The sequence below is a fragment of the Qipengyuania aestuarii genome (genome assembly GCF_019711535.1).
In the GTDB taxonomy this organism is placed as follows: domain Bacteria; phylum Pseudomonadota; class Alphaproteobacteria; order Sphingomonadales; family Sphingomonadaceae; genus Qipengyuania; species Qipengyuania aestuarii.
On record NZ_JAIGNP010000003.1, the window covers coordinates 507,776 to 731,141 of the forward strand.

The 223,366-nt window shown below is 61.8% G+C and carries 229 protein-coding genes, 3 tRNA genes and 1 pseudogene (2 of these 233 cut by a window edge); 105 read left to right on the plus strand and 128 right to left on the minus strand.

What is annotated here, in order from left to right; genetic code table 11:
* From K3175_RS12235 to K3175_RS12260, 6 genes are all read left to right on the plus strand, one after another.
* A protein-coding gene (locus K3175_RS12235) for a DUF2163 domain-containing protein (RefSeq protein ID WP_221543656.1) crosses the window boundary here: on the plus strand, nt 1–622 show its 3' portion. Its footprint begins 194 nt before the window's first position; 622 of the gene's 816 nt are visible here — the last part of the coding sequence; its start codon lies beyond the left edge, outside the window; the stop codon is at nt 620–622.
* Nucleotides 619–1,047, plus strand: a complete 429-nt coding sequence (locus K3175_RS12240) for a peptidoglycan endopeptidase (protein ID WP_221543657.1) — start codon at nt 619–621, stop codon at nt 1,045–1,047. The genes K3175_RS12235 and K3175_RS12240 overlap by 4 nt, the downstream gene beginning before the upstream one ends.
* Before the next feature lie 9 nt (nt 1,048–1,056).
* Nucleotides 1,057–3,234 carry a GTA baseplate fiber-binding domain-containing protein gene (locus K3175_RS12245; RefSeq protein WP_221543658.1) on the plus strand — a complete coding sequence of 726 codons (2,178 nt, stop codon included), beginning with the start codon at nt 1,057–1,059 and terminating at the stop codon, nt 3,232–3,234.
* A gap of 23 nt (nt 3,235–3,257) precedes the next feature.
* Entirely contained in the window at nt 3,258–3,695 is a 438-nt protein-coding gene (locus K3175_RS12250; protein WP_221543659.1) for a DUF2793 domain-containing protein, read from the plus strand.
* A 200-nt stretch (nt 3,696–3,895) separates the two neighbouring features.
* Entirely contained in the window at nt 3,896–4,984 is a 1,089-nt protein-coding gene (locus K3175_RS12255) for an OmpA family protein (RefSeq protein WP_221543660.1), read from the plus strand.
* Nucleotides 4,985–5,079: 95 nt separating this feature from the next.
* Nucleotides 5,080–5,604 (plus strand): superoxide dismutase family protein, encoded by a 525-nt coding sequence (locus tag K3175_RS12260; RefSeq protein WP_221543661.1) that lies wholly within the window; start codon nt 5,080–5,082, stop codon nt 5,602–5,604.
* On the opposite strand, the gene K3175_RS12265 is transcribed toward K3175_RS12260, so the two are convergent.
* From K3175_RS12265 to K3175_RS14290, 7 genes are all read right to left on the minus strand, one after another.
* Nucleotides 5,605–7,197, minus strand: a complete 1,593-nt coding sequence (locus K3175_RS12265) for an MFS transporter (protein ID WP_221543662.1) — start codon at nt 7,195–7,197, stop codon at nt 5,605–5,607. It abuts the gene before it with no gap.
* 29 nt (nt 7,198–7,226) lie between these two features.
* Nucleotides 7,227–7,922 (minus strand): 7-cyano-7-deazaguanine synthase QueC, encoded by a 696-nt coding sequence (gene queC / locus K3175_RS12270; RefSeq protein WP_221543663.1) that lies wholly within the window; start codon nt 7,920–7,922, stop codon nt 7,227–7,229.
* A gap of 37 nt (nt 7,923–7,959) precedes the next feature.
* Nucleotides 7,960–8,370, minus strand: a complete 411-nt coding sequence (locus K3175_RS12275; RefSeq protein WP_247710879.1) for a hypothetical protein — start codon at nt 8,368–8,370, stop codon at nt 7,960–7,962.
* A gap of 111 nt (nt 8,371–8,481) precedes the next feature.
* Nucleotides 8,482–9,387, minus strand: coding sequence for an Hsp33 family molecular chaperone HslO (gene hslO / locus K3175_RS12280; protein ID WP_221543664.1), 906 nt, complete (start codon nt 9,385–9,387; stop codon nt 8,482–8,484).
* Nucleotides 9,388–9,435: 48 nt separating this feature from the next.
* Entirely contained in the window at nt 9,436–10,398 is a 963-nt protein-coding gene (gene argF / locus K3175_RS12285) for an ornithine carbamoyltransferase (RefSeq protein ID WP_221543665.1), read from the minus strand.
* On the minus strand, nt 10,398–11,588 hold the full coding sequence (locus K3175_RS12290) for an aspartate aminotransferase family protein (protein ID WP_221543666.1): 1,191 nt from the start codon (nt 11,586–11,588) through the stop codon (nt 10,398–10,400). The genes argF and K3175_RS12290 overlap by 1 nt, the downstream gene beginning before the upstream one ends.
* Before the next feature lie 134 nt (nt 11,589–11,722).
* A complete protein-coding gene (locus K3175_RS14290; protein WP_221543667.1) occupies nt 11,723–12,496 on the minus strand; it encodes a cold-shock protein in 774 nt (257 codons plus the stop codon).
* A 258-nt stretch (nt 12,497–12,754) separates the two neighbouring features.
* On the opposite strand from K3175_RS14290, the gene K3175_RS12300 reads away from it, so the two are divergent.
* The 3 genes from K3175_RS12300 to K3175_RS12310 all read left to right on the plus strand — a co-directional run bounded on the left by K3175_RS12300 (nt 12,755) and on the right by K3175_RS12310 (nt 15,727).
* Complete coding sequence (locus tag K3175_RS12300; protein WP_221543668.1) at nt 12,755–13,555, plus strand: TerC family protein; 801 nt, start codon at nt 12,755–12,757, stop codon at nt 13,553–13,555.
* A 4-nt stretch (nt 13,556–13,559) separates the two neighbouring features.
* On the plus strand, nt 13,560–14,000 hold the full coding sequence (locus K3175_RS12305) for a protein tyrosine phosphatase family protein (protein WP_221543669.1): 441 nt from the start codon (nt 13,560–13,562) through the stop codon (nt 13,998–14,000).
* Nucleotides 14,001–14,140: 140 nt separating this feature from the next.
* Entirely contained in the window at nt 14,141–15,727 is a 1,587-nt protein-coding gene (locus K3175_RS12310; RefSeq protein WP_221543670.1) for a GMC family oxidoreductase, read from the plus strand.
* Between the two features lie 21 nt (nt 15,728–15,748).
* Here the strand turns inward: K3175_RS12310 and K3175_RS12315 are convergent, their stop codons facing one another.
* From K3175_RS12315 to K3175_RS12390, 16 genes are all read right to left on the minus strand, one after another.
* Nucleotides 15,749–16,273 (minus strand): GNAT family N-acetyltransferase, encoded by a 525-nt coding sequence (locus K3175_RS12315; protein WP_221543671.1) that lies wholly within the window; start codon nt 16,271–16,273, stop codon nt 15,749–15,751.
* 67 nt (nt 16,274–16,340) lie between these two features.
* Entirely contained in the window at nt 16,341–19,049 is a 2,709-nt protein-coding gene (locus tag K3175_RS12320) for a TonB-dependent receptor plug domain-containing protein (RefSeq protein ID WP_221543672.1), read from the minus strand.
* A 300-nt stretch (nt 19,050–19,349) separates the two neighbouring features.
* On the minus strand, nt 19,350–20,678 hold the full coding sequence (locus K3175_RS12325; RefSeq protein ID WP_221543673.1) for an ammonium transporter family protein: 1,329 nt from the start codon (nt 20,676–20,678) through the stop codon (nt 19,350–19,352).
* 13 nt (nt 20,679–20,691) lie between these two features.
* Nucleotides 20,692–21,030, minus strand: coding sequence for a P-II family nitrogen regulator (locus tag K3175_RS12330; protein WP_221543674.1), 339 nt, complete (start codon nt 21,028–21,030; stop codon nt 20,692–20,694).
* 140 nt (nt 21,031–21,170) lie between these two features.
* Nucleotides 21,171–21,872, minus strand: a complete 702-nt coding sequence (locus K3175_RS12335) for an endonuclease/exonuclease/phosphatase family protein (protein WP_221543675.1) — start codon at nt 21,870–21,872, stop codon at nt 21,171–21,173.
* A gap of 42 nt (nt 21,873–21,914) precedes the next feature.
* A complete protein-coding gene (locus K3175_RS12340) occupies nt 21,915–22,784 on the minus strand; it encodes an alpha/beta fold hydrolase (protein WP_221543676.1) in 870 nt (289 codons plus the stop codon).
* A gap of 36 nt (nt 22,785–22,820) precedes the next feature.
* Entirely contained in the window at nt 22,821–24,341 is a 1,521-nt protein-coding gene (locus K3175_RS12345; RefSeq protein ID WP_221543677.1) for a peptide chain release factor 3, read from the minus strand.
* A 96-nt stretch (nt 24,342–24,437) separates the two neighbouring features.
* Nucleotides 24,438–25,187 (minus strand): SDR family NAD(P)-dependent oxidoreductase, encoded by a 750-nt coding sequence (locus K3175_RS12350; RefSeq protein ID WP_221543678.1) that lies wholly within the window; start codon nt 25,185–25,187, stop codon nt 24,438–24,440.
* Nucleotides 25,184–27,580 (minus strand): phenylalanine--tRNA ligase subunit beta, encoded by a 2,397-nt coding sequence (gene pheT / locus K3175_RS12355; protein ID WP_221543679.1) that lies wholly within the window; start codon nt 27,578–27,580, stop codon nt 25,184–25,186. The genes K3175_RS12350 and pheT overlap by 4 nt, the downstream gene beginning before the upstream one ends.
* Nucleotides 27,577–28,677 carry a phenylalanine--tRNA ligase subunit alpha gene (gene pheS, locus K3175_RS12360; protein WP_221543680.1) on the minus strand — a complete coding sequence of 367 codons (1,101 nt, stop codon included), beginning with the start codon at nt 28,675–28,677 and terminating at the stop codon, nt 27,577–27,579. Before pheS ends, pheT begins: the two co-directional genes overlap by 4 nt.
* Nucleotides 28,678–28,753: 76 nt before the next feature.
* Nucleotides 28,754–29,368 (minus strand): helix-turn-helix domain-containing protein, encoded by a 615-nt coding sequence (locus tag K3175_RS12365; protein ID WP_221543681.1) that lies wholly within the window; start codon nt 29,366–29,368, stop codon nt 28,754–28,756.
* Between the two features lie 403 nt (nt 29,369–29,771).
* Nucleotides 29,772–30,131, minus strand: a complete 360-nt coding sequence (gene rplT / locus K3175_RS12370) for a 50S ribosomal protein L20 (protein WP_221543682.1) — start codon at nt 30,129–30,131, stop codon at nt 29,772–29,774.
* Nucleotides 30,132–30,154: 23 nt separating this feature from the next.
* A complete protein-coding gene (gene rpmI, locus K3175_RS12375; RefSeq protein ID WP_221426156.1) occupies nt 30,155–30,358 on the minus strand; it encodes a 50S ribosomal protein L35 in 204 nt (67 codons plus the stop codon).
* 120 nt (nt 30,359–30,478) lie between these two features.
* Nucleotides 30,479–31,228 carry an SDR family oxidoreductase gene (locus K3175_RS12380; RefSeq protein WP_221543683.1) on the minus strand — a complete coding sequence of 250 codons (750 nt, stop codon included), beginning with the start codon at nt 31,226–31,228 and terminating at the stop codon, nt 30,479–30,481.
* Between the two features lie 2 nt (nt 31,229–31,230).
* The gene (locus K3175_RS12385; protein WP_221543684.1) at nt 31,231–31,995 is read right to left on the minus strand and encodes an SDR family NAD(P)-dependent oxidoreductase; all 765 of its coding nucleotides are present in this window, start codon (nt 31,993–31,995) and stop codon (nt 31,231–31,233) included.
* Nucleotides 31,996–32,044: 49 nt separating this feature from the next.
* Nucleotides 32,045–32,824, minus strand: coding sequence for an inositol monophosphatase family protein (locus K3175_RS12390; protein WP_221543685.1), 780 nt, complete (start codon nt 32,822–32,824; stop codon nt 32,045–32,047).
* A gap of 121 nt (nt 32,825–32,945) precedes the next feature.
* Between K3175_RS12390 and K3175_RS12395 the strand changes: the two genes are divergently transcribed.
* Entirely contained in the window at nt 32,946–33,911 is a 966-nt protein-coding gene (locus K3175_RS12395; RefSeq protein ID WP_221543686.1) for a helix-turn-helix domain-containing protein, read from the plus strand.
* A gap of 39 nt (nt 33,912–33,950) precedes the next feature.
* Here the strand turns inward: K3175_RS12395 and K3175_RS12400 are convergent, their stop codons facing one another.
* Both K3175_RS12400 and glpX read right to left on the minus strand, forming a co-directional pair.
* On the minus strand, nt 33,951–34,886 hold the full coding sequence (locus K3175_RS12400) for a ribose-phosphate pyrophosphokinase (RefSeq protein ID WP_221543687.1): 936 nt from the start codon (nt 34,884–34,886) through the stop codon (nt 33,951–33,953).
* A gap of 145 nt (nt 34,887–35,031) precedes the next feature.
* Nucleotides 35,032–36,003: a class II fructose-bisphosphatase gene (gene glpX / locus K3175_RS12405; RefSeq protein ID WP_221543688.1), complete on the minus strand. Its 972-nt coding sequence runs from the start codon at nt 36,001–36,003 to the stop codon at nt 35,032–35,034.
* Nucleotides 36,004–36,093: 90 nt separating this feature from the next.
* On the opposite strand from glpX, the gene K3175_RS12410 reads away from it, so the two are divergent.
* Nucleotides 36,094–36,747 carry a hypothetical protein gene (locus tag K3175_RS12410; RefSeq protein ID WP_221543689.1) on the plus strand — a complete coding sequence of 218 codons (654 nt, stop codon included), beginning with the start codon at nt 36,094–36,096 and terminating at the stop codon, nt 36,745–36,747.
* On the opposite strand, the gene K3175_RS12415 is transcribed toward K3175_RS12410, so the two are convergent.
* Together K3175_RS12415 and K3175_RS12420 are read right to left on the minus strand one after the other, a co-directional pair.
* Nucleotides 36,701–38,008, minus strand: a complete 1,308-nt coding sequence (locus K3175_RS12415) for a homoserine dehydrogenase (protein ID WP_221543690.1) — start codon at nt 38,006–38,008, stop codon at nt 36,701–36,703. The two genes, K3175_RS12410 and K3175_RS12415, sit on opposite strands and share 47 nt — an antisense overlap.
* 161 nt (nt 38,009–38,169) lie before the next feature.
* Complete coding sequence (locus tag K3175_RS12420) at nt 38,170–38,997, minus strand: hypothetical protein (RefSeq protein ID WP_247710880.1); 828 nt, start codon at nt 38,995–38,997, stop codon at nt 38,170–38,172.
* Between the two features lie 377 nt (nt 38,998–39,374).
* Here K3175_RS12420 and K3175_RS12425 point away from each other — a divergent pair, with 377 nt between their 5' ends.
* From K3175_RS12425 to K3175_RS12440, 4 genes are all read left to right on the plus strand, one after another.
* Nucleotides 39,375–40,046 (plus strand): energy transducer TonB, encoded by a 672-nt coding sequence (locus tag K3175_RS12425; RefSeq protein ID WP_247710881.1) that lies wholly within the window; start codon nt 39,375–39,377, stop codon nt 40,044–40,046.
* A 47-nt stretch (nt 40,047–40,093) separates the two neighbouring features.
* A complete protein-coding gene (locus K3175_RS12430; protein WP_221543692.1) occupies nt 40,094–40,909 on the plus strand; it encodes a MotA/TolQ/ExbB proton channel family protein in 816 nt (271 codons plus the stop codon).
* Nucleotides 40,910–40,987: 78 nt separating this feature from the next.
* The gene (locus K3175_RS12435) at nt 40,988–41,518 is read left to right on the plus strand and encodes an ExbD/TolR family protein (protein ID WP_221543693.1); all 531 of its coding nucleotides are present in this window, start codon (nt 40,988–40,990) and stop codon (nt 41,516–41,518) included.
* A gap of 46 nt (nt 41,519–41,564) precedes the next feature.
* Complete coding sequence (locus K3175_RS12440; RefSeq protein WP_221543694.1) at nt 41,565–42,008, plus strand: ExbD/TolR family protein; 444 nt, start codon at nt 41,565–41,567, stop codon at nt 42,006–42,008.
* A gap of 179 nt (nt 42,009–42,187) precedes the next feature.
* Here the strand turns inward: K3175_RS12440 and K3175_RS12445 are convergent, their stop codons facing one another.
* The 5 genes from K3175_RS12445 to K3175_RS12465 all read right to left on the minus strand — a co-directional run bounded on the left by K3175_RS12445 (nt 42,188) and on the right by K3175_RS12465 (nt 48,100).
* The gene (locus K3175_RS12445; protein ID WP_221543695.1) at nt 42,188–44,656 is read right to left on the minus strand and encodes a ligase-associated DNA damage response DEXH box helicase; all 2,469 of its coding nucleotides are present in this window, start codon (nt 44,654–44,656) and stop codon (nt 42,188–42,190) included.
* Between the two features lie 62 nt (nt 44,657–44,718).
* Entirely contained in the window at nt 44,719–45,555 is an 837-nt protein-coding gene (locus K3175_RS12450; protein ID WP_221543696.1) for a hypothetical protein, read from the minus strand.
* Between the two features lie 27 nt (nt 45,556–45,582).
* Nucleotides 45,583–46,986, minus strand: a complete 1,404-nt coding sequence (pgmG, locus tag K3175_RS12455; protein WP_221543697.1) for a phosphoglucomutase/phosphomannomutase PgmG — start codon at nt 46,984–46,986, stop codon at nt 45,583–45,585.
* Complete coding sequence (locus tag K3175_RS12460; RefSeq protein ID WP_221543698.1) at nt 46,983–47,285, minus strand: J domain-containing protein; 303 nt, start codon at nt 47,283–47,285, stop codon at nt 46,983–46,985. The genes pgmG and K3175_RS12460 overlap by 4 nt, the downstream gene beginning before the upstream one ends.
* Nucleotides 47,282–48,100 (minus strand): division plane positioning ATPase MipZ, encoded by an 819-nt coding sequence (locus K3175_RS12465; RefSeq protein WP_221543699.1) that lies wholly within the window; start codon nt 48,098–48,100, stop codon nt 47,282–47,284. Before K3175_RS12465 ends, K3175_RS12460 begins: the two co-directional genes overlap by 4 nt.
* An 86-nt stretch (nt 48,101–48,186) precedes the next feature.
* On the opposite strand from K3175_RS12465, the gene panC reads away from it, so the two are divergent.
* Nucleotides 48,187–49,038 (plus strand): pantoate--beta-alanine ligase, encoded by an 852-nt coding sequence (panC, locus tag K3175_RS12470; RefSeq protein ID WP_221543700.1) that lies wholly within the window; start codon nt 48,187–48,189, stop codon nt 49,036–49,038.
* 54 nt (nt 49,039–49,092) lie between these two features.
* Here the strand turns inward: panC and K3175_RS12475 are convergent.
* From K3175_RS12475 to pepN, 9 genes are all read right to left on the minus strand, one after another.
* A tRNA-Gly gene (locus K3175_RS12475) sits at nt 49,093–49,166 on the minus strand.
* A 46-nt stretch (nt 49,167–49,212) separates the two neighbouring features.
* Nucleotides 49,213–49,863 (minus strand): OmpA family protein, encoded by a 651-nt coding sequence (locus tag K3175_RS12480; protein ID WP_221543701.1) that lies wholly within the window; start codon nt 49,861–49,863, stop codon nt 49,213–49,215.
* Nucleotides 49,860–51,710 (minus strand): cation:proton antiporter, encoded by a 1,851-nt coding sequence (locus K3175_RS12485; protein ID WP_221543702.1) that lies wholly within the window; start codon nt 51,708–51,710, stop codon nt 49,860–49,862. Before K3175_RS12485 ends, K3175_RS12480 begins: the two co-directional genes overlap by 4 nt.
* Before the next feature lie 89 nt (nt 51,711–51,799).
* Nucleotides 51,800–52,336 (minus strand): adenine phosphoribosyltransferase, encoded by a 537-nt coding sequence (locus K3175_RS12490; protein WP_221544139.1) that lies wholly within the window; start codon nt 52,334–52,336, stop codon nt 51,800–51,802.
* A gap of 79 nt (nt 52,337–52,415) precedes the next feature.
* Nucleotides 52,416–53,264 carry a cytochrome c1 gene (locus K3175_RS12495; protein ID WP_221543703.1) on the minus strand — a complete coding sequence of 283 codons (849 nt, stop codon included), beginning with the start codon at nt 53,262–53,264 and terminating at the stop codon, nt 52,416–52,418.
* Nucleotides 53,265–53,282: 18 nt separating this feature from the next.
* Nucleotides 53,283–54,578: a cytochrome b gene (locus K3175_RS12500; protein WP_221543704.1), complete on the minus strand. Its 1,296-nt coding sequence runs from the start codon at nt 54,576–54,578 to the stop codon at nt 53,283–53,285.
* A gap of 23 nt (nt 54,579–54,601) precedes the next feature.
* Nucleotides 54,602–55,174, minus strand: a complete 573-nt coding sequence (gene petA / locus K3175_RS12505; RefSeq protein WP_221543705.1) for a ubiquinol-cytochrome c reductase iron-sulfur subunit — start codon at nt 55,172–55,174, stop codon at nt 54,602–54,604.
* Nucleotides 55,175–55,394: 220 nt separating this feature from the next.
* Complete coding sequence (pgeF, locus tag K3175_RS12510; protein ID WP_247710883.1) at nt 55,395–56,054, minus strand: peptidoglycan editing factor PgeF; 660 nt, start codon at nt 56,052–56,054, stop codon at nt 55,395–55,397.
* Nucleotides 56,047–58,698: an aminopeptidase N gene (pepN, locus tag K3175_RS12515; RefSeq protein ID WP_221544140.1), complete on the minus strand. Its 2,652-nt coding sequence runs from the start codon at nt 58,696–58,698 to the stop codon at nt 56,047–56,049. The genes pgeF and pepN overlap by 8 nt, the downstream gene beginning before the upstream one ends.
* A gap of 42 nt (nt 58,699–58,740) precedes the next feature.
* On the opposite strand from pepN, the gene K3175_RS12520 reads away from it, so the two are divergent.
* Nucleotides 58,741–59,526, plus strand: coding sequence for a Rossmann-fold NAD(P)-binding domain-containing protein (locus tag K3175_RS12520; protein ID WP_221543706.1), 786 nt, complete (start codon nt 58,741–58,743; stop codon nt 59,524–59,526).
* Here K3175_RS12520 and K3175_RS12525 read toward each other — a convergent pair.
* Nucleotides 59,510–60,454 (minus strand): DMT family transporter, encoded by a 945-nt coding sequence (locus K3175_RS12525; protein WP_221543707.1) that lies wholly within the window; start codon nt 60,452–60,454, stop codon nt 59,510–59,512. The genes K3175_RS12520 and K3175_RS12525 overlap by 17 nt on opposite strands.
* On the minus strand, nt 60,451–61,446 hold the full coding sequence (locus tag K3175_RS12530; RefSeq protein WP_221543708.1) for a threonine aldolase family protein: 996 nt from the start codon (nt 61,444–61,446) through the stop codon (nt 60,451–60,453). The genes K3175_RS12525 and K3175_RS12530 overlap by 4 nt, the downstream gene beginning before the upstream one ends.
* A 52-nt stretch (nt 61,447–61,498) precedes the next feature.
* Between K3175_RS12530 and K3175_RS12535 the strand changes: the two genes are divergently transcribed.
* Nucleotides 61,499–61,795 (plus strand): GNAT family N-acetyltransferase, encoded by a 297-nt coding sequence (locus K3175_RS12535; RefSeq protein ID WP_221543709.1) that lies wholly within the window; start codon nt 61,499–61,501, stop codon nt 61,793–61,795.
* Here the strand turns inward: K3175_RS12535 and K3175_RS12540 are convergent.
* Together K3175_RS12540 and K3175_RS12545 are read right to left on the minus strand one after the other, a co-directional pair.
* Nucleotides 61,792–63,357, minus strand: coding sequence for a PH domain-containing protein (locus tag K3175_RS12540; RefSeq protein ID WP_221543710.1), 1,566 nt, complete (start codon nt 63,355–63,357; stop codon nt 61,792–61,794). The two genes, K3175_RS12535 and K3175_RS12540, sit on opposite strands and share 4 nt — an antisense overlap.
* Nucleotides 63,354–63,821, minus strand: coding sequence for a PH domain-containing protein (locus K3175_RS12545; RefSeq protein ID WP_221543711.1), 468 nt, complete (start codon nt 63,819–63,821; stop codon nt 63,354–63,356). Before K3175_RS12545 ends, K3175_RS12540 begins: the two co-directional genes overlap by 4 nt.
* A 300-nt stretch (nt 63,822–64,121) precedes the next feature.
* Between K3175_RS12545 and K3175_RS12550 the strand changes: the two genes are divergently transcribed.
* From K3175_RS12550 to K3175_RS12560, 3 genes are all read left to right on the plus strand, one after another.
* On the plus strand, nt 64,122–64,730 hold the full coding sequence (locus K3175_RS12550; RefSeq protein ID WP_221543712.1) for a response regulator transcription factor: 609 nt from the start codon (nt 64,122–64,124) through the stop codon (nt 64,728–64,730).
* 143 nt (nt 64,731–64,873) lie between these two features.
* Complete coding sequence (locus K3175_RS12555) at nt 64,874–65,446, plus strand: hypothetical protein (protein ID WP_221543713.1); 573 nt, start codon at nt 64,874–64,876, stop codon at nt 65,444–65,446.
* 3 nt (nt 65,447–65,449) lie between these two features.
* Entirely contained in the window at nt 65,450–67,942 is a 2,493-nt protein-coding gene (locus K3175_RS12560) for a YadA-like family protein (protein WP_221543714.1), read from the plus strand.
* 78 nt (nt 67,943–68,020) lie between these two features.
* Here the strand turns inward: K3175_RS12560 and K3175_RS12565 are convergent.
* Nucleotides 68,021–68,095, minus strand: a tRNA-Thr gene (locus K3175_RS12565).
* A gap of 115 nt (nt 68,096–68,210) precedes the next feature.
* Between K3175_RS12565 and K3175_RS12570 the strand changes: the two genes are divergently transcribed.
* The 9 genes from K3175_RS12570 (at nt 68,211) to K3175_RS12610 (ending at nt 76,204) form a co-directional block, all read left to right on the plus strand.
* Nucleotides 68,211–68,354 (plus strand): hypothetical protein, encoded by a 144-nt coding sequence (locus tag K3175_RS12570; RefSeq protein ID WP_221543715.1) that lies wholly within the window; start codon nt 68,211–68,213, stop codon nt 68,352–68,354.
* Nucleotides 68,355–68,387: 33 nt separating this feature from the next.
* A complete protein-coding gene (gpmA, locus tag K3175_RS12575; RefSeq protein ID WP_221543716.1) occupies nt 68,388–69,074 on the plus strand; it encodes a 2,3-diphosphoglycerate-dependent phosphoglycerate mutase in 687 nt (228 codons plus the stop codon).
* 1 nt (nt 69,075) lies between these two features.
* Entirely contained in the window at nt 69,076–69,567 is a 492-nt protein-coding gene (gene purE, locus K3175_RS12580) for a 5-(carboxyamino)imidazole ribonucleotide mutase (RefSeq protein ID WP_221543717.1), read from the plus strand.
* Entirely contained in the window at nt 69,567–70,634 is a 1,068-nt protein-coding gene (locus K3175_RS12585) for a 5-(carboxyamino)imidazole ribonucleotide synthase (protein ID WP_221543718.1), read from the plus strand. The genes purE and K3175_RS12585 overlap by 1 nt, the downstream gene beginning before the upstream one ends.
* Nucleotides 70,631–71,137: a dihydrofolate reductase gene (locus tag K3175_RS12590; RefSeq protein ID WP_221543719.1), complete on the plus strand. Its 507-nt coding sequence runs from the start codon at nt 70,631–70,633 to the stop codon at nt 71,135–71,137. The genes K3175_RS12585 and K3175_RS12590 overlap by 4 nt, the downstream gene beginning before the upstream one ends.
* Nucleotides 71,134–72,048, plus strand: a complete 915-nt coding sequence (locus K3175_RS12595; protein WP_221543720.1) for a bifunctional riboflavin kinase/FAD synthetase — start codon at nt 71,134–71,136, stop codon at nt 72,046–72,048. Before K3175_RS12590 ends, K3175_RS12595 begins: the two co-directional genes overlap by 4 nt.
* Nucleotides 72,049–72,265: 217 nt before the next feature.
* Nucleotides 72,266–75,247, plus strand: a complete 2,982-nt coding sequence (gene ileS / locus K3175_RS12600) for an isoleucine--tRNA ligase (RefSeq protein WP_221543721.1) — start codon at nt 72,266–72,268, stop codon at nt 75,245–75,247.
* On the plus strand, nt 75,219–75,794 hold the full coding sequence (lspA, locus tag K3175_RS12605) for a signal peptidase II (protein WP_404679408.1): 576 nt from the start codon (nt 75,219–75,221) through the stop codon (nt 75,792–75,794). The genes ileS and lspA overlap by 29 nt, the downstream gene beginning before the upstream one ends.
* Nucleotides 75,794–76,204, plus strand: a complete 411-nt coding sequence (locus tag K3175_RS12610) for a DUF3035 domain-containing protein (RefSeq protein WP_221543722.1) — start codon at nt 75,794–75,796, stop codon at nt 76,202–76,204. The genes lspA and K3175_RS12610 overlap by 1 nt, the downstream gene beginning before the upstream one ends.
* Before the next feature lie 399 nt (nt 76,205–76,603).
* Here the strand turns inward: K3175_RS12610 and K3175_RS12615 are convergent, their stop codons facing one another.
* On the minus strand, nt 76,604–77,932 hold the full coding sequence (locus tag K3175_RS12615; protein WP_221543723.1) for a hemolysin family protein: 1,329 nt from the start codon (nt 77,930–77,932) through the stop codon (nt 76,604–76,606).
* Nucleotides 77,933–78,100: 168 nt separating this feature from the next.
* Here K3175_RS12615 and K3175_RS12620 point away from each other — a divergent pair, with 168 nt between their 5' ends.
* The gene (locus tag K3175_RS12620) at nt 78,101–78,793 is read left to right on the plus strand and encodes a YiaD family glycine zipper/OmpA-like lipoprotein (protein ID WP_221543724.1); all 693 of its coding nucleotides are present in this window, start codon (nt 78,101–78,103) and stop codon (nt 78,791–78,793) included.
* A gap of 76 nt (nt 78,794–78,869) precedes the next feature.
* On the opposite strand, the gene K3175_RS12625 is transcribed toward K3175_RS12620, so the two are convergent.
* Nucleotides 78,870–79,652, minus strand: coding sequence for a 3'(2'),5'-bisphosphate nucleotidase CysQ (locus tag K3175_RS12625; protein WP_221543725.1), 783 nt, complete (start codon nt 79,650–79,652; stop codon nt 78,870–78,872).
* A gap of 121 nt (nt 79,653–79,773) precedes the next feature.
* On the opposite strand from K3175_RS12625, the gene sucC reads away from it, so the two are divergent.
* The 4 genes from sucC to K3175_RS12645 all read left to right on the plus strand — a co-directional run bounded on the left by sucC (nt 79,774) and on the right by K3175_RS12645 (nt 83,976).
* Entirely contained in the window at nt 79,774–80,973 is a 1,200-nt protein-coding gene (sucC, locus tag K3175_RS12630) for an ADP-forming succinate--CoA ligase subunit beta (protein ID WP_221543726.1), read from the plus strand.
* A 197-nt stretch (nt 80,974–81,170) separates the two neighbouring features.
* Nucleotides 81,171–81,917 carry an electron transfer flavoprotein subunit beta/FixA family protein gene (locus tag K3175_RS12635; RefSeq protein WP_221543727.1) on the plus strand — a complete coding sequence of 249 codons (747 nt, stop codon included), beginning with the start codon at nt 81,171–81,173 and terminating at the stop codon, nt 81,915–81,917.
* Between the two features lie 140 nt (nt 81,918–82,057).
* On the plus strand, nt 82,058–82,987 hold the full coding sequence (locus K3175_RS12640; protein WP_221543728.1) for an electron transfer flavoprotein subunit alpha/FixB family protein: 930 nt from the start codon (nt 82,058–82,060) through the stop codon (nt 82,985–82,987).
* 62 nt (nt 82,988–83,049) lie between these two features.
* Nucleotides 83,050–83,976, plus strand: a complete 927-nt coding sequence (locus K3175_RS12645) for an energy transducer TonB (protein ID WP_221543729.1) — start codon at nt 83,050–83,052, stop codon at nt 83,974–83,976.
* 20 nt (nt 83,977–83,996) lie between these two features.
* Here K3175_RS12645 and K3175_RS12650 read toward each other — a convergent pair whose 3' ends face one another.
* From K3175_RS12650 to K3175_RS12675, 6 genes are all read right to left on the minus strand, one after another.
* Entirely contained in the window at nt 83,997–85,208 is a 1,212-nt protein-coding gene (locus tag K3175_RS12650; protein WP_221544143.1) for a DUF445 domain-containing protein, read from the minus strand.
* An 86-nt stretch (nt 85,209–85,294) separates the two neighbouring features.
* Nucleotides 85,295–88,492, minus strand: a complete 3,198-nt coding sequence (locus K3175_RS12655) for an efflux RND transporter permease subunit (protein ID WP_221543730.1) — start codon at nt 88,490–88,492, stop codon at nt 85,295–85,297.
* A 3-nt stretch (nt 88,493–88,495) separates the two neighbouring features.
* Nucleotides 88,496–89,692, minus strand: coding sequence for an efflux RND transporter periplasmic adaptor subunit (locus K3175_RS12660; RefSeq protein ID WP_221543731.1), 1,197 nt, complete (start codon nt 89,690–89,692; stop codon nt 88,496–88,498).
* A gap of 228 nt (nt 89,693–89,920) precedes the next feature.
* Nucleotides 89,921–90,187: a GlsB/YeaQ/YmgE family stress response membrane protein gene (locus tag K3175_RS12665; protein ID WP_221543732.1), complete on the minus strand. Its 267-nt coding sequence runs from the start codon at nt 90,185–90,187 to the stop codon at nt 89,921–89,923.
* Between the two features lie 141 nt (nt 90,188–90,328).
* Nucleotides 90,329–90,628: a CtrA inhibitor SciP gene (gene sciP / locus K3175_RS12670; RefSeq protein ID WP_221543733.1), complete on the minus strand. Its 300-nt coding sequence runs from the start codon at nt 90,626–90,628 to the stop codon at nt 90,329–90,331.
* A complete protein-coding gene (locus K3175_RS12675) occupies nt 90,629–90,943 on the minus strand; it encodes a hypothetical protein (RefSeq protein WP_221543734.1) in 315 nt (104 codons plus the stop codon).
* 83 nt (nt 90,944–91,026) lie between these two features.
* Here K3175_RS12675 and mnmA point away from each other — a divergent pair, with 83 nt between their 5' ends.
* Nucleotides 91,027–92,181 carry a tRNA 2-thiouridine(34) synthase MnmA gene (gene mnmA / locus K3175_RS12680; protein WP_221543735.1) on the plus strand — a complete coding sequence of 385 codons (1,155 nt, stop codon included), beginning with the start codon at nt 91,027–91,029 and terminating at the stop codon, nt 92,179–92,181.
* A gap of 26 nt (nt 92,182–92,207) precedes the next feature.
* Here the strand turns inward: mnmA and K3175_RS12685 are convergent, their stop codons facing one another.
* On the minus strand, nt 92,208–92,546 hold the full coding sequence (locus K3175_RS12685; RefSeq protein WP_221543736.1) for a hypothetical protein: 339 nt from the start codon (nt 92,544–92,546) through the stop codon (nt 92,208–92,210).
* A 35-nt stretch (nt 92,547–92,581) separates the two neighbouring features.
* Here K3175_RS12685 and K3175_RS12690 point away from each other — a divergent pair, with 35 nt between their 5' ends.
* Nucleotides 92,582–93,715 carry a serine hydrolase domain-containing protein gene (locus tag K3175_RS12690; RefSeq protein WP_221543737.1) on the plus strand — a complete coding sequence of 378 codons (1,134 nt, stop codon included), beginning with the start codon at nt 92,582–92,584 and terminating at the stop codon, nt 93,713–93,715.
* On the opposite strand, the gene K3175_RS12695 is transcribed toward K3175_RS12690, so the two are convergent.
* Genes K3175_RS12695 through pdxH form a run of 3 tightly spaced genes read right to left on the minus strand, consistent with a single transcriptional unit; the run spans nt 93,694 to nt 96,073 of the window.
* Nucleotides 93,694–94,494: a PhzF family phenazine biosynthesis protein gene (locus tag K3175_RS12695; protein WP_221543738.1), complete on the minus strand. Its 801-nt coding sequence runs from the start codon at nt 94,492–94,494 to the stop codon at nt 93,694–93,696. The genes K3175_RS12690 and K3175_RS12695 overlap by 22 nt on opposite strands.
* On the minus strand, nt 94,494–95,441 hold the full coding sequence (locus tag K3175_RS12700; RefSeq protein WP_221543739.1) for a cation diffusion facilitator family transporter: 948 nt from the start codon (nt 95,439–95,441) through the stop codon (nt 94,494–94,496). The genes K3175_RS12695 and K3175_RS12700 overlap by 1 nt, the downstream gene beginning before the upstream one ends.
* Nucleotides 95,438–96,073, minus strand: a complete 636-nt coding sequence (gene pdxH, locus K3175_RS12705) for a pyridoxamine 5'-phosphate oxidase (RefSeq protein WP_221543740.1) — start codon at nt 96,071–96,073, stop codon at nt 95,438–95,440. Before pdxH ends, K3175_RS12700 begins: the two co-directional genes overlap by 4 nt.
* A 213-nt stretch (nt 96,074–96,286) precedes the next feature.
* On the opposite strand from pdxH, the gene K3175_RS12710 reads away from it, so the two are divergent.
* The 5 genes from K3175_RS12710 to K3175_RS12730 are packed head-to-tail and all read left to right on the plus strand — an operon-like array spanning nt 96,287 to nt 100,547.
* Nucleotides 96,287–97,249 carry a DnaJ C-terminal domain-containing protein gene (locus tag K3175_RS12710; protein WP_221543741.1) on the plus strand — a complete coding sequence of 321 codons (963 nt, stop codon included), beginning with the start codon at nt 96,287–96,289 and terminating at the stop codon, nt 97,247–97,249.
* Nucleotides 97,203–98,279: a YihY/virulence factor BrkB family protein gene (locus tag K3175_RS12715; protein WP_221543742.1), complete on the plus strand. Its 1,077-nt coding sequence runs from the start codon at nt 97,203–97,205 to the stop codon at nt 98,277–98,279. The genes K3175_RS12710 and K3175_RS12715 overlap by 47 nt, the downstream gene beginning before the upstream one ends.
* Complete coding sequence (gene fabI, locus K3175_RS12720) at nt 98,276–99,085, plus strand: enoyl-ACP reductase FabI (RefSeq protein WP_221543743.1); 810 nt, start codon at nt 98,276–98,278, stop codon at nt 99,083–99,085. Before K3175_RS12715 ends, fabI begins: the two co-directional genes overlap by 4 nt.
* A gap of 6 nt (nt 99,086–99,091) precedes the next feature.
* Nucleotides 99,092–100,090, plus strand: a complete 999-nt coding sequence (locus tag K3175_RS12725) for an NAD-dependent epimerase/dehydratase family protein (RefSeq protein WP_221543744.1) — start codon at nt 99,092–99,094, stop codon at nt 100,088–100,090.
* Entirely contained in the window at nt 100,071–100,547 is a 477-nt protein-coding gene (locus tag K3175_RS12730; protein ID WP_345719358.1) for a GFA family protein, read from the plus strand. Before K3175_RS12725 ends, K3175_RS12730 begins: the two co-directional genes overlap by 20 nt.
* 10 nt (nt 100,548–100,557) lie before the next feature.
* Here K3175_RS12730 and wecB read toward each other — a convergent pair whose 3' ends face one another.
* The 9 genes from wecB to K3175_RS12775 form a co-directional block, all read right to left on the minus strand.
* Nucleotides 100,558–101,682, minus strand: a complete 1,125-nt coding sequence (wecB, locus tag K3175_RS12735) for a non-hydrolyzing UDP-N-acetylglucosamine 2-epimerase (RefSeq protein ID WP_221543745.1) — start codon at nt 101,680–101,682, stop codon at nt 100,558–100,560.
* Nucleotides 101,683–101,723: 41 nt separating this feature from the next.
* On the minus strand, nt 101,724–102,311 hold the full coding sequence (locus tag K3175_RS12740) for a hypothetical protein (protein WP_221543746.1): 588 nt from the start codon (nt 102,309–102,311) through the stop codon (nt 101,724–101,726).
* 104 nt (nt 102,312–102,415) lie between these two features.
* Nucleotides 102,416–102,961 carry a demethoxyubiquinone hydroxylase family protein gene (locus K3175_RS12745; protein WP_221543747.1) on the minus strand — a complete coding sequence of 182 codons (546 nt, stop codon included), beginning with the start codon at nt 102,959–102,961 and terminating at the stop codon, nt 102,416–102,418.
* A complete protein-coding gene (locus K3175_RS12750) occupies nt 102,958–103,437 on the minus strand; it encodes a disulfide bond formation protein B (RefSeq protein WP_221544145.1) in 480 nt (159 codons plus the stop codon). The genes K3175_RS12745 and K3175_RS12750 overlap by 4 nt, the downstream gene beginning before the upstream one ends.
* A 22-nt stretch (nt 103,438–103,459) precedes the next feature.
* The gene (locus K3175_RS12755; RefSeq protein ID WP_221543748.1) at nt 103,460–104,800 is read right to left on the minus strand and encodes a S41 family peptidase; all 1,341 of its coding nucleotides are present in this window, start codon (nt 104,798–104,800) and stop codon (nt 103,460–103,462) included.
* A gap of 116 nt (nt 104,801–104,916) precedes the next feature.
* Nucleotides 104,917–106,089 (minus strand): murein hydrolase activator EnvC family protein, encoded by a 1,173-nt coding sequence (locus K3175_RS12760; protein WP_221543749.1) that lies wholly within the window; start codon nt 106,087–106,089, stop codon nt 104,917–104,919.
* An 18-nt stretch (nt 106,090–106,107) separates the two neighbouring features.
* On the minus strand, nt 106,108–106,530 hold the full coding sequence (locus K3175_RS12765; protein ID WP_221543750.1) for a 23S rRNA (pseudouridine(1915)-N(3))-methyltransferase RlmH: 423 nt from the start codon (nt 106,528–106,530) through the stop codon (nt 106,108–106,110).
* A gap of 100 nt (nt 106,531–106,630) precedes the next feature.
* Nucleotides 106,631–106,990 (minus strand): ribosome silencing factor, encoded by a 360-nt coding sequence (gene rsfS / locus K3175_RS12770; RefSeq protein ID WP_224812833.1) that lies wholly within the window; start codon nt 106,988–106,990, stop codon nt 106,631–106,633.
* 129 nt (nt 106,991–107,119) lie between these two features.
* Nucleotides 107,120–107,779 carry a nicotinate-nucleotide adenylyltransferase gene (locus K3175_RS12775; protein WP_345719359.1) on the minus strand — a complete coding sequence of 220 codons (660 nt, stop codon included), beginning with the start codon at nt 107,777–107,779 and terminating at the stop codon, nt 107,120–107,122.
* Between the two features lie 232 nt (nt 107,780–108,011).
* Between K3175_RS12775 and K3175_RS12780 the strand changes: the two genes are divergently transcribed.
* Both K3175_RS12780 and K3175_RS12785 read left to right on the plus strand, forming a co-directional pair.
* Nucleotides 108,012–109,190 (plus strand): M23 family metallopeptidase, encoded by a 1,179-nt coding sequence (locus K3175_RS12780; protein ID WP_221543753.1) that lies wholly within the window; start codon nt 108,012–108,014, stop codon nt 109,188–109,190.
* Nucleotides 109,191–109,209: 19 nt separating this feature from the next.
* Nucleotides 109,210–109,602, plus strand: coding sequence for a bactofilin family protein (locus tag K3175_RS12785; RefSeq protein WP_221543754.1), 393 nt, complete (start codon nt 109,210–109,212; stop codon nt 109,600–109,602).
* Nucleotides 109,603–109,704: 102 nt separating this feature from the next.
* Here K3175_RS12785 and K3175_RS12790 read toward each other — a convergent pair whose 3' ends face one another.
* The 5 genes from K3175_RS12790 to K3175_RS12810 all read right to left on the minus strand — a co-directional run bounded on the left by K3175_RS12790 (nt 109,705) and on the right by K3175_RS12810 (nt 115,394).
* Nucleotides 109,705–111,375, minus strand: coding sequence for a long-chain-fatty-acid--CoA ligase (locus K3175_RS12790; protein ID WP_221543755.1), 1,671 nt, complete (start codon nt 111,373–111,375; stop codon nt 109,705–109,707).
* Nucleotides 111,376–111,467: 92 nt separating this feature from the next.
* Entirely contained in the window at nt 111,468–112,190 is a 723-nt protein-coding gene (locus tag K3175_RS12795; RefSeq protein ID WP_221543756.1) for a DUF1013 domain-containing protein, read from the minus strand.
* Nucleotides 112,191–112,324: 134 nt separating this feature from the next.
* Nucleotides 112,325–113,308 carry a glycosyltransferase family 4 protein gene (locus K3175_RS12800; RefSeq protein ID WP_247710885.1) on the minus strand — a complete coding sequence of 328 codons (984 nt, stop codon included), beginning with the start codon at nt 113,306–113,308 and terminating at the stop codon, nt 112,325–112,327.
* A gap of 86 nt (nt 113,309–113,394) precedes the next feature.
* Entirely contained in the window at nt 113,395–114,282 is an 888-nt protein-coding gene (locus tag K3175_RS12805) for a UDP-2,3-diacylglucosamine diphosphatase (RefSeq protein ID WP_221543758.1), read from the minus strand.
* A gap of 98 nt (nt 114,283–114,380) precedes the next feature.
* Nucleotides 114,381–115,394 carry an NAD(P)H-quinone oxidoreductase gene (locus tag K3175_RS12810; RefSeq protein ID WP_247710886.1) on the minus strand — a complete coding sequence of 338 codons (1,014 nt, stop codon included), beginning with the start codon at nt 115,392–115,394 and terminating at the stop codon, nt 114,381–114,383.
* Nucleotides 115,395–115,478: 84 nt separating this feature from the next.
* Between K3175_RS12810 and K3175_RS12815 the strand changes: the two genes are divergently transcribed.
* From K3175_RS12815 to K3175_RS12840, 6 genes are all read left to right on the plus strand, one after another.
* Nucleotides 115,479–115,691, plus strand: a complete 213-nt coding sequence (locus K3175_RS12815; protein WP_425594846.1) for a DUF1192 family protein — start codon at nt 115,479–115,481, stop codon at nt 115,689–115,691.
* A 129-nt stretch (nt 115,692–115,820) separates the two neighbouring features.
* Nucleotides 115,821–118,190 (plus strand): ATP-dependent Clp protease ATP-binding subunit ClpA, encoded by a 2,370-nt coding sequence (gene clpA / locus K3175_RS12820; RefSeq protein ID WP_221543759.1) that lies wholly within the window; start codon nt 115,821–115,823, stop codon nt 118,188–118,190.
* 136 nt (nt 118,191–118,326) lie between these two features.
* Nucleotides 118,327–119,250 (plus strand): ABC transporter ATP-binding protein, encoded by a 924-nt coding sequence (locus K3175_RS12825; RefSeq protein ID WP_221543760.1) that lies wholly within the window; start codon nt 118,327–118,329, stop codon nt 119,248–119,250.
* The gene (locus K3175_RS12830; protein WP_221543761.1) at nt 119,240–120,727 is read left to right on the plus strand and encodes an ABC transporter permease; all 1,488 of its coding nucleotides are present in this window, start codon (nt 119,240–119,242) and stop codon (nt 120,725–120,727) included. Before K3175_RS12825 ends, K3175_RS12830 begins: the two co-directional genes overlap by 11 nt.
* Nucleotides 120,728–120,783: 56 nt before the next feature.
* On the plus strand, nt 120,784–121,815 hold the full coding sequence (locus K3175_RS12835) for a ligase-associated DNA damage response exonuclease (RefSeq protein WP_221543762.1): 1,032 nt from the start codon (nt 120,784–120,786) through the stop codon (nt 121,813–121,815).
* A 3-nt stretch (nt 121,816–121,818) separates the two neighbouring features.
* Nucleotides 121,819–123,411 carry a cisplatin damage response ATP-dependent DNA ligase gene (locus K3175_RS12840; RefSeq protein WP_221543763.1) on the plus strand — a complete coding sequence of 531 codons (1,593 nt, stop codon included), beginning with the start codon at nt 121,819–121,821 and terminating at the stop codon, nt 123,409–123,411.
* Nucleotides 123,412–123,448: 37 nt separating this feature from the next.
* Here the strand turns inward: K3175_RS12840 and K3175_RS12845 are convergent, their stop codons facing one another.
* From K3175_RS12845 to K3175_RS12870, 6 genes are read right to left on the minus strand one after another with little or no spacing between them, the layout of a single operon-like run.
* On the minus strand, nt 123,449–123,730 hold the full coding sequence (locus K3175_RS12845) for a DUF167 domain-containing protein (RefSeq protein WP_221543764.1): 282 nt from the start codon (nt 123,728–123,730) through the stop codon (nt 123,449–123,451).
* Nucleotides 123,711–124,280: a gamma carbonic anhydrase family protein gene (locus tag K3175_RS12850; RefSeq protein WP_221543765.1), complete on the minus strand. Its 570-nt coding sequence runs from the start codon at nt 124,278–124,280 to the stop codon at nt 123,711–123,713. Before K3175_RS12850 ends, K3175_RS12845 begins: the two co-directional genes overlap by 20 nt.
* A 14-nt stretch (nt 124,281–124,294) precedes the next feature.
* Nucleotides 124,295–124,834 carry a GNAT family N-acetyltransferase gene (locus K3175_RS12855; protein WP_221543766.1) on the minus strand — a complete coding sequence of 180 codons (540 nt, stop codon included), beginning with the start codon at nt 124,832–124,834 and terminating at the stop codon, nt 124,295–124,297.
* Nucleotides 124,827–125,378, minus strand: a complete 552-nt coding sequence (locus K3175_RS12860) for a GNAT family N-acetyltransferase (protein ID WP_221543767.1) — start codon at nt 125,376–125,378, stop codon at nt 124,827–124,829. The genes K3175_RS12855 and K3175_RS12860 overlap by 8 nt, the downstream gene beginning before the upstream one ends.
* The gene (gene hemB, locus K3175_RS12865; RefSeq protein ID WP_221543768.1) at nt 125,371–126,369 is read right to left on the minus strand and encodes a porphobilinogen synthase; all 999 of its coding nucleotides are present in this window, start codon (nt 126,367–126,369) and stop codon (nt 125,371–125,373) included. Before hemB ends, K3175_RS12860 begins: the two co-directional genes overlap by 8 nt.
* Before the next feature lie 50 nt (nt 126,370–126,419).
* Nucleotides 126,420–128,024 (minus strand): M23 family metallopeptidase, encoded by a 1,605-nt coding sequence (locus K3175_RS12870; RefSeq protein ID WP_221543769.1) that lies wholly within the window; start codon nt 128,022–128,024, stop codon nt 126,420–126,422.
* Nucleotides 128,025–128,188: 164 nt separating this feature from the next.
* Here K3175_RS12870 and K3175_RS12875 point away from each other — a divergent pair, with 164 nt between their 5' ends.
* From K3175_RS12875 to K3175_RS12905, 7 genes are all read left to right on the plus strand, one after another.
* Nucleotides 128,189–130,702: a helicase-related protein gene (locus K3175_RS12875; RefSeq protein WP_221543770.1), complete on the plus strand. Its 2,514-nt coding sequence runs from the start codon at nt 128,189–128,191 to the stop codon at nt 130,700–130,702.
* Between the two features lie 3 nt (nt 130,703–130,705).
* Entirely contained in the window at nt 130,706–130,963 is a 258-nt protein-coding gene (locus tag K3175_RS12880; protein WP_221543771.1) for an RNA-binding S4 domain-containing protein, read from the plus strand.
* A gap of 49 nt (nt 130,964–131,012) precedes the next feature.
* Complete coding sequence (fdxA, locus tag K3175_RS12885) at nt 131,013–131,351, plus strand: ferredoxin FdxA (protein WP_221543772.1); 339 nt, start codon at nt 131,013–131,015, stop codon at nt 131,349–131,351.
* Between the two features lie 26 nt (nt 131,352–131,377).
* Nucleotides 131,378–132,154 (plus strand): YihY/virulence factor BrkB family protein, encoded by a 777-nt coding sequence (locus K3175_RS12890; RefSeq protein ID WP_221544148.1) that lies wholly within the window; start codon nt 131,378–131,380, stop codon nt 132,152–132,154.
* A gap of 216 nt (nt 132,155–132,370) precedes the next feature.
* Nucleotides 132,371–132,907 carry a CarD family transcriptional regulator gene (locus K3175_RS12895; RefSeq protein ID WP_221543773.1) on the plus strand — a complete coding sequence of 179 codons (537 nt, stop codon included), beginning with the start codon at nt 132,371–132,373 and terminating at the stop codon, nt 132,905–132,907.
* 137 nt (nt 132,908–133,044) lie between these two features.
* On the plus strand, nt 133,045–133,794 hold the full coding sequence (locus tag K3175_RS12900) for a head GIN domain-containing protein (protein ID WP_221543774.1): 750 nt from the start codon (nt 133,045–133,047) through the stop codon (nt 133,792–133,794).
* Nucleotides 133,795–133,867: 73 nt separating this feature from the next.
* A complete protein-coding gene (locus K3175_RS12905) occupies nt 133,868–134,194 on the plus strand; it encodes a hypothetical protein (protein ID WP_221543775.1) in 327 nt (108 codons plus the stop codon).
* Here the strand turns inward: K3175_RS12905 and K3175_RS12910 are convergent.
* On the minus strand, nt 134,191–135,126 hold the full coding sequence (locus K3175_RS12910; protein ID WP_221543776.1) for an L-threonylcarbamoyladenylate synthase: 936 nt from the start codon (nt 135,124–135,126) through the stop codon (nt 134,191–134,193). The genes K3175_RS12905 and K3175_RS12910 overlap by 4 nt on opposite strands.
* A gap of 47 nt (nt 135,127–135,173) precedes the next feature.
* Here K3175_RS12910 and K3175_RS12915 point away from each other — a divergent pair, with 47 nt between their 5' ends.
* Entirely contained in the window at nt 135,174–136,907 is a 1,734-nt protein-coding gene (locus K3175_RS12915) for an acyl-CoA dehydrogenase family protein (protein ID WP_221543777.1), read from the plus strand.
* Here the strand turns inward: K3175_RS12915 and K3175_RS12920 are convergent.
* Nucleotides 136,904–138,355, minus strand: a complete 1,452-nt coding sequence (locus K3175_RS12920; protein WP_221543778.1) for a PQQ-dependent sugar dehydrogenase — start codon at nt 138,353–138,355, stop codon at nt 136,904–136,906. The genes K3175_RS12915 and K3175_RS12920 overlap by 4 nt on opposite strands.
* 76 nt (nt 138,356–138,431) lie before the next feature.
* Here K3175_RS12920 and K3175_RS12925 point away from each other — a divergent pair, with 76 nt between their 5' ends.
* Nucleotides 138,432–138,914, plus strand: a complete 483-nt coding sequence (locus K3175_RS12925) for a GAF domain-containing protein (protein WP_221543779.1) — start codon at nt 138,432–138,434, stop codon at nt 138,912–138,914.
* A gap of 2 nt (nt 138,915–138,916) precedes the next feature.
* Here the strand turns inward: K3175_RS12925 and K3175_RS12930 are convergent, their stop codons facing one another.
* From K3175_RS12930 to K3175_RS12955, 6 genes are all read right to left on the minus strand, one after another.
* On the minus strand, nt 138,917–139,861 hold the full coding sequence (locus K3175_RS12930; protein WP_221543780.1) for a ParB/RepB/Spo0J family partition protein: 945 nt from the start codon (nt 139,859–139,861) through the stop codon (nt 138,917–138,919).
* Entirely contained in the window at nt 139,858–140,646 is a 789-nt protein-coding gene (locus K3175_RS12935) for a ParA family protein (RefSeq protein WP_221543781.1), read from the minus strand. The genes K3175_RS12930 and K3175_RS12935 overlap by 4 nt, the downstream gene beginning before the upstream one ends.
* Nucleotides 140,643–141,278: a 16S rRNA (guanine(527)-N(7))-methyltransferase RsmG gene (rsmG, locus tag K3175_RS12940; protein WP_221543782.1), complete on the minus strand. Its 636-nt coding sequence runs from the start codon at nt 141,276–141,278 to the stop codon at nt 140,643–140,645. Before rsmG ends, K3175_RS12935 begins: the two co-directional genes overlap by 4 nt.
* Entirely contained in the window at nt 141,275–143,128 is a 1,854-nt protein-coding gene (gene mnmG, locus K3175_RS12945; protein ID WP_221543783.1) for a tRNA uridine-5-carboxymethylaminomethyl(34) synthesis enzyme MnmG, read from the minus strand. Before mnmG ends, rsmG begins: the two co-directional genes overlap by 4 nt.
* Before the next feature lie 72 nt (nt 143,129–143,200).
* The gene (gene mnmE, locus K3175_RS12950; RefSeq protein WP_221543784.1) at nt 143,201–144,475 is read right to left on the minus strand and encodes a tRNA uridine-5-carboxymethylaminomethyl(34) synthesis GTPase MnmE; all 1,275 of its coding nucleotides are present in this window, start codon (nt 144,473–144,475) and stop codon (nt 143,201–143,203) included.
* 27 nt (nt 144,476–144,502) lie between these two features.
* The gene (locus tag K3175_RS12955; protein ID WP_221544149.1) at nt 144,503–144,757 is read right to left on the minus strand and encodes a DUF6489 family protein; all 255 of its coding nucleotides are present in this window, start codon (nt 144,755–144,757) and stop codon (nt 144,503–144,505) included.
* 97 nt (nt 144,758–144,854) lie between these two features.
* Between K3175_RS12955 and K3175_RS12960 the strand changes: the two genes are divergently transcribed.
* Together K3175_RS12960 and K3175_RS12965 are read left to right on the plus strand one after the other, a co-directional pair.
* On the plus strand, nt 144,855–145,553 hold the full coding sequence (locus tag K3175_RS12960) for a dienelactone hydrolase family protein (RefSeq protein WP_221543785.1): 699 nt from the start codon (nt 144,855–144,857) through the stop codon (nt 145,551–145,553).
* Between the two features lie 94 nt (nt 145,554–145,647).
* Nucleotides 145,648–146,049: a nuclear transport factor 2 family protein gene (locus K3175_RS12965; RefSeq protein ID WP_221543786.1), complete on the plus strand. Its 402-nt coding sequence runs from the start codon at nt 145,648–145,650 to the stop codon at nt 146,047–146,049.
* 3 nt (nt 146,050–146,052) lie between these two features.
* Here the strand turns inward: K3175_RS12965 and K3175_RS12970 are convergent, their stop codons facing one another.
* The 4 genes from K3175_RS12970 to hemE all read right to left on the minus strand — a co-directional run bounded on the left by K3175_RS12970 (nt 146,053) and on the right by hemE (nt 149,410).
* Nucleotides 146,053–146,451, minus strand: a complete 399-nt coding sequence (locus K3175_RS12970) for a BLUF domain-containing protein (protein ID WP_221543787.1) — start codon at nt 146,449–146,451, stop codon at nt 146,053–146,055.
* Nucleotides 146,452–146,469: 18 nt separating this feature from the next.
* Entirely contained in the window at nt 146,470–147,735 is a 1,266-nt protein-coding gene (gene rho, locus K3175_RS12975) for a transcription termination factor Rho (protein WP_221543788.1), read from the minus strand.
* 174 nt (nt 147,736–147,909) lie between these two features.
* Nucleotides 147,910–148,353 (minus strand): CopD family protein, encoded by a 444-nt coding sequence (locus K3175_RS12980; RefSeq protein WP_221544150.1) that lies wholly within the window; start codon nt 148,351–148,353, stop codon nt 147,910–147,912.
* Nucleotides 148,354–148,384: 31 nt separating this feature from the next.
* The gene (hemE, locus tag K3175_RS12985; protein WP_221543789.1) at nt 148,385–149,410 is read right to left on the minus strand and encodes a uroporphyrinogen decarboxylase; all 1,026 of its coding nucleotides are present in this window, start codon (nt 149,408–149,410) and stop codon (nt 148,385–148,387) included.
* 374 nt (nt 149,411–149,784) lie between these two features.
* Between hemE and K3175_RS12990 the strand changes: the two genes are divergently transcribed.
* The 9 genes from K3175_RS12990 to K3175_RS13030 all read left to right on the plus strand — a co-directional run bounded on the left by K3175_RS12990 (nt 149,785) and on the right by K3175_RS13030 (nt 155,660).
* A complete protein-coding gene (locus K3175_RS12990; RefSeq protein WP_247710948.1) occupies nt 149,785–150,576 on the plus strand; it encodes a pyruvate, water dikinase regulatory protein in 792 nt (263 codons plus the stop codon).
* Nucleotides 150,573–151,169: a Maf family protein gene (locus tag K3175_RS12995; RefSeq protein WP_221543790.1), complete on the plus strand. Its 597-nt coding sequence runs from the start codon at nt 150,573–150,575 to the stop codon at nt 151,167–151,169. Before K3175_RS12990 ends, K3175_RS12995 begins: the two co-directional genes overlap by 4 nt.
* The gene (locus tag K3175_RS13000; protein ID WP_221543791.1) at nt 151,166–152,017 is read left to right on the plus strand and encodes a shikimate dehydrogenase family protein; all 852 of its coding nucleotides are present in this window, start codon (nt 151,166–151,168) and stop codon (nt 152,015–152,017) included. Before K3175_RS12995 ends, K3175_RS13000 begins: the two co-directional genes overlap by 4 nt.
* Nucleotides 152,014–152,628, plus strand: coding sequence for a dephospho-CoA kinase (gene coaE / locus K3175_RS13005; RefSeq protein ID WP_221543792.1), 615 nt, complete (start codon nt 152,014–152,016; stop codon nt 152,626–152,628). The genes K3175_RS13000 and coaE overlap by 4 nt, the downstream gene beginning before the upstream one ends.
* 30 nt (nt 152,629–152,658) lie before the next feature.
* Nucleotides 152,659–153,348, plus strand: coding sequence for a DNA polymerase III subunit epsilon (gene dnaQ, locus K3175_RS13010; protein ID WP_221543793.1), 690 nt, complete (start codon nt 152,659–152,661; stop codon nt 153,346–153,348).
* A gap of 75 nt (nt 153,349–153,423) precedes the next feature.
* Complete coding sequence (hpf, locus tag K3175_RS13015; RefSeq protein ID WP_221543794.1) at nt 153,424–153,996, plus strand: ribosome hibernation-promoting factor, HPF/YfiA family; 573 nt, start codon at nt 153,424–153,426, stop codon at nt 153,994–153,996.
* A 24-nt stretch (nt 153,997–154,020) separates the two neighbouring features.
* Complete coding sequence (locus K3175_RS13020) at nt 154,021–154,479, plus strand: PaaI family thioesterase (protein WP_221543795.1); 459 nt, start codon at nt 154,021–154,023, stop codon at nt 154,477–154,479.
* Complete coding sequence (locus tag K3175_RS13025; RefSeq protein ID WP_221543796.1) at nt 154,476–154,817, plus strand: DUF1491 family protein; 342 nt, start codon at nt 154,476–154,478, stop codon at nt 154,815–154,817. The genes K3175_RS13020 and K3175_RS13025 overlap by 4 nt, the downstream gene beginning before the upstream one ends.
* A gap of 198 nt (nt 154,818–155,015) precedes the next feature.
* Nucleotides 155,016–155,660, plus strand: coding sequence for a cell wall hydrolase (locus K3175_RS13030; RefSeq protein WP_247710887.1), 645 nt, complete (start codon nt 155,016–155,018; stop codon nt 155,658–155,660).
* Nucleotides 155,661–155,716: 56 nt separating this feature from the next.
* On the opposite strand, the gene xth is transcribed toward K3175_RS13030, so the two are convergent.
* From xth to K3175_RS13045, 3 genes are read right to left on the minus strand one after another with little or no spacing between them, the layout of a single operon-like run.
* Nucleotides 155,717–156,502, minus strand: a complete 786-nt coding sequence (gene xth / locus K3175_RS13035; protein ID WP_221543797.1) for an exodeoxyribonuclease III — start codon at nt 156,500–156,502, stop codon at nt 155,717–155,719.
* A 38-nt stretch (nt 156,503–156,540) separates the two neighbouring features.
* Entirely contained in the window at nt 156,541–156,870 is a 330-nt protein-coding gene (gene erpA / locus K3175_RS13040) for an iron-sulfur cluster insertion protein ErpA (protein ID WP_221543798.1), read from the minus strand.
* Nucleotides 156,871–156,901: 31 nt separating this feature from the next.
* The gene (locus K3175_RS13045) at nt 156,902–157,333 is read right to left on the minus strand and encodes a CBS domain-containing protein (protein WP_221543799.1); all 432 of its coding nucleotides are present in this window, start codon (nt 157,331–157,333) and stop codon (nt 156,902–156,904) included.
* A gap of 114 nt (nt 157,334–157,447) precedes the next feature.
* Here K3175_RS13045 and K3175_RS13050 point away from each other — a divergent pair, with 114 nt between their 5' ends.
* Entirely contained in the window at nt 157,448–157,744 is a 297-nt protein-coding gene (locus K3175_RS13050; protein ID WP_221543800.1) for a hypothetical protein, read from the plus strand.
* Here K3175_RS13050 and K3175_RS13055 read toward each other — a convergent pair.
* The 5 genes from K3175_RS13055 to K3175_RS13075 are packed head-to-tail and all read right to left on the minus strand — an operon-like array spanning nt 157,741 to nt 162,912.
* The gene (locus tag K3175_RS13055; protein WP_221543801.1) at nt 157,741–158,115 is read right to left on the minus strand and encodes a (2Fe-2S) ferredoxin domain-containing protein; all 375 of its coding nucleotides are present in this window, start codon (nt 158,113–158,115) and stop codon (nt 157,741–157,743) included. The two genes, K3175_RS13050 and K3175_RS13055, sit on opposite strands and share 4 nt — an antisense overlap.
* The gene (locus K3175_RS13060) at nt 158,108–160,216 is read right to left on the minus strand and encodes a dipeptidyl-peptidase 5 (RefSeq protein WP_221543802.1); all 2,109 of its coding nucleotides are present in this window, start codon (nt 160,214–160,216) and stop codon (nt 158,108–158,110) included. The genes K3175_RS13055 and K3175_RS13060 overlap by 8 nt, the downstream gene beginning before the upstream one ends.
* Nucleotides 160,217–160,258: 42 nt before the next feature.
* Nucleotides 160,259–160,756: a DUF2497 domain-containing protein gene (locus K3175_RS13065; protein ID WP_221543803.1), complete on the minus strand. Its 498-nt coding sequence runs from the start codon at nt 160,754–160,756 to the stop codon at nt 160,259–160,261.
* 51 nt (nt 160,757–160,807) lie between these two features.
* A complete protein-coding gene (locus K3175_RS13070) occupies nt 160,808–162,316 on the minus strand; it encodes a TolC family outer membrane protein (RefSeq protein ID WP_221543804.1) in 1,509 nt (502 codons plus the stop codon).
* A 2-nt stretch (nt 162,317–162,318) separates the two neighbouring features.
* Nucleotides 162,319–162,912, minus strand: coding sequence for a protein-L-isoaspartate O-methyltransferase family protein (locus K3175_RS13075; RefSeq protein WP_221543805.1), 594 nt, complete (start codon nt 162,910–162,912; stop codon nt 162,319–162,321).
* 171 nt (nt 162,913–163,083) lie between these two features.
* On the opposite strand from K3175_RS13075, the gene K3175_RS13080 reads away from it, so the two are divergent.
* The 8 genes and pseudogenes from K3175_RS13080 to K3175_RS13110 all read left to right on the plus strand — a co-directional run bounded on the left by K3175_RS13080 (nt 163,084) and on the right by K3175_RS13110 (nt 168,979).
* Nucleotides 163,084–164,601: a fumarate hydratase gene (locus tag K3175_RS13080; protein ID WP_221543806.1), complete on the plus strand. Its 1,518-nt coding sequence runs from the start codon at nt 163,084–163,086 to the stop codon at nt 164,599–164,601.
* Between the two features lie 84 nt (nt 164,602–164,685).
* On the plus strand, nt 164,686–165,921 hold the full coding sequence (locus tag K3175_RS13085) for a sensor histidine kinase (RefSeq protein ID WP_247710888.1): 1,236 nt from the start codon (nt 164,686–164,688) through the stop codon (nt 165,919–165,921).
* On the plus strand, nt 165,914–166,651 hold the full coding sequence (locus K3175_RS13090; protein WP_221543807.1) for a LytR/AlgR family response regulator transcription factor: 738 nt from the start codon (nt 165,914–165,916) through the stop codon (nt 166,649–166,651). Before K3175_RS13085 ends, K3175_RS13090 begins: the two co-directional genes overlap by 8 nt.
* A gap of 51 nt (nt 166,652–166,702) precedes the next feature.
* Nucleotides 166,703–166,969, plus strand: coding sequence for a hypothetical protein (locus K3175_RS13095; RefSeq protein ID WP_221543808.1), 267 nt, complete (start codon nt 166,703–166,705; stop codon nt 166,967–166,969).
* A gap of 39 nt (nt 166,970–167,008) precedes the next feature.
* Nucleotides 167,009–167,317, plus strand: a pseudogene (locus K3175_RS14405) (diacylglycerol kinase family protein); the annotation flags it as partial.
* Nucleotides 167,318–167,383: 66 nt separating this feature from the next.
* Nucleotides 167,384–167,866, plus strand: coding sequence for a diacylglycerol kinase family protein (locus K3175_RS14240; protein WP_247710890.1), 483 nt, complete (start codon nt 167,384–167,386; stop codon nt 167,864–167,866).
* Nucleotides 167,856–168,716, plus strand: coding sequence for a metallophosphoesterase family protein (locus K3175_RS13105; protein ID WP_221543810.1), 861 nt, complete (start codon nt 167,856–167,858; stop codon nt 168,714–168,716). The genes K3175_RS14240 and K3175_RS13105 overlap by 11 nt, the downstream gene beginning before the upstream one ends.
* A gap of 29 nt (nt 168,717–168,745) precedes the next feature.
* Complete coding sequence (locus K3175_RS13110; RefSeq protein WP_247710891.1) at nt 168,746–168,979, plus strand: hypothetical protein; 234 nt, start codon at nt 168,746–168,748, stop codon at nt 168,977–168,979.
* A gap of 83 nt (nt 168,980–169,062) precedes the next feature.
* Here K3175_RS13110 and rpsI read toward each other — a convergent pair whose 3' ends face one another.
* From rpsI to K3175_RS13125, 3 genes are all read right to left on the minus strand, one after another.
* Nucleotides 169,063–169,587, minus strand: coding sequence for a 30S ribosomal protein S9 (gene rpsI / locus K3175_RS13115; protein ID WP_247710892.1), 525 nt, complete (start codon nt 169,585–169,587; stop codon nt 169,063–169,065).
* Nucleotides 169,587–170,066 (minus strand): 50S ribosomal protein L13, encoded by a 480-nt coding sequence (gene rplM / locus K3175_RS13120; protein ID WP_221543811.1) that lies wholly within the window; start codon nt 170,064–170,066, stop codon nt 169,587–169,589. The genes rpsI and rplM overlap by 1 nt, the downstream gene beginning before the upstream one ends.
* 233 nt (nt 170,067–170,299) lie before the next feature.
* The gene (locus tag K3175_RS13125) at nt 170,300–171,337 is read right to left on the minus strand and encodes a COX15/CtaA family protein (RefSeq protein WP_221543812.1); all 1,038 of its coding nucleotides are present in this window, start codon (nt 171,335–171,337) and stop codon (nt 170,300–170,302) included.
* A 141-nt stretch (nt 171,338–171,478) separates the two neighbouring features.
* Between K3175_RS13125 and K3175_RS13130 the strand changes: the two genes are divergently transcribed.
* Genes K3175_RS13130 through K3175_RS13140 form a run of 3 tightly spaced genes read left to right on the plus strand, consistent with a single transcriptional unit; the run spans nt 171,479 to nt 173,450 of the window.
* A complete protein-coding gene (locus K3175_RS13130) occupies nt 171,479–171,883 on the plus strand; it encodes a MerC domain-containing protein (RefSeq protein ID WP_221543813.1) in 405 nt (134 codons plus the stop codon).
* 9 nt (nt 171,884–171,892) lie between these two features.
* Nucleotides 171,893–172,864 (plus strand): sulfur carrier protein ThiS, encoded by a 972-nt coding sequence (gene thiS / locus K3175_RS13135; RefSeq protein WP_221543814.1) that lies wholly within the window; start codon nt 171,893–171,895, stop codon nt 172,862–172,864.
* 58 nt (nt 172,865–172,922) lie between these two features.
* Nucleotides 172,923–173,450, plus strand: a complete 528-nt coding sequence (locus K3175_RS13140; protein ID WP_221543816.1) for a hypothetical protein — start codon at nt 172,923–172,925, stop codon at nt 173,448–173,450.
* Between the two features lies 1 nt (nt 173,451).
* On the opposite strand, the gene K3175_RS13145 is transcribed toward K3175_RS13140, so the two are convergent.
* The 3 genes from K3175_RS13145 to K3175_RS13155 all read right to left on the minus strand — a co-directional run bounded on the left by K3175_RS13145 (nt 173,452) and on the right by K3175_RS13155 (nt 178,104).
* Nucleotides 173,452–175,260, minus strand: a complete 1,809-nt coding sequence (locus K3175_RS13145) for an AMP-dependent synthetase/ligase (protein ID WP_221544156.1) — start codon at nt 175,258–175,260, stop codon at nt 173,452–173,454.
* 90 nt (nt 175,261–175,350) lie between these two features.
* A complete protein-coding gene (gene ggt / locus K3175_RS13150) occupies nt 175,351–177,066 on the minus strand; it encodes a gamma-glutamyltransferase (RefSeq protein ID WP_221543817.1) in 1,716 nt (571 codons plus the stop codon).
* A 9-nt stretch (nt 177,067–177,075) separates the two neighbouring features.
* Nucleotides 177,076–178,104 carry a quinone-dependent dihydroorotate dehydrogenase gene (locus K3175_RS13155; RefSeq protein ID WP_221543819.1) on the minus strand — a complete coding sequence of 343 codons (1,029 nt, stop codon included), beginning with the start codon at nt 178,102–178,104 and terminating at the stop codon, nt 177,076–177,078.
* Between the two features lie 399 nt (nt 178,105–178,503).
* Here K3175_RS13155 and K3175_RS13160 point away from each other — a divergent pair, with 399 nt between their 5' ends.
* From K3175_RS13160 to K3175_RS13215, 12 genes are all read left to right on the plus strand, one after another.
* Nucleotides 178,504–180,240: a DUF885 domain-containing protein gene (locus tag K3175_RS13160; RefSeq protein WP_247710893.1), complete on the plus strand. Its 1,737-nt coding sequence runs from the start codon at nt 178,504–178,506 to the stop codon at nt 180,238–180,240.
* Entirely contained in the window at nt 180,221–181,156 is a 936-nt protein-coding gene (locus tag K3175_RS13165) for an AraC family transcriptional regulator (RefSeq protein ID WP_221543823.1), read from the plus strand. The genes K3175_RS13160 and K3175_RS13165 overlap by 20 nt, the downstream gene beginning before the upstream one ends.
* Nucleotides 181,157–181,256: 100 nt before the next feature.
* Complete coding sequence (locus K3175_RS13170; RefSeq protein ID WP_221543825.1) at nt 181,257–181,667, plus strand: SUF system Fe-S cluster assembly regulator; 411 nt, start codon at nt 181,257–181,259, stop codon at nt 181,665–181,667.
* On the plus strand, nt 181,664–183,145 hold the full coding sequence (sufB, locus tag K3175_RS13175) for a Fe-S cluster assembly protein SufB (RefSeq protein ID WP_221543826.1): 1,482 nt from the start codon (nt 181,664–181,666) through the stop codon (nt 183,143–183,145). The genes K3175_RS13170 and sufB overlap by 4 nt, the downstream gene beginning before the upstream one ends.
* Nucleotides 183,142–183,762, plus strand: a complete 621-nt coding sequence (locus K3175_RS13180; RefSeq protein WP_221543828.1) for a hypothetical protein — start codon at nt 183,142–183,144, stop codon at nt 183,760–183,762. Before sufB ends, K3175_RS13180 begins: the two co-directional genes overlap by 4 nt.
* Before the next feature lie 150 nt (nt 183,763–183,912).
* Nucleotides 183,913–184,437: an endonuclease domain-containing protein gene (locus K3175_RS13185; protein WP_221543830.1), complete on the plus strand. Its 525-nt coding sequence runs from the start codon at nt 183,913–183,915 to the stop codon at nt 184,435–184,437.
* Entirely contained in the window at nt 184,424–185,173 is a 750-nt protein-coding gene (gene sufC, locus K3175_RS13190; RefSeq protein WP_221543831.1) for a Fe-S cluster assembly ATPase SufC, read from the plus strand. The genes K3175_RS13185 and sufC overlap by 14 nt, the downstream gene beginning before the upstream one ends.
* Entirely contained in the window at nt 185,170–185,562 is a 393-nt protein-coding gene (locus K3175_RS13195; RefSeq protein WP_221543833.1) for a hypothetical protein, read from the plus strand. The genes sufC and K3175_RS13195 overlap by 4 nt, the downstream gene beginning before the upstream one ends.
* On the plus strand, nt 185,559–186,314 hold the full coding sequence (locus K3175_RS13200) for a SufD family Fe-S cluster assembly protein (protein ID WP_221543835.1): 756 nt from the start codon (nt 185,559–185,561) through the stop codon (nt 186,312–186,314). The genes K3175_RS13195 and K3175_RS13200 overlap by 4 nt, the downstream gene beginning before the upstream one ends.
* Entirely contained in the window at nt 186,311–187,528 is a 1,218-nt protein-coding gene (locus tag K3175_RS13205) for a cysteine desulfurase (RefSeq protein ID WP_221543838.1), read from the plus strand. The genes K3175_RS13200 and K3175_RS13205 overlap by 4 nt, the downstream gene beginning before the upstream one ends.
* Nucleotides 187,525–188,043, plus strand: a complete 519-nt coding sequence (locus K3175_RS13210) for an SUF system Fe-S cluster assembly protein (protein ID WP_221543840.1) — start codon at nt 187,525–187,527, stop codon at nt 188,041–188,043. The genes K3175_RS13205 and K3175_RS13210 overlap by 4 nt, the downstream gene beginning before the upstream one ends.
* Nucleotides 188,043–188,402: a HesB/IscA family protein gene (locus K3175_RS13215; protein WP_221543842.1), complete on the plus strand. Its 360-nt coding sequence runs from the start codon at nt 188,043–188,045 to the stop codon at nt 188,400–188,402. The genes K3175_RS13210 and K3175_RS13215 overlap by 1 nt, the downstream gene beginning before the upstream one ends.
* Nucleotides 188,403–188,473: 71 nt before the next feature.
* Here the strand turns inward: K3175_RS13215 and K3175_RS13220 are convergent, their stop codons facing one another.
* From K3175_RS13220 to K3175_RS13230, 3 genes are all read right to left on the minus strand, one after another.
* Nucleotides 188,474–189,412 (minus strand): hypothetical protein, encoded by a 939-nt coding sequence (locus K3175_RS13220; RefSeq protein WP_221543843.1) that lies wholly within the window; start codon nt 189,410–189,412, stop codon nt 188,474–188,476.
* A 61-nt stretch (nt 189,413–189,473) separates the two neighbouring features.
* On the minus strand, nt 189,474–189,890 hold the full coding sequence (locus K3175_RS13225) for a hypothetical protein (RefSeq protein WP_345719370.1): 417 nt from the start codon (nt 189,888–189,890) through the stop codon (nt 189,474–189,476).
* 1 nt (nt 189,891) lies between these two features.
* Nucleotides 189,892–190,578 (minus strand): EI24 domain-containing protein, encoded by a 687-nt coding sequence (locus K3175_RS13230; RefSeq protein ID WP_221543849.1) that lies wholly within the window; start codon nt 190,576–190,578, stop codon nt 189,892–189,894.
* Between the two features lie 112 nt (nt 190,579–190,690).
* Between K3175_RS13230 and K3175_RS13235 the strand changes: the two genes are divergently transcribed.
* Nucleotides 190,691–191,686 carry an adenosine kinase gene (locus tag K3175_RS13235; RefSeq protein WP_221543851.1) on the plus strand — a complete coding sequence of 332 codons (996 nt, stop codon included), beginning with the start codon at nt 190,691–190,693 and terminating at the stop codon, nt 191,684–191,686.
* 81 nt (nt 191,687–191,767) lie between these two features.
* Here the strand turns inward: K3175_RS13235 and K3175_RS13240 are convergent, their stop codons facing one another.
* Both K3175_RS13240 and purD read right to left on the minus strand, forming a co-directional pair.
* The gene (locus K3175_RS13240; RefSeq protein WP_221543853.1) at nt 191,768–192,166 is read right to left on the minus strand and encodes a DUF4168 domain-containing protein; all 399 of its coding nucleotides are present in this window, start codon (nt 192,164–192,166) and stop codon (nt 191,768–191,770) included.
* Nucleotides 192,167–192,384: 218 nt separating this feature from the next.
* Entirely contained in the window at nt 192,385–193,662 is a 1,278-nt protein-coding gene (purD, locus tag K3175_RS13245; protein WP_221543855.1) for a phosphoribosylamine--glycine ligase, read from the minus strand.
* Here purD and xseA point away from each other — a divergent pair.
* The 3 genes from xseA to K3175_RS13260 are packed head-to-tail and all read left to right on the plus strand — an operon-like array spanning nt 193,661 to nt 196,313.
* On the plus strand, nt 193,661–195,151 hold the full coding sequence (xseA, locus tag K3175_RS13250; RefSeq protein ID WP_221543857.1) for an exodeoxyribonuclease VII large subunit: 1,491 nt from the start codon (nt 193,661–193,663) through the stop codon (nt 195,149–195,151). The genes purD and xseA overlap by 2 nt on opposite strands.
* 29 nt (nt 195,152–195,180) lie before the next feature.
* Entirely contained in the window at nt 195,181–195,378 is a 198-nt protein-coding gene (locus K3175_RS13255) for a DUF2093 domain-containing protein (RefSeq protein WP_425594848.1), read from the plus strand.
* Entirely contained in the window at nt 195,375–196,313 is a 939-nt protein-coding gene (locus K3175_RS13260) for a M23 family metallopeptidase (RefSeq protein WP_345719361.1), read from the plus strand. The genes K3175_RS13255 and K3175_RS13260 overlap by 4 nt, the downstream gene beginning before the upstream one ends.
* A 120-nt stretch (nt 196,314–196,433) precedes the next feature.
* On the opposite strand, the gene rpmB is transcribed toward K3175_RS13260, so the two are convergent.
* Nucleotides 196,434–196,721 (minus strand): 50S ribosomal protein L28, encoded by a 288-nt coding sequence (gene rpmB, locus K3175_RS13265; protein WP_221543862.1) that lies wholly within the window; start codon nt 196,719–196,721, stop codon nt 196,434–196,436.
* A 158-nt stretch (nt 196,722–196,879) separates the two neighbouring features.
* Between rpmB and K3175_RS13270 the strand changes: the two genes are divergently transcribed.
* Nucleotides 196,880–197,335, plus strand: coding sequence for a nucleoside deaminase (locus tag K3175_RS13270; RefSeq protein WP_221543863.1), 456 nt, complete (start codon nt 196,880–196,882; stop codon nt 197,333–197,335).
* A gap of 108 nt (nt 197,336–197,443) precedes the next feature.
* On the opposite strand, the gene K3175_RS13275 is transcribed toward K3175_RS13270, so the two are convergent.
* The 6 genes from K3175_RS13275 to K3175_RS13300 form a co-directional block, all read right to left on the minus strand.
* Nucleotides 197,444–197,701, minus strand: coding sequence for a hypothetical protein (locus K3175_RS13275; protein WP_221543865.1), 258 nt, complete (start codon nt 197,699–197,701; stop codon nt 197,444–197,446).
* A gap of 114 nt (nt 197,702–197,815) precedes the next feature.
* Nucleotides 197,816–198,523, minus strand: a complete 708-nt coding sequence (locus K3175_RS13280; protein ID WP_345719362.1) for a ribonuclease T2 family protein — start codon at nt 198,521–198,523, stop codon at nt 197,816–197,818.
* A complete protein-coding gene (locus K3175_RS13285; RefSeq protein ID WP_221543870.1) occupies nt 198,513–198,941 on the minus strand; it encodes a hypothetical protein in 429 nt (142 codons plus the stop codon). The genes K3175_RS13280 and K3175_RS13285 overlap by 11 nt, the downstream gene beginning before the upstream one ends.
* Nucleotides 198,942–198,983: 42 nt before the next feature.
* A complete protein-coding gene (gene nadC / locus K3175_RS13290; protein ID WP_221543871.1) occupies nt 198,984–199,847 on the minus strand; it encodes a carboxylating nicotinate-nucleotide diphosphorylase in 864 nt (287 codons plus the stop codon).
* Nucleotides 199,848–199,953: 106 nt separating this feature from the next.
* The gene (locus K3175_RS13295; protein WP_221543873.1) at nt 199,954–200,751 is read right to left on the minus strand and encodes a LytR/AlgR family response regulator transcription factor; all 798 of its coding nucleotides are present in this window, start codon (nt 200,749–200,751) and stop codon (nt 199,954–199,956) included.
* Nucleotides 200,748–201,965: a sensor histidine kinase gene (locus K3175_RS13300; protein ID WP_221543875.1), complete on the minus strand. Its 1,218-nt coding sequence runs from the start codon at nt 201,963–201,965 to the stop codon at nt 200,748–200,750. Before K3175_RS13300 ends, K3175_RS13295 begins: the two co-directional genes overlap by 4 nt.
* 72 nt (nt 201,966–202,037) lie before the next feature.
* Between K3175_RS13300 and K3175_RS13305 the strand changes: the two genes are divergently transcribed.
* The gene (locus K3175_RS13305; protein WP_221543877.1) at nt 202,038–202,664 is read left to right on the plus strand and encodes an HD domain-containing protein; all 627 of its coding nucleotides are present in this window, start codon (nt 202,038–202,040) and stop codon (nt 202,662–202,664) included.
* Between the two features lie 10 nt (nt 202,665–202,674).
* Here K3175_RS13305 and K3175_RS13310 read toward each other — a convergent pair whose 3' ends face one another.
* From K3175_RS13310 to K3175_RS14410, 8 genes are all read right to left on the minus strand, one after another.
* On the minus strand, nt 202,675–203,361 hold the full coding sequence (locus K3175_RS13310; RefSeq protein WP_221543880.1) for a DsbA family protein: 687 nt from the start codon (nt 203,359–203,361) through the stop codon (nt 202,675–202,677).
* 18 nt (nt 203,362–203,379) lie between these two features.
* Nucleotides 203,380–204,762, minus strand: a complete 1,383-nt coding sequence (locus K3175_RS13315) for a M48 family metalloprotease (RefSeq protein ID WP_221543881.1) — start codon at nt 204,760–204,762, stop codon at nt 203,380–203,382.
* Nucleotides 204,763–204,772: 10 nt separating this feature from the next.
* Nucleotides 204,773–205,687 (minus strand): alpha/beta hydrolase, encoded by a 915-nt coding sequence (locus tag K3175_RS13320; protein WP_221543883.1) that lies wholly within the window; start codon nt 205,685–205,687, stop codon nt 204,773–204,775.
* A gap of 11 nt (nt 205,688–205,698) precedes the next feature.
* The gene (locus tag K3175_RS13325) at nt 205,699–206,823 is read right to left on the minus strand and encodes a phosphatase domain-containing protein (RefSeq protein ID WP_221543885.1); all 1,125 of its coding nucleotides are present in this window, start codon (nt 206,821–206,823) and stop codon (nt 205,699–205,701) included.
* Between the two features lie 75 nt (nt 206,824–206,898).
* The gene (locus K3175_RS13330; protein ID WP_221543887.1) at nt 206,899–209,379 is read right to left on the minus strand and encodes a hypothetical protein; all 2,481 of its coding nucleotides are present in this window, start codon (nt 209,377–209,379) and stop codon (nt 206,899–206,901) included.
* A 245-nt stretch (nt 209,380–209,624) separates the two neighbouring features.
* Nucleotides 209,625–210,098, minus strand: coding sequence for a DUF2141 domain-containing protein (locus K3175_RS13335; RefSeq protein ID WP_247710894.1), 474 nt, complete (start codon nt 210,096–210,098; stop codon nt 209,625–209,627).
* Nucleotides 210,095–210,811 (minus strand): sterol desaturase family protein, encoded by a 717-nt coding sequence (locus tag K3175_RS13340; RefSeq protein WP_221543891.1) that lies wholly within the window; start codon nt 210,809–210,811, stop codon nt 210,095–210,097. Before K3175_RS13340 ends, K3175_RS13335 begins: the two co-directional genes overlap by 4 nt.
* 52 nt (nt 210,812–210,863) lie before the next feature.
* Nucleotides 210,864–211,580, minus strand: coding sequence for an MmcB family DNA repair protein (locus K3175_RS14410; RefSeq protein WP_425594849.1), 717 nt, complete (start codon nt 211,578–211,580; stop codon nt 210,864–210,866).
* Between the two features lie 148 nt (nt 211,581–211,728).
* Here K3175_RS14410 and K3175_RS13350 point away from each other — a divergent pair.
* Nucleotides 211,729–211,805, plus strand: a tRNA-Arg gene (locus K3175_RS13350).
* A 181-nt stretch (nt 211,806–211,986) separates the two neighbouring features.
* Complete coding sequence (locus K3175_RS13355; RefSeq protein WP_221543893.1) at nt 211,987–212,538, plus strand: hypothetical protein; 552 nt, start codon at nt 211,987–211,989, stop codon at nt 212,536–212,538.
* Between the two features lie 107 nt (nt 212,539–212,645).
* On the opposite strand, the gene K3175_RS13360 is transcribed toward K3175_RS13355, so the two are convergent.
* Nucleotides 212,646–213,929, minus strand: a complete 1,284-nt coding sequence (locus K3175_RS13360) for a hypothetical protein (protein WP_247710895.1) — start codon at nt 213,927–213,929, stop codon at nt 212,646–212,648.
* A 222-nt stretch (nt 213,930–214,151) separates the two neighbouring features.
* Between K3175_RS13360 and K3175_RS13365 the strand changes: the two genes are divergently transcribed.
* The 3 genes from K3175_RS13365 (at nt 214,152) to K3175_RS13375 (ending at nt 221,373) form a co-directional block, all read left to right on the plus strand.
* Nucleotides 214,152–214,709, plus strand: a complete 558-nt coding sequence (locus K3175_RS13365; protein WP_221543895.1) for a helix-turn-helix domain-containing protein — start codon at nt 214,152–214,154, stop codon at nt 214,707–214,709.
* Between the two features lie 231 nt (nt 214,710–214,940).
* Nucleotides 214,941–219,893, plus strand: a complete 4,953-nt coding sequence (locus tag K3175_RS13370; RefSeq protein WP_221543897.1) for an AAA domain-containing protein — start codon at nt 214,941–214,943, stop codon at nt 219,891–219,893.
* A complete protein-coding gene (locus tag K3175_RS13375) occupies nt 219,883–221,373 on the plus strand; it encodes a hypothetical protein (RefSeq protein WP_221543898.1) in 1,491 nt (496 codons plus the stop codon). Before K3175_RS13370 ends, K3175_RS13375 begins: the two co-directional genes overlap by 11 nt.
* Before the next feature lie 128 nt (nt 221,374–221,501).
* Here the strand turns inward: K3175_RS13375 and K3175_RS13380 are convergent, their stop codons facing one another.
* The 3 genes from K3175_RS13380 to K3175_RS13390 all read right to left on the minus strand — a co-directional run.
* Complete coding sequence (locus tag K3175_RS13380; RefSeq protein WP_221543900.1) at nt 221,502–222,146, minus strand: sigma-70 RNA polymerase sigma factor region 4 domain-containing protein; 645 nt, start codon at nt 222,144–222,146, stop codon at nt 221,502–221,504.
* Nucleotides 222,147–222,451: 305 nt separating this feature from the next.
* A complete protein-coding gene (locus K3175_RS13385) occupies nt 222,452–223,207 on the minus strand; it encodes a 3'-5' exonuclease family protein (protein WP_221543902.1) in 756 nt (251 codons plus the stop codon).
* Between the two features lie 43 nt (nt 223,208–223,250).
* Nucleotides 223,251–223,366, minus strand: partial view of a hypothetical protein gene (locus K3175_RS13390; RefSeq protein ID WP_221543904.1) — the 3' end only. It continues 469 nt past the right edge of the window; only the last 116 of its 585 coding nucleotides appear in the window; the start codon falls outside the window, past its right edge — the gene reads right to left on this strand; its stop codon occupies nt 223,251–223,253.

Below are 223,366 nucleotides of genomic sequence, written 5' to 3' on the forward strand. Positions count from 1 at the left end.
CGAAGTGGACGGCGCGCTGGCGCATGACACGATCCGGGGCGAAGACATCGCCGCCGGGCAGTTCGACTGCGCGCGGATCGTGAGCGGGGTGGCCGACTGGGCAAGTCTGGAGCACGCCGTCCTCTATACCGGAGCGATCGACACGCTGCTGCGTGAGAGCGGCACGTTCAGCGCCCGCCTGCGCTCGGCCAAGGCGGATCTGGACGTGGACCCGGTGCCGCGCACCAGCCCATCATGCCGGGCGCGGTTCTGCGGGCCGGGGTGCAATCTTTCGGCCAGCCGGTTCACCTCGCGCGCCGTGCTTACCGCGATCGATCCCATCGGCAATCGCGCGCGCTTCGACCTCGCCGCCCCCTCGCTCTATCTCGAGGGGGAGCTGCGCTTCATCGACGGGCCGCAGGCGGGCATCCCCTTTGCCATTCTGGCGCTGGACGAAATGGGTTTCACGCTCGACCGCCCGCTGGACGCAGGCGTGATGCCGGGCATGCGCGCCTTGCTGCGGCAGGGCTGCGACCGGACCATCGCCGCCTGCGCCGAAAGGTTCGGCAATGCGATCAATTTCCAGGGCGAACCACACCTTCCCGGCAGCGACCTGCTGGCCCAATATCCGCAGCCGCGATGACCCCGCTGCCCGAACGCTTCGCAGCGGCGGCGGAGCGGCTGGTCGGCACTCCTTTCCGCCTGCACGGCAGGGACCCCGCCCACGGCCTCGATTGCGTGGGCGTGGTGCTCTGCGCGCTGCGTCGCTGCGGCGTGGACGGGGGCGGCTTCACGCCGCGCTACGGCCTGCGCAACAGCAGCATCGCCGCGCTCCTGCCCATGGCGGCGGCGCTGGGTCTGCGCGAGGTCGAAGGCGGCAGGCAGCGCGGCGACGTGCTGCTGGTGCGTGCCGGACCCGCGCAGCAGCACCTCCTCGTTATCACGGAAGGCGTCAGCACGGGGGGCGACCGCTTCGTGCACGCCCATGCGGGCCTGCGCCGTGTCGTGCTCCAGCATGGCGCCGATGCCTGGCCGCCGATCCGCCACTGGCGGCTTACCCTCCGATAGGATTTTCTCATGGCAACCATTCTTCTTTCCTCGGTCGGCAGCCTGTTCGGCCCGCTGGGGCAGATGGCGGGCACGCTGGCCGGAAGCGCGATCGATCACGCGCTGTTCGGCCCGAAGGACCGCCACGGCCCCCGGCTGAAGGAACTGGCCGTTACCGGATCGAGCTATGGCACGCCCATCGCGCGACATTACGGCACGATGCGCGGCGGCGGGTCGATCATCTGGGCAGCCGATCTGGCCGAGCACCTCGAGCGTGAGGGCGGCGGCAAGGGCAAGCCCAAGACCGTGCGCTACAGCTATTCGGCATCCTTCGCCGTGGCATTGTCGAGCCGCCCGATCGAGCGGCTGGGGCGCATCTGGGCGGGCGGCAGCCTGCTGCGCGGGCAGGCGGGCGATCTGAAGGCCGGGGGCCAGCTGCGGCTTTACAAGGGACATGGCGACCAGCCGCGCGATCCGCTGATGGAAGCGGCGCTGGGCCCTCGCTGCCCCGCCTTTCGCGGGCTGGCCTATGCCGTGTTCGAGGATCTCGACCTCAGCGATTTCGGCAATCGCATTCCCCCGCTCAGTTTCGAGATCGTGGCGGGGGACGGCAGCAGGCTGGTCGACATGGTGATGGAGGATTGCGGGGCCGGTTCGGGTGCCGGCGTGCGGCTCGGCGGACTGCGCGGCTTTGCGCATGAGGCAGGCTCGGTGCGCGAGGTGTTGCAGCTGGTGGACCGGCTCTATCCGCTGGCCGTCGATACAGACGCAGGCGGATTGCAACTGCGCCATGCCTCTGCCCCGCACGGGCCGGCCCAAGAGCTGCCCCCGGCAGTGCGCTGGGAAGACGGCGAGTTCGGCCGGTTGGACGGCACCAGCCAGTCACGCCCCACCGGGAGCGGAGGGCAGGCGGCGGCGCTGCGCTATTACGATGCGGCCCGCGATTTCCAGCCGGGGCTGCAATATGCCGGACCGCTGGGCGCCGGTTCGCGCACGCTGGAGTTTCCGGGCGTGCTGAGCGCTGCCGACGCGCTCGCGCTCGCCCGCGCTGCCCATGTCAGGGGTAGAACGGCGGGAGAGCGGCTGCAGTGGCGGTGCAGCACGCTCGATCCCGATCTGGCGCCCGGCGCCATCGTGACGGCGCCCGGCCATCCCGGCCTCTACCAGATCGTGGCCCGCGAATGGCGCGATGGCGGCGTGGAACTGGACCTTGCCCGCTACCCCCCTTCCGGCCCCCTGCCCGAGCCTGCAGCCGATGCGGGATCGCCCTGGTCGCCGCCGGACCGGCTGGCGAGCCGGACCAGCCTGCGCGTGTTCGAGATGCCCTGGCACGGCTTGGGCGCTCCGGACATGCGGGTGATCCACGCCGCGCCATCCGCCCCGGCTGGCCGCTGGCCGGGCTGCACGCTCTATGCCGCCGAGGAGGGCAGGCTGGTCCCGCTGGACACCGCCGCGCAGGAACGCGCGATCGGCGGGCAACTGGCCGCCCCGCTGGGCCCATCGCGAGCGATCCGGTTCGAACCCGGCGCCAGCCTGCTGGTCCAGCTGATCGACCACGAAGCGCTCCTTACCTCCACGGATTTGCGCGGCGTCGCCGGGCACGAAAACCTGCTGCTGGTCGGCAATGAAGTGCTGCAATTTGCCGAGGCCCTCCCGCTGGGCGCGGGCCGGTGGAAGCTGGCCGGCCTGCTACGCGGCCGCGGCGGCACCGAGCGCGAGGCGGCCGTGGGGCATGCCCACGGCGCTCCAGTCACATTGCTCGACGATCGCCTTGTACCGCTGAGCTCGGGATCGCTCCGTCCCGGCACTCGCCAGTTCGCCGCCATCGGCACGGCCGACGAAGAGCCTGCCCTCGCCGCGCTCGAGAACCCCGGCGCATCTTTGCGGCCGCCCCCGCCGGTCCATCCCCGCGCCCTTGTGCGGGCGGACGGCAGCCTGCTGCTTTGCTGGACGCGGCGGGCACGAGGGCAATGGGGATGGCCTGACCATGTCGATGTGCCGCTGGTGGAGGAGACCGAGGGTTACGAGGTCAGCTTCGGCCCTCCGGACGCAGCGATCGGGCGCTGGCAGACCGCCCGGCCGCAGCTCGAACTTGCAGCCAGCGACTGGAACGCCCTAGCCGATGCCGCGCCGCAGGGCATTTTCCATGTTCGGCAGATCGGGACCCACGACCTCTCCCCGCCCCTGCACTTCGCAGCCCTTGGCTGACATTCCATCATCAGGAGACCGATATGTCCCACAGTACCCCGCGTTTTGCGCTCCCCCATCTTTTCCCGGGCCAGGCCCAGAAGGAATTCACGTTCAACGAAGCCATGGCCCGGATCGACATGCTGCTTCATCCGGAAGTGACCGGCGAGCGGTCGCAGGAACCCGCCCATCCCGTTCCGGGCGAAACATTTCTCGTCGGCAGCGATGCGGACGGCGCTTTTTCCGGCCGCGCCGGATCGCTGGCCAATTGGGATGGCGACCAGTGGACATTCATCGCGCCGCGGGCGGGAATGATGGCTTTCGACCGTGAAAGAGCGGCGCTGCTGCGCTTCTCCGAGGGGGCATGGGCAAGTTTACAATCGCCCGCTCTCCCTTACGGCGGCGCGGTAATCGACCAGGAGGCCCGCAAGGCTATCGAGGTACTGGCGGCTGGATTGAAAGAATTCGGCATTTTTTCTTGAACTGTCCGGAACCAGCAATGACCCGCGACGTTACGCATCCGACACGGAAGGGGGTTACCGCCCGGAAATCCTTGTTTACACTTTGGGAATTGCGGCATTCTTGCAACAGTTCCCGACTATTGCCCGCTTGCCAGCGTGGTGACGCAGTTCTAAATACGCGGCACTCGGTGGCTCCAATTCGCAAAAAGGGGAAATAACTAATGCGGAAATTAGTCATAGGAATGGCGATGGCCTCAACGGCCCTTGCATCGCCAGCCCTCGCAAGGGATAATTCTTGGTACATCGGTGGCGAATTCGGCCCGATGATCGCCGAAGACATGACCCTGTCGGACAGCAACGATGGTACGGCGCCTGCGCTCGACATCGATTATGAATATGGTTTCGATGGCGGCGGCTACGTCGGTTACGATTTCGGCGCTTTCCGTCTGGAAACCGAAGTCAGCTACCGCGATGCTGACCACGACGAAGTCGCAGTCGACGGCCTGGGAACCTTCCCGACCAACGGTTCGACCAACTCGCTCGCATTCATGCTCAACGGCATGTTCGACTTCGGTCCCGACGACGGCCTCCAGGGTTACGTCGGTGGTGGTGCCGGTGTTGCACGCACCAGCCTCGAAGGCCAGATTTCGGTTCCGAACGCAGTTGATCCCGTGATCGACGATTCGTCGACCGACTTCGCTTGGCAGATCCTTGCCGGCGTTCGCGCTCCGCTGACCGACAACATCGACGTTGGCCTGCGCTATCGCATGTTCACTGCCGAAGACGTGTCGCTGGTCGACAACACCGGCGCAGAACGTGACGGCAAGTTCCGCACCCACTCGCTGATGGGTACGCTGAGCTACAACTTCGGCGCACCTGCTGCGGTAATCCCGCCGCCGCCGCCGCCGCCGCCGCCGCCGCCGCCGCCTCCCCCGCCGCCGCCGCCGCCGGCTCCGGTCTGCCAGCAGGGCCCGTACATTGTCTTCTTCAACTGGGACAAGTCGGACATCACGCCTGAAGCAGCAACGATCCTCGACAACGCGGTTTCGGCTTACGCCAACTGCGGTATGGCTTCGGTCATGCTCGCTGGCCACACCGACACCTCGGGTTCGGCGCAGTACAACATCGGCCTCGCCGAGCGTCGTAACTCGTCGGTTCGCGACTACCTCACCTCACGTGGTGTTCCTGGTGGCCGCATCTCGAGCGAAGCCTTCGGTGAAACGCAGCTTCGCGTTCCGACCGCCGACGGCGTCCGCGAACTCCAGAACCGCCGTGTGGAAGTTACCTACGGTCCGGGTTCGGGCATGTAATTCACTCTTCGGAGTTGAAACATCGAGAAGGGGTCGGAGCAATCCGGCCCCTTTTTCGTTGGTTGGGCGTGATCACAACCAAAAGGATAGAACATATGCGTATGATGCTCGCCGCTCCGCTAGCCGCAATGGCCTTGGCGGGATGCTCCACCATGGACAATTTCTCCGCCAGCCCAATCGCTGAGGCCCAGCTGACCCGTGCCAATGGCGTGCCAGTGGGAACCGCCCAGCTGGTTTCGGACGGCAGCACCCTGTCGCTTGCAATGGTCGCCACGGGGCTTGAGCCGGGAGCGCATGGTTTTCACCTCCACACCACCGGTCGCTGCGAAGGGCCCGATTTCAAAAGCGCAGGCGGGCACCTCAACCCGCTGAACCGCGAGCATGGCTCGCTCAATCCGGAAGGCAAGCATGTCGGCGACATGCCCAATTTGGAAGTTGGGACGTCGCGCACCGCCAGTACCACGATCGACATCGGTCCGGATACGGCCGCCTATCGCAACTATCTCTTCGATGCCGACGGCACGGCGATCGTCATCCACGCCGGTCCTGACGACTACCGCACCGATCCCGCAGGCGACGCAGGCTCGCGTGTAGCCTGCGGCGTCCTTACGATGAGCTGATCAGGAAGCTATCTCTTCGCCTGCCGCGCGGGCCCGGTCGAGCAGCGTACGCTCCGCCTCGGGCACTGTGCGGTGGGCAATGAAAAGCAGGACGAGGCCGATGGGTACGGCGATCAGCAGGCTCAGGCCACCTGTAGACAGGCTCCCGGTCATGCTGGAGACCTGCCCCGCCATATAGGGCCCAAGTGCCAGACCCACGAGCGTTGTCGACAGAAAGAAGGTCGCCGTTGCCGTGCCGCGCATACGGGGCAACACCAGATCCTGCGACGTAGCGGCCGCAGCCCCGAGCGCCGAGCTGCCGAACAGCGATTGCAGGAAAGCGGCCACGTAGAAAACGAGCGGATCGGTCGTGGTGAACATGGTGTAGAGGAAGGGCGCCGCGCCCACGAGCCCGATGCCCACCACCAGAAGGCGGCCCGTTGCATGCTTCTGGCGCAGGCGGTCTGCCAGCCACCCGCCGCTAATAATGCCGAGGAAACCGCCCAGAGCGCCCGGCCCACCAATCCAGAAACCCGCTGTCGACGGAGCCTCTTCCAGTATGCGGATCGCATAAGGCGCCGCCCAGAAGGACGCGGCGTAGGACATGAAGGCGACCATGCCGTAAGCAAGGATCGTGCTTAGGAAAGCAGGCGTCCCCCAGATCAGCGTGAAGGCCGGTTCATCGCGGCGCTTGAGCGTCGAGGCCCAGGAGAAGATGGCATAATAGCCGATGCCCACCGCAATCCATTGCTGCGCATTGCCGGTTATCTGGGTCAGCACATAGGCAAGCGCGCCGATGACCACAGCGCCTGCGATATTGAGTGCGATGCCGCCAACTCCCGCCCTGGCCGCGCCGATTAGCGTGAAGGGCGGAATCACCGCAATCAATTCGCGGAAGAAGCCGCGGAAAGGCTCTTGTGAAGGAGGGGTGATGATGCCGTCGCTCTGGCCGCGAACCGGTTCCTTCAAGGTAAAGACCAGCAATGCGAGCAGAAGTCCGGGAAGGCCGACGATAATGAAGGCCGCCTGCCATCCGGCGAGGCCCAGCGGCGGGTTGTCGGGGAAGCTGGAATTCCAGTTCTCGACGATTGCGCCGCCGATGAGAAGCGAGATGCCGCCCCCGATATAAAGCCCCGAAGAATAGATCGCGAGCGCGGTCGCGCGCATCTTTTTCGGAAACCAGTCGGAAATGAGCGAATAGGCGCTGGGGCTGGCCGTGGCTTCGCCGACCCCCACACCGATGCGCGCGACGCTAAGCGTGGTGAAATTACGCGCGAATCCAGACAGGGCAGTGAAAGCCGACCAGATCGCAAGGCCCGCTGTCATCAGCCGGATGCGGTGCCAGCTATCCGCCAGTTTGCCTAGGGGAATGCCGAAAAGGGCGTAGAAAACACCGAAGGCCGTACCGTAAAGGAAGCCGATCTGATCATCGCGCAAACCTAAATCCGCCTTGATGTCCTCCGCCAGGATGGAAATGATGTTCCGGTCGACGAAATTGAGAACATAGACCACCACAAGTACACTCAGCGCGTACCAACTATAGGCCGGGACTTTGTCCAACCCCGCAGTTTCTCTGGGATTTTCGACGGTCTCCGGACGTGCGTTCTGATTCAATGTTCTACTCTCCCGAGCCTTTGCGGCCCTTATGAGTAGACAGTCGTATCGACAACTCCGGCTTCTTCAAACCCTTTTTGCCGCAGGCGACAGGAATCGCATTCGCCGCAGGCCAGCCCTTCCGGGGTCGGATCGTAGCAAGACCAGCTCCAGGCTGGATCGAGGCCGAGCCGCGCGCATTCGCGGGCAATGTCGGCCTTGGTCATGTATTGAAGCGGCGCATGGATCGTGAATGGCGAGCCTTCGACACCCTGTTTCGTACCGAGACGGGCCGTTTCTGCAAAGCTCTCGATAAATTCTGGGCGACAGTCCGGATAGCCGGAGTAATCGAGCGCATTCACGCCGATAAAGATATCACGCGACCCCGAAGTCTCCGCAAAGGCCGTCGTAAGCGCGAGAAAAACAAGATTGCGCGCCGGGACATAGGTGACCGGAATGGCATCTTCTTCCACTCCGGACTTGGGCACATCGATATCGGCGGTCAGCGCCGATCCGCCGAATTTTCTGAGGTCGAGGGGTAATTCGACGTGGCGTTCCACCCCCAGCTTTTCCGCGATGGCCTTGGCCGATTGCAATTCGCGGCTGTGGCGCTGGCCGTAATCGATGGTCAGGGCATGGACGGCATGGCCGCGCTCACGCGCAAGGGCAGCGGAAACCATGGAGTCGAGCCCGCCTGAAAGCAGCACGACCGCAGGACCCGGGGCTTCTGAATTCACCTTAGTCATGGCTTGTCCGCTAGCGTTAGCGCACCTGCCCTGCAAGTCAGCGGCAGGATCCGGTCCGGCGCGCTTCAGCGGAAAACTGGAACGGGCGCCCGTCTGCGATGCCCTGGCTGTCGACCTGGACCAGGCCGGAATTCTCACGCCGGATGTTCGTGCGACCATATCCATTGCCGCGGCAGGTGTACTGCACGGTCACTTGCGCTTTTCCGTCTTCGACAACGAAGCGATTGCAGCTGTCTCCGGCATGGCGCAGCTGGATGAACTCGCGGCCGCTACGCACGCAGATGTTCCGCGGCGCGCTGCCGTCGCGATACCGAAGTTCCCAGCCGCCACGATCGAGTGTGTCGAGCATGGCCAGCGATGCCTGAGCAACGACCGGCGCGCCGATTGCAAGCGCACCGAGTACGAAAAGGCCGGCAACAGTTCGGTATTGTTTCTTCGATTTCATCATGATCTTCTATCTATCAAACGCCGCGCGTTGTTACGGTTCTATTCCCTTGGCGGTGAACAGCACCATAACATCGCCGAAACGAAATTGCTTCTTTGTTCTTAGAGGGTCCGTTCAGGCCTCGATCGGGAACTGGCGAGAACAGAATGCGCAATCCACGCTAATGATCCCGTCGGCGTTGCGCATTTCTTCGCGGTCGGCCTCAGGGAATTTCATCAGCACGTCGCGGTAGTGCTCGACCGAACAGCGACATCCCTTACCGATTGTCTGGCCTTGCTCCACCAGCACTTCGCTTTCCTCGTGGAACAGGCGCCAGACGATCGCTTCGAGCGAAAGGTCCGACGAGAGAAGCTCCTCGTGCTTGAGAGACCCTCCGAGAATAGCGACGTGCTCCCATTCCGGATGATCGAGCCGCGCATGCAGGCGCTCGCGCCCCTCTTCGCCATCGGGCAAGTGTTGTAGCAGCATGCCCGCGGCAAACGATTTGCCGCCGTCGGACCGGATGGCCGTGCGGATAAGGGTCGGAACCTGCTCGGATTGTAGGAAATATGTCTCACACGCCTCGGCCAGTGTTTCCCCTTCGAGCGGCACGATACCCTGATAGCGGCCTTTGCCTGTGGCAAGGTCGAAGGTGATCGCGAGATAACCTTTGCCGAACAGCGCGAAAAGCGAGGGATTGGCTCCCAGTGCAGCCAGCCGATCTTCGTCGAAATCGACATAGCCGCGAAGTTCGCCACCCTTGTAATCGCACACGAGCAGATTGATCGCGCCGGCTTCCGTCTGGGCCTGCATCGTCACCTGCGATCCGTCTTCCTTCACCAGCGAGCCCATCAGCGTGATGAGCACGAGCGCTTCTGCAAGAATATGCGTGATCGGAGCAGGATAATCATGCGCAGACAAAATATCGTCGAGCGTGCTGTCCAGCCGCACCAGACGTCCGCGCGCATCGCGCGAAGGGATGGTGAATTTCAGCGTGCGACCGGCGAAGGTTTCTTCATTGGCGTGTGTCGTAGAAGTCATGGGCGCACATATGGAGAGCGTAGCGGCAGTTTTACAGACCCCCGCGCATCAACCAAGCAAGCCGAAGCTCCACAGCAACACCGACTTTTGTGCATGAATGCGGTTTTCGGCTTCGTCGAAAACGACCGACTGCGCGCTTTCGAACACCTCCTCGGTCACCTCGTCACCCACATGGGCCGGCAGGCAATGGAGGAACCGCGCATCGGATTTGGCCAGTTCCATGAGCTGCTTATTGACCTGGAAGGGCGCCATGGCCGCGATCTTGTTGTGGGCATGATCCTGCCCCATCGAAACCCAGGTATCGGTCACGATAATGTCTGCCCCGCGCGCGGCCTCCGCAGCGTCGTGCGTAAGCGTAACCTGAGCGCCGCCGTTACGCGCCATCTCCACGAATTCGGCTTCCGGCTCATATCCGCTGGGCACGCCCACCCGCACATTGAACTTGAAGAGCCCGGCCGCCTCGAGAACGGAATGAAGAACATTGTTGCCATCGCCGAGCCAGGCCAGTTCCAGCCCCGGCAGCGCCTTGCCCTGTTCGACCACCGTCAGCAGATCGGCTACGATCTGGCACGGGTGGGACCGGTCGGTCAGACCGTTGATCACTGGGACATGCGCATAGTGGGCCAGCTCCTCGGCCTTTGCATGATCGTCTGTCCGGATCATGATGGCATCGACCATCCGGCTCAGCACCCGCGCGGTGTCGGCTATGCTTTCCCCCCGGCCAAGCTGGCTAGTCCCCGAATCGAGGATGAGAGCCGAGCCACCGAGCTGCCGCATCCCGATGTCGAAGCTGACGCGGGTCCGGGTGGAGTTCTTCTCGAAGATCATGCCGAGCACATGACCTGCAAGCGGAGCATCGGCATCGGGCTTGCCCTTGGGCCATCCCTGACGCGCCGTCTTCCTGTCCTGCGCATCCGCCAGCATGGCGGCGATCGCATCTCCGCCCGCATCCGACAGGTCGAGAAAATTCCTCACCGCCGGAGCCAGATCGAGCGCGTCGCCGCCCGCCATTAGTTTGCCGCCGGATCGAAGCTTGCTGCGCCGGCAGAAAGCTTGTCGAAGAATTCGTCGAATTCTGCATCATCGGCCACCAGCGGCGGCAGGACGCGCAGCGTCTGGTCGCCCGCAGCCACGGTCAACAACTGGTGGTTGTCCCGCAGATGGACGAAGAAGGGCCGGCTCTCGACCTTCATCCGAAGGCCGAGCATCAAGCCCTTGCCCCGCACGAAATCGAACAATTCGGGATAATTGCCGATGAACTGCTCGAGGCGGCTGCGCAGACGCTCGCCCTTTTCGGTGACTTCCGCGAGGAATTTATCATTGGCTACGGCATCCATCACTGCCGTTCCTGCAGCCATGGCGAGCGGATTGCCGCCATAGGTCGAACCGTGCGTGCCGAACCCCATGCCCCGCGCAGCTTTTTCCGTCGCCATGCAGGCACCAAGCGGGAAACCGCCGCCGATACCCTTGGCGGTTGCCATGATGTCCGGTTCGACGCCGTAATGTTCATAGGCATAGAGCTTGCCCGTACGCGCCACCCCGCACTGCACTTCGTCGAATACGAGCATGAGATCATGCTCGTCACAAAGAGCCTTGAGGCCGCGAATGAACTCATCCGAAGCGGGACGGATGCCGCCTTCGCCCTGGATCGGTTCGACGAGGAAGCCGGCAGTCTTGTCGGTTACCAGGGCTTTCGCGCTTTCAAGATTGTCGAATTCCGCATATTGGAACCCGGCCAGCAGGGGCATGAAGCCCTTGTGCATTTTTTCCTGATTGGACGCGCTGATCGTCGCCATCGTCCGGCCGTGAAAGGCGTTGGTGAAGGTAATCAGTTCGGTCCGGTTGGCGTCCCCGTCTTCGTGCTGGTGATAGGCACGTGCGGTCTTGATGGCCGCTTCGACGGCTTCCGCGCCCGAATTGGTGAAGAAGACGGTGTCCGCAAAAGTCTTGTCAACCAGCCGCTGCGCCAGTGCTTCGCCCTGCGGGCTTCCGTAAAGATTGGAGACATGCATCAATGTCTCTGCCTGTTTCTGGATCGCGCCGATCAGGCCTTCGTGGCTGTGCCCGAGCAGGTTCACTGCGATGCCGCTGGCGAAATCCAGATAGCGCGTACCGTCCTCATCGATCAGATGGCAGTGATCGCCCGCGACAGGGCGCACGCCGCAACGGGGATAAACGGGCATCAGCGGGCTGATCGACATTCTCAGGACTCTCCTCACGAGTATCAAAGACAAATGGCGGCCCCGGAACGGGAGCCGCCATCTGCGTGTTTGCCAGCGATCTATTCCTTCATGCGGCGTTGGTCAAACGGCAGCGGAAGGAGTGGTCATCTACCTTATTCGGCAGGAACCAGATTGACCGCGGAATATTTGCCGCGTCGGTCGACCTCGAGGTCGAATTCGTAGCGCTCACCCTCATTCAGCGTGGAGAGGCCCGAACGTTCCACGGCGCTGATGTGGACGAATGCGTCCGGCTGGCCATCGTCGCGCGTCAGGAAGCCGAAGCCCTTCATCGAATTGAAGAACTTTACCGTACCGCTCGCTCTTTCGCCGGTCAGTTCGCGGCGCGGTGCCGCTGCCTTCTGTTCGACTTCGATCACGTCACCGACAACCTGGAGATCCTGCGCCGACACCTTGCCGCCGCGATCCACGAGGTTGAATTCCAGTTCCTGACCTTCGGCGAGGCCTTCGAGGCCCGCGCGTTCGACAGCGCTGATGTGGACGAAGATATCTTCACCACCGGTTTCCTGCTGGATAAAGCCGAAGCCCTTCTGCGAATTGAAGAACTTTACCGTGCCCTTGCCGGTACCCACGACCTGTGCGGGCATGCGGTTGCCGCCGCCGCCGCCGCCACGGGGGCCGCCGCCGAAGCCGCCGCCACCGCCGCGATTACCGCCGCCGAAGCCGCCGCCACCGCCACGGTTGCCGCCGCCGAAACCGCCACGGTCACCGCCGCCACCGAAACCGCCGCCGCCATAGCCGCCGCGGTCACCACCACCGAAGCCGCCACCCTGATCGAAACCGCCGGGAGAACCACCGAACGGATCAAAATCTTCGCCGATATTGTCCCGCTTGTCCCGTCCCCGGCGCCGCCCTTTGTCGTAACCCATAAGTCGTAAAATACCTTGTCGCGCAGCCGAGTAATCATTCACTCGGGCACGCAGGCTGCGAGGCGTACCCGGCGTTTGCGCATGGGAGAATCTGGAAAATTCCCCCCGCATTACTCGCATGCATAGCGTGAAAGATCGCTTCTTGCGAATATTTTAGCGCACAATCGTGTTCTGACGCACGAATGTGACATTTTAGCATGGTGAAAACGGGTAGAATTCGCCCTTGCCAGCACATGACGGGTTGGGCATCGGTGGCTCATGGACCTGATTGCACTGTTTTCCGATCCCGCCGCCTGGCTGGCGCTGCTTACTCTCATCGCGCTGGAAGTGGTGCTGGGGGTGGACAATCTCATCTTCATTGCGATTCTTTCCAACAAGCTGCCCGAACATCAACAGCAGAAAGCGCGCAGAATCGGGCTTTCTCTCGCCCTGGTGATGCGCATCGGCCTGCTGATGCTCATTGGCTGGATCGTCACTCTCCAGGAGCCGCTATTCGATCTGGGCATTCAGGGCGCGCCGAGCGCCTATGGTGAACCGACCTTCGAAACCGCTTTTTCAGGGCGGGATCTGATCCTCCTGGTGGGCGGACTTTTCCTGCTGTGGAAGGCGACGAAGGAAATCCATCATTCGATGGAGCCGGAAGACAATTCCGGCGATCTGCTCGACAAGACCCCCGGCACCGGAGAAGCTGTGACGGCGGCATTCGGTACGGTCATCGCCCAGATTGTCGCAATCGATCTGGTCTTTTCCGTCGATTCGATTCTCACGGCCGTCGGCATGACCGATGAGATCGCGATCATGGTCATCGCTGTGGTCATAACCGTGGGCGTCATGATGATCGCCGCCGACCCCCTAGCGAGATTTATCGAGAAGAATCCGACCCTGGTCATGCTGGCGCTCGCTTTCCTTGTCATGATCGGCCTCGTGCTCATCGCCGATGGTTTCGGCTTCCACGTGCCCAAGGGGTATATCTACGCCGCCATGGGATTCTCAGTCGGTGTCGAATTGCTCAACATGGTGCAGCGAAACCGGCGGGCCAGAAAAGCCAAGGAGGCGTAAGGCAATGGTCGAATTCAAGCAGCTGCGCGAGGGAATGCTCGCATCGCCCCAGATCGAGGCCGGGGACGTCGCGCGCGCCAAAGAGGCTGGCGTGACCCTCATTATCAACAACCGACCCGATGGCGAGGCCGGCGATCAGCCCGCCGGAGCGGAGATCGAAGCAGCCGCCCAAGCCAATGGCATCGCCTATCGGGCGATCCCGGTAAGTTCGGCCGGCTTCAGCCTGCCGCAGATCGAGGAGATGCAGGCCGCTCTGGATGAGGCGGACGGCACGGTTCTGGCTTTCTGCCGCTCCGGTACACGCTCGACCATCCTGTGGGCTCTTGCGAAGGCCAAGTCCGGCGCGCCCGTCGATCAACTCTCCGACGACGCTTTAGCCGCCGGTTATGACGTTTCGGGCATCCGGCCGACCATGGAAATGTTGAGCCGTCAGTCCGGCAGCTAGGCTCAATCGATAAAATCAATTGCTGCCAACGGCAGCGGTTGCTCGTCCATCAATCGTGCTTCGCGCAACAGGTTGCAGTTGAAAACCTGATTGCAGGCATCGCCACCTCTGCCTAACCTCCCGACTCGGGAGAAGAGAATATGGGCGAATTCGACGTTGTCGTTATCGGCGGTGGAAGTGGTGGAAGCGCTGTCGCCGGCAGGCTGGCGCAATCTGGAAAGACGGTGTGTCTGCTGGAAGCCGGAGGCCGGAACACCGGCTTGCGCGTAACCACCCCGGGGCTGTTCGCAGTACCGAACCCCAAAGCCAATTACATGTATGAGACCGTGCCTCAGAAGGGGCTCAACGGACGGGTGGGCTATCAGCCGCGCGGCAAGGGCCTTGGCGGCAGTTCGGCAATCAATGCAATGGTCTACATCCGCGGGAACCGCTGGGATTACGACAATTGGGCATCTCTGGGATGCGAGGGCTGGGCCTATGACGACGTCCTACCTTATTTCAGGAAAGCGGAACACAATACGCGCGGGCAAAGCGAATATCACGGCGGGGATGGCCCGCTCTGGGTGAGCGACCAGCATTATGCCAACCCGGCCAGCCATGCCTTCGTCGAGGCGGCAACCCAGCTGCAATTGCCGCGCAACGACGATTTCAACGGTGCGCGTCAGGAAGGCTTCGGAATTTTCCAGGTCACCCAGAAGGATGGCGAGCGCTGGTCATCATCGCGTGCCTATATCGATCCGCTGAGGGGCTCGAAAAACCTGGATGTCCGTATCGGCGTCACTGTCCAGAAGCTGGAGATCGACGATGGGCGCATAATTGGTGTCACTTATTCGGTCGGGAAGCGCAGCCGCACGGTGAAAGCTCGCGGGGGCGTTGTGCTTTCCGCAGGCACCTTCAATACGCCGCAAATTCTGATGCTTTCGGGCATCGGCCCCGGAGAGCATCTGAGAGACCACGGGATAGAGATTGTCGCGGACAAGCCTGCGGTCGGTTCGGATCTGCAGGACCATATAGATTACGTTTCGAGCTGGCGGTCCGAGGATGCGCAGCTGATCGGCAGCACGTTCGCCGGCACACTGCGCATGGCCAAGGCGCTGATCGAGCATCGTCGAAAACGCACCGGCATCATGACAACTCCCTATGCGGAAGCGGGAGGGTTCTGGACCGTTATGCCCGATGCGCCCGCCCCGGACATTCAATGGCATTTCGTTCCTGCGATGCTGGAGGACCATGGCCGCACCAAGGTGAAAGGCTATGGCTTCTCCCTGCATGCCTGCGTTTTGCGGCCGGAAAGCAGGGGGACAGTGCGGCTGGCAAGCCGGGATGCATCAGATGGCCCACGCATCGATCCCAATTTTCTGGCCGACGATCGCGATATCGCCACCCTTCGCGAAGGAGTGAGATTATCGCAGCGCATCGCCGGCTCACCCGCGCTTCAGGCTTTCGACCCGCGTGACCGCCACCCGGTCGATCTCGACGACAATGCGCAGTTGGATGAGATGATCCGCAACCGCGCCGACACGGTTTATCATCCGGTGGGAACTTGCAGGATGGGGCCGGACGAAAGCGATGTCGTCGACCCGCAATTGAAACTCAGAGGCCTTGAGAACCTCTGGATCGCGGATGCCAGCATCATGCCCAGAATCGTGTCCGGCAATACCAACGCGCCCAGCATCATGATCGGCGAGCGGTGCGCAGAGTTCGTCAATACTGTTTTGGATCGCTGACTTCCGACGAGCCGTTCTGCATCAAAGCCGTTTTGTCATCGTGGCGAGCGGGAATGCCACCGGACCATTGGTGTCCTCCCACTCGCTTTCCACCGTATAGCCACAGCGCAGGTAGAACGGCTTTCCCGCCATGGTGGCTGCCATTTCGAGAGCCTTGAACCCTTCTTCGCGTGCTGCGGCCTCGGAGCGCTCCAGGATCAATCTGCCGACGCCTTTACGGACATGTTCTGGGTGGGTGTACATCGCTCTGATGCGGGCGCGCTCGGTCGAGGGGTCCAGCAAGCGCGGGTCCCTTCCAACGGTATGATTTCCTCCGTAAAGCGTCGCGCGGCGCGACCAGCCACCGCACCCAGCCAGCGCGCCATCCGCTTCCACGACGAAATACGTGCCATCCGCGATCAGCATGGCATCCAGCCCCATCCCGCCTTTGGATGCCTCGATCTGCTCGGGCTTCAGATAGCCGCTCTGCAGCTTTTCTATCGCCAGGGTCATGAGTTCGGAGATCGAGTCTTCGTCGTCGTGCCGGGCAAGCCGGATAGTCAGCATGGTATCTCTCGCAAAAAAGAGGCGACCGTTACGGCCGCCCCTCTTCTTCAGCAAAATGGCTTTACTGTTACCATTGAAAGCGTGCGCGGAGGTAATAGCTTCCACCGTTGAAGCCGAATGGCGAACGTTCGCCATATTTGCCCCCCGCAACTCCCGAATAGGGATTCAAGTCGGGATAGTTGTCGAACAGGTTCTGGGCGCCAGCGGCGATTTCGAGACCGTCGATAACTTCGTAGCCCAGCTCTGCATCGAAAGTCACTTCCGCACCGGCATCGATCGGTAATGTCGAATCCTCGAGGTAGGCTTCGTAATAGCTGCCGAAATAATTGGCTCGCAGCAGCCCCCGGAAACGCCCTTGCTCGTGCGTCAGATTGAGGAAGCCCTTCCATTTCGGAAGACCCTCTTCCAATTGGCGTACGCGCGTATCGGAGATGGTTTCTCCGACGTCGGTCACCGAAGTATCGGTATAATTGATGGCCAGGGTCGCCCGCGTAGTGCCTCCTTCAATCGGATAGAGACGGGCGTTGGCCACGAAATCGAGGCCCTGAGTGCGTGTATCGAAGTCGTTGTTGAAATAGGTGAACGCCACCAGATCCTCGAAACCGGTGAAGTCGGTCCGGTTCAAAGATCCTGCCGCATCCAGCTGAGTGAGCAGTTCAGCAGGTGATGGAAGGTCCGCGTCCGGCGCGTTGTAATCTGCCGGACAGTTCGTGGCCACACCATCCGCCTCTGCGAGATAGCAGAGTGCGGCAGGGAAATTGATGGTGGAAGAGCGAGAAATGCGGTCTTTCAGCTTGATGTTGAAATAGTCGAGCGTGACAGTGAAGTCCCCGAAATCGCCCGCAATTCCCAGCGTGAAGCTGTCCGCTTTTTCGGGCCCAAGGGTTGGCCGATCGAGCCCCAAGCTGTTCTGCACATAGTCCGCCGCGATCAAGCCAGCGGGGCTGTTGAGTGGGAAGGTACCTTCGTCCTGCAACGTTCCGCCCGAGAACTGCGTGGTGACATTGATGACATTGGCCTGCCCAGCCGTCGGCACGTGGAAGCCGGTTGAGTAGGTCCCGCGCAGACGAAACGCATCGCTGAGCTTGTAAAGTCCGCCGAGTTTCCAAGTCACGGTGTCGCCGAAGCTCTTCGTGTCTTCGTACCGAACGGCCCCCTGGAGCGTCAGCGCATCGACGAGGTCTGCTTCGATGTCGATATAGGCTGCCTTGTTGTCTTCCTTGCTCGAACCTGCTGCATTCGTCGCAAAGCCGGGGAAACCGTTCGAACTGGTCGAAAAGCCCTGGCCGATCGGATAGGCTGCCGTAGGCTGTGCCAATGGGCCAAGTTCGAAGGATTCCGGATCGCCCGCCGTGATCGTGAATTCCTCGTCTCGATACTCGGCCCCAGCGGCAATATAGACGCTGCCTTCGCCCAGCGGAACTTCATAGCCCAGATCCAGATTCACGACGTTTTCCGTCTGTGCATAACCGCCCGGATTGAAGGTAGTCGGAGTGTTGGGGCCTAGGGACGCGTTGACTGTATTCCGTATCTGGAAAGACGTCTTGTTTCGTCCGTGGCGATAGCTGAGATCATAATCCAGCCCGCCGAACAGCTGCCCGCGCAAGCCGGCTGCTACGGAATAATCCTCGACGTCGCCCCCGAAGCGGGGCGTGAAACCGCCCGGAAAGATCTCGACGAAGCTGAAGCAATTATCGTCCGCCTGAACCTGCGCAAGGATCGTCGGGTCAGGAATGAGACCGCCGCCCGCAGTCAAAGGAATTCCGGCAGGACAGTCGCCAGCGGTATCGATCGATAGATCCCCGACGAGTACCGAGGGCACCCCGCCGTCCTCTTCCGCCAGTGGCTGACCGGTAGCGGGATCGACAGTCGGCCCCGCATAGACGCCCCCGCGATTGGTCGGGTTGCGGAAATAGAAACCGCCATCGACATTCCGTTCGGCATAGTTGCCGAAGGCGTAAAAATTGACCGCAGGGCTGAATTCGTAGCCCATGTTGGCATAGAATTTCGTGTCGTCGTTGACGTTTGGTTGACCCCAGATCTGCGCGGGATCTGCAACGGCTGTGTTTCCGGCGGCAATTAGTGCAGCCGCGTCGTCACGCTGTACCGAGCGGGAGGTGGCGTCGGATTCGCCATATTCCCCTGACAGATTGATAAACCCGCCGGTTCCAAGGCCGAGGCCGATGTTGGCGCCAATCGTATATTGATCGCCATCGCCTTCATAGGTCTCACCCCATTGAGCGGAAATCGTTCCACCTTCAGGGGCATCCTTGAGGATGAAGTTGAGGACGCCGGCAATGGCGTCGGAACCGTATTGCGAGGACGCGCCATCGCGCAGAACTTCAAGTTGCTTGATTGCGATCGCCGGGATGACCGAGATATCCGGCCCCTGCGAGCCGTCGGATATCCCGCCTCCTAGAAACGCAATTACCGCGGCGCGGTGCATGCGTTTGCCATTCACCAGGACGAGCGTGTTATCGGGAGAAAGCCCGCGCAGGTTAGCAGGCCTGACGAGAGTAGCCGCATCGGAGATCGGCTGGGTGCCCACGTTGAATGATGGCACCGACACCCGGAGCACATTCCCGATGTCACTGCTTGCCGTATTGTTCAGTTCATCTGTCCCGACCACGTCGACAGGAGCCACCGTATCGGCCGCGGACCGGTTGGTTTGCCGCGTTCCGGTGACGATGATCGCCTGAGAATCGGCCTCGGGTACGGCAACGGCATCCGAGGTGACCCGTGCTTCCGCATCCTGGGCCAAGGCGGGTGTACTCATCCCCAGCCAAGCTGCTCCTGACAATAGGGTAGCTCGGTAAAGTACGTGTGCATGTATAGATCTAATTGTCATCACATCCTCCCTGATGAGCGCGCTGCAACCCCAAGTATCAGCGGGCGATTCTACACTTATACCTGTATTATAATATGCACAATTGACTTATTTATCAGTCTGTTATTTAAAAAAAGGGCCGAGAGTATTTCATCTCGGCCCATTCAATAGTCGGTGTTCGCAGGAGGAACATAGGTAGGCGAGGCCGCCCGAAGCTGGAGAGAGGTGGCGGCCCCGCCAAACTGTTGATCATGTAGTGCGGGTGAATTCGGGATAGGCTTCGATACCGGTCTCCCCGAGGTCCAGGCCCGCCATTTCTTCCGCTTCGCTCGGACGAAGGCCGATGGTCGCTTTCAGGGCAAACCAGACCAGAGCGGAAACAATGCTGACGAAGATACCGGTCGCGGCCACACCTGTAATCTGGGCAACGAAGGGCACCTCAGTATTGGTGAGCGGCACTGCGAGCGTCCCCCAAATTCCGGCCATGAGGTGGACAGGGATGGCGCCGACCACGTCGTCGATCTTCAGCTTGTCCAGGATGGGGACAAAGATGACGGGAAGCGCGCCGCCGATGCCGCCGATGATGATAGCCATGCCCACATTGGGAGTGAGCGGCTCGGCGGTAATCGCGACAAGCCCTGCCAGCGCTCCATTCAGCGCCATGGTCGTGTCAGCCTTGCCATAGCGAAGCTGAGTGAAGATGATCGCGACCACCACCCCGGCGCAAGCGGCCATGTTGGTATTCACGAAGATCTTCGACACGTCGGAGACATCGCCCACCGTACCCATGGCGAGTTGTGATGCGCCATTGAAACCGAACCAGCCGAGCCAAAGGATGAAGGTACCAAGGGTCGCCAACGGAATGCTGGAACCAGGAAACACTGCCATCTTGCCATCTTTGGCATAACGGCCGAGCCGCGGGCCTATGATCAGCGCACCCATGAGCGCCGCCCATCCACCGGTTGAATGGACTAGCGTCGAGCCGGCAAAGTCGGAAAAGCCCATGGCATCCAGCCATCCAGCGCCCCATTCCCAGCTTACGATCACAGGATAGATGAAGCCGGTCAGGATCGTCACGAAAACGAAGAAGGGAACCAGTTTGACTCGCTCGGCCACGGTACCCGACACGATGGAGGCGGTAGTGGCGCAGAACACCATCTGGAAAAACCAGTCCGAAGCGACCGAGTATCCCGTACCTGTGTCGGCTTCACCCACGCCCTGCATGGCGTAAGGGAAATTGGCGATACCGAAGTAGCCGCCTTCGAAACCGGGATAGGCGATCGAATACCCGATGACCCAGAACATCAGTCCGGCGATGGCATACAGGCCGATGTTCTTCAGACACTGTACCGAAACGTTCTTGGAGCGAACCAGTCCTGCCTCGAGCATGGCGAAACCTGCCGCCATCCACATGACAAGAAACCCGCCAATGAGAAATAATAGCGTGTTGAAAATATAGGCCGTGCCTCCACCGACGGCTTCTGCGGCAGCCGGCGCAGCTTCCTGGGCAAGGGCCGGTTCGGCCAGCACCAACCCGGCAAGCGCCAGCGGGGCGATGCGATGAAGCGAGCGTTTCATGTCTGAGAATCCCTTAAAGCGCGGTTTCACCGGTTTCACCGGTACGGATGCGGGTTGCGCTGGCGAGGTCGAAGACGAATATCTTCCCATCGCCGATGGCTTCGGTGCTGGCGGTCTGCTGGATCGTTTCGACAGCCTGGCCGGCCAGATCATCAGCTACGGCGATCTCAAGCTTCACCTTGGGCAGCATATTGGTCGAATATTCGGCGCCGCGGTATATTTCCGTCTGGCCCTTTTGCCTGCCGAAACCCTTGACCTCGGTGACCGTCATTCCGGCCACGCCGATGCCCCCAAGCGCTTCACGCACCTCGTCAAGCTTGAACGGCTTGATGACTGCGATGATGAATTTCACCCGCTCACCCCCTGCTAACCTCCCGGCCCAAGCACCGGTCAGAACTTGACAGCAAGACGCGTGCCAAGACGGAAATGGCGTAAAGTTACAAGTTCGCAGCCATAATCGCGACATTTGTTGCCTTATATTTGGGCAACTGGTTACTTTTTAGTCAAATCGAGGGTCGCAGTAATTGGTAGATGGTCGGATGCCGCGGATGACAGACCGGTGCGATGCACGCCATGGTCGCTGCAGGACCAATGATGCGTGGCGACAATGCGATCGAGCGTGGCGAGAGGCTGACGCGAAGGGTAGCTCCTACCTGGAGTAATGACGGTCCAGCGCCTCGAGAATTCCCGCATCGCTCCCGTGGCGCGGCCCCATTGATTGAAGTCGCCCATGATCACGGTCGGCAACCCCCTCTCGCATTTCTCCACATACCGCACGAGAGTTCTGATCTGATCGCGGCGGCGAAGGCCGGACAGGTCGAGGTGGGTTCCAATAATCCGGATACGCGTTCCGCCCACTGTCACCTCGCCGCACGCCGCACCTCTCGGTTCCAGCGTGGGCAAATCAAGCGCCTCAGCCCCATTTACTTCGAACTTGCGCCGCACCAGCAGGGCATTGCCATGCCACCCAATGCTCCGCGGCCGCTTTGCCACTTCGATGAGGCGCCATGGGCTGTCATCAATTTCGGAGCGGGGAATACACGACTCGCGCGCACCAATGCGGCGATCTGCCTCCTGCAGCGCTATGATATCTGCATCTACTTCGTGCAAAACAGACAAAATCCGCTCCGGATCGCGTTTGCGATCCAGGCCCACGGCCTTGTGAATATTATAACTGGCAAACGTCAGACGCACAGTTAACCCAATGCGCGTGATGACTTTCTGGTGCCAGTATCGTCAAAGAAAATCGCGAATGGTCTTCATGAAGCGATCGAACTGGTCATGATGTAGCCAGTGTCCGGCGTTTTCGAATTCAATCACTTCTGCATGGGAGAAATGATCGAGCCTGCCGTCGCCTTCCGGATTGGAAGCCCAACTGTCTGCCCCGTAAAGGAGCAGTGTGGGTGCGGAAATCGCCGACCAGGTCTGGTGGATGAATTCATCCGCGACGTCCTCGACCTGCCATACGTTGAGGTGCGGATCGAACTTCCAGCTGTAAGTGCCGTCTTCATTGCGGTTCACCCCATGGATCGTGAGGTGGCGCGCCTGCTCCTCGGAAAGATAGCTGTTTTCCTCGATCATCCGGGCGAATGCCGCCTCGATGCTTTCATATTTGCGCGGGGTCCTGCCCGAAGCGGCGCGTTTCTTGCCGATCCATTCGGCCATGCGTTCGGGATAGCTTTTCTCCCGCGTTTCGGCCTGCCGCTTGGGGCTGGAGCCCAGCCCCTCGATAGCCACGATCTTGCGGACCATGTCGGGCATAGTCCCGGCATATCGGAGCGATACGTTGCCGCCCATCGAGTGACTCACGATCGTTACCGGACCGACACCCAGCTGGTGAACCAGCTGGGCAAGATCGTAGACCATGTCGCTGACCAGGTAATTGCCATCGGAAACCCAGTCTGAATCGCCGTGACCGCGGTGATCCATCGCCACAACATGCCAGTCGTCGCGCAATTGCTCTGCCACCCAGTCCCAACTGCGCGCGTGATCGCGGCCGCCATGCACCAATATCAGCGGAGGCTTGCCGCGATTGCCCCAGTCCAGATAATTCAACCGCAGGCGTTGCGAGACGAAGGTTTGCGAAGTGGGGCCGGTCAGCGTCATGCCTTGCTTTGCAATGGCATCACGAATGATTCAAGCTCACCGCTCCTTGGTGGCGGAGAAGGTGAGTTCAGGATTCTTTTCTTCCTGGTAATTCACGTCCCACGGACTTTTCGCCATGAAAACAAGATCGCCATCGCGGTCCTTTGCGAGGTTCGAGCGGTTGAATTTCTCGAATTCGTCCATCGCCTTGGCATCACCCCTGAGCCAGCGAGCGGTGGAAAAAGGAGACGCTTCCAGCCGCGCTTCGACCTTGTATTCGGCCGCGAGCCGGCTGATCAGCACGTCTAGCTGGAGCTGACCGACCACGCCGACGATCCACTGCCCGCCAATTTCAGGATAGAACACCTGGATCACACCCTCTTCGGACAGATCGTCCAGCGCCTTGCGCAATTGCTTGGTCTTGGTCGGGTCGGCCAGCTGGACGCGGCGCAGGATTTCCGGCGCGAAATTGGGCAGGCCGGTGAAGCGGAGCTGGTTCTTCTCGCTGAGAGTGTCGCCCACTCGCAGCGTGCCATGGTTGGGAATGCCGATGATATCGCCTGCCTCGGCGGTGTCGGCCACTTCGCGGTCCTGCGCGAAGAACAGGATCGGCGAATGGATCGCAATGGGCTTCCCCAATCCCGACGGGGTGAGCTTCATCCCGCGTTTGAAGGTGCCGGACACCTGCCGCATGAAGGCGATGCGGTCGCGGTGGTTCGGATCCATATTGGCCTGAACTTTGAAGATGAACCCGGTCACCTCGTCGCGATCCGGATCAACCTGTTCTTCACCGGCCGGCTGCGGGCGTGGTGGCGGGGCATATTTCGCAATCGCCTCGATCAATTCGGTAACGCCGAAATTCTTCAGCGCCGATCCGAAATACACGGGCGTCAGATCGCCGTTTCGATAGGCTTCAAGGTCGAACTCGGGATAGCCGATCTGTGCCAGTTCGACGTTTTCTTCGATTGTTTCGGGGAGATCAAAATTCTCCACCCGCTTGCCCTTGAATTCCTTCGACGGGCCTTCCGGCACCACGACTTCGCCGCTCGAGAAATCGAGGATGCCCTGGAATTCGCCGCCCATGCCGACGGGGTACATCTGCGGCGACACGTCCAGCGCCAGCATATCGGCGATTTCGTCGAGCAGCTCGAAAACCGGGCGGCCTTCGCGATCCACCTTGTTGACGAAGGTGATGATCGGCACGCTGCGCAAACGGCAGACCTCGAACAGCTTGCGCGTCTGTGGTTCGATCCCCTTGGCCGCGTCGATTACCATGATGGCGCTGTCGACCGCGGTCAGCGTACGATAAGTGTCTTCGGAGAAGTCCTCGTGACCAGGCGTGTCGAGCAGGTTGAAGGTGATCCCGTCACGCTCGAAGGTCATGACCGAGCTGGTCACTGAGATGCCGCGCTGCTGCTCGATCTTCATCCAGTCAGACCGCGCCCGCCGCGCCGCGCCGCGCGCCTTGACCTCGCCCGCCAGATGGATGGCGCCGCCGGTCAGCAGCAGCTTCTCGGTCAGCGTGGTCTTACCCGCGTCGGGATGCGAAATGATGGCGAAGGTACGGCGGTTGGACATTTAACTTTCCTCGTCATTCCCGCGAAAGCGGGAATCCAGATCACTTTTCAATTGGCGGAAAGGTCAGCTGGACCCCCGCCTGCGCGGGGGTGACGGTTAGCGATGTTCCCGCGCCACCCGGAAGCCGGCGAAATCCTGGCTTACCGGCATGGGTTCGAGCCGGTTGATATTGAGATGCGGCGGCAGCTCGGCGACCCATTTGATCATTTCGGCGATGTCTTGGCCTGTCATCGGATCAGCGCCGCGGTAGAGATCGTCAGAGGCTTCCTGACTGCCGGTGCGGACCTTGGTGAATTCGGTTTCTACCATTCCGGGCTCGATGCTGGTCACGCGCACACCGGTGCCATGGAGGTCGGCGCGCAGGGCCAGTGTGAAGTGGTTCACGAAAGCCTTTGACCCGGCATAGACGTTACCGCCCGGGTAAACGTAATTGCCCGCGACCGAGCCGATCGCGATGATCGCGCCCTTGCGCTCGATCAGCGTCGGCAGCAGCTTGCGGGTCAGCACGACCATCGCCGTCACGTTGGTGTCGATCATGGTATGCCAGTCATCGAGACTGGCCTCCTGCGCCGGGGCGAGGCCCTGCGCGAGACCGGCGTTGTTCACCAGCAGGTCGATGCCGGCGAACTCTTCGGGAAGCCCGGCAATCGCCGCATCCATGGCCTCGCTGTCGCGCACGTCGAATACGGCAGGATGGACCTTGTCTGCACCCAGTTCATCGACCAGCGCCTCGAGCCGCTCCTTGCGCCGCCCGGTGGCGATGCAGCGCCAACCGCTCGCCACCAGCGTGCGCACGGTTGCCTCGCCAATGCCTGCAGTGGCGCCGGTTACAAATGCCGTCTTCATCCGCGCAACTCCGCTCCCTGTTTGGCCGCAGCGGCCACGATCTTGTCCGAGACCGCCTTGATCTCGGCATCGGTGAAGCTCTTGTCGCCCGGCTGCAGCAGCACTTCCACCGCGACCGAGAGCTTGCCTTCAGGCACACCCTGCCCGGCAAAGACATCGAAGACGCGTGCATCGACGATGGCCTGCTTGTCCGCGCCCTTCACCGCGCGCACCAGGTCGGCGGCCGCGAGATCGGCGGGCACGAGGAAAGCGAAGTCGCGCGTGATCGCCTGCAAGGCAGGCGGGCTGTAGGCGGGACGGGCGAATCCCGCACTGCCCTTCTTCGCCGGGATTGCGTCGAGGAAAAGCTCGACCGACATCACTGGGCCATCGACATCGAAGGCCTTGAGTGTGCCAGGGTGAAGCGCACCGAAGCGGGCTAGCACGTTCTTGGGGCCGAGCCGCAGGGTGGCCGACTGGCCGGGGTGGAACTGCTCGCCCGCTTCACCCATGACCATCAGGTTGGCAACCGGTGCGCCCGCCGCTTCGAGCAGCGCCATGGCTTCGGCCTTCGCGTCATAGGCATCGAACATGCGTGCCTTGCCCTGCGCCCAGCCACGTGAGTCCCTCTGTCCGGCGAGGACAACACCCAGCGTCGGCCGTTCGTCACTCGCGCCGTTCTTGCCGCGGAAATAGCGCCGTCCGATCTCGAACAGACGTGCGCCAGCTGCGCCGCGATCGGCGTTGCGCTTGGCCGCTGCAAGCAGGCCGGGGATAAGCGAGGGCCGCATTGCCTTCATGTCTTCGCTGATCGGGTTGTCGAGCACCCACAGCGCGTCGGCATCCTCCGCGAAATGCGCGGCATCTCCGGTCGGCAGGAAGGACCAGGTGACCGCTTCGTTCAGCCCGCGCGCCGCCGCAGCACGGCGCAGCTTGCGCTCAAGCTTCTGCAATGGGGTTGCGGTCGGCCGGGCAACGCCGGGCTGACGCGGCAGCGGCACGCTCTCTACCTTGTCGAGCCCGTAAATGCGGACCACTTCCTCGACCAGATCGGCAGCGCCTTCGATATCATGGCGGCGCGGCGGACAGGTCACCGACCAGTCGGCACCGACGGCGAAATCGAGCGATTCGAGGATGGCACGCTGCGTATCGTCGGCAACCTCGACCCCGCCTAGCCGCGCTGTCAGCATAGGATCGAATGCGATCACCTGCGCCTCAACCGGCGGCTGACCGGCGCGAACGACCTCGCTCGGCGTGCCGCCGCAGGTCTTGACGATCAGGTTGGTCAAAAATGCCAGCCCTTCATCGAGGAATGCCGGATCGACGCCGCGCTCGAAGCGCGTGCGCGCGTCGGAGGCGAGGCCCAGCTTGCGGCCCGTTACGCCGATGCGTTCGGGATCGAAATAGGCGATTTCGAGCAGCACGTCGGTCGTGTCTGTCGTCGCCCCTGAATGCTCGCCGCCCATGATGCCGGCGATATCATGAACACCCGCATCGTCCGCGATGACAGTCATCGTGTCGTCGAGCGTGTAGGTCTTCTCGTTCAGCGCCTCGACCGTTTCGCCGTTCTTCGCCCGGCGCGCCACGACGCCGCCCGAAAGCTTGGCAAGATCATAGACATGGGCCGGGCGCCCGAAGGCGAGCATGAGATAGTTGGTCGCGTCGACCAGCGCCGAGATCGGCCGCTGGCCCGCCGCGATCAGGCGGCGCTGCATCCATTCGGGCGATGGCTTGGTGTTGTCCACCCCGCGGATGACCCGGCCATAGAACGCCGGGCAGCCCTGCGGATCGTCGGTTCTGATTTCCACCGGGCACGGTCCGGAGGCGGCGACATCATCCGCCTCGACCGGCTTCAGCGTGCCAAGGCCAGCCGCCGCAAGATCGCGCGCGATGCCCTGCACGCCCATGCAATCGGGACGATTGGGCGTGATCGCTACATCTAGGATCGGAGAGGCTGCGTGATAATCTGCGAAGCTCTGCCCGACCGGCGCATCTTCCGGCAACTCGATGATCCCGTCGTGCTCGTCGCCCAGCTCGAGCTCGCGAACCGAACACATCATGCCGTTGCTTTCGACCCCTCGGATCGCGCTCTTGCGCAGCTCCATACCGTTGGCGGGCACGACTGCGCCGGGCAGACCCAGCACACCCTTCATCCCGGCGCGCGCATTGGGCGCGCCGCAGACCACCTGCAGCGGATCGCCCTCGCCCGTGTCGACGGTCAGGACCTGCAGCTTGTCGGCATCGGGATGCTTGGCAGCGGTCAGAACCTTGGCGACACGGAACCCGGCCAGCCGTTCCGCGGGATCCTCAATCCCTTCGACCTCATGGCCGATCCGGTTCAGCGCGGCGGCGATCTCCGCCACAGATGCGTCGGTATCGAGGAAGTATTCGAGCCATTCGACGGAGAATTTCATGCGCCTGCTCCCACGCCTGCCGACAGCGTCGGTTGGTCGAAGGGCGAGAAGCCGTAATGATCGGCCCAGCGGTAATCGCCGTCGAAGAAGGCGCGCAAATCATCCATCCCGTATTTGAGCATGGCGAGGCGGTCGACGCCCAGTCCCCATGCAAAACCCTGCCATTCGTCGGGATCGAGCCCGGCGAATTCGATCACGCGGCGATTGACCATGCCGCTGCCGAGCAATTCCATCCAGCCATGGCCCGGCGCATCGCCGTCTCCGCCCAGAACCTTGCGGCCATTCACATCCTGCCACCCCACATCGACCTCGACGCTCGGTTCGGTGAAGGGGAAGTAGGACGGGCGCAGGCGCAGCACGATGTCCTCGCGCTCGAAGAAGGCTTTGAGGAACGTCTCCAGCGTCCATTTGAGATGACCGAGGTTGATATCGCGGTCGATCACCAGCCCTTCGACCTGGTGGAACATCGGCGTGTGAGTCGCATCGCTGTCGCTGCGATAGACGCGGCCCGGAGCGATGATGCGGATCGGGGCACCCTGCTCTACCAAGGAGCGGATTTGCACCGGCGACGTATGTGTCCGCAACAACATCCGGTTTCCGTCGGCATCGCGATCGGGGAAATAGAAGGTGTCGTGCATGGCGCGCGCGGGATGCGTTTCGGCCATGTTGAGCGCGGTGAAATTGTGCCAGTCGTCCTCGATCTCGGGCCCGGTGGCGACCGAGAAGCCGAGGTCGGCGAAGATTTCTGCCAGTTCGTCCATCACCTGGCTGACCGGGTGGACCGAGCCCTTGGGCGCTTGCGGAGCGGGCAGGGTCAGGTCCAGCGTTTCCGAGGACAGCTTCTGCGCCAGCGCTTCCGTTTCGAATTGCGCCTTGCGGGCAGCGATGGCTTCGGTGACTGCGCTGCGCGCACCCTGAATTTTCGGCGCCTGCTCCTGCCGCTCTTCCGGGCTCATCTTGCCCAGAGTTTTCATCAGGGCCGAAATGGAACCCTGCTTGCCTAGATATTCGATCCGCAGGCCTTCCAGCGCATCGGCATCCGCGGTTTCGGCAATGCGCGCAAGCGCATCGGTCTGCAATGTGAGAAGGTCGGTCATCTAACTCTCGGAGAAAATAGGTCTGCCGCCAGCCCCTAGCGGCATTGGCGCGATAGCTAAAGCCTGGTCTGGCGGATTAACCGGCTTGCGTCGTGCTGGCGGGAATATCGGCAGAAGTCGGCGCCGGAAGGCCCCATATCCGGCGGCGCTCCGCTACGAATGCGTCGAGGATCGGATGATCCATTTGCGCATATTGCGTGGGGCTCATGCCCATGAAGCTATGGAATTCGCGGACGAAATGGGCGTGGTCGTGATAATGCCTGTCCATCGTCCTGGACCAGTTCTGCGCGCCATCGGCAAGAAACGCGGTAAGGCTTCTGATGAGGCGCTGACGCCGCAGCATGAGCCGCGGCGGGAACCCGAAATAGCGGGCGCACATCCGCTCCAATGTCCTGACGGTCATCCCGATCCGGTCCGCAAGCTCCGGCACCTCGATCAGAAAAGGGTCGGCCATCGCTGTATGAATGGCCGTTATTCTTGCCTCGTCTTTTGGCGGCGGCGCAAGTGCGCGAGAGAATTCGACGATACGGGCGAAGTCTTCGTCCTCCGACGCTTGCGAGGCACACAGCTCCTTGCAGAGCGGAGTGAAGCCGGAAAACGGGCTCTGGGCCATGCCGTCGAACACGCGGTCCGCACAGTCCTTGGCCGAAGCGTTGACATATCTCGCCCAGCCGACAGGAAGGATTGCCATGCCCCACAAGGTGCAGGGACCGACCTCGAAATTCACCGGATGGGAGCGCGGGCCCGTTGCCGCGAAGTGGCTGGTTACTTCCCGGCCGGTCGACAAAGTAAATGTAGGGGGGTTTTTGATAACCATTCGCATGTTGCCCCATTCCGGCAACAAGCAATCATCGACCTTTCCGCCAGGAATCGGCTGAACAGTCACCTTGTAAATAGTGCTAAAGCAATTCGCGAGATCATCGGGCAGCGCAAAAAAGCGCACATTTACTGCCCCGGACAGACCCTTTGTCGCAACCTCTCTCACAAGACTACTGTAGCGACACTTTCATATTCGCGCCAGCTTACATTACAAAAAAGCGAGCGCTTCCCATTTTGGGAAACGCTCGCTTTTTGATTTTCCATCGAATTTTTGTTTAGGCGGGGAGCGCCTTCTTGGCCTGTTCGATGATAGCCTTGAATGCCGCACCTTCGTTCATGGCGAGATCGGCCATGACCTTGCGGTCGAGCTCGATGCCCGCCAGCTTGGTGCCGTGCATGAACTGCGAATAGGTGAGGCCTTCTGCGCGGACGGCAGCGTTGATACGCTGGATCCACAGGGCGCGGAAACTGCGCTTCTTAACCTTGCGGTCGCGATAGGCGTACTGGCCGGCCTTCTCGACGGCCTGACGAGCAACGCGAATCGTATTCTTACGACGGCCGCGATAGCCCTTGGCCTGATCTAGGAGCCGCTTGTGCTTCTGGCGCGTGGTGACGCCGCGTTTAATGCGAGGCATATCTTTTTCTCCTTATTTCGCGATCAGTCGAGGCCGTACGGCGCCCACTTTTTCACTGCTTTCCAGTCCGCTTCGGACAGGACAGTCGTGCCGCGGTTCTGGCGGATATACTTCGCATTGTGACTGGACAGACGGTGGCGCTTGCCGGCGACACCATGCTTGACCTTGCCGGTCGCGGTGAGTTTGAAGCGCTTCTTCACACCGCTCTTGGTCTTCAGCTTGGGCATTTTCATCTCCTTTGTCAGAGACACGTTCGAACCAGCCCTGGCAGCCCTTGTCGCCAGGCCGGCTGAGAATCACGTGTCGGTGAAGGCGCGCGAAATAGCGCTTCTCCGCGCAAATGCAAGTCAGAAGTGGGTTACATAGCCCCCGTCGACGACCAGAGTATGGCCGGTGACGTAGGAGGCGTCGGGGGAGGCGAGGAAGGCGACGGGGCCGGCGATTTCCTCCGGCCTCGCCCAGCGGCCGAGCGAGGTGCGGCCCTTGAGGTGGTCGGCGACCTCGGATGTCCGGGTGAACCATTCCTCGTTCCGCTCGGTCAGCACGAAGCCTGGGGCGACCGAATTCACGGTAATCCCGTCCGGCCCGAGCTCGGCGGAAAGGGCGCGAGTCAGGCCGTCCAGCGCGGCTTTGCTGGCGGTATAGGAGGCATCGCCGCGTGCGATCAGCGAGGCGATCGAAGTGATATTGATGATCCGGCCATAGCCGCGGGAGCGCATCAGCGGGGCGGCGTGGCGGGCGAGATCGAAGGGCGCGACGAGGTTGGTTTCGAGCAGGCGCCGCACGTCCTCCCGCCCGATTTCCGCGAGCGGACGCCGGTCCCGCTCCCCCGCATTGTTCACCAGAATGTCGAGACCTGTTCCGGAAAAGGCCCCGAACACCTTCTTGATCGGGGCCTGATCGGCCAGATCGAAGGCCAGCGGCCGGACAGTGCCGCCGATCGCGTGACAGGCCTCCTCGAGCGCCGATCCGTCCCGCCCGCCAAGCCAGACCTCGGAGCCGTCCGCCGCCAGCCGCTGTGCGATCGCAAAGCCCAGTCCGCGTGCCGCGCCGGTGACCAGCGCGATCCGGCCCTCGAGTGGTTTTCCGCCAGCCATGGTCAGTGCTCGTAGATCATCTTGACGGTCATCCCGCCATCGACATTGAGATGCTGGCCGGTGACGAAGCCCGCCCCGTGCAGATAGTCGACCGCCGCGGCGATGTCTTCGGGCGCCCCGATCCGCCCTACAGGATGCTGGTCGCGGTCCTTGTCGCGGTGGTCGGGATGCGAGCGCGCGGCGCTTTTCTGCCATGGCCCGGTTTCGATCCAGCCGGGGCGGATCGCATTGACGCGGACCTTGGGGCCGAGCGTCACCGCCATGGAATGGGTGAGCGCATCGAGCCCGCCCTTGGCCGCCGCATAGGCGAAGGTTTCAGGCTCGCTCATCACCGCGCGGGTGGAGGAGATATTGGCGATGCTGGCCGTTTCTGCGCGGCGCAGCAGGGGGATGGCCGCGCGGCTGACGAGGAAGGCCGCCGTCAGGCTGGCATCGATCCACCCCTGCCACTGCGCCAGCTCGACATCTTCCAGCGGGCCGCAATAGGGATCGGCAATGCCCGAATTGTTGACCAGGCAATCGAGCGGGCGGCCATCCAGCCATTCATCGATCCGCTCGAACGCGCGGGCGACTTCGCCTTCCTTGCCGACATCGCAGGTGAGCAGCAGGGCTTTCTCCCGCGGCAGCGCGTCCCGCAGTTCGGCCAGCGCATCGGCATCCATGTCGAGGCCGATCACGTTCCAGCCCTTGCCGGCAAAATGCATCAGGGTGGCGCGGCCAATTCCGTTGCCCGCGCCGGTGATCATGATGGTGGTTTCCTGAGTCATGCCATCCTAACGCGCAAGCCGGGAAAAGGGCGGGAGCAGTAAGGCCCGGTCAGTCGTGGCCCATGGCCTCCAGCACGTCTTCCAGCCGCGCCGGATCGCCGATGGCCAGCACGGTGCCATCGCTTTCGGCATGCAGCGGTTCGCCCGCCCAGTCGCACATCAGGCCGCCCGCGCCTTCGACGATCGGGGCCAGCGCGGCGAAATCATGCAGCTTGAGGCCCGCTTCGCAGACGATATCGACATGGCCGCTGGCGACGAGGCCGTAATTGTAGCAATCCCCGCCATAGATGATCTTGCGTTCCGCCACGGCCTTGGCGAGGCCCATGAAATGGTCTGCCTCGTGGTCGGAGAAGTGGTGCGGGCTCGTCGTGCCCAGCACGGCATCGGACAGTTCGCGGCAGGGCGCAGTGCGCACCGGCTTGCCGTTGAAGGTGGTGCCTTCGCTCATCCGGCCCGCCCAGCGTTCGCGAGCGATCGGCTGGTCGATGATGCCGAGCACGGGAAAACCGTCCTGCAGCAGGCCGATCAGCGTGCCGAAGATCGGGCGACCGGCGATGAAGCTGGTGGTGCCGTCGATCGGATCGAGCACCCACTGGCGCCGCGCCCCTTCGTTGCGCGTCCCGTATTCCTCGCCGATGATGCCGTCGTCCGCACGCTCCGCCTCGAGAATGGCGCGCATCGCGGCCTCTGCCGCCTTGTCCGCTTCGGTCACGAAACTGCGGTCCGCTTTCTGCTCCTCGCTCCATTCGCCGCGGAAAAGCGGACGGATCGCCTCCCCGGCAGCATCGGCGAGGCGGTTGGCGAGTTCGAGATCAGAAGGGGTAGCCATAAGGCGCATTTGACAGGTCGAGAGCTTTGGTCAAGGTGTGAAGGAAATGCCAACTCCCTTCGGGTCGCACTGAAGGGGCGCAGATGATTATTGGTAAAAAGAAGGCCGACAGGCCGCCGTCATGACCGTGCAGAACGCACCGCCAGCCATGGTGTCGGCAACGGGTTCGACACCCGAGGGCATGCCCCTGTCGCACAACCGTGCGCCAAACGAATGTCTCCAGCCGTGGATCGCACGGCTCGGGGTGACCGCCGTCTCCCTGCCGCAAGGCCAGAGCATAGCCTGCGGGGCCTTTACCGAATTTCCGCTGATCCGGGTGATCTATGGTGCCCCGTGGACAGCCGCTACTGCCAGCGGCCTGAAGACGTTCGAACCGGGCGAAAAGGGTCTGGCGCTGTATTTCGGCCCCTATACGAAGAGGATGGACCTCACTGCACACGGCAGCTTCAAGGTGGTGTCCATCAATTTCGCGCCGGGGGGCACGCGGGATCTGCGCCTGCCGGACCCGGGCACGGTGACCGACGAAGTCATGCTGCTCGACAGTGCGATCGGTGAAAAGGTGCCCGTGCCCGACCTTGCCCCGGATGATGATGCCATCACCTGGATCGCCAGCGTGGAAGACCATCTGGCCGCCGAATTCGCCCGGATAGGCCCGCCCCGCCCGCCATCGATAGTGCAGGATTTCGAGACGCTCTGCCTGACCGATCCGGGGGCCTCGCTCGATGATTTTGCCGATGCCCACCGGATCACGCGGCGCACGCTGGAACGGGTGATAGGGCGCGAGTTCGGCGTGTCACCGCGCTTTGCCACGCGCCGTGCGCGGGCGCTCGACATGGCGGCGGCGCTGCTCAACATCGCCATGGAGGACGAAGAGGCCGAACTGCATCTGCGCTATTTCGACCAGTCCCACCTCACGCGCGAAATGCACCAGTTCTTCGGCATGACGCCGGGCAAGCTGCGCAAGGGCGCGCATCCGCTGCTGCGGATCAATCTGGAAATCCGCCAGTCGCGCAGGCTGGAACTGCTCGAACGCCTGTCCGGCGACGAACCGCGCCCGTGGCGCGATCCCGACGCGGAGCCCGTCTGAAACGCCGCGCGCGATAGGCCGCGCGCGGCGAAAACGGGATCAGTCGAACAGCGAGCTGACCGAACTTTCATCGGCAATCCGGCGCACCGCCTCGCCGATCAGCGGCGCGATCGGCAGAATGCGGACCTTTTCCGAATCGCGGACAGCATCGGTCGGCCGGATCGAATCGGTGATGACCAGTTCTTTCAGCGACGAGCCATCCACGCGGGCCACCGCGCCGCCCGACAGCACGCCGTGGGTGATATAGGCCGCGACCGAGGCTGCACCCTGATCGAGCAGGGCCTGCGCGGCGTTGCACAGCGTGCCGCCCGAATCGACGATATCGTCGATCAGGATGCAGTGGCGGCCCGAGACTTCGCCGATGATGTTCATCACTTCGCTTTCGCCGGGGCGATCGCGGCGCTTGTCGACGATGGCCAGCGGCGCATTGTCGAGCCGCTTGGCCAGCGCGCGGGCGCGCACCACGCCGCCCACGTCGGGGCTGACGACCATCAGATCCTGATCGCCGTACCGGGCCTGGATATCCGCCGCCATGACCGGCGCGGCAAAGAGGTTGTCGGTCGGAATGTCGAAGAAGCCCTGGATCTGGCCGGCGTGCAGATCGACCGCCAGCACGCGGTCGGCCCCCGCCTCGGTGATCAGGTTCGCCACCAGCTTGGCCGAGATCGGGGTGCGCGGGCCGGGCTTGCGGTCCTGCCGCGCATAGCCGAAATAGGGAACGACCGCCGTGATCCGCCGCGCCGATGCCCGCTTCAGCGCATCGATGCAGATCAGCAGTTCCATCAGATTGTCATTGGCCGGGAAACTGGTCGACTGGACGACGAACACGTCCTCGCCGCGCACGTTCTCGTGGATTTCCACGAAGATTTCCTCATCCGCGAAACGCCGCACCTGGGCATCGACGAGAGGCATTTCGAGATAGCCTGCAATCGCACGGGCAAGCGGCAGGTTCGAATTGGCGGCCATGATCTTCATTGGGACGAATCCTTGGGCATTTGCTGCGGTCGGCCCGCACTAGAGGGCTGACCCCAAAACGCAACAATTGGCACGCGTGCGGGTGGGGGATAGGCCACCCGCAAGGCAGGCAGGCGGGGAGGCGGCGGCGCGCGCGCCGCCAGCCTCAGTCGCGGTGTTCGCCCTTGATCCAGCGCACGGTGCCGCTGGACGCGCGCATCACCACGCTTTCGGTCGTCATCGTGCCGTCCCGGCGATATTTCACGCCTTCGAGCAGGCTGCCGCTGGTCACGCCGGTGGCCGCGAAAATGCAGTCGCCGCGCACCAGATCATCGCGCGTGTAGATACGGTCGAGATCCTCGATCCCCCATTTGCGCGCCCGCGCCTTCTCGTCATCGTTGCGGAAGACGAGGCGGCCGTTGAACTGGCCGCCGACGCAGCGCAGCGCCGCTGCGGCCAGCACGCCTTCGGGGGCGCCGCCCTGGCCCATATACATGTCGATGGTGGTGTCCTCATCGGTCACGGCGATCACGCCGGCGACATCGCCATCGCCGATCAGCACCACGCCGCAGCCGATTCCGCGCAGTTCGGCGATCAGATCGGCATGGCGCGGCCGGTCGAGCACGCAGACGATGATGTCGGACGGCTTCACGCCTTTGGCCTCGGCCACGGCGGTCACATTCTCGGTCGGCGTTTTGGCGAGGTCGATGATGCCGTTGGGATAGCCGGGGCCGACCGCGATCTTGTCCATATAGACGTCGGGCGCGTTGAGCAGGCAGCCTTCCGCAGCCGCGGCCAGCACGGCCAGCGAGTTGGGGCCTGCCTTGGCGGTGATAGTGGTGCCTTCGAGCGGATCGAGCGCGATGTCGATCTTCGGCCCCTTGCCCGGCGCGCCGCCGACCTTTTCGCCGATGAACAGCATGGGCGCCTCGTCGCGCTCGCCCTCGCCGATGACCACGGTGCCGTCCATATAGAGCGTGTCGAACGCCTTGCGCATCGCTTCCACCGCAGCGGCGTCGGCGGCCTTTTCATCGCCGCGCCCGATGAGTTTCGATGCCGCCACCGCGGCAGCTTCGGTCACGCGGACCATTTCGAGCACAAGGACACGATCGAGCGGATTCGAAGATGGCGAATTCATTGAAGGTTCATTCCTTGAGCCAGAGGTGCGAGTATGCGGTTCGCGATTGCATGAAATCGTATGCGCGGCGGATAGCCAGAGAGGGGTGGAATGTCGAGACTGGCGCTGTTGGCCCTGGGCTTTCCCTTATTCGTGCCCCTGTTCGTGGTCGCTGCGGTCCCGGGCGCCGCCCAGACCATGCCGCCGGCGCAGACGGGCCGGGCGCCGGGCAAAATCGACATCAGGGTCGATACGACGCCGGAAGCCGGGACCTATGAGGATTGCGAAGACGATCAGGATGCCGCGGCCATCACCGGCGAAATCGTCGTCTGCCGCAAGCGTTCGGGTGATGAGAATCGCCTCTATGACAAGGAAAGCGCCGAGCGGCGTCATGCGCAGCGCACGATGAACCATAACGAGATACCGGCACCCGATGTTGCAGGGGACGGGATTTTTCGGGGGCCCGCGACCGTTTCTGGGCTCTGCTTCATTCCCCCTTGTCCCAAGCCGCCGGCTTACATGATCGATTTTGCCACGCTGCCCGATGCTCCGCCCGGCTCCGACGCTGACCGGATCGCGCGCGGGCTTGCGCCGCGCGGCAACAGTAATGGCACGGTCACGCCGCCGCCCGCCCCGGCGCAGGGCCAGCAGGACAATGCCGAGGTGCTGGGCCTGCCGCCGCCGCTGGAGACGGACGAGGCCAGCCGCCCGGGCAAGGTCAGTCGCTCAGGATCGGCATCACCAGAGGACGAGCCGTCAGGCTAGGCGATCCGTCGAGCAGGTCGAGCGCCTTGGTGACGCAGCGTTCGGGCCCCTCATGCGTGACCATCGCCACCTGCACATCGCCGCCATCCTTGTCGCGCCCGCGCTGGATCAGGCTCTCGATGGAAACATCGGCATCGCGCATGGCGGCCGTGATCTCGGCGAGCACGCCGGGCCGGTCGGCCACGGTGAAGCGGATATAGTCGCGCCCGATGCGCGTGCCGGGATCGGCCGGAGCGCATTGGACCAGGCTGGTCGTCGGGACTGAGAAGGGTGCCCCGCTCTGCCCGCGGGCGATGTCGATAAGGTCGGCCACCACGGCGCTGGCCGTGGGCTTGTCGCCCGCACCGGCGCCCTGGAACAGAAGACGGCCCGAAAAATCGCCTTCCGCCACGACCGCATTGGTCGGCCCGGTGACGGCGGCCAGCGGATGGCGGAACGGCACGAGGCACGGCCGCACGCGCTGGAGAAGGCGGCAGTCCTCGCCTTCGCCCACCAGCGCCGCGATCCCGACCAGCCGGATGACATAGCCGAGCGTGTCCGCCTGCTGGATATCGCTGGCCCGGACCTGCGTGATGCCTTCGGTCTTCACATTGGGAAAGTCGATCGTCGTGCCGAACCCGATCGCGGCGAGAATCGCCAGCTTGTGGGCAGCATCGACGCCCTCGATATCGAAAGCCGGATCGGCCTCGGCATAGCCCTTGTCCTGGGCCGCCGAGAGCATTTCGGCAAAATCGGCCCCGGTCTGCTCCATCTCGGAGAGGACGTAATTGCAGGTACCGTTGAGAATGCCGTAAATCCGCGTCAGCGCATTGGCCGCCGTCCCTTCGCGCAGGCCCTTGAGCACCGGAATGCCGCCGGCGACCGCCGCTTCGAAGGCGAAAGGCGCGTTATGGATCGCCGCCGCTTCGGCCAGCTCCAGCCCGTGATGCGCAACCATGGCCTTGTTGGCAGTGACCAGCCCCTTGCCCGCATCGAAGGCCGAACGCGCCAGCGTCAGCGCCGGACCGTCGGACCCGCCGACCAGTTCCACCACCACGTCGACATCCTGCCGCTGCGCCATGGCCTGCATGTCGTCGACCCAGGCATAGGGTGCCAGATCCACCCCCCGGTCCTTGCCGCGTTCGCGGGCGGAAACGGCCACGATCTCGATCGGCCGTCCGGCGCGCGCGGCGATCATGTCCCGGTTCGTCTCGATCAGCCTGATAACGCCCGCCCCGACGGTTCCGAGCCCGGCAATGGCGATTCTCAATGCATCAGCCACGGGCACCGCCCTGTTTCAAAGAGCAGACTGCTAAGCCTGCCGGGCAGAGTTTTTCAACGAGCGGATCAGCTTCATCACGAATACATGTCATGGCCGGGGGCCTAGCGCATGGCCGCGGCATCCGTGAACCAGTTTGTCTTGAGCCTGGCTAAGCTGCGCATTCAGAGCGAGCGTTCGCATGCCCCCAGCTGCTGGATCACGAACGCATAGTCGCGGCTGGCAATCTCCCTTGCCCGCGTATCGCGCGACAGGTTCGCTTCTCCGGGGAGCTCGGCCGGCAGGCTGCAGGCCAGACGGTACCATTCCACCGTGTTTTTCTGCGGCGGGCGCGCGGACTGGTCGACGATTTCGGTCCAGGAAACGCCCCAGCGCGGCTGCTGATTGGGCCGCCGGACAACCGTGATCGAGACCGGTTCGTTATTCGCGGTGTCGAGGAAAAGCTGGGTTTCCGATTCGCCCGTCAGCGCACCTTCCACTGCCAGGGCATCGGCGATCCGGGTGATCCGGGGCGGCGCGTCGGCGGCCACGAGCGATGCCAGAACCGGCCTTAGGCGCGCTTCCAGTTCGGGAGTATAAGGCTGCTGCGCGTCCGGCCCCACCAGTTGCAGCGAACTGGGCTTGCCCGGAACGCTGCGCGCGAAGAGCAGGACTTCCTGCTTCTTCAGCTTGGGCACCTTGCCCTTCTGCGTCAGCGGGACATCGACCAGATAGGTCAGCTCCTTGCCCAGCGGGACATTGCCGGAAAGCAGGGCAGCCGTTTCGGCCTCGATGAAAAGGCGCACATGACCGGGCGCGAGACCGGGCGCGCGCTCAGGCTTGAGCGCGACCTGGTCCGTGATCCTGGCCCGGACCACCAGCGGCGCCCCGTCCGCCAGATCGACGATGTCCGCATACGTAAGCGCGGCAGGAGCGGGAGCCTGGGCGAATCCGGGGGCGGCGAGGGCCAGAAAGGCGGCGGCTCCCAGCAAGGGCTTATTCAATGAATACAAAGCAGACCTTCCGAAAATTCCTGACGGTGACACAATCTTGCAAACCAATCGAAGTAATTATCCGTTCCCTTCACACAAGGGCGTGAATCGGCGCTTAACCGATAAAGCGTTTGCTCCACATGTCCTGCAACGCTAAGGGGTGCGGCAGGACTGTGCTAATGATACAATATTGCCGGATCGTTGCGTTTTGCGACGTTATCGGGAACAAGCCCAGCCATGCGCCATCGTACCTCGAACGGGATCGCGAAGGTGTTATACGGAATGCGGCGTCGGGGACACGGGCTGGTGTCCACCCCCACGGCGCCGAAAAATGGCCCGATGCAAATCGGGCGGACACGATGGAGTGATGCAACCGAATGGCTTATGCTGACCAACAGATGAGTGGGAATCGCGTCGTCGCGATCATCATCGTTGCCATTATCCACATTGCCCTCGGTTACTTGCTCATCACAGGTCTCGCTATCGATGCGGTGAAGAATGTGGTTGAGCGCGTAACGACGATCGACGTGGAAGAACCCCCGCCACCGCCGCCGCCGGAAGACGAACCGCCGCCGCCACCGGAAGATATTCCGGAGCCGACGAGCCCGCCTCCGCCGGTTTCGCCGCCGCCGCCGATGAACATTTCGCCAGCGCCGCCGACGATCCGGACGACTCCGAATATTCCGCCGCCGGCTCCGCCGACGCTGCGTATTCCGCCTCCGGCACCGCCGGCACCGCCCGCGCCCGCGCCGGCACCGCCAGCACCTTCGAAGGCTCGTGGTGCATCGCCGGACGGCCTGAACCGCTGGGCTGCGCGAATCCAGGGTGACTATCCCTCCAGCGCGCTTCGTCGCGAAGAATCGGGAACCGTCTCCATGCGCATCACGATCGGTGCCAACGGCCGCGTCGAGGCGTGTTCGGTAACCGGCAGCTCTGGTTCGAGTGCGCTCGACGACGCAGCCTGCCGCGGCATGCAGCGTTACGCACGGTACAATCCGGCACTCAACGCAGCCGGGGACCCGATCTCTTCTACCACAACTCAATCGATCCGTTACGTGCTGCCCGACTAAGGGACGTCAGCAGCCTAAAAACGTCTATTTCAAGAGGATAATCCGCTATGTTTTTCACACTTCTCGCTGCTGGAGCTGATGCGCCGCAGAGCTCGTTCGGCTTCCTTCAGGCAATGGAAGAAGGCGGCCCCGTTGCGTGGTCGATCCTTGCGGTCATGATCATCATGTCGGTCGGTTCGTTCTACATCCTGTTCACCAAGTTCTTCGAACAGCGTAAGGTCATGAGCCAGTACAAGGACGTGCGCGGCGGCTTCTGGCGCGCCAACACGCTCAAGGAAGGCTCGACCAAGCTCGAAAAGAACAGCGCATGGCGCCAGCTGGTGGACGATGCAGTGTCTGCCGAAGAAAAGCATGCCAAGCTGAACGACAGCCTCGAAGCCCACGACTGGCTGCACGGCTCGCTCGAACGTTCGGAGCACGCCATCATGGCCAAGCTCAACGGCGGTCTGCCCTTCCTCGCAACCGTGGGTGCTACCGCACCGTTCGTCGGTCTGCTCGGAACGGTTATCGGTATCTACCGCGCCCTGATCAACATCGGCATGGCCGGCTCGGCCTCGATCGACAAGGTTGCCGGCCCGGTTGGTGAAGCACTCATCATGACCGCCATCGGTCTGCTGGTCGCAGTTCCGGCCGTGTTCGCCTACAACTGGCTGCAGAGCCGCAACCGTCGCATCGCCGACATGATGAGCGGCTTCTCGACCGACCTGCTTGCAAACATCAACTCGAGCGGCGCCATCAAGCCTGCTACGATGACTGCAACCTCGACGCAGGCTTCGGGCAAGGCAGCTGCTGGCCGCACCACCACCACGGCGACCACGCCTGCTGCCGGTGCGACCACCACCACCACCACGACCAAGCGCTAAGCAGGGCACGCGGGCGGCAGGCGCCGCCCGCGTCCTTCGCGTCAATCGTGTGAAATTGAATACGGATAGGATGTAAATATGGCGATCCAGATGGGAGGCGGGGCAGACTCGCCGATGTCGGACATCAACACCACTCCGCTCGTGGACGTGATGCTGGTGCTTCTGATCATCTTCCTGATCGCGGTTCCGGTCGCGATCCAGACCATCGAGCAGCTGGAAATTCCGGTGATCGAATCGGTCGAATCGAAGGATAAGGTCGAAAACCTCCTCCTGACGGTCAGCACCAGCGACGATGCGGGCCTTAGCGCCGGCGATTCCGGCTACAGCGGTGCATCGCGCACCGGCGAATGCCGCGTCTACTTCAACAACCTTACCCCTGTGACCTCCGAAGAACTTTATGATCGCGCGTTCGAGCGCCTGGACACCATCGTCCAGCGTGCCGGCGGACCCGAAGCGATCATGGACGACCCGGAAAAGATCCCCCAGGTCCACATTCGCGGCGACGTCAACGCTCCGTGGTCCTGTGTTGCAGGGGCGATCTATAACGTTCAGGCTGCCGGTTATCCGATCGTCGGCTTCATTTCGAACCCGATTGATCCCAACGCCTGAGCGTAACGCGCGACGGCCCCGGACAAGAATTCAGGAGTAAACCACCATGGCTATGGCAGGCGGCAAGGATGATGGCGCCCCGATGATGGACATGAACATGACGCCGTTGATCGACGTCCTGCTCGTGCTCCTCATCATGTTCATCATCACCATTCCGATCGCGACCCATTCGGTCGACATCGATCTTCCGCAACCCAATCCGAATCCGCCCCCGGTGGATGTGGAGCCCGACAAGAACAAGCTCGTCCTCACCCAGGATGACCGGATGCTCTGGAACGGTGAGGAAATCCAGATGGGCGACCTCGTCAACCTTCTCGAGCAGTCGACCCGGATCAACCCCGAGCCGGAGCTTCAGTTCGAGCCGGAAGCTCTCGCAAGCTACGACCTTTCGGCCAGCGTGCTTCAGGTCATCAAGGCCAGCGGCGTTTCCAAGTTCGGCTTCGTCGGCAACGAGCGCTACCGCACGTTCGGCAAGGCCGGAATGCAGTAAGGCTCGAAGACCAGAGTACTTGCAAAAGGGGGCGGAGCGATCCGCCCCTTTTTCTTTGCCCCCACGTAAATTGCCCAGCCCCTCTCAGCAGACCTCCGATAACGGCGTGATCGGCGGCAGATATTCGGCCCGAAATGTGAAGCATGGTCGGTGCGTGGGACCGACTCGCTCCTGAAGCGCTAATCCAGCAAATCCTCGTCGAGAGCGCTCACCCGCATGGCGGCACTGGCGAGGTCTTCCGCTTCGAGCAGCAATTCATCGTCCACGGCGCCCTGAGGGGTCGCCTCGCGGCCGATCATCACCATGACCGGCACGGCCAAGGGGCTAACCCTGTCGAGTTCCACATGCACCAGTTCGCGAGCCGAGCGATCGAGCAGATCGCCGAGCCTGCCCACATCGGTCATCCGCTCACGGGCATCGGCCCAGGCGGCTTCGAGCAGGACATGGTCGGGCTCGTATTTGCGCAGGACGTCGTAGATGAGATCGGTCGAGAACGTGACCTGCTTGCCGGTCTTGCGCTTTCCGGGGTGCTGACGCTCGACCAGCCCCCCGATCACCGCCACCTCGCGAAAGGCGCGCCGCAGGAGGTGCGAATTCTGGACCCATTCCATGAATTCATCCTGCAAGATGTCAGGTGAAAGCAGCGGGGCCGGATCCTCGACGGGTTTGAGCCCCCAGACGGCCAGCGAATAGTCATTGGCGACGAAGCCGCCGGGCAGCAGCCCCCTGTCCTCCATGCGGCGGGTAATGAGCATGCCGAGGCTCTGGTTCGCATTCCAGCCCTCGAACGTATAATAGACGCTGTAATGGCGCTTTGCGTGGGGGAAGCTCTCCACCAGCAGCTGGCCCGGCCCGGGCATCTGGCTGCGCCAGTCCTGTACTTCGAGCCATTCGCGCACATCGTCGGGAAAGCGCGCCCAGCCCGGCCGGTCGACCAGCATGGTGCGCACCCGCTCGGCCAGATGCGTCGTCAGCGGCATGCGCTGGCCGCCGTAACTCGGGATCATCGCATTGGAGGTGGCCGCCTTGACCAGCACCTCCATATCCTGGAGCTTGACGACCTCGAGGCTCATCCCGGCAAAGGCGAAGGTATCACCCGGAGACAGCGAAGCGGCAAACCGCTCCTCGATCTTGCCGAGGCTCCGCCCTCCCCGCCCGCGGCCGGAATTGATCCGCACTTCAAGCATTTCGCTGTCGATGATGATGCCTGCATTGAGCCGGTGCCGCGCCGCCTGATCGGGATGGGTCAGCCGCCAGACGCCGTCCTTGTCGCGCACTATCCGCTTGAACTTGTCATAGGCCTTGAGCGAATAGCCGCCGGTCGCCACGAAGGTCAGCACGCGCTGCCAAATCTCCTCGTCGACCCAGGCATAGGACAGGCTGGAGCGAATTTCGCCCAGCAGCGCCTTTTCCTGGAATGGTCCGGCGCAGGCGCATGCCATGACATGCTGCGCCAACACGTCGAGCCCGCCCGGCCTGAAATCCTCGCCATCGCGCTGGCCTTCATCGACGGCTTCCTTGGCAGCCGTGGCCTCGAGGAATTCGAACCGGTTTCCCGGCACCAGCAGCGCCCGGCTTGGCTGGTCGAGCCGGTGGTTGGCCCGCCCGATACGCTGAAGCAGACGCGAGGACCCTTTGGGCGCACCCATCTGGACGACAAGGTCGATGTCACCCCAATCGACGCCCAGATCGAGGCTGGCGGTCGCGACCAGGGCGCGCAGTTCGCCGCGCGCCATCGCAGCTTCGACCTTGCGGCGTGCCTCCTTCGAAAGCGACCCGTGATGAATTCCGATCGGCAGAGTGTCCTCGTTCACGTCCCACAGATGCTGGAAGATATATTCCGCCAGAAAGCGCGTGTTGGTGAAGACCAGCGTGGTTCTGTTCTGCCGAATCTCTTCATAAAGCTGCGGTATCGCCCATGTCGCCGCGTGGCCGCCCCAAGGTACGCGCTGTTCCTCGGGCAACAGGATCTCGACTTCGGCAGGCGCACCTTCTTCACCGTTCACCAGCGCCACGCTGTCGATGTCGCCCCACGGTGCCAGCCACTCGCGGAAGGCCTCGGGATTGGCGACGGTTGCCGATAGCGCTGCCCGCTGCAGGTCGGGCGCCAGCGCTTGCAGGCGCGAAAGCGCCAGCGCAAGCAGATCCCCGCGCTTTCCGGTGGCGAAGGCGTGGACCTCGTCGATCACGATGCGTTTCAGGCCAGCGAACATCTCTGCGCTGTCGGGATAGGACAGCAGCAGCGAGAGGCTTTCCGGGGTCGTCAGAAGAATGTTCGGAGGCTTGGTGCGCTGGCGCTTCTTGCGGTCGGAAGGCGTATCGCCGCTCCGCGTCTCCACCGTGATGGGCAGGCCCATCTCATCAACGGGCGTAAGCAGATTACGCTGCACGTCGTGGGCCAGCGCCTTGAGCGGCGAGACATACAGCGTGTGCAATCCCGTTGGCGCTTTACCGCCATTGCGCGAGGGTGCGAATGCCGCGAGCGTAGGCAAAAAGCCGGCCAGCGTCTTACCGGCACCCGTGTCCGCCACGAGAAGGCTATGCCGGCCTTCGTCGCTGGTGTGAAGCATGTCCCGTTGATGGCGCCGTATGCGCCAGCCCCGGCCCGCGAACCAGTCGGCGATTTCAGAAGGAACGGCGCTCTGCATCTCTGCTCAAGCGAAGGAGCGAGAACGCGGTTCCCCCGATTGCGGAGCGGGAGACGAAGTCCTCAATCGACCTCGACCGCTTCTTCCGGTGGTCTCGGCGGTTTGATCACGCTGGCCAGTTCATCCTGATCAATACCCAGCAGTTCACTCATCCGCTGCCGCTGGGCCGCGGTAAGGTCCGCATAGGCCCGTTCCTGCGGAAGATCCGCCATCGCCTCGGTCATGGCCGTTTCCATATTTCCGAATCCGCTCATCATCGTCGGCAGAGCCTTCATGCTCGCCTGCATTACCTGCGGGTCGGAAAACAGCGCCATCGATTCGCGCGCGTAAACGCCGCCCGTCGGCGTCGCGAAGAAGGCGGCGATATCGGCCAGTTGCCGATCGTCGAAACGGACGGCGTAGGCTTTGGACAGGCCTTCGCGCACCGGCTCTTCCATCACGGCGAACATGCCGCCCATCTTGCCCGTCATCACATCGATGATGGCATCGACCCGCCGGTCGAGCGCCGGATCGAGCATGGCGGAAATCTCGGCCTGCTCTTCCTCTGTCAGTCTGCCGACAGCCTCTTCGTCCAGATCGAGACGGGCTGCCAGAACGAAGTCGGGCGATGAGAACATGCTCATCATGGGCCGGATCATCTTGTCGACCATTTCGCCCATCATGGTGCCGTAAAACCCGTCGGGCATCATCGTGCCGACCACCGCCTGCGCCGCGGGAAGCCGGGCTTCCTGCTCAGCCGTCAGGGGATCCGCTATGAACAGATTGCTCATCATGCCGGCGATCTCGTCGAGCTGCGGTTGCGAGACCTCTTCTGTTTCCGCCCCGGCCTGCTCTTGCGCCGCAAGAGGTGCTGCAATGAGAGCGGCGCCACACGCAGCGACATGAAAGAGATTTCGCATAGTCATACCCCGTCTGAAATTTCGAGTTTAGTGCCCCACGCTTTCACCACGCTCGAGGCCCGAAAGCCGCAGCTGCTCGTCGATCTGGGCCATGAGACGCGCCAGGCCATCTTCACTGTCGCTTTCGGCGCGAGCGACCAGAACATCCTGCGTGTTCGAAGCGCGCAGCAGCCACCAGCCGTCTGCCGTGTTGACCCGGACACCGTCCGTCCCATTTACATCGGCATCGGTGTTCGAAAGCCGGTCCTTGACCTCCTCGATCGCGGCAAACTTGCGGCTTTCATCGACCTGAAACCGCATTTCGGGCGTGTTGATCATCTGCGGCATATCGCTGCGCAGCTGCGTGACGGATTTACCCAGCCTCGCCGCGGAGGTCATGAGACGCACCCCGGCATACATCGCATCATCGAAGCCGTAATAATCGTCGGCGAAAAAGATATGGCCGCTCATCTCTCCGGCCAGCGGAGAACCGGTCTCCTTCATCTTCGACTTGATGAGCGAATGGCCCGTCTTCCACATCAGGGGTTCGCCGCCGCACGCTTCGACATGATCGTAGAGAGCTCTGCTTGCCTTCACATCGGCGATGATCGTCGCGCCCTTGCGTGTCCGAAGCAGGTCCTCCGCATAGATCATCAAGAGCTGATCGCCCCAGATAACGCGGCCTTCGCCGTCGATCGCCCCGATACGATCGCCATCGCCGTCGAACGCTATGCCGAAATCCAGCGATTTCTCGGCCACCAGCGCGCGCAGGTCGGCGAGGTTTTCCTCCACGGTGGGGTCGGGATGGTGGTTGGGAAAGGCCCCATCCACGTCGGTGTACAGCAGATGGTGTTCACCCGGCAGGCGCGCCGCCAGCTTTTCGAGTGCCGGTCCGGCCGCACCGTTCCCCGCGTCCCATCCGATCCGCATGCCCGCCAGAGCCGCAGCATCGACGCCAGCGATGGCCTGCAGCATGCGCTCGACATATTCGTCGAGAATATCACGCTCTTCCACGTCCCCGGCACCATCGGACCATTCGCCGGCAGCCGAACGTCGGCCCAGTTCCTGAATGTCGCTGCCGAAGAAAGGACGCCCCTGGAAGACCATTTTGAAACCATTGTAATTGGGAGGATTGTGGCTTCCGGTAATCTGGATCCCGCCATCGACACTCTGATCGCTAGCTTCGGCGTAATAGAGCATGGGAGTCGCGCCAAGGCCGATCCTCACGACGTCGCAGCCGCTTGCCGTAAGCCCCTCGACGAGCGCGTGTTCGAGCATGGGCGAAGACCGCCTGCCATCATATCCAACGGCAACCTTGTTACCGCCCTTTTCGCGCAGCATCGAACCGAAAGTCCGGCCGATCGCGCGGGCATCGTCCGCGCCCAGGGTCTCACCGATGATACCCCTGATGTCGTATTCGCGAAGGACGGTTGAATGGAATGCGTGTGTCATCGGGGAGGCTCCGGAATTTCATAAGGTAGATCGTCTAGAAGAAGGTCGCGAGCAGCGTTGAGTTCCTGCATCTGCGCCTTGCTCCCACCCCGATCTGGATGAGCGAGCGCGGCCATGCGGCGATGGGCTTCGCGGATTTCCTTATGGTCTGCCCGCGCGGACACATTGAGCAATTTGCGCGCCCGGAAGATCGCCTGGCTGCGCGTCGATGGCGCGCGAAGATAATCCCAAGGCCATTTGCCAAGCGCCCAGCGGCACAGGAACGACAGCCCGATTGCCAGCGCCAGCAGCTTGATCACGCGTCGACCTTTTCGGCAGCAGCCTCTGATTTTTGGATATCGGGAAAACGAAGAGCGGCCATGAGCTGGCGCAGCTCCTGGCGCGCGACCAGATGGCTGGTTCCCAGATCCCCCAGATGGCCCTTGTCGAGCAGGGTCAGGCCGGAAGGAAAGAGTTCGCGGTAAATCACGCGCTCCGAAAGGCCTTGCGTGACGCGGAAGCCCACACGCTTCGACATCTCACCCAGCGCCTGTTCGATCCGGTTGCGGTTGCGCGCTTCGGTATGTCCGGTGCGGTTGCGGACCACGACCCAATCCATTTCGGCGCGCCCTTCCTCGATCGCGAGGCGGCTGCGCTTGATCCGCGCCTCCCAGATCAGCTCGGCATAGAACGAGAGCTTGCGCACTTTGAAATTCTCACCCTCGACCTGGCCGATGAGATCGAAATCGACAAAGCTGTCGTTCATCGGTGTCACCAGCGTGTCGGCATGGGTGGCGGCAAAGCGCGCCAGTGGATCGTCACGTCCCGGCGTATCGATGATGATGAAATCGGCGTCTGCAGCATGGCACTTGAGGATATCGCCGAATTCGTCGTCGGGAATGGGCGGGATCGTCTGGCATTCGATCGTCGGAAGATCGATTTTGCGCCGCTGCATGGTTTCGGCGCGATTTTCGACATAGCGGGCGAAGGTGCGCTGCCGGTGGTCGAGATCGAAGCCGACTACTTTCGCACCGCGGTAGGCCAGCGCAATCGCTACGTGGATCGCAGTCGTCGATTTACCTGTCCCGCCCTTTTCGTTGGCGAAAGTAATCCAATGGGGGCCGGTCTGGGACAAGACGTGTCGCTCTTCTTCTCGTTGTATTCGATGCCGCTGGGGTATTAGGGCAATTCTTCCTAAACCATAATCGAGGGGAGTCGGTGTTGCAAATCGCTCGCACACTGGAAATGTTGAGGAAACGCCTGGATGATCTGCGGGCTAAAGGCGAAACGATCGCGCTGGTCCCGACGATGGGAGCGCTTCATGAAGGTCATCTGACGCTGGTCCGGCGCGCTGCAGCGCAGGCGGACCATGTGGTGGTCTCCATATTCGTCAATCCCCGCCAGTTCGGCGCAGGCGAAGATCTCGATGCCTACCCCCGCCAGCTGGAACAGGATAGCCGCCTGCTCGAACGGGAAGGCGTCGCATTGGTATGGGCCCCTTCGCCGGACGTGATTTATCCCGCAGGCTATGCGACCAATATTTCCGTTGGCGGGGTCAGCGAAGGCCTATGCGGCGCGGACCGGCCCGGCCACTTCGACGGGGTGGCGACAATCGTCTGCAAGCTCTTCAATCAGGTCATGCCCGACATGGCCTTTTTCGGAGAAAAGGATTGGCAGCAGCTCGCTGTCATCCGGCGAATGGCCAGGGATCTCGACCTGACCCGGCCCCATGTGGAAGCCATCCACGGCGTCCCGATCGTCCGTGAAACCGATGGTCTCGCGATGAGCAGTCGCAATGCGTATCTCTCACCGGAGCAGCGCGAGCAGGCGGCGGTGCTGCCGCGCGCGATGAAGGCCGCGCTGGTCGAAATGGCGGGAGGGGAAGCTGCGGAACCTGCGCTCGAAAGCCTGCGGGACAAGCTGCTGGCTAGCGGCTTTGACAGGATCGACTATGTCGACGTGCGCGACGGCGACAGCCTCGCCCTGCTGGAGGCGGATAATGGCAATGCGCGCCTGTTTGCCGCGGCCAGGATTGGCGGAACCCGCCTGATCGACAACATGCCTCTTAGCTGAAGAGGGCCAAGGGAGGGCTGATGTAGGCTGTGGCGATTTCTAAGAGGGAAACGCTGGAGCGGGTAAGGGGAATCGAACCCCTCTAGCCAGCTTGGAAGGCTGGAGCATTACCACTATGCTATACCCGCTCAGCGGAGGAGGGCAGATGCCTTCCTTCGCGGGATTCGTCAACATTCATTCTGCGGTTTTCGGTGCCGCCTTCGGCTTGGGGGTTTGACCTGTCGAGCCGCTGGCAGCCGGTTCGGGCCTGCTCAATGTCTCGATCAGGGTTTTTTCCCTGGCGTTGCTTTCCCCGGTCTCCACGATCAGGTCGACACGGCGATTGGCGGCCCGGCCTTCTTCATTGGCAGTTCCATCGGGAAGGGCATTGGGCTCGAGCGGGTTTTGCTCGCCGAATGCGATGACTTCGATCCGCTCTTCGTCGATCCCGCCGTCCACCAGGAAATCCTTCACGGCGTTCGCAAGATCGCGCGATCTTTCGAGATTTTCTTCGTCGCTGCCAGCCGAATCCGAATGACCGCGCAGGACGATCTCGCCGCCTGAGGCGACCTGGGGGGAACGCAGGACAGTCGCCAGTTCGGCGCGGACGGCTTCGGTCAGTTCCGCCGTACCGTCGGCAAAGGGAAGCACAGTCTCCAGCGGCGGAAGCGTGTCCGAGGGGAGCATGGAATCTTCCGCAGTTGGCTCTTCCTGGAAAATCGACCGCGGCGCATCGGTCGGGGCCGTCGGCTCGGGCGCAGGATCCGGTTCCACCTTGCAGCCCGCTAGCCCCAGGGACCCGGCCAGAGCCAGTCCCGCGGCGGTTAGTCTTGCTGTTGCCCTCATGTCGTCTGAACCCCCTGCTTTTTCCCGGCCTTTTTCGCCGCCTTTTCTTCCGCGGTTTTGGTTTGTGGTGGCGAAAAGCTCAAGATTATATCCCCCGCACGCGGTTCGGGCCGCGCGGCGTGAGTGAAGAACCGTATATTCCCATTGTCGCGCACCAGCAGCAGCATATTCGCCGCATCGGGCAGTTTTTCCTGCATCTTTTCGAAGTCGAATTCTTCGGACAGGCGGGTTTTGCGGAACACCCATCCCTGACGCTGGCGTTCGCTCACATCCTCGACGCCGAACCCGCTTTCGAACAATGCACGGCCGCGCAGGCTTTCGGGGAGCGCGTGGCGGTCTTCGCCGTCCGCACTCTCGCCCAGCTGGAATACGCTATCGCGGCCGATCTCATGGGCGAATTCATTGCAGACGAGGGCATTGTAGGCCTCGTTTTCGGTGGCTGCCACGAGGTTCTGATAAGGCGCGAGTTCGAGATTATGTTCGGTCGCTTCGTTCAGGATTTCACCGTGATAAGTGGGAATTCCCTTCTGCCGGGCCAGGGCAAGGCGCTGCCAGCTGGGGTCCACAACCATGACGGGGGCCTTCATGTCGCGCATCTGCTCTGCCAGCGCGACAGTCCAGGGAGTGCTGCCGACGATCAGGATACCGGGCCTGGTCGTTCCTTTCACCTTCAGCAGCTTTGCGACCAGATCGACGGTGAAGCCGTGCGCCACAATGGTCACAACGACGACCGCGAAGCTCAGTCCGATGAGAAGATTGCCGTCGCTGAAACCCAGATCGGAAAGCCGGAGCGCAAACAGGCCGGAAATCGCCACAAGCACGATGCCGCGCGGCGCGATCCAGGCGAGGAACAGGCGCTCGTTCCAAGGGATGTTGCTGCCGAGGAGGCTGAGGATGATCGTCGCAGGACGCACGACGAACAGCAGTGCCAGCAAGAACCACGCGATCGGCCAGTTGATGTACCTTATATCCTCGATGCTGAGCGAGGCGGACAGCAGGATGAATATCCCGGAGACGAGCAGGACCGCGATATTCTCCTTGAAGGGATGAATGGAGCGCAGGCTGGTCACGTTCATATTGGCTAGGGCCACACCCATCACAGTGACGGCGACCAGACCTGCCTCATGCTCGATCAGGTTGGATATGACGAACACGCCGATCACGGCCGTCAGCAACACGGGTACCTTGAGGTATTCGGGTACGGCCCCGCGCGGGAAGGACCAGGCGATGGCGAGCGCGGCGACATAGCCGATCAGGCCGGCGATGATCGCGGCAATGATGAGCGGCGGTACGACTTCGAACAGCGTCGCGCCGGGCTGTTCGGCAACCTTGCGGAAATATTCATAGGCGATGACCGCACAAAGCGCGCCGGTAGGGTCGTTGACGATGGCTTCCCACTTGAGGATCGATGCCGGCCGCGACTTGATCGAGCTTTGCCGCAGCAGCGGGATGACCACTGTCGGGCCAGTCACCACGAGAATACCGCCAAACAGGATCGCCACTTCGGGAGCGAGGCCCGCGATATGAATGCCGGCGAGAGCACCGAACAGCCATCCAAGCGCCACCCCCACGGTAGCAAGACGGCCGACGGCACTGCCGGTGTGTCTCAGCTCGCGAAAGTCGAGGCTGAGGCCGCCTTCGAAAAGGATGAGAGCAACACCGATAGCCACCATCGGTTCGAGGAGACCGCCAAAGGCGTGCTCGGGATCGAAGACGCCGAGAACCGGGCCTGCGAGAAAGCCGGCAATCAGCATGAGGACGATGGCAGGGAGCCCGGTTCGCCACGCCAACCATTGCGCGCCAATGCCGAGTATGCCCACCAAGGCGATTACTAATGTCTGTTCCATGCCCCTCGTCGCGTTTCGCCCGCGTGGCGGGCCGCTCGGGCTAACAATGCCCTAGGCGGGCACTTTATCCAAGGTCTCGTTGAAAAAGCTCAGTCGCCGTCGAATTGCATGAGTGCAGCGACCGATATGCCGGCCTCGTGCAACCGTTTCGCACCGCCCAGATCGGGCAGGTCGATGACGAAAAAGGCGTCGGCAACATCGGCCCCTGCCTGGCGGAGCAGTTCTACCGTCGCGCAGGCGGTGCCCCCGGTGGCGAGGAGATCGTCGACAATGGCCACTTTCTGGTCACGCGAAACACTGGCCGGATCCATCTCGAGCCGATCGGCCCCGTATTCCAGCGCATAGTCGACACCAATGGTATCGCAGGGCAGTTTTCCGGGCTTTCGGATCGGCAGGAAAGGAAGGCCCAGCCTGGCGGCAACCGACGCACCGAAGATGAAGCCGCGCGCTTCCATCCCCGCTATCGCCTCAGCACCCGAATGCCGAACCTTCTCGGCCAGCCAGTCCACCGTGGCGGCGAAGCCTGCTCCGTGCCCGATAAGGGTCGTGATATCGCGGAACTGAATTCCCGCAACAGGGAAGTCCGGAATGGTCCGTACGAGCGATTTCAGTTGATCGGGGGTGATCGAAAATCTCCGAGTGACGAAAACGCCCCTCGCATCGTTTCGATGGAGGGGCGCCTTGTAAACCTGAAATGCGGTTCTGTTATTTCTTGCGCTTCACTGCCGACCAGATCTGCCGCTTGGACATATAGGCCAGCACCGTGGCGAAGAGCAGGAAGATGAGCACTGGCCAACCGGTCTGCTTGCGCTTCACCAGTGTAGGCTCAGCCGTCCAGGTGAGGAACGCGGCAACGTCGGTCGACATCTGTTCGACGGTCGCTTCGGTGCCATCGTCATAGGTGACCTGACCTGCGCTTGTCAGCGGCGGTGCCATCGCAAGATTGAGGTTCGGGAAGTAAGGATTGTGGTGGAGACCCGGCGCCGGAGCCGCTTCGGGATGCTCTTCCAGAAGTTCGGCTGAGGGCTCCTGATAGCCCATGAGCAACGAAGCAACATAGTTCGTACCATCGCCGCGCGCCTTGGTGATCAGCGAAAGGTCAGGCGGAATGGCGTTGTTGTTCGCCGCAGCAGCTGCAACCGCATTGGGATAGGGTGACGGGAAGTAATCCGTCGGCAATCCGGCCCGCGTGGTCGCTTCGCCTGTGTTCGGGTCGATGCCGGGCACCTGCTTCGAAGCTGCGAAAGCCTTCACCTGGCCTTCGGAATAGCCCAGCTGTTGAAGATCGCGGAACGCCACAAATTTGAGGCTGTGACATGCCGAGCAGACTTCGTTGTAGACCTTCAGGCCGCGCTGAAGCTGGGCCTGGTCCCATTTACCGAACGGGCCGTTGAAGGAATAGTCGATGTCACGCGGATGCTCGTAAGGCAGGTGGCCCGGAGCCTCTTCCGTGGCGGCGTTATAGGCACCGACGAGGAAGCCCCACAGGACGGCCACGGCAAAACCGAGGCCGACGAGGATGGCAACAAGGCGGACGCTGAGAAGCTTGGTCATGGATCTCTCGTTACTCGCTTAGACGGCCGGCGACGTTTGTTCGCCTTTGACCATCTTCTTGTCCGAGCCGAGGACGGCTTCGGTGATCGAATAGGGCAGCGGTTCGGGTTTCTCGACGCTCGAGATGATCGGGAGGATCACCAGGAAGTGGAGGAAGTAATAGGCCGTCGCGAGCTGGCTGAGCATCACGTAGGGTTCTTCCGCCGGAGCGCCGCCGCAGATGAACAGGACGATCATCGTCGGGATCAGGCCGAACCAGAAGAACTTGCGGAACAGCGGACGGTAATGACCGCTGCGCACCGGCGATTTGTCGAGCCAGGGCAGGAAGAACCACAGCAGGATCGACGAGAACATCGCGAGGACACCCATCAGCTTCGCCGGAATGAAGAAGAAGTCCACGGTGAAGGCACGCAGGATCGCGTAGAACGGCCAGAAGTACCATTCGGGCACGATGTGAGCCGGAGTCGAGAGCGGGTTCGCCTCGATGTAGTTATCCGGATGGCCGAGCGCATTGGGCAGGAAGAAGACCAGTGCGAAATAGGCGAGCAGCGCGATGCCGAGGCCGAAGCCGTCCTTCGCCGTGTAATACGGGTGGAAGGGAACGGTGTCGCTTTCGCTCTTCACTTCGACGCCCGTCGGGTTCGAGGAACCCGGAATGTGAAGTGCCCAGATGTGGAGGATCACCACGCCGGCAATCACGAAGGGCAGCAGGAAGTGCAGCGAGAAGAAGCGGTTCAGGGCGGCGTTGTCGGGCGCGAAGCCGCCGAGCAGCCAAACCTGGATCGGTTCACCCACCAGCGGGATGGCGCCGAACAGGCCGGTGATCACCTTGGCACCCCAGAAGCTCATCTGGCCCCAGGGAAGCACGTAGCCCATGAATGCGGTTGCCATCATCAACAGGAAGATGACGACGCCGAGCAGCCAAATCATCTCGCGCGGGGCCTTGTAGCTCGAGTAGAACAGGCCGCGGAATATGTGCAGGTAGACGACGATGAAAAAGAAGCTCGCGCCATTGGCATGGGCGTAGCGCATCATCCAGCCCCAATTGACGTCGCGCATGATGTGCTCGGTCGTGGCGAAGGCCACCTGCGCGTTCGCCGCGTAATGCATGGCAAGCACGACGCCGGTGACGATCTGTACCATCAGGAAGAAGCCGGCGAGGACGCCGAAATTCCAGAAATACGAAAGATTGCGCGGAACCGGATAACCCGCGCCGACCGCATTGTAGACGAGACGCGGAAGCGGCAGTTTCTCGTCGAGGAACTTGGTCAACCCGTTGGTGGGTTCATACTGGCGTGCCCAGGGAAAGCTCATGTCTTAGTCTCTCGTCTTCTAGCTCAGCCGACCTGGATGACCGTATCCGAGGTGAATTCATATTCCGGCACTTCGAGATTGGACGGCGCCGGACCTTTGCGGATGCGTCCGGCGGTGTCGTAGTGCGACCCGTGGCACGGACAGAAATAACCGCCGAACTCGCCCTTAACTTCGCCTTCGGCAGCACCCAGAGGCACGCAGCCGAGATGGGTGCAGACACCCATGGTCACGAGCATGTCGGTGTGACCTTCCTTCGTGCGCTCTTCAAGCGTCTGCGGATCGCGGAGCGAGGATGCAGGAACAGCATTGGCGGCCTGGATTTCTGCCGGTGTCAGGCGACGCACGAACAGCGGCTGCTTGCGGAACACGGCCTTGATGGCCTGCCCCGGTTCGATGGCGGATACATCGACTTCGGTCGAGCTGGCGGCAAGAACATCCTTCGACGGAGCCATTTGCGACACCAGCGGATAGACCACTGCCAAGCCACCGATACCGGCAGCACTGATTGCAGCGATATCGAGGAAGTCGCGACGACGGATGCCGTCTTCGCTTGTCGTCACCGTCTCGGGAGTAGCGGTTGCAGTCGTGTCTGCCATCAGCGCCTTGCCTTGCCTGCCTTAACTTGCCGCACCGGTTGGTGCGGGAGAAATGTTGCGATCCAAATGTCCGGATGAGGCCGATTGCGAGCGCCGAAAAAACGTGCGCGAATGCCCCCGGTTTATCCGGTTTGGTCGCGCCTCTAGCCGCTATGCGGCCCCTTGCCAACCGCCATTTTGGCAAGGGGCGCGTGTCCGGCGAAGCGTTGGCTTGTTGGCGCTAGGGCAGAGCGACGGCGCTGATCTGCCGCCCCTGAGTAGGCTGACCGCGATGGGTAGCCCGCCGATAGGAATGGAATTGCGCCTCGTTGGCATAGGTGTCCAGCGCGAGATCGGCGATTCGACCGGTGCCGGCGGCGGCCAGCCGATGGGCGACATAGGCGGGAAGGTCGAATTGATAATGGCCCGGACTGCCGGGAGCGAAAAACCGGTCGTCACCGGCGTCAAACTGGCGGCGCATGTCCTCAGCGACCTCATAGCTGGCCTGGGCGATCGCCGGGCCGATGGCTGCGCTGATGCGTACGCGGTCGGCGCCAAGATCCTCCATGGCGGAAAGAGTGGCCTCGAGCACGCCCGCCCGCGCGCCCTTCCAACCGGCATGCGCGGCACCGATCACCCCGGCCTCTACGTCTGCGAAAAGAACCGGGGCGCAATCGGCAGTCACGATTCCCAGCAATAACCCTGGCCGGTCGGTCACCAGCGCGTCGCCCTCCCTGACATCGCCCCCCGCCTCGCGCATGACGCAGACGTCGGCCGAATGGATCTGCTTGAGTTTGACGAGCGGTGCGCCGGCGAGGACATCTGCGCTTTCCAGCCCCTCGCGCATCGAGAACCCGTGAGGTACACCTGCCAGCACCTCGCTAGTGAGAACCTTAGCCAAGGGAACGGGTGACCTGTTCGAATGTGTCGCGCGAAAGCTTCGGCGCCGCCGCGATCCGCTCCAATTGCTCGCGCATCAGGGCCGACCTGCCCGGCTCCATCTTCCGCCAGCGTCCAAGCGCCGGCACAAATCGTGCAGCAGTCTGAGCGTTGATCGGATCGAGTCCGAGAATGAGATCGGCTATCATCCGATAACCTTCTCCGCTCTCGGCATGGAAACCGTGCGGATTGGCAGCGAAGGCCATATATAGCGACCGCACGCGGTTGGGGTTCTTGAGAGTGAAATCCTCATGCTCGGCCAGCGCCTTCACATGCTCGATCACCTGAGGATGCATGGACATCGCCTGCAACGAGAACCATTTGTCGATCACCAGCGGATTGCCGCGATAGCGATTGTAGAAGTCCAGCAAGGCGCCGGTCCGTTCGACGCCGTCGACACCCGTCAGTACCATCAACGCGCCCTGCCGGTCGGTCATATTGTCCGCGTTTTCATACTGTTTAGCCGCAAGCGCGGAGGCTCCTTGCGGATCGCTTGCGACCAGATAGGAGAGGACGAGGGTCTTGAGCTTGCGCGCGCCCTTGGCTTCGGCGCTACGCGAATAAGGGAGCTTTTCGGCACGCTGGTAGAGCTGGCGCAGACCATGCGCCAATTTGCGGCCGATCACCGCCTTGAGCTCCTCCCGGCGCTCGAAAATACGCGCCGGGTCGGCTTCGTCGATCTGCTCCATGATATAGGTCTGGCTGGGCATCGACATCAGTTCGCCGCGCATCAGGTCTTCGATGGCTTCGTCATCGATCACGCTTCCGATGGCGCGCACGATGTCCGCCTGCTTTGCCTCGCGGCTTTCTTCGTCGAGGTCTCCTTTGCTGGCTGAGACCAGATAGGCGACCATCAGATCCTGCATCGCTTCATAACGCGCGAAGGGATCATCGTCCGTGGCAGCCAGAAAGACCAGCTCATCACTGGGGATATCGCGCTGGATCGAAACCGGTGCGGAGAAGCCGCGGTTGATGGAAAGAACGGGCTTCGTGGCAAATCCCGGGAAGCGGAAGGTGTCGCTTGCCTTGTCCAGCACGATCAGCTGCTCACCCGCGTGCGTGCCCTCGTCACGGTCGAAGAGCGCGATTTTCAACGGGATCGGCATGGGCTTCTTGCCCGATTGTCCGGGGGTATCCGGGACATTCTGCGAGAGTTCGAGGATCGCCTCGTCGCCGTGATGAGTGAGGTTTACCGACACTTTCGGTGTGCCTGCCTGCGAATACCACAGGCGGAATTGCGTAAGGTCCAGGCCAGCACCATCCTCGATCGACCTGACGAAATCCTCGCAGGTCGCCGCTTCGCCGTCGTGGCGGTCGAAATAGGTGTCGGTGCCCTGCCGGAAGGCCTCATCGCCGGCCAGTGTCTTCATCATGCGGATGACTTCGGCGCCCTTGTTGTAGACGGTCGCCGTGTAGAAATTGCTGATCTCGCGGTAGCTGTCGGGACGAATCGGGTGCGCCAGCGGGCCGCTGTCTTCGGGAAACTGGGCGCCGCGCAAGACGCGGACGTCTTCGATGCGTTTGACCGGTGCGCTGCCCATGTCCTGGCTGAACAACTGGTCGCGCAGCACGGTGAAACCTTCCTTGAGGCTCAGCTGGAACCAGTCGCGGCAAGTGATGCGATTGCCCGACCAGTTATGGAAGTATTCGTGGCCGATCACGCCTTCGATGCCGTCGTAATCGCCATCGGTGGCGGTTTCGGGGTCGGCAAGGACGTATTTGGTGTTGAAGACGTTGAGGCCCTTGTTCTCCATCGCGCCCATGTTGAAATCGCTCACGGCGACGATGTTGAAAAGGTCGAGATCGTATTCGCGACCGAAGGTTTCCTCGTCCCACTTCATGCTGCGCTTGAGGCTTTCCATCGCATGTTCGGTGCGTTCAAGATCACCGTCGCGGACCCACACGTTGAGCTCTACCACGCGTCCCGACATGGTCGTGAAGTGATCGGTGCGGGCCACGAGATCGCCCGCGACGAGCGCGAAGAGATAAGAGGGCTTGGGCCAGGGATCGTGCCATTCGGCGGTCAGAAGCTCGCCATCATCATCCATACGGACGCGGTTGCCGTTGGAGAGGAGGACGGGGAAATCCTTCTTCGGGGCGCGCATGGTGACGGTGTAGGTCGAGAGGACATCGGGCCGGTCGGGGAAGAAGGTGATGCGGCGGAAGCCCTCCGCCTCGCACTGGGTGCACAGCATGCCGCCCGAGGCGTAGAGGCCCATCAGCTGCGAGTTGGCGCTCGGGTCGAGCTCGGTCACGATTTCCAGCGTATGGCTGTCACCTTCGAGCGTCACCACGAGGTCATCGCCATCCATCATGTGACCGGCGCAGTCGCCGCCGTCGCATTTCAGCGAGACCAGCTCCAGCCCGTCGCCGTTGAGGCGGATCGTGGGCGAGGCATCGGCCGCAGGATTGCGCTCGACCTCCAGCGTCGCCGTAACGCGCGTCTTCTCCAGCCCCAACGCAAAGTCGAGCCTGGTGGTCGGCACCAGCCACGCGAAGGGAGTGTAGTCCTCGCGCCGGATTTCCGGCGGGGCCTTGGGCTCGACCGCCGCATCGGCCATTTCGATATTGCCGTCGGGCGTGGAGGGGGTGCGCGCGATATCCATGGTGGTCCTGTTCATTTGAGGTCTTTGGGCTATTACGCCCGGATGCCTCGTTTGTTCATCTTCGGCCTCGGCTACACGGCAAAGCATCTCGCACACAAGATAAGCGGCAATGGCTGGCAGATCGACGCCACCGGCAGCGACGGAGCGGTCGATTTCGGCGATCGCGAGGCCGTGCAAGCCCATCTCGCCCGGGCCGATGCCGTGCTGAGCTCGGTCCCGCCAGCCGATGGCAGCGATCCGGTGCTCGACCGCTATGAAAGCGCGCTCGCGGGCAAATGGCTCGCCTATCTGTCCTCTACCGGTGTCTACGGCGATGCGGACGGAGCCTGGGTGGACGAACACGCTCCCACGGGTACGGGCCGCCGGACAGCGCGCGCGCAGTGCGATGCACGCTGGATGGACCTCGGCGCGCGGGTCTTCCGCCTGCCCGGCATTTATGGCCCCGGAAGAAGCGCACTCGACAAGGTCCGCGAGGGCAGCGCACACCGGATCGACATGCCCGGACAGGTCTTCAGCCGCATACATGTGGAGGATATCGTGTCGGGCATCGAGGCCGCGCTGCGGCACGACGCTCCGCCCGGCGCCTACAATCTCGCCGACGATCTACCCGCCAGCCACAATGCCGTGACCGAGGAAGCCTGCCGCCTGCTGGGCGCCGTGCCGCCCCCGCTCCAGACGATGGATGAGGCGGGCCTTTCACCCATGGCGCGCGGTTTCTATGCGGAAAACCGAAGGGTGGCGAACGGCAAGGCGAAACGCGTGCTCGGCTGGGAGCCGCGCTTTCCCACCTACCGCGAAGGGTTGGCCGCCATCATGGCTCGGGCGTAGCGCGTCTGGGCGGAGGAGCGGCGCGGCCGCGCATCGCCACCACCATGCCGATCAGCGTGATCGCCGCCCCGGCTGCGGGCAGCGGGCCCCAGATATATCCTTCGAACAGGGTCGACAGGATCATCGCCACGATCGGCACGATCACCGAACTATAGGCCGCCGTGCCCGCCCCCACCTTGCGCACCAGCCCGTAATAGAGCGGGAAGGTCACGACCGAGCCGAGCAGGCCGAGATAGAGAATGCCCATGGCATAGGCGGGCCTCTCGTCGAACTGCGGCGGACCCTGCGTCACCAGCGCGAAGCCTGCATTGAGCACCACGCCGACCGCCATCGACCATGCCAGCAGCGTGAGCAGCGGCTGGCGCTTGGCCCCTTCGGTGGCCTGGATGATATTGGCCGCGCTGGCCGACAGGATGCCGCACACCGTCAGCGCCGCCCCGCCCAGCACTTCGCCCAGCGTGGCGGGCGAGGCGCGCCATTCCTGCGCGAACAGCATGGCGACGCCCAGTGCGGCGATCGAGGATCCGATCACAAATTCGCGGCGGATCGGCTGGCCCAGCACCAGCCGGCCGAAGATCGCATTGGGCACCACCAGCAGCGCGAACATCACCGCGACGAGGCCCGAGGTGATGAATTTCTCCGCATTGTAGACGAAGCTGAAATTGAGGCAGAACTGGAACAGCCCCAGCGCAAAGGCCCAGCGCCAGCCCGCGCGCGGCAGGCGCAGCGGTTCTCCGCGAAGCTTGGCCAGAGCGAACATGCCCAGCGCGGCGACGACGAAGCGCCAGGTGATGGACCAGCTTGCCGGGACCGAGGATATCTGGTCACGGATGACCAGCCACGTCCCGCCCCAGATCACGCTGACCAGCAGGAAGGCGGCAAGGTTGCGGGGGGCGAGCAGGCTTTCGCCGCCGGATTGCGCGCTCATAGGTCCGCAATCGCCTGAGCCAGCGCGCGGGCATCCTCTTCCCGCGTATTCCAGGCGGACACGAAGCGGGCCGCATCCGCGCCCCAATCGTAAAAGCCGAAACCGCGCCGGCGCAAAACCTCCCGCTCATCCGCCGTACAGCGCACGAACACTTCGTTGGCTTCGACCGGATGCATCAGCCGGTCGCCGCAAGCAGCTGCAATCTCGGCGGCCGCCGCATTGGCCGCGCGGGCATTGTGAAGCCAGACATCACCATCCAGCATGGCGTGGATCTGCGCGGCAAGGAAACGCCCCTTGCTTTGCAGATGCCCTGCCCGCTTGCGGCGATACTGCGCCACATCGGCCAGGGCGGGATCGAAAAAGACGATCGCTTCGGCGGTCATCCCGCCATTCTTCACGAAGCCGAAGCTCAGCGCATCGACCTGTCCCGCGGCATCGGCCGGCGGCAGATCGAGAAAGGCCACCGCATTGGCGAAGCGCGCGCCGTCCATGTGGAAACGCAGGCCGCGCTCGTCCGCCAGCGCGCGAATCGCCGCAATGTCTTCGGGCCGGTAGACGCGGCCATATTCGCTGGCCTGCGTGATGGAGATCGCATGCGGCTGCACCTGATGCACATCGTCGCGGATCGGATCGATCACCGCGCGAATGCCATCGACGTCCAGCCTCGCCCCCTCGCCCTGCCCCAGCAGCAGCTTGGCACCGTGCAGATAGAAACCGGGCGCCCCGCCCTCGTCCATTTCGATATGCGCTTCTTCATGGCACACCACCGCGCCATGCGGCTGCACCATCGTCGCCAGCGCCAGGCAATTGGCTGCCGTACCCGTGGCCACCCACAGGACGGAGCACTCGCGGCCGAACAGGGCGCTCATCCGCTCGTCGAGCGCGGCGCTCAGCGCGTCGCCGTCATAGGGCGTGTCGCTCGCATCGGCGGCGCGCATCGCGTCCCAGATCGCGGGGTGAACGGATGCGGAATTGTCGGACAGGAAGTGCATGGAACGCGCATAGCGACTGGGGCGTTAAACCGACAACCACAGAAAGACGATTATGAGCACAAGTCAGGTAGAAATCGAACGTCACGCCAATGGCAGCCAGGGCGAATACATCGCCAGGCTCCCCGGTAGCGAGGAGAAGGCCGAGCTGAGCTGGTCCGACCGGAACGGCGTGCGCCACGCGACACACACTTTCGTGCCGCCCAGCCATCGCGGCAAGGGCGTGGCCGAAGAACTGGTGAAGGCGCTCGTCGCCGATGCGCGCGAACAGGATTTCAAGATCGCGCCCGACTGTTCCTATGTCGAACGCTGGTTCGACCGCCACAAGGATTATGCCGACCTGCGCGCCTAGGCCGCAGCGGAGCCTTTGGTATCGAGCAGGCGGGAGAAATCCGTGCCCGCCATGCTGCGGCAAATATGCGCCCGCCAGTCTTCGGCCTGCGCCAGCGGTACGCCTTTGATCCGGAATTTACCCCCCGCCAGGCCGAGATGCAGCGTGGCATAGCCGCGCCAGCGGGCAATCGGCCCCTGCGCGATTTCCACCGACTGCAGCTTTACCCGTGACGCGATCGAAAGCTTAGGGGCAAGGCTGCCGATGCGGTTGTAGACCTGATCTTGGTCGAGCGCGCGGCGGTCCCGCTTCCAGCGCCACCATCCCAGCCCTGCAATGGGTACAATCGCCAGCAGCGGCAGGATCCACAGCGGTTCCTCCACGGCGATTGCCGCCACGATGGCGAGAATGGCGAGCGCGATGCCTGCGCCGACGACCCGATCGATAAAATAGCGCGGCGTCGCCCGCAGCCATGTCACATCCTCTGCGGGCCGGTGAAATCCCGTCAGGCCGATCACGCGATCGATTTCCGGCAGCGTGCCGAAGGGCACGGCATCGTGATTCGCGCCTTCGCTGTCGCTTGCGAGGCTGACGATCTTGAGCGCATGCCAGCCGAAGCGCCTGCGTATAAAGCCCGTCTCCATGCGCAAAGCCTGCACCCGGTGCAGCGGCATGACGAGATCGGTGCGGGTGAGCAGGCCGCGGCGGCGGCGCAATCCCTTGGGCGTACGCTCCAGCCGGAAATCCCATTCGCGCAACGCGGTGCGGATCACCCCGGTGGCAATTCCCACCGGCACCAGCGCGGCAATCGCCAGTGCAATACCGGCGGCCTTTGCCACCGGCCCGAGACCGGCGAGCCACTGGCCGGGGCCCGCCAGCTGCTGCTGCCAGCCGTCGACGTCCCACGGATCGAAAGGGAGCAGGAAATCGAGTTGCTGCGCGGCGCCGAACAGGACCGCGACGACGGCCAGCGAGAATTCGAATAGGCCGAAGGTCAGGATGCGCCCCGTATCCATGGCGAAGACGGTTTCGGCCTGCGGAGCCGGCTTCGTTTCCTTGGGCATTTCCGCGCTCGCTACGAAAGGAGCGCCGGACAGGACCGGGGCCCGCGCCGGTTCATCGTCCTTGCGGTCGCGCACGAGTTCGCGCAGCCGCTCACCCTCGGCTTCCGACAGATAGGCCAGCGTCAGATCGTCCCCGCCGCCGGCGCCGGTCTCGAACTTGACCTCGACCAGGCCGAACAGCCGCGGCAGCAGCTTCTGTTCGAGGCTGACATCCTGGATGCGGTCATAGGGCACCGACCGCGCCGACCGGGACAGAACGCCGCTTTCCACCCGCACATCGCTCTCGCCGATCGTATAGGTCAGGCGCGCCCATTGCAGATAGGCGACAAGCACGTTGAGGAGGATGACGACTATCAGTATCGGCACGGCGAAGGCAAGAAATCCCGCATCCCCTTCGCGGTTCAGGATCGCCACACCGCCCAATACAACCGGGACGACGAGCTGGGCCAGCAGACCCACCGCCCGCACTGCGAAACTCATCGGATTGGTCCGCCGGGGGGCGGCCGCTTCGCCGGTCATTGCGTGTCGCGCCGGATGGCGGTCCGGATCTCCTCGCGCATGGCGAGCGCATCCTCATGCGCCAGCCCGCCCAGCGAGACGGAGGCATTGTGCGATCCTGCCGTATGCACCGTCACCGTCGCGAGGCCGAACATCCGTTCGAGCGGCCCGCGATCGACATCGATATGCTGGACCCGGCCGAACGGCACCACGGTATCCGAACGGAACATCACGCCGCGCACCACCCGCAGCTGCTCTTCGGCCAGCGAATAGCCGCGCGTGCTGAAGCGGCGCATCGGCAGATAGACGACGAGAAAGAGGGCCAGCAATAGCCCGGGCACCCAGACCACGCCGGTCCAGCCGGGAATGGCGACTTCCGCAATGGTCGATGCGATCACCAGCAGCACGGCCGGAATGGAATAGACCAGCCGCATCATCGATTTGTAGCGCGGGTCTAGCTGGGTGAGATCGTGGCTATCGTCCATGCGCCTTGCATATGCAATACACCCGCCGCGTCAACGCCTTTGATCGACGGGGCTGGTCGGGAAAGGCAGTTGCAATTCACCTTGTCCGCGAAGTGATCAGGATTTGATCTTTCCGACGCCTAGGCGCGCTCGATTCCCGACCGAAAATCTCGCCCTTTAAACCTACGTAGTGCCCCTTATATTGGCGATTAATTTAGGTTAATCAGGGGTTTATACATATTGCATTCCTCTTATATAAAGTTAAGTTCCTCCCCTGGGTCGCTTCGAGTTAAAGCTTAGAGAAGCGGTTGAGGCATAGGAATGAGGATTTATATCGTCGAGGCAGATGAATCTGTCCGCGCGACGCTGAAGCAGCTCTTGGAAGACACTGATCACGAGGTTGAATGGTACAAATCGGGTCGTAATTTCGTCCGGAAATCCCGGAAGGTTCCTCCGGGTTGCATCGTCGCCGACAAGAATCTCCCGGACCTTCAGGCAAGCCATGCTCATTGCGAACTCCTGCAGGAATGCATGGAGCGCCACGAGGTCATCTTGCTGAGCGGGCCGTGCGATGTTTGCGATGCGGTCGCTGCGATGCGGGCCGGCGTGCTCGATTTTTTCGAGCTCCCCTACCGGCGAGCTGAATTGCTCGATGCCATAACCCGGGCGCAGTTGCGCCTGGAGGAACGCGTCGCCGAGAAGCGCGAGGATGCGAAGAACCTTCAGCTGTTCGGAAAACTGACCAAGCGAGAGCTGTCGGTGCTGCGCGCGTCGAAAGATGGCGAGAGCAGCAAGATCGCGGCCTACAAACTCGGCCTCAGCCCGCGCACCGTCGAAATGTACCGGTCCCGGATCCTGCAGAAGCTCAAAGTGCCATCATTTTCCGCTGCGCTGGTCAAAGCGCAAGCCGCCCGGCTCCTCCATTCGTAGGAATTCTGGGCGGCTTGTACGCGGCTCCCAGATGCGCCCGTAATTCCACCGTAACTCCAGCGATTTGCCGTTGAATTGCGGCATTCCGGTACATCCAATTTTCCGACAGCTTCGAAGCTCACCACGGGCAAGAGGAGGCCGGAATGCCGATGCGGAATGCGCTCCCGTCACGCCAGCAGCGAGCTCGCCGCACGTCTTTCGGCGACTTCTATTACCGGACGCCTGCCCACGCCCGGGAACGACCGGTATGGCTCCGCTTCCTCCACCTTTCCCGCCAGATCTACGGCTCGCCGTTTTCCGCCTTGGTTGCGCTCGGCTCAGGCGGTCCGCAGGTGCTGGACTGGGTCGATAACCGGCTCGACGGAGCATTCTCCGACTACGTCGAAAAGCTGGAAACAGAAGTGTCCCTGGCGTCTCCCCCACGCCCGCTGCACCCGCTGAATTCGATCATGATTTCCGGCGACTGGATTTGCGTACGCTTATCCTATTTCGGTTCGCGCGCACCGATTGGCATCGCGGTCTTTTTGGAAGATGCCGCCAACAGCCTGCCCGACACCGCTTCCCTGCATTCGCTCGAGAAGGTGCTGACAGCCTTTCTCCGCTCCCGCCTTCCCCACGAAGACCCAAAGGCGCCGTCTTCGTGGCCGCACGAGCTGTCCGGGCACGCCACTGCCCCGGCACAGATCACCGGCGCCAATACAACGAAGAGAGGCTGAACAATGATGAATTCCAAAACAGGTAGAGCGTCGGGCATCGGCGCTCTCAGGATCGCTGCTCTTGCCACTGTAGCAACCAGCGCTTTCACATTGCCGGGACTTGAAAACGAGGCTCACGCCCAGGCTCTTGCTCCCGTGGCGGACGTCTGCACCGGGTTGAGTTTGAACGAATCGCAGCTGACAAATTTGCTGGGCGCGGTGAACCAACCGATCGTCACGCCGATCCAAGGCACCGTTAACGGGGTGCTGGACATTCTTGCCGTGGTCGACAGTGCGCTGCCGGTAACGTTGGGAACTCTCGCCGACCTGAATATCGACGTCACGACAATCGTCGATGACGCCGTGGCCGGTAATCCGGTCAGCGTGCAACTGGTAGATTCCAGCGGCACGGTGCTGGGCGCCGGCGAGTGTAACCTGGCCGCCGACGCCTATACGTTGAACACCCAATCCGGCATCCAGATCGGTGGCAATCAGATTTCGGGTCTCGGCGCAAATGGACAGGCCGCTTCGGCCGGAGAACTGGATGCCATCGCTTTCGGCAATAACGCCAGCACCGCGGCGGGAGCGACTGGCGCCATTGCGCTCGGCACGAATGCCTTCGTCACCGCGCCGAACAGTGTTGCGCTGGGTGCCGATTCCGTTGCCGACCGCGCCAACACCGTTTCGGTCGGGGCAGCGGGCGCCGAGCGCCAGATCACCAATGTCGCAGCGGGCACCGCACCAACCGATGCGGCAACCGTGGGCCAGGTGGATACAGCCATTGCCGCCGCGACGGGCAATTCCGTCCAATACGATGGTGCTGGGCAGACATCTGTAACATTGGCCGGCGCAGGCGGCACTACCGTCACAAACGTCGCTGATGGAGCGCTGTCCGCTACGTCGAGCGATGCCGTAAACGGCTCGCAGCTATTTGCTACCAATCAAGACGTCGCGGCGAATGCCGGCGACATCAGCGCCCTCGATGGCAGGGTGACCGCCAATGACGCCGACATTGCTTCGCTTGATGGCCGAGTAACCACGAATGAAAGCGACATTGCGTCTCTGGACGGTCGGGTCACTACCAACGAAACCGATATCGCAGACCTGCAGGCTCTAGGCGTTCAGTATGACGACGCCAGCCAAGGTACCATCACGCTTGGTGGCGCGGACGGTACGATCGTAACCAATGTCGCACCCGGGGCGCTGAATGCGACCTCGACGGACGCTGTAAACGGAGCGCAGCTCTTCGCGACGAATCAGGCTGTGGGCGCTCTGGACACACGCGTGACTCAGAATGAAGTCGATATCGCCACCAATACCGCCGACATCGCAGCTCTTCAGGTGACTACAGGAGGTTTCGACACCAGAATTACGCAGAACGAAAATGATATCGCAGCCCTCGACGGAAGGGTGACTACCAACGAGGCAGACATCGCCACCCTCGATGGCAGGGTAACCACAAACGAGACCGACATTGCAAACCTCGACGGTCGCGTCACCACCAACGAAACCGATATCGCCAATCTCGACGGGCGTGTGACAACCAATGAGGGAGACATCGCCAATCTGGATGGCCGTGTCACGGTCAATGAGGGGGACATCGCCAGCCTCGACGGTCGCGTCACGACAAATGAGGGGGACATTACCAACCTCGACACCCGCGTTACGACTGCGGAGGGAAATATCTCCAGCATCGACAGTCGGGTGACAGTCAACGAAGGCAGTATAGTCAGCATACAGGCGCAGTTGGCCAATGTGCCGGTAACCTATGTGTCCGATGCTGATGGAACGACCCCGAGTGCAACGCCGACCGATACTGTCGCCTTCCAGTCTGCCAGTGGCGGAGCCGCGCGGGTGACCAATGTGGCGGCCGGAGCGCTGACGGCCACGTCCACCGATGCGGTGAACGGCAGCCAACTGTTCGAGACGAATGGGCAGGTTGCTCAGAACGCTTCGGATATCACCACTGTCCGCAACAATCTGCAGGGCAGCACCGTGGTGGCAGTGCAATATTCGGATCCCGACAATCCCAACGTCAGCAATGGCGGCACGATCACCAATGATGTCGCCCTGGTAGGGGCAGACTTCTCCGCCCCGGTGGTGTTGCACAATGTCGCCAACGGCACGCTGGCCAACGACGCTGCCAATATCGGCCAACTTCAGGCCGGTCTCGCCGACGTCATGGCCACCTCGATGGGCTATACCGATACCCGCGTTATGGAAGCCATGGCCTATACCGATATGCGGGTGGCCGATCTTACCTTCGACCTCGCCGATCTGCGCGATGACGCGTTCGCCGGCACGGCCGCAGCCATGGCCATGTCGGCCATTCCGCAGTCGGTCGATCCGAGCAAGTCGACGATCGGCGGCGGGGTTGGCCATTATCGCGGCGAAACGGCCTTCGGCTTCGGCTATTCCGGCCTCACCGGAGACGGCAAAATGTCATTCAACGTAAGAGGTACGATCGATACCCACGGCAAGGGAGGCGTCGCAGCAGGAGCCGGCTTCCACTTCTGACAGTTATCGGCTTCAAGCCCCCACTGGGGTCGGCTCCGCGCCGGCCCCTTTTTTCGGCATCACGATAATGCCGGGAGATGGTGCTGCTGGGGAGGATTGAACTCCCGGCCTCACCCTTACCAAGGGTGCGCTCTACCACTGAGCTACAGCAGCACATGTCGCCGCGGGGAAATCCGTCGCGGGGTGGAGGCGGGCGCTATTGGCAGAAGCGAGCCATAAGTCAACCTTCGCTTGCGGCCAGATGCGATTTTCGCAAGAGGAGTGCGCCATGAGCGCTGCAAACGACAAGATGACACGCGAGGAACGCCTCGCCGCGAAACTTCGTGAGAACCTGCGTCGCAGGAAAACCCAGACGCGCGAATTGCGCGAATCGGAAGAAGGTGGGGTTTCCAACGATGATGCGGGCCGCTAACGCACGGCCCTCCTAAAGAAATCCGGAGCCAACATGTCGAAGCTGATCCTCGTTCGCCACGGCCAGAGCGAGTGGAACCTCGCCAATCGTTTCACCGGCTGGTGGGATGTCGACCTCACGGAAAAGGGCGAGGCCGAGGCCCGCGCCGCCGGAGAGCTGATGAAAGCCAGGGGCGTCCTGCCCACCACCGCCTTCACCTCGCTCCAGAAACGCGCCATCAAGACGCTGAACCTGGCACTGGAGGAATGCGACCGGCTGTGGATCCCGGTGACGCGCGACTGGCATCTCAACGAACGGCATTACGGCGGCCTTACCGGCCTCGACAAGCAGCAGACCCGCGAGAAGCACGGCGACGAGCAGGTCCATATCTGGCGCCGCAGCTTTGACGTGCCGCCGCCCGAGATGGAGCGCGGCAGCGAATTCGACCTGTCGGACGATCCGCGCTACGCCGGGATCGACGTGCCGATGACCGAGAGCCTGAAGCTCACGATTGAGCGCGTTCTGCCCTATTGGGAGGAGGCAATTCTTCCGCTGCTGGGTAAGGGCGAGACGGTCATTATCTCAGCCCATGGCAACAGCCTGCGTGCGTTGGTGAAGCATCTGTCGAACATCTCCGACGACGACATCACCGGCCTCGAAATCCCGACCGGACAGCCGATCATCTATGAATTCGACGGCACGCAGGTGGCCGGAGAGCGCTATTACCTGAAGGACGCGTAAGATGGCTGCGGGGGAGGTAAAAGTCGCCATCGTCATGGGCAGCCAGTCCGACTGGTCGACCATGAAATGCACCGCCGATGTGCTGGACGAACTGGGCGTGGCAACCGATGTCCGTATCGTGTCGGCGCATCGCACGCCCGACCGGATGTATGATTTCGCCAAGGCTGCCGAGGCGGACGGATTTCACGTGATCATCGCCGGTGCCGGGGGCGCCGCGCATCTGCCGGGCATGATCGCGGCACTGACTCATGTGCCGGTGCTGGGCGTGCCGGTGAAATCGCGGGCGCTTTCGGGCCAGGACAGCCTGCTCTCAATCGTTCAGATGCCTGCCGGAGTGCCGGTGGGCACGCTGGCCATCGGCGAAGCCGGCGCGACCAATGCCGGCCTGATGGCTGCCGCGATCCTTGCCAATGGCGATGAGGAGCTCAAGCAGCGTCTAAAGGACTGGCGCCAGGCACGCAGCGAAGCCGTCACCGAAAGGCCCGCCGACTGATGCTGAAGCGAGGGTCCACGATCGGAATTCTGGGCGGCGGCCAGCTCGGCCGGATGATGGCAACCAGCGCCGCACAGCTGGGTTATCGCGTGATCGGCTATGCCCCCGATGGCGACAATGTCATGGGCGATGTGGCGGAGGATTTCGTCACCGCTGCCTGGGACGACGAGGCCGCCCTCGCCGCTTTTGCCGCCCGCTGCGATGTGGTGACTTGGGAATTCGAGAATGTGCCGGTCGCCACCGCGCGCGGCATCGCGGGTCCGGCGATCTTCCCCGACCCGAAAGCGCTGGAAACGGCGCAGGACCGGCTGGACGAGAAGCGCTTTATCGAGGAACTCGGCGGCAGGCCTGCAGCCTATGCCAAGGTCGATTCAAGCTATGACCTGATCGCCGCTGCGGACAGGCTGGGTGCGCCCGGCATCCTCAAGACCCGCCGCGACGGGTACGACGGCAAGGGCCAATGGCGCATTGCCAACGGGCGCGAGGCAGAGGCGCTCAACGTGCCGGAAACGCCCTGTATCTACGAAGCTTTCGTCGAGTTCGAGGCCGAGTTCTCGGTCATCCTCGTGCGCAGCCAGGACGGCGAGACCCGCTTCTGGGATTCGACCCGCAACGAACACCGCGGCGGTATCCTGGCCGCGTCGCATTTTCCCGCCGGCGAGCCGATCGCGGCGCAGATCGCCGAAGCGCGCGAGCTTGCTCGCAAGGTTGCCGATGCCCTGAACTATGTCGGCGTGCTGACGCTGGAATTCTTCGCCACCCACGAAGGCCCCATCTTCAACGAGATGGCGCCCCGGGTGCACAATTCGGGCCATTGGACGATCGAGGGCGCGGCCACCAGCCAGTTCGAGAACCATATCCGCGCCGTCGCGGGCCTGCCCCTCGGGGATACTCGGACCACCGCCGCGCAGGTCGAAATGCGCAATATCCTCGGCAACGATATCGAGAACGCCCATGCCGCGCTGGGCGATGCGCGGCTGCATCTGCATGATTACGGCAAGGCGGAGGCCAGCGAAGGCCGCAAGATGGGCCATGCGACGCTGATTACCCACGACGCCGGCCTATGAGCCTGTTCCTGATCTATGCCCGCGCCGCCAATGGCGCGATCGGCAAGGAGGGCCGCCTGCCCTGGCACCTTCCCGCCGATCTCAAGCGATTCAAGGCACTTACCATGGGCGCGGACCGGCAGGGACGGCCGATGATCATGGGGCGCAAGACGTTCGAGAGCCTGCCCGGCCTGCTGCCCGGCCGCCGCCATATCGTGCTGACCCGGCGCGAGCGGTGGGATTCGACGGGCGCCGACGTGGTCCGTTCGGTCGAGGAAGCGCTGGCGAAAGCGGGCGATGGCGACGTGGCCGTGATCGGCGGCGCGGCCATTTTCGATGTCTTCATGCCGCTCGCCAGCAAGGTCGAACTCACTGAAATCCATCGCGATTTCGACGGCGACGTGTTCATGCCCCCGCTCGGCCCCGAATGGGAAATTTGCGGGCGGGAGGACTTCGCGGCGGAGGGTGAGAGGCCCTCTTATTCCTTCCTGACCTATACCAGGGTGGGAGAGAGTGCGGCGTGAGGTTTCTCGATCACCGCGAGCCCCTGCCGCAATCGCTGCGCGGGGCGATCATCGCGCTGGGCAATTTCGACGGCTTCCACCTCGGGCACCAGGCGGTGGCGCAGGAAGCCATTGATTGGGCACGGGAAACCGGGCGGCCGAGCATCATCGCCACCTTCGATCCGCACCCCGTGCGCCACTTCAAACCCGAGGTCCCGCCCTTCCGCCTGACCACGCTGGAGCAGCGCCAGGAGCTTTATCTGGCGGCCGGCGCCACGGCGATGCTGGTCTTCCATTTCGACCAGAAACTGTCCGAAACTACGGCCGAACACTTTCTTGATCGGATCTTGATCGACCGAATGGGCGCCAGCGGCGTCGTAACCGGCGACGATTTCCGGTTCGGAAAGGGCGCGGCAGGCGATGTGGCCAGATTGCGCGAATCGCCGCTGGAGGTCCGCACGGTCGACCCGGTGATGGATGGCGGCAGGCCCGTCTCCTCCAGCCGGGTGCGCGAGGCGCTGCGCGAAGGCGAGCCGCAGGAGGCGGCCCGGCTGCTCACCCGCCCCTTCGCCATCCGCGGCGTGGTCGAGCATGGCGACAAGCGCGGCCGCACGATCGGCTATCCCACGGCCAATCTGTCGATCGAGAGCTATCTGCGGCCCAAGTACGGGATCTATGCCGTGACGGGGCGCCTCCTGGCGACCGGGCAGGTGCTGAAGGGCGCGGCCAATATCGGGGTGCGCCCGCAGTTCGAACCGCCCAAGGAATTGCTCGAGCCCTATTTCTTCGATTTCTCCGGCGATCTGTACGGACAGGAGATCGAGGTGGCCTTCCACCACTTCCTGCGCGGCGAGGCGAAGTTCGACAGCCTCGACGCGCTGACCGCGCAAATGGAGAAGGATTGCGACGAGGCGCGGCGGTTGCTGGGCTGACGGTTTGCCGGGCTTTACATTTCTCCGTACGTCATTGCGAGCGGAGCGAAGCAATCCATCGTGAGACGTTGCGACCGGTGGTGAGGGATGGATTGCCGCTTCGCCTGCGGCTCCTCGCAATGACTCGGGTTTTGGGGCTTGTCGCCCACCCCTCCCCCGCATCCTCGCAATGACGAGTATTTGCACGGGGCGCGCAAGCGGCTAAGGCGCGCAGCCTATGGCCGATAGCAACGACACCAGCCGCGATTACCGGGACACGGTCTTCCTTCCCAAGACCGATTTCCCCATGAAAGCCGGGCTTCCGCAGAAGGAACCGAAGATCCTTGCGCGCTGGCAGGAAGAAAAGCTGTACGAACAGCTGCGCGAGGAGCGCGGCGGCCGCGAGAAATTCATCCTCCACGACGGCCCGCCCTATGCCAATGGCGACATGCATATCGGCCACGCGCTGAACCGTATCCTGAAGGACATGGTGGTGCGTTCGCAGACGCTGCTGGGCAAGGACGCGCCCTTCGTGCCGGGCTGGGACTGCCACGGCCTGCCGATCGAATGGAAGGTCGAGGAAAAGTACCGCAAGAAGAAGAAGGACAAGAAGTCCGTCCCAGCGGCCGAATTCCGCCAGGAATGCCGCGACTATGCCGCGCATTGGGTCGATGTGCAGCGCGAACAGCTCAAGCGCCTCGGCCTGATGGCGGATTTCGACAATCCGTACCTCACCATGCAGTTCGAGAGCGAGGCCACTATCGTTGCCGAGCTGATGAAGTTCGCCGAGGCCGGCAATCTCTACCGCGGATCGAAGCCGGTGATGTGGTCGCCGGTCGAAGAAACCGCGCTGGCCGAGGCCGAGGTCGAATACGAGGACATCACCTCGACTCAGATCGACGTGGCATTCGAGATCACGGAAAGCCCGATTCCGGACCTGGTCGGCACGAATGCGGTGATCTGGACGACCACGCCGTGGACGATCCCGGTGAACCAGGCTTTGGCCTATGGGCCGGAAATTGAGTATGTGAAAGTTGTCGCCTTATGGGGAACACGTGGCGAATATCCGCCCTATGGCAGCTACTTCCTCATCGCCAAGCAACTGCTCTCACAATTTGTCGACCGACTTGAGAAAAGTGGAAAAGACATCGAAGGCGATGATCTTGAGAAGCTGAAGGTCAGTGTCATTGCCGAATACAAAGGCTCCGAGCTCGCCGGAACCGTAGCGCGCCACCCGATGCACCGTCTCGGCGGGTTCTACGCCAAGCCGCGTCCTCTCCTCGCAGGCGATTTCGTCACCACCGACAGCGGTACGGGCCTCGTCCACATGTCGCCCGATCACGGCGAGGACGACTTCCTGCTGTGCCGCGCCAACGGCATCGAACCGCAATTCGCCGTCATGGGCGACGGGCGCTATCGCGACGACTGGCCGTGGCTGGGCGCCAATGACCTTAACAAGGACGGCGACGAACGCCGCCGCGCGGTAATCAACAAGCAGTTTAACGCCCCCGACGGCCCGATCTGTACAGATCTGCGCGAAGCGGGCGCGCTGCTTTCCGCCAGCGACGATTACCAGCATTCCTATCCGCATAGCTGGCGTTCGAAAGCCAAGGTCATCTATCGCTGCACGCCGCAATGGTTCGTGCCGATGGACAGGGATCTTGGGGGAACCTCCCAGCCCGTTCGCCCTGAGCCTGTCGAAGGGCCGCACTTCACTTCTGACGCAGCGCCACAAGAAAAGGACGGGGCTTCGACAAGCTCAGCCCGAACGGCTGGTGGGGACACGCTCAGGCAGATCGCCATGCGCGAAATCGAGCGGGTCAAATTCTATCCCGAAAAGGGCCGCCGCCGCATCGGGTCGATGGTCGAGGGCCGCCCCGACTGGGTGCTGTCGCGCCAGCGCGCCTGGGGCGTGCCGATCACATTGTTCGTGCGCAAGGACGGCAGCTATCTACAGGATGCCGCCGTCAATGCCCGCGTGATCGAGGCAGTGAAGCAGCAGGGCGTCGATGCCTGGGTGGAAAGCCGCAAGGAAGAGTTCCTGGGCGCGGATCACGATCCTGCCGAATTCGAGATGGTCAGCGACATTCTCGACGTGTGGTTCGATTCGGGCTGCACCCATGCCTTTACGCTGGAAAGCGGCCGCTGGCCCGAAATGCGCTGGCCCGCCGACCTTTATCTGGAAGGCAGCGACCAGCATCGCGGCTGGTTCCAGTCCTCGCTCCTCGAAAGTTCCGCCACGCGCGGCCGCGCGCCCTATGACGCGGTGCTGACCCACGGTTTCACCATGGCGAGCGACGGCAAGAAGATGTCGAAGAGCCTCGGCAACACCATCGACCCACTCAAGGTCATGGAACAGTATGGCGCCGACATCATCCGCCTGTGGGCGCTGAGCGTCGATTTCACCGAAGATCACCGCATCGGCGATGAAATCCTGAAAGGCGTGGGCGACCAGTACCGGCGCCTGCGCAACACGTTCCGCTATCTCCTCGGCGCGCTCGACGGGTTTGTCGGCGACATGGGCGATATGGGCGAAGTTCCCGAGCTGGAAGTCTATGTCCTCGCGCTGCTCGCCGATCTCGACGGTAAGCTGAAGGCCGCGCTCGAAGCGTATGACTTCAACACCTACACGCGCCTGCTGGTCGATTTCTGCAACGAGGACCTGTCGGCCTTCTATTTCGATATCCGCAAGGACACGCTCTATTGCGATGGCCCGGATTCGACCCGCCGCAACGCCTATCGCACCGTGCTGGACCTGCTGTTCCATTCGCTGGTGCGCTATGCCGCGCCGGTGCTGGTGTTCACTGCCGAAGAGGTGTGGACCACGCGCTATCCCGAAGGTGGCAGCGTCCATCTGCTCGAATGGCCCGCGGTCCCCGGCGTTTCGGCCGATGGCGCGCGCTGGGACAAGCTGCGCGATCTGCGCGAGCGCGTGACCGAGGCGATCGAGCCGCTGCGCCGCGACAAGACCATCCGTTCGAGCCTGGAAGCGGATGTGACGGTGCCGGCCGATGCCGTGCCCGAAGGCTTTACCGACGACGATCTTGCCGAGCTGTTCATCACCGCGTCAGTGACGCGCGGGCAGGTGGGCGAGGTGTCCGTTACCCGTACAGACGAAAACAAATGCGGCCGTTGCTGGCGCCTGCTGCCCTCGGTTTCCGAGGACGGGGCGCTGTGCGATCGCTGCGAGGATGTCGTCGCCCAGATGGATGCTGCCTGACATGAACCCGCTGCTGCGCCTGCGCCTTTTCGGCGTGCTGTTCGCCTTTGCGATCTATGCCCTCGACCAGTGGGTCAAATGGCTGATGGTCGTGCCCTTGCAGCTGCGCCAGAAGGGCGTGATCGACCTGCTGCCCTTCTTCGATTTGCGCTGGACGCAGAATTTCGGCGTGTCGATGGGCCTGTTCGAGGCCGACAGCATGGAATCGCGCTATATACTGGTGGGCGTGACCGCGCTGATCGCGCTGGTGGTCACCATCTGGATGTTCCGCGAAAAGGCCTGGGGCGATATCCTGGGCCTGTCGATGATCCTCGGCGGGGCGCTGGGCAATATCAAGGACCGCTACGAACTCGGCTATGTCATCGACTATGCCGATTTCCACATCGGGGAATTCCGCCCCTTCCTGATCTTCAACATCGCCGATGCCGCGATCACCATCGGCGTCCTGATAATTCTTGCCCGCGCCTTCTTCATGCGCGACAAGGATACCGAAGAGGTCGACGACCTCATGCACGGCAAACCGGCAGACGCCGCGGAGAGCAATTGATGAATACCCTTACCCGTATCGCCCTTCTCGGCGCGACCTCGAGCCTGCTGGCGGCCTGCGGCGGCGGCGGTTTCCTGAACCGCGAACGCCCCGATGAATTCGCCGTGCAGCGCCAGGCGCCGCTGGTGGTACCGCCCGATTTCAACCTCACGCCCCCGGCCGCCGGCGCCCCGCGCCCGGCCGAAGGCACCGCTGCCGAACAGACGCTCGAAGCGCTCTTCGGCGGACCGGCAGACCGTAGCGCGGTGGAAACCAGCGCGCTCGACCGGGCCGGTGCGGCCGAACCGGGCATCCGCTCCTCTGTGGGTTCGGAAGACACCAACACCGTCGCCAAGGGCACCGTCACCCGCGACATCATCGCCGCCCCCGAAGGCGACGGCGGTACGGCGCAGGCCGTAATTCCGGGCTGACGATTTTTGTTTTGGGAGCCCGCGTCCGCGGGCTCATCCTCGGTGCCATCCGGCGCGTCCCGCGCCGGGCACCGGCGGCCTCTTACGGCAGATTTGAGCGCGAAATTGCAGGCGCTTGATCAGCAACCGTCGTGGCTTCGCAGTTTTTTGTTTTCGCCCTCAAACGCCGGGCGCAACGCATCCGCGTTGCTTGGCTTCGCCGCATAAGCGGCGGCGCGCGGTCGCGCTTTGGCTGCCGCGACCAGGAACAGGACCTTCCATTTCGCGCTGATGATCCGGTTCGCGACCAGCGAACCGCAAGGGCAAGCGCCCGCCCGCAGCGGGTGCAGCTTGCTGCACGCATAGCGAGGACGAAGCCGCGGAGGCGGCTTCGCGAAACAAAAACTAAAACAAAAAACCCTAATCCCCGGCGACTTCGTCCGCTTCGGGCTTGCCGTCGATCTCGCTCACCAGCACCTTGTCGATGCGGCGTTCGTCGAGATCGACCACTTCGAAGCGCCAGCCCTGTTCCTCGAACCATTCGCCTTCGGACGGCAGCTTCTTCATCACGGCGAGGCAATAGCCCGCCACGGTCGCGAATTCGCGGTCGTCGCCATAGTCCAGCCCCAGCCGGTCGGCGAGCGCATCGGCGGAGAGCGAGCCTGCCACCAGCAGCGTGCCATCCTCGCGCTCCACGATGCCGGGCGTGTCGTCGGGGTCCTGGTCGCTGGCGAAATCGCCCACCAGCGCGGTGAGCAGGTCGACCGGGGTAACGATCCCGTCGAGATGGCCGTATTCGTCATGCACCATCGCCATGGCGACATCGGCCTGCTGCAGCACGCGCAGCGCGTCGACCGCATCGAGCTGGTCAGGGACCACCTCGGCCTTGCGCATCAGCGCCTCCAGCCGCAGCCCCTCGCCCGCCAGCAGTGCGCCGAGCACTTCGCGCACGCGCACGAGACCCATGACCTTGTCGGGCGTGCCGTCGGCCACGGGCCAGACCGAATGCGGGCTGTCTTCGAGCAGCTGCCGCACCGCTTCTTCATCGGCATTCACGTCGATCCAGTCGAGATCGGTGCGCGGCGTCATCACTTCTCGCACGGGGCGCTGGGCCAGCCGTACCACCCCGGCGAGCATCTGGTGCTGTTCGGTTTCGATCACGCCGCTGCGCGTGGCTTCGGCGAAGAGCATCTGCAATTCTTCCGCCGTAACCGAGCTCTGGCCGCCGGGCTTCACGCCCAGCAGGCGAATCAGCGCGCCCGAAGACGCATCGAGCAGCCACACCACCGGCGCGGCGATCTTGGCGAGAATGGCCATCGGCAGCGCCATGGCGATCGCGATGGGCACCGCCGCCCGCAGCGCCACCTGCTTGGGCACCAGCTCGCCGACGACCAGGCTGAAATAGGTGGTGAGCGCGATGACCAGCGCAAAGCCGGCCTCGTCCGCCCAGTCCGCGGGAAGGCCGAGCGCGGTCAGCCGCTCGCCCGTCGGCCCGCCGAGGCTGGCGCCCGAATAGGCACCGGCGATGATCCCGACCAAGGTGATGCCGATCTGCACGGTGGAGAGAAACTTGCCCGGATCGGCGGCCAGCTCGATGGCGGTCTTCGCACCCGCGCTGCCTTTCTGCGCGGCGGTCCGCAGCCGCCCCGTGCGTGCGGAAACGATGGCCAGTTCGCTCATGGCGAAAACGCCGTTGAGCAGGATGAGGCCGGCGATGACGAGCATATCTGTCCAGGGAAAGGGTGTCACGCGCCCTCGCTAGCATAAAAGCGGCGCGGCGCCAGTGCTTCGGGGGAACAGGCGCCGATTTGAGTGGTTGGGTGCTTCTAGAGACGCAGGTGGGCGCGTCCCATCTAACGCGGGCGTGGACGGTCGAAGGGCTGGGAAACCCCGTCTCGCAAAAAGGGAACAGATATTATGAAGACATCACGCTTTTTCCTCGCCGGCCTTTCCTCGGTCGCCCTGCTCGGCACCTCGGCCTGTGTGACCGACCCCAACACGGGTGAACAGAAGATCTCGCGCACCGTCCTAGGCGGTGTCGGCGGCGCGGTTGCCGGCGGCCTGCTCGGCGGCGTGATCGGCGGCAAGACCGGACGCATCATCGGCGCAGCGGCCGGTGCGGCAGGCGGCGGCTATGTCGGTTACCGCATGGACCAGCAGATCAAGGAACTGAAAGAGCAGACGGCCGGTTCGGGCGTCGATGTCTCGGAAACCGACGGCGGTGAAGCCATCCTCGTCAACCTGCCCAACGGCGTGACCTTCGCCACCGGCAGCTACACGATCAACCAGACCTTCCGCCAGACGCTCGACAATGTCGCCGCCAACCTCGTCCAGTATCCCAACAGCCTGGTCGACGTTTACGGTTACACCGACACCGTCGGTTCGAGCGATTCGAACCAGCGCCTCTCGAATCAGCGCGCGCAGGCCGTGTCCAACTATCTCACCAGCCGCGGCGTGAGCTCCTCGCGCATCCGCTGGATGGGCTTCGGCGAAACGCGCCTGGCCGTGCAGACCGGCGACAATGTGGCCGAGCCGCTGAACCGCCGCGTCGAAATCAAGATCATTCCGTTCGATCAGGACGATGTGAACGCAGCGCGCGCCAATCAGTAAGCGCCGCATCGCGGACTGACGTGACAGTCATCAGGGGGGTCGGGCTTAGCCCGGCCCCTTTTTCATGCCGTGGCAATTACTGGTAGGCGACCTTGTTGGCGCGATCGGAAAGGTGCTCGATCGTTGCCGCATGGATGCCGGGAGCGCAGGCAACCACGCCGAACGCCCGGGGATCGCGCTTGTTATAGTCCAGTTTCCGGCCGAAACTGTCCGAAACGGCCGCACCCGCCTCGCGCGCGATCAGGCCTGCCGCGGCGATGTCCCATTCGAAGCCCCAGCGCAGCGTGGCGACCAGATCGGCGCGGTCATCGGCCACCATGGCGATTCGCAGCGCGATGGAATTGGGCTGGTCGACCTTCTCCAGCATCCGGTCCTGCTTCATCAGATCGTTGGCAGGCACGCGCGCGCCCTCGAACTCGGTGCGGGTGGAAGCCTTGAGAGCCTGGCCGTTGAGCGTGGCCCCGCGCCCCGCCACCGCCTGCCACATCTCGCCCCGCGCCGGGGCGCACAGCGTGCCCAGCAGCGGCCGCCCACCGCTGATCAGCGCGACGCTGACCGCCCAGCCATCGCGCCCGCGGATGAAATCGCGCGTCCCGTCGACCGGATCGACCAGCCAGATCAGATCGCGCTCGAGTCGCTTGGGATCGTCCACCGTCTCTTCCGAAAGCCATCCGGCCGAGGGAAGCAGCGCGCCCAGTTCGCGTTTGAGAAAGGCATCGACGACCAGATCCGCATCGCACACCGGGTTGCCTGGCGATTTCTCCCACGCCTGTAATTCGGCGCCCGCGCCGGGCCACAGGCCGAGCGCGATCTTGCCGGCCTGGGCGACGATGGATTCGAGGCGTTTGCTGTCAATCATGGGACGCCGCCGCCCCTGCACCCGAAACCCGCTCTTTTCAAGCGCGCCCAGACATGCTTATGCGCGAAGCGCAATTCCCACCCCGAATAGCGCTAACACGCGCGAAGGATCAGCGATCGACATGAACATTCACGAATATCAGGCCAAGGAACTCCTCGCGAAATACGGCATCGCCGTTCCCGCAGGTCACGCAGCGCTCACCGTCGAAGAAGCAGTCGAAGGCGCGAAAAAGCTCCCCGGGCCGCTTTATGTCGTGAAGGCGCAGATCCACGCCGGCGGCCGCGGCAAGGGCAAGTTCAAGGAACTCGGCCCCGACGGCAAGGGCGGCGTGCGCCTGTCGAAGAGCGTCGAGGAAGTCGAAGCCAATGCCAAGGAAATGCTCGGCAACACGCTGGTCACCATCCAGACCGGCGATGACGGCAAGCAGGTCAACCGCCTCTATGTGACCGACGGCGTCGACATCGCGCATGAATATTATCTCTCGATGCTCGTCGACCGCGCCAGCGGCGAAGTGGCGATGATCGCTTCGACCGAAGGCGGCATGGATATCGAGGACGTGGCCCACGAAACGCCCGAGAAGATCGCCACCATCACGATCGACCCGGCGCAGGGCTTCATGCCGCACCACGGCCGCGCGGTGGCCTTCGCGCTCAAGCTGGAAGGCGATACCAACAAGCAGTGCCAGAAGCTGGCCAAGCAGCTTTACACCGCCTTCATGGAACTCGACATGGAAATGCTCGAGATCAATCCGCTGGTCGAAGACAAGGACGGCAATCTGTCCGTGCTCGACACCAAGATGAGCTTCGACGGCAATGCGCTCTATCGCCACAAGGACGTGGAAGAGATGCGCGACGAGACCGAGGAAGACCCGGCCGAAGTCGAAGCCAGCGAATACGACCTCGCCTACATCAAGCTCGACGGCAACATCGGCTGCATGGTCAATGGCGCGGGCCTGGCCATGGCAACCATGGACATCATCAAGCTCAACGGCGCCTTCCCTGCCAACTTCCTCGACGTGGGCGGCGGCGCCACCACCGAGAAGGTGACGGCAGCGTTCAAGATCATTCTCAAGGATCCGGCGGTCGAGGGCATCCTCGTCAACATTTTCGGCGGCATCATGAAGTGCGACGTAATCGCCAACGGCATCGTCCAGGCGGCGAAGGACGTGAACCTGTCGGTCCCGCTCGTGGTTCGTCTCGAAGGCACCAATGTCGAAGCCGGCAAGGAAATCCTCGAGAATTCCGGCCTGCCCATCGTCAGCGCCGACGATCTCGGCGATGCCGCGAAGAAGATCGTCGCGGAGGTCAAGAAAGCGGCCTGATCGCCTCTTTCGAGATAGAGACACCGGAAGGCGGGCCAGCGGAAACGCGGCCCGCCTTTCCTTTTGCAGCAGGGCGCGGGAACGCTCGCAGGCGCCCCGCCTTATCTAAGCAAGCACTCGCCCCGCCTTGCTTGACGTTTACGTAAACGCAAGCTAGGCGGGACCAACAGTTTTCAAGTCGAGAGGAAGGTACCCCCATGAAGATCCTCGTCCCCGTCAAGCGGGTGATCGATTACAACGTCAAACCGCGCGTGAAGGCCGATGGCTCGGGCGTGGACCTCGCCAACGTCAAGATGAGCATGAACCCCTTCGACGAAATCGCCGTCGAAGAGGCGATCCGCATCAAGGAAGCGGGCAATGCCGAAGAAATCGTGGCCGTATCCATCGGCCCGGCAAAGGCGCAGGAAACACTGCGCACCGCGCTGGCCATGGGTGCCGACCGGGCGATCCTCGTCGAAACCGATGACGAAGTCGAACCGCTCGCCGTCGCGAAGATCCTCAAGGCCATTGCCGAAGAGGAAGAGCCCGGCCTAGTGATGCTGGGCAAGCAGGCGATCGACGACGATTCGAACCAGACCGGCCAGATGCTCGCCGCCCTGATGGGCCGTCCGCAGGGCACCTTCGCCAACACGGTCGAAGTGGCCGGTGACAGTGTCACCGTGAAGCGCGAAGTCGATGGCGGGCTCGAAACCGTCAAGCTGACGCTCCCCGCGATCGTCACCACCGACCTGCGCCTGAACGAACCGCGCTATGCTTCGCTGCCGAACATCATGAAGGCGAAGAAGAAGCCGCTCGATACCAAGAGCCCGGCCGATTACGGTGTCGACACCGCGCCGCGCCTCAAGACCACCAATGTCTCCGAACCGCCGGTTCGCCAGGCTGGCGAGAAGGTCGAGGACGTCGATGCGCTGGTCGCCAAGATCAAGGCGATGGGCATCGTATAAGGAATTCACCCATCATCCGTTCGTGCTGAGCTTGTCGAAGCACCGTCCTTCTTTCGGGCGCTCGGATGAAGAAAAGTACGGCCCTTCTCAAGCGACGGACAGGCAGTCGCTGTAGGGCGAACGGACTTAGAGGTTTGAAAATGAAGACACTCGTATGGGTCGAACACGACAATGCCGAGATCAAGGACGCAACGCTGGCAGCGGTCACTGCGGCGGGCAAGCTGGGTGAAGTTCACCTGCTGGTCGCCGGATCGGGCTGCCGCGCCGTTGCCGAAGCTGCTGCGAAGATCGCCGGAGTGGGCAAGGTCCACCTCGCCGACGATGCGGCTTACGAACATGCGCTGGCCGAAAACGTCGCGCCGCTGATCGCCGATCAGATGGGCCATCACGACGCCTTCGTCGCGCCTGCCACCACCACCGGCAAGAACATCGCCCCGCGCGTTGCCGCCCTGCTCGACGTGATGCAGATTTCGGACATTCTTTCGGTCGAAGGCGACAAGACCTTCACCCGTCCGATCTATGCCGGCAACGCCATCGCCACCGTCGAATCGAGCGACGAGAAGCTCGTGATCACAGTGCGCGGCACTGCTTTCGACAAGGCTGAAGCAGAAGGCGGATCGGGCGAGATCGAGGAAATCTCCGGCCCTACCGATGCCGGGATCTCCAGCTTCGTCAGCCAGGAAATCGCGGAAAGCGATCGTCCCGAACTGACCAGCGCCAGCGTGATCGTTTCGGGCGGACGCGCGCTGAAGGATGCGGAGACCTTCGAGGAATACATTACCCCGCTGGCCGACAAGCTCGGCGCAGGCATCGGCGCATCGCGCGCCGCAGTGGATGCAGGCTATGTGCCCAACGATTACCAGGTCGGCCAGACCGGCAAGATTGTGGCGCCGGAAGTCTACATCGCCATCGGCATCTCGGGAGCGATCCAGCACCTGGCCGGCATGAAGGATTCCAAGACCATCATCGCCATCAACAAGGATGAAGACGCGCCCATTTTCCAGGTCGCGGACATCGGCCTCGTCGCCGATCTGTTCAAGGCAGTGCCGGAGCTGACCGAAAAGCTCTGACATCGAAACGAATTGAATTGCCACCCCCTTCGCGGCATACTTGCTGAGAAGGGGGTTTTTCTATGCGCATTTCGCGTTTCTTGTTCGCGATTACTTCGCTGGGTCTTGCAGGTTCGGCGATCCAACCGGCCTTCGCTGCCGAGGACGAGGCGCAGGTCCTGAAACCCGTGGGTCCATGGCAGCTCGACATGGGCGAAAACAAGTGCCGGATTGCGCGCGTATTCGGCGAAGACGACCAGCAGACGCTGTTCTATCTCGAGCAATGGGATCCTTCCGTCGCAGCGCACTGGACAATCGCGGGTCCACCAGTCGAAAAATACAAATCATGGCGCGATACGCGGGCCACCTTCGGTCCCGGGGGAGACGAGGGCGAATTCCAGTTTCAGGAATCGACTCTTGGTGATTGGGGGAACGCCATCTCCGGTTTTACAACCGTAGCTGCCTCGGACCGGCCGGAAGAGGAGGCGGAAGGCGAAGAGCGCGACTATGCGGCCCATCCGCGCGGGCTCCCAGCACTTGATGCCGAAGGAGGCGCGAAAATCGAGACGGTCTCGCTGAGCCAGCGCAACCGGTCGACAGTTGTCCTCGAACTCGGCGGAATGCAGGGCGTGCTCGAAGCCATGAACAACTGCATGGCCAATTTGGTGGAGCATTGGGGCTTTAACCTAGAGGAGCAGAAGACCGTCCAGTCGCCGCCGCAGCCCAAGAATCTATCGGCCGTCGTTAAGAGAATCGTAGACTACTATCCGAGCGGAGCGCTTTGGAAAGGTGCACAGGCCGATTTTCATTTGAGGCTTACAGTGCGCAAGGACGGGACGGTAAAGTCGTGCACCTTGCTCAACCAGACCGTCGCGGAAGACTTCGACATGCGGCGCCATCCCTGCGCTGCTTTCCAGCAAATTGCCGACTTCGAGCCCGCGCTGACCGCCCAAGGTGTTGCAGTCGAAAGCTATTACACCACTCGAATTAGATACAGCATGCCCAGCTAGCGGAGCCAAGCTGCGCCCTCTCAGCCGAGAACCGTCGACAGTGCGTGGAGCGTGAGCCCGACAAGGCCGCCGACCAGCGTGCCGTTGATGCGGATGAACTGGAGATCGCGGCCCACGGCACTTTCCACGCGGTCGGTCAGCGTCGTCGCATCCCAGCGGCGGACGGTCTCGCTCACGAGCTGCACGATCTGGTCGCCGTAGCGGGTCGAGACGCCGACGGCGGTGCGGCGGGCGAAGCGGTTGATCTGGCGCTGGAGGCGGATGTCGTCGCGGAGCGCGCGGCCCAGTTCCGCGATCGTCTCGGCAAGATGGCCGCTACCCGATCCGCCGGACTCGCGGATGCTGGCGATCAGGCGGCCGCGCAGACGCTCCCATACCGATTGCCACCAGTCGCCGACCGCCGGATTGTTCAGCAGCTCGATCTTGATCCGCTCGACCCTCGCCTGCATCTCCGGATCCTCGCGCAGATCGCGGGCGAAGTCCTGCAGACCTTCCTCGATCTTGTTGCGCAGCGGATGCTCGGGATCGATCAGGACTTCGGCGAGAAGCTTGTAGAGGCCGTCGATCACCGAATTGGCCAGCCGCTCGTCGAGGCCGGTGAAGCGCAGCACGGCATTGGCGCGGTTGTGCACCATGTCGCGCACCATCTGCTCATTGTCTTCGAGCACCAGCCCGGCCCAGCGGATGATCTTGTCGATCAGTTCCCTGTGCCGCCCCTTCTCGATCATCGCATCGAGCATGGAGCCCAGCAGCGGGGCGATTTCGAGCTTTTCAAGCTGCGCGGCAAGACCGGCGCGAACCTGTGTGCCCAGACGATCGGGGTCGAGCGATTCGAGCACCTCGACCATCAGTTCTCCTGCCCCGGCCCGCACGCGCGAATCCCGCGATGCGGCCGGGTCTGCCAGATAGCTGCCGACGGCGCCCGCCAGGTTCATCGCCCCCATGCGCCGCGCCACCACTTGCGGCGTCAGGAAATTTTCCCGCAGGAACCCGGCCATCGTATCGGCGATCCGGTCCTTGTTCTCCGGGATGATGGCGGTGTGCGGGATCGGCAGGCCGAGCGGACGGCGGAACAGCGCGGTGACCGCGAACCAGTCTGCGAGACCGCCGACCATCGCCGCTTCCGCGAAGGCGTGAACGTAGCCCCAGGCAGGATGTATCTCGAGCCACCGGCCCGACGCGATGAAGATCGCCGCCATCAGCACCAGCATGCCGGTTGCCGTGCGGCGCATTACGCGGGCGCGGTCCGGGGGAATGGGCGCACCGCCCGCCGGTTTGATCGAAATCGAGAATCTGCCCGCCATATATCAGGCGACGCTTATTCCGCCGGTTCGATCCCGGTTTTGCGTCCGCGGATCTCCCCCGTGTCCATTCCCGGGCGATAGGAGAGGAAGCGGTTTCGCAGCGCCGGTCCCACGCGCTTCTCGATCCCGTCTGCCAGGCTGAAGCCTGCAGGAACGATCAGCAGGGTGAGGAAGGTCGACAGGATGAGCCCGCCGATCACGGCCACACCCATGGGCTGGCGCCATGCGCCGTCGGCCGACAGCGACAGCGCCGTGGGGATCATGCCCGCAGTCATGGCGACCGTCGTCATCACGATGGGCTGCGCACGCTTCTGGCCCGCTTCCATGATCGCATCGTACTTGCGCTGCCCGTGCTCCATCGCCTCGATCGCGAAATCGACCAGCAGGATCGAGTTCTTGGCGACGATGCCGAATAACAGCAGCACGCCGATGAAAACGGGCAGCGAGAGCGCGAGACCAACCATCTTGATGGCGATGATGCCGCCAAGAGGCGCGAGTAGAAGCGACCCCATGTTGACCAGCGGCGACATCAGGCGCCGGTAGAGCAATACGAGGACCGCGAAGACCAGGAGAATGCCGGACAGAAGAGCGATCTGGAAGTTCGCCACGAATTCCAGCAGCCAGCGATCCTGCCCGCTCGGTGCATTCGACACACCGATCGGCAGATCCTGCATGATCGGCAGTTCGTTGATCCGCTTTTTCGCCACGCCTTCCTCTGCGCCGGGGGCAAGGTCAGCGCTCACATAGACGCGGCGCTTGCGATCTTCGCGCTGGATGGTCGTCGGACCAGCCCCAAAACGAATGTCGGCGATGCGTTCGAGCGGAACGGAGCCGCCGCTCGCGGTCGGTACCGGAAGATTGCGGATGGTCGAGATCCGGTCGCGCGAATTTTCCGGCAGCATGACCCTGATCGGAATCTGGCGATCCGAGAGCGAGAACCGTGCGGCATTCTGATCGATCTCGCCGATCGTGGCGATGCGGATCGCCTGGCTGAGCGATGCGGTAGTCACACCCAGCGAAGCCGCCAAATCCGCACGCGGTTCGATGATCAGTTCCGGGCGCTGCAGATCGGCTTCGAGCCTGGGGCCCTGGATCTCGGAGACGTCGCCCATCTGCTCGACAAGCGTTTCGGCGGTCCGTTCGAGAAGATCGGGATTGCTGCCCGACAGCATCACATTGATGGCGCGGCCTGAACCGCCTCCACCGCCGCCCTGCTGATCGCGGAAGTTGATGCGCGCGTCGGCGACCTGGTTGAACAGGACGGACACATCGCGTTCGATTTCCTGGCTCGTCCGCTCACGCTCGGCCTTGTAGGTCACGAAGAAGCTCGCGCTGCCTTCGGATACGGTCAGGAGCACATTCTCGACTTCGGGCTGGTCCTCGATAATGGCGAGCGCCTGTTCAGCACGCTCTTCCGTCTGTTCCAGCGTGGTACCGGGGACCATTTCCATGCGCACTTCGCCGAAGTCGAAATCGGCATCGGGGAAGAACTGTGTCGGAGTCGTCACGAAAAGGAAAATGGTCAGAATGAAGGACAGGAAACCCACGCCCATGACCCAGGCGCGGTGATCTCCGCGCATATGAGCGCCGAGCTTGCCGAGGAAGCCGAGCTTGCCGCGGCGCTCGATCCGCGCCTTTTTCAGTTCCTGCGCACGCGTGCGGTCGAGCGTCCACTCAAGAACCCGTGTATAACGCTGGATCCAGGGGCCGTTCGCGTGCTCGGCATGGCCATGCGGTTTGAGGAAATACGCAGCCATGAGCGGCGTAATCATTCGGGCGACGGCAAGGCTCATCAGCACCGAGACGACGACGGTTACCCCGAAATTCTGGAAGAACTGACCCGCCACCCCGGGGAGCAGCGCCACGGGCAGAAAGACCGCGATGATCGAAAAGGATGTCGCAGCGACAGCAAGGCCGATTTCGTCGGCCGCATCGATCGATGCCTGAAACGCGTTCTTGCCCATCCGCATGTGCCGGACGATATTCTCGATCTCCACGATCGCGTCGTCGACCAGAACTCCGGCCACCAGCCCCAGCGCCAGCAGGCTCATCTGGTTCAGCGTGTACCCCATGTATTCGAGGAAGAAGAAGGTGGGTATGGCGGACAGCGGGATGGCGATGGCGGAGATGAACGTCGCGCGCCAGTCGCGCAGGAAGAAGAATACGACGACGACCGCGAGGATCGCGCCTTCGACAAGCGCCGCGATCGAGCTTTCGTATTGCGCCTTGGTATATTGGACGATGTTGAAGAGTTCGACGAATTCGACGCCGGGATATTCCTCTTCGATTTCCCGCATCACAATCTGCGCTTCGTCATAGACCGAAACGTCGGATTCGCCGCGGGCGCGGGACAGATCGATGGTCACCACAGGCCGTCCATTGACCTTGGAGATGGACTTGATTTCGCTCTCGCCGTCGCTGACGTCGGCGATATCGGCGAGCTTGATCGACCGGCCTCCGCCAAGCGAAATGCGGCGCTGGCTCAGTTCGTAAGCCGTTTCGGCATTGCCGACCACGCGGACCGACTGGCGAACGCCAGCGATTTCAGCCTGGCCGCCGCCCGCGTTGAGGTTGTTCTGCCGCAGGACGGAGTTGACCTGGGATGCCGTGACACCGAGCGACTGCATCCTGGAGGGATCGAGAATGACCCGGATCTCGCGATTGACGCCGCCGCTTCGCGACGCGCTGGCCATGCCGGGAACTGCCAAAAGCCGTTTCGAGACCGTGTCGTCGACGAACCAGCTCAGCTGCTCCATCGTCATGTCCTGCGAGACGACAGCATAGTTCGCGAAACTGTTGTTGCTCGTCTGGACCTTGTAGACCCGGGGCTCGATGATACCTTCGGGCAAATCTCCCCGTATCTGGTCGATATTGGCCTTCACCTCGTTGACGAGGTCATTCACGTCATAGCCGAGTTCGAAGGTGATGAAGGTGCTCGAGCTACCTTCCCGCACGGTGCTGCGGATGGATTCCAGCCCTTCGAGCGAGGCAATCGCGGATTCCACCTTTTCGGTGATCTGCGTATCGATTTCCGTCGGTGCCGCGCCGGGCTGAGCGATCGAAACGATCACTGCCGGAAATTCGATATCCGGATCGTTCTGCACCTGCATCCGGTTGAATGCCACGATGCCGGCAAGCGTAAGCGCGGCGAACAGGACCAGCGGCACTACCGGGTTCCTGATGGACCAAGCGGAAAGGTTGCGCAGGTTCATGGTCTACTTGCCCGCCCGGCGTTGCAGCATCGGTTTGACTTCCTGACCTTCACGCAGGAAGCCGCCCGCCCGAAGAACCACGCGCTCGTTACCCGTCAAACCTTCGGTCACGGACAGACCGCCATCGGTTATGATGCCGGTCTCGACATTGCGGCGGACGACCTTGTCCTCGCTGTCGATGATATAGACATAGGTCTGCCCGTCGTCGTCGAGCAAGGCGCTCTCCGGCAAGACCGGTGCCACCACGGTACCCGAATTGATCGTCGCGTTGGCGAAACCGCCGGGCTTGAGTTCCGGGCTATAGGACAGGGCAATACGCGCCGTACCCTGCCGCGTGCTGTCGTCGATCGTCGGTGCGATCTGCCAGATCTGGCCGGTGAACCCCTCGTCGGTTCCGACCGGGAACACCGTGGCCGATGCGCCGGCGCGCAAGCTTGCAAGTTCGGTCTCGCCCAGTTGGGCCAACATTTCCATCTCGCCGCCCTGGGCGATGGTGAAGAGGGCCTGCGATCCGGCACCGACCGTCTGGCCGGGCTCGACATTGCGTTCAAGCACGAGGCCGGCTGCGGGGGCGACGATATTGAGGCGGGCATTGCGTGCCTGCAATTCGCCCGCCTGCGCCTTGGCGACGCGAACGCGCGCGACGGCGGCGTCGCGTGTCGCCGTCAGACGGTCCACATCGGCCTTGGAAACGAATCCTCGCTCGACCAGCTGGAGGGCGCGGTCGAGATTGGACTGTGCGAGATTGGCATCGGCCTGCGCGACCTGGACTTGCGCGGCGGCGCTGAGGGCCTGCTGGTTTTGCACCGAGCGGTCGATCACGGCGAGGACCTGACCCTGGCGTACCCAGCTGCCCGCATCGACGGGTACCGAAACCACGCGCCCGCCTTCGCCGACCACGCCGACCGGCAGGGTCCGGCGAGCGGCGATCGTTCCGGTCGCGGAAATTTCGCCTTCGACGGTAGTACGCCCGGGCGCCACGACGGTTACCGCAGGCAATTGCGGTTCGGAGGGGGCCTGTTCTTCGTCTCCGGCAAGAAAATACCAGGCCAGAGCAAGGGCGGCCACCAGGATGACTGCGGCAATCGCCAGCTTGCGGCGCCGACCCGGGCGTTTCTCAGCATCTATGCTATCGACCTCGATCCGCTCCGGCGGCAAGGTACCGTCGTCATCAGCGCGAATTTCCGTTTCGTACGTCATCAAATAGCCCCGTCTGGCAGCAGCCCATATCGATTGGTGTATTACTCTGCTAAATCACAGAGCGCAAGGCTGTCGAATTGTCGTAGGGGCTTGCCCTGTCTGGAGCAATCTTACACTCGACAGGGGCATTAGCGAAACAGACGAATGTCTTCGATGTTCGAAAAGCACGAAAAAGGGCGGCTCAGCAATGCCGAACCGCCCTTCTCGATTTAAACTTCCTGCTGGTTTTTAGCGCACACGACCACGCTGAATGAGGTTGGCGATACCAAGCAGAACGATTGCACCAACGATCGCGATAATGAAACCGGTCAGGTTGAAGGTCTGAATGGTGCCCTCGATGCCGAACAAGGCTCCGGCGAGAAAGTTACCGATCAGTGCGCCGATGATACCGACGATGATATTCCAGAAAATGCCCATCGAAGCGTCGCGCGCCATGACCATGCTTGCGAGCCAGCCAGCGACGCCGCCGACGATAATTGCGATAATCCAACCCATTGCAAATCCTCCTTTACTTCCCATCCGACCCAATGCCAGCCGAACGGGTGGCAGTGCCAGCGGTTCCCCTTTTTTGCATGGGGGACACGAATTTAGCGGATTTACAGGGTTTTTGTTCCCGCCTCTTGGCGGGACGCGCGATCAATACTTGAACTGGCGTTCGTATAAATCGCGGTAATGCTGAATCCGGGTGACCCTCAGCCCCTGCATTCCCGACCGGTCGACTGCGCGCTGCCAGGAGGCAAACTCCTCCAGCGTCAAGCCGTAGCGCTCGAGAACTTCGTCGATACTGAGCAGGCCGCCATTCACGGCAGCGACCACCTCGGCCTTGCGGCGCACCACCCAACGTTTCGTGGACGGGGACGGCAAATCCTCAAGGGTCAGCGGCTCGCCAAGCGGGCCGATCACCTGTGCAGGGCGGATGTCCTGATTTTCGATCATCTATTTCTCTCGGTCGCCATGCACCGCACCATCTGCGGCGGAGTCCTCGTCTAACGGTTCAGATTTTCCATGCGCTAAACCATCATGGTAAACGGGCCGTTTACTTTCTCCCTCCGTTTCCCTCCTCGCTTCGCCGAAAGACTGGAAACCGGCATGCTCCCTTCTCGCCACTTCCTCGCGAAAGTCGCGAGTCGCGGACAATTTTGCGACAAGTTCGGTCCAACGGAATTTGTGCAGGACGTCCTTGTTCTTGGTCGTCCCTTCGCTTTTCTTGGTGAATTGCCCCTCGATCATGAGGCTGTGATAATCAGACATGGTAAAGAGGAAGTGAATCATGTTTCTTGGCTCAAACCGGGAAATACTGGAGCCCGGGGCCAAGGCCGTGTAAGGGGCCGCGCATGCTCGAATCCCGTTTTCTCGACCCGGCCGGCGCCGCCGCGCTGTTCGATCTTGGCAAGCCCGCATCGCAGGCCCGCATCGTCGTCGCGATGTCGGGCGGCGTCGATTCATCCGTGGTTGCCGCACTCGCCGCAAAGAGCGGGGCGGAAGTCATCGGCATTACCTTACAACTCTACGATTACGGCGCGGCAACCGGGCGCAAGGGCGCCTGCTGCGCGGGTGATGATATCGCCGATGCGCGCGCCGTGGCAGAACGGCTGGGCATTGCTCACTATGTGTCCGATCACGAAAGCGCCTTCCGCGAAGAAGTGGTCGAAACTTTTGCCGACGAATATCTGGCCGGGCGCACGCCGGTGCCCTGCATACGCTGCAACATGGGGCCCAAATTCACCGATCTCTTCGCCATGGCCCGCGAATTGGGCGCCGACTGCCTGGCGACCGGTCATTACGTCCAGCGGGTAATGGGGCCGGCCGGGGCGGAGCTCCACCGAGCCACCGATCCGGCGCGCGATCAGTCCTATTTCCTTTATGCCACGACCGACGACCAGCTGGCCTATCTGCGCTTCCCCTTGGGCGGCCTGCCCAAGAGCGAAGTGCGCGAGCTCGCCGAAGCCGCCGGCCTGCGCAATGCCGCCAAGCCCGACAGCCAGGACATCTGCTTCGTGCCCGATGGCGATTACGCAAAGATCGTCAAGAAGATGCGCCCCGAAGGCGCGCGTCCGGGCGCGATCGTCCATGCCGGGACCGGGGAAGAACTGGGCGAGCATCGCGGCGTGATCCATTATACCGTCGGCCAGCGCCGGGGGCTGGAAATCGGCGGCCAGCCGGAGCCGCTCTACGTTGTCGGCATCGATGCTACCGAGGCGCAGGTAAAGGTCGGCCCCAAGCGCATGCTTGCCGTGTCCGCCGCCCATCTTGTCGAAACCAATCGCATCGGCCCGCTGCCCGATGTACCGCTGACGGCCAAGGTCCGCAGCCTGGCCAAGCCAGTGCCAATTACGCTCGAGGGATCGCTGGGCAATGATGAAGCGGCGACAATACGCTTCGAAACACCCGAATTCGGCGTCGCGCCCGGCCAGGCGGCGGTCATCTACGCCGGAGAGCGGGTCGTGGGTGGCGGCTGGATCGACAGCACGACGCGCTGCGAAGGCTGACCGTCAGCGGCTCCTGACGAGCTGCCTCAATATTCCCATTCATCCAGAACGCAGCCGTAACCTTCGCGATAGCGCGCCGTATCCGCGGCGATGACCGGAATGCTCGCCGTCACGCTGCGGTCGGCCGCATTCTCGCTCAGCGACACAAGTTCCATGCCTTCGAGCTTGTCCTTCCCGCAATCCTCGAGACTGCGCCCGGCCACAAAGCGGCAGGAGCAACCCACCCGCGCAGCATAGGCCGTGGCCACTTCTCCCGTGCGCGTTGCCGTCTCGCCATAGGCCAGCCAGGCACCGCCGGCTGCGGCGGCGAGAACCAGCACGAGCCAGAACCACCAGCGGGAAAGAAGGGAGCGTTTTTTCGCCATTGCGCGGGTGTAGTCCTCATGCGAGTGGAGCGGGCATGTTCCCGCGGCCCCTGCCCCTTATCGCTCTTGCCCTCCTCGCCACAAGCCTTGCGGCATGCGGTTCGTCCGGAGGCGAGGAAGAACCGCCGCTGAGCGAGGCAGCACTGGCTGCGGTCGGGGAGGAGCCCGGCGCCCCCACCAAAGCGCTCGCCCGCGAGATCGACGATCTTTTCACGCAGGAAGGCCTTGGCGAGACCCGCGCCCTGATCGTGATGCACGATGGCAAGCGCGCGGCGGAACGCTATGCAGAAGGATATGACGAAGACACGCTCTTCGTCAGCTGGTCGATGGCCAAGACCGTGACCGCCATGATGATCGGCCAGCTGGTCGGCGATGGCCTGCTGCGGCTCGATCAGCCCGCCCCGGTGCCGCGCTGGCAGCGCAGCGGCGATCCACGTGCCGACATCACTTTGCGGCATCTCCTCCAGATGCGCAGCGGGCTCGAGCATACCGAAGCGGGCGATCCGCCCTACGAGAGCAGCGAAGTCCGCATGCTCTTCCTCGACGGGCGGGACGATATGGCGGATTACGCCACCGCCCAGCCGCCCGAAGCGGAGCCGGGCGAGAAGTTCGAATATTCATCGAACACCACCGTCATCCTGGCCGACATCGCGGCCCGTGCCCTGACCGATAGCGATCAGCCCGAAGCCCGCCGCCGGGCGGTGTCCGATTATCTCCACGCCCGCCTGTTCGAGCCGCTGGGCATGTCTACCGCCGTCCCCGAGTTCGACCGCGCCGGCACGCTGATCGGCGGTAGCCTGATGCATGCAAGTGCCCGCGACTGGGCCAAGCTCGGCGAATTGCTGCGCAACAAGGGCTCCTATCGCGGCGAGCAGCTGGTCCCCCGCAGCTGGGTGAGCCAGATGGTGACCCCCAGCCCGAAATCGCCGCAATACGGCCTGCAGACCTGGCTCAACCGGCCGACTGGCGAGGCGGAGCACCCGCTGTTTCCCGACCGCGCGCCCGAGACGGCCTTTTCCATGATCGGCCACATGGGCCAGTATGTCTTCGTGTCGCCCGAACAGGGGCTCACCATCGTGCGGCTCGGCCATTCGAATGCCGCCGAACGCAAGGCGATGCTCCAGCAGCTGGCCGATATCGTCGAGCTTTATCCCGCCGAGGGAAGGTAGAAGCTGCCCTCCACCACGGTGACGCATTCGCCGGAAAGGATCGCGCGGTCGCCTTCCAGTCGGCAGCCGACATGGCCGCCGCGGCGGCTTGCCTGATAGGCAGTGAAGCTTTCGCGGGAGAGACGCTCGGCCCAGAAGGGTGTAAGCGTGGCGTGGGCCGCACCGGTCACCGGATCCTCGTCCACTCCGCCGCCCGGCACGAAGACGCGGCTCACCACGTCGGTATCGCGTCCCGGAGCAGTGCAGACGAAGAGATTGTTGCCCAGCTTCGCCAGCCCGCGCAGATCGGGCTCGAGCGCATGGATCGAGTCCTCATCCGGGTAAAGGAACAGGTCATAACCATGCGGATTGCGCCAGCATTCGGTGGGCGAGCCGCCGAGTAGCGCGGCCGCCTCGGGCCACTCGCCCTGCTCGGTCCGGATCGCGGGCAAGGCGAGCTCGTATCCCTCGCCAAGCTTGCGCACTTCGAGAATCCCCGACTGGCGCGTGCGAAAGCTCACGGCCTCGCCCCCATCGCGCCCAAGCAGCACGTGCCCGCTCGCAAGCGTCGCGTGGCCGCACAGGCGAACTTCTTCGGTCGGGGTGAACCAGCGCAGTTCCCAATCGGCCTCGCCGGTATCGTCCTTCACCAGGAAAGCCGTTTCGGCGAAGTTGTTCTCTTCCGCGATCGCAAGCAGCGTCGCATCGTCCAGCCACTCGTCGAGCGGCATCACCGCTGCCTGATTGCCCGTGAAGGGCCGTGAAGCAAAGGCATCGACATGGGTGTAAGGCAGTTTCATCAGCTGTCGCCCTCCAGTTTTGCAAACTCGTCTTCCTCGACCAGCGGATTGCCCGGCTCGTCGACATGGCCCTGGGGATCGATGTGGATCAGCAGCTCCATGTTCGGAAAGCGCTGGCACAGGTCCTTTTCCACCCGCTCGATGATATCATGCGCTTCTTCCACCGTCATGGTGCCGGGCAGATCGACATGGAATTGGACGAAATCGCGATTGCCGCTGGCCCGCGTGCGCAGATCGTGGAGATTGGTAAGCTCGGGATGAAGCGCCGCCGCCTCCACGAAGGCGAGCCGCTTTTCTTCCGGCCATTCGCGGTCCATCAGATCGTCCACGGCTTCGCGCGCCGCAGTGAAGGCGCCCCACGCCAGCCAGGCGGCGATGGCGAGGCCGAACAGCGGATCGGCCATGCCGAAGCCCGCATATTGGTCGAGGACCAGCGCCGCGATCACCGCGAGGTTAAGCAGCAGATCGGATTTGTAATGCAGGTGATCAGTCTGGATCGCGAGGCTGCGCGTCCGGTTCATCACGTATTTCTGCCAGCCGAGCAGAGCGAAGGTGAGCACGATGGCGATGGCTGACACCGCGATGCCCTCTCCCGCAGCAGAAGTCTGCGTGCCGCCGGCCAGCTGGCTCAGCGCCCGCGCCGCGATACCGAAAGCCGAAACCGCGATCAGCATGACCTGAAAGATCGCCGCCAGCGCCTCTGCCTTTCCATGCCCGAACCGATGGTCCTGATCGGCGGGCATGGAGGCGATCCAGACACCCGTCAGCGTGGCGATGCTGGCAATCAGATCGAGCGCCGAATCGGCAAGGCTGCCGAGCATGGCGGTCGAACCGGTCCGCCAGCTCGCCCAGCTCTTCAGCGCGACGAGGATGAGCGCCACCGAGATCGAGGCGATCGCGGCAGAACGCGCCAGTTTCGCGCGATTGTCGGCCGTGGTTTCCGTCATGGATAGAGCAGCGTGTTGGACCACGCTTCTCCCGGCCCGCTACGCGTGAACTGCCGCCGGTCGTGGAGGCGGAATTCGCGGTCGCGCCAGAACTCCACCGTGTGCGGGGTCAGCAGGAACCCGGTCCAGTGCGCCGGCCGCGGGATATCGCCTTCGGGATAGCGGGCCTCCAGCGCGGCGACCCGGTCGAGATAGATCTGCCGGTCCGGCAGGGGGCGCGACTGGTCGCTGGCAGCCGAGCCGATCTGCGAGGCGTGCGGGCGCGAGTGGAAATAGTCGTCCGCCTGCTCCGCGGCGACTTCTTCCAGCGTGCCTTCGATCCGGATCTGGCGGCGCAGGCTCTTCCAGTGAAACAGCAGCGAGGCGTGCATATTGCTCAGGATTTCCTGGCCCTTGCGGCTTTCGGCATTGGTGTAGAAGACGAAACCGCCCCCCTCGCCCCAATGTGAGCCGTGCCCTTTCAGCAGCACCATGCGCACCGACGGACGGCCCTGCGCAGTGGCCGTTGCCAGAGCCATGGCATTGGCATCGTTGGGTTCGCTCGCCTTGGCTTCGCCGTACCAGATCTCGAACAGCGAGAAGGGATCGGCGACCGGAATGGCGCTTTCGGATTCGGGGGCATTGTTGCTCATAACGCAATCCTACAGGATGGAGCACATGGAGCATGGTCCAGAGCAAAAAAACGGACGGGGTATAATTCCCCCGAAAACGGCGGAACCACGGGGGCTTGCGGCACATTGATCGGGGACATGAGACATTCCCTAGCCCGAGCCGCCTGTGTAGGAAAGCCTCGCCGCGAACAGGCACGCTTGCGGTCGGCCACCGTCGCAACTAGCTAACACACCATGGCAGACCCCTACACCACCCTCGGCGTCACGCGTTCCGCGAACGAGAAGGACATCAAGAGCGCTTATCGCAAGCTGGCGAAAGAGCTCCATCCCGATCGCAACAAGGACAATCCCAAGGCATCAGAACGCTTTTCGGACGTGACCAAGGCGTATGACCTCCTGTCCGACAAGGACAAGCGCGCGCAGTTCGACCGCGGCGAAATCGACATGGAGGGCAATCCGACCAATCCCTTCGGCGGAATGGGCGGCGGTGGCGGCGGATTTCGCGGTGCCGGTGGCGGCCAGCGCGGGTTCCGGGCAGAGGATTTCCAGGGCTTCGGCACCGACCAGGGCGATCTCGGCGATATTTTTGAAGGGCTCTTCGGAGGCGGCGGCGCGCGCGGACGTGCGGGCGGCATGGGAGGCGATCCGTTCGGCGGCCGGCGGCAGCGCCCCCCGCAGAAAGGCGCCGACATCGCCTACACGCTGCGCGTGTCCTTTATCGACGCGGCGACGCTCAAGGACCAGCGGATCACGCTGGCCGACGGCAAGACAATCGATCTCAAGCTGCCCAAGGGCGTCGAGGACGGCACGCAGATGCGCCTCAAGGGCAAGGGCCAGCAGGGCCCCGGCGGCGCGGGCGACGGGCTGGTGACGATCAAGGTCGACAAGCACCGCGTCTACCAGCGGGACGGGTCCGACGTGCGCTTCGACCTGCCCATCACGCTCGACGAGGCGGTCAACGGCGGCAAGGTCCGGGTTCCCACTGTGGATGGTCCGGTGATGATGACGATCAGGCCTGGCACGAGCGGCGGTGCGGTGCTGCGCCTCAAGGGCAAGGGCTTCACCAAGAAGGATGGCAGCCGCGGCGATCAGCTGGTGACGCTCGAAATTCAGCTACCCGAGGATCTTGGAGAACTTGCCAAGCGGCTCGATGGGTGGAAGGACGAAAGCGACCCGCGCAGCAAACTCCAGGTGTAACCTGCCCCCAGCCGACCTACCCTCGACGAAGGAACGTGAGCGCCAGTCGCTTTCCCCCGAAGCCCGGCGGAAGGAGGCGTACCACCTCCGCGATCGAATCGAGGATCGCGTCGGTCCGGGCACCCGCGCGTGGGACGTCGCCAAGCGGACGCTGGTTGGCACTTATAACGACGGTTTCATTCACGCGGGCAATCTCGCCTATCTCGCCATGCTGGCGATTTTTCCGTTCTTTATCCTCGGCGCGGCTGTCTTCTCGGCCATCGGCGAGGAAAGCGAACGGGCCGCCACGATCAATGCGATTCTCTTCGCCCTCCCCCCGGTTGTCGGCAATGTGATCGAACCCGTCGCGCGCGATGTCATCCAGGCGCGCAGCGGGTGGCTGCTGTGGGCCGGTGCGCTGGTGGCGCTCTGGACGGTGGGCAGCCTGGTCGAGACGATCAGGGATATCCTGCGCCGCGCCTATGGCACGGAAGCCACGCATGCGTTCTGGAAATACCGCCTGCTGTCGGCAGGCGTGATCCTCGGCTCGGTTTTCCTGTTGATGATGAGCCTGATGGCGCAGTTCCTGATCGGAGCGGCGCAGGAAGTGATCCAGGCCTACTTTCCCCAGCTCGTCGATCGGATCCTCGATCTGCAATTGTCACGCATAGTCCCGGCGCTGGGCCTGTTCGGTTCGCTTTACCTGCTGTTCTATACGCTGACGCCATCGAAATACCGGCGGAACCGCTACCCCAAATGGCCCGGAGTGCTCCTGACCTCCATTTGGTGGATTGCAGTGACGACGCTGCTGCCCGCCGTATTGAAACAATTCTTTGCTTACGATCTCACCTATGGCGGCCTTGCAGGCGTAATGGTGGTGCTGTTCTTTTTCTGGCTTGTCGGACTTGGTGTGGTTATCGGCGCTGAATTGAATGCTGCGCTTGCTGAAACGCCGGAAGAAGAAATGAACCTGATCGGGCAGTCGGACAACCGCCGCCGGGCGCAGCTCAAACAGGAAATGATCGAAGAGCAGGAAGGAAAAGAGGAATGAGCGGTTTGATGGAGGGCAAACGTGGCCTCATCATGGGCCTCGCCAACGACAAGTCGCTGGCTTGGGGCATAGCCAAGCAATTGCGCGACCAGGGCGCCGAGATGGCGTTCTCCTATCAGGGCGAAGCGCTGAAGAAGCGCGTCGGTCCGCTTGCCGAACAGCTGGGCAGCGACTTCATCTTCGAATGCGACGTGTCGGACATGGACGCGCTCGACAGCGCCTTTGCCACGCTGAAGGAACGCTGGGACACCATCGACTTCGTCGTCCACGCCATCGGTTTTTCGGACAAGAGCGAGCTGCGCGGCAAATATGTCGATACCAGTCTCGACAACTTCCTGATGACGATGAACATTTCCGCCTACAGCCTGGTCGCGGTGGCCAAGCGCGCGCGCGAAATGATGCCGAATGGCGGCAGCATCCTGACGCTGACCTATTACGGTGCGGAAAAGGTCATCCCGCATTACAATGTGATGGGTGTCGCCAAGGCGGCGCTGGAAACTTCGGTCCAGTATCTCGCCAACGATCTCGGCCCCGAGGGCATTCGCGTCAACGCCATCAGCGCGGGACCGATCAAGACGCTGGCCGCCAGCGGGATCGGCGATTTCCGCTACATCCTGAAGTGGAACGAATACAATTCGCCGCTGCGCCGCAATGTCACGATCGAGGATGTGGGCGGCTCCGGCCTCTACTTCCTGTCGGACCTGTCATCGGGCGTGACGGGCGAAACGCATCATGTCGATGCCGGTTACCATGTGGTCGGCATGAAGCAGGAAGACGCCCCCGACATCGCGCTCGACAAGGGCTGACCGGCCATGCGCCTCCTCGTCACCGGCGCGGCCGGCTTTATCGGCGCCGCGGTAGCGGAGCGGCTGTGCGCCCGCGGTGACGAGGTTCTCGGGATCGACAGTCTCAACGACTATTACCAAGGCTCGCTGAAAGACGACCGGGTCGCCCGCGTTGAAGCCGCAGGCGGAGACAGATTCGCTTTCACGAAAGTCGACTTTTCGCGCTGGGAAGAGCTTTCCGCAGCGCTCGATGGCGAGGAATTCGACCGCATCGTGCATCTCGGCGCGCAGGCCGGCGTGCGGTACAGCATCGAAAATCCCCGCGCCTATGTCGAGGCGAATCTGATGGGCCACCTCAACCTGCTCGAGGTGGCACGCCATCGCGGGACGGCGCATATGGTCTATGCCAGTTCCTCTTCGGTCTATGGCGGCAATGACAAACTACCCTTCGCCGTAGAGGACCGGGCCGAGCATCCGGTCTCGCTCTATGCCGCGACGAAGAAGTCGGACGAGCTGATGAGCGAAACCTACGCCCATCTTTACCGCGTGCCGCTGACTGGGCTCCGGTTCTTCACCGTATACGGGCCGTGGGGCCGGCCGGACATGGCGCTGTGGCTGTTCACGGGCGCCATCCTGTCCGGGCGGCCGATCAAGGTCTTCAACCACGGCGAGATGTGGCGTGACTTCACTTTCGTCGACGATATCGTGAGCGGAGTGGTCGCTTGCCTGGACAGCGCGCCCGCCGATGACGGGGCGCAGAAGGCCGGCGGCAGCATGAAGCCGCACGCGCTATACAACATCGGCAATCACCGCAGCGAGAAGCTGACGCGGGTGATCGAGCTGATCGAACAGGCCTGCGGGACCAAGGCCGAAGTGGAACTGCTGCCGATGCAGGCGGGCGATGTCGAGAAAACCTATGCCGACATCGACGCGATCCAGCGCGATATCGGTTACCAGCCGACCACGGCGATCGAGCAGGGCATACCGCGCTTCGTGGAGTGGTACCGTGGGTATCACGGGGTTTGACTTTGATCCCCTCCAGCCGTTACGTTCTTTTTATGTTCTGACGGAAGAGGAGATCGCTATGCTGACCGGTGGATGCCAATGCGGTGAGATCCGCTACGAAGTAATAGGTGAAGCCGGCCATCATTCGCTGTGTCATTGCGCCGACTGCCGCGCTTCCTCCGGAGCTCCGGCTACCGCGTGGCTGGGCGTCCCCTCCGACATATTCCGCGTGACGAAGGGGAAGGCGACAGCCTTCAACTCCTCCGGTGCTTCGTGGAGGCATTTTTGCAGGACCTGCGGCACCGGCCTCTACTTCGTAAATGAACAGATGCTTCCCGGCATCGTCGACATCCAGTCTGCAACGCTGGACGACGCCCATCTCCATTCTCCAACAGTGCATATCCAGACTGCGGAGCGGCTCGGTTATATGCGTGAGCTCGCCAGCCTGCCCGAGTTCGAACGTTTTCCGGGGCCGTGAACTAGGTTTTTCAGCTGGCGTGCGCCAGCAGATCGCAGATGCGCTGGGCCGAGTTTCCGTCGCCGAAAGGATTATGAGCACGCGCCATGGCAGCATAGGCGGCCGGATCGTCGAGCAGACGCTCGGTCTCGCGCACGATGGTTTCGGCATCGGTGCCAACGAGGCGCGCAGTCCCGGCGGCCACGCCTTCGGGCCGTTCGGTCGTCTCCCGCATGACAAGCACCGGCTTGCCGAGCGCGGGCGCTTCCTCCTGCACCCCGCCGCTATCGGTCAGCATGATATGGCTGATGTCCAGCAGCTTGGCGAAATGCGGATAATCCAGCGGTTCGATCAGAGCGACATTATCGAGGCCTTCGAGTTCCGCGTTCATGACCGCGCGTACATTGGGATTGAGATGAACAGGGAAGATGAAGGCCACATCGCCGCGTGACGCCAGACGCCTGATCGCCTTTGCAATACCTTGCATCCCCTCACCGAAATTTTCGCGGCGGTGGCTGGTCACCCCGATGATCCGCTTGGCGGCAAACCGCTGCTCAAGATCCGAAAGCCCCGCTGCCAGTTCGGGTCGATCATCGATCTGCTGCGTCACCCATTTGAGCGCATCGATCACGGTGTTGCCGGTGACATGAACGCTTGCCGGAGCGATATTTTCTCGCAGCAGGGCATCGGCACTAGTCTGGGTGGGTGCGCAATGGAGTTTGGCGAAAGTCCCCACCGTGCGGCGATTTACCTCTTCCGGCCATGGCTGGTAAATGTCGCCGCTGCGCAGCCCTGCCTCGACATGACAGACAGCGATCTTGCGGTAGTAGGCGGCAAGAGCGCCCGCGAGGACAGTCGTCGTGTCGCCTTGCACCACCACCCAATCCGGCTTTTCCCGGTCAAGAACGCGGCCGATGCCGGTCAGCGCCCTGGCGGTCAGTTCGTCGAGCGACTGTCCATCCGTCATGAGATCCAAATCGTGGTGGGGTTCGATCCCGGCGATATCCAACACCTGATCGAGCATGCCGCGATGTTGCGCCGACACGCATACGCAGCTCTCGAACCGGTCATCCCGATCCAGCAGGTGGATCAGCGGAAAAAGTTTGATCGCTTCGGGACGTGTCCCGAAAATCGTAAGTATGCGGCGCCCGTCCATGGTGAAGCTCTGACAAACAAAGCTTCACCAGAAAAGCAAATTCAGCTTTCGGGGTCACCCGCAACAATTTTTGCATTGGGTTGCGGCAACTCGCTCTCATCGGGAGTCGGCGCATCGCGCTGCTCTTCGAGGCGCTGCATGTATTCGCGCTCGATCATCTCGACATCTTCTTGCGTGCGCTCGGCATCTTCATCGATAGTACTCAGACGATCCGCCCGCGCGGCGGCGATGACTTCGCCGAAGCGGACAGCGCTGGAATTTTCCTTGTCCGCATAAGCCTTGCGGATCATTTCCTGGGTACAGCCGGTCATGCCCCCGGCACCCACGGGCGAACAGGAGAGCGTTCCGAAAGAGCCCACCATTTCCAGCTGCTCCACACGCTCTGCCCAGCTCTGGGCCTGCGGACCATCGGTGAAACGCATGCTTTCCGGGATGCGAAAACGTTCGCTTTCCGCTTGGCGGGCACACACCACGATCGTTCCATCGTCACTGGTGGGGCAGGCATCATCGCCATAGACGATGACCATGTTGTAGCTTTCATCGCCGGTATCGACAGGCGTCTGAGCTTGTGCAGGGCCAGCGATGGCGGCAGCGCCGAAGGCGGCAAGGGCGAGCAGGGAACGGGTCATCGGATCCTCAATATTGCGTGAGCGGCATTAGGCAGCGCGCCGCGTGAACTGTCCATGAAGCGGGCGCTGTGAATGAAGCGAGTCAGGGGGCAGAAGCGTTCCCGCTATATCCGTTCGGAAATCTTGATCGCAGCCTTGCAGCCGAGCCGGATCAGGCCGGAAAGGACCGGATATCCCGGCGCGCGCTCCGCTCCGGCAGCCAGAGCGGCATCGCGGTGCTCGCGCTCGTCCTCGCGGAACTCTTCGATCATGCGGGCGAGTTCGGGATCTTCGTTCGTCGCCTCGAGCTGGTCGAGTTGCTGCGAATAGTGAAGGTCGATCTCGGTTTCGACGGCTGCGGTGCAGGCCATTGCCGCCTCGGGGCCGATCAACGCGGTGGCCGCACCAAGAGCGAAGCCTGCCTTGTCCCAGAAAGGTTGAAGCGCGGTGGGGCGGACGCGACGCCGCGCCATCAGCGCATCGAACTTGGCGCGATGCCCGGCTTCCTGCTCGGCCATACCAGCGATTTCCGCGGAATCCGGCGCGCGGTCACCCATGACGGCAAGCTGGCCCGCATAGATACGCGTCGCACCAAATTCCCCGGCCTGGTCGACACGGATCATGCGCGCGATATGCGGCGGAGTAACCTCGGTTATCGGCTGATCGGTCATGCGCGGCGATCCTTTCGGAGCTGGTTGAAGATGAAGAGGCTGGCCGCGGCAGAGATCAGGAAATTGAAACCTGCCAGGCTGATCCCGAAGAGCGTCCACGCCGGTTCGTCACAGCGCACGAGGGGCGAATTCATGATCGCATCCAGCGCGCTTTGACCGTCATCGGTCTGGGGTATCGCGGCACATGACGTGATGCCTTCCCACCAACCATATTCCACCCCGGCATGAAACAGGCCGATCAGGCCCGAAGTCAGAATACCGCCAGCCGCCAGTGCAACCCACAGGCGTTTGGGGGGCGTGAAAAACGAGAGCAGCGCCAGAGCAACTGCGGCAAAATGGGGCCAGCGCTGCCACCAGCACATCTCGCACGGATAAAGCCCGAACACATATTGCGATACATAGGCGCCCGCGAGAAGAAGCGCAGGCACGGCCAGCGCAGTCCGTTGAGCAAGGCGCAGATACGGGCTTTCGGTCATTTTCACCAGCTAGTGGCTAGCCTTACTTCCGGCGACTGGCAACGGAGTTGGGACTGGTCCTGCGCAGCGTCTCGACTGCATAATGCAGCTGGAAATCCTCGATTCCCTTTTGCTCGAGTTCTTCTGCGGTGAGCTGGAACCGCGGATCGGTTCGGGTATCGTTTTCCAGATCCTCGTCCTTGATACCCAATTCGTTGATCAGATGTCCGCGAAGATCGCTTTCCCGCATGGTGAATTTGCTGCGCTTGGCGAGATCCCGATCGGACAGCTGCGGGACGCGGATATCGGGCTTGATGCCGCCTTCCTGCACGGAATGGCCCGATGGGGTGTAATACCGTGCCGTCGTGAGCTTGAGCGCGGCATCGTTGCCCAGCGGCAGCAGCGACTGAACACTGCCCTTGCCAAAGCTCCGCTCGCCCATGACGACGGCGCGGCGGTGATCCTGCAGCGCCCCGGCGACGATTTCGCTGGCGGAGGCGGATCCGGCGTCGATCAGGACAACGATGGGAAGACCTTCGGCAATATCGCCCCGGAAGACCGTTTCGGCATCATAGCTGATCGATTCGCCACGAGCGCGCCCGCGCTGGGAGACGATCTGGCCGTCGGTCAGGAAGAGATCGGACAACGCCACGGCTTCATCGAGCGAACCGCCGGGATTGGACCGCAGATCGAGGACGAGGCCATTGAGCCGCCCGGTCGCTTGGCTTTGCAGATCCTTCCATGCGGCAAAGACGTCAGCACCGACATCGCGGGAGAATTCATTGACCATAATGTGGCCGATGTTCCCATCCTGCAATTCCCAGGTCACCGGCTCGAGTTCGATGACGCCGCGCGTGACGTCGACATCGAATGGTTCGTCCCGGCCCGGGCGATAGACGGTGAGGCGGATCGATGTGCCCGCCTTGCCGCGCATTCTTGCTACCGCTTCGTCGAGTTCCAGACCGTAAATGAGTTCGCCATCGATATGTGTGATGTAATCGCCGGCCTTGATTCCCGCCTTGTCAGCCGGACTGCCGCGGAAGGGCGAGATGATCTTTACCGCGCCGTCTTCACCGACAACCGACAGGCCAAGGCCCGAATAATTGCCGTCGATCATCGTTTCGAGCCGCTGAAGATCGGAACCGTCGAGATAGGCGGAATGCGGATCGAGTGCAGCGAGCATGCCGCTGATCGCGCCATTGATCAGCACGTCATCCTCGACCGGCTCTACGTAGCTCGCCTTGACCCGTTGATAAACCGCGAAAAGTTTGGAAAATTCCGGGCCAGCACTGCCTTCCACACGTGCCAGGCCCGCGGTGGTCGCAGGCACAAGTGCAACAGCGGTCACAAGGGCAGCCGAGCGGGCAAAAGCGGCGAATTTCATGAAATCTGGTCTCCGGGCATTGGCGCAAGTGTATCGCGCATGGTGCGTGAATGGAAGATGAGCCGAAAAGTGCCGGGCGCGCGACAGTTTTTCTGGCCGCGACGGAAAACCGGTGATCAGCGCGCGTATCGCTGCGGATCGACCGGCCTTCCTCTCCGGCGCAGTTCGAATGTGATTTCGGGGCGCGACGATGGTGCGAGGCCGAGAGGATATCCCGCCGATACTTCCTGGCCGGTCGCGACTCCAAGGCTGCCCAGCCCTGTCAGCACGCTGGTCCAGCCTTGGTTGTGATCGATGATGACGATATGGCCGTATCCGTCATAATCTCCGGCAAACGCCACTCGGCCATCGGCTGGGGCGACGACCTGGCCCTGAGGCCGCGATCCGATGGAGATGCCTACCTGCCTAGCCCCGCTTTCCGTGGTCTCGCCAAAGCGGGACATGACAGGCCCGACTACAGGCATGAGGTATGAGGAAGGGCTGCTTGCAGCACTCTTCGGCGGGTTTTCTGCGGCAGCCTTTGAATTCGCCCCGTCTCGATCGGTCGTCAGTTCAAGGCGCTGCACCAACGCATCCAGACTGCGCGATTCCTGCGCCAGTTCGAAGGCCCTTCTACGTTCGCGAGCGATTCCGCCTGCTGCTTGTTCTGCAACCACCCGGCCCTGTTCTGCTGCAGCGAGCAGATTCCGTCGCCGCACCGTCAACGCGCCTTGCGCCTTGCGGCGCTCCGCCAATATTTCGGCGCGGTCGGCGGCAAGCGAAGTCGTCCGATCGATATCCGCCCGCAAGCTGGCCGTCTGGCGCCGCACGTCGGGAAGCGTGCTTCCCAGAATGGCGCGCGTATGCACGACGTCCTGCAAACTTCCCGGCTGCAGTGCCGCAAGCACGAGGGGGCGCCGGCTGAAAGTCTCCAGAGCCGCGGTCAATTCCGCTGCGGGTTCGATTCGCGTGGCAAGATCGCGGGCGAGACGTTGCCTTTGCTGCTCAATCATGCCGAGTTCTGCTTCAGCTGCCGTTACCGCCGCTTCCGCCTGCTGGACGCGCGCCGCCAGCGCGGCAGCTTTTTTTCGGGCGGTCGCCGACGCCTCTTCGGCACGCGCCATCTCGGCCTCCAGTCGCTCTGCCCGAAGACGGGCGCTGCGTTGCTGAGTGCGTGCGCTGTCGAGCGCCCTTCGCGCCTCGACGGTTTGGCTTCGTCGCTCGACCGATTGTGCAGGTACTGGGGTAAACTCTTGAATCAGAAAAACAAACGCGGTGAGCGATCCGAGTATGACGAGCGGCCGGTTCATGACGTCACATCCCTCCCATCATCCGCTGCGGTGGTAAGGATGGCCAGCGATAATGGTCGTAGCGCGGTAAAGCTGCTCGGCCAGCATGGCCCTTGCCAGCAGGTGGGGCCAAGTGGCCTTGCCGAATGCCAGAAGCAAATCCGCCTCGTCGCGCGCGGCCTCGGAATGGCCATCTGCCGCACCGAGGATGAAGCGGCATTCGCGCATTCCCCCATCCCTCCAGCCTTCCAGAATTGCGGCGAGACTTTCGGACGAGAGATCCTTTCCTCGCTCGTCCAGCAAAACCGTTTTCAAAGGGGTTTGGGGATCGGGAATACGCCCGCCCGTTTCCGGTAGCTCGGTGAATTTGACCGGCCAAGTGAGGCGCTTCTCATAGCGCGCAACGAGATCCGCCTCGGGTGACCGGGCGATTTTTCCTCGTGCAATGATGTGAAGAAGCACGACTTAGCCCCTGATTTTCCGCAGCTCTCGCCCTTTTGTATGCGCCCGCGGCACGGCTGCGCCAAACGGTGCAGCCGGTCGATTAATCGGCAACGGCTGCTTACGCGGTTCCTGCGACTGGCGGAGCGTCCCCAAACGCCCACATGCGTTCGAGATTGTAGAAGCTGCGCACTTCCGGGCGGAACAGGTGTACGACGATATCGCCTGCGTCCAGCAAGACCCAGTCTGCAGCCGGAAGCCCTTCCAGCTTCACCGGCCCATATCCGTTCTGCTTCAGTTTTTCCGCGAGCTTCTGAGCAATGGAGGCCACCTGCCGAGTCGAACGACCCGAAGCAATCACCATGTAATCTGCGATCGAACTTTTGCCTCCGAGATCGATGGTCACCACATCCTGGGCCTGATCGTCATCGAGCTGCTTCAGGACGAAGTCGAGCATTTCCTGCTTGTCGGCATCAGTCATGCGAACGATTTTCGCACTTGTCGTTCCGGATGCAGCCGGATCTGTATGCGCCTGAGTCATAGGCGTTTATATCACTCCTGAATTGATAGGCCCCCGAGATAGGGAGCATCGGGGAAAGAGCAACGCGCATCATTGCGTGGCCGCTTCCCCTTCGGACGCGATCAGGCGGTGAGTCACCTGGTCTCGCGGAGACTTGCCGGCGTGGCGTGATGCCCAGTCGGGGTTGGCACGGCGTATTGCCGTGGCCGAACGCGGATCGGGATCGAAACGCAATGTCACCAGTGCCGGTGCGCTCCATTCGCCCCCGTGTCGAAAGCTGGCGAGCGGCACGCGAAAGTGCCGGAGCCAGGCCATCGCGGGGCTTGCGACAGCGGCAGCATCATAGCCCGGCCGCGCGACGACTGCAATCGGCATGAATTCCGCGATACCCCTCCAGTCACGCCAGCGGTGAAATTGCGCGAGATTGTCGGACCCCATCAGCCAGACAAATTCTCTTTTCGGGTAACGACGCGTGAGCGCACGAAGGGTATCGACGGTGAAACGCGTTTGAAACTGGCGCTCGATCGCAGTGACCCGGATCGGCGCCCTCTTCGCCTGCTCGACTGCGGAACGAAAGCGTGCGGAAAGCGGTGCCATTCCTTTCTTGGGCTTGAGCGGATTGCCCGGCGACACAAGCCACCAGATTTCGTCCAGCCCAAGCGCTTCAAGCGCGAAAAGCGAGATGCGTCGGTGCCCACCGTGGGCAGGATTGAAGCTGCCGCCAAGCAAGCCGATTTTCGAGTAGACCACTGTACTTACGAATCGGGTTTTTCGGATTGCAGCATCTCGCTGAGCTAGCATCTGCTCCGGCTGCTGTCAGGGCAATTACGCCAATGACGGGTCCACTACCCACACCGGACTGGCGCCTGCTCACTTGGCCCATCCCACAACGGCTCACCCCGCCGAACGCTCAACTCATGGATTCTATGGGAACCGGATTCGATTTCGTAAGGATTTGCGCGTAGCGAGTTTCCAGGGACTAATGACCAAGGGACGGGTCGTCTTGGATAACAAGCAATTACACCGCGGCTGGAAAAGCCGCATCGACGCATGGTTTCCGGATCGCGAGTTTTTCATGCGGTCGCAGGGGCAGGTGCGTTTCATCACCATATCTTCCGGCGTGCAAAAGGCCGCTGCGGCGACTGCCGCCTTGATCGTGCTGGTCTGGGCAGCATCGATGGCCGTGGCCGGATGGGCCCAATACAGCGCGAGCGCCGACCGGGACAGCCTCCTCAGCCGCGAAGCGCGTGTCGCAACTTCGGAAGAGCGTCTTGCCGCTTACGGCGACAATCTGGAAGCCGTTAGCAGTGATCTCGATCGCCGCATGGAATTCATCGAAGGCGTCGCGGAACTTCTGCCCGCTGACATGAAGATCGAAAACGTTAGCGATTCCTCAGGAGAGGCGGCAGCTACGGTCGAAAAGGTCAGCGCAGCATTTCCGCAGGCCACCGGGCTCGCCCGCATCGAAGCCCGCCAACTGGCGGTTGTCGAAGGCCTCACCCGCTATGCAGACTGGCGCGCGAAACGTGCAGCCGCTGCCCTCAAGAAACTCGAACTCAATCCCGACGCTGTGATCCGCCGTTCCGAACAGCAAGCGATGGGTGGTCCGCTCGAAGGGCTCGCCACCGATGCCGACGGCAAGATCGATCCGCGTTTCGAACGTCTGGGCCTTTCCATGGCACGGATGTCCGCGCTTGAGCAGGCGCTTGAAGGCGTTCCGCAGTTCGCTCCTGCCCGAAGGGACCTCATTTCCTCAGGCTTCGGCTATCGCCGCGACCCGTTCAACCGCCGGGCGGCTATGCACAAGGGCCTCGACTTCCGCGGCGCCGTGGGCACGCCGATCTATTCGGCAGCCAAGGGCCGTGTGAGCTTCGTCGGCTGGAAAGGTGGCTACGGCAAGACGATCGAGATCACCCACGGCAATGGCCTGATGACCCGCTATGCCCATATGTCGAAATTCAGCGCCAAGGTTGGCGATCAGGTCGAGGCTGGCAATACGATTGGCGCTATTGGCAGCACCGGGCGTTCGACCGGCCCGCACCTTCACTTCGAGGTCCGCATCAATGGCCGGGCCGTGAATCCCCGAACCTTCCTGGAGACAGCTCCTAATGTTCTCGAAGAAATCCGCCGAGCCCCAGAGCTCGACGACAATTCCCACTAATCCAGGACGCAGCGCTGCGATGGCTTCCAAGAATAATTCAACCTTTTCCGTCCTTGGTTCGGATCTCTCCATCAAGGGCGACATCAAGGCATCTGCCGATCTGCATATCGACGGGGACGTGGATGGTGATATCAGCTGCACCAGCCTCGTTCAGGGAGAAAGCAGCACGGTCACCGGCGCGGTCGAAGCAGAAACCGCACGACTCGCGGGTACGGTGGAAGGTTCGATTACCGCGCGTGAGCTCGTCATTTTGAAAACCGCAAAGATTACCGGCGACGTCTTTTACGACGCGCTTACGATCGAGCAGGGCGCGCAAGTCGAGGGCCGGTTTGCCCATCGCGATCCCAAGCGGAATGCAAAACAGTCTGCGCCCGAGGCCGAAGCTAAACCTGAGCTTCAGCTGGCAAACTGAAGGAAGTTTTACAGTTTAAGAAAAGGCCGCTCCTGCTTCACGCAGGGCGGCCTTTTGTTTTCCTGGAAGAGTTACGGGGCGGACGCAACAGCGTCGTCCGGTTCAGCCGAGCACTTCTGCCCTTAGCGCCTTGCGGTCTAGCTTTCCGATCATGGTCTTCGGCAAATCTTTGCGCAGCACGACCTGCTCTACACGTTCATGCTTGCCAATTCGGGAGTTGAGCCAGTCACGCAATTGATCGGCGGTCTCGGTCGCACCGGGATGCAGGACGACATAGGCATAGGGGCTTTCGCCCCGATAATCGTCCGGCTGGCCGATAACGAGGACTTCCTTGACCGCTACATGTTCAAGCAGGACATCCTCGACCTGGCTCGGGAAGACCTTGAAGCCTCCGACGGCGATCATGTCCTTGATCCGATCGACGATCTCCAGAAAGCCTTCATCGTCCATCACGGCGACATCTCCGGTGCGCAGCCACTTCTTGCCGCCTCTCATGACGAAAGTATCGTTTCCGGTATCCGGCTTGTTCCAATAACCGCGCATGATCTGCGGGCCGTGGACTGCCAGTTCGCCAGGTTCTCCCGGAGCAGCGAGTTTTTCCGGATTTTCCTTGTCGAGGAAGAGGACTTCGGTGCCCATGATGAGCTGCCCGATAGTGCCTTTTTTCCGAACTCCTTCATAGGGATTGGCAGACACCACACCGGAACTTTCGGTGAGACCATACCCTTCGACCACGCGTACTCCGGTGACTTCTTCAAATTTGGTATGGACTGGTGCGGGCATGGGCGCCCCGCCCGATATGCATACTCTCAGTGAGGAGATATCGGTCTTTCTAAGTTTGGGATGGTCGAGAAGTGCCTGAAACATGGTGGGCACACCGGGAAAACCAGTGGCTTTGTATTTCTCGATCGTCGCCAGCACCTGCCCGGCCTCAAACCGGGGCACCATGGCAATGGACGCGCCGGTCACCATGGCATGGTTGAGCAGGGCGGTGTTCGCAAAAACATGAAAGAACGGCAGCGCCCCCATGAATACTTCAGCGGTAGGATTTCCGAACGGATTGAGACCTGCCACCTGCTGGGCGTTGATCGCCAGCTGCGAATGGCCGAGCATAGCGCCTTTGGGGCGGCCTGTGGTTCCTCCGGTGTATTGAAGCAGCGCTATATCGTCCGCGGCGTCGATTTCAGGGAAATGCACGCCTTGGCTGCTTCCCAATACATCTTTCCAGCCCAGAATTTTACGCGAATAAGCGACCTTCGCGATCTTGCTGCGACCCAGGGTGCGTAGCGCGAGCCCCTTGTACCACGGCAGCATATCCGCGAGTGAACCGACGACGAGAGTCTCCAGCTGAGATTCCTCGAGCACGCTCGACGCGGTCGCGTATAGCTCCGGAACGTCGAGAGTAACCAACAGGCGCGTTCCGGAATCGGCGACCTGCCAGGCGAGTTCTTCTACCGTGTAAAGCGGCGAGAAATTCACCACGACGGCACCCGCCATCATCGCTCCATAATAGGCGGAAGCATAGATGGGCACATTCGGCAGGAAGAGACCGACCCGATCGCCGGGCCCTACCCCCTTCGCAATCAGCCCTGCGGCAAAGCTTCGGGCTTCTTCATAAATATCGCGATAAGAGAAAGTACGGCCGAGAAAATGCAGGAATGGCGCGTCCGGCGCTTTTGCAACGGTCTGCGCCAGGAAATCGGGCAAACTTTTCTCTTCGAATTTCGCGTCCCAAGGCGTGGGATGGTTATAAGTGTAGTTACTAACATCCATGTCAATAGCATGGCTGATCCATCCGCAAACGCAAGCAAAAAGGGCGTGAAAAGCAGCCGCCTTTCACGCCCTTTGCAATTGGGTGCGTTCGATCAGACTTCGGGCGCGCCCTCGCCCGCTTTCTCTGCCGCGCGCTTGGCTGTGAGCCATGCTTCCGCTTCGGCTTCCTGAGCCGCCTCGGCCGCCGCCTTTTCGTTGGCGTCACGCTCGGCGCGCAATTCCTCGATCAGCTTTTCGCGATCGCTGGTGCCGCTGGCAGCGACAGGTGCCTGTTCTTCGTCCGAAACGGGCAGATTCTTCGCTGCCTTCGCGACGACCGCATCCAGTTCACGCTGCGAACAAAGGCCGAGCGTTACGGGATCCTTGGGTTGGATGTTCTGGATGTTCCAGTGACTGCGCTCACGGATCGCACCGATGGTGTTGCGCGTCGTGCCGATCAGCTTCGAAATCTGAGCATCCGAAACTTCGGGGTGATTACGGATAAGCCACGCGATGCCGTCCGGCTTGTCCTGACGCTTGGATACAGGCGTGTAGCGCGGACCCTTGGTGCGGCTGACGGCGACAGGCGCGCGCTGCATCTTGAGGCGATAGTCGCTGTCCTTCTCGCCCTTGGCGATCTCGTCCTGCGTCAATTCCCCTGAATGCAGCGGGTCGCGGCCGGTATATTTGCTGCCGGCAAGGTCATCCGCCATGGCCTGCACTTCGAGGATGTGGAGGCCGCAGAATTCGGCGATCTGCTCGAAGGTGAGCCCGGTATTGTCGACCAGCCAGGTGGCAGTCGCATGGGGCATCAGCGGGGTGGGTTGGTCGGCCATGAAAGTGCCTTTTCTCGTATCGTAAAATAGAAGGGCCGCCCCTCTCGGAGCGGCCGTTGCCCTTACCATGTAGGTGAAATGGGCGGATTCGGCAAGCAAGTAGAACATACTGCCTTCTGGGGCGAACGATTCTGTCAGCCTGTCGCGGGCTCCGCGTCGAAAGCGGCCAGCCCGGCAAGGAACTGGTTGGTAGCCGCCGCCCAGCTGAATTTCGCTCCGTATTCGGCGCAAGCGTTGCGATCACAATAGAGCGCTGCATCTATCGCGCGGTCGAGATCTTCCGACAGGGCGCCGACTGCATCGATAACGATATCCTGAGGCCCTGCGACGGGAAAGGCAGCGACCGGTGTGCCGCATGCCAAAGATTCGATCATGACCAGTCCGAAGGTATCGGTTCTGCTGGGGAAAACGAATACGTCCGCCCCAGCATAGCAGCCAGCCAGCTCGCGCCCACTTTTGCGCCCGAGGAACACTGTTTCAGGATAGCGAGAGCGCAGGCTTTCAAGAGCGGGACCGTCACCGACGACCACTTTGCTGCCGGGATGGCCGGCGTCGAGAAAGGCTTCGATATTCTTCTCGACGGCGACGCGTCCCACATAAAGCTGGATTGGCCGAGGAAGGTCGGCGTATTCCGGCGGTGCGGGCGCAGCGGGATCGAAACAGGCCATATCCACACCGCGTGTCCAGTGATGCAGGCGGGTCAGCCCGTGAGTTCTCAGTTCCTCACGAATGCTCTCCGTGGCAACGAGAATACGGCGCGATGCGCCATGGAACCATTCGATGTAGCGCCAGAACCAACTCGCCGGGAGCCTGGTGCGTTTCGCAACGTAATCTGGAAACTGCGTGTGATAGGCAGTCGTGAAGGGAACTCCCGCCCGCTGACAATAGCGCCTTGCGGCTAGACCCAAAGGCCCCTCGGTCGCGATATGAATTGCGTCGGGTCCGAATTCGCGCAGCTTGGCGGAGATTGCACCCGGTCGCCCGAAGGCCAGACGGATTTCGGGGTAGGTCGGGCACGGGAGGGACATGAACTGGTCCGGCGACAGCACGAGGACTTCATGCCCATGCTCTCTAAGCAATTCGCAAGTGGTCGTCAGCGTACGGACCACCCCGTTCATCTGTGGTGCCCAGGCGTCAGTGACGAGCGCAATGCGCTTCAAACTTCGGGGGGCGGAAGAGATGAAGGTGCCGACGTCGGCTGGGATCACGCGGCTGCCCGCTCTCTTCCAGCATCCCGGACTTGTCGTGCGGCGACCTCGTCCGGCCAGTGCAGCAGCTCCATCGTGCCATCGAAATGCTCGACCAATGCGTTGCATCCTTCCACCCAATCCCCGTCATTGTAGTAGGAAACGGTTTTGCCCTCGTGGGAGAACTCGCGAATTTCAGCGGTATGGATGTGCCCGCACACCACCCCGTCGACACCACGCTCCCCTGCGGCGCGCGCCACCACCTCCTCGTATTTGGAGATGAATTCGACGGCGTTCTTCACCTTGTGCTTGGCGGCCTTGCTGATCGACCAATAAGGCAGGCCGAGCAGCTTGCGGACGCTGGCCACCCAGCCGTTGAGCTTCATCATCATGTGATAAAGAGCATCACCAACGAAGGCGAGCCAACGGTGAGCGAGCATAATGGTGTCGAATTCGTCGCCGTGAAGCACCAGCAGGCGCCTGCCGTCGACCGTATCGTGAAAGGCCGCGCGCGCTATCTCGACCCCGCCGAAATTCATGCCCGAGAACGGACGGATCATTTCGTCATGATTGCCGGGAATATAGACGATGCGGGTCCCGCGGCGGGCCCGCTTCAGAATGCGCCACACAATATCATTGTGTTCCGCCGGCCAATAAACCTTCTTCTTGAGCCGCCAGCCATCGATAATATCGCCTACGAGATACATCGTGTCGCTATCGGTATGGTCGAGAAAATCGATCAGCAGTTCCGCATTGCAGCCCTTTGTCCCGAGGTGCACGTCACTGATCCATATGGTGCGATATTTACGCCGCTCGCCGATGAGGCGTTCGGGTACCGACGGCTGGACGAGCGGGAAGCCCGCGACGTTGGGAAAGTCGGAAAGGTCTTTCGGCAGTTCGGTCATGGGTAATCCCCCGAAGCTCTCGGGAAATCCATGGCATGCTAATGTTACAGCAGAATCTCGGTTGCGTTACGGTTCCGAGGCCTTGCGACAGTTTGGTGTCAATCCTCCGCACGGACCTCGAGAACGATCTTCCCGATATGATCGCCCTCTTCCATCCGCGCATGTGCTGCAGCGGCATCGGTCAGAGCGAATGTCTGGTCCATGACTGGCGCGACGGTCCCGTCCTCGAACAACGACCAGACATTCTTGCGGATTTCATCACCGAGAAGCGCTTTGAATTCGTCCGACCGCGGGCGAAGCGTCGAACCGGTCATCGTCTGGCGCTTACTCATCAGTTTGGCCATATTGATCTCGGCCTTGGCTCCTCCGAGCGCAGCGATGGTAACGTGCCGCCCCTCTACCGCAAGACAATCCAGATTTCGCTGAACGTAATCGCCCGACACCATATCGAGGATGACGTCAGCACCCCGACCATTCGTGAATTCATTGACCTTTCTGACGAAATCTTCAGTCTTGTAATTCACGGCAAGGTCCGCGCCTAACTCCTTGGCAGCCCTACATTTCTCCTCGCTCCCCGCAGTTGTGACCACCCGTAGAGCGTAGGCTTTAGCCAACTGGATTGCCATAGTGCCGATGCCGCTCGTGCCGCCATGCACAAGCAGCGTCTCGCCATCCATAGCGAAGCCCCGCTCGAACACATTGTGCCAGACGGTGAAGAGCGTTTCCGGAATGGCAGCAGCCTGATCCATGTCCATATTCGCGGGCACAGAAAGGCAGTGCCGCTCGTGCGCGATGCAATATTCGGCATAGCCACCGCCATTGACCAGCGCACACACCCTGCGGTTCAGCATTTCCGGGGCGACCCCCTTACCGATCGCGACAACTTGGCCGGAAACTTCCAGCCCCGGGATAGGCGAGGCTCCGGGAGGCGGGGGATAGGACCCCTTGCGTTGGAACACGTCCGGCCTGTTTACCCCTGCATGGCTGACTTTGATCAGAACCTGATTTTCGCCAGCTACCGGTAACGCCAACTTCTCGCTGCGCAGAACTTCGGGTTCGCCTGGCTCGTCAAATCCCATGGCGGTCATCGTTTCAGGTAGTTCGGTCGCCAAGAATGCCCCTCCGTTGCCAAGAATATGGCGGTTGAACGGTGCATTACCCCGCAGGCGTGTTGACAGCAACCGGGCTCGGTACGAATGTGTCTCGCGATGGAAGAGGACGATCGTCCGCGCCTTAAGGGCGATTCCGCGAGCAAGCTCGCCGCAGAAGATCTCGCCCCCTATTCCCAGGACGAACTCGACGAACGGATTGCCTTGCTCGAGGCCGAGATAGCCCGCGTCAAATCGCACCGTCTCAAGGCCGCCGCACATCGCGATGCCGCCGAAGCATTGTTCGGACGCAAGGACTAGCCGCGGTGCAGGGTCTTCAAACCTGTCGCTTGCCCCCCATATTGCCTCATACAGCTTTGGCTAACTTTCGCCGCTTAAGCTGCCCTCATCTCGCACTGCCGCGAGCCCTTCGGAAAAGCAGAGACGCACATGCCCAGTTTTGCCGCCAACCTTGAAAAGACCCTCCACGCCGCGCTGACCGACGCGGGCGAGCGGCGTCATGAGTACGCCACGTTGGAGCATCTCCTGCTCGCGCTGATCGGGGACGAGGATGCAGCGCAGGTGATGGCCGCTTGCGGTGTGGATACCGACGAGCTGATGGCGGTCGTGAAGCAGTATCTCGAGCAGGAATATCAGTCGCTGAAAAGCGAGGATGGCGCCGATCCGCAGCCCACGGCTGGTTTCCAGCGGGTGATCCAGCGTGCCATCCTGCACGTCCAGTCCTCGGGCAAGGACACTGTCACCGGTGCCAATGTTCTCGTCGCCCTGTTCTCGGAACGCGATAGCTACGCCGTCTACTTCCTTCAGCAGCAGGATATGAGCCGGCTTGATGCGGTAAGTTACATCAGTCACGGGATCGGCAAAGGCGGCAAGCAAGCAGACAGCAAGCCGCCCCAGGGTGCCGAGGATACCCAAAGCGGAGAACCGGGCGTCGAGAACGGAAAGAGCGACAAGAAGGAAACCGCTCTCGACCAGTTCACCGTCAATCTCAACAAGAAGGCAGAAGACGGCAAGGTCGATCCGCTGATCGGCCGCGGGCCCGAAGTCGATCGCACCGTGCAGATCCTCTGCCGCCGTTCGAAAAACAATCCGCTGTATGTGGGCGATCCCGGAGTAGGCAAAACCGCGATTGCGGAAGGCCTGGCTCGCAAGATCGTCGAAGGCGATGTGCCCGAAGTGCTTGAAGAGGCAGTGATCTATTCGCTTGATATGGGCGCGCTGCTTGCCGGAACGCGCTATCGCGGCGATTTCGAGGAGCGGCTGAAGCAGGTTGTCAATGAACTCGAAGGCATGCCCGAGGCGATCTTGTTCATTGACGAGATTCATACAGTCATCGGTGCCGGCGCCACCAGCGGCGGGGCGATGGATGCCTCAAACCTTCTGAAGCCCGCTCTTTCGAGCGGGGCGATCCGTTGCATCGGATCGACTACCTACAAGGAGTTTCGGAACCACTTCGAGAAGGATCGGGCGCTGCTGCGCCGGTTCCAGAAAATCGACGTGAACGAACCGACGATCGAAGACACGGTGGCCATCTTGAAAGGTCTGCGCAGCGCTTTCGAGGATCATCACAAGGTCAAATACACCTCGGACGCAATCAAGACTGCGGTCGAACTTTCGGCGCGCTATATCAATGACCGCAAGTTGCCGGACAAGGCAATCGATGTGATTGACGAAGTGGGCGCGATGCAGATGCTGGTTCCCCCAAGCCGCCGCAAGAAGAAGATTACTTCGAAAGAGATCGAAGCCGTCATTGCCACCATGGCGCGTATACCGCCCAAATCAGTGTCGAGCGATGACAAGAAGGCGCTTCAGAATCTTGATCGCGATCTCAAGCATGTCGTCTTCGGGCAGGATGCCGCGGTCGACAAGCTGGCTACGGCAATGAAGCTGAGCCGTGCTGGGCTGCGAGACCCGGACAAGCCGATCGGCTCGTTCCTCTTCTCGGGCCCAACGGGCGTCGGCAAGACCGAAGTCGCGCGCCAGCTTGCCAGCATCATGGGCATCGAGCTCAAGCGGTTCGACATGTCGGAATATATGGAGCGCCACAGCGTATCGCGGCTGATCGGCGCACCTCCGGGCTATGTGGGATACGATCAGGGCGGACTGCTGACCGATGCGATCGACCAGAACCCGCATTGCGTTCTCCTGCTCGACGAGATCGAGAAGGCGCACCCGGACCTGTTCAACATTCTGTTGCAGGTGATGGATAACGGCCGCCTGACCGATCATCATGGCAAGACCGTGGACTTCCGCAATGTGGTGCTCATCATGACCACCAATGCCGGTGCGTCCGATATGGCAAAGCAGGGTATCGGCTTCGGTGACGTATCGCGCGAAGATGCCAGCGAGGAAGCGGTGAAACGCATGTTCACGCCTGAATTCCGCAACCGTCTCGATGCTATCGTACCCTTCAGCTATCTCGGCAAGAGCACGGTGGCGCGCGTGGTCGACAAGTTCATTCTCCAGCTTGAACTCCAGCTTGCTGAGCAGAATGTCGACATCCAGTTCGACAAGGAAAGCCGCGCCTGGCTGGCCGACAAGGGCTACGACAGGCTTTATGGCGCTCGTCCGATGGGCCGCCTGATTCAGGAAAAGATCAAGCAGCCCCTGGCTGAAGAACTGCTGTTCGGAAAGCTGGCCGATGGCGGCGAGGTCGCGGTTACAATGAAGGACGGAAAACCGTCCTTCGAACTCACCCCGGCGCCGCCAAAATCGAAACCGAAGAAGAAGGCAGCTGGCAACGAAAAGCCCGATGCCGATGCGAGCGAGAGCAGTGGATCCGGCGACGGCGAAAGCTGATTGCCATCCGAACTTCCAAGAGGGGTCGACGCCGGTCGGCCCCTTTTTTGCATCTCATACCGTTAGATTGGTGTTTTTCTTGCTGCTTTCTCCGATAATCCATAGGCTGGCCTGACCAATACGGTCCGGGGGGTTCATGTCGGTTCTGCAAGTTTCCAATCTCGTCAAAAGGTTCGACAACGTTCTGGCGGTGGACGATTTGTCCTTCTCCGTCTCGCAGGGAGAAATATTCGGTTTCCTCGGCGGCAATGGTGCCGGGAAAACAACCACGCTGCGCATGGTGCTGGACATCATTCGCCCCACTTCGGGCAGCATTACGGTCCTCGGAGGAGCCCCTGATCGGCGCCAGGCCAATGCCATCGGCTTCCTGCCCGAAGAGCGCGGGCTCTATTCGGGCATGAGCGCCATCGACACCATAATTTACTTTGGACGCCTCAAGGGCATGAGCCCTGGCGATGCCCGTCGGCGCGGCATGGCCCTGCTCGAACGTTTCGATCTCGCCGGGCGCGCCAAAAGCGATATCGGTGACATGTCCAAGGGGATGGCCCAGAAAGTTCAGCTCGCGACCGCTCTTGTGAACGACCCGCAATTACTGATGCTGGATGAACCCTTCTCCGGCCTAGATCCCGTCAACCAGGGTCTACTCGAAGCCGAAATTCTGAGCGCCTCGCAGCGTGGCGCAGCCGTAATATTTTCTACCCATGTCATGCAGCATGCCGAACGGCTGTGCGACCGGCTGTTGCTGCTGCGCAAGGGACGGAAGCGGTTTGAAGGAACGCTGGAAGAAGCACGCGGGCAACTGCCCGCCAGCCTTGTCGCTGTATCCAGCAGCGACTTGTCCGATATCGCCGGCGTTCATTCGGCCTCGGCAATCGGCGAGGCGAGCGACGGCTGGCAGGAATACCGCGTTCAGCTGGCGCCGGGCATCGCGCCCGAAAGCATACTCGAACATTGCTCCACTTCGGGCATAGCATTGCGGCGCTGGGACGAGCGCCGCGCAAGCCTGCACGACATTTTCGTCCACATGGTCGGCGAAGAGGGGTCCAACAATGATGAATAACGTGCTGCTCGTCGCCAAGCGCGAAATCCGTCAGATCCTGGCTATGAAGAGCTTCTGGCTGACCTTGCTGATCCTGCCCGTGGCGCTTGCTCTCGGCCCGATCTTTACCAGCACGCTCGACGATGACGAGCCAAGCCGCGTCGTAATGGTCGACCGGTCCGGCGGGGACGTGGCAGCCGCGATCAAAGCGCGGTTCATGGCTGATGACGACCGCGCCACGCTGCGTCGTCTGTCGCGCTATGTGCAACGCTACGATCTGGAAGAAGCCGACCCGCAGGCTGTGTGGACCCAGCATGACCGGTGGTATACCGACGCCGATATCGCGACGTTCAGAGCGAGCGGCGGGGTCGATAGTGCACTGGAAAAGATCGCCGCTGTTAAGCCAGACGGCGTGCCAGAGTTCGAGGATGACAATCCCCGCTACACCTTCATGCCCGCCACTTCGCAGCTGCAGGGTCTACAGGGGGAGGAATTCGGCCAGGCGGCTCAGGCTTTGTTCGACAGCGATGCCGACGATGCGCCTGAAATGGTCGTGCTGATCGGCGAGAATTATCCTGAAAATCCCGAAATCGGTCTTTTTTCCGCCAATCAGCCGAACCCGGTCTTCGTGTCTGGATTGCAGGAAACCCTGACCGGCGATCTCCGCACGCGCTTGCTCGCTTCGCGCGGGATCACCGGCGCAGAAGCTGCCGCTATTCAAAGCGCAGTCCCGGCGATCGCGGTCAGTACCCCGCCTCCGGGGGGAGGCGCGCGTGAAGCCTTGCTGGTGCGCTCCATCGTGCCGCTGGCGCTGGCCTATATTCTGATGATGAGCCTGATGCTGACCGGCAGCTGGATGCTGCAAGGATCGGTCGAGGAGCGCTCGAACAAGCTCCTCGAATCCCTTCTCGCCTGCATTCGCCCGGAAGAATTGATGTACGGAAAACTTCTAGGCGGTCTCGCGGTGGGCCTCTTGATGATCCTCGTCTGGGGCGGGTGCGCCGGGATTGCCGCTTACGCCACGCAAGGGGTTATTTCGGACCTGATCCGGCCGGCGCTGGAACCGGTCTCTTCGCCCGGCATCATCCTGGCAATCCTCTACTTCTTCATCGCCGGATACATCCTGATCTCGGCCATGTTTGTCGCCATCGGCGCGATGGTCGATTCGATGAGCGAAGCGCAGGGCTATCTCATGCCGGTGATCCTCGGCCTGCTGCTACCCATCACCTTCCTCATTCAGGCTATTCTTGCGGGCAAGGATAGCATGCTGATCGATCTGCTGACCTGGATCCCGCTGTGGACACCCTTCGCGGTCCTGGCGCGATTGGGCCTCGGCATCGAGACATGGGTGATGATTGCCGCAGGGGCATTATTGGCCGTGGCGATTCTGGTCGAGATGATTTTCATCGGTCGCCTCTTCCGCGCAAGCCTGCTCACAACTGGTCAGAAGCCGACATTGAAGCGTGTGCTTGAGCGCTTCCGCGCGCAGCCACAATAACCGGGTCGCAGGATCGCAGCGGGAACGCATGAGCGCGGTTCTCGCTTCATAGGGCGATGGCCGCGCCCTTTTCCTGGATAAAACCCGAACCGCACGGGATTTACATTCCTCCGGCCGATTGCTGGGTCGATCCCAGCCGCGCCGTCGACAACGCGCTGGTTACCCACGGCCATGCAGACCATGCACGCGGCGGGCATGGCCAGACCGTTGCCACCCCGGAAACGCTCGCCATCATGGAATTACGCTATCGCACCGGGGCGCAAGACGAGGCGGGCGAGATCCCGCACAAGGCCGTCCCGGTGCAATATGGCGAAACGATCCGGCTGAAAGGCGGCGTCGATGCGACCTACATCCCGGCAGGACATGTGCTTGGCAGCGCACAAATCCTGCTTGAACACGCAGGAGAGCGCGTGATCGTGACCGGCGACTACAAGCGGAGGGCCGACCCGACCTGCCCCCCGTTCGAAGTGACGCCCTGCGATATCTTCATCACCGAGGCGACCTTCGGCCTGCCCGTATTCGAACATCCACCGATCGCGGAGGAGATGTCCAAACTGCTCGACCGCCTGGCCGCCCATCCCGACCGCTGCGTGCTGGTCGGTGCCTATGCGCTTGGCAAGGCGCAGCGAGTCATCGCCGAATTACGCGCTGCAGGACACCGCCAGCCGATCTACCTTCATGGCGCAATGGAGAAGATGTGCCGTCTTTACGAGGAGCACGGCGTGGACCTCGGCGAGTTGCGTCTGGTGGCCGACGTGCAGAAAGACGACTTGCGCGGACATATCGTGATTTGTCCCCCTTCCGCACTGAACGACCGCTGGAGCCGGCGACTGCCTGAACCGATCACCGCCATGGCCAGTGGGTGGATGCGCGTGCGCCAGCGTGCCCGACAGCGTAACGTCGAATTACCCCTGGTCATATCCGACCATGCCGACTGGAACGAATTGACCCGAACGATCCGTGAGGTCGACGCGCAGGAGAACTGGATCACGCACGGCCGCGAAGATGCGCTCTTGCGTTGGTGCCAGCTCCACCAGCGCCGCGCGAAAGCGCTTGCCTTGGTAGGATATGAAGAGGAAGACGACTAAGGCGTGGAGGAGTTCGCCGCCCTTATCGATGCGCTCGTCTATACGCGCAGCCGCAACGAGAAACTGCGGCTCATCGCAGACTATTTGCGTGCAACGCCCGACCCGGATCGTGGCTGGGCGCTCGCTGCTCTATCCGATGGGCTCGATTTTCCAGCGGTCAAAAGCTCGACCATCCGCAACCTCCTCAAGGATCGGATCGATCCGGTTCTGTGGACGCTGAGCCGCGATTTCGTAGGCGACACTGCGGAGACCGCAAGCTTGCTGTGGCCCGCACCCGAAATTGCGCCCTCCCCTCCGCCGGTTAGTGAAACGGTCGAATTGCTGAATGCGATGAACCGCAAGTCGGTGCTTACTGAGCTGCCCAAGCTCCTGGATCGGCTGGATTCTTCAGGGCGCTACGCGCTGCTTAAACTGGCGACGGGCGGAATGAGGATCGGCGTGAGCTCGCGGCTCGCCAAAACCGCTTTCGCGCAGGCCTTCGCGGTGTCAGTCGACGATGTTGAGGAATATTGGCACGGCCTCACCCCTCCCTATGCCGATCTTTTCACCTGGGCCGCAGATGGCGGCGAGCCGCCCGATATAGAAAATCTGCCAACCTTCCGCCCATTCATGCTCGCCCACCCCTTGGATGAAACGGTCGTCGGCCTTGAGGATTACGCAGCAGAATGGAAATGGGACGGTATTCGCGTTCAGCTCGTGCGGGCGGGCGGGGAAAGTCGGCTCTTCTCGCGATCGGGTGACGATATCTCCGCGACATTCCCCGAATTTCTCGATGCCTTGACGATGAACGCCGTCCTTGACGGTGAATTGCTGGTACGGGGCAATACTCAGGGCGGTGAAGCGGGAGGTGCCGCCAGTTTCAACGCCCTTCAGCAAAGGCTGGGCCGAAAGACGGTTTCGAAGAAGATGATGCAGGAATATCCTGCCTTCATCCGGCTTTATGATGCTCTGCTGATCGAGGGAGAGGATTTGCGTCCTCTGCCCTGGACAGCACGGCGATCGCGGCTTGAAGCGCTGGCGTCGCGCCTTCCGGATAATCATTTCGACCTGAGCTCGGTCGTGGCGGCGGCTGATTTTGAGGACCTTTCGCGTATTCGGAAGGCCAGCCGTGAGGACGCCATCGAAGGCCTGATGCTCAAACGCAAGGACAGTCCCTATATCGCCGGCCGGCGTGTGGGATACTGGTACAAGTGGAAACGCGACCCGCTGCTTATCGATTGCGTCCTGATGTATGCGCAACGCGGGAGCGGAAAACGATCGAGTTTCTTTTCGGATTACACCTTCGGTTGCTGGGACGGCGACCCGGACAGAGGGGCGGACCTTCTACCTGTAGGGAAGGCATATTCCGGGTTCACCGACGAAGAACTCAAGAAGCTGGACAAGCATGTTCGCCAGAACACGATCAATCGTTTTGGTCCAGTGCGCGAGACAGACAAGAGCCTGGTATTCGAAGTGGCATTCGACAGCGTCCACGAGAGCAAACGACACAAATCGGGCCTCGCTATGCGCTTTCCGCGGATACACCGCATCCGTTGGGATAAACCGCCCCATGAGGCTGATCGGATCGAAACCCTGAAGAAACTGATCGCCGATTGATATCGGTATAGTTGAGAGCCAGTGGCCGGAAAGGGCATTAAACCTCTAACCGAAAAGTCTTTTCACGCGCGGTGTCGCCGCGCAGGAGGTGGCAGCGCGACTTTGCGATGCCAAACGCGCGTGCGAGCATTTCGCAGAGCGCGCGATTGGCGGCACCGTCCTGCGGCTTTGCCCGCGTCTTGATGATCAGCTGACCCTGTTCGATCTTCATGGCATCCTGCCGCGCTCCCGGCGTTGCCTTGATGCGGAGCCGACCGTCAGGATCGAGAAGCGCCAACAGATCCTCTCGATCGGGAAACTCAACTGCGGAGCGCTTCATCGACCGCCGCAGAATGTAATTTTGCGTTTTCCGCATAATGAGCCACGCCCATGCGCATACCCGCAATGGCGGAATCGCTGAGATCCTTCAGCTTCCTGGCTGGTCTTCCCGCCCACAGTTCGCGCTCGCCCATCGTCTTTCCTTCGGTCAGCATCGCGCCGGCTGCCAGCATCGCGTCGCTGGCGATGACTGCCTTGTTCATTGCGATTGCACCAAGTCCGACAAAGCCCCTGTTTTCAATGCGGCATCCATGGACCATGGCCATGTGACCGATCAGAACATCGTCCCCGATGATGAGCGGGCTGCCATCCGGATCGCCGGGACGCTCCGGATCGCAATGAAGGACACTGCCGTCCTGCACATTGGTCCGCTCTCCGATAACAATGCGGCTGACGTCTGCACGAAGGACGCAATTGTACCAGATGGAACTGTCCGCACCGATGGTGACGTCACCGATTATGGTGCAACCCGGGGCGATGAAAGCGCTTTTGTGAATTTCCGGCGACTTGCCGTTGATCGGTATAATGGTGACGCCGGGGCGGCTCTTCATGACTGGCTCTCCCACTACTCTTTGGTCAGACTGTAAAGGATGGTGCGGCGATCATCCGGAGGAAAGGCCGGATCATCGAAATCCAAATCCTCCCGGCGGATCATGCCGAGCTTTTCCATAAGCTTCCAGCTTGGCACATTCGGCTTGCTGGTCAGGGCTACGATTGCTGGAAGGTGCAGTCTTGCAAATGCCCAGTCGAGAATTGCGCGAACTGCCTCTTCGGCATAGCCGCGCCGCCATCGATCCTCGCGGATCACCCAGCCGATCTCGGAATCGCCCTTGTTTTTGGCCAATTCGTTGTCCACGAGTTTGAGGCCCGCATGGCCGACCAACTCTCCGCTTTCCTTCTCGATCAAAAAGAGGAAGCTGAAACCGTGGCGGGCCTGCATCTGCATGGTTTTCGCATGCTTGGCTTCGATCTCATGCAATTCTTTCGGCCCGCCCAGCCTTGCCATCATCTCCGCGCTGTTGAGCATACGATACTGCAGCTCTGCGTCCCCTTCTCCGATCGTGCGAAGGATAAGACGGTCGGTTTCGGCAATGATGTCAGGCATCGGGTCTCCGCCACTCCTCGCGGCTGATGGAATAGACGATGATCATGTCGTCTCCGAAATCCGAATTCGGGAAATCGAGATCCTCCCGCCACGTCATGCCCAGCCGCTTCATCAGCCCCCAACTGGCGTCATTAGGGGCAACTGTCAGAGCGATGACTTGCTCGGCTGCAAAACTCTCAAACGCGACCTCAAGGACGGCTGCCGCGGCTTCTTTGGCGTAGCCCCTGCCCCAAGCATCCTCTCGCAAGCGCCAGCCAACCTCCATTTCTCCAAGCGGCCCGCCGGCCTGGTTTGACCGTTTCAGGCCGCAAAAACCGAGTATCGCCCCATCCTCTTTGCGCTCGACCACCCAGAAAGTGTGCCCGTGATCACGCTGATAAGACAGCAGTCTTTCCTGTACCGCTGTGCGCTTGATGTCATCGCAGACGCCCCCCAGCCAGCGCATGACGGCAGGTGTGTTGGTGCCCCGCCAGAAGGGCTCCCAATCCTCATCCTGCCAATCGCGCAGCACGAGCCGTTCCGTCTCGCGGCGGAAGTCACCCATTCAGCAGGCGCGCGGCGAACGGGGCGTGATAGGTGAGGATCCCGGAGCATCCGGCGCGCTTGAAGGCAATAAGCTTTTCCATGAGCAGCGCCTCGCGGTCCGCAATCCCCGCTGCCGCACCGGCTTCGATCAGCGCATATTCTCCGCTTACCTGATAGGCAAAAACCGGTACTCCGAATGCCTCCTTCGCACGCCAGATCACATCGAGATAGGCGAGACCCGGCTTGACCATGACGCTATCGGCGCCCTCGGCAATATCCATGCCGATTTCGCGCAGCGCCTCATCTCCGTTGGCAGCGTCCATCTGGTAGCTTTTCTTGTCCCCTTTCAGGAGGCCGCCGGACCCAACCGCATCGCGAAATGGGCCATAGAATGCCGAGGCATATTTCGCCGCATAGGCCATGATCTGGACATTCGGCTTGCCATTCATCTCGAGCGCCATGCGGATTGCCTTCACGCGGCCGTCCATCATGTCTGACGGCGCAACAATATCCGCGCCCGCTTCTGCCTGCGTCATGGCTTGGTCTACGAGTACAGCGACGGTTTCGTCATTGAGTACGTAGCCTGCGTCATCCAGCAGACCATCCTGGCCGTGGCTGGTATAGGGATCGAGCGCCACATCGGTCAGAATGCCGATGTCATTGCCGCAAGCGTCGCGAATCGCGCGGATCGCACGACACATCAGATTGTCGGGGTTGAGCGCCTCATCCCCGCGTTCGCTGCGATTTTCCGCTGGCGTGTTGGGGAAAAGTGCCACGCAAGGAATGCCCAGCTCAACCGCCTCCCTCGCACGCTTGACGATTCCATCGACGGACCACCGGGACACCCCGGGCAAGCTTGCCACCGGTTCTTCGATATTTTTGCCGCCAGTCACGAAGAGCGGCCATATCAGGTCGGCTGGCGTCAATATGGTCTCGCGGACCATCGCCCTGCTCCAGCTGTGAGCTCGGGTTCGACGCAGGCGGGTTGCGGGATAGCTAGCGTTGATCATCGCCGGGGCATTGCCCCAAAGCGGCGGTCGGCGCAATCCGCGGGGGGCGCTCAACCGATCTTGCGCGGGCGGTCGAGCTTATCGATTTCACGGTCCGGCGTTTCGGCGGCCGATTCTTCTGCCGTCGGAGCAAGATCGGCCAGCGCTGCACCCTCTTCAACGTCTTGAAGGATGCCCAGGGCGCTTCGAAACCGTTCCAGTTCCGCACCCGAGAGCTGCTTGCGCGTGACGAAGCTTATCGAGGCGGGATTGATGGCGCGACCACCTTGATACATTTCATAATGCAGGTGGGGCCCGGTGGAGAGTCCTGTCGAGCCGACATAGCCGATCACTCGCCCGCGCCGCACCGATGCCCCGCGGTTTACGGCGATGCGGCTCATATGACAGTAACGCGTGTCGATTCCGTTCGCGTGACGGATCCGCACGGCATTGCCGCATCCACCCATCCGGCCCGCACCGATAATCCGGCCGTCTGTAACCGCCACGATGGGTGTGCCGTGACGCGCCTTGAAATCCACGCCGGAATGCATGCGCTTGTAGCCGAGGATCGGATGTCGGCGCATTCCGAAGCTGGACGTCATCCGGCCCGGCACCGGGGCAACCAGCCCCCCTTTCTCTTCGCCGACGCCCTTGGCATCGTAAAAATCTCCTTCCGATCCCCAGCGCATCAATTGCAGATCCCCGCGCGCTCCCCTTTCGAGCCCGGCGAACAACAATTGTCCGGCCTGCCGCTCTCCGGTCGCAGCGCGGCGGTGCGAGACGATCATGTCGAAAGTGTCCGAAGCCTGCACTTCGCGCTGGACGTCGACCTGGCTCCCCAATGCCTTGAGATAGGCCTGGACGGCACTGGTTGGCGCCCCGGCTGCCCGTGCGGATCGATAGAGACTATCGCCGACGACGCCGCGAATACGCAGCGGGGTCTCGTCCACCCGGATGGTGCGGCGCGTCAGATTGAGCGGACCGCCGGGCTGCATCCGATCTACTTGCAGTTCGAGATCGAACCGCGCCCGGAAGCTCAGCTTTTCCAGGGGGCGCTTCGCATCGGGCTGCGGCCGCCGGCCGAGGGTAATATCGATCTGTGTCCCCGGCTCAAGCTCGTCGAGAGGAACAGCCCTGCCGATTAGCGCAGCAACCGTATCGGCCTCGCTACCTCCCAGCCCGGCCCTGCGCAGCATCCGGTCCAGGCTATCGCCGCGGCCCAAGGTCGCCAGCATCTGCATTTGTGGTCGTTCGGGCGCTTCGGCCAGCGGACGCACCAATGCGGTCGGTCCCATCTTGCGGCCCGTGTCCGCGCCAAGGGCCAGCGGCATGATCACCTGGCTGCGATATTCGCTGCGGATCGCCGCATCGTCAGGAAGCGGAGAGGCTGCTTCCAGAGGCGCGAAGTCCGGCCAGAATGCGAAGGCAATGACGGACAGGCCAACAAATGTGCCAAGGCCCCGAAACCAACGCCGTGATCCGATATCCGCCCCAAGGTCAGGCGCAATATCCAGTCCCTCGATGTGCGAGTAGATTCTTTGCCGGACCGACAGTCTGGGTGAAGAGCCCCCCGTCGCCGTGTGGAAGGTTGTGCCCACCCCCCCCGAGTTTTCGTACCCTGCGAGCTGTTTATCCTTCGAAAGGTTCACCCTTGCCCCTCGTGCGACAGGCAGCATCCGCCAGGATGCGCCACCAGTGTGGTTTTGCGAATTGCGAGGCCATAGCGAATCAAGGTGAATTTCTTGCTAACTTTCGGCAGGCCGAGTCCTGCACGCGGCCAATAGAGTGCAAAAGTCCCCTGCCTGTTGCACAGGTAATCGGAGACTGCCACTTAGGCCGCGTGACTGACGCCTCCATCAAGGCGGTCCTCGGACCAACCAACACCGGCAAGACCCATCTCGCGATCGAGCGCATGTGCGCCCATTCCAGCGGCGCCATGGGATTTCCGCTGCGGTTGCTGGCGCGCGAGGTCTACGACCGCGTGGTGGCCATCAAGGGCGAAAAGCAGGTCGCTCTCATCACCGGCGAACAGCGCATCGAACCTCCCGATGCCCGCTATCTGTGCTGCACGGTCGAGGCCATGCCCCGTGCATCCAACGAACGAGCGTTCGTGGCCCTGGACGAGGCGCAGCTTTCGGCAGACCGCGAACGTGGGCACATTTTCACCGATAGGCTGCTGAACACTCGCGGGCGCGAGGAAACGATGCTGATGGGAGCGGCGACCCTTGCCCCCATGGTTCAGGCGCTGATTCCCCGCGCGGAGATTTCCGACCGGGCGCGCTTCTCGACCCTGACCCATATCGGGCCGCGCAAGCTGTCCCGGCTGCCGCCGCGCAGCGCGATCGTCGCGTTCAGCGCGGAACAGGTCTATTCCGTGGCCGAAATGCTGCGCCGGTTCAGGGGCGGCGCTGCCGTGGTCATGGGTGCCCTGTCCCCGGAGACCCGCAACAAACAGGTCGAATTGTTTCAGAATGGGGAAGTCGACTACATAGTAGCGACCGATGCGATCGGTATGGGCCTCAATCTAGACGTCAATCACGTCGCTTTTGCAGGCCTCACCAAGTTCGACGGCATTCGCATGCGGCGGCTTCATCCGGCGGAAATGGCACAGATTGCTGGCCGTGCGGGGCGTCACCAGCGGGACGGGACTTTCGGCACTATGGCGGGTGCCGGTGGAAAGATGGGGCCTGCCCCCGAATTCACCGATGAAGAAATCTACGCGATCGAAGAACATCGTTTCGCCCCGATAACGAAGCTCTTCTGGCGCGAACCGGAGCCGCGATTCGATTCGATCGGGACGCTGATTGCCGATCTGGAAACGCCGCCCGATCATGAGGCGCTGCGGCTCGCCCCTGAAGCGATCGACCTCGCGACGCTTAAGCGATTGGCCGATGAACCGATCTCGGCCTCTATCCGTGGTTCCGGTCAGGTTCGGCGCTTTTGGGAGGCCTGCTCGCTCCCCGATTTCCGCGCTCGGGGGCCGGATGTCCACGCGCGCTTTGTTGCGCGGCTCTGGCAGGACCTGGCACAAGGCTATATTGGTGCTGACTATGTCGCGGCACGCATCTCCGAACTCGACCATACCAGCGGTGATATCGATACGCTCCAGGGGCGGATCGCTGCGATCCGCAGCTGGGCATATATCTGTCAGCGGCCGGACTGGGTGCTGGCGCGCGATGAAATGGCAGCGCGGGCTCGCGGGGTCGAAGCAAAATTGTCGGACGCGCTTCATGCGCGCCTGACCGAACGATTCGTAAATCGAAGGACTACAATCTTGATGAAATCGCTGGGACAGGACGCCTCCATGCTCCCGATCACACTCGCCGAAGACGGCACACTGCTGGTTGAGGACGAAGCCCTCGGCAAGGTCGAAGGCTTTCGCTTCACGGTCGATCCGTCGGCGAACCATGCGGATCGCAAAATGCTGCTTTCGGCGGCCGAAAAGGGCCTCCCGCGTATTCTGGGCGAACGCGCACAGGCGCTGGCCAGCTCCGACCTCGGCGAACTCGAGCTTTCCCGCGGTGCAATCCATTGGAACGGGCAAATGATCGCGAAGCTTGAGCCACGCGAGGGGCAGCTCAAGCCGGCGCTCGATCCGGCCCGCGAGGTATCCGCCCTTCCTGACGCTCCGCGCAAGGCGTTGCTGGATGCGGTCGATGTATGGCTCGACAAGAAGCTCGAACCGCTGGAACCGCTGCGGCGAATGCACATCGCCTCCGCCAATCCGGATGCCGGTTCGCAAGCTCGCGCGCTATTGCTCAACCTGATCGCCGGACATGGCTTTGTTACGCGGGAAAAGGCCGGGATCGAACACCTGCCAAAGGATATGCGCCCCTTCCTCCGCAAGATTGGGGTGACGTTCGGCGCGCTCGACATATTCGCCCCGCCGCTTCTCAAGCCTGCTGCGAGGCAGTTGCTCAGTGCACTCGGGATCGATCGGCGACCGCTCCAGGAAGCCATGTTGCCGGTCATCCCCGATCAGAAAAAACTGCCCGCAGGCTATCGCCATGCGGGCAGTCAGGCGATTCGCCTCGATCTAGCAGAGAAAATCTTCCGCGCCGCGCACGAAGCGCGTGCCAAGGCCGACAAGCAGCGTCGCTTTCGTTTCGATCTCGCCTTACCGATTTCCATCGGACTGGAGGAGAAGAATGCGGAACGTCTGCTTGGCCAGGCCGGCTTTCGCGTACAGCGACCGAAGCCGCTCGAGGAAAACGTCTTCGGCCCACCCAGGCCCGCAAGCTGGGAATGGCGCCCGTCACGCCGCAAGCAGGTGCAGCGAGGTCCAGCGCGCAAGGAAGCACCCCGCGAAGGAAGCGCTTTCGCCGGGCTTGCCGAACTGATGAAGCAAGGCTGACGTTTGAGGATCGACCGCCTGCTCTGCATGCTGCGCTTTTCGCGCACGCGCAGCGCGGCGCAGAGGCTGGTCGAGCAGGGACATATTCGCCTCAATGGCGAACGCGTGGTTCGCGGCAGCCGCGATGTGGCCGTGGGCGATGTCCTCACTCTACCGCTCGGAAAGTCGGTGAGGCTGGTCGAAGTGCTTGCCCTCCCCGAACGGCGCGGCCCTCCGCGCGATGCGCAGGAATGTTATCGGGAACTTGACCCCGGCGCATGAATAGCCATAGCAGCGCTCACACACACCACTCACAGGGAAAACGCACCCCATGACCTATGTCGTCACCGACGCCTGCATCAAATGCAAATACACAGACTGCGTCGAGGTCTGCCCGGTCGACTGTTTCTATGAAGGCGAGAACATGCTCGTCATCAATCCGTCGGAATGCATCGATTGCGGCGTGTGCGAACCGGAATGCCCGGCAGAAGCCATCCTGCCCGACACCGAAGACAATCTGGAAAAATGGCTTGAGCTGAATACCAAGTTCAGCGCCGAATGGCCGAACATTACCGGCCAGAAAGATCCGCCTGCTGATGCCGACGAGCACAAGGGCGAAGAGGACAAGTTCGAGAAATACTTTTCGCCGGAACCTGGCGAAGGGGACTGAGGCCCGTCATCGGCGCGCTTTCAGACATCAAGGCAGCCTGGTCGGCGGGAAGCAGGGACAATATCTCGCTCATCGCCGCCGGGATCGCGCATTATGCCCTGCTTGCCCTCGTTCCCGCGCTCGGTGCGCTCGTTCTGGCGTATGGCGTGTTCGCCGATCCCCAGACCGTGGCGGAGCATATTCAATTGCTTTCAGCCAATCTGCCTGCTGCGGCGGCCGAAATTATCGGTGAACAGCTACGCAATGTAAGCGAAGGCGCGAGCGGGGCGAAGGGCCTTGGCTTGATCGCATCCTTGGCGGTGGCCATTTTCGGCGCTCGCAATGCTGCGCGCGCGTTGGTGACAGGGTTGAACATCGCGTTCCATGCAGGAGAGACGCGAGGGTTCATCGGCGGGAATCTCATTGCGCTGGCGGTCACGGCGGGGGGAATCGCCGGTCTCGTTATAACCGGAGCAATATCGGCAGCATTGGCCCTGATTGCCGGGCCACTCGGCACGCTGGCGAGTTTCTGTTTTCTGGCCGGGTCGGCCACAGTCGCGGCTGCTGTGCTCTACAGGTTCGCTCCAAACCAGCAGGCGACGCATTGGCGCGCCGCATTTTCCGGCGGGGTGATCTTCGCCTTGGGATGGATCGTGGCGACCGCCGGATTCGCGTTTTACGCGGCGAATTTCGGGAGTTACAACGCGACATATGGTTCGCTCGGCGCAGTGGTCGTGCTCATCACGTGGTTCTACGTAACCGCGTTGATGCTTCTGCTTGGTGGAGAGGTTGCCGCCCTCAAGTCCGGAGCGGACAAAGCCTAGGCAGGCAAAGCTGCACAGACTCGCAATATTCGGTTTGTTATGCTATATAATGCAACAACTGCACCGGTCTGGCCCGGGCAGAAGTAAGAATTGAAAGGGCCGCTCACCCGCAACGTCGTTGGAAGACCGCCGCCGCGAACCGAATGAAGGGGCGCGGTGTGCCGCTTTTATGGCGATGCTCCCCCTCCCCCGCGGCTCTGATGAAAGGATTGATGCATGGCGAGTAAGGCAGATGCCTTCGACGTTGGCGATTACGTTGTCTATCCCAAGCACGGTGTGGGCCGTGTCATCGAACTGCAGAGCGAGGAAATCGCGGGAATGCAGCTCGACCTTTATGTTCTCCGCTTCGAGAAGGAACGCATGACGCTGCGCGTTCCGGTCAATAAGGTCGAATCGATCGGGATGCGCAAGCTGTCCTCTGACAAGACGCTCAAGGAAGCGATGGACACGCTCAAGGGCAAGCCCAAGGTCAAGCGGACCATGTGGAGCCGCCGCGCCCAGGAATATGAAGCGAAGATCAATTCGGGCGAGATCGTCCTGATCGCTGAAGTGACGCGCGATCTTTTCCGTCCCGACGATCAGCCGGAGCAGAGCTATTCCGAACGTCAGATCTTCGAAGCTGCATCCAGCCGTCTGGCACGCGAACTTGCTGCCATGGAAAAGACCGACGAGCCGACCGCTCTCGAGAAGATCTTGGACGTGCTGCGCGAACATGCGCCGCAGTATTATAACAACGAGGAAGAGGAAGCCTGATATACAGGCACTTTTCTTGAATATCTGAAGGGGCCGCTTCGACAGGAGCGGCCCTTTTTCATGGCGCTTGAATCGCTTCACTATGTGTATTATAAAGATAATACGGTACGAATTCGTAAACGCAGGAGGAGCGGCCGATGTTGAAGAAATTGATCAAGAGTGCAGGTCCGGGCGCGGCGCTGGCCGCGGGGATGATGCTATCTGGCTGCAACGTCGACATGGTGGTCAGTGAAGGCAACGGTGTGCCCTTGGCCGAACTCGACCGGAGCGGCGATCCACCTTCGGAAATTGTCCTGGCCGGACCCGATACGGTGATCATCGAAAAGGGAAACGAATTCGAGATTGAACTTTCAGGCGATACGCGCGCCCGCGAAGCCCTGCGGTTTGACCTGGAGGACAACTCCCTTGCGATATCCCGCGCCAAGGATAGCGAAAAGAATATCGGCACGGCTTCAGTCCGCGTGACGGTCCCCAGCCTGCAGGCGATCGTGCTTGCCGGTTCCGGCTCGATGGAAGCGGAATCGATGGACGATGAGGCTGAGGTGACCATTGCCGGTTCGGGCACGGCGAAGGTCGATAGGCTCGCGGCAAACTCGCTTCAGCTGACCATTGCGGGCTCGGGTGACTTCGATGCCTCGGGCACGGCCACAGAAATGGAAATGACGATTGCAGGCTCGGGATCGGCCAATATGACCGGGCTCAGGGTGGACCGGGCCGAAGTCACGATCGCCGGGTCAGGGGATGCCGCCTTCGCCTCTGACGGCAATGTCGAGGCAAGCATCGTTGGCTCAGGCGATGTCACGGTAACCGGAAATGCGAGCTGCACGGCAAGCGCGATGGGTTCCGGCAAGCTTCGCTGCGGTGGACGGACTGCCGAAACCGAATAATTCGGACCCGCGCAGCTATTCATCGTAAAAATATCGAGATGGGTCTAGGGCGGTGTATCGAAAGGATTGAACGATGCACCGCGCTGCCCTGATTTTCCTCGCTTCTACCAGCTGTCTTCTCGCCGGATGCCTGGGCACCGTGGCCGATGTTGTCACCGCCCCCGTCAAGGTGGCGGGAAAGGCAGTCGATCTCGCAACCACCAGCCAGTCCGAAGCCGACGAAAAACGCGGGCGTGAGATCCGCCGGCGGGAAGAGCGCCTCGGCAAGCTGGAACGCGAATATGCCAAAGAGCTCGATGACTGCAATGACGGTGACCGCAGAGCCTGCGAAAAGGCGACGGCGACCTATGCGGAGATACAGCAGATCCTGCCTACGATCCCGGCAGAACCGGAACGTTAGGCTGGCGTCGCGGCCCGGCGGAGGCGATCGTTGATGGCTTGCCCCACCCCGATGTGAGGAATCGGAGCCACCGCAATCCGTGGCAGATCGGATTCAGCGGCGAGATGTAGGCAAGCATAGAGCCGCGCGGCCGCTTCTTCTAGATCGCCTTCAATCGAGAGTGAGCAGTCACCCTCAACCTCTCCAAATCCAATAAAAAACTCGTCCTCCACGACGCGGATGACGTCGAGCCGCATTGGCTTTCCGGGGGCGTAGTGGCTCGCGAGCTGTCCTGGCGCTTCGATCTTGTGCCCCATCGTCGGAACGGGACCGATCCCGTCGAAGCTGATCGGCCCCGGCCGCAATTGGTCAATTGTGCCGTCTGGTCGCACGGCGATTATTGTAGATTCTACCCCCGACTTGCAGGCCCCGCCATCGATCACGGCGTCGATGCGGCCATTGAGGGTAGCAAGGACATGAGTGGCAGACGTCGGACTGATAAAGCCGCTCCGGTTGGCAGAGGGTGCGGCCAACGGAAAACCGGACATTTCGATTAAGGCACGGATAACCGGATGTGCGGGCATCCTTATCGCGGTTGTATCGAGGCCCGCCGTCACTGCAGACGCCAGTTTCGCATTGTTCTTCGCAGGGAGAACGAGCGTCAGCGGCCCTGGCCAGTGCTCGGCTGCTATCCCTTCGGCGGTTGGCGAAAATTCCGCGAGCTGGCGGGCCATCTCAATGGACGAGACATGGACGATCAGGGGGTTGTAGCTGGGCCTTCCCTTGGCGGCATAGATACGCCCGACAGCACCATCATCATCCGCTCTCGCCGCTAGGCCATAAACCGTTTCGGTGGGCACAGCCACCAAGCCACCGGCGGCGAGAATTTCCGCAGCACGGGCGAGGCCACTTTCTCCCGTGCCAAGCGTTTCCGTAACGTATTTGCCGCTCATGCTCGCGCGCTATATCTGAAGCGCCTTAAAGCCAAGAGGATATCCCAGTGACCTATCGCCCAGCCACCAAGGACCAGTTGCTCGCAATTCGCGTTAACGCAGGCATAGAAGAGCTTGCGAAGACGGAAAAATTCGCAGCGGCCGAGCCCGATATGGTGGAGGCCATCGTGGAGGGTGTGGGCCAGTTCGCGGCTGGCGAGTTTGCTCCGCTCAACAGGGTCGGCGATCTGGAAGGCGCCAAACTGGAGAATGGCGTCGTCCGCCTGCCCGACGGATACGAAGAAGCCTACGCCCACTATGTGGAGCAAGGGTGGAATGCCATCTCCTCGCCGGAAGAGTTTGGTGGTCAGGGACTGCCCTTTACGCTGGCCTGCAATGTGCTCGAAAATCTCGGTACCGCAAATATGGCTTTCAATTTGCTACCGATGTTGAGTGTGGGCGCCATCGAAGCACTCGAACATCATGGCTCGCAGGAACTGCAACAGAAGTATTTGCCGGATTTGGTGAGCGGGAAATGGTCTGGCACAATGAATCTGACCGAGCCGCAAGCGGGCTCCGATGTCGGCGCGCTGCGCACGACGGCCCATTTGATCGAGGATGGTGAGCATGCTAGCAAATACCTGATCAAGGGCCAGAAGATCTACATCACCTGGGGTGAGCATGAGCTCGCGCAGAATATCATCCATCTGGTATTGGCCCGGCTTCCCGACGCGCCGGAAGGGAGCCGCGGAATATCGCTATTCATCGTACCAAAGTTTCACGTGAAACCGGATGGTTCGCTTGGGCCACGGAACGATGTCCGCTGTGTAAGTCTCGAACACAAGCTGGGCATCAACGCCTCGCCAACCTGCGTGATGAGTTATGGCGACAATGACGACTGTATCGGCGAGCTCGTAGGCGCGGAAAATCGCGGCCTGGCGGCCATGTTCACCATGATGAACAATGCCCGCATCAATGTTGGTAATCAGGGCGTTCAGATTGGCGAGCGCGCGCTCCAGCAGGCAACAGATTACGCGCAGGAGCGCGTGCAGTCGGCCCGCGCAGGATCGGCAGAGAAATCACCTGTTTCGATCATCGAGCATCCGGACGTGCGGCGGATGATCATCCGCATGAAGGCGCTTACAGAGGCATCGAGAGCGCTCCTCTACTACACAGCCGGTCAAGTTGATCGCGGCGTTCTGGGCGATCAGGATGCCAGATCGCGTGGGGAAGTGCTGACGCCGCTTGTCAAGGCATGGGGAACCGACATCGGTATCGAAGTCGCCAGCCTGGGCATCCAGGTCCATGGCGGCATGGGGTTCGTCGAGGAAACGGGTGCCGCCCAACACTGGCGCGATTCGCGGATTGCGCCGATCTATGAGGGCACGAATGGTATCCAGGCCGCCGATCTGGTCACACGCAAGCTGGCGCTAAATAATGGTGAGGCGCTGACGTCTCTTATCGAGGACATCGCGCGGGAAGCAGGCGATGAGAAAGCGCTCTTCGATCTTGCGGGCGATTGCGCCGCCATCGTCAAATGGATGCGCGAAGACGCCAGTCTCGACGACAAGCTGGCCGGTAGCGTGCCGTTCTGCACGATGCTTGCTGTGGCCACGGCGGGATGGCAGCTAATCCGCCAGCTCAAGGCTGTGGAAAGCGATGCCGATATCGCGCGAGCAAAGCGCGCGACAGTCAGGTTCTTCCTCGATCGGATTGTCCCGGAAGCATCAGGCCTCAAGGCATCGGCCACTGCCGGCGGAGATTCGCTCTACGACATCCCCACCGAGGCCTTGCTGCATTAATTCTCCGTGACGATCCGGGCGTAATCGTCCTCACCGAAGGTCGCGGTCTGCCCGCGCAGCTCACGCTGCGGCGGGAGCCGTCTTCCGGTCACTCGCTCGATGGCGGGCTGTGGTGATGCGCCCGGGGAACTTACGCGCCAGATGATGCCTGCCGTGTCGTCGCTGACCAGCAGGGAGCCATCCTTGGCCCAATCGACCCAGGTGGGGCGGCCCCGGGTTTCCCCGTTCGATTTGAGGAACCCGGTCAGGACCGGGATCGGCTTGCCGAGCGGATTGCCGCGCTCATCGAAGGCCACATAGACCACATCGTAGCCCGATGGGGGTTTGCGGTTCCACGAACCGTGGCGAGCAACGAACGCGCCGTTGGAGAATTTGTTGCCCATGGCAGCGCCTTCCGCGCTGAAGACAAATCCGAGGGCAGCGACATGCGGGCCCAGCGAATATTCGGGCCGGCGAACATAGTTGATATAGGCGGGCACGGGCGCTCTGACGCGGCGATCGTAATTGTCGCCCCAGTAGACCCAAGGCCAACCGTATTGGGCACCAACTGGAACGTTGGTCAGGTAATCAGGGACGAGGTCGGAGCCGAGCATGTCGCGCTCGTTCACGGTGGTCCAGAGCTCGCCCGACCAGGGGCTGAAGTCGAGACCGTTGGCATTGCGCAACCCGCCGGCGAACTGTCGCCGGCTGCCGGTCGCAAGGTCGACTTCCCAGATGAGCGCGCGCCCCTCTTCGGCCTCCATCCCCTTGTCACCGATGTTGGTATCGGAGCCCACGGCGACGTACAGCCGGTCACCATCCGGATGGAGCGCGAGATTGCGCATCCAGTGCCCTCCGCCGCCAGCAAGATCGATGACCTTGCGGGGCTTTGCCGTCACGCGGTCAGTCCCCAATTGATAAGGAAAAGCAAGAACTTCGTCGTGGTTTGCGACGTAAAGTGTGCCGTCATTAAAGGCGAGACCAGAAGGAGAATCGAGTCCGTCGAGGAGCGTCTTCACCGTCTCGGCATTACCGTCCCCATCCTGATCGCGGAGGAGCACTACCTCATTTGCGGAAGGCCCGTTAGCACCTGCCTTGCTCATCAATTTGTTGGTGATCCACGACAGGATGCCCTCCGATTCCTGATTCGGCGAGCGGGTCAGCGAGACGAGGACATCCCCATTGGGAAGCGTGTAGAGCGTACGCGGATGGTCGAGACCCTCGGCGAACCGGTCGACGACCAGCCCCTCTGCGGCGACAGGCTTTTCGCCCTCTGCCCAGCCCACCGGGTCAGCGATCTGTACGGTCGGGAAGGTTTCGGCATCGGGTTCGTCAAGGACCGGATCGTCCCCGGTAACTTCGTCCATCGAAAGGGAAGCGGTGTCTCCGCGCGTTACGAAGAAGAAGAAGATCGCGAGGATCGCTATCAGGACGACAAGGCCAATGCCCAGCTTCTTAAGAATGCTCATGGCTTGAGGATAGGCGAGGCCGCGCCTGGCGGCAACGGCTCTTGAACTGGCGCCGCGACAAGTTAAGTGCCCTTCCATGTTCGATTTCAAACCCGATGCCGATTGCCCCAAGGCAGAAACCTATCGCCAGCTGCAGCAGGCCGCCGCCGCGCTTACCGAGGGCGAGCCGGACCCGGTCGCCAACATGGCCAATGTCGCCGCCCTGCTGGGTGATTTTCTGCCCGATCTGAACTGGGCCGGGTTTTATCGTGTCGTTGATGGCGAACTGGTCCTCGGCCCATTTGTGGGCCGCCCGGCCTGCATCCGCATCCCCTTCGGCAAGGGTGTGTGCGGAACGGCAGCGGCGGACGGCGAAACACAGCTGGTCGAAGACGTCCACGCCTTCCCGGGGCACATCGCCTGCGATTCAGAGACGAATTCGGAACTCGTCGTCCCGGTGAAAAGAAATGGCACCGTGATCGCCGTGATCGATCTCGACAGCCCTTCCCTCGCGCGCTTCGACAATGAAGATCGCGAAGGAATAGAAGGGCTTGCCGAGATTATCTCGGGACGGATCTGAACTTATATATCGCCGCCCGTAAGGCGCTGGCAGATCAGGTCCAGCTGGTCGAGCGTACGATAGCTGATCGTCACCGTGCCATTGCCCGGGGCACCTTCCGGCTTGATCCGCACGGACAGGCCGAGGAATTCTTCGAGATGGCCCTGGACGGCGGCGATGTCCGGATCCTCGGCACCATTCCCGGTTGATCCGGGAGCCTTGGCCTGGCTTTCCCGTTTGGGCCGGTCGCCGCGAGCGAGCTTTTCGACTTCTCGGACCGAAAGATTGTCGTTCACCGCACGGTTGGCGATATCTGAAGCCTCTTCGTTCCCGATCAGCGGGCGTGCATGCCCCATCGAGAGGCGGCCATCGGCCAGCATGTCCAGAACATCTTCAGGAAGAGCCAGAAGACGTTGGAAATTGGCCACGTGGCTACGTGATTTGTCGACCAGCTTGGCGATTTCGGACTGGGTCATGCCCTCGTCATCCGCCAGCTTCTGATAGGCGCGGGCTTCTTCGAGAGGGTTTAGGTCTTCGCGCTGAAGATTCTCGATCAGGGCCAGTGCCATGATTTCGCGCTGGTCGAGATCCCGCACGATCGCGGGGATGGTGTGCAAGCGTGCACGCTGTGCGGCACGCCACCGGCGCTCGCCGGCCACAAGCTGGAACCGCCCCTGCCCCTTGGTCGTGACGATGATCGGCTGGATAACCCCGCGCTGCGCGATCGAAGCCGCAAGCTGATCGAGAGCCTCGTCGTCAAAACGCGTTCTCGGCTGACCCGGCAAGGGGCTGATGTCCGCTACCGGAATATCGGCGAGGCCCGTGGCATTGCTTGCAGCCTGATCGGCTGCGAGATCGTTACCGTCGTTACCGGTTCTTGAGGATAGCGGTTCTTCGCGCTGAATTTCACCCATCAGGGCGCCCAGCCCGCGGCCGAGTTTCTTCTTGCGGTCGACTGCGGCACTCATGCGGCTTTCCTTTTCTCGGGGAGACGTTCGATCAATTCTCTTGCAAGGCCGATGTAGGCTTTGCTTCCCGAACAATTGTGATCGTAAATAAGAGCGGGCATCCCATGGCTCGGGGCTTCCGAAAGCCTCACATTACGGGGAATGACATTCTCGAACACGAGTTTGCCAAGACAATCGCGGACGTCATCCGCCACTTGGTCGGTGAGCCGGTTGCGGCGATCGAACATCGTCAGCGCAATGCCCACAATGCCGAGGTCAGGATTAAAGCGCTGCTGCACGCGCTCGACCGTCTGCAAAAGCTGGCTAAGCCCCTCCAGCGCGAAGAATTCGCATTGAAGAGGCACGAGAAGAGTATTCGACGCACACAGCGCATTGAGCGTCAACAGGCCTAGCGACGGCGGACAATCGATAAAAACGACGTCATAACCGGCAAAGCCGGGCTCCCGGGCGGCGAGAGCCTTCTGAAGGCGATGCGTGCGATCTTCCACCGCAACGAGTTCCACCTCTGCCCCCGAGAGGTCTTGCGTAGCGGGCACTACATCCAGCGAGGGTATCTCGGACGGCTGCGCCGCTTGCGACAAAGTGGCATCGCCCATCAGCAAATCGTAACTCGTATATTCACGTGCAGAGTTTTCAATGCCCAACCCGGTCGATGCATTCCCCTGCGGATCGAGATCAATCAAAAGCGTCCGCCAGCCCGAAGCCGCCATTGCTGTCGCTATATTGATGGCACTGGTCGTTTTACCGACCCCGCCCTTCTGATTGGCAATTGCGATTGTGATCATTTTCCCGTCCCGATCTTGCCATGGCCGACAACGATTCCCGCGTCCGTGTCTGTCATAGATTGTTGCACGTGAAACATTGGTTTCAACTTGGGAGAAAGTTCTTCAACTTCTTGGGTCGCGGAACGCCCTTTCGGCAAGACCCACTTGGTGCCTCCTGTGGAGAAGCGTGCGGATAACCTGAGGAGTTTTGGCAGCGGCGCGAATGCGCGGGCCGAAATAACTCCTGCAGGAAAAGATTCGACAAGTTCTAGTCGCAACCCTTCCACACGGCAATTCTTCAACCCCAACGTCGATGCCATCGCCTCGAGCCACTCTACTCGCTTGCGGCGCGATTCGACGAGGACCACCTTCTGGTCGGGCCGGAGAATAGAAACAACCAGGCCTGGGAAGCCTGCGCCGCTGCCCAGATCCAACCACGAAGATGCGGTTTCACGTGGAACATGATCGAGCAGTTGCGCCGAATCCGCGAAATGCCGAACCCAGACCTCGTCCAGAGAAGATCTTGAAACAAGGTTCTGGCGGTCATTTTCCTCGGACAGTAAGGCGGCCAGTTTTTCAAGCTTGTTCAGAGCAATATCATCGAATGCCAGATTGGAAATGAACTCTCGCGCTTCACTCTCGGTCCTGATCATGCTGCACGCTCTTCCAACCGGCGCGCATAGACAAGAAGCGCTGCCAATGCAGCGGGGGTAATACCCGGCACCCGCCCTGCAGCAGCAAGCGTTTCCGGCGATGACGCCTTTAGGCGTTCGACCATTTCGTTGGAGAGACCAGGGACAGTTTCATAAGGGAAGTCATCTGGCAAAGAGACCAAGTCCCCGGCCTTCAAATCGCGCAATTCCGCTTCCTGCCGTGCAAGATAGGGAGCGTAGATGATGTCTTCCGCCATCTCGACGGTGAGCGGATCGGTAGGGTCGATACCGTCAACAAAACCTGCGAGTGTCTCGAGCGAGATCTGCCCGCCCCGGAGCCAATCGCGGACGGGAATCGTGCCGCGCTCACTCTTGACGGCCAATCCGCTTGCCCTGAGCGCTTCGGCATCCACCGCCACATCGAGGGCTTGATCCACTGTCTCGCGCCGCTGAAGACGTTGCTCGTACCAAGCTTTACGTGCCGCCCCCACCAACCCAGCGGCGATACCCTTGCTTGTGAGCCTGGTGTCTGCATTGGCGGCACGAAGGCGCAAGCGATATTCCGCGCGTGCCGTCAGCATGCGATAGGGTTCACTCACGCCATGCAGCGTGAGATCGTCCAGCATGACGGCAATATACGAATCCGAACGATCAAGATTGAGAGGTTCGACGCCGAGAACGTTGGCGGCGGCACTTGCTCCCGCCACCAGACCCTGTGCCGCCGCTTCTTCATAGCCGGTCGTGCCGTTGATCTGCCCCGCGCAATAGACCCCGGGGACAGCCCTGATCTGGAGCTGCTTGGTCAACGCTCGTGGATCGATATGGTCATATTCGACCGCGTAGCCGGGCACGACCATTTCGACTCGCTCCAGTCCGGCCATGCAGCGAAGCATGTTGTGCTGGACATCGGTAGGCAGCGATGTGCTGATACCGTTGGGATAAACGAGATGCGTCGAGAGCCCCTCTGGCTCCAAGAAAATCTGATGGCCGTCACGGTCGCCGAAGCGATGAATCTTGTCTTCTATCGAAGGGCAGTACCGCGGCCCGGCGGCACCGATGGCACCGGAAAAGAGCGGCGACCGATCCAGGTTCGCGCGGATGACGTCGTGCGACTTTTCATTCGTGCGGGTAATGGCGCAGAATATTTCAGGGTTCGGCCGGGCGCCAGTGAGCGACGACATGGTCCAGCCTTCACCATCGGAAGGTTGTTCTTCGAGCTCAGCCCAATTGATAGTCCGGCCGTCGAGACGGGGCGGTGTCCCCGTCTTGAGACGGGCCATGGGCAGATCGGCATCGCGCAATTGCTTCGCGAGAATGTGTGCTGCATCCTCCCCGATCCGTCCACCCTGAAGCCGCTCTTCCCCGCGGAACAGATTTCCGCCGAGGAAAGTCCCTGTGCAAAGGACGACCGCCCCACCCTCGATGTTCGAACCGTCCGCCAAATCCACCCCGGTAGCCACACCACCAGAGAGCCTGAGCGCGGCAACCTCGCCCTTGATCAGGGTGAGATTATCCTGCGCCGAAACGATCCTGTGAACTTCGGCACCGAATAGGTGCCGATCCGCTTGGACGCGCGGCCCCCACACGGCACTTCCCTTGGAGCGGTTGAGCATGCGATAATGAATGGCACCGGCATCTGCCGCCCGGGCCATGACACCGTCCAGCGCATCGACTTCGCGAACCAGATGACCTTTGCCCAATCCGCCGATCGCCGGATTGCAGCTCATCGCGCCAATTTTGGTCAGGTCAAAGCTTATCAGAGCGGTCCGCGCACCCAGGCGAGCGCTGGCGCAGGCAGCTTCGACTCCAGCATGGCCACCGCCGACAATGATGACATCGAAATTCAGCATGGTGCGCGATTAGCGGAAAAGCGGTGGGGTTACAAAGCGCAATCGGTGTTTCACGTGAAACAATGGCAGCTTTTATTTGCCGATACAGAACCGCCCGAAAAGCGAATCCAGCATGTCTTCTGTCGAATTGCGGCCGAGGATACGATCTAGTCCCAGGCGCGCTAGACGAAGATACTCACCGACAATCAATGCATCGGTGAGACCTTCGAGGCTGGCCAAAGCGTTATGCGCATCAGATAGCCCGGCGGTCTGCCTCGCATTGAGCGTTGCTGTACCGGGCTGCGGAAGAAGGTCACGCGCTCGATCAACGAGTGCACTAATCAGATTATCGATACCTGATCCGGTTACCGATGAAACTACAAAGTCCGGGGACTGCTTCGAACCACTTGCCTGGTCAGAGAAGGATTCGACCTCAAACCCCCCGGATGGTCCCTCCCCTTCAGCACCGAGCCACAGGACGATATCCGCCTCGCTCAGCTGCAGCCGTGCTCGTTCGATGCCGATCCGCTCGATCTCGCCCGCATCGCTGTCGCGCAGGCCTGCAGTGTCGATGAGAACGAAAGGAACGCCGTCGAGGGCGATGGGCCGCTCGATCACATCTCTCGTCGTTCCTGCCTCTGCCGAGACAATAGCCGCACCCTCCTGCAGGATAGCATTGAAGAGAGACGACTTGCCCGCATTGGGTGGTCCCGCCAAGACAACCCTGATCCCGTCCCGCAGCCGTTCCATCTTGGGTTGGCGAAGCTCACGCTCCCACTCCCCTAAAAGCTCGGAAAGTTTCACGTGAAACACTTCCGGGAGTTCGGACACATCGTCCTCGTCGGAGAAGTCCAGCTGTGCTTCAACGAGAGCGGAGAGGCCGAGAAGGCGATCACGCCATTCTTCGACCTTCCTCGTCAGACCACCACCAGCAATCTCCTGCGCCGCCCGGCGCTGTAGTTCGGTTTCTGCCGAGAGCAGGTCACCCAGTCCTTCAGCCTCCGCCAGGTCGAGCACACCATTGGCGAATGCGCGCCGGGTGAACTCGCCCGCTTGAGCTCGGCGTAGGCCAGCGAAGCTCGCCAACTCGTTCTCGACAGCCGCGACGACCGCCCTGCCCCCGTGGCAATGCAATTCTACGAGATCTTCGCCGGTGGCGGTCTTCGGACCCGCAAACCATAGCAGCAGGCACTGATCCAAGACTCGCCCTTCCCCGTCGCGCAAAGAGCGTAGTCCTGCATGCCGCTCTTCGGGAAGCAAGCCAGCGAGGCGCTCAGCAGCCTCGCAGGCCTGAGGCCCACTGATCCGGATGATGCCGATGGCGGCAGGCGGCGCTCCGCTGGAAAGCGCGAAGATCGTGTCGGTCATTGTCAAACGGTCCGCTTGAGCGGCGGCTTACTTGTCGGGCTTCTTGGGAGAGGACTTCGCCGCGTTCGCGCCCTCCATGAAACTCTGGAACAGCTTGAAGCCTGCCTGCCCCATGGGGGCCAACTGGCGGGCATATTCCTGCAGCTGCTCGGTGTTCGAGACGCCCTTCATCGCATTGGACATCATCTCGACATAGACATCGTTCGCCTTGCCCACATCGGGCAGTCCCATGAAGCTGCGGGCCTCTTCCGGCGTACAATCGATTTCCACATGGACCTTCATGGCATTTTCTCCGTTGAGCGTCATTGAGACCCCATCTGGGTTTGCCAACAAAACTCCACAAGGGCTAGACCCGTCACCAACCAGCGGAGATCGACGAATGACCGAAATGATTACCCTTGAAACCATCGACGGCGCAGACAGCTTCCCCGCCTATGTCGCGACCCCGTCGGATACGCCCAAGGCCGCCATCGTGGTCATTCAGGAAATTTTCGGCATCAATGCCGGCATCCGCCGCAAATGCGACAAGCTGGCCGAAGAAGGCTATCTGGCCATCGCACCCGACCTCTTCTGGCAGTTCGAGCCCGGCATCGAACTCGATCCCGATATCGAACCTGAAATGCAGAAGGCGCTCGATCTGTTCGGAAAGTTCGATCAGGATCAGGGCGTGCGCGATATCGAAGCGGCCATCAAATGGGCCCGCGCCGAGGGCTGCGGCAAAGTCGGCGCAGTGGGCTACTGCCTCGGTGGCCGCCTCGCCTACATGACCGCAGCACGCACCGACAGCGATGCCACCGTGGGCTATTATGCGGTCGGCGTGGACAATCTCCTGCGCGAAAAAGACGCCATCGCGAACCCACTGATGCTGCATATTCCCACCGAAGACGGCTTCGTCGATAAGGAAACGCAGCAGGCCATGCACGAAGGGCTCGACGACCATCCCAAGGTCACGCTGCACGATTACGCAGGCCTCGACCACGGATTTGCCACCGAATTCGGCAAACGGAGGGATGACGACGCAGCCGATCTGGCGGATTCGCGCACGGCCGAATTCTTCAAGGCACATCTGGTCGGCTAATCCGCCGCACCCTTACTGAGCTTCCAGGATCCTGCGCGCTGGCCCGGCCGCCGCAGAATCCGGAAGCATGAAAAATTCCCGGGAGAGAACAGGAATGTCCGCACAAAAAGGCCTCGAGCAATGGCATTTCACCATGCAGGCGGGCAATCAGGCGGAGGATCTGATGAAGCTCGTCCATGCGGACGCGGTCTTCCACTCCCCTGTCGTTCATACCCCGCAGAAGGGCCGCGATCTCGTCGTCAGATATCTCGCTGCGGCGGGACAGACGCTGGGCAACGACAGTTTCACCTATGTCCGCGAACTGGTCGATGGCGACAATGCCATGCTCGAATTCACCACCGAAATGGACGGCGTGCATGTCAACGGCATCGACCTCATCCAGTTCGACGGGGACGGGAAGATCGTGGATTTCAAGGTGATGATCCGGCCGCTCAAGGCCGTGAACAAGGTCTGGGATATGATGGCTGCCCAGCTGCAGGCAGACGCTAAAGCCTGATCGCTATCCGCGCTTCAGGAATGCCCTCGCCTGCTCGGCCAGGTCGAAATCATCCTGTTTGCCGGACAGCTGAGCTGACAACTCCTCGATCGCGGGCGGTCCGTCGAAACTGATCAGCGACTTCATCGACCAGTCCGCAAACAGGCGATCAGAGCCGCTTTCGCGTGCCAGTACGTTAAGACTGTGGTGGCGCGGATCCTCGGCGATGATGCCCATCAGATCCTCGATGACCATGGGCGGCCCCTCGAGATATTGCAGATAGCGATCACCGTCGTTCATCAGAAAGCCGGTCACCCGCCGCAGGGCATTGTTGCGCGCGGATTGCTCGATAATGTCGAAAGTGTCGCGCGCCAGAGATTGCCCGACGGCGACACTTTCATAAAGGACGCGTGAAAGACTCAATCAATCCGCCTGAGAACCCTACTGGTTCATGGTCGCGAAGAAGTCTTCGTTGGTCTTGGAATCCTTCATCTTGTCGAGCAGGAATTCCATCGCGTCGATCGTGCCCATCTGCATGAGAATGCGGCGCAGGACCCACATCTTCGACAGCTTGTCCTTCTCGACCAGCAGCTCTTCCTTGCGCGTGCCGGACTTGCCGACATCCAGGGCCGGGAAGATGCGCTTGTCGGCAACCTTGCGGTCGAGGACGATTTCGCTGTTACCCGTGCCCTTGAATTCTTCGAAGATGACCTCGTCCATGCGGCTGCCGGTATCGATCAGCGCGGTGGCGATGATCGAAAGCGAACCGCCTTCCTCGATGTTACGCGCGGCACCGAAGAACCGTTTCGGGCGCTGGAGCGCGTTGGCATCCACACCGCCGGTCAGCACCTTGCCCGAGCTGGGCACGACGGTGTTGTAGGCGCGGCCGAGGCGGGTGATGGAATCGAGCAGGATCACGACATCCTTCTTGTGCTCGACCAGGCGCTTGGCCTTCTCGATCACCATTTCGGCGACCTGCACGTGGCGGTTGGCCGGTTCATCGAAGGTCGAGGAGATGACTTCGCCGTTCACGCTGCGCTGCATGTCGGTGACTTCTTCCGGACGCTCGTCGACGAGCAGAACCAGAAGGAACACTTCCGGGTGGTTGTCGGTGATCGCCTTGGCGATGTTCTGCAGCAGCACGGTCTTACCGGTGCGCGGCGGCGCGACGATCAGGGCGCGCTGGCCCTTGCCCTGCGGCGAGATGATGTCGATCACGCGGGCGGACTTGTCCTTGACCGTCGGATCGAGCGTGTCGAGATTCAGCTTCTCTTCCGGATAGAGCGGCGTGAGATTATCGAAATTCGTGCGGGTCCGGACATTTTCCGGATTTTCGTAATTCACCGCGGTCAAGCCGGTCAGGGCGAAATAGCGTTCGCCTTCCTGCGGCGCGCGGATCTGGCCTTCGACCGTATCGCCGGTGCGCAGGCCCCATTTGCGGATCTGGTTGGGCGAGACATAGATATCGTCCGGGCCGGCGAGATAGTTCGCTTCGGGGCTGCGCAGGAAGCCGAAACCGTCCTGCAGCACCTCGATCGTGCCGATGCCCATGATTTCTTCGTTATATTCCTCATCGTCCGCGAGTTCGCGAAGGATGCAGAACATCAGGTCCTGGCGCCGCATGGTGCCGGCTGCCTCGACGCCCAGCTCTTCGGCCATGGCCACCAGATCGGCGGGCGCTTTTGCTTTCAAGTCTTTGAGATGCATAGATTTTCTCGAATTTCCGAATGGGTATGGCCGGCAGGTCGGTATGGGCTTGGAGAAAGCGGACCCGGCCTCGTCTGAACGCGAGGCCTCTAGCCGTCAGAGCGCTTCAAATAAATTCGCTTGCCCGCCCCGTCAATCGCCAATGCAAATCACGCGTCGCCGCAGGGGGCCGGATCAGAAGGGTTTGACGACCACCAGCACCACGATCAGCGCCAGCAATATGCCGGGCACTTCGCCGATCATGCGCAGCTGTTTTTCGGTCAGGGGACGTTCGCCCGCGGCCATCTTCTTGGACTGCACGACCAGATAGCCGTGGAAGCCGCTCAGAAGCAGCACAAGCAATAATTTGGCATGCAGCCACCCCTCACCCCATGCGGACAGCGTTTGTGCCAGCAGCAGGCCTAAAATCCACACCACGATGATGCTGGGAGTGAGGATGACCTTGCGCAGCAGGCCCATGCGCTTGCCCCACAGGTCCGATTCGGCCGAACCGGCCGCTGCGGGATGCAGATAAATCATCTGGCGCGGCAGCATGAACAGCCCCGCCAGCCAGAAAACCATGAAGATGATATGGCCGGCCTTGAGCCACAGATAGGTCATCGAAAGCACATCCTGCATGCCGGTGATGTAGCGTGTCGCATCGAGGATTTCATCCCTTCCAGCCGCGCACAGCCGCAATCAATCGCTCGACATGCGCAATCGGCGTGCGCCGGTCGATTCCATGACCAAGATTGAAGACATGCGGGCGGTCCTCGAAAGCCTTCAGGATGGTCGTCACCCGCTCTTCGAGCCGGTCGGATCCCGCCAGCAGCAGCAGCGGATCGAGATTGCCCTGCACCGGCATGCCTTCGGGCAGTTCGCGCGCCACCCAGTGGGGATCGAGCGTTTCGTCCACGCCCACCGCCTTTACGCCGGTTTCGCGTGCATAGGCCGGCAATTTCTCGCCCGCGCCTTTCGGAAAACCGATGATAGGCGTCGCCGGATGCCGCTCAGCCAGCGCCGCCACGATCCGGGCATTGGGGGCGATGACCCAGCGTTCGAATTCATCCGGCGCCAGGCTGCCCGCCCAGCTGTCGAACAGCTGCACGGCTTCCGCGCCCGCTTCGATCTGGCCGGAAAGATAGGTAATCGTCTGTTCGGCGATCGCATCAACGATCGCCTGCAGGGCGGCGGGATCGCGATAGGCCAGCGCGCGCGCCTCGTGCTGATCGCGGCTCCCCTCGCCGGCGACCATGTAGGTCGCCACGGTCCACGGGCTGCCCGCAAAGCCGAGCATGGTCACGCCTTCGGGCAGGCGCTGACGGCATAGGCGCACGGTCTGGTAGATCGGTTCGTAACGCGAGCTATCCGGTGTCAGATCGGCCAGCGCGGTATCGACCAGCCGGGGCGACAGCTTGGGCCCCTCGCCCGCCAGGAATTCGAGATGCTGGCCCAGCGCATGGGGCACGATCAGAATGTCGGAAAACAGGATCGCGCCGTCGAAACCGAAGCGGTCGATCGGCTGCAGGGTAATCTCGCAGGCCGCCTCGCTATCGTAAGCCATCGCTAGGAATCCGCCCTTTTCCGCGCGCAGTTCGCGATATTCGGGCAAATACCGGCCGGCCTGGCGCATGAGCCAGAGCGGGACAGTGCCGGTGGGAGAACCGTTGAGCGTATCGAGAAGGGGACCGGGCATTCAGGAGTCCAATAATACCTAGTTATTATAAGGATTGATGGAGTCTGTTGGCCCTGTGGATATCGGGCACAAGTGGCCCCTGCCCTATTTCTCCCGCCGTGGGAAGGGTCCGATCCGATCATCCGACTCGTGTCCGCGCTTGAGTCGAGTCAAATTTGTCCCCACTGTTCCCAGCCTGCGCAAAAGTCGCCGCTTGGTGTGCGGGAATCACCCCCTTGCCTGACTCGTAGTGGGGAGCGATTTCGTCCCCGAACTTGTCGGCAGAGCTGTCCCGTGGTTTATCCCACGCCTGTCCACAGGCCCCCAGCGAGGATCCCATCTCCGACCGTATCCATCTCCACCTGCTTTCCGACAGCACCGGCGAAACGCTGGAAATGCTGGCGAAAGCGGCGCTCGCGCAGTTCGACGATGCCAATGTGGTGCGCCACTTCTGGCCCATGGTCAGGAGCCGCCAGCATCTCGACCGGATCGTGCCCGAACTCAAGGCCAATCCCGGGCTCGTGCTGTTCACCCTGGTGAATGCCGATGCGCGCGCGCGGCTGGAAGAAGTGTGCGCCTCGTTCGGCCTGCCCGCCGTGCCGATTCTCGACCGGGTGACCGCCGCGCTGGAAAAGGCGCTGGGCCAGGAAGCGCACGGCCGTCCGGGCAAGCAGCACCAGATGGACAAGGCCTATTTCGAGCGGGTCGAGGCGATCCAGTTCACCATCGCCCATGACGACGGCATCTTGTGGGACGAATGGGAAGAGGCCGACATCCTTCTGGTCGGCGTGTCGCGCAGTTCCAAGACGCCGACGAGCATCTATCTCGCCAATCGCGGCTACAAGGTCGCCAATATCCCGCTGGTGGTGGAAAGCCCGCCGCCGCCCAAGCTGTTCGAGCTGAAAAACCCCATGGTAGTGGGTCTCACCACGGCGCCCGAACGGCTGGTCCAGATCCGGCGCAACCGGCTCCTGACCCTGAACGAACAGTCCGAGACGGCCTATGTCGACAATGAGAAGGTCAAGAGCGAGGTCGCCTTTGCGCGGCGCATGTTTGCCGATAACGGCTGGCCGGTCATCGATGTCACCCGCCGCTCGATCGAGGAAACCGCGGCGGCCATCATCCGCCTCTATGGCGAACGCAGCCAGCGCGAAGGTGGCGATTTCGAAGGAGTGAAGGCGATATGAGCGGTATTTCGGGCAGCGGGATCGTGCTCGCGTCGAACTCCGCCTCGCGCAAGGCAATGCTGGAGGCGGCGGGTGTGGCCTTCGAGGCGCGCCCAGCCGAGGTGGACGAGCGCGCGCTCGAGGCCGAAATGGAGGGGGCGGAGCCCGCCGAGGTGGCCCAGGCGCTGGCCGCGGCCAAGGCGGCAGCAGTGGCCGACAGCCGCCTCGTCCTCGGCAGCGACTCGCTGGTGGAGGTGGGCGGCCGCCGCTTCGACAAGCCCGCCAGCCGCGAAGAGGCAGCCGAGCACCTGCGCTTCTTCTCGGGCAAGGTGATGACTCTCCACAGCGCCGCCGCCCTCGCCCGCGACGGCCAGATCATCTGGGTCGGCTCCGACTTCGCCCGCCTCCGTATGAGAGAGCTTGGCGAAGATTTCATCGCCGCCTATCTCGATGCCGAATGGCCCGCCGTATCCTACTGCGTGGGCGTCTTCCGCATCGAGGGCCCGGGCGTCCATTTGTTCGACAGTATCATGGGCGATCAGTTCACCGTGCTCGGCATGCCGCTGCTGCAGGTGCTGGGTGCGCTGCGCGAGGAAGGCGTACTGGCTTCGTGACCAGCTATGCGGAAGTCATCGGCGATCCGATAGCGCAGTCGAAATCGCCCACGATCCACGGGTTCTGGATCGAGAAGCTTGGCCTCGAAGCTGCCTACCGCGCGCATCATGTGACGAGCGAGACCCTTGCCGCCTATCTGTCCGAACGGCGCGAAGATGCGGACTGGCGCGGCTGCAATGTCACCATGCCGCACAAGCAGGCTGTCGCGCCATTGGTCGACCGGATCGAACCGCTGGCGAAGCGTGTGGGCGCGATTAACACGGTGTATCGGGCCGCCGATGGTGCCCTCGTAGGCCGCAACACGGATGTCGCCGGCTTTCTGGAGCCACTCGCCGGGCAATTGCGCGAGCAACACTACTTCCGCATGGCCCGCGTGCTGGGTACGGGCGGTGCGGCTCGTGCGGTCATCTCCGGCCTTGCCGCAGAAGGCTTCACCTTGGTGGTCGCCGGGCGCGATCCAGACAAGGCGCGCGGCCTTCTGGATGAGCTGACCGAGGGTGAGCATCATACCGCCCCCCTTTCCCACTTCGCCGAGCCGACGGATTTCGCATTCGACGACCGTGAGGGGTGCTGCGACCTGCTCGTCAATGCCAGCCCGCTGGGCATGCGCGGCCAACCACCGCTCGCCTTCGACTGGAGCCATGCTCCGCCCGGTTCCATCGTCTATGATATCGTCACCGATCCGGTGGAAACCGAATTTCTCAAGCGGGCACGCGATGCCGGATTTGCGACCATCGACGGCCTGGCCATGCTGATCGGCCAGGCTGCCGCTGCCTTCCGCTATTTCTTCGGCGAAGATGCCCCGCGCGAGCATGACACAGAGCTGCGAGAGCTGCTGACGCGATGACCGGGCCGCTCATCATCGGGCTCACCGGCTCCATCGGTATGGGCAAATCGACCGTGGCAGCCATGTTCGAAGCCGCAGGCGTACCCGTTTTCGACGCCGATGCCGAAGTGCGCGCCATGCAGGGACCGGCGGGCGCGCTCGTCGCCGCGATCGAAGCGGAATTTCCGGGCAGCACGGACGAAACCGGCGTTCTTCGCGACAGGCTCGGCCAGGAAGTCTTCGGCGACACATCGGCCCTCGCCCGGCTGGAAGCCATCGTGCATCCTGCCGTTGCCCGTAAACGCGAGGCATTTCTGGCAGAGCATCTCGACGCGCCCCTGGTGGTCTTCGACATTCCCCTGCTATTCGAGAAGGGCGGCCACGCGAGCGTTGACCGCATCGTGGTGGTCTCGGCTTCTGCGGAAACCCAGCGTCAGCGCGTTCTCGCCCGGCCGGACATGACGCCGGAAAAATTCGCCCATATCCTGTCGCTCCAGACGCCGGATGCCGAAAAGCGCGAGCGGGCCGATCACGTCATCGATACGGGCCAGTCGCTCGGCGGGACGGAAGAGGATGTCATTGCGCTGATCGCCCAGTTGCGCGCGGATGCGGCCAATCGAGACCCCTTGTAATATCGGCCCGCGAGTCCGATAGGTTACCCAATGCGTGAGATTGTTTTCGACACCGAAACCACCGGCCTCGATCCCAAGACCGGGGACCGCATGGTGGAAATCGGCTGTGTCGAAATGGTCAATCTCGTCCCCACGGGAAACACCTTCCACGCTTACTACAATCCTGAACGAGACATGCCGGCAGGGGCCGAGGCGGTGCATGGCCTTTCTGCCGCATTCCTGTCCGACAAGCCGTTTTTCCGCGACACCTTTCAGGAGCTGCTCGATTTCATCGGCGATTCGCCGCTGATCGCCCATAATGCGGGCTTCGACTTCGGCTTTCTCAATGCGGAGCTTGCCCTGTGCCGATGCGAGCCCGTGTGTATGACCCGCATGGTGGATACGGTGCAGCTTGCGAAAAAGCGCCACCCGGGCGCCAAGCTCTCTCTCGATGCGCTGTGTAGCCGCTATGGCATCGACCGCAGTCACCGTGTCAAACATGGCGCCCTGCTGGATGCCGAATTGCTGGCGCAGGTCTACGTCGAACTGAAGGGTGGCCGCCAGATCGGCTTGGAGCTCGCCGCAGAACAGGCAAAGGCTGAACCGGCTGCCGAACTCATCGCGGTACGCAAGGCGCCGGAAGGCCCGCGACGGGACCCGCGGCCCCATGCACCCACGCCGGAAGAGCTGGCGCGGCATAGAGAATTCATGGCTGGGATCGAAAACCCTCTCTGGGGGTAAGTCCACGGCCCATGCAATCCGGCTGGACGGGGCCGGAAGTATCGGCGGGGCGCGATAAAAAGGAGAACGACGCTTATGGATATCCGTGTTTCGGGCCACCAAATCGACACTGGCGCAGCCTTGCAAACCCATGTCGAGGACCGATTGCAGGGCATCGTGGAGAAGTATTTCAACCGCGCGATCTCCAGTCATGTTACTTTCGGCAAGGCCGCAGGCGGGGCATTCTCGTCCGATATCGTGACCCATGTCATGCAGGGGCTCATCCTCAAGGGTCACGCCGAAGCTCATGATGTCCACCAGGCATTCGATACTGCAGCCGCCAAGATCGAGAAGCAGCTGCGCCGTTACAAACGCCGGATCAAGGATCGGCACGAGCAGGCTGATCACGCCATGCGTGAGCAGGAGGCAGCCTATACGATCTTCGCCGCTCCCGAACCGGAAAGCGAAGCTGAGATAGAGCACGACAGCCCGCCGATCATCGCGGAAACGAGCGCGATGATTCCCGAATGTTCGGTTGCCGATGCGGTCATGCTGCTCGATCTGCAGAACACCAATGCGCTCTTGTTCAAGAACGGTGCGACGGAACGGCACAACATGGTCTATCGCCGTTCGGATGGATCGATCGGCTGGGTCGAACCCCGCAGCTAAGGGAATCGACGAAGACAGATGGTTATGACGGGGGAGCCAAACAGTGGGGCCGAAGGGCACTGGCGCGCGCTCGAACGCCTGTATTCTTCGGCTCCGGTCAATTCCAAATTTGCCTCTTCCCTCGAAGTGACAGGTGAAGGAGCGGCGCGAATTACCTTCGATATTACCGAAGACGTGTTCCATGCGGCGGGGGCGGCGCATGGCACGGTCTACTTCAAGATGCTGGATGATGCCGCCTTCTATGCGGCCAATACGCTGGTGACCGATCGCTTTCTTTTGACCACCTCTTTCAACCTGCATTTCACCAAACCGGTGCGCGATGGCACGATCATCGCCGAGGGGCGCTGGGTCAGCGGTAGAAGACGTGTCTTCGTCGCCGAATCGCGCCTTATCGATGGGGAGGGGGACGAGATCGGACGCGGAACAGGGACGTTCATGAAGTCGCGAATCCCGCTGTCCGGCCTGCCGGGGTATGCGGAATGACCAGTGATGATCGCCTTCCGGCACATCTCGAAGTGTCCGGCCTGCTCAAGCTTACGCAGGCGCTGGGGGGCTTCGGCATGGTGCTGCAGAAGGGGGAGCGGGACGCCGGTACGTTGGTGATATTAACCACGAACAGTGGCAAAAATACCCGCATGTGGGAGCGTATGCCGCAGACGGACGGCAGCCGGTACTTCGTTCCGACTAAGGAGCAAGATCCTGAAAACCCTGGGGATTTTGAAGAATACGTTGACCGGCGCAAAGGCCAGGATCCGGATTGCTGGTTTATCGAACTGGATGGCCCGGATGTAGAACGCTTGATCGATCCTACCGCCCGTTAACTTGACATGGTTGCGGATGACACTATTTGGCCCGCCAGCTTCGATGCGCAGGCGGTCGGGCTGGCAATGGTGTCAGCAGACTAGCACGCAGACGGGGAGTAAGCGGCAGGCCAGTTAACGGATCCACCTTTTAGACGCACGTAACGCGCAAAGGATCCCAGCCTGCGACAGCTACTCACCGCCAAGATAAGCGGGATCATGCGTAAATATCTGTTTGGTATGGCGGCGGCTGCCGCAACTATGATTGCAACGTTTGCCGGTGCGGAAGAAACCGGCGCGCAGGCTGCTCAGGCAGTCGCAGAAGCCACTACGGAAGAAACCACCCTCACCACAGAGGTCGTTCCGGTCTTCGTTAGCGAAGAAGTGGTTCAGGAGCTTCCCGAGGAAGCTGTCCAAGAATCCACCGACGTCGATTTCCCCGAGGCGGATAGCCTCTACGAACTGGTTGCCGAAATGCCGGCGACTGAAAATCTGTCGGACGAAATGCGCTGCCTTGCAGGCGCCGTCTATTTCGAATCGCGCGGCGAACCGCTCGCAGGCCAGCTGGCCGTTGCCCAGGTCATCGTGAACCGCAGCGAATCCCACCAGTTCCCTTCCAGCTATTGCGGCGTCGTTTACCAGCGCTCGCAATTCAGCTTCGTTCGCGGCGGAGCCATGCCGCGGATCAAGACCGGCTCGACTGCCTGGAAACGCGCCAAGGCGATCGCCCGCATTGCCCATCAGGGCCTCTGGGACAGCGAAGCTCACGACGCTCTCTATTTCCACGCGAAATACGTAAAGCCGAGCTGGGCGCGCAAGAAGATCGCTCGCGCCACCATCGACACGCACATCTTCTATCGCTGATTGAGCGAAAAGCTGAACGGTGAGGCCGTCTTCATCTTCGAAGGCGGCCTCTTCAATCAGTCTTGGAGTTCGACCCAAACCGGTGTGTGGTCGCTCGATTTCTCGCGGTCGCGGTATTCCTTGTCGACACCGGCGGCAACCATCCGATCAGCCAGCTCCGGCGAGAGCAGGAGATGGTCGATCCTGAAGCCATGGTCGCGTTGCCAGGCACCTGCCTGATAGTCCCAGAACGTCCAGACCCCGCCGCGCGGGTTGTATGTGTCGATCGCATCGGTCCAGCCATCGGCCAGCATGCGCCGGTATGCGTCCCGGCTTTCCGGCTGCATCAAGGCATCACTGGCCATCGCCTTGGGTGACCACACGTCCTTGTCTTCGGGTATCACGTTGAAATCGCCCAGCACGACAGCCGGGATTTCTTCGTCCCAGAGCGTAGTCATGCGCGCGCGCAGCTTCTCCATCCAGGCAAGCTTGTAGTCGAACTTCGGTCCGGGGTGTGGATTCCCGTTGGGCAGATACAGATTGCAGATCCGTACGCCGCCAACGTCCGCCTCTAGATAGCGGGCCTGTTCGCCCTCACCCTCCTTGGGTCCGTCGATCCCCAAGCCTCGCTGAATTTCAACCGGAGCGGCATTTCGGGCGAGGATGGCGACGCCGTTGAAGCTCTTCTGACCATGCCAGATCGACTTGTAGCCGATCTTCTCGAACTCATCGGCGGGAAAGCCGTCGTCCATCGTCTTGATTTCCTGCAGGCAGGCGACGTCGGGCTGGGTTTCCTCCAGCCATTCTAAAAGGCGCGGCAATCGCGCCTTGATCCCGTTTATATTGAAAGTGGCAATACGCATGGCCGTGTCCATGCCCGAAGCGGCAGCGCGGGTCTAATTTAAATCCCGAAACTCGACCCGCATCCGCAGCCGGCGGCCGCATTGGGATTCTCGACACGGAAGGCTGCGCCGCCCAGCGATTCGACGAAATCCACCACGCTACCGGCGACGAGATCGAGACTGATCGGATCCACTACCAGGCGGACACCATCCGTGTCGCTCACCGAATCGTCATCCATCGCCCCGTCGGCCAGGTCGAATTTGTACTGAAAGCCCGAACATCCCCCACCTTCCACCGAGAGACGCAAAATCGCCGGCTTCGCCTGTTTGTCGGCGATCGTGGCAACGCGCTTGGCAGCGGCGGGTGTGAGAGTGAGCATTTCGGCCATGGGCAGGATGTAGTGAGCGTGCGCCCCGTACTCAAGCGGTCTGGATATACGCCCGCATTTCGGACGCCTCCCGCTGGATTTCGTTCAGCCTTCCCTGAACCAGATCGCCGATGGAGATGAAGCCGCACATCCTCTGTCCATCGAGAACCGGCAAATGGCGGATCCGGCGCTTGCTCATCAGTCCGAGCGCGTCGAGAATGTCGGTCTGCCGGTCGATCGTTATGGCCGGTGCGGTCATTACATCGCCAACCACGCGATCGAGGCAGGATTGCCCTTCATCGGCGAGCCGGTAAATCACATCGCGTTCGGAAAAAATTCCGGCGACCGTATCGCCGTCCATCACCGGCAGTGCTCCGATCCTTTTGGAAGCCAGTATGGCCACGGCATCGCGGACCGGCTGGTCGATGCCGACGGTGATGATGTCCGAATTGGGACGGTCCTCGATAAGCTTGCCGATATTCATGCCTGCTCCTCCTCGATGGATTCTCCGGAGGAGGATGCCATTTTTACCGGCAATTGGCGAATCGATCCAAAACCGGCGTTGAAAGCATGGGTCCATCGGGCCATGAGCGGTTACATGGCTGGAAAATCCCCTCTCGATGATCCTGAAGCGGCTGCTTTCGCATGGGCGCGCTTCCGGCGAATCATGCGTTTCCTTTTCCTCATGACGGCAGGAATCGTTGCGATTGCGATGGCCCTGCTATGGAAATTCGAGGACGTATCGATCCACTTCTACATCGCGACTGCGCTGGGGATCGCTTTCACCATGCTTTTGGCAGGTGCGCTGATGGGGCTGATGTTTCTCTCGTCGGGGACCGGGCATGACGAATCGGTCGACAACAGCCTGCCCGATAACAAGATCGATGAGGATTAATCGCTCGCGGCGGAGCGAAGGCGATATTCCTCGACCGGAACCCCGCCGATCAGGTGCCGCTGGATGATGGCCTCCAGCACCTCCTCGTTGCAGGAATGGTACCAGACGTTCTCCGGCCACACGACCGCTATCGGACCGTGGGCGCAGACCTGCAGACAGTCGGCCTTGGTGCGCTGGACTACCCCGCCCCGCCCGACGAGCTTGAGCTCCTTCAGGCGTTTCTTGAGGTAATTCCACGCCGCCTTCCCCTCCTCGCGCGAGCAGCATTTCTGCTTCTCGCTGATCGAGCAGAGGAAAATCTGGCGCTCGGCAGTTTCGCCGCCGATCTTTCCGAGCGCCTTCTGCGCCTTTTCGAGGCCCTTCTTACTCACCCGGCTTCAGCCACCGGTCGAGCCATGCGAACACGGTATTGTGCCATTGCAGCGAGTTCTTGGGATCGAGGACCCAGTGGTTCTCTTCCGGGAAGACCAGCAGCTGGCTGGGGATCTGGCGTTCCTGCAGCACGGTGAAGGCAGCAAGGCCCTGCGTGTAGGGCACGCGGAAGTCCTTTTCGCCGGTTACCACCAGCATGGGCGTTTTCCAGTTGTCGACGTGATTCACCGGATTCCAGCGCTCGTAGAGTTCCTTGTTGTCGGCATAGCTTCCGCCGAAATCCCACTTGGGGAACCACAGTTCCTCGGTGGTATAATAGAAGCTGCGCATGTCGAAGAGCCCGTCATGCTGCACGAGGCAATCGAACCGGTCGGGCCACCTGCCCGCAATCCAGTTCATCATATAGCCGCCGTAACTCGCCCCCATGGCGCAGGCGCGGCTGCCGTCGATCTGCGGATCCTGCTTGAGCGCTGCCGCAAGCCCCAGCTTCAGGTCTTCGAGCGGCTTGCCGCCCCAGTCGCGGTTGATGCTGTCGGTAAAGGCTTGGCCGTATCCGGTGGAGCCGTGGAAATCGACCGAGATGACCGCATATCCCTGGCTTGCCACGACGCGGGGATTCCAGCGGCTCGACCAGCCATCGTTGAACGAACCCTGCGGCCCGCCGTGGACGTAGAGAATGGCCGGCATGGAGCCTTCCTGACCCTCGAGCTTGGTAATCTGGCCCCAGACCGTATCGCCCCCGGCGCCGGTAAAGCTGAACCGTTCCACCACCACCGGCGCCATCTTGCCGATGGTTTCGGTGGCCACCTGCGTCAGCGGCTGGGCCTGGTCCCAATCCTGCGACAGGAAGAGCTCTGCCGGCGCGCCGATGGAATCCCTGGTGAAAAGAATATCTCCGCCATGCAGCGGCACGACATTGCCGATGTGGGCTTCATTGCCCGCCATCAGATCGAGCCGTTCGACATCGCCATTGCGCGGATCGATCCGGAAGGCGGGCGTATCGAGCACATCCTGAGCCGTCGCGACGATCCAGCGCGAATCGGGCGTCCAGGCGAGCGAGCCGAAGCTGCGGTCGAAATCCCCTGTCAGAGCGGTGGTCACGCCGCTCTTGAGATCGCGCAGCATCACGACCTGACGATCGGCTTCGTAACCGGGCCGGGCCATGGCGACATAGGCGAGGTACTGCCCGTCGGGTGACGGGGTCGGCAACATGTCGAGTGCTTCATTGGCGGCCGTCAGATTGGTCGGCGCAGTGCCGGACAGATCGCTCCACCAGATGTCGAAATTCACACTGTAGGGTTCCTCGGCATCCGCCTTCCGTGCAGCGAAATAGAGGCCCGATCCGTCGGGTGCCCAGGCCACGTCCTCTCCGCCACCGAAGGGCATGGACGGCGTATCGCCGATCGGACCACCGGCGCCCAGCGGCCCATCGACAGCAATTCCCTCACCGGACACCCGGCCGTTGCTCAGCGGGAAGGCGAAGACGCGGCTGTAAGTCCCCGGCGTTTCCCAGCTGTCCCAGTGACGATAGAAGCCGCCGTCGCCTTCGTAGAGCCGGCCATCCCCGGGACCCGGGGCGTAGGCTTTGGCGCTGTCATCACAGGCGATGTCGGTGCAGCTGCGGGCAATCTCGGTCCAGATCGCAATCCTGTCGCCGTCCTTGGCGACCGAATAGCCGTTCACGCCGCGGGCGATGTTCGTGACCTGCGTTTTCTGCGACACTGCGCCGTTATCGGCGATCCTGGCGCGCCATACCTGCGTGGTTTCGGTGTCGGCGCCGCTTGCCATGTAATAGAGCCAGCCATCGCCGCCAAAGCTCGCCCCGCTGCCTTTCAGATCGAGCGCGACCGGCGCGGCATTCATGTTGTCCAGCGAGCGCAGGTAAAGCTGGCCCTTGCGCGCAAAGCTTTCCGCATCGGTCGTGGTCACGGAATAAACCGCGATCGTCCCGTCAGGCGATACGGTGGGGCTGCCGAGGCGCGGCATGGTCACGAGATCGCTTGCCTGCATGGGCTCGGGCGCCGACTGTGCCACGAGCGGTGAGGCGAAAAGCGCAAAGGCGCTGGCGAGCGGGAATGCGACCCTGGAGCGAACTGTCATGGCTGCGCGATGTAGCGCGCCGCAAAGCGGATGGGTAGAGGCTTAGCGCTTCTTGCCCGCGATGCGGGAAATCTCCGCCTTGACCAGCTCTTCGACCATGGCTGGCAGATTGTCGTCCAGCCACTGGGACAGCATGGGGCGCAGCATGTCGCGGACCAGACCTTCGAGCGAGGTTTCCCCTTCGCGGACGATTTGCGGCGGCTTGCCCGGTTTCGAAAGCATCGTCAGCGCGGCGAAATTCTGCTGCATCGCACTGCGTGTCGCATCTGCAATCAGGCTCTCTTCGTAATCTTCCTCGCCCGGTTCCTCGCCATAGATCGCGTCGAGGTCGGCATTGTCCTGGATCAGCAGCTCTTCGCCCAGGCCCGAGCCAAGCTCGAGCACCTCTTCCGCTTCGTCGGCATCGGCGGGTTCCGCGCCGCCAGCGATCAGGCCGCGCCGCCGCTGGGGCGGCTGCCCCTTGGCTTCGGTATCGCGCGCGATCACCTTTTTGATCGAATCGAGAATTTCTTCGACGGAGGGTTCACGGTTGATTTTCATGATCCGGGTTCGGCCCCTTATGGCTGCATCGAGTCGTAATCGAGAGGCACGCTAAGGCCTATCGAGCGGCTGGGCAACTTCTGGAATTTCCGCAGTCGGGGCCGGTATATCGCGGGTAGAGGTGGTAACGACTTCCGGACCCGGTACGCTTTCCCAATCCCAGATCCGGCCGCTGACGCTGTCGTAATTGGTGACAGGGTCATAAAGCACGCCTTCTTCCGCCAGCCCGAGATCGCGCGCCTCTGCCCTACCCATGGCCGCCAGAAGCGAGAACCCGGCGACATAGGCGTTGCGGCGAGCAGTGACGAGCTCGACCCGAGTTTGCAGCAATTCCTGTTCGGCGTTCAGCACATCGAGAATCGTGCGATTGCCGATGGAATTTTCTGCCCGCACGCCTTCCAGGCTCAGCTCGGCGGCCGAAACGGCGGTTTGCGAACTTTCGATGATGGCAAGCGCTGCCTGCCAGCTGGAATAGGAAGAGCGCACCTGGGCGATCACATCGCGTTCCGCGGCGATCACTTGCTCTAATGCGGCACTGGCACGCGCGGTCGCCTGGCGCTGCAAGGCAGCCGGGCGGCCGCCCTGGAACAGCGGCACCCTTAGCGAAACGCCGGCTTGTGCGGCCGTGGTGGTCTGCGGGCTGGCGACGGTAGGCCCCAGCGGATTGTCCGGATCGAGCGGCGCATCGGCGACGCTGCCGAGGAAATTCTGGTAATCGTATCCGGCGAAGACCGAGACGCGCGGAAGCCTGCTCGAACCGGCGACATTGATGTCATAGCGCGATGCCTGTGCCCGTTCCTTGGCAGCGATCAGGTCCGGATTGTTCTCCAGCGCGACATCGACCGCTGTCTCCACATCGGTGGGCAGGCCGGCAAGTGGCGGCGGCGCCTGCAGGTTCACGGGCGCTTCGCCGACTAGCGAGATGTAATCTTCACGCGCGGCAATGAGGTTCGCTTGCGCGCTCCGCAGATCACCTTGCGCCAGCGCCAGGCGGGCCTGCGACTGGGCGACATCGGTGCGGGTGAGATCGCCGATTTCGAAGCGATCGCTCGTCGCCTGCGTGTTCACGGAAAGCACGTCGACCTGATTGAGCGAGAGCGAGACCAGCGCCTGACCGCGCAGAACATCCATGTAGGCTGCAACGACCTGCGTGAAGATGGCGCTTTCAGTGCCGCGCAAATCCGCCCGGCTGGCGTCCACGCGTTCCTTGGCCGCCCGGACCGAATTCTTGACCGCGCCGCCCGAATAGATCGGTACGCCGAGGTCGACACCGGCAACAAGGGCACGGTCAGGCGTGAAGAAGCTGGTCGAACTCTGCTTGAGAAATTCGGTGGCCGAGGCTGTCGCTTCGGCAGAGGGGAGACCGTCGGCACGCTCGATCTGCACCGTTTCGTCGGTTGCGCGCTGTCCGGCGCGTGCCGCCTCGAGCGTGGGATTGTTGAAATAGGCTTCGGTCAGGGCTTCCTGAAGCGTATCCGCCTGCGCCGAAGCTGCGCCCAGTGTCAGGGCGGCCAGGCTGGCGGTGATTGCAAGCTGCCGGATCGTCCCGCCCTTGCTCATGCTCAGAAGCTCCAGCTGGCTGGCTTGTCGAATTCGCCCATGCGCGGGATGCCCATTTCGGCGAGCGGCAGCAGGACGAGCGACTTGCCCGACTTGCGACCGGTCGCGAGCCGCGTGACGCCGCGCTCGACAAGGCCGGTTACGATCCGGCCATCAGCTTCGACGAGCTTGGCGAGGCTGGCGGGCGCATGTTCGATCGCGCCGTCGACGAGGACGAGCGAATATTTGCCCTTCTTCGCTTCCAATGCCTCTGCCGGACTGAGGGTCTTGACCGAGGAGACCAGCGGTTCGATCAGCGCCGCGAGATAGCCGCTGCCGCCTTCGATGATCAGCACCGAATCGCTCGCCACCGGGCGGGCTTCGGACAACATCGCCCCGTGAAACAGCGGTGCCGGCAGATAGCCACCGTCTGCCAGCCGGATCGCGCGGTCCATATAGGCCGTGCCTCTGGCGTTTTCGGGGACGAATTCTTCGCGGGGCACAGTGCCCATGCGTTCGAGCACGAAGGCTTCGTTGATGCCGCTGGTGCGCAGCTGGCTATCGAGCATCGCCTTGCGGGCGGCGGCGTAGTCGTGGCGGGCTGTGGTCGTGGTCATAATCATCCGGAGGCTGTATTACATCAATAACACGGCATTTCAAGCGCTGTCGCGTCCGGGCGTTGCCTTAGGCGCAAGGCCGCGTGCTTCCAAGCGCTTTGACCGATGGCTGCAAACGCGCCTATCGGGGAGCGCAAATCTGCAACATGGGAACGCGCCGCGATGAGCGACATGACGATTATTAAGGAAGAGGATCTGATCGAGAGCGTGAAGGACGCTCTCCAGTACATCTCCTATTACCACCCGATGGATTACATACGGGCGCTGGGCGAAGCCTACGAAGCCGAGCAGGGGCCGGCTGCCAAAGACGCGATCGCCCAGATCCTGACCAACAGCCGCATGTGCGCCGAAGGCCACCGCCCGATCTGCCAGGATACCGGTATCGTCAACGTCTTCGTCAAATGGGGCATGAACTGCCGCCTCGATACGCAGCGCAGCCTGCAGGAGGTCGTCGATGAAGGCGTGCGGCAGGCCTATAATCACCCAGACAACAAGCTGCGCGCCTCGATCCTTGCCGATCCTGCTTTCACGCGCCGCAACACCCGCGACAACACGCCCAGCGTCCTCTCGGTCGAGATGGTGCCCGGCGATACCATCGACGTGGATGTCGCGGCCAAGGGCGGCGGGAGCGAGAACAAGTCCAAGTTCAAGATGATGAACCCCAGCGACAATATCGTCGACTGGGTGGTCGAGCAGCTCCCCAGCATGGGTGCCGGCTGGTGTCCGCCGGGCATGCTCGGCATCGGCATCGGCGGCACCGCCGAACACTGCATGAAGCTGGCCAAGCTCAGCCTCATGGACCCGATCGATATGGGCCAGCTCAAACAGCGCGGCGCGCAGACCGATATCGAGCAGCTGCGGATCGACATTTTCGATGCGGTCAACGCCCAGGGAATCGGGGCCCAGGGCCTTGGCGGCCTTTCAACCGTGCTGGACGTGAAGATCCTCGATGCGCCCTGTCATGCAGCGGGCAAGCCGGTGGCGATGATTCCCAACTGCGCCGCCACGCGCCATGCGCATTTCTCGCTCGACGGGTCCGGTCCTGCCTATCTCGAGCCGCCCAAGCTGGACGACTATCCCGCCGTGACCTGGAAGCCCGATGCGGCGGCGAAGAAGGTCGATCTCGACAATCTCACGCCCGAGGAAGTCGCCAGCTGGGAGCATGGCGACCGCCTGCTTCTGTCGGGCAAGATGCTGACCGGGCGGGACGCGGCGCACAAGCGGATCCACGACATGCTCGAAAAGGGCGAGGAACTGCCGGTCGATTTCAAGGGCCGCGCGATCTATTACGTCGGCCCGGTCGACCCGGTGATGGGCGAAGTGGTCGGCCCCGCCGGTCCCACCACCGCCACCCGGATGGACAAGTTCACCGAGACGATGCTCGACCTCGGGCTCCTCGCCATGATCGGCAAGGCCGAGCGCGGGCACGATGCCGTCAAGGTGATCAGCCGCTTCAAGGTTGCCTATCTGATGGCGACCGGCGGTGCCGCCTATCTCGTGAGCCGTGCGATCAAGGGCGCCAGGGTCGTCGGCTTCGAGGACCTCGGCATGGAGGCGATCTATGAATTCGAGGTACAGGACATGCCCGTCACCGTTGCGGTCGATGCGCAGGGCAACAATGTGCACACGCTCGCACCGGCCCAATGGCGGGAGAAGATCGCGCGAGGCGAGGTCGAACCGGTCGGCTAGCCTCAGCGTTGTTCGACAAACCGCATGGGCAGTCCGACAGCCGGACTTCCCTGCGGTACGTCATATGGGCAAAGTTAGCGGGCTTTGACCACCGAACGTAACCCCATTCCCGAGACCGGAACCGTTTCGATCCGCACGGTCCTCGTGTCGATCGCCTGCGTGTGGTCGGCCTATTTCCTGCTGATCAGCGCCCGCGGCTGGCTGATCGGCCTCGACTTCGAACTTGATCTCGTATCGCGCCGGGTGGCGGTCACGATCGCCGCGATGGGCGTTACCTTCGTCCTCTGGCTTATCATTCGCCTCTTCGACAACCGCTCCCTCGCGATGCAGATCTGCGGCGCATTGGTCTTCGCCCTGCCTGCCGCCTTGCTGATTGCCCAGTCCCAACAGTGGCTCTTCTCTTCAATACAGGAACGGTACGAAGCCAAGATCGCGCAGGACCGAGGTATTTCCCTGCGGAGAGACGATAATGGCAATCTGATCATCGAAGGACCTGTTCCGACCGAACCGAAAATAGGTGAACCGCTGGGAACAGCCACGCCTGCGACCAATACCGCGCAGGTGGTCCTGCCCGATGGCCGCGAACAGGACCGGTGGCTGCAGCTGATCGAGATGGGCCTTGATCGTTATTTTCTGCTGCTCGCATGGGCTGCCCTCTATTTTGCGCTGCTTGCAGGCGCGCGGGTGCAGGCAGCCGAGAGGCGCGGCGAACGCTTCCGCAGCGCCGCGAAGGCTGCAGAATTGCGGTCCCTGCGGTATCAGGTCAATCCGCACTTCCTCTTCAACACGCTGAATTCTCTCTCTGCTCTGGTGATGACCGGCAAGGAAGACCGTGCCGAAGAGATGATCCAGTCGATTTCGCGGTTTTATCGTCATTCCCTGGCCGACGAATCGACAGGAGACGTAAGTCTGGAAGACGAGATCGATCTGCAGGAACATTATCTCGAAATCGAAGCTGTCCGGTTCCCTAAAAGGCTCAAGACGCGAGTAGATTTGCCCGATGAGCTGGCTCAAATGAAGGTTCCCGGCATGATCCTTCAGCCCCTGGTCGAAAACTCGGTCAAATACGGCGTATCTGCGAGCAACCGTCCGGTGACCATTTCGATTGTGGCGCGCGAAGAAGCTGGCCGGCTTGTTCTGCGGGTTGGCGACGATGGACCCGGCCTGCCATCCGGCCACACGGGAGGGTTCGGCATCGGCCTCGCGAATGTGCGGGACCGTTTGGAGGCGCGCTTCGGCAGAGAGGCGTCGATTCACTCCAGTCAGACGCCGGACGGGTATGAAACCGTGTTGAAGCTGCCAATGGTGAAGCATGGCTGAGGATATCCAGGAAAAACTGCGCACGCTTATCGTCGATGATGAACCGCTCGCAGTCGAACGCATGCAGATCATCTGTAAAAAGCTTGCCAACATCGAGGTTATCGGAACTGCGGGCGATGGAGCCGAAGCTCTGAAGATGATCGAGCAGCAGCGTCCTGAGCTGATCTTGCTCGACATGACCATGCCCGAAGTCGACGGGCTTTCGGTAGCCCGCACCTTGTCCAAACAGGACAATCGCCCGGCTGTCGTCTTTGTAACCGCTCACGATAATTATGCCGTCGAGGCCTTCGACCTCGACGCGGTCGACTATGTGCTCAAACCCGTCAAGCCGGAGAGGCTTGAGCGCGCGATCCAACGCGCATTTGATCGCCGCGGCGGGGGCGGTGGTCAGGAAAGCAAGTGGCTGGAGGAATTATGGATCCCTCACCGCAGCGAGCTTCTTCGAATTGATACAGCAGAGGTTTCGCGGATCGATGCGGAGCGGGACTATGTTCGACTTCATGTCGAAGACCGCAGCTATCTTCTGCTGCAGACCATTGCCGGCCTAGAGAAGCGGCTTGATCCTGCGAAATTTATTCGCATCCACCGCTCCACCATACTGCGCAAAGACCGGATCACTGGCCTGCGCCATGATGGTTTGGGCGTCTGGTCTGCGGAAATGGAAGATGGCGAAGCCCTGCGCATCGGCCGTACTTATTTGCCCAAGGTGAAAGCGATGGCTGGCCGGTGATGGCGAGCAAGTGGATTGGCAAACTGTCAACACAGTGCCTATCTAGTATGAATGGTCATCTTGATCGTGTTTCTTCTCGGCATAGGCAATTTCGCTGCTCAGAAGGCTGTGCTCGAGAGCGGTCATCCCATGCTCGACGCACTGCCCAGCTTCTATCGCACCGGCGGAGGACGCTTTTCGCTGTGGTTCGAATTCTTCATCCTGCTGGCCGCGATGTTGCTGGCCGGAAATGGCTGGACCGGCATGGCGTGGGCGTACGGCGTATACAGCCTGATCAATTTTGCCATTGCCTGGATAATACTCTCCGGCAAGATCTGAGCAGTGGGAACCGCCGCTGATATGGCGCGCTAATGCAGCATGGCGAGTGATAATCCTATCTGGCTGCTCACGAATTCGAAGTCAGGCAGTAACACCGATCAGGCTATCGAGATTCTCGAAAGCCACTGCCAAGCCAAAGGCTTCTTCATCGCGCGCAAGATAGGTTTCCCGGACGAGGATCTGCCAAGCGCTGCCGAACTTGACGCCGCCGACATCTCGCAACTCGCCATCTTTACGGGGGATGGCTCGCTGAACGCTGCCATAACCAAGCTTCAGGGTTGGCGTGGGTCCATCATGGTCCTCCCTGGCGGGACGATGAATCTCCTGAGCAAGCGCCTGCACGGGCCTAATGCCGATCTCGAAACGATTATCGAGCGGCATGCAAGCGGCGCGGCGCGTGCCGTCCGGCCATTGATGGCGCGCTGCGATAAGGGCGACGCTCTGGCTGGACTTCTTGCCGGTCCGGGTACTTCGTGGGCAAGCGTGCGTGAAGCAATGCGCGACTTCGACATTCCGGGGATGGCGGGCGGCACGAGTGAGGCGCTCTCGGAAACCACCGGAGGATCGATGGTGCGATGCTGCGATCCGCCCTTGGGAAAGAGCGGCGGTTATCCGCTTATCGAGTTCACACCCAGCCATCGCGGCATGCAGCTTGACGCTTTCCACGCCGAGGGCGCAGGTGAGTTGCTCGCTCAAAGCTGGGCACTGCTGCGCCGCAGCTTTCGCGAAGGTCCGCACACCAGGTTGGGGCTTGTCGACGAGATCGTGCTTGAAACCTGCGATGGCGCTCCGCTGGAAGTGCTGCTCGATGGCGAGCCTGCAACTCTGCCCCCCAAGGCCGAGTTCACGGTAGCGCGGTGCGAGGTCGATCTGCTAGCGACACACCATGGCTTCTGACTTCCGACGCATCTTTCACTTGTCCGATATTCACTTCGGGTTGGAGAACAACACCGCACTGGATTGGGTCAAGCAGCAGATCGAAGAACAGAAGCCGGACGCGGTGGCGATTACCGGAGATCTCACCATGCGCGCCCGGCACCGTGAATTCGAAGCAGCGACCCACTGGATAAATTCGCTATCTGCCCCCGTGACGGTCGAGGTCGGCAATCACGACATGCCGTATTTCAATCCGTTCGAGCGTTTCTTTGCCCCCTACAAGCGCTTCCGCGGTATGGAAGAGAAGGTGGAGAAGGAGCTGGACCTCGGCTCGCTGGCGATTGTTCCGCTCAAAACCGCGGTCCGTATGCAACCTCGCCTCAACTGGTCGAAAGGGTGGGTGTCATCGGCCGCCTTGGAGAAATGCCTCGCCGCCATCGATGCACTCCCCGAAGGCAAGCGAGCTCTCGTCACCGTCCATCATCCTTTACGGGAAGTAGGGACGCAGGGAACTGCGCTGACCCGCCATGGCGACAAGGCATTGCGCGAACTGGCCAAGCGGCCCGTACAGGCCGTGCTGTCGGGTCATGTGCACGACGCCTTCGATATCATGGAGGATACAGACAATGGTCCCGTGCGCATGATTGGCGCAGGGACCCTGTCCAAACGCACTCGTTCCACGCCGCCAAGCTTCAATGAAATCGAATGGGATGGCAACAAGCTCACGGTATGTGTCCGCAATCTCAGCGACGTGGAGACCCGTGACATGCAGATCGACGATGTGCCTGAAGATGCAATGCCGCCACGTGAACCAGGAGATCCGGTCGCTCCCGTCCGTCAGGTCCCGCGCGTCGATCCGCCGGTTCATTAACCAGAAGAACTTGCCATTTCTCAACTCTGTTGGGCGACAATCCAGCAAGAGTTCGAGGGAAAATCATGGAATTCTTCAAAGCCGTGCCGCTCGGCGCGCTTCTGTCATATGTCGTTTCGATTGTTGTGGGCACCCAAGGCTCGGATGGCGGCCCGCTCGCGATCTTTCGTGCCGAAATTTATCAATACGATGTCTGGTGGAGCTGGCCGATTTTCTTCGCTGCGACGGGACTGGCCTGGGGGCTGATGATCATCCAGCGATGACCCTAAGATAGGTCAACAAAAAAGGGCGGCTCTTCGGAGCCGCCCTTTTTCTATTTGTCCGGTTGCCCGGCTCTCGAGGTGAATTAACGCTTCGAGAATTGGAAGCTACGACGAGCCTTGGCACGGCCGTATTTCTTACGCTCAACCACGCGGCTGTCGCGGGTAAGGAAGCCGGCGGCCTTTACCGTCGAACGCAGAACCGGTTCGTACTTGGCGAGTGCCTGGCTGATGCCATGCTTTACCGCACCGGCCTGACCCGAAAGACCGCCGCCCTTGACGGTGGCGATCACGTCGTACTGACCCTGACGCTCGGTGATGGCGAAGGGCTGGTCGATCACGAGGCGCAGGGTCGGACGTGCGAAATACACTTCCTGATCTTTGCCGTTGACGGTGATCTTGCCGCTTCCGGGAACAAGCCAGACGCGTGCAGTTGCGTCCTTGCGGCGACCTGTCGCATAAGCGCGGCCCTGACCGTCCAGTTCCTGCTCGCGCAGGGGAACGTCGGCCATGGCAGCGATGTCCGCGCTGTCGCCCTGAGGTGCGTCGGCGGCAATGTCCTTCAGATCTGCGAGATCCGAGACGGTGTCGTTCTTGGTTTCGTCAGCCATTACGCAACAGCCTTGTTCTTGCGGTTCATCGAAGCGACGTCGAGCGTCTTGGGCTTCTGCCCGTCATGCGGATGCTCGGTGCCGTTGTAGAGGTGGAGAGCACGCATCTGCGCACGGCCCAGCGGACCACGCGGGATCATGCGCTGCACGGCCTTTTCGAGGACGCGCTCGGGGAAACGGCCGCCGAGCACCTTCGCAGGAGTCGTTTCCTTGATGCCGCCCGGGTGGCCGGTGTGCTTGTAATAGGTCTTGTCGTCCATCTTCTTGCCGGTGAACTTCACCTTGTCGGCATTGATGACGATAACATGGTCGCCGCAATCGACATGCGGGGTATAGCTCGGCTTGTGCTTGCCGCGCAGGTGATTGGCGATGATGACGGCGAGACGACCGACGACGAGATTTTCGGCGTCGATGATGTGCCAGTCCTTTTCGACCTCTGCCGGCTTGGCCGACTGGGTCAGTTTGGTGAGAGCCTTCATGGCTGATATGTCCGTTTGCTCGAGTTATCGTGCCTTGCATGGGGCACTAAACGATTGCGCGGCACCAAAAAGGGAACCGCTAAGCGCGCGCCAATTGACGGTCGAGGACCGATTCGTCAAGTATTTCTGCGGGTCTTGAGTGGGGTATAATAATACGCAGCCGCTTTTGGCGGGATGTCATTGCGAGGGTTGCGCAGTTTTCCTTCCGGTCGTCCAGCTGGGATGGCGGCTTGCTAAGCTGCCAGGCCGACACTCTGCCGACCAAGCGCATGGGCGCCCCACGCCACAGATGCTACCAGCAACGCCCCAACCAATTGGTGCAACACGGCCAGGTGAAAGTCGACGCCGCTCATCACGGTCGCGATGCCAAGCAGGATCTGGGTTCCGAAGGCCGCATGAATGGCTATCGATGCTTTTCGGGAAATGGGCTTCACCTTTCGCGCCATAAAGACAAGTGCGCCAACCGCGACCCATGCCCACCAGCGATGCATCCAATGAATGAGGAAGGGATCATGGGACATCGCCCAAAGGATTCCCTGTGACCGGTCGAATTCCGGGAAGAAGCGACCTTGCATCAAGGGCCAGCTATCGGATGCAAGACCGGCGTCCAAACCCGCCACCCAGGCGCCCAGCAAAAGCTGTATGAAGAGAATAAGACCAGTTGCGGTCGCGATCATCGTCAATTTCGCCGGCTGGGCGCTGCTCTTACCTAACCGCCGCAAGTCCAGCGCCGTCCAGATCAACCCGCCAAGCAGGATCAGGGCCGTACAGAGATGGATGGCCAAGCGGAAATGGCTGACGTCTGTACGGGTCTCAAGCCCGGAAGCGACCATCCACCAGCCGAAGCTGCCCTGAAGCGCCACGAGCGCCGCCAGCGCAAAAAGGCGCCAAAAATAACCCTGCGGTATCATGCGGCGAATGGCGAAGAACGCCAAGGGGACGACCAGTGCTAGCCCGATCAGCCGCCCGAGCTGGCGATGGATCCACTCCCACCAGTAAATCGACTTGAACGCAGCCAGATCCATGCCCGCCGGTCCATTGATCTGCGTGTATTCCGGGATACGCTGATACAGCTCGAACTCGGCTTGCCAGTCGGCCTGATTCAGTGGCGGCAAGGCACCGAGAAACGGCTTCCACTCTGTGATCGAAAGCCCGCTTTCGGTCAGCCGCGTGATACCGCCCACCGTGACGATGATGATGACCAGCAGGGCGACGCTGAAGAGCCAATTGGCCAGCAACAAAGGCCTGCTTCGTAGAGGGACGGTGTTCATGGTATGCCTGTTCGCTGCGCACGATGCGTTTCGCAAGTGCAAATGGAGCAAGCGACATAGCGACTGGGTCAAGCGACGAAAAGCCGCGCAATTGCTGACTGGACCTTGTAAGAAGAGACACTATCACATATCTAGCCTTGCATGTTGCAACGCGCTTTAAATCCGATTCGTCAACGGCTGGATCGTGTCGGCATCGGTCTTTCCGGTCTGTGCGCATTGCACTGCATTGCCAGTATCGCTCTCGTATCCGGTCTGGGTATCGGCGGAGAATTCCTGCTTTCTCCTGAAATCCATCGGGGGGGATTGCTGGTCGCCACCTTGATTGCTGGCGTTGCAATCGGATGGGGCGCCTTACGCCACCGGATGGCGATGCCCTTTGTTATCGCCATGACTGGATTGACCTTCATGGGCGCTGCCCTAGCCGTTCCGCATGGCTACAAGGAAGCGATACTGACCATTCTTGGCGTTGCCCTGGTATCATTGGGTCACATTCTGAATATGCGCCATTGCCATTCGGCCGCTTGCAAGGAGCGCTGCGGAGACTAAGTCGGAGCCATGATTGCCCTGACCGTAAATGGCGAAAGCCGCCGCACATCCGCCTCCACCATCGCTGAACTGGTTCGCGAACTCGAACTGGATCCAGCCAAAGTTGCCGTCGAACACAACGGAACGATCGCGCCGAGAAGCGAACTCCACGCCAAAAAGGTACAGGACGGAGACGCGCTTGAAATCGTTCACTTCGTGGGCGGCGGGCAAGACGATGACAGCTGGTCGGTAGCTGGTCATACCTTCAAGTCGCGCCTCATTGTCGGCACGGGCAAGTACAAGGATTTCGAACAAAACGCCGCTGCACTCGAGGCAAGCGGCGCGGAAATCGTCACGGTGGCCGTTCGCCGGGTCAATGTGAGCGATCCGAAGGCTCCAATGTTGACCGACTACATCGATCCGAAGAAAGTCACCTATCTTCCGAACACCGCTGGCTGCTTCAACGCCGAGGAGGCGATCCGCACGCTGCGGCTCGCGCGGGAGGCCGGCGGTTGGAATTTAGTAAAGCTCGAAGTTCTGGGAGAGGCGAAAACTCTCTATCCCGACATGCGCGAGACCTTGAAGGCGACCGAAGTCCTCGCAAATGAAGGCTTCCATCCCATGGTCTATTGCGTCGATGACCCTATCGCCGCGAAGCAGTTGGAAGATGCCGGCGCCGTCGCGGTAATGCCTCTGGGCGCCCCTATCGGCTCCGGACTGGGCATCCAGAACCAGGTAACGATCCGCCTGATCGTCGAAGGCGCCAAGGTGCCCGTACTCGTTGATGCAGGCGTAGGCACCGCGTCCGATGCAGCCGTGGCAATGGAACTTGGTTGTGACGGCGTGCTGATGAATACTGCCATCGCCGAAGCGAAGGATCCGCTCCGGATGGCCCGCGCGATGAAGCTGGCGGTAGCCGCTGGCCGTGATGCGTATCTGTCGGGCCGGATGGGACGCCGCAGATATGCGGACCCCAGCAGCCCGCTCGCTGGTCTCATCTGACTCCCACACAAAATTAACCATATTCGGCGAGACTCCGATTCGACGAAGGAGTCGAATCATGGCTGTTATCAATGCTGCATCGCTGACCATCGCCGAGATGCGCGAGTTTGCGGGCTTCACTGCTGCCGAGCAGCGTTACATTCGCCGTAGCCTGGATATCGGGCTTGGCCGAAATGACGCTTTTCGCGTTTGGGGCCGAAGCTCGGGGGAAACCGCCGCAATCCGAAGCCAGTATGTTGCCTATCAGGAACTCAAGACGCTGCGCGGCGCCATTCCGCACCAGTCCGGCTTCGACGGCATCGAGAGTTTTATCGGCAAGATCACCCGAGTAGCTGCCTTCGATCTTGCGCAGGAACGGCTCGATTGTTTTTCGGCGTTTCGCTTCCTGTACGAACGTCTACTCGGGGCCGAGGCGCGCCCGTGGTTGCCCAGCGCCTTCTGCGCTGCCGCAGCGCTCCCCCACATTCGCCCCGATCGGCGCAAAATGCTGTTGCAGTCATTGAGCGAAGCCGCGGCTACCGCACCGGGCTGGTCCGACCGGGCCCCAAGCTTCTATCCTGAATACATCGAAGAGGTGCCGGCCTAGCCTAGCTCCGATAAAGGCCCGCAAGTCGGTCGCCGTATCGCTCCTTGATTTTATGCCGGCGGATTTTCATCGAGGGCGTCATCTCTTCGTTCTCGATGCTGAAAGCTTCATCGGCAAAAGCAAATTGCCGCACCTTTTCGATCACTGACAGGTCCTTGTTGACCCGGTCCACCGCCTTGCGAACGGCGGCTCGAAATTCCGGATCATCCTGCAACGCTTTGAGGTCGAACTTCTTGCCTTGCTCGCCAGCCCACTCAAGGGCCCATTCGGCATCAGGCACTAGCAGGCCTACAATGTAGGGGCGCTTGTCTCCAGCAACCATGGCCTGCCCGATTTCCGGCTGGAGCGTGAGCATGCCTTCCAGCTTTTGAGGAGCGATATTATCGCCCTTGTCGTTGACGAGCATATCTTTCTTGCGATCGGTAATGACGATCCGGCCCTTCTCGTCGAGATGCCCGATATCGCCGGTGTGAAGCCATCCGTCCTTGATCGCGCGCGCGGTCTCGGCATCGTTCTGCCAGTAGCCGTGCATTACGAGCTCGCCGCGGCAGAGGATCTCTCCATCATCGGCAATCTTCACTTCGACTCCCCGCATGGCCGGTCCCACCGAATGCATTGCGATACCGGCCTTGGGGCGATTACATGCGACTACAGGACCGGCCTCGGTCTGCCCGTAGCCTTGCAGCATTGTCAGGCCCATCGATTCGAAGAATATCCCGACTTCCGGATTGAGCGGAGCCCCACCCGATACCATTGCCTTGATACGGCCGCCGAAGCGTTGACGGATCTTGGGTTTGAGCAGTTTTGAGACCAGGAAATCCTTGGCCCCATCGCCGAACTTCGCCCTTCCCTCGGCGCGTCGCTCGCCAACTTCGAGCGCCATGGTCATCAGCTTTTCGGCCATTCCGCCCTGCTTGGTGACCTGCTTCATGATGCGGGTACGCAGCACTTCGAAAAGTCGTGGCACCACTACCATGATCGTAGGCCGCGTCTCCTCAATATTGCTCGCCAGCTTTTCCAAGCCTTCGGAGTAAAAAATCTGTGCGCCCACACCGATCGGCAGATACTGGCCGCCGGTATGCTCATAGGCGTGGCTGGCGGGCAGGAAGGACAGGAAGCGCTCTTCATCGTCGATGCCGAAATCCTCCATCAGAATTTCGGCGGCACCCGCCACATTGCAGAGGATCGAGCCGTGATGCTGCATCACTCCCCGTGGCGCGCCGCCGGTGCCGCTGGTGTAGATGATGCACGCCGTATCACCGCGACCGACATTCGCCATGCGGTCCTCGACGGCCTTTCGCGCCGCTTCTGCATCTCCCTGAACCAGTCGGTCCCACTGGTGAAAGCTGAAACTACCCGATTGCTGGCGGTGCAGATTTTCGATCCCGATCACATGGTCGGCGATGCCTGTCACCTGCAACGCCCCGTGAAGAGGGCCGAGAAGTTTCTGCGAAGATACGATGACGGCCCGCGCTCCCGAATTATCGAGAATATGGACATGGTCCCGTTCGGTATTGGTCACGTAAGCGGGAACGGTGATGCACCCTGCCGCCATGATCGCAAGATCCGCAATGCACCATTCGGGCCGGTTTTCCGAAACGAGGCAGACCCGGTCGCCGGGCTTCAGGCCGAGCTCGCGGAGGCTTTCGGCCAATAGACATACCTGATCCGCAGCTTCTTTCCAGCTTATGGTCTGCCATTCCCCGTCGCATTTCGCGCCGAGAAAGCCGCGGTCGGGCCGCTCGGCAGCGCGTTTCAGGAATAGTTCGACGAGATTGTTTGCGGAGTCGATGTCCGACAGCACAGGCAGGCTCCTCACAGAATTATCTTTGTTGTGCGACCAACGACAGGCCGAGGCTTAAGCTCCCCACGCCGCTACGGCAAGGCATCAGGAGCCCTGTCAGGGCAAGTCCAGCTGGCCGTCCAGCCTCGGGTCACGGGCACTTTCCCAGCTGGCTCCCCGGCGAAGGATTGCACCGCCCTTGATGGGGGCGGCCCGGATCGTGATCTCGTCGTGTCCCAAAGCACGAAATTCATCCGCATGGTCCTGCAGCCAAGTTCCTTCTTCAAGAAGCACCTCGTCTCTGAATGCCATCAGAAACGGCAGTGCGAGTGCCTGACGGACACTCAGCTTGAAATCGATCGCTCCGATAATGGCGCGTGCCGTGGTCACGGGAATGGTGCTTCCCCCAGCCGCGCCTACAGCCATGAACGGCTGTCCGTCTGGATCGAAAACCACAGTCGGGGACATCGAACTGCGCGGGCGTTTGCCGCCTTCGACGCGATTGGCCACAAGGCGTCCGTCGACCTCGGGCATCCGACTGAAGTCGGTGAGCTCATTGTTGAGATAATAGCCGCCTGTCATCAACCCGGACCCGAAGGCGCCCTCTACGGTAGAGGTGTAGCTGACCATCGTGCCATTATTGTCGACAACCGCGATGTGGGACGTCCCATGCTCTTCCGGTTCATCTCCATCGGCCAGCGCTTGCGGCGCTCCGCGGGGCTTTCCTGGCTGCACGAGGCCAAGCGTGCTGTCGGCAGAGATCAGGGCGCTACGCTGGGCAAGATAGTCATGGTCGAGAAGCCCTTCGACCGGCACGCTTACGTAATCGCTGTCGGCGAGGTATAATTCCCGATCGGCATAGGCGAGCCGCTGCGATTCCAGAAAGAGGTGCCAGGTGAGAGGATTGTGCCGACCGAGCGCGGCCAAATCGAAGCGCTCGAGCTGGCCTAGGATCTGCTGCACGGCAACGCCGCCCGATGTCGGTGGTCCCATGGAACAGATCCGGTAAGCGCGGTATGAGGTGCAGACCGCATCGCGCTCTTTGGCCCGATAGGTTGCGACATCCTGTACGCTCATGGCGCCCGGCCGGGGAGTTTGCGCAGCGACGGTAGCCGCCAATGCGACTGCGTTTGGCCCGGTATAAAACGCTTCAGGCCCTTTTGTGGCAATCGCTTCCAGCGTGCGCGCAAGCTTTTCGTTCTGAACCCGCGTCCCGACTTTCAGCGGTTCTCCGGCAGCGTCAAAGAAAAGGTCGCGGCCCTCTTGGCTGTGGGCCGCCCGCGTTTTGGAACTGGTCAGCGATGTGTTCATGCGCGGATTGATGACCCAGCCTTCGCGCGCAAGGCGGATGGCAGGTTCAAACAGGGTCGCCCAGTCGAGTGAGCCATGTTCCGCATGCGCCTTTGCAGCCAGCGCAATGTTGCCGGGCACGCCAACGCTCAAACCGCTCAGGACCGAATCCATGAATGGCGGAACTTGGCCTTTGCCATCGAGAAACCAGTCCGGAGTAGCACCCGATGGCGCCGTTTCCCGCCCGTCGAACGTGGTTACACTTCCATCCGCTTCACCGCGCACCATGAGCCCGCCGCCGCCGATGCCCGAGCTTTGCGGCTCCACCACGCCGAGCGCCAACATCACTGCGATGGCGGCATCGGTCGCGCTCCCCCCCTTGGCCAACATCTCCTCGCCGGCCTCCTGCGCGCGCGGATCGGCGGCGCTTACCCAGCCATAATGCTGCGCATCGATGAGGACCGGAGGTCCGTAATCGGGAGTGGAAGTGGCGCAGGCCGCAAGGCCGAGCGTGGCGAGTGGTAGAGAAAAGAACCGAAGCATGCAGCGTGGTTATTCGCTTCCCACCGCCTCCGCAATCGAGGAAAAGCCGTCGCGCTGCATCAGGTCCGACAGACCGCGTGTGATGCGGCGCGGCAAGCCCGGCCCCTCGTAGACCATGGCGCTGTAGAGTTGCACGAGGCTCGCGCCTGCCCGTATCCGGCTCCAGGCATCCGCTGCCGATGCGATTCCGCCGACTCCGACGAGCGGCATGCTTCCGCCCGTGGCGGCTCGAAAATCGCGAATGCGTTGAAGTGCCAGGTCCTTGAGCGGCGCACCGGAAAGCCCCCCGGTCTCATCCGCATGGGAAGAGGCCAATGGCGGGCGACTGATTGTTGTGTTCGAAACGATCAGAGCCCCGAGTTTCTTGTCGGCAGCAATGCGCGCGATCGCATCGATATCCGCTGGCGCAAGATCGGGGGCCACCTTCAGGAAAACTGGCGGACCTTTTTCACCTCTCGCGGCAAATACTGCATCGAGTAAGCCGATCAATGCGCCTTCGTCCTGGAGCGCGCGGAGGCCCGGTGTATTCGGGCTGGAAATATTCACGGCGAGATAGGTCGCCAGCGGTGCCATGATGCGCGCCATTTCAGCGTAGTCCGCGATCCTGTCCGGACTGTCCTTGTTGGCGCCGATATTGATCCCGACCACGCCCGGTCTTTCTGCGCGTGCTGCCAGCCGTCTGGCGGCGCTTTCCGCCCCGCGATTGTTAAACCCCATGCGGTTGATGACGGCGCGATCCTCGACCAGCCGAAAAAGGCGCGGCTGCGGATTGCCCTGCTGCGGTCGGGGAGTAATCGAGCCGACTTCGACGGAGCCGAATCCAAGACCAAGCAATTGGTCAGGGACCTCACCATCCTTATCGAAGCCGGCTGCCATGCCGAGGGGATTGGGAAACTCTATTCCCGCGACTTCAATCGCGAGACCTTGCGGGTGGCGTCCGGGCGCCACCGGAAGGGTTTTCAGTGCCTTTACCGTCAGGCGATGCGCGCGTTCGGGATCGAGGGCGAAAAGTAAAGGACGGATGAGATCGAAGAGCATTACCGCCCTATGGCGGACAGCCCTTAAGGTGTCGATAAGACGAGCGCATTCACGACATGGGAATAGTATAATTCCGCCAACTTCATGAGGTGCGCAACTCAATGTCGTGTCTTTACAATATTGAGAGCGTAAATTGCGCTACCTCGAATCTTGCGACCCGAAGGGCTCGAAGCACACATGCAAAGAGCTCTCAACTTTTAAGGGCGGTCCTGACGGGCCGTCCTTTTTTTGGCTCATCGCGATTTCGGACGATCCGACTGGATACGTCCACTGTTTACTGTTGCGACCTGGCATGCTTGACACTCCGCTCGATAAAACGAGGGGATTACAAAAATGATGCATTCCGCCCGCTTCTGGCTTGCCGGCGTCTCAATTCTGAGCTTGCCAGCTTGCACAACAATGGAAAATTCCGCGCCCATCGCATCTGCCGAGGTAGTGCAGGCTTCCGATAGCGAAGCACTGGCGGATCTGTTCGACGAATATGATAAGGCGTCGCTTGCCCTCTCCCCGCTTTCCAAATCCTACCGCGGCATTCGCGATGAGGATTATGCGAGGTGGGGTGACCTGTCGAGCGCTGCCGATCGGCGGAGCGAGGCCTTGCTGCAGTCCACCGCTGCGAAAATGCGTCAGAACTTCGATCCGGATCGTCTGTCGCGTGAAGATGCGTTGAGCTTCCGTCTTTTCGATGCCATGGCGAAGCGCAGTGCAGCGCTGTATCCCTTCCGCGACTATGGCTATATTTTCGACCAGATGAATGGCGCTCAGAGCCAGTTGCCGGCTTTCCTGATCAATATCCACCGCGTGACCGACGAGACGGATGCCCAGGCCTATGTTAGCCGCATCGAAGGTCTGGGGCCCGCGATAGACACGCTGGTGGCGGAGTCTAAAGAACGGGCTGCCAACGGGATCATGCCGCCGGACTGGGTCTATCCCTATGTTATCTCGGACATCGAAAATCTTCTCGCTGCTGGCAATGATAATGCAATTCTCGAAGATTATCGGGATAAGGCCGCCACGATCGATGGGGATGCGGTAGCCGAAGGGGCAGCCGAACGAGCATGGGAGAATAGTGCGCGTCCCGCTTACGAGCGGCTATTAGCTGAAATGAAGCGCCAGCAGGCGATCGCCCCTGCTCAAGATGGCATCTGGCGCTTTCCGCAGGGGGCCGGTTACTACGCTGCACTGCTTCGCAATTACACTACCACCGATCTGACAGCCGATGAAATTCACCAGATCGGTTTGCGTGAAGTTGCGCGCATTCATGGCGAGATGCGCGACATCATGGCCGAGGTCGGCTTCGAGGGGTCGCTGCAGGAGTTCTTCGACTATACCCGCACCAACGATCGCTTCTTCTACGAAACACGCGAAGCCTATCTCGCCGACGCGGAGGACAAGCTGGAAGCGATGGAAGCGAAATTACCTGATTTTTTTGCCACGCTGCCTTCCGATCCGCTGGTCATAAAGCCGGTCGAGGCATTTCGCGAACAGAGCGCAGGCAAGGCTTTTTACCAGCGGCCTGCGCCCGATGGGTCACGCCCGGGCACCTATTACGTCAACCTGTATAATCTCAAGGACATGAGCAAAAACGAGCTCGAGGCTCTCGCTTATCATGAGGGGCTTCCGGGCCATCATCTCCAGCTCTCCATCCAGACCCAGCTGGGCGAGGTCCCGCCCTTCAGGCGTTTTGGCGGGGTAACCGCTTATAGCGAAGGCTGGGGCCTCTATTCCGAAGAGCTTGGCAAAGATATGGGTTTCTACACCGACCCGTATTCCGATTTCGGGCGCCTCGGGATGGAGCTGTGGCGCGCCTGTCGCTTGGTGGTGGATACAGGCATGCATCACAAGCGTTGGAGCCGGGAAGAAGCTATCAGATATCTCACGGAAAACACGCCGAACCCCGATGGTGACATTCGCAAGGCGATCGAGCGCTATCTTGTCTATCCCGGCCAGGCCACAGCCTACATGATCGGCAAGCTCAAGATCATGGAACTACGCGACCGAGCCCGACAGGAGCGGGGCGAGCAATTCGACATTCGCGCATTTCACGACGTGATCCTCACCAATGGACCCGTGCCCTTGTCGATCATGGAAGAAAACGTGGATCGCTGGATCGCCGATGAAAAGCGCGGTTCGTGATCCTGAGATGACCAAATCGGGGGAGATTGGCCAGGCATATGCCTTTGAATGGTTGGAGGCTGCCCCGGATCTCGCCCCTTATCTCAATTCTTTCTACATTCTGCGTGTTGGCGCCGAGAGGGTGGCGGACACCATGCCCGCTTACTCTGGTCAATTGATGATCACTCTTCGGGGTGAAGCCAGCATGACATTTGAAGCCGGAAGGACTATATCCGCCGGTGCTGCCGGCTTCATGTGCCCGCTTACCCGGGCGCATCAGTTCGAACTTTCACCCGGCACGATAATCGTAGGCGCCTCGCTCAACTTTCGGGGTTGGGCGTCGCTCACCCGGTTGGCTGTCGACGAAAATCAGGACTGTTACCTTCCGGTCGAGAGGGGTCTCCCATTACCGTTGGTTTGTCTTGCTGAAGAGCTGCCCGAGCGCTTTGCGCGCGAAGAAGTGACCGAGCGCGAGGCTCTGGAGGTTCTTGTGGAGGTCGTGCGCTCTGGAATTTCTCCCCTGCCGATGCGCCACAGCCAGGTAATCGACACGACGCTGGAGTGGATATCCTCTTCCCTCAAACCGGACATCGCGATCTTGCGGGAGCGGCTTTGTTATTCTGAAAGGCAGATGCAGCGCCTGGTGGCACGATTTTTCGGCCAACCGCCCGTGCGCCTTATCAGGCGCTATCGCGCAATCCGATCGGCAACCCTGCTTTCCATGCCCGATCTTTCGGCTGCCTTGGAACAGGAGGTGTTCGATGCGTTTTACGATCAAGCGCATATGATCAAGGAGATCCGCCATTTTACAGGCCGAACCCCAAAGCGCCTGCAACCCAGGGCGGCATCGATAATAACCGAAACCTTGGCTGAACCAGGGTATGGCTCGGTGGACCTGTTCGGCGGACATGAGCAGATCCGCCGGAAAAAATCTTAAGCCGCAGAGATGCTAACGACTCGCAACTGGCGGTTTTCCGTTGAAAATCGCGTGTTCCGCTCATAGCTGACTAATCGGAACGATATTGTCCGATTAAACCATGCGCCTTTCTAACCTAGCAGATTACGCTGTCGTCACGATGAGCCAGGCTGCCCGCCATTGCGGTGGGGCGCGGGTCAGTGCGTCGGATCTGGCGGCGGAAACCGGCCTTCCCGTACCGACGGTGCAAAAGCTTGTCAGCAAGCTGACAGCGGCAGGATTGCTCCGGTCCGTTCGCGGTGCCGGTGGTGGTTTGCAGCTGGCCCGGCCAGCGGCAGCGATAACGCTGGCCGATATCGTCGAAGCAGTCGAAGGACCGATCGCGCTGACTGCATGCGTCGACGGCGGTGATTGCACTGTCGAACATGACTGCCGGGTCAGGCCGCATTGGCCAATGGTGAACAAAGCGCTGCGGGGCGCACTGGCGAATATCTCGCTGGTGCAGCTTTCGCAGGAAAAGGAACTCGCGTGAACGAGCAAGTGGATATCCAGGATCGTGAAGCCAGGGAAGCTGCCGCCAAGGCTGCCGAATACGAGCATGGCTGGTCATCGGACATCGAAACCGAATTTGCCGAGAAGGGGCTGACCGAAGACACGGTACGCTTCATATCGGCGAAGAAGAACGAGCCCCAATGGATGCTCGATTGGCGTTTGAAGGCGTTTCGCCTGTGGCAGGATATGGAAGAGCCGGATTGGGCCAAGCTCGGCTATCCGGAAATCGACTACCAGAACGCCTATTATTATGCTGCGCCGAAGAAGAAGGCGGAGCTGGAATCGCTCGATGAACTCGATCCCGAGATCAAGCGCGTTTACGACAAGCTTGGCATTCCGCTCGGGGAGCAGGAGGTGCTGGCGGGCGTCAAAGGCGCACGAAAAGTGGCCGTCGACGCCGTATTTGACAGCGTCAGCGTGGCGACCAGCTTCCGCGAGGAGCTGAAGCGCGCAGGCGTCATCTTCCTGTCCATCAGCGAGGCGATCCGAGAATATCCCGAATTGGTGAAGAAATGGCTCGGCAAGGTCGTGCCGCAAAAGGACAATTTTTTCGCCACGCTGAACTGCGCTGTCTTTTCGGACGGCACCTTCGTTTACATTCCTGAAGGCGTGCGCTGCCCGATGGAACTGAGCACATATTTCCGCATCAATGCGGAAAACACGGGCCAGTTCGAACGCACGCTGATCGTTGCCGAAAAAGGCAGTTATGTCAGCTATCTCGAAGGCTGCACCGCGCCGATGCGCGATGAAAACCAGCTCCACGCTGCCGTGGTGGAACTGGTCGCGATGGAAGACGCCGAAATCAAGTATTCCACCGTCCAGAACTGGTATCCGGGGGACGAGAACGGCAAGGGCGGAATCTACAATTTCGTCACTAAACGCGCCCTGTGCCAGGGTGCGCGCAGCAAGGTCAGCTGGACGCAGGTCGAAACCGGTAGCGCGGTGACGTGGAAGTACCCCTCCTGCGTGCTCAACGGCGAAGACAGCGTGGGCGAATTTTATTCGGTTGCGGTTACAAATAACTACCAGCAGGCCGATACGGGAACCAAAATGATTCACAACGGCAAGGGCAGCCGCTCGACGATCATCTCAAAGGGTATCTCGGCGGGCAAATCCAACAACACCTATCGCGGCCTCGTCCGCGTGGCGGCCAATGCCGACGGCGTGCGCAACCGCACCGAGTGTGACAGCCTGCTGATCGGAGATGCATGCGGCGCGCATACCGTGCCCTATATCGAGGTCAAAAACCCCGGCGCTCAGATCGAGCATGAAGCCACAACCAGCAAGATCAGCGACGACCAGCTTTTCTATTCCATGCAGCGCGGCTTAGACGAGGAAGAGGCGATGGCACTGATCGTTAACGGATTTGCGAAAGATGTGTTAAAAGAGTTGCCGATGGAGTTTGCGGTAGAAGCCCAAAAACTTCTGGCTATTTCTCTTGAAGGGAGTGTTGGATGATGAACTTCACTATATTCAGAAAGTCGGCAACCGTTCTAGTGATGGCGTTAGGGGGTGCATTTGGTGGTGTTACTCCAGCTTTTGCATCTACTTCTAGTATAGAAGCTGCCAGTATCCCATTCGCGCTCGGTTATGGCGCGTGCATTTACTCTAATGCCAGCGAGGGAGCGGAAGTGAACTGCCAATCCGAGAGACAGGCTATTTTGGCGGAGGCAGATCTCGTGCTTTCTCGTTTTCATCCCGGAGAGAAAGTTTTCGCTTATCGTAGCCTTCAAGCTCTCTTTGATGACATGGACGAGCAGGCTTCGGATCTGCGGCGTGAAAATAAACCAGTGGGACCTGAAGTTATTACATTCATGAAATGTACGTCGGCCGCCATGCGAGGCAGTAACGACTTTCAGCGTGGCGTTGCGGTTGATGGGAGCGGGGCGTTCCAACAGTGCCGAGATATATATGACAGTTATCTCGCGCTCGAACGTGGAAGCAGTACAGTGCAACGCAATGTGAATTATATGCGTTACGTGAAGTCCATTTTGCCTTCTGGCCGAACTGGGATCTATTCCAATCAGCAAATCAATCACGACGGTCTTCTGATCGAACGCGGTCCCCGCGACTGAGAAAGATTCAATATTGTTTAAGTATCATTCAGGCGAAGCCGTGAGATCGCCCATCATTGGCTTCGCTATGAACCCTCTGCCAAAACTGTCGGGTCAGTCCGTCGTCGAAGCGCAGAAGATGCTGGCGGTAAAGCCTGAGACGAGTGTTTGATGACCGAACGAAAGACCCTCCAGCTTCGCGATCCTAGCGAAACTGCTGACACCGCGCCCACCATCAAGAAGAAGGGCCGTGGCTGGGAAATTTCCGAAAAACGGCTCGATGCGCTCCACGAACAGGCGCGCGAATTGCGGCGGTATTCGACCGACGCGCACAAGGCGCTCGCCGAGAAATTCGCCACTGCTAATATGGGGCGTTACGCCTTCAAGCGGCATGCCGTGGTTGGCAGCGCCATCGTGGACTTCAACTGCCACAACCTCGGCATGGCGATCATGATCGACGAGCCCGGCCAGGACGATGCGCTGGCAAAGCGTCGCGACAAGAGCCTTGAGGCGGTCGGCATCCGCGTCATGCGCATCGCTGCCAAAGACATTCTCGAGAACATGGACGCCGTCCTCGAACGTATCACCCTCGGCATGCGCAGCCGCATCGCCGACAAGCAGCAGGCCCGCCGCGAGCATCAGCGCAACAGTGCGCCGCGGCCCCGCTATTCCAGGAACGATAATGCTGAAAATTGAAAACCTTTCTGCCGAAATTGACGGCAAGCAGATCTTGAACGGGCTGACCCTCGAAGTCGCCAAGGGCGAAGTGCACGCGATCATGGGCCCTAATGGTGCAGGCAAGTCGACGCTCGCTTATGTGCTGGGCGGGCGGCCCGGCTATGAGGTGACCGGTGGCTCGGTCAGCTTCGATGGCAAGGATTTGCTAGACATGGAGCCGCATGAACGCGCCGCTGCTGGCCTTTTCCTCGGCTTCCAGTATCCGGTCGAAATCCCTGGCGTCTCCAACGTCCAGTTCCTGCGCGAGGCCTTGAATTCGCAGCGCAAGCAGCGCGGCGACGAGCCTCTAACCGGAGGTGAATTTCTCAAGCTCGCCAAGGAAAAGGCTGGCTTGCTCAAGCTCGACATGGACATGCTCAAGCGCAATGTGAACGTCGGCTTTTCGGGCGGCGAGAAGAAGCGCGCCGAGATGGTCCAGATGGGCATCCTCGACCCGAGCTTCGCAGTTCTGGACGAGACCGACAGCGGCTTGGATATCGACGCGCTGCGCGTGGTGGGCGAAGGCATCAACGCCATCATGCGTTCGCCCGACAAGGCTGCGCTGCTGATCACGCATTATCAGCGCCTGCTGGAAGTGGTGAAGCCCGACAGGGTTTCGATCCTGGCTCAGGGCCGGATCGTGAAGACCGGCGGGGCCGAACTGGCCGAGCAGCTGGAAAACGAAGGCTATGACGCCGTGATGGAGGCTGCATGATGCTCGCCGCACTGACATTGATCCTGGCCCAAGCCGCCGCACCTGCCGCCACCGCGCCGAGCGAGGATGCGATCGCCGAGCAGGTGGTCGAGATCAACCGGACGCTCGATAAATGGAAGGGCGGCGTCTACAAGAAAGATGACGGCAAGCTGACCTGCCGGGTGGAGCAAAGCTCGGGCGACCAGGCGGTCGATCTTTTGCGCTGCGGTGCCATGGTCGGCTGTTATACGCCGCGCGTTGCAGAACTCGATGCAATTGCGGGGGCCGACGCACCCGAAGCCGATCGCAGGAAACAGATGCAGGACATCATGGACGAGGTCCAGCCGTGCATCGAAGATGCCCACCAGCTCGGCGTCCGCCGCATCGCGACAGTGAGAGCGGCAAAGTGAGCGGGACGCTCGACCTTCCAACCCGCAAGCACGAAGCCTGGCGCTATTCGGCAGTCGACAAGCTGCGCGCTGGCGATCTTGGCAAATGGCGCCAGATCGATGTGGCATCAGGCGATAATGCGCGAGAGCTTCTGGTCATAAGTGACGAGAATGCCGGCGAAACCGAAGTCGTGCAGCTGCGGGTCAATATCGCTGACGATGCGCGGTTCGAACTGTTTGGCGTCATTGCTTCGGGCGAATTCTCTCGCGTCGAAGTCGAGGTGACCATGGGCCGAGGCGCGCATTTCGAAATGGGCGGTATCACGGTTGGCGGCCGCAACACGGTTCGTGAATTCGTGACCCGGGTGAACCATGCCGAGCCGGAGGCGACATCGAACCAGACCGTCCGCAGCGTTCACTGGGGTGCAGGCACGGGCAATTTCCTCGGCGCGATCGATGTTGCCCGGCACGCGCAGAAGACCGATGCTGCGCAGGACTTCAAGGGATTGCTGCTCGAAAAGGGCGCCAGCGTAAATGCGGTGCCCCAGCTGGAAATTTTCGCCGACGATGTGAAATGCGCCCACGGCGCCACTGTCGGCCAGCTCGATGAAACCGCGCGTTTCTATATGGCAGCGCGAGGCCTTTCACCGGATCTGGCGCGCCGGCTGCTGGTGCAGGCCTTCATCGGCGACGCGCTGGTCGGCCTCGATGATGAAGAAGCGCATGAGAAGCTGCTGGGCACGGCGCTCGACAAGCTGGACAAGCATTTGTGACGGAAACAGCCACTCTGACCCGCAAAGCAGACTTTCCCGGCCTCGTGACCGATTCCGGCGAGGTCTGGCATTATCTGGACACCGCCGCTTCGGCGCAGAAGCCGCAAGCTGTCGTTGCCGCCATGGCCAATGCGCTGGGCCGCGATTACGCGACAGTTCACCGGGGCGTGTACGGGCGCTCTGCCCAGATGACGCTGGGCTATGAGGCGGCGCGCAGGCGGGTTGCGCAGTTCATCGGCGCCCAGACGGAAGAAGAAATCGTGTTCGTCCGCGGCGCGACCGAAGCGATCAATCTGGTTGCCGCCACTTGGGGGATGACGCGGATCGGCGAAGGTGACCGCATCGTCCTGTCCCAGCTGGAACATCATTCGAATATCGTTCCTTGGCAAATGCTTGCGGAAAGAACCGGAGCCGAAATCGAGGTTTGCCCGCTGACGGCAGATGGCCGGATCGATCTTGGCGCGCTGGAAGCCATGCTGACGCCGCGCACCAAAATGGTGGCTCTGGCGCACGTCTCCAACGTTCTGGGTTCGGTTCTGGAGGCCCGCCAAGCGGCCGATCTGGCGCACTCGGTCGGCGCGAAGATCCTGCTCGACGGCTGCCAGGCCGCGCCGCGCATGGCGCTCGACATGGCGGCGCTGGACTGCGATTTCTACGCATTTTCGGGGCACAAGCTTTACGGGCCGACCGGTATCGGCGTGCTCTGGGCGCGCGAAGAACTGCTTGAAACAATGCCTCCCTATCAGGGCGGCGGCGCGATGATCGACAAGGTTGCTTTCGGCGGCACGACCTACGCCCCCCCGCCGCAGCGTTTCGAGGCCGGCACGCCGATGATTACGGAGGCGATCGCGCTCCATGCAGCGATCGATTACGTCGACGCGCTTGGCCCCGATCGCTTGTTCGAGCATGAGGCCGGCCTTGCCCGCCAGTTGCGGGACGAGTTGCGCAAGCTCAATGCGGTGACCCTGTTCGGCCCTGATGAAAGCGCCGGAATCGTATCTTTCGCGCTCGATGGGGTTCATCCGCACGATTTGGGCACCATATTGGACGAAGAAAATGTCGCGATCCGCGCGGGTCATCATTGTGCGCAGCCCTTGATGGAGCAGCTCGGCGTTCCCGCCACAGCCCGGGCCAGCTTCGGCCTCTATAGCGACGAGAGCGATATTGACGCGCTGCTGCGCGGAATTGAAAGGACCCGGAGGATCTTCGGATGAACAAGCCCATCGCATCTACAAAAAACGACGAACAGGATTTTATCGCAGCACCGTCGCCTGCCGACACCGTCGTCGGGAAACCTCCCCGCGCGCGCGTGTCCGATGCGGTGGATCCGGAGGAAACGGCAGTCGAAAAGCTGGGGCGCAAGCGAGATTATCTCGAAGGCTTTCTCCAGAAGAAGCCCGAGCCGGATAGCGCGACTGGCACCGGCGGCAAGCTCCAGCAGGACGTCATCTCGGCGTTGAAGGAGATTTACGATCCGGAAATCCCTGTAAATATTTACGATCTCGGCCTTATTTACGGCGTTGAGGTCGATGATGAATGCGATGTCACGGTTATAATGACGCTGACGACGCCCAATTGCCCGGTGGCGGAATCGATGCCGGGTGAAGTCGAATTGCGCGCGGCCAGCGTGCCCGGCGTCCGTGATGCCGAGGTCAATCTGGTCTGGGATCCGCCATGGTCACCGGAAAAGATGTCGGACGAAGCGCGTCTCGAACTGGGGATGCTGTGATGGTCGATACTGCAACCCGCCCTGCCCCGAAGGCTGCTGTCATCCTCACCGAACGTGCGGAAGCGCGCATCGCCGAACTGATGGCAAGGGCGCCCAATGATGCGGTCGGCGTCAAGCTGTCTACTCCGCGTCGCGGCTGCTCTGGCCTGGCCTACTCCGTCGATTATGTGACCGAGGAAGTCAAGTTCGACGAGAAGATCGAGACGCCCGGCGGTATTTTCTACATCGACGGGGCCAGCGTGCTCTATCTGGTGGGAAGCACGATGGACTGGGTTGAGGACGATTTCTCAGCCGGCTTCGTCTTCGAGAACCCGAACGCCAAGGGCGCGTGTGGCTGCGGCGAAAGCTTCATGGTCTGAGCGCCCGCTAACTGAAGGCGTGCTATCATCGTCGATCAGCGGTACCGACAGGCGCGCGAATGCTTGCCTGATCAGCCTTCCGCAAGGAAATCGAGCAGTGCCTGTTCGTACTGGTCAACCTTGCCATCCTGATCGATCTTCCGGTCGAGCCACGCCTGTTCCGCCTTGGTGATGACCTTACCTGTCGCGGCATCGGCCTCGCGATCAGCAAACACGCCGGAACTACCATCGCGGGCCTGCCGAAAGCCTTCGCTATCCGGTAGTGTGCCGAACATACGCATAAGGAAACCGCCTACGCTCGACGAGGTGTCATTCATGAACCGCTCCAGTTCGATGGCCTTTTCACGGTCGAGTTGCGCCGCCTCGGTGGCAAATCCCTCGATATAATTACCCACGCCCTGCACGAATAATTGCTTCCATTCTGGCGCATTGTCGGCGGTCAGCGTGACATCCTTGATCCGGAACAGCATTTCGGCCTCCGCCTGGCTGACACCTGCCGGACGATCGCTGGCGGGGGCGAAGATCGCCCGGCGCAGCAGCCGGGCCTCTGTGGCATTGACGTTCCCTGCCTCCAGATCGCCACCCTGGCGTGTCGGGCCGGTGCCTTCGACGACTGCTTTCTCCATCTGCCGGATGGCATAGTTCTTGAGCGCTTGCGGGACGTTCTTGGCGATTTCGAAAATCCGGACCAGTGTCTCCAGTTCGGCCATGGAGCCTAGCGCGCCATCGGCATCGATCTGCGCCATCAGCCAGGCGGCATTGGCATCATCGACATAGCCTTTGGGGGCAATCTGATTGACGACGAATTCGCCGATCGCCTCCACGAAGAAATCGGTCCAATCTGGACCGCGTTCGGTAAGCTGCCGATTGAGAGCGAAGATCGCTTCGGCCTCGTCCTTCGAAATCACGCCATCCGGCCAAGCGCTGCGGCGCAGCTCCAGCAGTTCGTCCGCGCTGACGCGGCCATCTTCGGCGACTCGCCGCGTCAAAATATCGAAAGATGAATTCATAAGTAATTCCGCCAAGATCGAAGAATAGCGGAATGACTAGGTCATAGCGGTTAAAGGCGCGTTATCGCCGCAATGCTCTGACACAAGCTGCGCGGTCGACATCTGCGCTATCGCTGGCCCGGCGTGCCTCGACATGGGTGGCGCTCGGCTGGCCGCCGGGCTGGAGCGGATAGAGATAGATATCGAGCACGCAGGCGCTGCCGCTGAATTGCAGCTTGAGAGCATCGCCCTCTTTCACTTCCAGCCGCGGCGCTCCGAACAGATTGGCCAGCGCGGTGGCATCACGGGCGATCACCCCTTCCAGACCCGGGGCGTTCATCACCGTCGGCGCGATAAACGCCCCGGTCGATGGGGCCGGGCGCACAGGCTGTTGCGGCGGCGGCCGCGTCGAAGTGACCGGCCGCTGTGCGCCGGGAATGGTTTTTGGCGTGCTCACGCAGGCGGACAGGCTTGCCGCCATGGCAAGCAGGGCGATCATATTACGCAACGGCGGCTCTCCCGCGATGGACAAGGTGGGTAGCGCTCGCCGCGCCGATGACCGGGGCAAGCAGGTTGACGCCGGGCACCAGCAGCATTCCCGCAACCGCCCCGCCAAGAAGGAAACGTCCCCCCTGGCCAAGCGGAGCGATATCCTGCTCCGATTGACGATGGCGCAACCAGACCATGTCACGCAGTTCCCGTCCGAGCAGGAATGCATTCACGGCCCAGAACAGCAGCGCCGTTCCCACGCCGCTGACCAGAAGCGCAATGGCAAAAGGCAGCGCGATGAGATTGACCAATAGTGCCCGCAAGGTCGATCGCAGGCCGTTGCGTAGTTCCTGCGTGAGCGGAAGCGATTTGGCGGCGCTGCCCTGGGCGGGATAATGTTTCGCCTCTACCGCCCGGACAACATCCTCGGCGAAGAATTGCAGCACGAACAAGGCGACGAAGCGGAAAAGGAGCCAGGCGCCTATCAGCGTGGCCAGCAGGGCCAGCAGAGTGCCTGCCCCGCTGCCATCGGCCAGCCCCGCCCATTCCAGCAGCGCTTCGAAGCCGAAGCTCAGCAGCCAGCCCAGCAGCAGGAAAATGGCGATGGTCACCAGCAGGCTCTTGCCGAGAACCCTGAGGATCGCCGGATCGCGCAACTGGCTGAAGGATAAGGCAAGGGCGCGTGGCAGCGATATCATATCGCGTGGGTGAATCGCCGCCGCGCCGGGTAATGTCAACGCCGCCCTTGGCGTCTGCACGACGAACCGCTAACCGCGCCCGACCAATTCTTAAATCCCGCGCGGAGAAAATATGACCGACCCCCGTTACGATGTCGTCGCGATTGGCAATGCCATCGTGGATGTGATGGCCCCCTGCCAGGACGAACTGATCGAGGAACTGGGCCTGGCCAAGGGCGGCATGACCCTGGTCGATACCGAACGTGCGCAGGAACTTTACAGCGCCATGGGCCGCGCCACCGAAATCTCGGGCGGATCGGCTGCCAACACTCTGGCCGGCATGGCCGCGCTGGGCGCGCAATGCGCTTTCGTCGGCCAGGTCGCCAAGGATCAGCTGGGCGATATCTTCGCTCACGATATCCGCGCCGTCGGCATCGATTTCGATACCGCGCCCCGCGATGCCGAACCGCCGACCGCGCGCTGCCTCATCTTCGTCACTCCCGATGGGGAACGGACGATGAATACCTTTCTTGGTGCCTCGCAATATCTTCCCCCGGCCGCGCTCGATGAAGAGCTTATCGCCAGTGCGGGCGTGCTCTATCTCGAAGGCTATCTGTGGGATCCGGAAGAACCGCGCAGCGCCATGCGCCGCGCCATCGATGTCGCGCGCAATGCGGGCCGCAAGGTGGCCTTCACGGCTTCGGAAAGCTTCGTGATCGACCGCCACGGCGATGATTTCCGCGCACTGATCGAAGAAGGCAAGATCGACCTCCTCTTCGTGAACGAGGGCGAACTTGCCACCCTGACAGGAGAAGCGGAATTCGAAGCCGGGTTGGTCGCGCTGAAGGACAAGGTGCCCACGCTGATCGCCACGCGCGGTGCACAGGGAGCGGTCGCCCTTGCCAATGGAGAGCGCGCCGAAGTGGCCGCCGAGCCGATTGAGCAGGTGGTGGACACGACCGGTGCGGGCGATCTTTTCGCTGCCGGCTTCCTCACCGGGCACACCCGCGGTGAAGATCTGGAAACCTGTCTGCGGATGGGCGCCATCTGCGCCGGCGAGATCATCAGCCACATCGGCGCGCGCAGCGAGAAGGACCTGAAGGCTCTCGTGGCGCAAAAGCTGGGCTGACCGACCCGCCCGGTCGGAAGACCAGGTCGATCTGCATGCGGGCCCCGGCCGTCTCGGCAAGGGCCCGCGGCAGGACCAGCGCTATTCGGCCGGCTGCGGCTGCAATTCCGCCGCCGCGAGCCGGACGCGCCGGGCCAGTTCCTCATCGGTCTGCATCGCCGAGCCGATCGCGTTGAAGGTTTCGGTATCGATGCCCGATTGCGCGATGATCTCGTTCGCCTGCTGCTGCTTGGTCGCGGCATCGCCGGTCAGCGCCTGCAGCTCCATCATCGCTCCGGCAAAGCTGCTGACCTCGGCATCGGTGAAGGCCTTCTCAGCCGCAGGCTCGCTCGATCCCGGGTCTGCCATTGTGGGATCGGCGGCCTCCTCCTGAGGCGTGACCGCATCCGCGCCATCCATCTGTTCGTCCACGGTCTGGGCGATCGCACCGCTGGCGAGCATCAGGGCCGATCCGGCGAGCATGGTAGGGAGGTATCTCATGGGTATTTCCTTCGATCATGTGTCCCCTGTGCCCCCGACATCGCCGCAAATCGGCGGAAGGCGAACCACTAGTGGACCAAATGTGTCAGAAAGAAGGCGAGATATAGGCACCTGACGCTGACGCAGGACGAGCGGAGCGGAGATCGTCCCTCCGCTCGCCCCTATCCGCTGATCCAGTACAGGACTGCTTCGAACCGCAGCCTTGTGCCGCGAAGGCGTTATCCGTGCCGCTCGCGGCGTACCTCGCGCTGGCCGATGTCGCGGCGGCAGAAGCCGTCGGGAAACTCCACCGCATCGACCGCCTCATAGGCCGCGGTTTGGGCCTGGGTCGCGGTGGCGCCTTTCGCGGTCACGTTCAGCACCCGCCCGCCATTGGCGACGAGGCGGCCGTCTTCGTGCTTCGTCCCGGCGTGGAAGATCTTGGCCCCGTTGTCCTCGGCGCTGCCGAGATCGATCGCGCCGCCCTTCTTCGGCGTGCCGGGATAGCCTTCCGCTGCCATCACCACGGTCAGCGCGAAATCCTCGCTCATACGCGGCGCCTCGATCTCGCTCAGCCGGCGTTCCGCACAGGCCAGCATCAGTTCGACGAGATCGCTCTCGAGCCGCATCATCAGCACCTGACATTCGGGATCGCCGAAACGGACATTGTATTCGATCAGCTGCGGGCCGTGCTTGGTCAGCATCAGCCCGGCATAAAGGACGCCCGAATAAGGCATACCTTCCTCGCGCATGGTGCGGACCGTCGGCTCGATGATCTCGCGCATCGCCTGCTTGCGCAGCGTGTCGGTCAACACCGGGGCGGGGGAATAGGCGCCCATGCCGCCGGTGTTGGGCCCTTCGTCCCCATCGCCCACGCGCTTGTGATCCTGCGCGCTGGCGAGCGGCACGATGGTTTCCCCGTCGGTCAGCGCGAAGAAGCTCGCTTCTTCGCCGGTCAGGAATTCCTCGATCACCACTTCGGAGCCGGCGCTGCCGAATCGCCCGTCGAACATTTCGGACAGCGCATGCTGCGCCTCTTCGCGCGTTTCTGCGATCACCACGCCCTTGCCCGCGGCGAGGCCATCGGCCTTGAGCACGAACGGCGCATCGAATTTCTTCAGCGCGCCCCAGGCGGCTTCCAGCGAGGTGCAGCGCTCGAACCGGGCGGTGGGGATCTTGGCGCGTTCGCACAGATCCTTGGTGAAGCCCTTGCTGCCTTCTAGCTGCGCCGCCGCCCTGGATGGCCCGAAGCTGAGCACGCCAGCTTCGGCCAGAGCATCGGCGAGGCCTTCGACCAGCGGTCCTTCGGGCCCGATCACCACCAGACCGATCGAATTTTCCTCGCAGAACTTGACCACGGCGGCATGGTCGCTGCTATCGAGCGCGACGCAGGTGGCGCATTCTTCCATGCCGGGGTTTCCGGGGCTCGCCCACAGCTTGTCGCATTGGGGCGATTGCGCCAGCTTCCATGCCAGAGCATGTTCACGCCCGCCGCTGCCGAGCAAAAGGATATTCATGGCCGCCGATTTCCCGATAAATTCCGAAGAGGAAGGCTTGGTAGCGAAGCGTCGCCCCGGCGACAACGCCGAGCCGCTGTCGGTAAGCGAAATCTCCAACATCCTGAAGCGGACGGTCGAGGATCGCTTCGGCTTCGTCCGGCTGCGGGGTGAATTGTCCGGCGTGAAGCGCGCCGCCTCGGGCCATCTCTATGCCGCGCTCAAGGACGAGAAGGCCGTCATCGATGCGGTGATGTGGCGCGGCAATACCCAGCGTCTGCCGTTCAATCCCGAAGACGGGCTGGAAGTCGTCGCTTCGGGCAAGCTGACGACCTATCCAGGGCGCAGCAAATACCAGATCGTGATCGAACGGATGGAACTGGCGGGCGAAGGCGCGCTGCTGGCGCTGCTGGAAAAGACCCGCGCGCGCCTGGCTGCCGAAGGGCTGTTCGATGAACAGCGCAAGCGCCCGCTGCCCTTCCTTCCGCGCACGATCGGCGTGGTCACATCGCCCACCGGCGCGGTGATTCGCGACATCCTCCACCGGCTGGCCGACCGTTTCCCGAGCCGGGTGGTGGTGTGGCCGGTGCTGGTGCAGGGCCAGGGCGCCGCCGCGCAGGTGGCGGGCGCGGTGCGCGGCTTCTCCGCCATGACCGAAGGCCATCCCGACCGGCCGGACCTCGTCATCGTGGCCCGCGGCGGCGGCTCGATCGAGGATCTGTGGAGCTTCAACGAGGAAGAGGTTGTCCGCGCGGTCGCCGAATGCGCGATCCCGACGATCTGCGCCGTCGGGCATGAAACCGACACTACGCTGGCCGATTACGCTGCCGACCGCCGGGCGCCCACGCCCACGGCGGCGGCCGAGATGGCAGTCCCGGTGCGGGCCGAACTGGCGGCGGGCTTGGCCGATTTCGGCGCGCGCAGCCGCCGCGCCATCATCCGGCCGGTGCAATTGGGCCGCGAACGGCTGGCCGCCCGGACCGAGCGACTGCCTTCACCCGAGGCCCTGCTTCAACCCCAGGCGCAGAAGCTCGACGATCTGGCAGAGCGTCTGAAGCGCGGCCTGCAGGACCGCACCGCGCAGGGGCGCGAACGGCTGGGCAATCTCCGCCTGTCGCCAGGCGTGCTGCAGGGGCGGCTGCGCGAGGCGCGCGGACGGCTCGATGCGGTGCGGCTGTCGCCGACCCTGATCACGAGGCCGATCGGCGAAGGGCGCGAACGGCTTGATGCGCTGTGGCGTCTTGCCCAGCAGCTGCACCCGGACCGGCCGCTGGCACGCGGCTATGTCCGCGTAACCGGTCCCGATGGCCGCACGCTCACCGGCAAAGCGGATGCGGCCAAATATCCGGCGCTCACGCTCAAATTCCGGGACGGCGACCTGGCGGTGTCCACCGGCGAGCCTGCCGACGGCTCGGGTTCTGCGCCTCCTTCCCGCCCTGCTCCAGCGCCAGCGCGGCGCAAACCGGCGAGTAAGGGAACGCCGCCCACGCAGGATGATTTGTTCGGCTAGACGCAGCCTGCTAGGATGATGCCATGCTGATGAACAAGAATTCCTCGTCCGGCGAGGCGAAATTGCAATATGGTCCCAACGGCTTTCGCGTGCTGCGTACCGGCAACCACGTATTCTGCGCGGCCAGCGGGGTGCCGATCCCGCTCGAAGAGCTGCGCTACTGGTCGGTCGACCATCAGGAAGCCTATGCAACGCCCCAGCTGGCGACGGAGCGGCTGAAGCCGTGAGATTGCACCGGGTCGCGCCGCTTCTCCTTCTTTCGACAGCCGGATGCGCGGTCTCCACGCCGCAGGCCGATATCATGACCTCCGGCGGGGCCGATCCTGTCCGCGTGCCAGCGCCCACGCCTGCCCCCGCTCCTGCGCCCGTCCCCGCCAAGCCTGCCGTCGCTGCGACAACGCCGCAGCGCGCGGGATTCACCTATCAGGGCGAGCTTGAACAGGGTGGCTGGCTACGCGGCCGGGCGCCCAGCGATGTCGTCGCGGCAACCTTGGGCGATACCGAGCTCAGCCTAGACGAGGATGGCTATTTCTTCGCCGCCTTCGACCGCGACGAAGGTGCAGCCATCCGCTTGAGCGCCATGCGCGCGGACGGGCAGGTCGTTGCCGAAAATCTGACGATCAAGCCGCGTGACTGGAACATCGAACGCGTCAATGTCGCGCGCCGGGCCGGCGGGGCATCGGAAAGCTTCATGCAGCGCCGCCGCCCCGAACTCGAGGCGATCTGGAATGCGCGGCAGGAAGAAACCGGGGCCGAAGGCTGGCGGCAGGATTTCGTCTGGCCGGCCACGGGCCGCATATCGGGTAGGTTCGGCTCGCAGCGCATCTATCGCGGCGAACCGGGCAGCTATCACTCGGGCCTCGATATCGCGGGCGGAGCGGGCACCACCTATGTCGCGCCTGCCGATGGTGTCGTGGTGCTGAGCGAGCCGGACTTCAGCCTGGAAGGCCAGCTGCTCATCATCGATCATGGCCAGGGCCTCAACAGCGCGTTCCTGCATTCTTCCGAGCTTTTCGTGCGCGAAGGGCAAAAGGTCACGCAGGGTCAGCCGTTGGGCCGAATCGGCTCGTCAGGCCGCGCCACCGGGCCGCATCTTCACTGGAGCTTGGTCTGGCGAAACAAGCGGCTCGATCCGCTGCTGTTCCTGCCGCCCATGCCTTGAGACAGGGCTGAAATCAGGAGCAGGAATATCCTGACCCCGGGTACGACAAAAGGCGCGCAGGGAAATCCCGGCGCGCCTTTTTGCCTATCGGTCTGAAACAGCGCCGCAGCGCCGCCCAGCTTACGAAGCTGCGGCGGCTTTCTTCAGCTCGCGCTTTACCTTCAGCGCATTGGCCGAAAGCTTTTCGTCGCTGGTCTTCATCAGCCAGTTGTCGAGGCCGCCATTGTGTTCGACCGAACGCAGGCCCTGCGTCGAAACGCGGAACTTGAAGCTGCGATCGAGCTTCTCGCTCAGCAGCGTGACGTTCTGCAGGTTGGGCAGGAAGACACGCTTGGTCTTGTTGTTGGCGTGGCTCACATTGTTGCCGACCTGGCGGCCCTTGCCGGTGAGTTCGCAAATACGCGACATGGATCAGTCTCTTCGTTCGAATGGGCGGGCGAGTTCCCTTGGCCGCGCTGTGCGGGTCAGGGCCTCATTAATCCCGGAAAGCGGCGCGCATAGCGGTGAGGGTCCGAATCGTCAAGCACGTTGCGCCTCCGGAGCCTGCGGGCTAGCGAGACGCTGGTATGACCAGCTGGACACTTCCGCAACCCATGCAGCGCGCGCTCGAGCTGGCTCAGGCCAGTGCGCAGGCGGGCGAAGTGCCAGTGGGCGCGGTCGTCACGCGGGGCGGGGAAGTAATCGCCGAGGCGCATAATACGCCCCGCAAAACCTGCGATCCCACCGCCCATGCCGAAATGCTGGCGATTCGCCGTGCGGCGCAGGCGCTGGGGCAGGAACGGCTGACCGAGTGCGAATTATGGGTCACGCTGGAGCCCTGCGCCATGTGTGCGGGGGCGATCATCCATGCGCGGCTGGCCCGGGTCTATTATGCGGCAAGCGATCCCAAGGGCGGCGCGGTGGAACATGGCGCGCGGGTGTTCGAGCAGGCACAGTGCCTGCACCGGCCCGAGGTTTATGCTGGGATCGGCGAGGCGAAGGCCGCCGCTCTCCTGCGGGAATTCTTCAGCGCGCGGCGCTGAGCGCCCATCCCGGCCCGGATAGAGCGATCCCGAAACGAAAAAGCGGCACCCGTCCGTAGACGGATGCCGCCAGATCATCAGCCGGCGTAAGGACGCCGACCGCTGCGATTAGTTGGCTGCGTCGACAGCGTCTTCAGCCTTGTCGCCAGCTTCGCCCATGGCGTCTGCTTCGGCGTCGAGAGCTTCTTCCTGAGCTTCGTTGCCCTGTGCTTCAGCAAGGTCGGCCTGCTCTTCGAGAGTGTCTTCAGCCGATTCGTACTGCTGCTCTACCAGGTCTTCCTGAGCTTCCTCTTCGCTTTCCGCACAGCCAGCGAGAGCTGCGAAAGCGAATGCCGAAGCGACGAGTGCTGCTTTGTTGAATTTCATTTGGTTTCCCCTTTTTCGCCACAATTGGCTTGGTGCGCCATGAACTACTTCCGGATAAAAGGTCAAATGTTGAAATGTTTAATTAGGAATTAGGGCGCGGCTTAGGGTCGGTCTCTAAAGCCCGCGCCAGATCTTTACCGGCTGGCCGTCCCCGGCCCCGAACCGCCGGGCATCGCAGGCGCGCGGCATGAAGCGCCGATCGTAGCAAAGGCGCAGTTCCTCCAGCCAGCCCTTGCCGTCCAGATGGACGCCTATCGCCTCGGGCATCCAGCCCGGATTGGCATCGGCCAGGCGCTTGCGGACGGTGGCCGCGGTCAGCCTCTCCTCGCGGCTGATGCGCACGAAATCCGGCCAGCGCAGGCCGTTAAAGAGAATGCGCGTCACCTTGAGATAGGTCGCCGGGTGCTGGGCCATGCAGGTGCCGTGCTTTTCCCACTGACGTGCGATCAGCGTGGCATCGGGGCTGATACAGAGATTGGCGCGTGCCTCGCGCGCAGTGAGGTCCGGTCCGCCGCACCATTGCGGCCAGCTGCGCCCGCTGTCGGGCCACAGACCGTGCACGGTAAAGCCGAATCGCCCCGCCCTGCCGGAACATTGGCGGGCGTGGCGGGGCTGGTCTTCGCGGAAGCGGCAGAATTCCGGCGCCCAGCTCAGCGCCAGCGTATAGCCGGTGACCGGCAGGCGGCGTAGGCGCTCGGGTTCGATCCGTGGCAGCTCCACCGCGCCGGGCAGGCTGCACTGGAAGGCCTGCGTCCGGCCCGCTTGCGGCAGGGCGGCGCAGGCCAGTGCCGCGATCAGGAGTGCGGCGCGCTCAGTCGCCACGCTTTTCGGCGAACCATGCCTTCGCATCGGGCTGGAACAGCATGTAGATCGCCGCGACGGACATGACTGTCGAGATGATGCCCCAGATCTGGTTCGCGGCGAAACCGGTCGTGGCGATGCCGACCACCAGCGAGAAGACTCCCCACACGGTGAACAGCAGGAGGATCCATTTCACGAATTCGATCCGCAGCACCGAGATCACGAACCACAGCGCCAGGCTGATGGCGGTTCCGATCACGAAACCCGTGATTACGGTCGTGGTGGCGAAATTGCCTTCCGGGGCCAGACCCTGCGCCGCGAATTCGGCATTCATCTGCGCTATCAGTCCGTCCCAGCCGACGATCAGGCCGACAAGTCCAACTAGGACCGAACCGATGTACAGATAATCGAATTTCTTGATGGAAGCGGGTTTAGTCACGCTTGCCCTCCCTGTTGTTCAGGGAGCGGGAGTGCAACGCTTTTACAGTGGAGTAAAGTCCAGACCGATATCGGCGGCCGGCGCGCTTTGCGTCAGGCGGCCGACCGAGACATAGTCGACCCCCGTCGCGGCCTTGGCGCGGATGGTGTCGAGATTGATGCCGCCGCTTGCTTCGGTGGGCACGCGGCCCGCCACCAGCGCCACCGCCTCGCGCAGGGTCGCCGGTTCCATATTGTCGAGCAGCAGGCGCGTGGCCCCTGCCTCCAGCGCGGGTTCGATCTGGTCGATCCGGTCCACTTCGCAGATGATGTCCTTCACCCCGGCTTCGACCGCGCGGCGCACCGCTTCGCCCACGCTGCCTGCGACCAGCACGTGGTTGTCCTTGATCATCGCCGCGTCCCACAGGCCCATGCGGTGATTGGCCCCGCCGCCCATGCGCACGGCGTATTTTTCGAGGTGGCGCAGGCCCGGAATGGTCTTGCGCGTGTCGAGCAGCGTGCAGTCGGGATTGGACATGGCGCGCACATATTCGGCGACCATCGTGGCGATGCCCGAGAGATGCTGCACCGTGTTGAGCGCGGCGCGTTCGGCGGTCAGCATGGCGCGGGCATTGCCTTCCAGCCGCATCAGATCGGTGCCGCCGGGCACTTCCGCCGCTTCTTCGACCAGTATCTCGATCGTCATGCCGGGATCGAGCGCGCGGAAGAACGCCTCCGCCACCGGCAGTCCGGCGACCCGGATCAGGTCGCGCGTGTCCATCACCCCGGCGAAGCGCGCATCGGCGGGGATCACGCTTTCGCTGGTGACATCGCGCCCGCCGCCGGGGAGGCCTTCGCCAAGGTCTTCGGCCAAGGTGTCGCGGACGAAGGTGTCGAGGTTAAAACCGGGAAGAATAAAGGCGCTCACGTCAAAAATCCTCAGTCACTGCGAGCGACCGAAGGTCGCGCGGCAATCCAGTGCCGTGTGGCCTGGATTGCTTCGTCGCTGCTCCTCGCAATGACGGTGGGCAGGGTCAATGCACGAAGCGCGCCACGACGTCGCGATAGCTGCGCGAAACCTTCACCTCGGCGCCGCTGTCGAGCACGAGGAAGCATTCGCCATTGGTATGCGGCTTCACCTGCCGCACCTGGTCGAGATTGACGATGGTGGAGCGGTGCACGCGCTGGAACGTGCGCGGGTCCAGCCGGCGCTCCAGATCCTTCATCGTTTCGCGCAGGATCAGCGAATTGTCGCCGGTGTAGATGCACATGTAATCGCCCGCCGCCTCGATATGCTCGATCGTGTCGACTTCGACGCGGAAAATCTGGCCGCGATCCTTCACATTGATGAGCTTTTCATAGCGGCCCGCGGTTTCCGTATCGCCGTCTTCCATGTCCTGCGCCGCTTCGGGGGCGACTTCGGACAGGACGCCGCGCAGGCGGTCGGCCTCGTCGCTGCTCTTCTTTTCGGCGAGGCGCTGGCGCACCCGCTCGATCGTGTCGGCCAGCTTGTCCTCGTCCACCGGCTTCATCAGGTAATTGACGGCATTGGCCTCGAACGCGCGGATCGCGTGTTCCTGAAAGGCGGTGACGAAGACGAACAGCGGCGGATCGATTTCCATCACGCCCTGCACCACCGAGAAGCCGTCGAAGCCGGGCATCTGGATGTCGAGGAAGACGAGGTCGGGCTTGAGCGTCTTGATCGCCCGGATTGCCTCACGCCCGTTCTGACAGGTTTCGATCACCTCGACGTCCTCGAAAGGCTCGAGGCGCAATTGCATACCCTGGATGGCCAGCTTTTCGTCGTCGACGAGGATCGTTCGAATAGTCATTTCGCGGTACTTACCTTCTGGGGAGTATTAGTCTGTCCAACGTCAGAAGCGCTGGCTTGTTTCTGAAGCTGTGTCGCCGATCCTGCGGCAGACGGCTCTTCCTTGTCGGCGAGTTCGTGCGGAATTTCGATCAGGACGGTAAAACCGCCCGCTTCGGGACTGCGGATTTCGAACCGGTGATCGTCGCCATAGGCCTGAGCCAGCCGGTCGCGGATATTGGCGAGCCCCACGCCGGTGGAATTGCGCCGCTTGTGCGTGGCCATCACGGCAGGCAAATCGTCGGCCACCCCGCCCACATCGACGCCGGGGCCGCTGTCGGACACGGTGATGCGCAGGCGCGGGCCCACGATCTGCGCCAGCAGCGAAATCTCCGCGCCTTCTTCCAGCGGGCTGACGCCGTATTTGATCGCATTCTCGATCAGGGGCTGCAGCAGCATGGAAGGGATCTGCGCCTTGGCGGCGGTGTCCTCGACCCGGAAATCGGTCTGCAACCGGTCTTCGAACCGCATCCGCTCGATATCGAGATAGAGCTTCAGCGTTTCCACCTCCTGCGCCACGGTTACCTTGCCGCCCGGCTGGGTGACCAGCGTATGCCGAAGGAAGCTGGACAGGCGGGTCAGCATCGCATTGGCCGGTTCGGTCTGTTTCAAGAGCACCAGCGTGCTGATCGAATTCAGCGTATTGAACAGGAAATGCGGATTGAGCTGATAGCGCAGCATGGCGAGCTGCGCGCTGGTAGCCTGCGCTTCCAGCCGTTCCAGCCGGTCGGCCTGTTCTTCCACTTTCAGGAAGTAATTGATCGCGAAATAGAGCGCGGACCATGCCCCCAGCAGCGCCAGCGGCCAGATGAACAGGCCGATGAAGAGCGAGACGAAATCGCCATCGAAACTGGCGCGCGTCAGGCTGGTGACCCAGGCGATGATGAAGGTGAAGATGCCCACGCCCGCGATCAGCACCAGCAGCATGGAAGTCCACACGATCAGCGGCTTGTCGGAGATCACGCGGTGATAGACCACCGACAGGATCAGGCTGATCGAAAAGCCGGTAATCCCCTCGATCGCCAGATTGATGATGAAGCTGACGTCCTGCCCGCTGACCAGGCTGGTGATCGCGCGCAGCAGGAAGGCCCCGCCCCATCCGGCGATCTGCAGCGTCCAGAAGGCGCGGTTCTTGTCGGAGAAGAAGGGGGTGGGTTCGAAGGGCAAGACGGCCATGGTCCGCCCGCCTTAGCCCAATTGCCTGCGCCTTTGCCAGCAGCTAGGCTTGCTGCCAGCTGGAGAGAGACGATGAACAAGCCCGAAAACCTTGCCCATGCGATGGCCGAACGCGCCCGCTTCCGCGAAATGAAGGAAGGGACGAAGGAAGACTGGGCGATCATCGGGGCGGAATACCGCGCTTTTGCCAGGGGCCTGCCCGACCGGGTGCTCGATCATCTCAGGCTGCTCGACGGCGATTTCGGCGGCTTTCCGATCTGCCGACTCGAACATTCGCTCCAGACGGCGACGCGCGCGCACCGCGACGGGCGGGACGAGCAATATGTGGTCATGGCGCTGCTGCACGACATCGGCGATACGCTGGGCAGCTACAACCATCCCGAAGTGGGCGCGGCGATCATCAAGCCTTTCGTGAGCGAGGAGATCCACTGGATCTGCCAGAACCACGGCGCGTTCCAGGGCTATTACTATTTCCACCATCTCGGCATGGACCGCGATGTGCGCGAGACCTTCCGTGACCACCCCCATTTCGAAGCCTGCGCGGAATTCTGCGAGAAATACGATCAGGCCGCTTTCGATCCCGATTACGAAAGCGAGGAACTGGCCTTTTTCGAACCCATGCTGCGCCGGGTCATGGCGCGACCGCTGGCCTCGGCCTATGCCAAGGCGGCGGAAGACCAGCCCGCGACTGGGGAATAGCGAATAGCGCTCAGCCCGCCTCGCCCGAGACGATGTCTTTCAGCTGGTCGTAACCCACCGCGCCTTCGAAACTGCGATCCCCGAACACCCAGCTGGGCGTGCCGGTGAAGCCCAGCTGCTGGGCAAATCCGGAATTCTGCGCCAGTTCGGCGCTGACCTCGTCGGAAGCGGCGAAAGTTCGTGCCTTTTCCATGTCCAGACCGGCGGTGCGGGCGGCGGCGGCGATGTTATCCGCAGTGGGCGAACCCAGCGCGAACAGCGCGTGGAAGAAGGCATCGTACTTGCCCTGATCCGCCGCGGCGAGGCCCATGCGCGCCGCTTCCTCGCTGCCGTCGAAGATCGGCCATTCACGGATGACCACGCGCAAATCGGGATCGGCGGCGATCAGGCGGTCGACATCGGCCACGCTCGCGCGGCAATAACCGCAGGCGTAATCGGTGAACTTTACCAGCGTCTTTGAACCATTGGGGTTACCCAGCACAGCGCCGTCGAAGGGCTCGGACACCGGACCCGCCACCGAGGCCAGCCGCTCGCGCGATTGCTTGGTCTGATAGGCTTCGGCCATTTCCGGCAGGATTTCGGGGTTGGCCACCAGATAGTCGTGCGTCTGCGCGTGGCCGAGGCCGCTGTAAGTGAACAGCGCCGCGCCGCCAAAGCCCGACAGCAGGCCGATCGCCACCATCAATATGTATTTCATCAGATCCCCGGGATGTCTTTATCGTCTGCGCTTGTCGCAGTTTGCGCGGTCCATCTCGCACATCTGTTCCATCAGTGCACGCGCTTCCATCGCGATGTCCTGCGCGCGCAGCCAGTCGGGCGAACCGTAGGGCAGCTGCGCCTCGGCCGCCTGCGCGCTACGCAGGGCCAGAGGGTACTGGCGGCGCATCACCTGCTGTTCGGCGCTGGCGAGGCGGGCGCGGGCCATGTCGCCGCGCGCGGCATAGACCACGCCCAGCTGGTACCACGCGAAGGGATTGTACCGGTCCCGCCCCACGGCGGCGCGCAGCACCTGCTCGGCCTCTTCGAAATTGGCCTTGTCCTCGGTCGCGATCAGCGCATGGCCGAGCGAGGAGGCGATCAGCGGTTCGGCGCGGGTCAGATCGACCGCCTTGCGCAGCGGCACGATCGCTTCTTCCGGGCGGCCCGATTCCAGCAGGACCTGGCCCTTAAGCTCGAGGAAATAGGGATCTTCGGGCGCTTTCGCGATCAGCGCATCGGTGGTTTCCAGCGCGCGTTCGACCAGCGCATCCTTGTGATAGGCATAGGCGCGGGCATAGAGCGCGGGGATGGAGGTGTCGCTTTCCGGATAGTCGCGCAGCGTCGCCTCCGGGTCGGCGACATAGCCTTCCAGCTTGGCCTTCACGCGCGCGAAATTGGTTTCCCATTTCGGGTTGAGCGGGGCGTCCCACGCCGGATCGCGCTCGTAGACCTCGCTCAGCTTGGCGATACGATCGCCCGACAGCGGGTGGGTGCGGTAGAAGCCCGATTCGTCCTTCTGGCTGATGCCGCGGCGGAATTCCTGGTTGAGCAGCTTGCCGAAGAAGGCGAGCGAGCCCTTGCCGGTGATGCCTGCCTTGGACAGATATTCCGCCCCCGCCGCATCGGCGCTGGCTTCCTGCGTGCGGCTGAAGGCCAGGAACTTGCCCATCGCCGCCTGCTGGCCCGCCGCGATGATGCCCATGGCCGCTTCGCCACCGCCCGCCAGCGCCGCGCCGATTCCGGCGAGGAGCGACAGGATCGAGATGTTCGCCGCCGTCTGGTAGCCTTCGCCGATGCGGATCACGTGCCCGCCGGTGACATGGCCCAGTTCGTGCGCGATCACGCCCTGCACTTCATTGGCGGTATCGGCGGCATCGATCAGCCCGCTGTGGATATAGACCGCCTGCCCGCCCGCCACGAAGGCGTTGATCGATGGATCGTTGATCAGGATGACATCGACATTGTTCGGCTCCAGCCCCGCCGCCTCGATCAGCGGTTTGGAGATATCGTCGAGAAAGGCCTCGGTCTCCGCATCGCGCAGGATCGACTGGGCAGCGGCGGGCTGCGCGGCAAAGATCGCAAGCGCAAGGATCGCGGCGATATGGGAGAAAAATCGCATCGCCCCCAGCCTAGGGGGTTTTTGGCTGAACCGGAACTGAAGTTGTTACCGCGCGGTCCATGAACTCCATCATGGTGTCGAACACCAGCCCGTCGCGCCGCCACGGGCTGGCCAGCATCAGCAGCGGATCGGCGTGGTTCTTGCCCGGCAGGTAAAGCGTTTCGACACTGTCGCCTGGCGCCCGCAAGGCTGCCGCCAGCGCCTGCGAATTGCGCGGCTTCACAGTGGTATCCGCCTCGCCGTGGACCAGCAGCACGGGCGGCAGCCCGGGGAGCACGTTGTTGACCGGCTGGCTCTCGGCGCCCGCGCCCACGCTCTGGAAGGCGGCGCGGGTGCTGTCGACATCGAAGGGGTAGAAATCATAGGGGCCCGACAGGCCCACGATCCCGCGTACCGCGCGCAGCGGCACGCCCGCCTGCTCCAGCCAGCGCGGATCGAGCGCGGCCTGCACGGCATTATAGGCGCCCGCCGAATGGCCCGCGATCACGATGCGCTGCGGATCGCCGCCATAGCGCGCAATGTTGCGGTGGACCCAGCCGATCGCCGCCGCCGTATCTTCGACCATGGCGGGATAGCGCCCGCCCTCGCCCAGCCGGTAACCGCCCAGCACCGCGACATAACCCTCGCGCGCGACATTGCGCGCCACGAAGCCATAGTCCGCCGGATCGCCGCTCGCCCATGAGCCGCCGTGGAAGAACACGAACACCGGCAGCGCGTCCCCGCCTGCCGCAGCCGCGCGGAACACGCGGACCTGCTGCTGGGGCGAGGGGCCGGTGCTGGCGATTTCCATCAATTCGACTGCTGCGGAAGGGCCCGCGATCCGGTCCACCGTGTCGAGCACGGCGGGGCCATTGCGCTGCACCGCGATCCACAGCCCCAGCCCGGCCAGCAGCACGAGCGCGAGGAGGATGGCGAAAGCCCACATCACCCGCCGCCTCATCCGGCCGCCTCTGCCGTGTCCCCCTTGCCTACCGACCCCTGGCCGACCGAATCGACGATGGTCTTCGCCTCGTCATCCTCGAGCAGGCCGATCGAGGCGAGGAAATCGTGCCCCTGCTCATAGCCCTCGCCCAGCCACAGCGGGATCCCGGCGGCCTCCAGCGAGGCCTTGGCCGCCAGTTCCTCCGCGCTCATCGCCTCGCCCACCTTGCGGATGAACACGGCGCGCACGCGGCCCGGCATGGCCTTGGCGATATCGGCGAAGGCGGTCAGGTCGCCTTGCGAATCGTCCCCGATCAGCGCGAATTTCAGTTCCGGATAGGTGCCGATGATGCCTTCGATCGCCGCGCGCTTGTGCGCCCCGTGGCTGGAGGACCCGAAGGTCGCCCGGTTGAGGCCCCAGTCGCGCAGCATGATCGGGCCGAGCGGCAGCCCGCGCCCTTTCATATAGGTCACGAGATAGGAAAACAGGTTCCACGGGCTGGAGGAGACATAGAAGAACGGCCGCCGCGAGGCGCGCTGGTGATCGCCCGCATGGCCGCCGTCCCCCGGCATCCCCTCGTTCCCGCCAAGCGCGTTGTAGAACATGTCCGCCCCGGGCACGAGAATGCGTTCTTCGGGCATCTGCATCAGCACGCGCCGCCAGTTGCGCATCACCGCGCGGAAATTGCCAGTAATGCCGGTCTCGATGATCGTATCGTCGATGTCCGAAATCATGGCGAGGCCGGTGCTGGTCCCTGGCGCCAGCACGTGGCCGTCGACGCATTGTTCGCCCGCATCGTTGCGCCAGTGCAACGTCACCGTTTCCCACTGCGGATGCTCTTCGTAAGGCCACTCGCCTTCCAGCGCGATGTCGAAATGCGCGAAGCCTTCCTTGTCGGTGGTTGCCTGGTGGCGGCGCGTTTGCCCGCCGGGTGACACCACTTCCAGTTCGACCGCGAAGCCGCCCGCTTCATGGCTGGCGAATTGCGACAGCATGGTGCGCATCGCCCGCCAGCGGCCGGTCTTGCCGAACTCGCTCACGCGCGAGCGCAGGGCGCGCACGGTGATGTGCAGGCGGTCGCGGTTGCGATAGCCGAAATAGGGCTGAATGCGGACGGGTGCGCTGGGAAAAAACGGCATGGGGCGAACCGCTAGCCTGCGGTCCGCCCCATACTCAAGCCATTCGTCCCGCGAATGCGCGGATTATGCCCGCGATCAGCGGCCCGCCAGCTTCATCGCGGCGGATTCGAGCAGGCCGGTGTCATGCGGCACTTCGCCGATCACCTCGGCCCCGCCATCGGGCGTGCGGCGCACCATGACCAGTGCGGTTTCCGGGCCGTCCTCGGCCAGATCGCCCACCGGCAATTGCGCGATCACGCGGCGCTGTTCGTGGCCGCTGCTTTCGGCGGCGATCACCGCCTTGATGCTGACATCGAAGGCGCGGCCCACGGCTTCGTAAAGCGCGCGGCGGCTGCGATCCGGCGTCGTGCGCGCGGCTTCGGTCAGTTCGTGAACGGCAGCCAGCAGGCCGTGCAGGCTTTCCGGCTCGGGATGGCCGGCACGCTCCTCGGCGACCAGATCGCCCTGCGCAACCGCTTCGGCGCCGTGGTCCTGCTCTGGCGCGGGCTGTTCGTCCACGATCAGCTCTTCGCCAAGCTCGAGCGGTTCGGCGGCCGCTTCGGGTTCCGCGACATAGGGTTCGAGCGAGAGCGGCTCGTCTTCGGCCTCATCGGAAGGCTGCTGGTAGGAAACCTCGTAACTGGCTTCGTAAGGCGCCGCATATCCGGCGTCTTCGCCATGCACGTCGTCGGCATGCCCATTGTCGCCATGCTCGGCCTCGGCATGCTCGTCTTCGGCGGGCGCATAATGCGTGGCAGGAGCCGTGTAGGTTTGCTCAAACCCGGTCTCCGGCTCGGCTTCTGCTTCGCTGACCGCGTCATAATGCGCTTCGCCGCCCTCGTGGCTCAGCGCTTCGGGTTCGTGGGCCGGGGCGTCTTCCGGCTCCGGCGCATAGCCATAGGCCGGGCCCTGATCGTAATCATAGCTCTCGCCGAACTCGCCCTCATCCTCGTCCTCGTCATAGGCTTCGGGGGTGAGCAGCGTGTCGACCGAAGGCGCCTTGGGGCGGAACAGCGGGCGTTCCTCGGCCTCTTCCTCGGCGCTGTCGTCCTCATCGTCCAGCGAACCCAGATCGATCGGCGATTTGCCGCGCACGCTGGAGCTTACCAGCGACATCAGGCGGCTGTTGAGATCGATATCGGCAAGCGGATTGACCACCCCGTCGACATCTTCCTCGGTCTCTTCCTCGTCGTCCCACTCGGGCAGGCCATATTCCTCGGCGATCGACATGGGGGACGGTGCAGGCTCTTCGGCCCCGTCGTCCGCCGCCGCGCCGCCGATCGGATTGCCCAAGGCGTCGACCGCGCGATTGCGCTTCGGCGTGAGCACGGGCTCTTCGGCCGCGTCCGCGTAACCCGCCTCATGGCCGGTGTCGTAGGAAACAGCTTCCTGACCGGCATCGTAAGCGGCGTAATCCTGCGGCTCCTGGGGCTCGGGCGCCCATTCGCCGGTGGCAGGCTGGTCATAGGCCGATTCGGCCCCCGTGTCGGCTTCGTAGCCCTGGCCTTCCTGGCCATAGGCATTCTGGCCGAAGCTGGGCGAGGGCAGCTCCACCGGCTCGTCCTGCTCGCCGTAAGCCTGATCTCCGTAGGAGGTCTCGCCATAGGCGGAGGCGCTCAGCGCACTGTTCATGGACAGCACGTTGTCCTGCGCGGGTTCTTCCTGCGGCGCGGCGTAACCGGGTTCGCTTGGCGCTTCGTAAGTCGCTTCCGGCGCGGATTCCCAAGCCGATTCTGCGGCCGTTTCCGGGGCGCTTTCCGCCTCGGGCCGAGTGCCGTCGTCATGGCTGGCTTCCTGGCCGGCATCCGGCGAAGAGGCCGGTTCGGGGTCGCTCAGCCCGTGGCCCGAGCGCAGGCGCGCAAGCCGCTTGGCAAATTCATCGCGGACGGTTTCGTGGCGGCGGTCGAAATGCACGATATTGGCCATGTCGGCTGGCTCCTGTGCGCTGTGGTCGGTGGAAGGTGCGCCCTGCTGGGCAAGAGCTGCGTCGATTTCATTCAGCAGCGCATCGGCGGTGGCGGCGTCGGCGATCTCTTTCCAGTTCACCACCGCATAGACGAAATCGATCGTGTCGTAGTCGCTCGAATAGGGCAGCAGCACGCCGCGATAGGCGACCCGGCGGCCGCGCGCATTGCGCGCTTCGGCTTCGAAATTGACCGGGCCCTGCGCCGAAACGACGCGCAGATAATTGTCCGCCACCTTGGCCAGCAGCGAATCGCCGGGAATGTCGTCGAGCGTTTCGACCAGATCCTGCGCGCGGCATTCGCCCTGCAGTTCGCTGCCCACGAACTGGATCGAGGGCGTCGTGCTGCCGGTCGAAAAATCGAGCAGCACCGAATAGGGGCCGAAATCGCCGAGGAATTCGGGTTCGAGATCCTCGATATGCGGCAGCGTGCCGTTGCCCAGCAGGCTGGCCCAGTGATTATAGGCGCGCACCTGCATGCGGCGTTCGTCCTGCCCGACCGGCGATGGCGGCGGGTTGGAATGCGCGCCGTCGTCGTAATTCTGGGAGCCGTGGCGCTGCTCGAATCCGTCATCGCCGCCATATGCGTCGAAATCTGAGCCTAACGTATCCATTCCAGCAAAAGCCCCCGGGCAGTGTGTTCGAGGCATGCTATGTGCCCCGCCCATGCTGAAAAAAGAGTTAAGGTTAATCGGGCCGGTAAGCATGAGCCTACCGCTGGCTGATGGGGTGGGCCCAGGCTGGGGACCTGAGCGCGGAGCCTGAGCGCGCTCGCCTGAATGTCGGGCCACTGGGGGCCACTTGGGGGGCCACTCGGGGCCTCGGGGGCGGGCCGAACTCGTCAGGCCCGCGGCTCGTCCTAGAGCATGTAGCGCATGCGGATCGTCATGCTGCGATCCTGCGTGCCGATACCGAATTCGGCATCGTGGAAGGCAGGCGGTCCCATGCGCACGGGGGCATCGCGCGAAAAACCGAAGCCTTCGCGCGGCATCATGCCCAGCGCGCGGTCGGCCTTGCCATTGGCGTTCTCGTCATGAAGCAGGGCGATGGCGTAATTGCCCGGCGGCACATCCTCGAAGGTGAGGGTGAGCCTGCCTTCATGGGCCTCGACCCGGCTCGATTTGGTGCCTGCGACTCCCCGGCATTTGGGGAAATTCTTCTCGCTCGCCGTCATGCAGGCCAGCACCACGCCATCGGCATTCCTGAGATTCGTGACGGTCACCACCACCTTGGCGGCCTTGCCGGTCGTGGCGGAATGGGGAAGGGGCGCGCCGCCGCCCAGCGCCAAGGCGGCGACGGGAAGGATGGCGATTCGTTTCGCGAGCCCGCTCAAATGCGCGTACTCAGCCCCTTGTCGGTTCCGCACAAACGATCCCAGAACCTGAAATAAAGCCCGTAATTGCATCGATATTCTTCGTGATGACGTTGGTGATGGCTAGCGGTTATCAGCCATCCTCCTAACGCGGAGTGAACCAGCCGTTTGGGAAACAGCTCCCAGCCCATGTGATTGGTGACGCCCATCACCGTCATCACCAGCAGCACCAGGCTCAGCATGGCGATATGGATCGGGATCACGAAGACCAGCAGCGGAATGACGATCGCGCCGGTCAGCGCTTCCCAGGGGTGGAAGCTCATCGCCGCCCAGGCGGTGGGCGGACGGCTGGCGTGGTGGACGGCGTGCATCGCGCGGAACAGCTTGGGGCGGTGCATCAGCCGGTGGGTCCAGTAGAACCAGCTGTCATGGAGGAAGAGATAGATCAGCGGGGCCAGCGGCAGATACCACAGCGGCAGCGCGTCCCATTTGGCATAGATGCGGGTCCAGCCGCGTTCCTGCCAGCCCCAGGCCACTATGCCCGCCGGAATGCCGTAAATCGCGGCCGAAACCAGCGACCAGCCGATCTCGCGGCGGATCTGCCGGCCCAGTTTCGCGTGATATCCCGGCAGCCTGCGCCCCGTGGCAAAGGCGAACAGGCCGCTGGTCGCCAGATAGCGCGCCGCGACGATCGCGGTCATGGACAGGGCGGAGATGAGAATGGCGGTCCACATGATGCTGGTCTTCCGCCCTAGTCTCTAAATCGCCCCAGGTTAAGAACTGCTTCTATTCACTCCCGCCCCAGGTCGCGCAGTGCGGATCCGTTGCAACAGTCATGCGGCGCATCGCGGCGCGGGCCAGCCGCTCGGTCTCGGTCTTGCGGCGCGCGGGCGCCAGCGGCTTGAGCGATGCGGGGCGCACGATCTCGCCGTCATAGCCATCGGCCACCACGATGCCGCAGCGGTCGGGCCGGAAAATGTCGCGGTCGAGAATCGTGCGGTCGATATCGGTCGACACGCCCCAGAAGAAACGGTCGCAATAGTCGAGATAGTCCTGCCATTTGCTGTCGCCCAGCAGATCGCCGCGCTGCACCTTGATCTCGATGATGATCACGCGGCCTTGGGCATCGACTCCCATGAGATCGGCCCGCCGGCCATTACGCAGCGGCATTTCGGGCAGCAGCCACACCCCGTAGCGGGCAAACAGGCGCTGGATTCCGCGGCGCACGCTCGCCGAATCGCTCCCGGCAGCGCCCGTTTCAAAACCGGCAGCATCGACAACGTCCCTATCGGCGTCAGCGGCCACCACGCCCCGACCATGGGGCGAGGTGCTCGCGGGGGCAACGGTATCGGCCGAAGCGGTATCCGGGGCGGCAGTATCGGCGGAGGCAGCAGTATCGGCGGAGGCAGCAGTACCGGCGGAGGCGGTATCGAAGGGGGCGTTATCGGCGGGCGCCATGGCCCCCCGCTTGCCGGGATTCGGAATGACGTGTGATTCGCTCATGCCTTCTTGCTGGAACAAAATGGGAACGCAGTCAACCGGCGGGTGTTCGGGCTGCGGCGCCCCGATCAAGTGGGTGTTCGGAGCGAAATCCGGAACGGTTTTTAGTGGCGGGAGCCGCCGCGCCTTGCTAAGCGCCCCGCCACGGCATGCACCCGTAGCTCAGCTGGATAGAGCGCTGCCCTCCGAAGGCAGAGGCCACAGGTTCGAATCCTGTCGGGTGCGCCAGCTTTTCCGCCAGTTTGCGATATTAGGGCTGCTTGACGCTCCGGTGTTTTTCCGGTGCTTGGGCGGAACATTGCTAGGGCTTCGGTCTCGTCACGAACACGTCGAGGTCAATCTAGCAATCGGACCCGAATCATAATTTGGACACTTCCAGCATCGGAAATCTAATCGCTGGTATCAAACGTTGAAGCTCTACCCGCGAAGCGTGTTCTCCGTAGGGCTCAAAATTTGCAGTGAGGTAAGCATGTTTTGTCCGAGTTCGGCTGACTGGGGTAATATTGCAGACTGGGTCTCAGGGCTCGGCGCTTTGGGTGCCGTCATCGTGGCGCTATGGATCGCAGGAAGCGAGCGACGCTCAGCCGCGCTACTCAGAGAGATCGAAGCGAATGAGGTCTATGAACAAAGAGCTCAAGTTATCGCTGAGGCGATCCGACTTGTGGCAGACATCGAAGCAAAAGCGAGGTCTTTTACTCAGCTTGCCGCGCTTGGTGGAGGGCATGGAGATTCGAAAAAGCATGAAATAATGGCTGAGATTGCAGGTATTCGTAGCCAGTTGCAGGCTCTTCAGCAGTTCCCGATCAAGGATCCACGAGTATTTTCTGAGATCGGCCGTATGGTCCATGATAGCAGGAGTGAGCACGGTGCGGCACTTCAAAGCACCTCGCATTTCGGGCTTACGATGCGTCAGCTCGCCGAGGACATGGCAACGCGGCGCGAAGCGATTTCCAACATTTGATTTATGTTGTGATACCGCCAATGAAGGTGCGGGCGTTGAACGATCACCAATCAGCCGATCCGAAACGGCCTCGACACGGCTGATCGGAAGATGAAGCCAAGCTCTTTTCAACCTGACGTCGAATGGCGGTCATCCGCCCTTGGCAGGCAGGCGAATGCCAATGGCGCCAGCGAGATGATCTCGCTAATGATCTGCTCAGTCACCTCCAACGCACGCGGCAAGTCGCCAGGGTCGTCGAACCCGTAGAGATCCGACGTACTAGGCCGGTGATGCCCGAGCATTATCATGGCTTCGACCCACTCGGCTTTGCTCATCCGGTTTCGAGCGAGTTGGGCCATCGAGCGGCGGATGAGCTTCAATCCGGACGACCGATTTCCCGGAAGCCCGAGTTCGCTCTGCATGGACTCCCACGCCTGACGCACCGACGATACGCGCACGTAGAAGCCTTCGTTCGCGTCGAGCAACGGCACCATCTGGCGAGCGATCGGCACGACGGGCCGATACTTTTTGGTCTGCACTCTCCCCTTCGGATTGAGGCTCAGCCTCCTTTCGTCGCGGTCCCATTGCTCGCGCGAAGGGTCAGTGGAGACGTCGTGGGCCGCATCCGGGCGGGCCCAGGTGGTGACGCTGATCCGAAGGAAGCGCAGCAGATCGCCACGACCGGCAACCCTTTTGCTGTAGGCTTTGTCACTTTCGCCCGGCCTGCGTTCTGGCTCGGTGCAATAGCGGAACATCGCCGCCAGAACAGGAATGGAGGCCCGATAGATTGGCGTCTTACTGACATCCTCCGGTTTGCGAGGTGAGAAGTTCGCTTTCGCTGCTATCATCTTCCGATATTCCGCGAAGTTGATCGCAGCCTTTAGCTGCCTGATACTCGCTGCAACCGTTCCGGGCGCTCTGTCGCGGTAAACGGGACGGCCTTTTGCATCTGTTCCCGACTCGACCTGAACCTCGATGTTCCATTCCCTGAATTCGTTGACCCACTCCTTGTCCACTTCGGTGCAGAGCACGCTGAGCTGATCAGTTGACTCGAGGAAGGTGAGAATATGACCAAGCCGCGGGCGGATCGCACTGATACTGGCCCGAGATTTCCGGGCTTCGAGATACGCGGTGATGGCTTCGGTCAGAAGATATGGCGCGGCATTCGGCAAGGGCTGACCGCAAGTCGCGCAGATCGCTCGACCCTTTTCGTTCTTCTCATAGAGAGCGTCTAGTTGCCGCTCGGCCTCTTCAAGGCTCTCTGTGCGCGTCGATATGCTTCTGACACGTCGGCGTTCCTCGTCATACCAGACGATTTGGATGTAAGGCGACCGGAGGGTGCCGTTGCGGCCCCGATCATAGACGAGCTTGTAGCCTCCTCTCTCGAGGAGGATTTTATTCGATTTTCGCATTCTAACCTCTGTTGTTTCGCGGCCGCGGTTTGGATGAGTTCACCAACGCCAATCTCGTTGAGTCGGTCGAGCGCGACGGAATCGAGTCGAATCCCTTTTCCTTTCTCGCTGTTCCTCGACCACTTCCGGGCGATCTCACCCAAAGACTGCTCCACGTTTCGCTCCCTTCCGCTCGCACGCCACACCGTTGCGATTGGGTTTTAGGATTGGCTCGACTCAGCTATGCAAACTCGGACCATGCCGAAGAGAGGCCCGCCCCGTTTTGCTCGTCGATCTCTGGACAGTTCTGTCGGTTTTCGCGTCCGTCAGCAGCGCGAAGCTGCGGGCCTCAGCCGAATTGAACTTGCGGCTGACGCAGGCATTGGCCCGCGCACCTTGGCAAGGATCGAGCGAGGCGACCAGCTACCCGCAGAGAAAACGCTCCGGCGCATAAGTCATGCTTTGCAGGTATCGATCGGCCTGCTGGCACCGCACTGGGCCGCTGATGATCTTGAGCGAATTCAGGCAGGAACTGAGCATCTGGGCGTTGGGCTTCGTCAAATCCGAAAGAGTCAGCAGATCAGCCTCGCCGAAGCTGCTGCATTCGCTGGTATTAGCGTGAGCACCCTCTCTAGATTCGAAAGGGGATTTATCGGGGAAGGGAGTCTGGCCAAACTTCGTCGAGCCGATGACCGATTAGTTGAGCGCCTGACCTTCGTCTCTGAGCCACTGGCGAAATTGCTCGGCTTTGAGACTGCAGCTGAACTAACTAAAGCATGTGAGTCGATTACGCTCGACTAATCTGACGTGTTATTGCGCGACCACGTACCGCCGTCGCTGGTTTGCCGGGCGTATGCATACCTTGCTGGTCAAACCCGAGGCCGGCTGGAAGTATGTGCGCTTCTAAGCCGGCGACTACAAAACTTACGTTGCCATGCGAGAATCGACTTACTCTCAAGGGACAGCCGATCATTTCACGTTGCTTGTAACCTCCTGTTTTGGAAGTAGAGGTCAGGAGCAGGAGGGACCTTAGTGCAAATCAATAATTGCGGATCCGGAATTCATCCTCGAGAGATTTCTGGGGTCTCGATGATCTCAGCGCTCCCGTCTGATTGGTACGCTTACACGAATCTGGACCTCGCTACCGCGGTGGGAGCCAGCCGCGAAATCGACGTGATCATGGTCGTCGAAGATCGCATTCTAGTCATCGATCTCAAAAACTGGCGGGGTCCGATCGAGAGCCGGGATGGTAACTGGTTCAATGCTGGCCGAGACCATGGCCCGTCCCCGGTGAGGAAGATCTCCGAGAATGCGCGGGAGGTCTTTATTCAATTGCAGGCGCATCTGAAGCGGCATTCTAAAGGCAGACCGATAATACCGAGGGTTCAAGGCCTCGTCGTTCTGACCGGGGCAACGGACTTGTCGGGCTTGGCTGAAACCGAAGCAAAGGCCGTGATGTCAATCTCTCAGTTTACATCCGTCCTGAAATCGAGGCAGAGGCGTATTGAGACCTTCGGCAAGGCACCACCGCACGGCCCGCTCACGACGAAAGAATGGAAAGACCAGCTTTCCAAATTCTTTAATGTCAGGAAGGGCGTTTTCGTACCAGGCCGAAGAAGCTTCGGTGAATTCTATGCCGAATCTCCGCAACCGGTCTTTCAGCATCCGGCTGGCATCTATTCCGAATTCAACGCCAGCGATGAGAGGAAGTCACCGCAACTTGGCGTGCTACGCTTGTGGGATTTCACCAAGGCAGATCCACGATTCCAGACCGCAGAGGGGCGGAGTGAAATCGCTGGCAGAGAACAGGAGGTGATCTCCTATCTTCAAGATAGGAGCGACCATTGTGATTCCGTTCTCGTAGAAACGAGGACTCGGGATCCTGATTTTGGCCCGGCATATTGGGAGGTATTCGAGCGTAGGCGCCGGCTTCATAGGCTCGTGGAATTCGCAAGCACTGAGCTTTCCGACCTTACTCGCGAGGAGCGCTTGGAGCTCGCGCGGCAGCTGCTGGCATCGTTGGACGCGCTTCACGTGGTTGAGGCCGCACACCTTGATATCGGGCAGCATAGCATTTGGGTTCAACGCCCTTCAACGGTTCGGCTCTCCCATTTGATGGCCGCAAGTTATCCGGACGTTAAAACTCTCGGTCGGGACCGCTACCAGTTTTTGTCTACTGGCCGGTTACCTGAAGACGTATTCGGAGAAGATGGGTCGGCTAAGCAGCGAGACGTCTATCTCACTGCGTGTGCAGTGCACCGTATCGTATTCGGTCGCGGTCCCGCCTTGGCGGATGGTTGCGCTGAATGGGACCCAGAAATTGATGGGGCTTCGGATTACCTCGATTTGCTCGATTGGTTTGAGAGGGCTCTGGCTTGGGATCCTGCACAGCGCTTCAAAGATGCTGGCGAAGCCCTGGTCGCATTCAACTCCGCCACGGCAAAAAGGCCTAGCGCAGCCGAGGTAATCCAAGGACTTGAGCGGCATCAAGAAGTCATTAAGTCGCAGATGCAGCTGTTTACAGCCTTTCCGCCCGTCGATAGCCCGCGCGAGACTCAAGAAAAGATATTCTGGCGTGCACGGCACGAAGATCGAGACGTTTTAGTTAAAGTCTGGAAGTCTGCGGCTTGGGGCGATCAAAAGCGGGAGGGGTCGCGGATTCTAGATTTCCTAGACAGACTTTCCGAAATGGCGATCTCTCGGCCGAAAGGCTGCGCAAAGATCATCGATGCATTCTGGCTCGGTGATGCGGTGGCGGTCATCCAGGAATGGGTCGATAGGGAGAACCTTGCGCAGTTGATCGCGAGGAATGCGCTTCCGGATCTGGAACTACGCTACGCTTTGCTCGCTGCGCTCGCTGATCGCGTCCAAGAACTTCACGAACAGCATCTCGCGCATGGCGACCTTAAACCGGAGCATGTGCTTGTCGACCCTGCCACTCCTGATGATCCGCTAATCGTCGATGTTGTCGATTTCGCTGCTGTTAGCGACGGCGAGCCGCAGAGTTCGAGATACTCTCCTGAGTTAGGGGATAGTTTCCAGCGCGACTGCTTCGCTATAACAGTTATAGCTGAGATGCTGCTCGAAGAAGCTGTCGATCCGCGGGCGCAAAACGTACGTTCTGCAGTTTCGACGATTAGGCAAGCAGAGCCTGCAAACGCCACTCTCCTGCCATTGATAGATGCGTTGGCTTTGGTTTTCTCGGAGGACGCTGCCGACACTAGTGAAACGCTGACCCTCTTGTCGCCCCATGCCACTCCCGGCCCGCTTCTTGCGGACGAAGGAAAATATTTTCTGAGACAATTCATAGACAGGCGTGCACTCGCTATTCGAGGAGCTACTGAAGAAATTGTCGTTTACGCCTCTGCAGCGGGACAGCCGAGCCACTTTGTTCGCCAACCGATTGATCAATCCCGCATCGCCCGAGTATCTCGTCACGAATTCGGGGAGCTCGAATGCAGCATGTTGATCGAGCAGGCCTCGGCAAGTGATCTGTCCGCTCTTGAACCGATATTCGCTCGAGATGACGTCAAGGAAGTCCTTCCGATAGGAAAACGGCCAAGCCAGGTCGGTGACGCAGAAACTCAAGATGTAGATGGAGAAGTTGGACTCGACGATGATGATGCTCCTTCGGAGTCCGCCAGAGACGATCTAGTCGAGGAGATTGCTGCTGAGCCTGACCCGAGCGGTGACGTTTCGGTCGCTAGGCTGTGGACATCGCTCGTCGATGCGGAGCGCGAATTGGTCACATATGGACGCGCAACGGATGACAGTGTTTTCGATCGACACCTTTCGAAGCACAGAGTGCAATTCGACCTCGCTAGCGGTTCGCTGGACTACAGCCGCCGCGACCGCGTCATGGTGGAGCGTATCAATCGCCACGACCAATGGCGCCCTATTGCTATCCTCGATTTAGCTAATTCCCGCCCTAACGCGCTAGCCCTCGAAAGCGACAGTCCTTTTCGCGGTTCAAGACCACTCGTGGAGGCGGGTGACCAACTACGTTTCCGGAGCCGAATGGAGGAAACGAGCTTTGATCGCAGACAGAGTGCCGTTGCTCGTGTGGTGGGACGAAACTCGCGGGTAAAGGAACTGATCGACGTTGTTGACCGCAGATCAGACTACTCCCCTATGATTTCGCCCGAAAGGATACCGCCAGAAGAATTGCAGGCGCTCTACGGGCTAAATCCTCTCCAGGCCCAAACGCTCTCTCAGGTTCTGGCTACTCGGCCTCTTTCGCTCGTTCAAGGACCTCCCGGCACCGGCAAAACGGTCTTTATCGCCGCACTCGTACACGCTGCGCTTTCGCGTGGGCTCGCACGCAACGTACTCCTTTCGAGCCAAGCTCATGAAGCCGTGAACAACGCTGCCGAGGCGGTCCTGAAACTTTTTGGCCGGGCGGGTGAAGTGCCGAGCATTCTCCGCGTCGGCGTCGAAGGTGTCGTCTCGGATCCTCTTCTACCCTTTCATGTAGATCGAGTGGAGCAGCTATACAAAGATCGGTTCAGGGCGGAAATGCGCGAACGTCTTGCTTCGGCGTGCTCTGGGCTTGGCATAGATGAGAATCTCGGTGCGAAATTATCGTTCATCGAGCTAGCAATAAGGCCTGTAGCCACCCGTCTGGCGGAAATAGAGGACCTCGAAGATCAGCCAGACAGGATACACGCGCTCAAGGAGACGATACGCAAGCAGGCCGAGTTTCTTGACTTGCCGGGTGATCTGAACATTCAGAGTCCTGCAGAGCAAATTATTGAAAGAATTGTCACAGGACTGCTGGCATCTGTACCACACGATGAGCGACCGAGCCCCGACCGCATAGCTCGTTTTCAGTCGGTCGCTTCGCTCGCGCGGGACTTCGTGGCAACAGTTTCGACTGAAAGGCGAAGTTTCGAAACATTTCTCGCGGGTACTCGTCAAATTGTAGCGGGAACATGTGTAGGACTTGGTAGATCTTCACTCGGTTTGACTTCTACCGCTTTCGACCTTGTGATTGTCGACGAAGCGGCAAGATGCACCGCAAGCGAACTAGCAGTGCCCCTTCAGGCGGGCAGTAATATCGTGTTGGTGGGTGACCAAAAACAACTCGAACCCATGCACCCTGAGGGCGTCATCAAGGATGTCGCGGACAAGCTCGGGATCAATAAGGCGGAGGTCTTACGTAGCGACTTTGAGCGAGTTTTCGAAGGCACGTACGGCAGAAGGGCCGGCCACACGCTCAAAACTCAGTATCGAATGCTCGAACCGATTGGGGAGATCGTCTCACAAGCCTTTTATAAGGGTGAGCTGACCCACGGACGCAAGACGCCCCTAATCGAACAGGCCGCATTACCAAGTGAGCTGACAGCGGTGGTCAACTGGATTGATACTGAACCCCTGGGGGATCAAGCAATCCAAAGCGGTCGAGACCGGAAGAAAAGTATTTCTAATCCGGTAGAAGCCGACGCGATCGTGGCGCTCCTCAGGCGGTGGAGTCAGGACGAAGGGTTCATCGCCTGGCTCGAAGATCGGTCCAACCAAGGGCCGGCTATCGGCATCATTTGTGCCTACTCGGCCCAACTCGACCTTGTGCGGCGCAAACTGTCACTGGCACCCATCCATTCGACGCTTCGGGACGCATTAAAAATTGGCACGCTTGATAGCTATCAGGGTAAGGAGAACCCGATCGTCATTTTGTCATTGGTGCGGAACAATCGAGAGGGACCGCAACAAGACGGAAGGGCCACAATCCGCCCTGGCTTTCTCGCCACGGCGAACCGGATAAATGTCGCGATCAGTCGTGCCATGGATCGCCTGGTAATTGTCGGAAGCCGGTCTAGATGGCAGGAAGGCAGCCCGATGGATAAGGTCTCGAAGGCTTTTCTGAAAGCGCTGGCTCAAGGCCAAGGGGAGTTAATCGACGCCAGCGATTTGATCAATGATCCCGAATTTCGTGTTTCGACAGAGGCTACGAGACCCGCCAAACGGGAGGTGGTCAATGAGCAATAAGCTAACCGGAAAGCTCGGAATTCAATCTCTCAGATCGGGCCTCGTAGACGACGGCGACGACGCTCCGCTTGTTTTGCTTTACATGGATCTAACACTTCCGTGCAGACGTTTTTTGGTCGAACATAAAGTTGCCGAACCAGGAAAAGTTTCAGTTACGGCCGAATTCCTGCTCCGTTTAGTGCGCGCCGTTGATGGATGCACCGAAGACATGGTGCAGTCCTTCTTCGGGTATTCTCGTAGAGAGATGGCGTTCGTTCTTAAGGAAGTGGAGGAGGCCGCTTACGTGTATAGGTCTGATGGGCGCCTGCACCTTACCACCACGGGCCGGTCGCTATTCCAACCCGGTGAAGAAGAGCCGATGATCTACGACGTGGAGCGCAAGACCGCGCGTGCAGGATTCGATCTAATCTCGATGGCGCCTGCAGAGTGGCAGCATCTGAGCTATTTCGAACGCCAACTTCCTGAACTCCCGTTGCTCGACCCGACACAGGCGAGTTCGGCCACAAAAAGAATTCCGTCCGCCTTCAAGCGCTTTTTCCGAGATTTTGGCCCACGCGAGCAGCCCGCGACGAATGCACGTAGAATGCTTTACTCTGTGGATTCGGTTGCGCCAGACGAACGATTTTCGACGCTTGTTCGGGTTAGGATGATCTCCACCGGGAGCAAACCCACATCAGCAGAGATCGATCTTTCAGAGTGGCGGAGCGAATACGAGCTCGACGACCGCGAGCCGGTCGTCCGCTCGGTTGGAGAGATGGTCGAACGCCTTCAGGTGACGCGGCGAGGCGACGATGATCAGGCTTACGAACTGCTTACCGCTCTTGCGCCGGAGTACCTCAAGGAATGGATGAAGCGCGATGGGTTGAGTGTCGAACGCTATTACAGACACGCGTTCATCACTAAAGGTGACATCCGTACAGATCGCCAAACGACCTCGCTCATCGGTAGCCTTTTCACACCGGAGAATGCCAGACGGCTTTTCGAGGCCACCAGCTATGGGCTGCGAAGAGTCCGCCGAACAGCGGACCATTTCTTTTGGGTTGTGCCGACGGTTCCCCTGTGGGGAAGCACGTCAATTCTTTCTGAGGTTGTGGACAATATGGTCGAGCGCCTCAGCAATGCAGATGATTCTAGGCTGCAGGATCGGCCGGTTGAGCCAGTTGGTCTTGCGGCCGGAAGACCGGACCCATGGGTCCGATCGGCTTTCGACAATGTTATGGAGTCTGGATCGCTAATCTTTCCCAACGGCTTTGAGATGTTCTTCGTCCCAGGCGTCGTTGTGGCAGCAGTCGTTCATGCACCGGTTGGCGCGCAGACAGGTCTTCCAGTGCCATTGGGCTTGGTCAGCTTCGATGAGCGCGTGGTGGGGCGCGCAGCGGAGCTTCTGAGCGGTCGCGCTAACGTCTGGGGTTTCGACAAAAGGCACGAAAGGTCTCTTCGACATTCCGAGGCCCTTCTTCCCCAAGAGGTGACCCCTTAACACCGGCAGGCTCGAAAAGGCTTGTCGCTTCGATGAGCTCTGGGTTGAGGGTGACCGAGCATATCGCTTGGCTTCGGGAGGATGGCGGCAGCTTGCGCTAAGACAATCTGATCCTATGCACCTCTGCATTATGCCGCTAAACCCAAATCCATCAGCTCACCCCAAGCTTTTGCAGCCCGTCGCTTGATCAAGCGGCGAGCGGTTGCGAGTTCGGCCTGATCCATGCCTGCAAAGCCGGCGAGCGCCATTCCACAAAGACCTTGGTCAATCCCGTCGACAACCATTTCGATTTCCGGCGAACCGTTGACGAGGCCGTCGAGAGCTCGCCTGTAGGTTTCTGCTCGCTCGACGATTTCGTAGGCTTCGTCTGGCGCTAATGGTGACACGAGCAGGTCGCACGCCTCGCGATAAAGCACCTCATCCCTCTCGCGTTTGGCGATGACCGCGCTCGCGAGCGAGCGCATGACAGCCATCAAAAAGTGTTCGATTTTCAGCCCAATGGGGCAACTGCGCGAGGTCAGCGCGCGCAGGATTGCCTCCTGCAGAAGGTCGTCCGCGTCGATACCGGCAGTGAAGGCACGGAACCGCGCGACGCGCATCAGCTTCGAGTTAGCCCTCGTGTCGATCGCTGCGATAGCTGCGCGAACCTGCGCCTTTGTGAGATACGAGCCTGCCGCGCTGCTCGATGATGTATGCGCACCACTGCCCAGATTCGGACAGACGCGCGCCGATTTAAGGATAATTTTGCCGTTGACGGCGGATGCCTTCTTCATGGTTTCCTCGCTGGGCGAGCGAGACCACGGGCGTGGACAGCAATGTCGAAAATGTCATTTCGCGACCTCGAGCGCCGTTCGAACGCGCACGGGTTGCGTGCGGGTTCACAGGGTTTGCGCGACTCGAATCAAGGTCTCCGGCTCGGGGTTCTGTCCCGGCACGCTGCATCGCGACACTGCTTTGCCATGGAATGATTTAAGAACTGGTTACCGTCGCCTTCCGGCATCGGCGGCGGTTGGTTTTTCTATGTGTCGGACCGGTGGGTGTCTGAATCTCACCGGTCCGGCGCATATAGGAGTGTGGCTTAAGCCGCGTGGTCGAACCCAGCGGCAATCACGTCGTGCAGCCTATCGGCATATGCTCGCAACTCTCCGGCGAGCATATGATCTGGTCGCCGTCGCAAGAAGCCCTCGACCAGCGCGATGATCGCGGGCTCGAGCCGCAGTCCTTCCGTGCCCTGCGCGACCAGCCAGCCGATTTTCGCGATGGCAAGCAAGAGGCAATCCAGTTCGACATGGTCTCGCAGGTTTTGCCATGCGGTGTCACTTGCTGGACGAGGAACGTTCGATTTCGCTGCGACGAGGTCAAACGGCACGTCCATTCTGAGCAACAGCTGGCTTAGGTGGGTCCAGGTTCGGCCTCCCCCCTTTAGCATCAAACCAAGGTCGAGGTGCGGGCGGGGCCCCTTCCGACCGGGTTGGTCAACGAGCTGCGGCGGGAGCCCCCGACCGTGAGCCATACTCGCCAGCAAGAGGATAGGGATGTCCGTCGCGAGCCCGCCGTATGTCAAAACGGGCTTGTCTTCGTGAGCCCTGAGGTAATCGAACACCTGGCGTATGACGCCTTCTTCGTCACCCCAGTCCCGTTCGCTCCAGCTACCGATTTCGCCGGTGCTGACCCGGCCCTCATCGTCGATGGTGAACTGGAACACCCCCGCTGCCATTACCCGCTTCACCGCGACCGCACGGCGCTGCGATGCAGGGTCCATGGCCCGGTGCAGCTCATGCAATTCCCGGTCCCAGAAGAAATCCGCGTCGAGTGCGATATACGTTTTTGCCATTGTGCTTTTTCCTTTCTCTAGCTGTTGGCATCATGACGCTTCGTCAGAAGGGGAGCGGGCGGGCCCGCTCGATTGCTCTCCAAGCTTCCCATGCGGTCGAGAGCGAGTTTCGCTCGTCCGGAGAGAACTGCGACCACACGAAAGCGGCCCAGAGGCATT

What these genes read in the sequence shown, in the direction of transcription:
- hpf (WP_221543794.1), top strand. Translation starts at nt 153,424, where the DNA reads ATGGATATCCGTGTTTCGGGCCACCAAATCGACACTGGCGCAGCCTTG.
- sucC (WP_221543726.1), top strand. Translation starts at nt 79,774, where the DNA reads ATGAACATTCACGAATATCAGGCCAAGGAACTCCTCGCGAAATACGGC.
- thiS (WP_221543814.1), top strand. Translation starts at nt 171,893, where the DNA reads ATGATTGCCCTGACCGTAAATGGCGAAAGCCGCCGCACATCCGCCTCC.
- K3175_RS12715 (WP_221543742.1), top strand. Translation starts at nt 97,203, where the DNA reads ATGGGTGGAAGGACGAAAGCGACCCGCGCAGCAAACTCCAGGTGTAAC.
- K3175_RS13230 (WP_221543849.1), bottom strand. Translation starts at nt 190,578, where the DNA reads ATGATATCGCTGCCACGCGCCCTTGCCTTATCCTTCAGCCAGTTGCGC.
- K3175_RS13125 (WP_221543812.1), bottom strand. Translation starts at nt 171,337, where the DNA reads ATGAACACCGTCCCTCTACGAAGCAGGCCTTTGTTGCTGGCCAATTGG.
- K3175_RS13215 (WP_221543842.1), top strand. Translation starts at nt 188,043, where the DNA reads ATGGTCGATACTGCAACCCGCCCTGCCCCGAAGGCTGCTGTCATCCTC.
- K3175_RS13180 (WP_221543828.1), top strand. Translation starts at nt 183,142, where the DNA reads ATGATGAACTTCACTATATTCAGAAAGTCGGCAACCGTTCTAGTGATG.
- K3175_RS13320 (WP_221543883.1), bottom strand. Translation starts at nt 205,687, where the DNA reads ATGTGGGCTTTCGCCATCCTCCTCGCGCTCGTGCTGCTGGCCGGGCTG.
- K3175_RS12290 (WP_221543666.1), bottom strand. Translation starts at nt 11,588, where the DNA reads ATGTCGATCAGCCCGCTGATGCCCGTTTATCCCCGTTGCGGCGTGCGC.
- K3175_RS12650 (WP_221544143.1), bottom strand. Translation starts at nt 85,208, where the DNA reads ATGCGCCGCACGGCAACCGGCATGCTGGTGCTGATGGCGGCGATCTTC.
- glpX (WP_221543688.1), bottom strand. Translation starts at nt 36,003, where the DNA reads ATGAATTCGCCATCTTCGAATCCGCTCGATCGTGTCCTTGTGCTCGAA.
- hemB (WP_221543768.1), bottom strand. Translation starts at nt 126,369, where the DNA reads ATGATCAACGCTAGCTATCCCGCAACCCGCCTGCGTCGAACCCGAGCT.
- rplM (WP_221543811.1), bottom strand. Translation starts at nt 170,066, where the DNA reads ATGAAGGCTCTCACCAAACTGACCCAGTCGGCCAAGCCGGCAGAGGTC.
- hslO (WP_221543664.1), bottom strand. Translation starts at nt 9,387, where the DNA reads ATGACTTCTACGACACACGCCAATGAAGAAACCTTCGCCGGTCGCACG.
- K3175_RS13075 (WP_221543805.1), bottom strand. Translation starts at nt 162,912, where the DNA reads ATGACCACGACCACAGCCCGCCACGACTACGCCGCCGCCCGCAAGGCG.
- K3175_RS13030 (WP_247710887.1), top strand. Translation starts at nt 155,016, where the DNA reads ATGCGTAAATATCTGTTTGGTATGGCGGCGGCTGCCGCAACTATGATT.
- K3175_RS12520 (WP_221543706.1), top strand. Translation starts at nt 58,741, where the DNA reads ATGCCTCGTTTGTTCATCTTCGGCCTCGGCTACACGGCAAAGCATCTC.
- K3175_RS12255 (WP_221543660.1), top strand. Translation starts at nt 3,896, where the DNA reads ATGCGGAAATTAGTCATAGGAATGGCGATGGCCTCAACGGCCCTTGCA.
- mnmG (WP_221543783.1), bottom strand. Translation starts at nt 143,128, where the DNA reads ATGCTGAATTTCGATGTCATCATTGTCGGCGGTGGCCATGCTGGAGTC.
- rpmI (WP_221426156.1), bottom strand. Translation starts at nt 30,358, where the DNA reads ATGCCCAAGCTGAAGACCAAGAGCGGTGTGAAGAAGCGCTTCAAACTC.
- K3175_RS12315 (WP_221543671.1), bottom strand. Translation starts at nt 16,273, where the DNA reads ATGCTGACTATCCGGCTTGCCCGGCACGACGACGAAGACTCGATCTCC.
- pheT (WP_221543679.1), bottom strand. Translation starts at nt 27,580, where the DNA reads ATGAAATTCTCCGTCGAATGGCTCGAATACTTCCTCGATACCGACGCA.
- fdxA (WP_221543772.1), top strand. Translation starts at nt 131,013, where the DNA reads ATGACCTATGTCGTCACCGACGCCTGCATCAAATGCAAATACACAGAC.
- K3175_RS12800 (WP_247710885.1), bottom strand. Translation starts at nt 113,308, where the DNA reads ATGAACGGGGTGGTCCGTACGCTGACGACCACTTGCGAATTGCTTAGA.
- K3175_RS13275 (WP_221543865.1), bottom strand. Translation starts at nt 197,701, where the DNA reads ATGAAATTCAACAAAGCAGCACTCGTCGCTTCGGCATTCGCTTTCGCA.
- K3175_RS13240 (WP_221543853.1), bottom strand. Translation starts at nt 192,166, where the DNA reads ATGAGATACCTCCCTACCATGCTCGCCGGATCGGCCCTGATGCTCGCC.
- K3175_RS12445 (WP_221543695.1), bottom strand. Translation starts at nt 44,656, where the DNA reads ATGCAGAGCGCCGTTCCTTCTGAAATCGCCGACTGGTTCGCGGGCCGG.
- K3175_RS14240 (WP_247710890.1), top strand. Translation starts at nt 167,384, where the DNA reads ATGGCGCGCTGCGATAAGGGCGACGCTCTGGCTGGACTTCTTGCCGGT.
- K3175_RS12995 (WP_221543790.1), top strand. Translation starts at nt 150,573, where the DNA reads ATGAGCGGTATTTCGGGCAGCGGGATCGTGCTCGCGTCGAACTCCGCC.
- K3175_RS12530 (WP_221543708.1), bottom strand. Translation starts at nt 61,446, where the DNA reads ATGCACTTCCTGTCCGACAATTCCGCATCCGTTCACCCCGCGATCTGG.
- K3175_RS12345 (WP_221543677.1), bottom strand. Translation starts at nt 24,341, where the DNA reads ATGTCCAACCGCCGTACCTTCGCCATCATTTCGCATCCCGACGCGGGT.
- K3175_RS12275 (WP_247710879.1), bottom strand. Translation starts at nt 8,370, where the DNA reads ATGATGAAATCGAAGAAACAATACCGAACTGTTGCCGGCCTTTTCGTA.
- K3175_RS12710 (WP_221543741.1), top strand. Translation starts at nt 96,287, where the DNA reads ATGGCAGACCCCTACACCACCCTCGGCGTCACGCGTTCCGCGAACGAG.
- pdxH (WP_221543740.1), bottom strand. Translation starts at nt 96,073, where the DNA reads ATGAGCAACAATGCCCCCGAATCCGAAAGCGCCATTCCGGTCGCCGAT.
- K3175_RS12790 (WP_221543755.1), bottom strand. Translation starts at nt 111,375, where the DNA reads ATGGATGTTAGTAACTACACTTATAACCATCCCACGCCTTGGGACGCG.
- K3175_RS12545 (WP_221543711.1), bottom strand. Translation starts at nt 63,821, where the DNA reads ATGGACGATAGCCACGATCTCACCCAGCTAGACCCGCGCTACAAATCG.
- K3175_RS13155 (WP_221543819.1), bottom strand. Translation starts at nt 178,104, where the DNA reads ATGCTCTTCGATCTCATCCGTCCTTTACTTTTCGCCCTCGATCCCGAA.
- queC (WP_221543663.1), bottom strand. Translation starts at nt 7,922, where the DNA reads ATGACTAAGGTGAATTCAGAAGCCCCGGGTCCTGCGGTCGTGCTGCTT.
- sciP (WP_221543733.1), bottom strand. Translation starts at nt 90,628, where the DNA reads ATGATCGAAAATCAGGACATCCGCCCTGCACAGGTGATCGGCCCGCTT.
- K3175_RS13070 (WP_221543804.1), bottom strand. Translation starts at nt 162,316, where the DNA reads ATGAGCAAGGGCGGGACGATCCGGCAGCTTGCAATCACCGCCAGCCTG.
- K3175_RS12750 (WP_221544145.1), bottom strand. Translation starts at nt 103,437, where the DNA reads ATGACCGAAAGCCCGTATCTGCGCCTTGCTCAACGGACTGCGCTGGCC.
- K3175_RS12785 (WP_221543754.1), top strand. Translation starts at nt 109,210, where the DNA reads ATGGCTTCCAAGAATAATTCAACCTTTTCCGTCCTTGGTTCGGATCTC.
- K3175_RS12450 (WP_221543696.1), bottom strand. Translation starts at nt 45,555, where the DNA reads ATGCGAAATCTCTTTCATGTCGCTGCGTGTGGCGCCGCTCTCATTGCA.
- K3175_RS13305 (WP_221543877.1), top strand. Translation starts at nt 202,038, where the DNA reads ATGAACAAGCCCGAAAACCTTGCCCATGCGATGGCCGAACGCGCCCGC.
- K3175_RS13325 (WP_221543885.1), bottom strand. Translation starts at nt 206,823, where the DNA reads ATGCCGTTTTTTCCCAGCGCACCCGTCCGCATTCAGCCCTATTTCGGC.
- K3175_RS12905 (WP_221543775.1), top strand. Translation starts at nt 133,868, where the DNA reads ATGCACCGCGCTGCCCTGATTTTCCTCGCTTCTACCAGCTGTCTTCTC.
- sufC (WP_221543831.1), top strand. Translation starts at nt 184,424, where the DNA reads ATGCTGAAAATTGAAAACCTTTCTGCCGAAATTGACGGCAAGCAGATC.
- K3175_RS12300 (WP_221543668.1), top strand. Translation starts at nt 12,755, where the DNA reads ATGGACCTGATTGCACTGTTTTCCGATCCCGCCGCCTGGCTGGCGCTG.
- K3175_RS13105 (WP_221543810.1), top strand. Translation starts at nt 167,856, where the DNA reads ATGGCTTCTGACTTCCGACGCATCTTTCACTTGTCCGATATTCACTTC.
- K3175_RS12245 (WP_221543658.1), top strand. Translation starts at nt 1,057, where the DNA reads ATGGCAACCATTCTTCTTTCCTCGGTCGGCAGCCTGTTCGGCCCGCTG.
- K3175_RS12780 (WP_221543753.1), top strand. Translation starts at nt 108,012, where the DNA reads ATGACCAAGGGACGGGTCGTCTTGGATAACAAGCAATTACACCGCGGC.
- K3175_RS12690 (WP_221543737.1), top strand. Translation starts at nt 92,582, where the DNA reads ATGTTCCCGCGGCCCCTGCCCCTTATCGCTCTTGCCCTCCTCGCCACA.
- K3175_RS12635 (WP_221543727.1), top strand. Translation starts at nt 81,171, where the DNA reads ATGAAGATCCTCGTCCCCGTCAAGCGGGTGATCGATTACAACGTCAAA.
- gpmA (WP_221543716.1), top strand. Translation starts at nt 68,388, where the DNA reads ATGTCGAAGCTGATCCTCGTTCGCCACGGCCAGAGCGAGTGGAACCTC.
- K3175_RS12895 (WP_221543773.1), top strand. Translation starts at nt 132,371, where the DNA reads ATGGCGAGTAAGGCAGATGCCTTCGACGTTGGCGATTACGTTGTCTAT.
- K3175_RS12410 (WP_221543689.1), top strand. Translation starts at nt 36,094, where the DNA reads ATGTCGAGACTGGCGCTGTTGGCCCTGGGCTTTCCCTTATTCGTGCCC.
- K3175_RS13330 (WP_221543887.1), bottom strand. Translation starts at nt 209,379, where the DNA reads ATGGATACGTTAGGCTCAGATTTCGACGCATATGGCGGCGATGACGGA.
- K3175_RS12585 (WP_221543718.1), top strand. Translation starts at nt 69,567, where the DNA reads ATGCTGAAGCGAGGGTCCACGATCGGAATTCTGGGCGGCGGCCAGCTC.
- K3175_RS12555 (WP_221543713.1), top strand. Translation starts at nt 64,874, where the DNA reads ATGCCGATGCGGAATGCGCTCCCGTCACGCCAGCAGCGAGCTCGCCGC.
- K3175_RS13270 (WP_221543863.1), top strand. Translation starts at nt 196,880, where the DNA reads ATGACCAGCTGGACACTTCCGCAACCCATGCAGCGCGCGCTCGAGCTG.
- K3175_RS12240 (WP_221543657.1), top strand. Translation starts at nt 619, where the DNA reads ATGACCCCGCTGCCCGAACGCTTCGCAGCGGCGGCGGAGCGGCTGGTC.
- K3175_RS12620 (WP_221543724.1), top strand. Translation starts at nt 78,101, where the DNA reads ATGAAGACATCACGCTTTTTCCTCGCCGGCCTTTCCTCGGTCGCCCTG.
- K3175_RS13165 (WP_221543823.1), top strand. Translation starts at nt 180,221, where the DNA reads ATGAAAAGCGCGGTTCGTGATCCTGAGATGACCAAATCGGGGGAGATT.
- K3175_RS12535 (WP_221543709.1), top strand. Translation starts at nt 61,499, where the DNA reads ATGAGCACAAGTCAGGTAGAAATCGAACGTCACGCCAATGGCAGCCAG.
- K3175_RS13360 (WP_247710895.1), bottom strand. Translation starts at nt 213,929, where the DNA reads ATGCGAAAATCGAATAAAATCCTCCTCGAGAGAGGAGGCTACAAGCTC.
- K3175_RS12365 (WP_221543681.1), bottom strand. Translation starts at nt 29,368, where the DNA reads ATGGCAATCCTTCCTGTCGGCTGGGCGAGATATGTCAACGCTTCGGCC.
- K3175_RS12920 (WP_221543778.1), bottom strand. Translation starts at nt 138,355, where the DNA reads ATGAGCATTCTTAAGAAGCTGGGCATTGGCCTTGTCGTCCTGATAGCG.
- K3175_RS12435 (WP_221543693.1), top strand. Translation starts at nt 40,988, where the DNA reads ATGGCGATCCAGATGGGAGGCGGGGCAGACTCGCCGATGTCGGACATC.
- K3175_RS12830 (WP_221543761.1), top strand. Translation starts at nt 119,240, where the DNA reads ATGATGAATAACGTGCTGCTCGTCGCCAAGCGCGAAATCCGTCAGATC.
- mnmE (WP_221543784.1), bottom strand. Translation starts at nt 144,475, where the DNA reads ATGACCGACACGATCTTCGCGCTTTCCAGCGGAGCGCCGCCTGCCGCC.
- argF (WP_221543665.1), bottom strand. Translation starts at nt 10,398, where the DNA reads ATGGCGGGCGGCGACGCGCTCGATCTGGCTCCGGCGGTGAGGAATTTT.
- K3175_RS12485 (WP_221543702.1), bottom strand. Translation starts at nt 51,710, where the DNA reads ATGGAACAGACATTAGTAATCGCCTTGGTGGGCATACTCGGCATTGGC.
- K3175_RS12385 (WP_221543684.1), bottom strand. Translation starts at nt 31,995, where the DNA reads ATGACTCAGGAAACCACCATCATGATCACCGGCGCGGGCAACGGAATT.
- rho (WP_221543788.1), bottom strand. Translation starts at nt 147,735, where the DNA reads ATGCATCTCAAAGACTTGAAAGCAAAAGCGCCCGCCGATCTGGTGGCC.
- K3175_RS12645 (WP_221543729.1), top strand. Translation starts at nt 83,050, where the DNA reads ATGCGCATTTCGCGTTTCTTGTTCGCGATTACTTCGCTGGGTCTTGCA.
- K3175_RS12570 (WP_221543715.1), top strand. Translation starts at nt 68,211, where the DNA reads ATGAGCGCTGCAAACGACAAGATGACACGCGAGGAACGCCTCGCCGCG.
- K3175_RS12250 (WP_221543659.1), top strand. Translation starts at nt 3,258, where the DNA reads ATGTCCCACAGTACCCCGCGTTTTGCGCTCCCCCATCTTTTCCCGGGC.
- K3175_RS13185 (WP_221543830.1), top strand. Translation starts at nt 183,913, where the DNA reads ATGACCGAACGAAAGACCCTCCAGCTTCGCGATCCTAGCGAAACTGCT.
- K3175_RS13020 (WP_221543795.1), top strand. Translation starts at nt 154,021, where the DNA reads ATGACGGGGGAGCCAAACAGTGGGGCCGAAGGGCACTGGCGCGCGCTC.
- K3175_RS12540 (WP_221543710.1), bottom strand. Translation starts at nt 63,357, where the DNA reads ATGACCGGCGAAGCGGCCGCCCCCCGGCGGACCAATCCGATGAGTTTC.
- K3175_RS12560 (WP_221543714.1), top strand. Translation starts at nt 65,450, where the DNA reads ATGATGAATTCCAAAACAGGTAGAGCGTCGGGCATCGGCGCTCTCAGG.
- K3175_RS12925 (WP_221543779.1), top strand. Translation starts at nt 138,432, where the DNA reads ATGTTCGATTTCAAACCCGATGCCGATTGCCCCAAGGCAGAAACCTAT.
- K3175_RS12500 (WP_221543704.1), bottom strand. Translation starts at nt 54,578, where the DNA reads ATGAGCTTTCCCTGGGCACGCCAGTATGAACCCACCAACGGGTTGACC.
- K3175_RS12845 (WP_221543764.1), bottom strand. Translation starts at nt 123,730, where the DNA reads ATGAAGCGCTCCGCAGTTGAGTTTCCCGATCGAGAGGATCTGTTGGCG.
- K3175_RS13365 (WP_221543895.1), top strand. Translation starts at nt 214,152, where the DNA reads ATGCAAACTCGGACCATGCCGAAGAGAGGCCCGCCCCGTTTTGCTCGT.
- K3175_RS12480 (WP_221543701.1), bottom strand. Translation starts at nt 49,863, where the DNA reads ATGAGGGCAACAGCAAGACTAACCGCCGCGGGACTGGCTCTGGCCGGG.
- K3175_RS13380 (WP_221543900.1), bottom strand. Translation starts at nt 222,146, where the DNA reads ATGAAGAAGGCATCCGCCGTCAACGGCAAAATTATCCTTAAATCGGCG.
- K3175_RS12700 (WP_221543739.1), bottom strand. Translation starts at nt 95,441, where the DNA reads ATGACGGAAACCACGGCCGACAATCGCGCGAAACTGGCGCGTTCTGCC.
- K3175_RS13065 (WP_221543803.1), bottom strand. Translation starts at nt 160,756, where the DNA reads ATGAAAATCAACCGTGAACCCTCCGTCGAAGAAATTCTCGATTCGATC.
- xth (WP_221543797.1), bottom strand. Translation starts at nt 156,502, where the DNA reads ATGCGTATTGCCACTTTCAATATAAACGGGATCAAGGCGCGATTGCCG.
- K3175_RS13140 (WP_221543816.1), top strand. Translation starts at nt 172,923, where the DNA reads ATGGCTGTTATCAATGCTGCATCGCTGACCATCGCCGAGATGCGCGAG.
- K3175_RS12625 (WP_221543725.1), bottom strand. Translation starts at nt 79,652, where the DNA reads ATGATTGACAGCAAACGCCTCGAATCCATCGTCGCCCAGGCCGGCAAG.
- K3175_RS13255 (WP_425594848.1), top strand. Translation starts at nt 195,181, where the DNA reads ATGAACAAGAATTCCTCGTCCGGCGAGGCGAAATTGCAATATGGTCCC.
- dnaQ (WP_221543793.1), top strand. Translation starts at nt 152,659, where the DNA reads ATGCGTGAGATTGTTTTCGACACCGAAACCACCGGCCTCGATCCCAAG.
- K3175_RS12340 (WP_221543676.1), bottom strand. Translation starts at nt 22,784, where the DNA reads ATGACGCTGACCGGCCCCACTTCGCAAACCTTCGTCTCGCAACGCCTG.
- K3175_RS14410 (WP_425594849.1), bottom strand. Translation starts at nt 211,580, where the DNA reads ATGAGCGAATCACACGTCATTCCGAATCCCGGCAAGCGGGGGGCCATG.
- K3175_RS12860 (WP_221543767.1), bottom strand. Translation starts at nt 125,378, where the DNA reads ATGGGTGACTTCCGCCGCGAGACGGAACGGCTCGTGCTGCGCGATTGG.
- rsfS (WP_224812833.1), bottom strand. Translation starts at nt 106,990, where the DNA reads ATGACTGATGCCGACAAGCAGGAAATGCTCGACTTCGTCCTGAAGCAG.
- K3175_RS13220 (WP_221543843.1), bottom strand. Translation starts at nt 189,412, where the DNA reads ATGAATTCATCTTTCGATATTTTGACGCGGCGAGTCGCCGAAGATGGC.
- K3175_RS12350 (WP_221543678.1), bottom strand. Translation starts at nt 25,187, where the DNA reads ATGAAGACGGCATTTGTAACCGGCGCCACTGCAGGCATTGGCGAGGCA.
- rpmB (WP_221543862.1), bottom strand. Translation starts at nt 196,721, where the DNA reads ATGTCGCGTATTTGCGAACTCACCGGCAAGGGCCGCCAGGTCGGCAAC.
- erpA (WP_221543798.1), bottom strand. Translation starts at nt 156,870, where the DNA reads ATGGCCGAAATGCTCACTCTCACACCCGCCGCTGCCAAGCGCGTTGCC.
- K3175_RS12660 (WP_221543731.1), bottom strand. Translation starts at nt 89,692, where the DNA reads ATGACGTACGAAACGGAAATTCGCGCTGATGACGACGGTACCTTGCCG.
- K3175_RS12590 (WP_221543719.1), top strand. Translation starts at nt 70,631, where the DNA reads ATGAGCCTGTTCCTGATCTATGCCCGCGCCGCCAATGGCGCGATCGGC.
- K3175_RS12740 (WP_221543746.1), bottom strand. Translation starts at nt 102,311, where the DNA reads ATGACCCGTTCCCTGCTCGCCCTTGCCGCCTTCGGCGCTGCCGCCATC.
- fabI (WP_221543743.1), top strand. Translation starts at nt 98,276, where the DNA reads ATGAGCGGTTTGATGGAGGGCAAACGTGGCCTCATCATGGGCCTCGCC.
- petA (WP_221543705.1), bottom strand. Translation starts at nt 55,174, where the DNA reads ATGGCAGACACGACTGCAACCGCTACTCCCGAGACGGTGACGACAAGC.
- K3175_RS12795 (WP_221543756.1), bottom strand. Translation starts at nt 112,190, where the DNA reads ATGGCCGACCAACCCACCCCGCTGATGCCCCATGCGACTGCCACCTGG.
- mnmA (WP_221543735.1), top strand. Translation starts at nt 91,027, where the DNA reads ATGCTCGAATCCCGTTTTCTCGACCCGGCCGGCGCCGCCGCGCTGTTC.
- coaE (WP_221543792.1), top strand. Translation starts at nt 152,014, where the DNA reads ATGACCGGGCCGCTCATCATCGGGCTCACCGGCTCCATCGGTATGGGC.
- K3175_RS12855 (WP_221543766.1), bottom strand. Translation starts at nt 124,834, where the DNA reads ATGCCTGACATCATTGCCGAAACCGACCGTCTTATCCTTCGCACGATC.
- K3175_RS12745 (WP_221543747.1), bottom strand. Translation starts at nt 102,961, where the DNA reads ATGACCGATCAGCCGATAACCGAGGTTACTCCGCCGCATATCGCGCGC.
- K3175_RS12685 (WP_221543736.1), bottom strand. Translation starts at nt 92,546, where the DNA reads ATGGCGAAAAAACGCTCCCTTCTTTCCCGCTGGTGGTTCTGGCTCGTG.
- K3175_RS13235 (WP_221543851.1), top strand. Translation starts at nt 190,691, where the DNA reads ATGACCGACCCCCGTTACGATGTCGTCGCGATTGGCAATGCCATCGTG.
- K3175_RS13300 (WP_221543875.1), bottom strand. Translation starts at nt 201,965, where the DNA reads ATGGCCGTCTTGCCCTTCGAACCCACCCCCTTCTTCTCCGACAAGAAC.
- xseA (WP_221543857.1), top strand. Translation starts at nt 193,661, where the DNA reads ATGGCCGCCGATTTCCCGATAAATTCCGAAGAGGAAGGCTTGGTAGCG.
- K3175_RS13080 (WP_221543806.1), top strand. Translation starts at nt 163,084, where the DNA reads ATGACGATTATTAAGGAAGAGGATCTGATCGAGAGCGTGAAGGACGCT.
- K3175_RS13095 (WP_221543808.1), top strand. Translation starts at nt 166,703, where the DNA reads ATGGTCATCTTGATCGTGTTTCTTCTCGGCATAGGCAATTTCGCTGCT.
- K3175_RS12805 (WP_221543758.1), bottom strand. Translation starts at nt 114,282, where the DNA reads ATGACCGAACTGCCGAAAGACCTTTCCGACTTTCCCAACGTCGCGGGC.
- K3175_RS12640 (WP_221543728.1), top strand. Translation starts at nt 82,058, where the DNA reads ATGAAGACACTCGTATGGGTCGAACACGACAATGCCGAGATCAAGGAC.
- K3175_RS12965 (WP_221543786.1), top strand. Translation starts at nt 145,648, where the DNA reads ATGTCCGCACAAAAAGGCCTCGAGCAATGGCATTTCACCATGCAGGCG.
- K3175_RS13375 (WP_221543898.1), top strand. Translation starts at nt 219,883, where the DNA reads ATGAGCAATAAGCTAACCGGAAAGCTCGGAATTCAATCTCTCAGATCG.
- K3175_RS13210 (WP_221543840.1), top strand. Translation starts at nt 187,525, where the DNA reads ATGAACAAGCCCATCGCATCTACAAAAAACGACGAACAGGATTTTATC.
- purD (WP_221543855.1), bottom strand. Translation starts at nt 193,662, where the DNA reads ATGAATATCCTTTTGCTCGGCAGCGGCGGGCGTGAACATGCTCTGGCA.
- K3175_RS12440 (WP_221543694.1), top strand. Translation starts at nt 41,565, where the DNA reads ATGGCTATGGCAGGCGGCAAGGATGATGGCGCCCCGATGATGGACATG.
- K3175_RS12980 (WP_221544150.1), bottom strand. Translation starts at nt 148,353, where the DNA reads ATGCAGGATGTGCTTTCGATGACCTATCTGTGGCTCAAGGCCGGCCAT.
- wecB (WP_221543745.1), bottom strand. Translation starts at nt 101,682, where the DNA reads ATGGACGGGCGCCGCATACTTACGATTTTCGGGACACGTCCCGAAGCG.
- K3175_RS12400 (WP_221543687.1), bottom strand. Translation starts at nt 34,886, where the DNA reads ATGAAGATCATGGCCGCCAATTCGAACCTGCCGCTTGCCCGTGCGATT.
- K3175_RS13195 (WP_221543833.1), top strand. Translation starts at nt 185,170, where the DNA reads ATGATGCTCGCCGCACTGACATTGATCCTGGCCCAAGCCGCCGCACCT.
- K3175_RS13090 (WP_221543807.1), top strand. Translation starts at nt 165,914, where the DNA reads ATGGCTGAGGATATCCAGGAAAAACTGCGCACGCTTATCGTCGATGAT.
- rplT (WP_221543682.1), bottom strand. Translation starts at nt 30,131, where the DNA reads ATGCCTCGCATTAAACGCGGCGTCACCACGCGCCAGAAGCACAAGCGG.
- K3175_RS12755 (WP_221543748.1), bottom strand. Translation starts at nt 104,800, where the DNA reads ATGAAATTCGCCGCTTTTGCCCGCTCGGCTGCCCTTGTGACCGCTGTT.
- K3175_RS13060 (WP_221543802.1), bottom strand. Translation starts at nt 160,216, where the DNA reads ATGACAGTTCGCTCCAGGGTCGCATTCCCGCTCGCCAGCGCCTTTGCG.
- K3175_RS13045 (WP_221543799.1), bottom strand. Translation starts at nt 157,333, where the DNA reads ATGAATATCGGCAAGCTTATCGAGGACCGTCCCAATTCGGACATCATC.
- lspA (WP_404679408.1), top strand. Translation starts at nt 75,219, where the DNA reads ATGTCGTCGCCCAGATGGATGCTGCCTGACATGAACCCGCTGCTGCGC.
- ggt (WP_221543817.1), bottom strand. Translation starts at nt 177,066, where the DNA reads ATGCTTCGGTTCTTTTCTCTACCACTCGCCACGCTCGGCCTTGCGGCC.
- pgmG (WP_221543697.1), bottom strand. Translation starts at nt 46,986, where the DNA reads ATGACACACGCATTCCATTCAACCGTCCTTCGCGAATACGACATCAGG.
- pepN (WP_221544140.1), bottom strand. Translation starts at nt 58,698, where the DNA reads ATGGATATCGCGCGCACCCCCTCCACGCCCGACGGCAATATCGAAATG.
- K3175_RS12305 (WP_221543669.1), top strand. Translation starts at nt 13,560, where the DNA reads ATGGTCGAATTCAAGCAGCTGCGCGAGGGAATGCTCGCATCGCCCCAG.
- K3175_RS12760 (WP_221543749.1), bottom strand. Translation starts at nt 106,089, where the DNA reads ATGAACCGGCCGCTCGTCATACTCGGATCGCTCACCGCGTTTGTTTTT.
- K3175_RS13160 (WP_247710893.1), top strand. Translation starts at nt 178,504, where the DNA reads ATGGAAAATTCCGCGCCCATCGCATCTGCCGAGGTAGTGCAGGCTTCC.
- K3175_RS12325 (WP_221543673.1), bottom strand. Translation starts at nt 20,678, where the DNA reads ATGAAACGCTCGCTTCATCGCATCGCCCCGCTGGCGCTTGCCGGGTTG.
- rpsI (WP_247710892.1), bottom strand. Translation starts at nt 169,587, where the DNA reads ATGGCTGACGAAACCAAGAACGACACCGTCTCGGATCTCGCAGATCTG.
- K3175_RS12610 (WP_221543722.1), top strand. Translation starts at nt 75,794, where the DNA reads ATGAATACCCTTACCCGTATCGCCCTTCTCGGCGCGACCTCGAGCCTG.
- K3175_RS12955 (WP_221544149.1), bottom strand. Translation starts at nt 144,757, where the DNA reads ATGAAGGTCCATGTGGAAATCGATTGTACGCCGGAAGAGGCCCGCAGC.
- K3175_RS12495 (WP_221543703.1), bottom strand. Translation starts at nt 53,264, where the DNA reads ATGACCAAGCTTCTCAGCGTCCGCCTTGTTGCCATCCTCGTCGGCCTC.
- K3175_RS12850 (WP_221543765.1), bottom strand. Translation starts at nt 124,280, where the DNA reads ATGAAGAGCCGCCCCGGCGTCACCATTATACCGATCAACGGCAAGTCG.
- K3175_RS13225 (WP_345719370.1), bottom strand. Translation starts at nt 189,890, where the DNA reads ATGATCGCCCTGCTTGCCATGGCGGCAAGCCTGTCCGCCTGCGTGAGC.
- K3175_RS12725 (WP_221543744.1), top strand. Translation starts at nt 99,092, where the DNA reads ATGCGCCTCCTCGTCACCGGCGCGGCCGGCTTTATCGGCGCCGCGGTA.
- K3175_RS12990 (WP_247710948.1), top strand. Translation starts at nt 149,785, where the DNA reads ATGCTGGCGAAAGCGGCGCTCGCGCAGTTCGACGATGCCAATGTGGTG.
- K3175_RS12395 (WP_221543686.1), top strand. Translation starts at nt 32,946, where the DNA reads ATGACCGTGCAGAACGCACCGCCAGCCATGGTGTCGGCAACGGGTTCG.
- K3175_RS12525 (WP_221543707.1), bottom strand. Translation starts at nt 60,454, where the DNA reads ATGAGCGCGCAATCCGGCGGCGAAAGCCTGCTCGCCCCCCGCAACCTT.
- K3175_RS12900 (WP_221543774.1), top strand. Translation starts at nt 133,045, where the DNA reads ATGTTGAAGAAATTGATCAAGAGTGCAGGTCCGGGCGCGGCGCTGGCC.
- K3175_RS12935 (WP_221543781.1), bottom strand. Translation starts at nt 140,646, where the DNA reads ATGATCACAATCGCAATTGCCAATCAGAAGGGCGGGGTCGGTAAAACG.
- purE (WP_221543717.1), top strand. Translation starts at nt 69,076, where the DNA reads ATGGCTGCGGGGGAGGTAAAAGTCGCCATCGTCATGGGCAGCCAGTCC.
- K3175_RS13130 (WP_221543813.1), top strand. Translation starts at nt 171,479, where the DNA reads ATGTTGCAACGCGCTTTAAATCCGATTCGTCAACGGCTGGATCGTGTC.
- rsmG (WP_221543782.1), bottom strand. Translation starts at nt 141,278, where the DNA reads ATGATCAGGACCGAGAGTGAAGCGCGAGAGTTCATTTCCAATCTGGCA.
- K3175_RS12695 (WP_221543738.1), bottom strand. Translation starts at nt 94,494, where the DNA reads ATGAAACTGCCTTACACCCATGTCGATGCCTTTGCTTCACGGCCCTTC.
- K3175_RS12815 (WP_425594846.1), top strand. Translation starts at nt 115,479, where the DNA reads ATGTGTCTCGCGATGGAAGAGGACGATCGTCCGCGCCTTAAGGGCGAT.
- K3175_RS12380 (WP_221543683.1), bottom strand. Translation starts at nt 31,228, where the DNA reads ATGGCTGGCGGAAAACCACTCGAGGGCCGGATCGCGCTGGTCACCGGC.
- K3175_RS13340 (WP_221543891.1), bottom strand. Translation starts at nt 210,811, where the DNA reads ATGTGGACCGCCATTCTCATCTCCGCCCTGTCCATGACCGCGATCGTC.
- K3175_RS14290 (WP_221543667.1), bottom strand. Translation starts at nt 12,496, where the DNA reads ATGGGTTACGACAAAGGGCGGCGCCGGGGACGGGACAAGCGGGACAAT.
- K3175_RS12655 (WP_221543730.1), bottom strand. Translation starts at nt 88,492, where the DNA reads ATGAACCTGCGCAACCTTTCCGCTTGGTCCATCAGGAACCCGGTAGTG.
- K3175_RS12260 (WP_221543661.1), top strand. Translation starts at nt 5,080, where the DNA reads ATGCGTATGATGCTCGCCGCTCCGCTAGCCGCAATGGCCTTGGCGGGA.
- K3175_RS13170 (WP_221543825.1), top strand. Translation starts at nt 181,257, where the DNA reads ATGCGCCTTTCTAACCTAGCAGATTACGCTGTCGTCACGATGAGCCAG.
- K3175_RS12835 (WP_221543762.1), top strand. Translation starts at nt 120,784, where the DNA reads ATGGCCGCGCCCTTTTCCTGGATAAAACCCGAACCGCACGGGATTTAC.
- K3175_RS12870 (WP_221543769.1), bottom strand. Translation starts at nt 128,024, where the DNA reads ATGCTGCCTGTCGCACGAGGGGCAAGGGTGAACCTTTCGAAGGATAAA.
- K3175_RS13295 (WP_221543873.1), bottom strand. Translation starts at nt 200,751, where the DNA reads ATGACTATTCGAACGATCCTCGTCGACGACGAAAAGCTGGCCATCCAG.
- K3175_RS12390 (WP_221543685.1), bottom strand. Translation starts at nt 32,824, where the DNA reads ATGGCTACCCCTTCTGATCTCGAACTCGCCAACCGCCTCGCCGATGCT.
- K3175_RS13050 (WP_221543800.1), top strand. Translation starts at nt 157,448, where the DNA reads ATGGCTGGAAAATCCCCTCTCGATGATCCTGAAGCGGCTGCTTTCGCA.
- K3175_RS12320 (WP_221543672.1), bottom strand. Translation starts at nt 19,049, where the DNA reads ATGAGTACACCCGCCTTGGCCCAGGATGCGGAAGCACGGGTCACCTCG.
- hemE (WP_221543789.1), bottom strand. Translation starts at nt 149,410, where the DNA reads ATGCCCGGTCCCCTTCTCGATACGCTCAACGGTTCTCCCACCGGCACT.
- K3175_RS12665 (WP_221543732.1), bottom strand. Translation starts at nt 90,187, where the DNA reads ATGGGTTGGATTATCGCAATTATCGTCGGCGGCGTCGCTGGCTGGCTC.
- clpA (WP_221543759.1), top strand. Translation starts at nt 115,821, where the DNA reads ATGCCCAGTTTTGCCGCCAACCTTGAAAAGACCCTCCACGCCGCGCTG.
- K3175_RS12430 (WP_221543692.1), top strand. Translation starts at nt 40,094, where the DNA reads ATGTTTTTCACACTTCTCGCTGCTGGAGCTGATGCGCCGCAGAGCTCG.
- K3175_RS12310 (WP_221543670.1), top strand. Translation starts at nt 14,141, where the DNA reads ATGGGCGAATTCGACGTTGTCGTTATCGGCGGTGGAAGTGGTGGAAGC.
- K3175_RS12425 (WP_247710881.1), top strand. Translation starts at nt 39,375, where the DNA reads ATGAGTGGGAATCGCGTCGTCGCGATCATCATCGTTGCCATTATCCAC.
- K3175_RS13025 (WP_221543796.1), top strand. Translation starts at nt 154,476, where the DNA reads ATGACCAGTGATGATCGCCTTCCGGCACATCTCGAAGTGTCCGGCCTG.
- K3175_RS12930 (WP_221543780.1), bottom strand. Translation starts at nt 139,861, where the DNA reads ATGAGTGCCGCAGTCGACCGCAAGAAGAAACTCGGCCGCGGGCTGGGC.
- K3175_RS13315 (WP_221543881.1), bottom strand. Translation starts at nt 204,762, where the DNA reads ATGCGATTTTTCTCCCATATCGCCGCGATCCTTGCGCTTGCGATCTTT.
- K3175_RS12910 (WP_221543776.1), bottom strand. Translation starts at nt 135,126, where the DNA reads ATGAGCGGCAAATACGTTACGGAAACGCTTGGCACGGGAGAAAGTGGC.
- K3175_RS13385 (WP_221543902.1), bottom strand. Translation starts at nt 223,207, where the DNA reads ATGGCAAAAACGTATATCGCACTCGACGCGGATTTCTTCTGGGACCGG.
- ileS (WP_221543721.1), top strand. Translation starts at nt 72,266, where the DNA reads ATGGCCGATAGCAACGACACCAGCCGCGATTACCGGGACACGGTCTTC.
- K3175_RS13310 (WP_221543880.1), bottom strand. Translation starts at nt 203,361, where the DNA reads ATGAAATACATATTGATGGTGGCGATCGGCCTGCTGTCGGGCTTTGGC.
- K3175_RS12825 (WP_221543760.1), top strand. Translation starts at nt 118,327, where the DNA reads ATGTCGGTTCTGCAAGTTTCCAATCTCGTCAAAAGGTTCGACAACGTT.
- K3175_RS12675 (WP_221543734.1), bottom strand. Translation starts at nt 90,943, where the DNA reads ATGTCTGATTATCACAGCCTCATGATCGAGGGGCAATTCACCAAGAAA.
- pheS (WP_221543680.1), bottom strand. Translation starts at nt 28,677, where the DNA reads ATGACCGACCTTCTCACATTGCAGACCGATGCGCTTGCGCGCATTGCC.
- K3175_RS12550 (WP_221543712.1), top strand. Translation starts at nt 64,122, where the DNA reads ATGAGGATTTATATCGTCGAGGCAGATGAATCTGTCCGCGCGACGCTG.
- K3175_RS12960 (WP_221543785.1), top strand. Translation starts at nt 144,855, where the DNA reads ATGACCGAAATGATTACCCTTGAAACCATCGACGGCGCAGACAGCTTC.